Source organism: Acinetobacter sp. Ag2, from assembly GCF_001005515.1.
Lineage (GTDB): Bacteria > Pseudomonadota > Gammaproteobacteria > Pseudomonadales > Moraxellaceae > Acinetobacter > Acinetobacter bereziniae.
Genome location: NZ_LBNA01000052.1, coordinates 1 through 171,972 on the forward strand (window position 1 = coordinate 1; position 171,972 = coordinate 171,972).

The window sequence follows — 171,972 nt, forward strand, 5'->3', positions numbered from 1 at the left end:
TGGATCACCAATCACAGGGGTCCAACTGAATAGTAAGGACCAAAAACCATATTTTTGATATATTTTTTCCGCTTTGAGCATATTTTTCTCAGAAACAGGAAACCATTTTTTATCTTTGAATTGTTCTATTTTCAGTCCTAAATACCAATTCACACATGAGCCTAATACATTTCCAATGGTTGCGACGATTAGAAGCAAATACACGGAATACTGTGTTTGTACTAGGAGCCCAACCAACACGGCTTCTGACTGTAAAGGTAATAGCGTCGCTGCACCAAATGCAGAAAGAAATAACAGCAAATAAGCCATAAGATTAGGGTCTGTGGACAATTCGTCTATGTTTGCGACTAGATGTGTTTTTTAGGCGATTCTAGGCGCGAAATACGAAATTTAGTCATTCTAAATAATGAGAAACACTGTTTCGCAAGGGAACGACGAAGCGACAAAAAACACGCTAGTCCCGAAGGGTTGTAGTTAAAATTATCTCAGGATACGTTATGAAACTCAAAAATAGTCTCGCTATTCTCTTCATTTCCTTGCGGAGTATACTCCTCATGCCTGCTCAATTTTAACCTACAACGCAAGCCATTTATGAAATGTCCACAGCCCCTAAATATTTTTAATTTAATCCATTATGCTAAAACTCGCACGGTCATATTGAAATCCTTCCAAATCATAAACTTGATAAATACAATCGAACAAAGATCGAATATCTTCGCTTTCATCCATACAACGAATCGCCATAAAGATAGGGCTTTTTGCAGAGCTGTCCAACATGGGGATATAGATTAGATTTGGCAATTGAATGGTTTTTGCACTTTCAGGTACAACACATACGCCTTCTCCTGCTGCAACTAGACCCAAAGCCAATTGAATCTCACGGACCTCCTTGAGATTTTTAGGATCTAGACCATGTTCAGAGAAAAGATGACGAACCTGTGTTGAAAAGTTGGGCTTCGGATGGCTTGGGTATAAAAATAAATTCTCATCTTCAATATCTGCAAAATAAGTTCCTTTTGAATCAGCCAAAGGATGGCTAATATGAACAGCCAACATTAATGGTTCTTCTCGTAATAAAACTCGTCGAACTGCGGGATCAGAAATCCTAAGACGCCCAAATCCAACATCAATACGCCCCTCTTTTAGCGCTTGAATTTGATCTTTGGTACTCATTTCAACCAATTCAATTTTTAAATGAGGTTGCTGTTGTCGAAACATATAAACAATTTTAGGGAGCAAACCGTACAAAAGTGAACCAACAAAACCCATGGTGACTGTTTTTTCGATCAAACCAATCCGTTTGGTCATCGACTTAACTTCTTCTGCATTAGACAAAAGTTTAACGGCGTGTTGATAAAAAAATTGCCCCGCTTCAGTGGTTTTTAATGGACGGCTTCCTCGTTCAAAAAGTGAGATACCCAATTCACTTTCAAGATTTTGAATCTGTCTGCTCAACGGAGGTTGAGCAATATAAAGCTTTTCAGCCGCTTTGGTAAAACTCTGTTCTTCTACAACAGCAACAAAATAGCGTAAATGCCTGAGTTCCATCTCAAACTCCATACCTTTAAGATATAAAAAAATGCAAATTTGATCTTAGACAGCGATCATTCATTCTTTTAAGGTATATCAAAAGCAAGATGCAAAGCAAGACTGAAAATTTAAGTGATTCAAAGCCAACCCAAGAATGACATTCTGTTAGCCAAATGAATTTTCAAACCAGTTTAAGCTAGAAGTCTTGTTGCCAACAACATGGAAAGTGGGCAGCAAAGTTGCGAGCAAATTTTATTCAGCATGCGATGCCAAACCACTCATACTTAAGGAGCTTAGTATGAATCGTCAAGAAATCGATGCTTTAGTCAAGCAAATGAATATTGATACAGCAACAGCTAATGTTAATCCTCGTATTCAACAAATTGTGGTTCGCTTAGTCGCTGATCTTTTTCAAGCCATCGATGATCTCGATATTTCCCAGACTGAACTATGGAAAGGACTGGAATATTTTACTGATGCAGGTCAAGCCAATGAACTTGGACTCTTGGCGGCAGGTTTAGGACTTGAGCATTTCTTAGATCTACGTGCTGATGAAGCTGATGCCAAAGCAGGCATTACAGGTGGAACACCACGTACCATCGAAGGTCCACTTTATGTTGCTGGCGCACCAGAATCAGTCGGTTTCGCCCGTATGGATGATGGTTCTGAAATTGATCTGATTGATACCTTATTGATTGAAGGTACAGTTACAGATCATCACGGCAATCTCATTCCCAATGCTAAAGTAGAAATTTGGCATGCCAATCGCTTAGGTTCGTATTCTTTTTTTGACAAATCTCAAGCTGATTTTAACTTACGTCGCACCATTTTGACCGATGCCAATGGCAAATACGTCGCTCAAACGACAATGCCTGTAGGTTATGGATGCCCACCTCAAGGGACAACTCAGGCACTTTTAAATCAATTGGGTCGTCATGGCAATCGTCCATCACATGTGCATTATTTTGTCTCAGCACCAGGTTATCGAAAACTGACCACCCAATTCAATATTGAAGGTGATCAATACCTTTGGGATGACTTTGCTTTCGCTACACGTGAAGGTCTGGTGGCTACTGCTGTAGACATCACCGATGAAGCAGAGATTGCCCGTTATGGTTTAAACAAAGCCTTTAAAAAGGTTGAATTCAATATTCAACTGATTCAGACCCAAGACCAAGCCCCATCGACTGAAGTCATTCGTCGACGCGCAAGCGCTTAATCATACGCATAGAACCGAGTGCTTTTAATCACAACATTTCAGTTCGTAATCTTATTTGGAAAGCCGGAGAAATAACATGCCACGTATTCCAGTGATAAACACCAGCCATCTTGACCGTATTGATGAGCTTTTGGTTGATAACTTTGAAACAGGTGAATTTAAACTTCATCGCTCAGTATTTACAGATCAAAGTCTATTTGATCTTGAAATGAAATATATTTTTGAAGGTAATTGGGTGTATTTGGCACATGAAAGTCAAATCCCCAACAATAATGATTACTACACCACCCATATTGGTCGCCAACCTATCATCATTGCACGAAATCGCAATGGTGAATTAAATGCAATGATCAATGCATGTTCACATCGTGGCGCTCAGTTGTGCCGTCATAAGCGTGGCAATAAGGCAACCTATACTTGCCCTTTTCACGGTTGGACATTTAATAACTCAGGTAAATTACTCAAAGTGAAAGATCCAAGTGAAGCAGGTTATTCAGACTGCTTTAACCAAGAAGGGTCTCATGATCTAAAAAAAGTTGCGCGCTTTGAAAGTTATAAAGGTTTTCTTTTCGGAAGTTTAAACCCTGATGTGCCTAGCCTGGTTTCATTCCTTGGTGAAACAACCAAAATCATTGACATGATTGTAGATCAGTCTGATCAAGGTTTAGAGGTCTTACGTGGCGCATCGACTTATACATATGATGGTAACTGGAAACTTACCGCTGAAAATGGTGCAGATGGTTATCATGTCTCTGCAGTACATTGGAACTATGCCGCAACGACTCAACAACGAAAAGAAAAGCAACAGGAAAACGATAATGTCCGTGCCATGAGTGCAGGTGCATGGGGTAAACAAGGTGGTGGCTCTTATGGTTTTGAGCATGGTCACATGCTGTTATGGACCCAATGGGCAAATCCTGAAGATCGTCCGAACTATCCAAAAGCCGCAGAATATACTGAAAAATTTGGCGCCCCCATGTCGAAATGGATGATCGAACGCTCTCGTAATTTATGTCTTTACCCGAATGTTTATTTTATGGATCAATTCGGATCACAAATACGTGTACTTCGCCCGATTTCAGTCAATAAAACTGAAGTCACGATTTACTGTATTGCCCCTGTAGGTGAAGCGCCAGAGGCACGTGCCCGTCGTATCCGCCAATATGAAGATTTCTTTAATGCATCGGGTATGGCGACTCCTGACGACCTCGAAGAGTTCCGTGCCTGCCAAGCAGGTTATGCGGGTATTGAACTGGAATGGAATGATATGTGTCGAGGCTCAAAGCATTGGATCCAAGGTCCAGACGATGCTGCCAATGAAATCGGTTTAAAACCAAAACTCAGTGGCATTAAAACAGAAGACGAAGGTTTATATCTTGCACAGCATCAATACTGGTTAGAGGTGATGAAACATGCCATCCAATCAGAAAAACAACTTGCTCAAAAAGAAGTGAACACGCAAGGAGAAGTCGCATGAATGCAACAGCACCTATTGAACAAGTGTCTTTAGAAAATATTGCTCAATTTCTCTACCGTGAAGCCCGCTTTTTAGATGATGAACAATGGGATCAATGGTTGGCATGTTATGCACCCACTGCATCTTTTTGGATGCCTGCTTGGGATGATGATGATCGCCTCACTGAAGACCCGCAATCAGAAATTTCATTGATTTACTATCCAGATCGTCAAGGGTTGGAAGACCGTGTTTTCCGTATCAAAACCGAACGTTCTTCAGCAACAATGCCCGATACACGTACCAGTCACAACATCAATAATATTGAAGTGGTTGCTACCGATGGACTTAAAGTCACGGTTCGTTTTAATTGGAACACATTAAGTTTCCGGTACAAAACCAGTTATAGCTACTTTGGAATGTCACGCTACGAAATCGACTTTTCAGGTCCTCAACCCCAGATTTTAAATAAATATGTGGTGTTGAAAAATGACTACATCAATCAAGTGATTGATATATATCACCTCTAATTGTGTTGACACCATAAGCTGATATTCGCTCTAGCTCAAGCATATTTGGGCTAACAGCAATCGAATGTTTAAAGATTTTTATAGGACCACCAGCCATGTCAAACCATAATGTTGCACTTCAATTTGAAGATGGCGTAACTCGTTTTATATCTGTTGCACAAGGTGAAACTTTATCTGACGCAGCGTACCGTCAAAAAATTAATATTCCTTTAGACTGTCGTGATGGTGCATGTGGAACCTGTCGTGCTTTTTGTGAATCAGGTACTTTTGATATGCCTGAAGAAAGCTATATTGAAGATGCGTTAACAACTGAAGAAGCCGAGCAAGGCTATATTTTAGCTTGTCAATGTAGACCCAATTCGGATGCTGTTTTTCAAATTCAAGCCTCTTCTGAAGTATGCAAAACTGAAATTCATGCCTTTCAAGGTACGCTGTCACGACTAGAAAACCTGTCCGATTCAACCATTACATTTGATATTCAATTGGATGAAGGTCAGCCTGATATTCATTTCCTTGCAGGACAATATGTCAACGTTGCCATCCCAGGAACCAATGAAACACGCTCCTACTCTTTTAGTTCTAAACCGGGAGAGCGTTTAACAGGCTTTGTAGTTCGTAATGTTCCTAATGGAAAAATGAGTGATTTTTTAAGTATCAATGCCAAAGCTGGCGATAAAATGACGTTTACAGGTCCATTTGGAAGTTTTTATCTTCGCAATGTGGTTCGTCCAGTACTTATGCTCGCTGGCGGTACAGGGATTGCACCCTTTATGTCCATGTTGCAGGTACTAGAAGAAAAAGGTTCAACTCAGCCTGTACGTTTGGTTTTTGGTGTCACCAATGACTTTGATCTTGTGGCATTAGATAAGCTCAATGAACTCCAAGACAAATTGCCGTGGTTTGAATTTCGAACAGTCGTTGCCCATCCAGAATCGACACATGAACGCAAAGGTTATGTGACGGGTCATATTGAAAATGACTGGTTAAATCAAGGGGATGTCGACGTTTATCTCTGTGGTCCTGTACCTATGGTTGAAGCTGTTCGTAAATGGTTAGATCAAGAAGGTATTCAACCTAAAAATTTCTTATTTGAAAAATTCTCAGCCAATTAAATTTGTCTGATTTTGGAGCTGAGTAAATGTCAAATAGACAAAGATTTGAAAATAAAGTGGTAATTGTTACCGGTGCCGCTCAAGGTATTGGACGTGGTGTAGCATTACAAATGGCTGCCGAAGGTGCACAAGTAGTCATGGTAGATCGTTCGGCTTATGTCGAAGAAGTACTGGCAGAAATCATACAGCTTGGAGGTAAAGGCGTCACCATTCATGCAGATTTAGAAACTTTTGTAGGTGCTGAATCCGTCGTCAGCAAAGCGATTACATGCTACGGACGAGTCGATATTTTGGTCAATAATGTCGGTGGTGCAATCTGGATGAAACCTTTTCAGGAATTTTCTGAAGCGGAAATTATCAAAGAAGTGAATCGTTCATTGTTTCCGACTTTATGGTGTTGTCGTGCAGTTTTACCTGAGATGATCAAAAATCAACATGGCACGATCGTCAATGTTTCTTCGATCGCCACTTGTGGTATCAATCGTGTACCCTATTCTGCATCCAAAGGTGGCGTCAATGGTTTAACAACTGGACTCGCTTTTGAACATGCTAAAGATGGAATACGCGTCAATGCTGTGGCGACTGGAGGAACAGAAGCACCACCTCGTAAAGTACCGCGCAATAGCGCAACATTGACTGAAAATGAACAAAAATGGATGCAGGATGTCGTTGAGCAAACCATAGATCGGACGTTTATGGGACGATATGGTACGATCCAAGAACAGGTTAATGCCATTTTATTTTTGGCATCAGATGAATCTTCATATATGACAGGTACGATTGTTCCTGTCGGTGGTGGTGATCAGGGATAAACTGATCACCCATTTTATGCAACAGGAACATTGAATTCATCGCATGGAGGCTTTGCCCAATGGCAACCCTGTTAAAAACACTTAAGCAAGATTGGTCAATTTCCGCAACAGTCGCGGGGTTCTTAGCTGTACTGATTTCTTATGCGGGACCCATGATTATCTTTTTTCAAGCCGCCCAACAAGCCAACGTTTCTTCTTCCATGATGGCATCATGGATTTGGGGAAGTTCGATTGGCGCGGCGATTGCGGGTATTATTTTATCCATTAAGTTTAAAACCCCAATTATTACAGCATGGTCTGCGCCCGGAACAGCATTGCTTGTGGCATTGTTCCCGCATATTTCATTAAATGAAGTCGTTGCAGCTTATATCACATCGGCAGTGATTATTTTTTTAATCGGCACCACTGGCTCCTTTGATAAACTTTTAAAATGGATTCCTCAAGGACTGGCTGCCGGTATGATGGCAGGCATTCTTTTTCAGTTTGGTCTGGGACTTTTTAAAGCCACGGATCACATGCCTTATCTTGTCTTTGGTATGCTGATTTGTTTTTTATTGGCAAAACGGTATTCTCCCCGTTATGCCATTATCTGGGTACTGATTGCAGGTGTTGTTCTGAGTTTCAGTCTAGGACAAATCCAACCTGTTGCAATGGATTTTTCTCTTGCGATTCCACATATGATTTACCCTGAATGGACATGGTCTTCTACACTAAACCTTGCGATTCCACTCACCATTGTCAGCTTAACTGGGCAGTTTTTACCCGGTATGGCTATTTTAAAACTGAGTGGTTATCAAACTCCTGCAAAACCTATTTTAACTGTCGCAAGCATCACCTCGATTGTAGTTGCATTCACAGGTGGAATCACCATTGTACTTGCTGCAATTACGGCTGCACTATGTACAGGTAAAGATGCTCATGAGCTTAAAGAAAAACGTTATATTGCAGGTATTGCCAATGGTATTTTTTATATTCTGGGCGGTTTATTTGCAGGTAGCTTAGTTATGCTTTTTAGTATTTTACCAAAAGAACTGATTGCAGCACTTGCGGGCTTGGCATTGTTAGGGGCAATTGCAACCAATATGAGTGTTGCTATGAAAGATGATTCTCAGCGAGATGCCGCCTTAATTACATTTCTCGCAACGGTTTCTGGAATGCACTTTTTAGGGTTTAGTTCGGTTTTTTGGGGTATTTGTATTGGAATGATCAGTCATTTACTGTTAACCCCAAAGCAGTCAAAAGTTCAGACTCCAATGCCAGTTCAGGACTCTACACCGAGTCAATAAAGTAAAAATTCATTTGTATTATTCTAAAACCTCATTGATTAAATGGGGTTTTTATATTATTTTTTAAATAAAATATTGTTGTGGACTCTATGTATTGAGTTATTCATTGTTTTTTTAATTTTATCGCAATATTTTAAAAAATTTCAAAAAAAACCTAACATTAAAAAATTAACACACTGCTAAAGTCTTTTTATTAAATTTCTTTCTATATTCAATAAAATCTTCTTTTAAACCTATTTGTACTTCTTTTCCATTTAAATAATTTCCGTATTTTATTTGATCTGATTTAATTTTAGCATCATCATCTAAAAAAATAGAGGCAAATTCTTGTTGTGAACTCCTCAACATTATTCCTTTTTTAAAATAAACTATACTCTCATATCCTCCAAAATTAGATTCATTATCTAACCTTGAAACAATTACACATTGCGTAACATTAATTTTATAAATATGTGCATACATAGTTAATACCATACCATTATCATAATTTGCAGGAATATTTAATGATTGTACTACTTTATACTTTTTACTAATTTCTTCACCAGTAAGTAAATTTTCTTTTGCCTTGACATTTATAGTTATAAAGAACACTAAGGCTATGCAAATTCTTAGAATCATAATAAAGTCATCCTTTTAAAAAGTTATTTTTTATAATTACTTACCCCTAATTGCAAAAGCTGAGGCTTTAAAATACGCCAAGCCTTACCATTCGGATATAATTCAAAATAAGGATCGCCCTTTTTCCCATGTCTCTCCCCATTACAAATCATAATTCGATGCTATTTGAGCTACCATAGTTAAAATTTCTATATTTTTTTAGCATCAGACTTGGAACCCAAATGCAATTGACCATCTTCCGAATGGGAATAGGTCAACAGAAAAATTTTAATTAATTAGAACACTTTCTTAAAGTATTTTTACTAATATTACTTATGTACCTACTAAATTCTTTTTTCAACTCAATCAGTGAGTTTTCACTTTCAGGGTTTTCATAATTTACCTTATTTAATTTAATAGAACCCTCACCATTTAAAAATATATAGTTGTAATTTACATAGTATCCATATAAAACTTTTGAGTTATAAAAATATAAGATGGTTTCTGTACCATATACTCCAGAATCACCATCAATTTTTGAAACAAGAACACATTTATTATTATTAGTTTTATATATACTTACCTTATCATCCAATATAGGACCTCCATTTTCAACCTCATAATCAGCAATAAAACTTTGTAATAATTTATACCTATTACCAATCTCGTAACCAGTATATTTAATATCATTTTTAGCCTGTACAGTGCAAACGCTAAATATAAAAATGATTGTTAATAAAAATCTCACCAATTACTCTCCTCCAAAACATATTACTCTTAAGGAATTAGATTAAAAACAAATATATGCATTCGAATTTTAAAACAACAATTCAACCATTCTTGAATAAAAAATTTTTATAAAATTTCAGATAATCTAATATAACCTTTTGTTAACTTATACTTTCCTTTAAAAATTATACTTAAATAATATAGCCCATTAATTTTAACAACATTATAAATATCAAATTTATCACCCTCAACTAAATATTTTTTTGTTAAAATAAAAGACTGATTAAGTAAAAAGACTTTCTTTTTATTTATCTGTGCATTCTTAATTATTTTTTTTGAATCATCTTGTAAAGAATAAACAGGCACATTATCTGCATAAATTTTACTCAAATTCAAACCATTGCCGAGTGTTTCCAACTCTTCCAATAAAGAATATTTCCCATTTCTCAATGCATATATACGTGTATATGTTATAGCTCCAACTTTAAAATTTTCTATAATTTGCTTCTTTTTATAATCTACAATAGGGTCATTTAAAGGGCTTAAATAAAATTTTTCTGCCTTATTTCTTGATATATCAAATATTTGATATAATCCACTAGGGTTACAATCATTTGTATAATTTACAAATAAATATTTTCTATCATCATTTGTTAATTTTTCAATAGAAAAAGCATCTTTATTAAAACAATAATTATTATCTGTAAATAGAAAAATACTCTCTCCCCCATGTTTAAAATAAATTTTATGATTTCCAATAAACAACTCATCATTAGCAGACACTAACATTGAATAAGATAAAAATATTATAAAAATAATTATTTTACTTAAACCCATTTCTCTTCTCAACCTCTCTTAATATTTTAAAAAACAATTTTTTCCTTTCTGCCAGACCATTAATACCGCCATTAATTCTTCTACTTACTTTATCCACTACAACTAAATGATGTGAATCAGTATATGTAGCATCTAAATCAGTATAGCCATTACGGACTAAAGTATCTGCGTTTTTAAACTCATTAAAAGCCCATACTGCACTTTCTACAGCATGAGAAAGGTCATTGCACAATAAATCTGAATTAGTAACCACATCAAGCCCAGAATAATTTTTGTACTTAATATAAGCACTTTTCCATGTAAGTTGAATTAATCCCCTACCTTTATATTTAGGTCCATCACCTGGTGTCGTATTTCCTTCTGATATGATTTGTTTACGGCGTCTACATGCTCGGCTTTTTTGAACTTCGCATACTGATTGAGGAAAATTCGAAATGTCATAGTCTTTTCCACTTGCGTATTCAATCAATGTATTGAAGTGATCACATTCGTGGTAGATTTGAGCAAGAAAATGACAAAGAATTAGCTTTTCTGTCATATTATATTTTAGTAATACTTTATTTAAAACGGGTAAAAATTGTTCTGGTGTTGTGTCCTTTGTGGGTCTGCCATTCATTTCATTACGCCAAAATAACTTTTTTGCTCCATATACTTCTTTAAAAAAACTCAATGAAATAATTTCTCCAGAAATACTGTCCTCTATACGTCTAGAAATATTTGGTTCATTTAATGCAGTTCTTCCATTTAGAACATCTACATTTAACTGTAAATCAATAAACTCTTCTTTTACTCTTCTAACCATAAAATCTACTGAATCTAAAGGATTTCCATCTGGTTTAAAAATAGTTAATTTAATTTTTTGACCAACCCAATTACTTAATTTCAATTGTCCTTTTTTAATTTTTAGATTCTTTTTTTGATTATTATCAAAAATCATCTCTACATCTACATCATCAACTGCATAGTGTTGACCTGATTTATCCAGTACCTTTATTAATGTTGTCCCTTTAAAACTACTATACTTTTCGTTTAGCCTAATTAGTATTGGTTGCTTTGTTCCATTTCCAGAATTTCCAGAAAATTTAAGTTCAAATTGATCTCTAGAGTTAAGCACTAAAATTTCAATATCTCTATTCGATGATGACAAAACTTCTACAATACCCTGATTATTTGTATATTTGTCAGGAGAGTTATTTTTTCCTTGTGGTCTGGATTGAATTGGAAAATTAACCATAATTCTTCCATTACTATCTACTACTTTAAACAAAGTACTCACTATTCCTTTACTTAAAGAATTATTTACTTTTTTATAATCATCAATAGTCTTAGGTAATAAAACGACAACTGGATTGTTTTCTGAGCTTTCTATGGATGAATTTATAGTTTTAAAAATTATATACCTTTGCTGATTTGGTGGTTTAGCAAGAATTTCAATTGTTCTATTACGGGATGCCTGAAATACAAAAAAACCTTTGTTATCTGTTTTTCTAGTGTTGTCTTTAGATGAACCTAAATATCTTGATTTGACATCTAAATTTATTATATATTTTCCAGAGCTATCGAAAAATTTTGCAACAATAGTTGTTAGTTCAGACATTATTAAAAATCCTCTTCAGTATAGACATCATTATCACTAGATTCAAATAAAGCTTCTTCTAATAATTCATCTTTATTTTTTCCATCTAAACGTTTTTGCATGAAAGAAACATTTGAAGAATCAAAACCTAATGCAATAAATTCAGCTTCATGCAATGTATAAAAACGTAAAGAACTAATGGCTTTTTTTTCATTTAATTTATCGGTTTCAAATTTTATTAAATTTTTATTTTGATCTAAAACAAAAATTTCCTTTTTATTGCCAATATCATCATTCCAACTATAATCAATTCTATTGCTATATAATGTTTTTGGCATAGGCAAACTTATTTTAGTACTAAGTACATGCACCCCTCCCTCAAACTTTTGTTGCCCAGACTTTACCTCAAACATTCGATCTGTTTCACATAAAATACCAGCACCGTTCAAAGTAATCCGCGAAGATTTGCCTGTAATCTGAACTTCTTTCGAGCTATTGATTTCAACACGGTTTTCTGTCGAAGATATTGTGATCCCAAGTTTGGCAAATATATCTAGGGCATTTGCCTGCGCATGAATATTAAATTTCCCCTGTGCTGCGATAATGTTGATGCCATTCATCACTGAAAATAAACTTATTTTATTTTTGGCATGCACAATCCAGTTCTTTTGCGTACTAAAGTTAATGCTGTCACCAGCAATTTGATTGATTTGAGCATCCGCAGATAAATGGATATTTTCAGGTGTGCTTAAAGCAATTCCATCTTGGGAACTGAGTAAAAGCACCGCTTGATTAAATTTGGCAATTTCTTGTTGGAGCTGTTGAGCAAATATTTTAAGTTGCTCAACTGATTCTATTTCATCGGTCTTTTGGTTCTTGGCGATATCATTGAGTGCTTTACTTTTGTTTTGACTGCCTTCAAGTTGTTTCTTGGCAGGCGTTGCATCAAGATGATCGCCTTTGGCTTGGTCTTGAGTATAAGTGCTCAGCAATAAGCCTTTCCCTGCACGTACTGCACCCCATTGGTCTGTTCTTAATTCAAAACCTTCTCCGCGCCCTTCACTGGTCTCGGTTTCTTTTGGATGGCTTAAATTCCCAAGATTCAGTTGGCTTGTCGCATGACTGCTGTGTAACTGAGTACTGATCTGGTTGGTAGTATCGTCAAAGCGCAGTTGATTAAACCCATCAGATTTATATTCCTTAGTTTTGATCCCTGAAAGTTTTTTAGTATCAGGGAGCTTTCCTTGGTCATCAAACTTGGTCGGATAGCGATACCCTTCATGAATTCGTCCCACTACAAAGGGTCTATCAATGTCACCATCACTGAACGAGATCATGACGATCTCTCCGACCCTCGGTAAGAATCGTACCCCATAGCCTTCGCCTGCCCATGGCGTTAATACATCCACCCAAGCCGAGTCAGTATCATTATCGTTCGCGCCTGCGCCACCATCATGTTGGTGGTCTTCGTGACGGGTAAACAAGAAATTTACCTTGATCTGACCTCGTTCATTGACATAGATTTCCTCCTCACTCGGTCCGACTACTCTCGCTCGCATTGGATATGTAGTAGGTCGATGTTTCAGCGGATTATATTCAGGGACAACGGCTATATTGCGTCGTTGTAACAGCAACTGATTGGCTTGGCGTTGTTCGCTGTTGTTTGCGGTGATATGGGTGAGTTGCCATTGGCTTTGTTTCAATAACATTTCAAATTTATGAGACAAATCTTTCGGTAAATTATTTTGGTGATAAAAGGTTTTGGATATAATCAGAAATTGCCGATCGGCAACATCTTTTAGATCTAGGTTTGGATGTTGGTTAAGCTCAAAGTAATAGCCAACCTGCGCATCTCTTACTGTCGATATAGCGATAAATTGTTTAGTTTGTAACGCGTAGTAATCGCTGAGGTTTTGGTTAAAGCGCTCAACCTGATTGTTACCCGATGGCGTTACTCCTTCTTCTCCATTCAAGTCTTGGGTCCATGCAGGGCTAAACTGCCATACTTGTTCTAAACCTAAACTGGCATTGTCATAGTTTTCACTCTGCTGATACTTACTTAAAACATTGCCTGCGCCTTCTTCTATATCTAACATATCAGCTTGCCATCGTTGAATATGTACAGACGTCGGTTGAAGTGAACGTAAACCTGTCAATGCTGTGATGGTGTCTTGCTGTTCGACAGCCGAACTTCGATGAAAACGGATAATGCGACGTTCTAAACTTTTATATTGAGTATTGTCATCAATTAAACGAAGCTTTTGAGGTTGGATTTGTTCATTAAAATAAGACACTTTAAGCTGTGTCTCATCAATTAAACTGGTCACGCCTTCCGATGCTAGAAGCCTTTGAATAATATCTATATCTCGTTCATTATTTTGCATAATGAATGGTCGAATATCATAGTCTTTGGTTAGACCACTTTTATCCAAAGTCAAACTTGAAGCAAACAGTGGAGATCTTTCTCGCCATTCATTAAATATGACTTCTACTGCCTGTAAAGCAGACATATTCATAAATACTCGCGAGTTTCTTCGATACTTCCAAAGCGCAGTTGGGTCTTCTACAGAAAGACGATAAATTGTCAACGCACCATCCGAGGAACCCAGCTCAGCTTTAGTCACAATTCCTGAAATGCGATGCAACTCAGATCGGTCATTGACCATATCAACGGCTACACGACACCCAATAAAGCTTTTTAAGGCGATATTGTTTCGTGTAGATAAACAAATAAGTTGTAAATTCAAGCCATCATTGATGGTATGTGTCCCATCGATACGTTGCAAGAATACATGGGCAGCCAAATTGGGATTGCTAAATTGAATATGTAAAGCCCGTTTTTGAGCAGAAAGTCCCATTTTTTCCAAAACAAAATTAATATTATTAAACATGATCTATTGTGTATTTTTTCTAAATTCACCATCACCATATAATAAAATATCATGATTTGTCTACCACAAAATATTTTTCACATGAAAGCTAATTAATTGATTTATTGATAATTTTCACAGTATTTTATAAATTACAGGACATATTATGAAATTAAATTTATTGCATGATTGCCTATCAATTCTGTGAGTTATTATATAATTTATAGTTATTTTTATATAAACATGACAAATAAAAACTCAATTCACTATTCCCGTTAAAATTCTCATTTTATTCGATCAGTTTAAATATGTTTTTAACCAAGGAAATTTAAAAATTATAAAACTTGTAAGTACACTAAACATGTCTGATTATTAATGTTATATATTTATTTTTATAACATGCTATTAATCTATAAATTCTCATATTACGCAAATAAAAACAATAGCATTCATGCATAATTTTATAGATTGACATGTAGTAAGCTGTGTATTTTTTGTTCCAATGTCGCTTTTCATTCATGATTTAAATCTAAAATCATCAAAAGAATTTGGAATTTAAAAAGTCTAATTTTCTCATTTTTAAACATAAATTATTGCAGCACAAAAATAAGGATGTTTTATGACTGAAACACATACCTACGCGCCTCACGAAAAACGTAATCGTGTCATGGCTATTGTCGGCGCTGCATCTGGTAACTTAGTGGAATGGTTTGACTTTTATATTTATGCCGCTTTTGCCACCTATTTTACCCATGCATTAACTGCACCCGATATGAATGACTCCACTAAAGCAATTTATGTGTGGGGTGTTTTTGCTGCCAGCTTTTTTATGCGCCCAATCGGCAGTTGGTTATTTGGATGGATTGGCGATACTTTTGGGCGTAAAAAGTCGATGATCATTTCCATTAGTTTAATGGCGGTCAGCTCATTTTTATTTGCAGCACTTCCAACCTATGAACAAGTCGGTATGGCTGCCCCATTTTTATTGTTAGCGGTCAGACTGTTGCAAGGGCTTTCAGTAGGTGGTGAATATGGGACAGTAGCCACTTATATGAGTGAGGTGGCTTTAAAAGGTCAACGTGGTTTTTACTCATCATTCCAGTATGTAACACTGTCTGGCGGACAGCTCTTGGCGAGTCTACTTGGCGTGATCATGTTGGCACTGATGTCAAAAGAACAGCTTATGGATGGTGGATGGCGTATTCCATTTATCATTGGCGGTGTAGTTGCGATTCTTTCGTTCTTTGCTCGTCGTCATTTGAAAGAAACACTTTCTGAAGATGATGGACGTAAAGAAGGTTCAGGAAGTCTAAAAGAGTTACTGACCAAGAATTGGAGCACTTTTTTACTGGTGGTTGGTTATACCTCGGCAGGCTCTTTGTGTTTTTATATCATCACGGTATATTCAAAAACCTATATCACCAGTTTAGGGTTCGCTGATAAAACAGTGGGTTATATGATGACCATTGCATTGTTTATCTTTATGTGCGCTCAACCATTGTTTGGAATGCTGGCAGACCGAATTGGTCGTCGATCGTCCATGATGCTGTTTAGTATCAGTTGTGCAATCTTTATTTATCCAGTCATGGTAATCGCTATGCCATATTTTAGTGGTTCAGCATTTATTGTGACCGCATTGTTGGTGTTCTTAATGATGTTACTGAGCTTTTATACCTCTATTAGTGGACTGGTAAAAGCTGAGATGTTCCCACCGCATATTCGTGCATTAGGCGTTGGTTTTGCTTATGCCGTCGGAAATGCAATTTTTGGCGGTTCAGCCCCCGCTGTCGCGCTTAAATTAAAAGATTTAGGACATGAAAACACGTTCTTCGTTTATGTGATTGTCATGCTGATAATTTGTTTATTCTGTAGTATGCAACTACCGAAACAACCCAAATATTTACATCACGATCACTAATCTCTTGCAATGATTTAAGGTCTGTTTATACAGACCTTAAAATTTTTCATGTAAAATATAGCATTAAATCATAAGACTATAGAATATCCTGAGGAAATAATGAAAAAACTCTCACTTATATTGGTATCTTTCGCGATTAGTCTGAGTGCCTATGCCAAAGCACAAAACTATATTTTGGTGGGTGGTGGTGGTGTAGATGACCTTTCATTAATGTTGAAAAATGTACAAGGTAAGACGATTCATGCCTACTGCGATCAGAAATGTGGCAAATGGTTTGATCCAGATGAAGAAATAGATGGACAAACACTTAAAAAGCAATACTTTGAAAAAAAAGTTCAAGCAGACATCAAATTAGAGAAAAATGCAGGACGTGTTGCTGGTCCAAGTGACGATGAATCATTTTATTTCATCAAACATATTAAATTATTAAAATAATCCCCCTCTACACTTTGCAATAACACCAGCGAATCTTGAATCTAGCTTTGTTTAAAAAACAAAGTATCGATATGGATGTCACCATGTTGAGCCGGGGTATATGAGCAAAGACAAAGCGCTGCTTTGATTGCAGCGCAAGAATGCGATTCGACAAAAAATTTGCTTAGCAAAGTAAAGCATTGCCTACACAAAACAATTTAAACTTTGGATGTAAAGTGCAGCATTGCGAGCTTTATATCATCAAACAATAGATTTATCGCATTGATTTTATTGGTCTAGAAATTAGGGTCTATTTTTTCAACAGATTGACTATATAAATTTCTGATCAACACCTTGACCATGAAACGCCATTTAAAACAATACGTCCTGTCGACCTGGCATATCTTCAACGGGGATTTTGTCGACAGTAAACTGATATTTCAAAATCTTTTTCATCGAATCTGTTTCAACCACAGCAATTGCATCAAGCACATCATCGTTTTCAGGTTCTTGTAAACGTGCTGCCTCACACCATTTAACTGCCATCGTATAGTCAAAGTAGTGCGGACGATTGGCTTGATCTGCGTAAAGCCTTGCTAATGCACTCATTGCCTTGATATGCCGATTCCAACCATGCGAAACCAATTGCGGAATAATAACATCACCCAGCTCAGGGTAATAACTGTAGTGATATAAGCGATCCGCATATAGGTCTATGATGTCATCTTCAAGTTCTTGATACTCATAAGTACCATCTGTGCGTGATTTTTCAAGTCCTATTCGTGCTTGTTCAAAATAATCCAAACTTTGTTTTAATAATGGAAATGGGTTGCTTTCATCATCTTTAATGCCCCGATTAAGGTAATTTACCCCCATATTATACATGGCGATATAATGCCCTTGTTCAGCAGCTTTGTTGGAATACTTCTTTGCAATATCTACATCATATAAACTCGAATCTTCTCTTGAATGAATATAACCACTGGTAAAACTTGGGTTGACATAACCAAGTTCTGATGCGGCGTGTAACATATCAATCACATCAGGATAGCTTTCAAGTTCATCAAAACTTTTATAAACACGATAGAAGCAACAGTATTCACCTTCAGGAAAAGCTTTAGGTTTTTCTAAACTTTTAGCGAACTCAAACCAAGACTGAGCCACCAATGGATTTTTTTCTACACCAGACCAACCATGCTGAGTAAGTAATCCATAAAGAACCGCTGCGCTGGCTAGGGTTTTACGATTGGAAATAGCAATATGACCTAAAAAATCATGATCTTTTGCATATTTGAACCAATAATAAATAGCACGTTGCAAATCATATTCATCAAATACGTCATGCCCAATCGTATGCAAATAACAATCTAGAATTTTTGCATCAGACTCATTCAACAAAGTATAAAAATACGCCAGACGCAAATAAATCTTAGCGCGATTTTTTTCACTCAAAGGACGTTTTAATAAGTCTAAAGCGATTTGAATATGTTTTTTAATCTCGCCCGTTTGATCATCGGAATAGCTATCCTCTACCGAGTCGTACCACATCACAAAGTGAAGTTCATTTTTTTCAATTTCAGTAAAATGATCACACCAATCAGATTGTATAAACTCGATGATTGCCTGATAGTTATAGCCCCAACGTGGCAATAAATACCAGCAATAGTCAATTGCAGCAACAAGACCATACTGAGACTGATCAAGAAAAACTTTCAACCAAAATGCCGCTTCATTTTGCGGTAAATCCAATTCAGGTTTTAAATCCAGATACGGTTTAAGCATGTCTGGAATTTGTTGAGGCAATGTCAAAGCTAAATCTGTTGATAATCCACTTAACTTGGCAATTTTCTGTAATTTGGGTTTAATGACATGTTTTAAATTTTGAGGTTGCTTTTGTTTAAATAACCACTTATCAAACCACTTTGGTTCATCCAGCTTTGCTGCTGCATTGAGTAAGTGAATCACAACAGTCCAAGCATTTGGAGAAAAAGCGATTGCTTGCATTGCAGTTATATAAATCTGCTTTTGTGCTTCACGAGCACAATCCCACATATCTTCTGAAACTTGATTTGCCCAAGTTCCCCCACGATATTCAGAAGCCCAAAATGCCCAATAACGTACCTTGATCACATAAGGAAAAAAACTCTCAGGGTATGTTTTTGACCACTCTTCAAGGTGCTGAAGTGCCTGAGGTCCTTGATTTAAAAACATCTCAGAAAACATTTGATAAGGGTAAGCAAACCAATCACTTTCCCATTGAAAAGCACTTTTCTCAGTACGGCTATTCCATAGTTGGGTAAAAAATTGCTCTAAGGCTTCATATTGTCTATTTTCGAGTAGACCCAGTGGATATTGCCCCTCTTTTCTTAAAGTTTCATGGACATACTCAGCTTTAATCATGATGAAGCTCTCATACTGTAATCTGGGGATGTTCGAGCGGAATCAAACATAATGGGCTGGATTTTTAAGTCTGCAAGTTCTGGTAAAAGTGTTAAATTCCAGTCCAAAGATTTCCAATTGCATGAACGTTTTTCAAGGTATTGCTGGATTTCATGGCGTGCAGATTTATCATAATTGTTATAGTCCAAATGGCGCACAATCAAGTCAATTTCACGACCTTGTGCATAATATTGCCCCATTTCCTGCCAGCTTGTACAACACTCTTGGATAATTTGAGCCGAAGCCAAAATGTATTGCCAAGCTTCATCTTCACCGACATATTCAAATTGATGCAATAAGCGCATCATGATAATTTTTTGGATGTGGGCATAGACCAAAACATCACGATAATAAGGTCGAACCTCTTGATTCAAATCATACCAACCATATAAGTCGCCAACATAAAAATACTCTTTTAAAAAGAATTCAATTTTTTGCAAACGTTCAATTTGACTATTCTGTTCTAGTTTCAAAAGTTGGTCTAAATGTGTTCTAAATTTTGCTTCATTATTTTTAAAATCATCAAGCATTAGTGTATCCACATCATCACAAGAAATTTTATTGCGTACATAAATCAAATCACCTGTTGCCAAAGCCCATTTTTTTCTTTGATCTGCATTACTTTTTAAAAATGGCATTGCGGGGATTGCAAAAACAAACATTAAAATTTTAAATATCCAGCCAATCCAAGGAATTTGACTGAGCATACCTAACACTAAAAAAATGAGATAAAAAGGCAATAAGATCAAATGTAAAATAAGTGGAAGTGTTTTTTTCTTTTCAAATTTTAGTGGAATATTTAGTTTTCTTTGATCAAAATCTGTTTGATTAAATTGCATGACTTGTTGTATTAAAATATTTTGCGGGTTTTGAATGTATTCCTCTTTATTTGTTGCCAACATCATCCATTGTAAAACTGAGCTTTGTTGTGTACATAGATCCATTAAATCTGGATTTTGCATCACAATTCCTTCAACAACCAATGGATCGCTTAATTCATAAAAGTAAAAATATGGCAGTTGTTCAATGTGCAGTAAGCTATTTTTCTGTTGTTCAACTGAATCATCAATTTGCTGTGAGTCTAAAAGTTCAGGACGATATATAATTCCAAGATTCGAACAATCTGAATTGTGATTATTTTTTGGTTGAATATGATTTAAAAATAATAAAACATCATCCACATATTTTTTAACTGGAACTTGGTTTTGTTTCCCCTTAATTTGCTCAATGCACCACGCTTCACCATCCCATTCTAAACTAATGGTGACATGTGGCTTATTAGAAGCATCTCTTAGGCTAAAATAACGAAATAGACCAAATTCTTTCTGTGTCACATAATGCTCACCATAGCCATCTTTAAGCTCAGTCAGGTTAGCGAACTGTCCTAGGCAATGTTGCATATAACGTGACTCAAAAGCCATCTCTTTACGCAGCAACATCCCTGTGGCGGTGATTTCAATAAAACGTCCCGTATCTACCGCTAAAACCTCGCTAATCGCGTGTTCAGAACTGTCCCATTGCCCTTTTTCCAAACGCTTTTTCATTGCTTCATGATCTTTATGCCAAGCGTCTAACACTTGGTCATAAGTCATTTTCATGAATTTGCCTTTTAGATTTGTTTTGAGTCTGGAATTAAAAAATTCTAATAGTGGTTTTTCTAGTGCCAAAATCTGTTCATGCAAAGGATCAATGTACAGCATATGGCTATCTGGTTGTTGTTCGAGTTTTTTCAAAAACCATGCAGGAATCGGCTGAGGTAACTGGCAGATTTTCCAAGCAGCAACTGAATTGACATGAAAGACAGGATTAAAATGTTTAATCACATATTCAAAGAATTTTTTTTCAAACCATTGGGTAATTTCTGGGTCATCTTTACGGCGTTGGCTACGTTCTACTATTGTTTTTTTAACTTCAGGTGCATTGACAATATCTCGTGTTTCCATGCTATTCCATTTAAAGTATTTCTACTATATTACAGTCTGATTTTTATAAAAATATTCCAAATATCGAAATATTTAATGTGAATAGTTTATAACAAAATACTCCTTAGGAAATAGAATTCCCTAAAATTTAAATGTATTTATGTTAGTATTTTAAAAATTTTCAAATGCTTATATGATGAAAAAAATTGTGATTTTCTCAGGCGCAGGAATGAGTGCGGAAAGTGGTATTGATACTTTTCGTGATCGTGGTGGATTATGGGAAAACTACAATATCCAAGAAGTCGCTACCCCTGAAGCATGGCAACGTAATCCTGAATTGGTTCAGCGTTTCTATAATGAACGTCGTAAAAACATACTTGAAGCCAAGCCCAATCTCGCCCACAGGATCATTGCTGAGCTTGAACAATACTTTGAGGTACATGTCATTACTCAAAATATAGATGACCTTCATGAACGTGCAGGAAGTCAACAGGTGATCCATCTGCATGGCAACATTCGACTCGCCAAAAGCTCAAAACCACATGCGGAATACAGCAATGAATTTTATCCCATTCAAGGTTGGAAGTTGGATTTAGAAAAAGATCAATGCCCTGAAGGCTATCCACTCCGCCCACACGTCGTTTGGTTTGGTGAAGCTGTGCCTGCTTATGAACAGGCAATCCAGACTGTTCAAGATACAGATATCTTTATTGTAATTGGTTCAGCCTTGGCTGTTTATCCTGTCGCAGATTTGATTTATGAAATTCCACAATATTGTGAAGCATATTATATTGACCCTCAAGCCAGCCATTCGCGTGTACCAGTACAATATGAATGTCTAAAAATGAACGCAACGGATGGAATGCAGCAACTTTTTGAAAAATTCACAAAGCATTAAAAAACCAGTGTAATTACACTGGTTTTAAAGACTCCATCATACACTTTGATGAATCATTTATTTTCATCATTTGGGTGAGCCTGCTCTTTCTTCTCATCCTTAATTGGCTTAGTTGCTAATGAATCATTGAATAACTTATTCAATAAAGGCTTCGTCACTCGATAAATAATACATCCAACCATGATCAGTAAATAAAGTGGCCAAATGGTCACTAAAATAACCAACAAGTCCAAAATAAATTGCCAACCGTATTGAACACCTTCCCAAGCGCGTTTCCAAAAACCATCACCATTTAAACGTGCTACTGCATCTACATCGACATCTAAGCTTTCACGAACCATTGCTGGTTGTTTGATGGTGATACTAATGGTGCTGAAACGAACACGGTCTTGCACTTCAAGTTGTGTTAAACGAGAGATTTCATTCAGTTGAGACTGTTTAGTATCACTTGGTACAGTCTGAGTTTGTGCCATTTTTTCTTCCAATAGCTTTAACTCAAAACGTTTTGCTGAATACTGTTGCTGGTTCAAAAAGTACATTAAAGGCAACAATTGATTTACATACACAGCAGCTTTGTCACTAGGCACTCGTACAATAATTTCTGCATGCGGATCAACTTTTTCAAAAACGCGAATTTTACCATCACCAATTTTTTGCGTTTGTTTATCTAATACATCAAAGCTGATATTTTTCTGCTCAATGAAACCACCTGCCTGAAAAGTAAGCTTGTCGATTTCTAAAGCAGTTTTCACCACATCCTTAGCCGTAAAATTAACTTGTGCTTCACGCACCATACGTCGTGCTTTTTCTGCTTGACTGACATCGGTGCTTAAAATGGTTTCAGGCTTTTGTTCAGTTACAGGTGTGGTATCAACAGTATTTTCAGCAGCTTGTTCATTACTTTTTTCAGAAGCATCCGCGGCTTGTACAGCATCTTGCGCAACCACTTGTGAATCTTGTGCAGATGCACTTTCAGCAGCTTCTTCTGCTTTTTTTGCACATCCAGAAATTAGAACAAGACTAAGCGCGAGTATTAAATGTTTATTATTCATAAATTATTGACTTTAGTTAATGATTTTTAAGTTTTTGAGATTATAAAGACATTTTCCGATTTTTACCATGCATAAAAATACAGCATCGAAATGCTGTATTAAGAACTGATCTATTTTATTTATTTGATGCTTGTTTAACCTGTATGCCCTATTTCATCATAAGACTGTACTGCAATTTCAGAAATCATATTTTCAAATGAGAAAATTTCATCTAACTGTTGCTGTGTTAATAAGCCTTGTTCTAATACGACGTCTTGAATGGTTTTATTTTCAGCTATGCACTGTTTCCCGATTTCATCACATTTTGCATGCCCTAAAATAGGATCAAGTAGAGTAATGATACCCACACTACGCATTACAGCGTCATAGCAGGTTTTTTCATTGGCAATAATGCCCTGAATACATTTCTCATCCAAGGTTTGAATCCCATGAATCAATAACTCAATGGATTCATTCATCGAGAGCGCAATCACAGGCTCCATTACATTCAACTGTAATTGCCCTGCTTCAGCAGCAAAAGTAATCGCCAAATCATTGCCAATTACTTTAAAAGCAATTTGATTGACCACTTCAGGAATAACAGGATTAACTTTTGCAGGCATGATTGATGAACCTGCTTGCAATTCGGGTAAGCGTATTTCCCATAATCCTGTACGTGGTCCAGAACTCAGCAAGCGTAGATCATTACAAATTTTAGAAAGTTTGACAGCCAAACGCTTCAATGCACTGGAAAGAATGATAAAAACACCACAATCACTGGTCGCTTCGACATAATCTTCAGCGCCAATCAACTTTAGACCTGTTAAAGCGGTTAAATTATGATTTACTTGTGCTGCATAACCATGCGGTGTATTTACACCTGTCCCTATCGCAGTCGCACCTAAATTAATTTCCAATAAAAGTTCTCGTGTTTTTTTAATTAAACGTACATCTTCTTTTAATAGGGTGGCAAAGGCATGAAATTCTTGACCCAATGTCATCGGCACGGCATCTTGTAATTGAGTTCGCCCCATTTTCAGTACAAATTGAAATTCTGATGCTTTTAAAATGAGCGAACTGATCAAATTGTTCATTTTTTCAAATAACAGATCGAATGAATAATATGTCGCTAGACGTAACGCTGTCGGATAAACATCGTTGGTGGATTGTGATTTGTTGACATGATCATTGGGATGAATAATATCATATCGACCTTTTGCATAACCAAGTGACTCTAAAGCAATATTTGCAATCACTTCATTGGTATTCATGTTGATCGATGTACCCGCACCGCCTTGGTAAACATCCGATGGAAATGAATCTTTCCAGTCTTGAGGATTTTCAATCAACTTATCACAAGCTTGTTGAATGGCTAAACTCATCTCTTCCGATATTTTATTAAATTGAAAGTTGGTTTGTGCCGAAGCTTTTTTAACTTGAGCTAATGCGCGGATAAAAAAGCTTTGTTCACCGACAGTATGTTTAGAAATATTAAAATTTTCTAAAGCTCTCACGGTATGGATGCCGTAGTAACTATTTATAGGTACTTCTTTGCTTCCCAATAAATCTTTTTCTATTCTTGTAATTTCTGCAGCAAGTTGGACTGTTTCCATGGGATATTCTCGTTATTTATGCACTATAGCCGTGCATTTCCTATCATATTCTCTCTATAAAAATTTTGTATTAGCAAAATATGTCATTTCTATCCGAAATTTTTCGATATGATAGAGGTATTGTTGCTCATGTAACTTTATGTAACCACATTCACTTATACTTCTTCAATGTGAAAATGCACAGCGTTTTATTTAAATTTGCTTTATAAATGCTGATTTTCGCTTTTGTATCCAAACGTACAATTGGATACAAAAAACTTGCATAATCACCTTATAAAAATTACAGCGATATTTTTTATTTATGTGAAAGAATCCGCTCGTGAAACTCATGTGAAAAAAATAAAACTTGGAGATTTGCTCCACAAGGAATGAATTAGATATGGACTCAATCAACCCCACAGTTGTGACCTTTATTTTCTATATTATTGCAATGGTCTGTATCGGCTTATATGCCTATAGAAAGACCACTGATTTCTCAGACTATATCTTGGGTGGTCGAAGTTTAGGTAGTTTTGTCACCGCGCTTTCGGCAGGTGCATCTGATATGAGTGGTTGGTTGCTCATGGGGCTGCCAGGCGCAATCTATCTCACGGGTCTATCAGAGTCATGGATTGCAATCGGCTTAATCATCGGTGCATGGTTAAACTGGTATTTGGTCGCAGGTCGTTTACGTGTTCACACTGAGGTACAGAATAATGCCCTGACATTGCCAGATTATTTCACCAGTCGTTTCGGCGATAAGAAAAAAGTCCTACGCATTATTTCTGCATTAGTCATTTTGATTTTCTTTGGTATTTATTGCGCGTCAGGCATGGTCGCAGGTGCACGTTTATTCGAAAGTATTTTTGCAATGAACTATACTACCGCACTTTGGGTCAGCGCGATTGCAACCATCAGTTATGTCTGCATCGGTGGATTCCTTGCTATCTCTTGGACAGATACTTTTCAAGCAGGTCTAATGATTTTCGCATTGTTGCTAGCGCCAATCATGACTTTCTTGGCTGTAGGTGATTTACAACATGTGACGCAATTAATTGAAACTGCTCGTCCACATGCTGCAAATATGTTCCAAGGGGTAAGTTTTATTGCCATTATTTCATCAATGGCTTGGGGCTTAGGCTATTTTGGTCAACCGCATATTCTGGTCCGCTTCATGGCTGCAGATTCAGTCAAATCAATCCCAAATGCACGCCGTATCGGTATGGCATGGATGATTCTTTGTTTAGCTGGTGCCGTGGCAGTAGGTTATGTCGGTATTGCTTATTTTCAAGCACATCCAGATATACCTTCAGCAGCAATTGTGGCAAAAAATCCTGAAACAGTATTTATGGAACTCACCAAAATATTATTCAACCCGTGGATTGCAGGTGTTGTTTTGGCGGCAATTCTTGCTGCTGTGATGAGTACCCTAAGCTGCCAACTTTTGGTCTGTTCAAGTACATTAACCGAAGATTTATATAAGTCTTTTATTCGTAAAAAAGCGTCACAAACTGAACTGGTTTGGGTCGGTCGTTTGATGGTGCTTGCGATTTCTGTGCTTGCCATTATTTTAGCCTTTAACCCAGAAAGTAAAGTACTTGGTTTAGTTGCTTATGCGTGGGCAGGTTTTGGCGCGGCATTTGGACCATTGATTTTACTTTCAGTGTTCTGGAAACGCATGACTTTAAATGGTGCTTTGGTCGGAATCATTGTCGGTGCTGTGACTGTAATTGTTTGGAAAAACACCATGGCCGCGACTGGGCTTTATGAAATCATTCCTGGTTTTATCTTCTCTCTGATCAGTATCATTGTGGTAAGTTTATTGGGTAAAGTGCCTGAAAAAGAAGTCACTGATCGTTTTGATGATGCTGAACAAATATATGACCGTGAAATGAAAAATTTATAAGCGTAGATCATGAAACGATAAAGGGGCTGATGCCCCTTTATTATTTTTTCGCTTTTACTTTGGATTTAAAATTAAGATGTAATTGTGAACTGTCTTTAATTACTTCCATGACTGGGTAGCTTCGTGTTTCCTTGACACCAGGCAACTGCCACAATACTTGTCCCGAAATATGCCGAAAAGCTTCCATGTTGGCACAGCGAATTTTCACCAAAAAATCAAAGCCTCCACTAATCATATGACAAGCCATAATTTCAGGATATTGAACCACAGCCTCTGAAAAGGCATCCAAGACATTCGGGGTCGTTTTGTCTAATAAAATCTCAACAAATACCACAAAATTTGCTCCCAGCATCTTGGGGTTAAGCTTAGCCTCATAACCAAGAATATACCCTTCCGCTGTGAGTTTCTGTACACGGGCTAAGGCTGCTGTAGGAGACAAATTAACTTCTTCAGCGAGTTTAATATTGGAAATTTTTCCATCTTTTTGCAAAATTTCTAAAATCCGAATATCTATACGATCTAGCGTTAAATATGCACTTTCCATAGAATAATTCTCTAAATATTCTTAAAATTATAGTGAGTTATTCACCAAATATTCTGCAATCATAAATTATATAAACCACACAGCTCAACAAAAATATTTGCGAGTCACAGGACGTTGACAATGAATATGAATTCACCCCAAATTTTAGACCCTAAACTCGCACCAAGTTTAGATTACATCACTGAATTCAAAGAAAAAACAGACTTTGAAGATGCAATCAATTCAGCATGGCGACGTGCTGAACCAGAGTGTGTTGAAAATCTAATTGAACACAGTCAACTGTCTGAAGAAATGAGTCAAAAGATCTATGACACCGCATTTAATTTGGCGCATAGTCTAAGAGATCGTAAAAGCTCATCAGGTAAAGCTGGTATTGTACAAGGCTTACTTCAAGAGTTTTCTTTATCGTCTCAAGAAGGAATCGCCTTGATGTGTCTGGCTGAGGCTTTGCTGCGTATTCCTGATAGTGCCACACGAGATTTATTAATTCGCGATAAAATTAATCAAGGCAACTGGAAAGATCACTTAGGGCAAAGTAATCTGATGTTTGTCAATGCCGCAGCTTGGGGATTAATGCTGACAGGCAAATTAATGGAAACACCAAAACAGTCTAGCCTTTCAGGCGTACTTACCTCTCTTCTGGCACATACAGGTAAAGGTATTATCCGTAAGGCTGTTGATGTTGCCATGCGTATGATGGGTGAACAGTTTGTAACTGGAGAAACCATTGAAGAAGCATTGGATAATGCCAAAGTACTTGAAGATAAAGGCTTTCGTTATTCTTACGATATGTTGGGTGAGGCTGCACTCACTGAACATGACGCGGATCGCTATTTTGATGATTATACTCAAGCAATTCATGCGATTGGTAAAGCGTCGGAAGGCAAGGATGTCTATGCAGGTCCTGGTATTTCCATCAAACTTTCTGCACTACATCCACGTTATCAACGCTCGCAAACTGAACGTGTTCATCACGAACTTTATCCACGTATTTTAAATTTAGCGCTTTTGGCAAAAAATTATGATATTGGTCTAAATATTGATGCAGAAGAAGCAGATCGTTTAGAACTTTCTTTGGAATTGCTCGAACGTTTATGTTTTGAGCCACAACTTGCTGATTGGAAAGGTATCGGCTTTGTAATACAAGCCTATCAGAAACGCTGTTTCTATGTGGTTGATTATATAATAGACCTCGCTCAACGTAGTCATAAACGCTTAATGATCCGTTTGGTTAAAGGTGCTTATTGGGACAGTGAGATCAAAAAAGCACAAATTGATGGTTTTTCTGACTATCCAGTCTTTACCCGTAAAGTTCATACCGATTTATCTTATATTGCTTGTGCAAAAAAATTACTTGCAGCACCAGAGCAAATTTACCCTCAATTTGCGACGCACAATGCGCAAACGCTTGCCACGATTTATCAACTGGCAGATCCACAAAAATATTATCTGGGTCAATATGAATTCCAATGCTTACATGGCATGGGCGAACCTTTATACGAACAAGTAGTGGGAGATATTTCGGCGAAGAAATTAGGTATTCCTTGCCGTATTTATGCACCTGTCGGTAATCATGAAACCTTGTTGGCTTATCTTGTACGTCGTCTTTTAGAAAATGGCGCCAATACTTCTTTTGTCAATCGTATTGCGGACAAAAATATTCCCATTGAAGATTTGATTGAAAATCCAGCTCAGGAAATTATTGAAACTGCGCAAAAAGAGCATCAAATTGGTTTAAAACATCCTGCAATTCCACTACCGCATCAGTTATATCAGGGAATTCGTCAAAACTCACAAGGTTTTGATCTTGCCGATGACAGCCAATTAAAAGCTCTAAATCAAACCGTTCAACATTTTTTAAAGTATCAATGGAACAGTTATAGTTTAATTGATCAGTCTAATGTATCGGATTTTGATGCAGCAAATTCACAAAAAATTCTCAACCCATCAGATCATACCGATATTGTCGGTCATGTCATTGAAGCGGAATCTGCACAGGTAGATTTAGCATTGGACAATGCACATCATGCATTTGAAGCATGGAAAAATACCTCTAAGGATTTTCGTGCCAGCCTACTACTGAAAGCGGCTGACCTAATGGAAACACGTTTGCAAGAGCTGATGGTATTACTCTGCCGCGAAAGTGGCAAAACCTACAGTAATGCCATTGCAGAAGTACGTGAAGCTGTTGATTTCCTACGTTACTATGCCGCACAGATGCAAAGTATAGATCAACATCTTACGCCGCTTGGGACAATTTTATGTATCAGCCCATGGAATTTCCCTCTTGCTATTTTTACTGGACAAATCTCGGCAGCCTTAGTTGCAGGCAATACGGTGATTGCCAAACCTGCAGAACAAACCCCTTTGATCGCAGCACAAGCAATTCAAATCCTTTGGGAAGCAGGTATTCCACGATCTGTCGTGCAGCTACTTCCTGGACGTGGAGAAACAGTCGGTGCAAAACTCAGTCAAGATGAACGTATTCAAGGTATTATGTTCACGGGTTCCACCGAAGTGGCTAAAATTTTGCAAAAAACAGTTGCACAACGTTTAAGTCCAACAGGTCAACCCATTCCACTGATTGCTGAAACAGGTGGTCAAAATGCCATGATCGTGGATTCGTCAGCATTGACTGAACAAGTCGTGATTGATGCAGTTAACTCAGCTTTTGATAGTGCGGGTCAACGTTGTTCGGCACTGCGAGTATTGTGTGTACAGGAAGACAATGCAGCAACTTTAATCAAAATGTTGAAAGGCGCCATGCAGCAATTAAATATCGGTCAACCGATTTTACTCAAGACTGATATTGGACCTGTAATTGACCTTGAAGCACAGCAAAATATTGCCAATCATATTGAAATGATGCGTAACAAAGGTCATAAAATACATCAATTGGCTTATGACACACCAAGTTCAGACTTAAATTTAGGGACTTTTATTGTTCCGACTCTGATTGAGCTACCAAATCTTGATGATTTAAAACGTGAAGTCTTTGGTCCAGTATTGCATGTGATTACCTACAAATATGGAGAGTTAAAACAACTTTTGGCTCAAATTAATGCCAAAGGCTATGGTTTGACTATGGGTCTACATACCCGTATTGATGAAACGATTCAAACCACCATTGAACATGCTGAAGTGGGTAATTTATATATCAATCGAAACATTGTGGGTGCTGTTGTTGGGGTTCAACCGTTTGGTGGTGAAGGACTTTCAGGTACAGGTCCTAAAGCTGGCGGTCCTATTTACTTATATAAACTCATGCAACAAGCAGAGTTAGCTGCTGTTGCCTTTGGGACAGTTAAAAATATTTCTGAGCAGTTAAATTTGACACCTTCCGAAGTGCAACAGCAATTCCAGCTATGGGCAAAGCAACAGTATCCGCAGATTAAACTGCACGCATATATTTCACCTCTGGCTTTATACGCACTGCCTGGACCAACAGGAGAATCAAATCAATATCATATTGTTGCGCGCCATCGCATTGCCGTAATTGCCGAACAAGAAAATGCGTTATTGAATCAATTCAATGCTGTAATGACTTTAAATAGTCAAGTGGGCATTTTAGCGACAAATGCTTTAGCATTAAAAATGATTCAATCCATGCCAAAGAACTTACAGCAACAATTTTTTATGATCAATGACTTATCCAATGATGAATTTGATGCAGTACTCCATCAAGGTTCTACACAAAATTTGAAAGTCTTACAAACCACAATTGCACAACGTCAAGGTGCTATTGTTGGCGTCACACATCATCATGCCAACGATAAGATTCCACTTGCAGCATTACTCATTGAGCGAGCCATCAGTATTAATACTGCTGCGGCTGGTGGGAATGCAAGTTTGATGACCCTAGACCAAGCTTAAACTAAGCGTAAGTTTAAATGAGTTGTATCATTTTCCATACCAAGTCAAAGTCATTTGACTTGGTTTTTTCAGCTGAAACCTTGCGATTAAACGTGAATTTTTTTCAAAATAAAATTGCACCACCTATAGGCAAACCGCCTGATTATCCATCTAAGTGATTTGATTACAATCATTCATAGCCAATGAACTTTATGCTTATACACAAATTATTAACAGCTTAGAGATCCATTTATTTTTACATTTTTGGATCATCGAGAGTCTGTTTATCGTGAGCCGACAAGAATGTCACCATGTTATGCGGGGCATCACCTACGCAGATCTATTTCGACATTTCATAAAAAGCGTGGCAATAAATACTTTATGCCATTCAGCAACAAATTCATCGTATTGATTTTATTGGTCAAAAAAATAATATTTTAACTTCATCAACTTACAAATATTTTATTTCACATGAACTTTCCGCTCATCTTCCAAATAAGTTCTAGCTAACAATTCTTTTTTTACTTCCATATAATCATCTTGTTTTTTTGGCACTAAACTTTCAATAAACCAAAGCCCGTCTGCTGCATAGCGTAAGATTTTCAATTCAATTGAATGGTCTGTATCAGCATGTTGTAATAATCTTTGTGCCAACCAACAATCCCACTTATCGCTAAAGGATTTATCTGTCATTACTGTCATGCTTAAAGCACTCCACAACGTATCTACACCAAATTCTGAACTTAAAGTGACATCAATATAAGCACGCGTAAATCGACCATATTGAATAGCATCCTTTTTCATCACCACACTGATTCGTTCGTCAAGTTGTTGAATTAAAGCTTCAAGCATTGCTTCAATAAGGATCTGTTTGTTGGCAAAATGATGAAACACACCACCTTTTGTAATACCAGACCGAGTTGCAACCGCCTGAATTGAAATCCCATTTACACCTCTTTCTGCCGCCAAATACATCGCATTTTCGATAATACTTTTTTTAACGCGCTCAGGATCTTTTTTACGCTGATAAGGATTTGTTATAGTTTTACCAATATTCACACTATCCTACCCACTGCTCGCTTAGTGCCCTGCAGAAGTTGAAAACAAGTTAATCACCAATACACCTGAAATAATTAACCCAATACCGATAATTGCAGCAATATCCAAACTCTGTTTGAAAATAAAATAACCGACCAAAGCGGTAAGAATGATTCCAACACCTGCCCATATTGCATAAGCAATACCTAAAGGTATGGTTTTAATCACTTGTGAAAGTAAATAAAAGGAAATGACGTAAAACAGGACCACCAATAAGCTTGGGGCAAGTTTGGTAAAACCTTGGGATTTGACCAAAAAAGTAGAACCTGTAACTTCTGCAATAATTGCAATCGCCAACAAAATATAAGCAAACAGGATTGAGTTCATCTTTTGAACCAAAAAAGATACCGAATGGTTGGTATGCTATATAATTTTAATGAAAAGTTCAAATATCAAGCCATGAAAAAATGTTGAAGTTTTGTGCTATGCTATTTCTCTATCTCTTTGTTTAATTATATTTTTTATAAAAAAAGGTGGAATATCCATTTTTTCCACCTTTTCTTTTTTCACTTTTTCAACTTAGATCGGATTGATAAAATAAAAAAATGAAATGATAAAAATCAAAACCGTTATCGCTAAAATTAGATAAGTATTTAAGGTATTGAAACTTTTCATAAAATTAAGAATTTCCATTTTTCTTCGTCACAAAATAAAACACTTTGTTATTCTAATATATTTTGTCACAATTTGTAAGATCATTAAGTATGATTAAAACTCAAAATACATATTTTCTTCATATTTCTGTGAACTTGCACAATTTTTATTTGAGAAATAAAGGTTTAAGTCATCTTTTTCGAATGATAAACTTCATCATATAATTGTTTTTATTCAATAATCATTACTTATTTTCATTTTATTCTATACTGATTAAAATTTTTATACAAAAAGTGGATATTATGCAGATATTTTAACTTTAATTAGTAATACTTAATAGCAAATAGGTCAACCACTTTACCCTTTGGTAAAAAATTAAATAAATTAAATACTTAATCATATTATATATTTCAACAATATATCTTGGAGGGGTTTATTGACTAATACGATAAGCAATTTTTCATAATGATCTGTGATGATAAAACCACAACAATGATTTTAATCGTATAAAAATTAAGATATTGCTGCTTAAATCTATTGTTTTAAACTATAAATGAGTTTTTTTCATGAATATTACACTCTTCCCTGAGTGATCGATCTCTAAAACCCTTTATTTGACTTCGAAGTGATGCTTTTCAGTGACTAATTTAATTTTTATATCTTTGTAGTAACGAATCATTGGATCATTGACATCTTTTTTCAGTGCATCAGCAAATTTATCTTCATTCATCAACTTCGCATAAGTCTTATATCCAATCTTTAAAGTTTCCGCTTGCTTTCCGGACTGTTGAAATTCTTCAATACGCTTATTAATCTGCTTAACACTAATTTCCATCTTTAATTCCCCGCGAACGCTTTAATTTTTTATAACACTGTTTTATGACAGTTCCATTTAAAAAGGGAATTTTTTTAAGTTTATTTCTGTAAATGCGTATTATTCTTTAAAAAATCTAAGGTTTTTACAAAAGTCTGTTGGCTGGCTTGTTTTCCTAAAAAGAATTGATATTCATGAACCAACCATTCTTTTGATTCAGGATAAAACACAGCATTTACAGGAATTTTCTTTTCTTGCAACGCATTCACAAATGGGATGGACTGTGTTTCTGTCAAGAAATCTTTATTGCCACCACTGATAAAAACAGGTGGATAATGGGCTGTCAAATAATGAATTGGTGATAATGCCTTTAAATAGTCAGCATTATTTTTTTGATTTCCGGTATACGCTTCAACAAGCGTATTGACACCCCATTCGATCAATTTAATTTCTTCTGGTGCTGTATCCACAAATGCATTCATGTCATAAATTCCACAATGCAAAATTAAACCCTTTACTTGGGATGGTTGAATGAGTGGGATAAATGAAGATTGCTTTGCATAATCAACATTTGTGAGTAAGGCTGCATAATGGCTGACTAAGTTCGCACCAGCAGAATCCCCTGCTAAAAATAATTGGTTTGCATCAATTGCATATTGTTTGGCATTTAGCTGAATAAATTGTAAGGCTTGATTAATTTGATTGAGTTGAGTGGGATAAATGGCTTCAGGTGCAAACTGATACTCTACTGACACCACATTATAGCCTTGAGCTGCGAGTAATTTAAAATAACCTCTTGCATTGTCTTTAGCACCAGAGATCCAACCACCACCATGTATCCAAACAATGGTTGGTCGTGGTGTTGACTGTTTAATGTTCTCAGGCTGATAGAGATCAAAATTTAATCTTGGCGTTGTTTGATAAGCAATATTATGATGTACAACTACCTGTTCAGGTGCATGTTTATCCATCAACAATTGTTGAAAATGTGTTGATGTATCAAATACTCGCGCGATGACTTTGCTGCTTTTCTGTACATTTTGACAAGCAGAAAGTGTGAATAAAGATATTGCACAGATAAGAATATTAAATCTAAGCATATTAAACTCAAAACGATCACTCACCATAGCGTTGATGAGTTTAAATATATTGATGGCAATATAACCTAGATTTAAACGCTTTTCTTGCTGTTTTAATATATGTCGAAATCAACAAAACTTACTGTTAAATTTTAGCAATTTGTTGATGCAAACTTTGCAAAAACAAGTCTGCCTCTGCTTTGCTTTGACATTTTTTATGATACGTTCCATTCGCCTTTTGACTATGGGGTGTATATTTAATATCAATCGAAAAATCTTGTGTAATCATATTCTTCGAAACATGCACTGCAATAATATGTAGAGAGTTTAGATAAAAACCATCTTCTATTTTAACCAACATTTTACAGCCTCAGATTTTCATACAATCATAAAAAGGTGAAAAAGCTCATAATGTGATGAGCCGACTATTTAAATAAATTAAAGTTAAGTGTATCTCAGTTTAGCTAGATTTTAAAATTTTGATTCTGTTTTTATGTAACATAATTTAGACAAGGATTAATCAGATTTAAAACATAAAAGTAACTTTCAATAAAACTGCTCTAAATTGTCCGACATTTTTTCAGCCATCCTCGGTGATTGGTGCTAGATTGAATAAATCGTGATATTTATCACATTACATAATAAAAGTTATTTGTTTTGATCTCTTTTATGGAGGTTGTGAATATGAATTATTTAATTATTTTGAATTCTTCTCATCAACATCATTTTGAGGAAGTTCATAAACTGATCTGTGACTATGATGCTTCGATTCGAGTTAACCCTTCAACTTGGCTCATACATACCCATTATGATGCAACAATCATTCGTCAACACTTAACCAGCATTATCAGTATCCATGATTCGCTTTTAGTATTCAAAATAGATCAAGAACACTCTTTTACCAATGATTTGGACTTAAATGATTGGTTGGAAGATATTCATAATGAGAGTGCCATTAGTCTTTAATGATGAATGACCAATGTGGTTCTTCATTTAAACTAAGCTATCCCCCTGAGATCAAAGGGATAGCAATATTTTTAATGGTAAATTAAACACTCAACATACTGTTTAGTGTCTCACTGACATTTTTTGATTTCACTTGAGATTTTAACGCCTCTAGTGATGCTTTCACTTCACTGCGTTGTGGTTCAGCCAAAGTATACCAGCGTGTCAATACTTGTAATAAACGAGAACCGACGATTGGGTTTTTCTCATCTAAGTATTTCGCCAATTCAACAAAATGTTGAACACCAAAACTCCATGTATTTACAGGATTAGCATTTAAACCACCGCTCACTGAACGTATACGGTTTGGTGTACCCAAATCATAGTCTACATGTGAAGTTAAATATTTGATTGTTTCAGCAGTTGCTTTTGGATGCGCAGCTTGAATCATAAACCATTGATCCAATGACAAATCCTCATCTTTAAAACGTGTATAAAAGTCTTGTAAAGCTGCTTTGGCTTGAGGAGCATCATTCCAAACTAAAACCTTCAATGCACCCAAACGTTCCGACATATTCATTGAGTTTTCATATTGAGCAAAAGCCAAATCAAAAACCTCACGATCGCCTTGTCGTGCCATTAAACTCAACATAATATTTTTCAAAGCACGGACACCCATCGCTTGTGAAAATTCATGTTGTGAATCGGGATCAAGTGACAAATAAGTGTCTTTGGCAAAACGACCCAATACTTTCGCCAATTGATTTAAAAGTGCTTCACGCGCTTCATTGACAATCAATGGATTATAATCTTGATCAATGCGACTTCCTAAGTAACCTTCTGTAGGTACATCAAACAAACGAGATGCCAGTAACGGATCTTTTTCAATTACATTCGGCAAAGTTTGTTGTATTGCATCTACATAAATTTGGGCATCGTGACCATTGAGCAAAATACGTTCAAGTAAAGTTTGTGTCGCTTGCCATTGATTAAAACCATTGGTTTCGTATTGCAGTAAGAATGCCAGCTCTGCATCTGAATAATTAAATTCGAGATTTACTGGTGCAGAGAAATTACGCAACAAAGAAGCAATTGGCTTTTCAGTTATTCCTGTAAACTCAATGCTCGCTTCTGCTTGATCAAACAAATACACACCATCTTTCACATCATTTTCAAATAGAGCATCTGATTTCAGGGTATATTGCGCTCCTGTCTGCGCATTAAATAATGCCAAAGCAACAGGAATAGGCACCGCTTTTAAATTTGGATATTTAGCGTGGGGTTTTAAACTTTGTTTAAAACTTAAACGGTAAGTTTGAGCAACGGCATCATACTCACCTTTGGCTTCAAGTTTTGGTGTTCCTGGTTGATTATACCAAATGAGGAATGCTGATAAATCTACCCCTGAACCTGCTGTCAATGCAGCAACCCAATCTTCAACTGTCACCGCTTGCCCGTCATGACGGCGGAAGTACTCATCTGTACCTTTGCGGAATTTTTCTTTACCCAATAAAGTGGACATCATACGATTGATTTCAGCACCTTTCTCATACACTGTTGCTGTGTAAAAATTGTTGATCTCTACAAAATGATCTGGTCGTGGTGGATGAGACAATGGACCCGCATCTTCTGGAAATTGATGCGCTTTTAGAACAGCAACATCATCAATTCGTTGTACCGCGGCAGATTGAAGATCTTCAGAGAAAGACTGATCACGGAAAACCGTTAAACCTTCTTTGAGACACAATTGGAACCAATCACGACAAGTAATACGGTTACCTGTCCAGTTATGGAAATATTCATGCGCAATCACAGATTGCACACGCATAATCGCTGCATCTGTCGTATATTCTTCATCCGCAAGCACACATGAAGTATTGAAAATATTCAGACCTTTATTCTCCATTGCCCCCATATTGAATTGACTGGTGGCAACAATCATATAATTGTCTAAATCATAAGCTCGCCCATAATGTTCCTCATCCCAACGCATAGAATGCTTGAGTGCTTCCATTGCAATATGGCATTTTGGAATGTCCTTCTCTTCTGCATAGATTTCTAAAGCAACATCCCGACCTTCTGAAGTCGTATAACGATCTTTTAATACTGCGAGATCACCGATCACACAAGCAAATAAGTAAGCGGGTTTTTTAGTAGGATCTTGCCAAATTGTATAATGACGATCTTCACCAGTTTCACCTGCTTCAATCAAATTACCATTTGCCAAAAGTACTGGATATTTTTTGTCAGCCTCTACACGTGTGGTAAAAACAGACAATACATCTGGACGGTCTGGATAGAAGGTAATTTTTCGGAATCCCTCTGGCTCATTTTGGGTCACAAATAAATCAGTACCAGCGAGATACAGTCCTTCTAGCTGTGTATTGGTTTCAGGATGAATAATGACAACCGTTTCAACAATTGCCTGTTCTGGCGCATTGCTGATAACGAGCTGTTCTGAATCCAACTTATACTCACTTTCTGTAAGTGGCTTACCATTAATTTTAATTGATTTTAATTCTAAATCACGCCCCAGCAAGACTAAATCGCCGACTGCTTGGCGTTTCATTACTAATTTTGAACTTACATCAGTATGGTCATCATAAACTTGAATATCCAGATGAATAGAATCTACAACATAGGATGGTTTCTGATAATCTTTTAAGTATATGGTTTGATCTGCTTCAACGATGGGGTTTGCCGCAATATTCATATGATGTCCTAATCCTATTGTTGAGTTTAGACGTAGTGTTGTGAATTTGATCATGCTTCAAATTTCACAATTTGTCTGTATTGTTTATTCATTTATATATGGGTGTAGTTGAAATTAATTTCAATCGTTTCAAAGCAAATGAATGCAAAAAACGTGCGAGATGCCCTTTATTTATACAAAAATAGCATTCTTGGATAGCATTGTTCGCTAGGCGCATTTAAAAATGATTTCTATATGGGGAAAACTAAATACTTATTTTAGACCAAGCAAAGAAGTCTCTTATCTGAGCACATCGATTGGTGTACCAATACAGTGAATTCGATTGAACCCAATCATGGTTTTTAGTTTTTGAGTTAAAATCACGATTCGATAGTAGATATAAAAATTGGATAATGGACATATACACTTGTTATCAGAAGCTATAACCCAGTTTAGGCAAGAACCCTGTTTAGACAAGAGCAATCGCTGGAAAATTAATGAACAATAAGCAATATCAACATATAGGAAAAATATTAAAATGCTTAGGCTATTTATGATCACTTTATATCTCTTGAATATATCTGCATCTGCACAAGCGACAGCATCATACTTTTGCTTTAAAACAGAGCATCAGAAAAATATTTTGCTGGTTTCTGCTGAGGAGTTTCCTGAGATCAAAACGATTCAATATTATCCATATTTAAAAAAGATTAATTTGAAGTTTTCTCATTATGATGCAATAGATACAGCAACAGGCAGACCAAGCGAATTTCACTATTTTTATAAAGAAGTCATCAATAATCAATTGTCAGGAACTTATGAAGTGATTTATCAAGGTGCGATGTTCTATACAATCAACTATACCGCTAAAAATGATCGTCGCCCAACAAGATTTGAGAGAATTGATCATCTAGATCCAAACTCACAGCAAAGCTTAAATCGACAAGGTATTGATTGCTTTTAAACGATATTTTTACAAAGAAACACGCAGAATAATGCTTTCTTAATCTGATATTATGGATAATGGCTTTAAACGAAACAAAGATATGTCATTATGAAGTTGCGAACATTGTTCAGTGTGTGCTGTTTTACTTGGTTAGGACTTAGTACGTTTACCCATGCAAATCCTGAATTTTTAGCTCCAGATCAAGCTTTTCAATTTTCAGCAGAATCACTTTCAGAAAACAAAGCCCAATTGAATTGGACGATTGCACCTCATTATTATCTCTATCATGATCAATTCAAGGTCACTGTAAATAATAAAGCAGTACCATTTAGCTTACCAAAAGGACATATCAAAGATGATCCAACCTTTGGTAAAACTGAAGTTCACTATGAAAGTGTAAGCACCACTATTCAGGTTAAACCCAATACTCAATATGTAGTAATGTACCAAGGTTGCTCCGCTGATGGTTTATGTTATCCACTACAAAGAAAAAATATTGCTACAGATGCAGATGGCTTATTGCCTCAAAACAATACTGCATCTAAAAACATGCTGAGCAGCCGTACAAATAATTCCTTGTTGAGCCAATCTGAAACCGCTCCATCTCTAGATAAAAATATTAAAAATGATTCAGATCGTGCAAAAATCCCAACATCGAATGCAGATAATGCAGAAAAAAATTCAACTATAGCAACGACAACGAATGTACAAAAAAATATTAATCAAGATCAATCCACTGAGGCTAGTGTAGATCCTAACAAGATACTGAGTTCAAGCGCTGTCATTACAAACAAATCCAATTCCTCCCCCCTAAATGCCAATTCTTCAACAAATGACCATACAACGTCATTACAGTGGAATGATGATCAATCATTTTTTAAACTTTTATCAAAAGATTCATTGTTTCTGAATTTATTGGTATTTTTTGGTTTAGGAATTTTGCTTGCTTTTTTACCTTGCTCACTGCCCCTCATCCCGATTCTTTCAGGCATCATTATTCAACGGGCTAAAGGCTATAAAGCGGTAGTAATTGCCCTCTCCTTTGTGGTGAGTATGGCGGTCATTTACGCCATTATGGGAATTGTAGTTGCTGAGATCGGTTATAGTTTTCAACGCTGGTTCCAAAGCCCTTGGATTGTTTCATTATTTGCTGTGTTATTTGTCATATTGGCATTGAATTTATTTGGTTTATATCAGCTCAATTTACCGCAATTTATAACCAATAAACTCAGCAATCTACAAAACAATCAAAAAGCGGGCACCATTTTAGGTGCTGTTATGATGGGGGCTTTATCCGCACTGATTGTAGGTCCTTGCATGAGTGCTCCGCTGGCTGGTGCATTATTATTTGTTTCACAAACCCAAAATGCTGCTTTAGGTGGTCTCTATCTATTTATTCTAGGTCTAGGTATCGGCGTACCTTTATTTATTGCCAGTGTATTCGGTTCTAAATTATTACCAAAACCAGGAAAATGGATGGATCGAATCAAAGTCAGCTTTGGCTTTGTGATGCTCATGGTTGCGTTGTACTTTATTCGTCCAATGCTACCTTCTACGGTTTATGCTGCAATTTTCGCTCTATTGTGTATCGCGCTAGCAATCTACTTATTTATTGCCTTGCGAGATAGTGAAAAAGTTGTCAATAAAGCCATACTTGCAGTGATTGCCGTACTGAGTCTTTTTGCGGGACTTTGGAACATTCAACAAGGTTATGCTGCTTATCAAATTCAACATAGTCAATCCGAACATTTGGTCTGGAAGAAAGTCACTACCGCTGAACAACTTGAAAGTGCTTTGGTTCAAGCAAAACAGCAAAATAAACCGATTATTATAGATGTTTATGCAGATTGGTGTGTGGCATGCCAACCCATTGAAAAAGAGGTTTTCCCACGTGTCGACGTACAGGATGCATTAAAGAATTTCACACTGATTCAGTTAGATTTAACCGAATATAATGCCTCACAGGACATTATTTTAAAACAACGCGAAATATTAGGTCCACCAACGATGTTGTTCTTGAATCATCATGCAGAAGAAATTCGTGAATTGCGCTTCACTGGAACTTTCTCAGCACAACAATTGCTCAAACAAACAGCACAAGTGCAAGAAATCGTGAAAGCACAATGACCATGATAACCCTACAAGCCATTCATCTCGGTCCATTCATGCTACCTTGGACGCTGACGATCTTGATGGTCGCCATCTTAGTCAGCGTCATCGTAGGAAAGTTGACTTACCGTTACTTTGAGCTAGAAACTTCACAGTGGTCAACTTTTAAAGATTCGATTTGGACTGGGATTTGGCTTGGTGTGTTATGTGCACGTATAGGCTTTGTATTATTGAATTTAGAGGTTTACTTAGACCATCCTATTGAAATCATCAAAATTCAAGACAAAGGATTTAATCTTTATTTAGGCGTTATTGCAGCTTTTCTCTGGATCATATGGAAAAATCGCTTGCTGAAAAAAAGCTTTATCCTATTGCTACTCACAATATTTAGTTTATTGAGTGTTTCAGCTCATTACACCTATCGACAAATACAACTGCAATATCAACAATTTCCTGACGTTCAACTACTGAATTTACAACAGCAACCTATCAAACTCACAAAATATTTAGGAAAACCGACTGTGATTAATCTATGGGCAAGTTGGTGTCCACCATGTAGACGTGAAATGCCCGTATTAAGTAAAGCACAGAAAAAATATCCCAATGTGAAATTAATCTTTATTAATCAAAATGAAGATGCGGTAACTGTGCAAAACTATCTGCAACAACACTCACTGCAACTAGATGAAGTTTTATTGGATACAAATGGTTCAACTGCTCAAAAAATGGGAATGTTTGGTTTACCCAGCACTTTATTTTTCGATGCACAAGGCAAATTAATCGATACACATATGGGAGAAATTACCCATGCTGCCTTACATCAAAAAATTCAAAACTTAGTTTCGGATTAAATGATGTCAACATCACTGATTTTGTCATGATGAGTTTTTAACATAAGGAGTTTCTTAATGATAGATTTAAAAACACTCGGTATTTACTCATTGAGTTTGGTCTTAAGTGGCTCACTTTTTGCCGCAGATGCTGATTTTCTCAAAAATAAACTTGAAAAAGAAGGTTATAACTTCGTTAAAAAGATTGATGCCCCTGAAGGTATGGAAGGTTGGACAGGCTATAAAGACGAATATCCATCTACCTTATTTATAGCCAAAGATCAAAAACACTATATTGTGGGCGATCTTTTTGATGCATCTGGAAAAAATTTAACTGAACAAGCGATTAATACGCATGTTAAAGGTGCAGTCCTCGATGAGATTTGGAAAAGCTTAGAAAAATCTACTTGGATTCAAGATGGTGATACAAACGCTAAAAAAATTGTCTATGTGTTTAATGATCCTAACTGTCCCTACTGTCATACCTTTTGGCAACAAGCACGTCCATTTGTTGCATCTGGAAAAGTACAATTACGTCATATTATGGTTGGTGTGATTCGCCCAAGTAGTAAAGGGCAAGCAGCAACGATTTTAAATAGTGCAAATCCTGCTGAAATTTTTAAACAGTACAATCTAAGTAATGGTAAAAACAAATTGGTTGAAATGAAAAATCTACCAAAAGCACTATCTGAAAAATTGGATGCCAATACTAAACTGATGGATAAGTACGGTTTTTATGCCACACCAGCAATGGTTTGGAAAGATGCCTCAGGTGAAATCCAGAGCCAACAAGGCGCACCTAAAGATATTCAGAAATTATTCAATGAGTCCTTATAGAGGCTGTTAACAATTTGTCTATATTTGCGACCAGATATTTTTAGGCGATAGTAGCCTCGAAATACGACATTTAGTCATTCTAAATGATGAGAAACACTGCTTTGCAAGGAAATGACCAAGCAGCAAAAAACGCGAGTCTTCCACTGCAACTTACGCAGCAAACAAAGCATTACCTTGTTCTTGCTCTGGGTTATGGACACTCCTTATCACTCATTCACTTTGATCTTGCTGGCATGACATGGATGTTCTGCTAATATCATTGTTGGGCATTGCTTAAAATTTTCAGCGCATGATCTAAAGCTTATTAAGAACTTAAACTGTGTAATATATTCAACATGGCATGCTACATTACACTTTTATATTATATCCAAATGAATGCCTTCAACCGAATATACTTTAAGGTCTTTAATCCAAACAACTGATTTTAAAATAATTTCATAGATTTCAATTGGATTTTATTTTTGATAAATCATGCAACAACTCCATTAATTGTTGGATCTTTTCAGCACCATATTGTTCTTTAATATTTTTATAGGACTCTTCCATTTTTAAAGCTTGGCTTTCAAAATAATTTCGACCTGCTTGGGTAAGTTTGATTAAGCTCACTCGTTGGTCATGTAAATCCTTACTTTTGATAATTAAATTCTGCTCAGCCATACGATTGACGATGCCTGTTAAACTTGGTCTTAAAATACAGGTTAATTCTGCCAAGTGGTTGTTCTCAAGCTCATCGTATTGATAGAGCGTACAAATCACCCGCCATTGTTGCTCAGTTAAGCCCATCTCATTTAAAGCAGGGCGAAAATAGGTTTTGGTGGCTTCACGCGCCTGTACCAGTGCTAAAGTTAGCGAAGGTGATAATCGAATTGTTTTCATAGAAATCCTTTCATGAAACTCATGCTAATGGATAGGTAAATCGAGTTTTCATTCAATAGATCCAAATTGGTTTACTGTAATGATTTAAGTTAACTTTCTTTTTGTTACATCTAAATTTATATCAGATGTGAAATAAAATAAAAAATTAATTTTAATTAACAATAAGGTTTACTTTTTTTCATTCATCGCTTGAGTCTGGCATTTTTAATCGGCGGAATTACACAATATTGCTTTATTTTATTGAATACTTTACAGCCATAAATAAACTACTTTTCATCTTTATCAGATCGATTTACTTCGAATATTAGTTTTATTTTTTCCATAAAAAAACTCGCAATAAAGCGAGTTTAGGATACATCAATCGCGAAATTGACGATTAAAACAAGATGAATCAAAGACCAGGGAAAATCAACTATCATCATGTTTTAATGCCCTTATTATTCATGATTTCTAAAAAATTTCCTTGTCATTTTCAGCCAATTAAATGTCATTTCCTGACAAAATAAAATTTAAAGGATATTTTTGTTTATTTTTCAACCAAACAAAATTTTTCCAGTGCCACTCCTGAAATTTGCATGCTCTGCTTTTGTCGGTCCAAGAAATCATTGGCAATCATTAACATCATGTTTGCCGTATCCAATTGCAAATTTTCTTGAGAAATTTGTGCAATCCCTTGATATGCTTCTAAACGAGAACAAAAAGCTTTTCTCTGTTGATCCGCGTCTTGGTTTCCCATTATTTCATCATCTAGAATCTGTTTGGTTGCATTGACTTGAGCAGTATAATTTTGAATACGCTGGTTATATTCATCTTGTGTAAGTTTTTGCGTCTGGTCTTTAGCAAAAACTGATGTCATTAATCCAATACCCGTCATCACCAATAACTGCAAAATAAACTTATGCTTCATAAGCACGCCTTTTCATTTATATGACATCAGCTTTCCAAACATCCTCATAATCATCTGCATCAATCATAAAACGAAAGCCTTGCTCCAAAGCCAAATAAGGGATTGCATCTGGAAAAACGTCTTCTAATTCTTTTACACTAATGACATCAAAGAAGTCCTCACCTTCTTCTAACTCTCCCCCATAAATAAACCACGAAACATTTTCAGCATCGGGTTGTTTACGTAAACCCACAATCGGTTCTTTATTTAAAGTGTGTTTGGCAATTGCAACCAGATCTGTTTCATTGACTTTGATATAACGTGAATCAAACTCTTCACAGACCAATTTTTGTTCTTCTACAAAATCTTGCAACATATCTATTCTCAAACAACCTGATTTTGTGAGATTGTAAGCTGACAGTTTGACAATCACAACTAAATTCACATGCTGTTCAAACGATAGACAGCATTGCAAAAAATAAATAATTTGCTAAACTTGATTTTGTAACATATTCAAATTGGATCATTCGAGGTCAAACATAATGCAGCAATATTTACAGACAAAGTCTGGACTCGTTGACCTCAAAGCATATCCGAGATCTCGAACTACTCAACAGGACATGATCATCAAAGATGAAATATCCGCTCAAAACTTATATTTTTTTCACCCACATCTTAAAATAGAAATCCCCTATCCGCTTGAAACTGTTGCTGCAGGTTTTCCCTCTCCAGCACAGGACTATACTGAAAAGAAAATTGATCTAAATGAACACTTGATTCATAACCCTATTGCAACGTTTATTTTAAAAGTTAATTCTTTATCGATGAAAAATGCGGGAATTGAAATTGGTGATGAAATTCTGATTGATCGTAGTCTAGATGCTGAACATGGTGATGTAGTATTGGCATTAATCAATAATGAATTTACCGTTAAACGATTTATGCATAAAAAATTATCCACGGGCGCATATGACATTTGGCTTAAAGCGGAAAATCCAGATTTCCCCGATATTCATCCGCATAGTGAAGAGCAGATTATGATTTGGGGCGTTGTGACCTGTATTTTGAAAAAACTCAAATAAACTGCAAAATTGATTTTGCTGCCTAATTAAATTAAAGCTACCCCTTCCTTATCTAGGATTGATTTGCATGGAAATTAAATGATATGACTGAATTATTGAGACGTTTAGCACTTTCGCATCAAGGTTTAATTTCTCAACCTGCATTTGGTTTAGGCTTATCTGGAACACTTCAAACAATTCAACATCTAGGTTATGTGCAAATTGACACGATTTCAGTCGTCGAACGTGCTCACCATCATATCTTATGGAGTCGAGTTCCAGACTATCAGCCCAATCATCTAAATCAACTGGTACAACAACAACATATTTTTGAATATTGGTTCCATGCAGCATCTTATTTACCGATTCAAGATTATCGCTATGCGCTTCCTCATATGACATCAGTACGAAATGGCGAACATCGCTACTTTAATCGGGGTGATCAACATTTGATGAAAGAAATTTTAGCAAAGACTCGCGCTGAAGGTAGCATTCGTTTACGTCATATCGAGCAAGGCAATCGACTAAACTCAGGGGGATGGTGGAACTCCAGTTCAGCACGTCGTTCAATCGATCAATTGTTTATGCAAGGCGATTTGATGATATGCGAACGAAATGGGATGGAAAAGGTCTATAACCTGACTGAGCGTTGTCTCCCTAGCCAGCTCAACTTAACCATGCCGACGCTAGAAGAATATGCACGCTATTTATTTAATACTACGCTGAGAGCGCACGGTATATTTACCTGGAAACAATTACTGCATCTTAAAGTCGGCAGTCAAATTCGCGAAGCAATGCGTAAAATAGTCAAGGAACAACTGGATGCAGGCGTGATCATCCCCTTATCTCAGTTAGGTGATACCGATAAAGAAAGTTCAAATATTTATATTAAAACAGATGCTTTAGAACGCAAACATCAGATTGAATTAAAAGTTAAAATTCTGTCCCCTTTTGACAATCTTGTCATACACCGAGAACGTCTAAATACACTGTTCCACTTTGATTATCGTTTAGAATGTTATGTAACCCCAACTAAGCGACAATTTGGATATTTTTGTTTACCTATTTTATATGCTGATCAAATGGTGGGGCGTATCGACTGTAAAGCACATCGAACCAAAAAGGAATTTGAAGTATTGAATCTGCATTTAGAAGATCATTGCTTTAAAAATAAACATATAGATCATGATCACTTTCTCAATGCACTCAATGATGAACTACTTAATTTTGCGCAATTTAATCAATGCCCTAACTTAATAAACCACCCTAGTCAGCTTTTTAATCGTGCTCTACAACAATATTCATAAGGTGAAAGATCAGCTCAAATCTGTATTTAAGTCGAATTAGAAAACCTACTCATCTACTACCAAACACAAGTACAGCGCCTCAATCCTTAATTGAGGCGCTGTACTTTTATTTATTCCGTAAATTAAGTCTGAATGCTACTTTTGCTGAGCTTTATTCTGACTTTGTTGATTATGTTGAGCCTGTTGATTTGATTGCTGATTTTGCTGCTTCTGTTGGTCCTGCTGACTTTGTTGCTTTTGCTGTTGATTAGATTGGTTAGGTTGACGTTGTGGGTCATTCTGCTGATTTTGTTGCTGGTTGTGTTGATTAGCCATTTTCATATCCATCCTTTTTACATGTTGGGATATGCCGTACAAATCGACGACAACTGTTAATTTAACGCGCTTATCATTAGAAACAAGCGTATAGATGTTTCATTTTTCGACATCGTAACGCCCTATATGAGATTCATGTTGTAAAAGAATAACTTCGAGGTTGAAGCTTTTTACGTGGATTACTTAAACCACGATGAAGCACAACAATCCTTACAAAGCGCTTTCTTGATCTACTGAATAGCAAAATTTTTATGCTGTGAAATTCAAGCTATCCACACCTATTTAAATTTGAATTTATTTTAAACATCTTTTAATATTTCACTTGAATTTGTAACTTTTTCAAAATCATCATGAGTGAACAAATTTTTGCTTTAATCGACATCAACAATTGTTATGTCAGTTGTGAGCGGATATTCAATCCAAGCTTAAACAATAAACCTGTCGTTGTATTAAGTAATAATGATGGCTGTGTTGTTTCACGCAGTAATGAAGCCAAAGCATTAAATATAGATATGGCTGTTCCTTGGCATGAAGTTGAAAAAGCAGCGAAAAAAGCAGGTGTTATCGCCTATTCAAGCAACTATGCTTTATATGGCGATTTCTCAGAACGTTTTTTTAAAACACTTAAGACCTTTTTTAAAGAGGATGATCTAGAACCCTACTCAATAGATGAATGCTTTATTAATTTAAGCTCTTATCGAGACTTATTTGACTTAGAAGAATATTGCCGCAGATTGGTGAAAACTATTCAAAAATGGTTAGGTTTACCGTGTTGTATTGGGATTGGTTATAGTAAGACGCAAGCCAAGCTTGCCAATAGTTTTGCAAAAAAACGGCATGGATTTGAGAATATTTGCGATTTGACTGGCTTAGATTTATGTAGCTTTGAAGCTTTGCTTCTCGAAACCAATGTAGCTGAGGTGTGGAGCATTGGACGTAAAACCAGCAAACGGTTACAAGCATATAATATTTATAATTGCTATGACTTAACTTTTGCCAATGAACACTACCTAGCACGAGAGTTCTCAGTGGTCATTGCACGTACTATTCGTGAGCTAAAAGGTCAATCCTGCATTGCTTTAGACGATCCTGAAATGCCCTCTAAACGGATTCTTTCTTCTCGAAGTTTTGCTTCAGCATTAACCAATGTTGAAATCATCAAACAGGCGATTATTTTTCATGTTAATCGAGCACATCAACGCCTTACTCGACAGCAACAACTCTGTGCAGTTGTGCATGTCTCTTTGTATGAAAAAATTCCTCAGGCACCTTATAAAAAAGCCCAAAGCAGTGTTTCAGGCTTGCCATATGCAACAGATGATTTGATGACTTTAACTAAGGCAGCATTGCAGCAAATAGATGTTTTATTTAAAGAAAATATCAAGTATGTAAAAGTCGCAGTGATGCTTTCTGCCCTTCATCACAAAAGCCAACACATCAATGACTTATGGCATCCCGTAGACTTTATTCAGCAACGTGATCAACTCATGGATACGCTGTCCAATATGAAGCAACGCTTTGGTCCTGATTGTATTCAAGTGGGTTACCATTCCAGTAGTGAAACATGGAAAATGCGTCAACAAAACCGCTCTCCAAGTTATACGACACGCTGGAGTGATATCTTATGTATTGATGATAGTCATATGGCTGTTACACAAATCAAATGAATAGTTTTGGTCACTCAGTTTAGAATGGAATCACTTTAAAACAATGCATGAAAATGTCATATTTTAACATTGCCATTTAACGACAAAATTTACATTATATATGCCGTACAAGGCACAGCATTTCCGCGACGATTCAAAGAAAATATAAAGTATTTGTGGAAAAACATGCCATAATATGCAAACTTTGCAGACATCTTGCAAAGATTTTTGCAACTTTTGAATTGGAGCAGTCTCAATGAGTTCGACCATTTTGGTCATTCACGGACCAAACTTAAACTTGCTAGGAAAGCGCGAACCAGAGGTCTATGGTCACCTCACATTGGATGACATTAACCAACAACTCCTAACGCAAGCTCAGCAAGCCAATATTACTTTAGATACTTTTCAAAGCAATTGGGAAGGTGCAGTGGTGGATCGTATTCATCAAGCACAACAAGACGGCGTCAAAATTATTATTATTAATCCTGCCGCACTTACACATACTTCCGTTGCTGTACGTGATGCCCTTTTAGGTGTCGCCATCCCTTTTATTGAAGTACATCTTTCTAATGTTCATGCACGTGAAGCATTTAGACATCATTCTTATTTATCAGATAAAGCCGTTGGCGTAATTTGTGGTCTTGGTGCTAAAGGCTATTCTTTTGCACTTGATTACGCTATCGACAAAATTCAATCTTCAACTCAATCATAATTTAGGAATACGAACCCATGGATATTCGCAAAATTAAAAAGCTCATCGATTTGATGATCGAATCTGATCTTCAAGCAATTGAAGTGAAAGAAGGCGATCAATCGATTGCTTTAACTCGTCGTAATCCTGTGGTTGCTGCTGGTGTAGCACCTGTTGCACTCCCAGCTGCTGAAGCACCAGTAGTTAAAGCTGCCTCTCGTGGTGCTGTAGAAACCTCACCTATGGTCGGCGTGTTCTATTCTGCACCAAGTCCTGGCGAAGCTCCATTTGTCAATGTTGGTCAAACTGTTTCTGCGGGTGAGACTTTAGGTATCATCGAAGCAATGAAAATTATGAACCCAATTGAAGCAACTCAAAGTGGTGTAGTTGAAGAAATTCTTGTAAAAAATGGTGATGTAATCCAGTTCGGTCAACCTTTATTCCGCTACCGCGCGTAATACCTCGGGGGTTGATATGTTGCAAAAAGTTTTAATTGCAAACCGAGGTGAGATTGCGCTACGCATCACTCGCGCTTGCAAAACTTTAGGGATTAAAACAGTCGGAATCTATTCTGATGCTGACAAAGACTTAATGCATTTACGTTTTTGTGATGAAGCCGTATGTATTGGTCCGGGTGCAAGTAGTGAAAGTTACTTAAATATTCCTGCCATTATTACAGCTGCAGAAATTACTGGTGCAGATGCAATCCATCCCGGTTATGGTTTTTTATCTGAAAATGCTGAATTTGCTGAAATTGTAGAAAGTTCAGGTTTTATCTTTATTGGTCCACGTCCTGAACACATTCGCCTAATGGGCAATAAAGTTTCAGCGATTACGGCGATGCGTAAAGCAGGTGTACCAACAGTTCCAGGTTCTGCACATGCAGTGACGCCAAACAATGCTTTGGCTGAAGCAAAAGAAATTGGCTTTCCATTGATCGTCAAAGCTGCTTCAGGTGGTGGTGGTCGTGGTATGCGTATTGTTGAACGTGTAGACACCCTACTCGAATCTGTTCAAGCTGCACAGCGTGATGCAGAAATGTGGTTTGGCGACGATACCGTTTATATGGAACGTTTCCTACAAAAACCTCGTCATGTTGAAGTTCAGGTTTTGGCAGATGGTAATGGTCAAGCAATTCATTTATATGACCGTGATTGTTCGTTACAACGTCGACATCAAAAAGTCCTTGAAGAAGCACCTGCACCTGGTTTACCAGAAGAAGCACGCGCCCATATTTTAGAAGCATGTGTAAATGCTTGTAAATTAATGCAATACCGTGGTGCTGGTACCTTTGAATTCTTATTTGAAGATGGCGAATTCTTCTTCATTGAAATGAATACACGTGTTCAAGTTGAGCATCCTGTGACTGAACAAGTCACAGGTGTAGATATTATTGAACAGCAATTGCGTATTGCAGCTGGTCTAGGTCTTAATCTTCAACAAGAAGATATTAAGATCGAAGGTCATGCCATTGAATGTCGTATCAATGCCGAAGATCCATCTACCTTCTTACCTTCACCGGGTAAAATTGAATCATTCTATGCACCAGGTGGCGCAGGGATTCGTTTAGATTCTCATATCTATCAAGGTTATAGCATCCCACCATATTATGATTCGATGATTGCAAAATTGATTTCTTATGGTAAAGATCGTGATACCGCGATTGCCCGAATGAAACAAGCTTTAGATGAAATGATTTTAACTGGGATTAAAACCAATATTCCATTACATAAAGATTTGATTCTTGAAGATAAGAACTTCTGTTCGCAAGCGATGGATATTCATTACCTTGAAAAACATTTATTAAAGCAACTTCAAGGTCATGAAAATGATGCTTAACTGATCTTTGCTTAACAAAAAACCTCTGTAAATCAGAGGTTTTTTAATATCAATGAAATCGATTTATCATTTAACTCAGTGACCTATCAGCACAACATCTTTAAGCCATGGCACTGTTCAAATTATATATCTCAAGCCTAAGGCAAGACTTTGCGCAAAGTGGCAAAACATTGATCTCCTTTATCTGACGCACAAAAACTCATGGTATTTTTATTAATCCACTTTACATAATACTGCGACACATCCCCAGTTTGATCTTCTTTACGCCCAGAACAATCGGTTTCGTTATTTTCATAGCGAATTTGCATAATTAATGCAGGAGGTTTTTCTAAAGTATTATCAGGCGAGGGTTGATAATCAAAAAGTCCTACTGACCACTCTTTGGCACTGTTGACAACAACTTCATTGGAACCTCGGAAATTATAATATTCGATGCATTTTTTATTTTCAGGAATTTCCATTCCCCATAAACCTAAAATTTCAGGTCGAGTACTAATTCGAATGGTGCTGGTTGTATTTGTCGCCATTACATTGTTGGTCGTTGTTGCTTGAGCGCGTGGAGGTGCCTCATCAGCTTTAGTGTAAGAAGAAAAGCTAAGCAGTAAAGAAATTATAAGTGCTGTTTTTTTCATACCCAATCTTGTATGCCAAATTTTATCTTGTATAAACTATCATACATTTATAATAAAACATGTAAAATTAACCATATAAGAACAATCTTTATCCAAGTTCAACTGCAGAATAAATTTCTAAAATGCTGGATTAAAGGCGATTAAAACTATTGATTTATCGATATACATAGATATGATTATCATTACTACCTTAAAGACAAAGCCACGTGACTTGGAATTGGAATTAAGCATTCTTCTAAAATAGGTTAGTCATTTGCCACGAGCGATACTGTATTTAAGTCAAACGTTTAAGGACAATATTTCTGCATTTTTTCTGATTGCAGTGATCATATTTGCCTGTGCTTTGGCTGGAATATTGGGTAGACCGCTCTCCTTTCTTGCTATTTTCTGGCCAGCAAATGCCGTCTTACTCGGACTCTTTTTAAGATTTACCACGCTCAAAAATATTGGTGGGTGGCTAGGTGCATTTACAGGTTTTATGCTTGCAGACCTGATCACTGGAAATAGTTTTTTAGTGACCTTATTTTTAACCTTAGCCAATCTATCGCATGCTTTGGTAACATTATTACTTATTCATTTCTTTAAACTAAACTATAAACAATATAATAAAGGTTTAACTTTTTTATATCTTTTTGGCATCAGTGCATTTGGTGGTTGTCTCGCCGCAGCTACAGTTGCTTGTTTAACGGTTCCTCACTTACCCAATACCTTTATGTCTATCGATCGAATCTGGATCGACTTTGGGATGTGGTGGACTGGTGAAATCCTCAATGTCATAGCATTTTTACCAATCGTCTTAGCAATTCCAAACCGCACTACATTACAAAGTTATTTCCATGAATTTAAGCAACAACCCGTTCAAGCCCAACTTGTTTTACCTTTTTTAGGTGTTGTTTTCTCAGTAACACTCACCCACTTTTTTATCGGTCCGGGTGCAATCATGTTCCCAATTGCGGCATTGATATGGGCTGCACTCAGTTATAATCTATTCTTTGTCTCAATTATCAATTGTGGGGTATGTATGCTTTTATATAATGCATTGACCTCATACTATATTACCCAATCACCAAATGCCTATCTAGAAACAACGCTTTCCGTTCGAATAGGTTTGTTTATGCTGGCATTAGGACCATTGACACTAACCATTATCAGTCGTAACCGACAAAAGTTATATCATCAGATTTTATATCTCGCCAATCATGATGGTTTAACAACTACGTTAAATCGACGTTATTTTTATGAGGAAAGTGAACGTACAATCGCCAAAAATACTGAAAAAACAGCGCATAGTGTGACGATATTACTGCTGGATCTAGATCATTTTAAAAAAATTAATGATCAATACGGACATTTGATTGGGGATTATGTTTTACAAACATTTTCCCAACAAGTAAAAGCACAGCTACGTGCCCATGACTTGTTTGGTCGTTTAGGGGGAGAGGAATTTGCAATTTTACTGAAAGATTTAAGCTTAGATCAAAGTATCGCAATTGCTCAAAGAATCTGTAATATGACCTTCGATACCCCTATTTATTTAGATGATCAACGTACACTTCAGATCAGTGTAAGTATAGGTTTGAGTTACCAAACATTACCCCACTGTATTCCCTTTCAACAGCTCATCAAACGTGCAGACGCAGCACTGTATTTGGCGAAAGAAAAAGGAAGAAACCAACTTTGTTTAGAAACAGATATTCAACAAGATCAAAAAATATTTGCCCAATAACCTTAAATTGCGAGGGAATGCAATGAAATATTCAGAATATATTCAATATGATGGCATCGGTTTAGCACAACTGGTACAAAGCAGACAAATACAAGCCCATGAATTACTTGAAATCGCCATTCAACGTGCTGAACAGGTCAATCCTAAAATCAATGCCATCGTGATTCCGATGTATGAACAGGCAATGAAAAATGCCAATAACCACCATTCAGGTCATTTTTCTGGCGTTCCTTTTTTATTAAAAGATCTCCACCAAGAGTTCGCAGGTGTGGCAACATCTTTCGGTTCAAAATCTTTTAAAAATGCCCAATATATTGCCAAAGAAAACGCTGAAATCGTTACTCGCTGGATTAAATCAGGTGTCGTAACTTTTGGTTTAACCAACTCTCCTGAATTTGGCATTAAAGGCATCACTGAACCTGAAGCATGGGGAAGCTGTAAAAACCCATGGAATCTCAAATATAACAGTGGTGGTTCATCAGGGGGTGCAGCCTCAAGTGTTGCTGCTGGAATTGTACCTATTGCAGGGGCAAGTGATGGTGGAGGCTCAATCCGTATTCCCGCATCATATTGTGGGTTGTTTGGATTAAAGCCAAGTCGAGGACGTACGCCTTGGGGACCTAAAATTAGTGAAGCCATGCATGGTGCAGCAATGCAGCATATATTGTGTAAATCCGTAAGAGACAGCGCAGCAATGCTGGATGCAACACAAGGTTCAGATCACAGTGCACTTTTTAATATTCAACGTCCAACAGAAAACTATTTAGAGATCATTCAAAAAGCCCCAAAAAAATTACGTATTGGTTTTTCAGTCACGTCACCCATTGGTACTCAAGTATCACAAGATGCCGTCAATGCCATTCAAAACACTGTAAAGTTGCTACAATCCTTAGGGCATATCGTTGAAGAAGCTTCACCGCAGATTGATGGAATGGCTTTGGCTAAAGATTTTATTACCACATGGTTCAGCCAATGTGCTTATACTGTAAAACAAGTTAAACAGCAGTTTGGTGCAAAAGATCAAGATTTTGAATTAGATACTTTAGCCATTGCTGCATTTGGTGCTAAAGCATCTGCATTGGATTACATCAACAACCTGAATAACTGGGGAACTTATGTAACTCAAATGAATCAATTTTTTAGCCAATATGATTTACTCCTTATCCCCTCCACTGCATCTGTTGCACCAAAAAATGGTGAAGTCAAAACACCTGCTTGGCAAATTCCTATTTTAAAAGCGTTACTGAAAGTTGACCAAGCACACTTACTGGCTAAAGGAAAACTGGTTGAACAATTGATTAAAAATAATTTGCAGTGGGTACCCTTTACACAACTGGCAAATATTACGGGCTTGCCTGCCATGTCTGTACCCTTGTATTGGAACAAAGATCATTTACCCTTAGGCTCTCAATTTATTGCCCCATTTGGGCATGAAGATACGCTATTACAATTGGCGGCACTACTAGAACAAGCACAACCCTGGGCAGCACGTTACCAATCCATCAAGATATAAACTAACTTATTGTAAATATTCATATAAATTTTAACCATTTATATGAATATTTACGTATTTTTTAATAACTATAAAAGTTTAATTAAACCTTTAAATCCCCAAATCAAAACTAAACGCCGCGACAAAGAATAAATGATCAAGCAGCTGATTGATTGTTTATAAAATGCCTCCACCACCTAACCAAACATTTAAAAAATTGAGTATTTTTAATAATTGAGGCTTTAGCATTTTTTTGCATAAGTAAATCAACAATCAAGACAACCACTTATACAAAAAAGTCATAAGATATGCCTGTTTTTTGATATCTGGCAAATAAGTCATGTTTGGTCCTGTTGAGTTTATTTTGGCTGGCGTTTTAGTCGGTTTCTGTGTAGGTATTACCGGTGTCGGTGGTGGATCACTGATGACACCTATTTTGATTAGTTTATTTCGAATTGAACCACACATCGCCATCGGAACGGACCTCCTCTATGCTGCGATTTCAAAGTTCTGCGGTTCACTTGTACATGCAAAAAAACTCAATATTGTTTGGCCTATCGTACTTTGGCTCGCTTTAGGGAGTGTTCCAGCATCATTTGTGACCCATTGGGTTTTAGAAAACTATTTGAGCGGTTCAACCCATTACAAAGCCATCTTAACCATGGTTTTAGGGTTTATGCTGACGCTAACAGGTCTATCCATTATGTTCCGTGCCAGAATTGAAAAGTTTTTTGCCAAATTTCGTGAAGATCAACACGACTTTCGAGAGGTAAATAATTTTAACATTCAAGGTAAGCGTGTATACGTCGTGCTCATGGGCATTGTACTGGGTGTATTCGTGACGCTCTCCTCTGTAGGTGCTGGCGCTTTTGGTGTCATGGCACTCATTCTGATGTTTCCGAACTTACCGATGATTCGTATCATTGGTTCAGATGTGGTACATGCCGTTTTACTCACCTCTGTGGCAGGTTTTGCACACATGACTTCAGGCAACGTAGATTTTCAATTACTCGGATGGCTACTGGTTGGGTCTATTCCTGCGATTATTGTTGGCACATTAATCAGCTCGAAAATGCCTGAAAAGATGATCCGTAAAGTACTTGGAATCACCCTATTTGCTCTAGGTATTAACTTTATCTTAAATCCAGTTAAATCCAAACCTGTTGAAAAACCACAGGCAGTCATGGTTACTCAAACGGTTCAACAACAGCAGGTTTAAATTTAATCTGTAATTGATAACTTATCATTATGAATGGGTTGTGAAGTTTTAATGATTTATTTATAACAAAACTTGAACCAATTCATGTTATATTCTGACCACTAAAAATACTTTCTGTATGTTCTAATACCCAGTGACGGCAATGAATACATTAAATTCAAATCCAATTATTCAATCAGATATTGATGACGTGAATGTCCAAAGCATTCAAACGCTTGTAACTCCAGCTGAACTTAAAGCTGAACTCCCATTAAATGAAAATGCTTACCAAACTGTACTTCATGGTCGGGAAACAGTCCGTAATATTTTAGATGGTAAAGATAAACGTCTATTTGTTGTGATTGGTCCTTGCTCAATTCATGACCCTGTTGCAGCACATGATTATGCAGATCGTTTAAAAGTTTTAAGCGAAAAAGTAAAAGATACGCTCTACATCATCATGCGTGTTTATTTTGAAAAACCTCGTACAACTGTAGGTTGGAAAGGTTTGATCAATGATCCTGACATGAATGATTCTTTTAATATCGAAAAAGGTTTACGTTTAGGACGTAAATTACTGCTTGAGTTAAATGACAAAGGTTTAGCTTGTGCGACTGAAGCGTTGGATCCAAACTCACCTCAGTATTATCAAGATTTAATTTCATGGTCTGCCATTGGCGCACGTACCACAGAAAGCCAAACCCATCGTGAAATGTCATCTGGTTTGTCATCACCTGTCGGCTTTAAAAATGGTACCGATGGTGGCTTAACTGTTGCAACCAACGCAATGCAATCCGTGAAGCATGGTCATAGCTTTTTAGGTCTGAATAACGAAGGTCAAGTTTCAGTGATTCGTACCAGTGGTAACCCGTATGCGCATGTTGTATTACGTGGCGGGAATGGTAAGCCGAACTATGATGCAGGCTCAGTTGCAGAAGCAGAAAACGCACTAGCAAAAGCTAAAGTCAGTACGAAAATTATGATTGATACCAGTCATGCAAACTCAAATAAAGACCCATATTTGCAACCATTGGTATTGAAAAATATCACAGAACAAATTCTTGATGGGAATAAATCGATTGTTGGCATCATGGTTGAAAGTCATATCAAAGGTGGTCGTCAAGATATTCCAGAAAATCTAAGCGATTTGGAATATGGTAAATCAGTGACTGATGGCTGTATTGACTGGGAAACTACAGAAAAAGCATTGCTTGAAATGGATGCAGCCTTAAAAGATATTTTACCAAAGCGTTAATTAGTATAAAAACGCCATCTACATAGATGGCGTTTTTGTTTATGATGTTATTAAAATTTTTCTGTAAGAATGCTATGAACGAACTTGAACAAGAACTCTGTCAAATCGCAAACTTTCAGTTTGTCCATGAACATTTACTGACTTCAGGTCAACCGACGGCTGAACAACTGAAGCAAATTAAAGAATACGGCGTAGATACGATCATCAATCTGGCATTTACAGATGCGTCGGTACATTTAGAACATGAAGATAAAATCTGTGCTGAGTTAGGCTTAAACTATATCCAAATTCCCATTCATTGGGATCGACCTGCAGATGACCAATGTTTATTTGCTCTAGATTTGATTGCACATTTAGTGCAGGAAAAAATGGTGTGGGTACATTGTGCCAAGAACATGCGTGTCAGTAGCCTAATGTATTTATATCGTCAGTATTTTATGGATATGGATATGCCAACAGCACAAGAGTTGTTGCATCAAGTGTGGGAACCCAATGAGACATGGACAGGGTTAATGCATGCAGTCAGTCTACAACTTCAAGGACGTAAAGCAACTGAAGATTTACAACACTCATTAATGCATGCAGACCAATTTTCTTAAAAATATAACACCCTTAATATCTTTGATCGATTTCAATATAAAAGCATCCAGTATGATAAAAAATAAGCGCCCTTAGGCGCTTATTTTATAGCGATCTAAACAATCTGATTCTGCTTAATGAATTAATAATTGTTTGATCAATGGTAAGTTTGCTGAACTTGTCGCAGCCAAAATCAAACTATTATTGGAGAGTAAACTTGTCCATTTTTGATTCCCACCTGTCCCGCAGTTATAACTAATCAAACGGGCACGATTGTTATTTAAATAACCATATTCTAAATCAAAACATTTTGAACCTTGTTCAATGCGTTGTAATGTAGAATTAATCATCCAAGCCTGCGCTGAACTCTCATTATTACATGATGCAAGATTGATCACACCAGCCTGACTTGCTAAACATTGATCCATATATTTCTTACTATGGATTTTACCCATCGCATCATAAATCCATTGCTCAGAGTCATCACCTGTACAAGCACTCTTACCACTGATGTAGGCATTTAGCTTGCCATCAGACAGTGTTTCTACCTTCAAACAGTTGGTTCCATTTTTTAGACTAGAAACTTCATTTAAATTAAAATCATTATTCAATTCCAATTTAGCCACAAATCGATTAAATGCCTCAATTGCTTCAGCATTACCACTTTCCAAATCAACTCGATAAGCATTAATCCAACGATTTAAACGATAAAGTTTTATTTGTTGTTGGGTGTAACGTACCATTTCAAGCTGTGCATTTGGAGAAAGTTCAGTTTTAAATAGACGATAAGAGTCAAATAGTAAACGTGAATTCGCATCAAGTTTAACCACCGCTTTACCTTGATTATTGAGTAAAGCTTGTTCAAGCTGTGGCATTTCAATTTTTCTTAAAGCAGAATATTCTGCTTCCTTACCAATGCTCACAAAAGGCGTCATAGCTTCAACTGCAACAGGAATACTGATGCTAGAGAGCTTAACTGCCTGTTGACCCGCTTTCTGGCAATAAAGATCCACATTTTGAGGTGTATCACTTTGTGCAAGATTGACATGGAACTTATTGGCATTGCTTCCAGCATTTACCCGTTGTGGTGCAAGTGCAATATGTTCAACTTTACTGGCATATTGTACATTCAACCAGCAACTTGCAGCAGTGCTAGAGGTATTGACTTGTGGCAAATTGAATACATTGCCCCAGTTACCACGTGCAGCAGGATAAACAATACCCACCTGATTTACAGGGTCATATCCCCCTAAAATTGTATAAACTGGCACACTAAATAGACGCGGCTTTAAGAAATTTCCATCTGCACTGTTGTACCAAACATTGCCTGAGTTTGGCGTTTTGGGTTGAGCATCCACCATTTCTCGTGTGTTTGCATTCCACTTTTTATAACCTGTGATTGAGTTTGCATCCCAAATGTACTTATCAAATGCAGGCTGAATTTTCAACCAAGTACTATAACCTGTGTAGTGGGTATATTTAGAAATCGAGCTGGCACTTGCGCCACCACTCATTGCATCCCAGCCATAAGCATATAAATTTTGGAAGTTAGGCACCCCATTACTCCCATCTCCTAAATTAGTACTGCCCCAATTTAAGTTGCCGCGCATCTTATTACGAAATGCAATATAGCCCCAGCCACTATCCGCATGATGTGCAGACCAGAAATAATTGGTTGGGCTACCACTGGTTTCAACAGAACCTGGATAATGTCCTAATCCATAATGATGTCCAATTTCATGACTGAATTCATTTCCTATAGAATCAATCAATGTCAAAATCCCATTGCCACCACTCAAGCCATGATTTGACTCACCATTGGCATATTTACCTCTGGCATGATGAATCACAACACTTTGTGTCAGCTGTGGTTGTTCCTGACTTTGCATTGAGGAACTGGTCACCCCCCAATTGGCTAAATTTATACCGACACTAAATGTAGATTTCGCAGTATTCTCACGCATGTCACCATCATAAACGCCCCCATTGGTCGCGCTTGCTGAATCATAAATCACGCCACTCGCAACCATCACACGATTGAGCTTCATTTCCTCATATTTACTGACAATCATTTTTGCCGCTGGGATGGTTTGTAAATAATCAGTACCCGCTTTTTCTGGTTCCAAAAGCATATAGTGCCCATTGGATTTTGGTGCATCGGTTAATAAACCTAAACGAATACTTTGAACCACAAGCTCTCCGGGCGCTGCAAAGTCAATATCTCTTCCGCCAAGCGTACCACTACGATTATTGACTGGATCGATGACGCGAATAGAAAGTCCTGGACGAACTTCATTCCACTTCAAAGCAAGTGACCATGCTTGCTTTGAGTACATGACACGTGCTCGATCGTCCTGATTGGATTGATCTGAAGCTGCAAGGCGTGATGGTTCTTTTAAATTAACTGTACGAATCAGTTGATTACCTTGATAAATTTCAGCTTGTAATTGGTTGAGTTCCCCCATCGCAACCAAAGGCGTTACCAATAACAAAGCATCTTTTTCAGTGGTCAAACGTGGCATTTTATCCTGTTCATTATTTTTAGGATTGACCGCATGACTTTGTACAAACTGTACCATTGCAGCGAAATTACCCGTTAAATCATTACGCAGTAATCGATTTTCGCCTTGTCCATTAAAATCATAGAATCCCAATATCTTATTCGAGATTTTATTTTTAACAGGTTCAGGATATTTGTCGACAGTAGGTGGTGTAGTACCCGTATTGCCCTCAGAGCCATTGTTTGAACCGCCCGAACCATTCTCAGGTGGTGTTCCTGTAGAACCATTGTTGGAGCCACCCGAACCATTCTCTGGTGGTGTTTCTGTAGATCCATTGTTAGAGCCATCCGAACCACTATTTGGTGGAGTTTCTGTAGATCCATTATTCGAACCGCCCGAACCATTCTCTGGAGGTGTTTCTATAGATCCATTGTTGGAGCCATCTGAACCACTATTTGGTGGAGTTTCTGTAGAGCCATTATTTGAACCGCTCGAACCATTATCTGGTATTTCTGGTGTACCATCTCCAGGCAGTTCATTTGTACCATCTCCTGGATTTTGTGGCAGATTTGATGGCTGATCATTTACAGAATGGCTTTCCCCTCCACCCCCACATGCAATCAACATTGCTGAAAGCGTACAAATTGTTAAATATTTAAACCTTAAGTGCATCACAGATCTCCCCCAATATTTATAACGACTTATCTCTATCCATGTTTTTTGAGACAAAATTGAAATATTATTTAATTTCAATAACTTAAATATAACACACCAATTTAAATTTCATCATTTTTTTATCATTAACCGACGAAAAACCTATCACAACAGCAAAATACGATTGTGCTTGTCATCTAGAGTAGTGATTAATCTGAATAGAATACAATTAAGTTTATAATTTTAGTCATCGTTATATTGGCTTTACTACAAGCTTAATCAACGATCAAGTAAAGCAATAATAATCAACCATTTTTTATCATATTATTGTTGAAAGTCACGTATCAATAATTCACCTCTTTCGCCACGCCAAATCCATTTTAAATGGCTATCCACAAAGCGCTCTCCCTCAAACCAAACAAACAACCCTTCCATCATTTCAGGCCAATCACTTTGATCAATTTGAGTACGTTTCGAAATCACAGCAATAATTGCAGCAAGAATCGTATCATGGCTTACAGCTAAACTAATACCATTGCTTACTGTTGGATGTGTTTCATAAATCAGTTCAAGCACATCAACTACCCCACGAATTGGATGTTTCATTCCGGGTAAGGCATTATTCACAAAGCTATTGATAAAACCGAGCGCACCCTGCTTGCGAAAGTATGGCGCAGCTTGCTTAATATCCAGCACGAAACTTCCAGGCTCAACCAATAAGCCTTTTTCGACAATTTCAATATGATGGGTATTGGGTTGGGGGGAGACTCCATCTGCCCCTTGAATCATCAAAGCAGCAGTATCTACACAACGTTGAATTGGACTAGAAATACAATGCTGAATGACACGATCGGTATGATCTATTAAATATGAACCCCAAGCATGTGCTAAGTCACGCCCCTGAGTTGTTAGTTGTAAATCATAGCCAGCCAATCCCTGTCCATTAACAACTTCACGAATTGAATGACGCGTAAATAAAGTCACAGGGGTCTGCGCATCTGGCAATAAATCTATTGCTTTCAGCATGCTTTTCGGCAATAAATCTAACGCCATATCAACTCAAAACTCTTTTTATACAGCTTTACTATAACATAAGTCACAAAGTGTTAAATCATCTGTAAAATAGATATCTATATTATCTAAAAAGCTAAATTATATTAAAAGCTAACATTACCAAGTGCATCTAAGGCAATTTGTTTGGTTTCCTCATTCCGAAATGCAATAAAACCTTCATTTAATACAGTATTTCGTTGATTATAAGTAAAGGGTACTGCCGCTAAGCTGACCAATCCACCACCAATACTTTCGAGCAAACCTTGCCCTGCACTCGTATCCCACTCGGAGGTTGGGTGGAAGCGTGGATAAATATCAATTTCACCTTCCAGCATCATACAAAATTTATAGGCACTGCCCGCCTCTCGTTTAATGACAGGTGACTCTTGTTCGATATAATCAATATATTGCTGATATTTGGGATTCTTACTGCTATGGCTTAAACCAATTTGGATTGCATCTTCTTCAACTTCTTTAAACTTGCAATAGCGCTCCCATGTCCCCTGAGTAAATGAATACTTATATGGAAGTTCTGTTAAATAACCCAAATACATAACTTGTTCAGTTGGTACAGCAATAATAGAGAATATGGTTTGATGATTATGAATCAGGCTTAAATTGATGGTGAATTCATCACGTTCATGAATAAATTCTTTGGTTCCATCTAAAGGGTCTAGCATCCAACACACCGCCCAAGCATGACGTTCTGAATAATCACTTTCTTCAGACAACACAGGAATTTCGGGCGTAACTTGTGCCAATTGTTCAATTAAATAAGCATTAACCTTTAAATCAGCTTGGGTTACTGGAGACTGATCATCCTTTTGATCAATATTAAATGCTCGCCCAGCACAATAGTTTTGGTATTCCTCAAGTAAAATTTGACTTGCTTTGGCCAAAACAGGAACCAATTTTGAAATTTGGTCATCTTGTGGTGCTTGAGTAGTGATAAACATTGATCTGACCTGTAGGATGTCTGATTTTTGTGCTTAAGCCTATCATTTTTTTATGTTGAGTGCATGAAAACAATAGCTTTTAAACAATTAATTGTACTTTAAATAGATGATATGCTTTTGAATATCATCATAGACTTTTAGGTATTTATTCAATTGACTAGACTAAGCTGTCTCTAAAAACTTGAAATATTATATTCTTACCAAACCAATGATCTTTCAAAATAGATTGATAAAAACACAATAAGCTTCTTTCATAAGTCGTTTTTAATACTATAAATCAACATTAAAGCCCCTTCACCTTAACCTTCTCCCGAAGGGAGAAGGTACTTTCAATCCCCCCATATGATTCGGACCACATGATCATTTTTTTGACTCATAAAATCGATCTAATATATTGTTTTATATTTAATTTAAAAAAGGAAAACCGTTCTTAATTATATTTGAATTCACCCGCAATAAGTGACTATATACTTCATTCATGAAAGAAAGGTCCTTAAGCGCCTCATTACTCATCCCCAATTAATTCTATTTCAGCCTTAATGAAGTATTCACGCAAATAATCATTCATCAAAGTAGAAGCTTCAGATTCGCTCAATTCATCTACGATCCAAAAAATGTATACATTTTTTTTGATGTGAATTATTTTTCTATTATATTTTACTATTCTCTGTAATTTATTATCTTTAACTTTAAAAGATTTATCATGGGAATCTCCCAATAACTTGCATCCATTCCACGGTCCACCAATACAGATGTTCATTTTAATCCATTTTAGCTAAAAAATTGTCTAAATTAGAAATGGTCTACATAACAAAATAACATGCACCATCACACAAAAAACTCCAGTAAAGGAGATAGAAAACACATTCGCAGTCTCTAAGAAGGATTTTCTATTCAAAATACTTTTATCACATTGGCAGAATATGACTATTTCAATTTTTTTCTTTTAAATCAATATTTAAAATTAGTTTATCTAAATAAACTATTTAACTGATATTTTAATTTCAAAGACAAAAATATCCAATGATGAAGCAAGTTTGTATATGAAATTTAAAAATTGTGTGGATTGACCCTAAACAATAGAGTGGACAGTCGATCAATGTTCATTTTTTAACACATTTCTATGTTTACATTGAAATTCAAGTCTTAATCAGAGCTTATGTCCAAATATCTAAACCTTAGACTTCTCCATTAAAAAGACAGCAATATTGAAAGGCTATTTTCTCTTTGACAACATATGCACAGACACCAATAAGCGATCACGAACAATGACGATTTCAATTCTATCTCTATTGCTGTTTTTCCATTGTTAGATTTTAACCAACGTTTAGTGAATCCCATGATTTAAGAATTCAAATCTCTTATACTTGTTTGTTATGAGATTTGTTTTTAAATATATGCACACATATGTACATAATTTTTCTTCAAGCATACATAACTTTATAAGGCTTTAAAAATTTTTAAATCTTTTTAATCCTGAACTATAGAGTTAAAAAATTTAGTATTTTTACATATTATGATGAGCTTTGATGTACTTTAAAAATCTTAGGAGTTTCTTGAATGCAAAAACCGATCATTTTTTTTGACATGGACGGTACGCTCCTCGATTTGGCTTTTGACGATCTCATCTGGAACACCAAACTCCCTGAGCGTCACGCACAAACACATCAATGTAGTTTAGAGCAGAGCCATAACACCCTGAATACATTTTATCAGCAACATAATCACACACTCTGTTGGTATTCTTCAAAATACTGGTCTGAGAAAGTAGGCGTAGATGTTCTAAAATTACAATATGAATATAAAGACAAAATTGCAACTCGACCAGGTTGCTTTGAACTACTGGAACAATTAAAAGCACAAGGTTATCGTTGCTGGCTACTTACCAATGCAGATTGCGCAGGATTACAGCTTAAACTTGAAAATATCGACCTAAGCCCTTATTTTGAAGTGATGATCAGTAGTGAAGAAATTGGATATTCCAAAGAGTTTGTCGAATTCTGGGAAATTCTTCAACAGAAGTATCCTTTTGATCCTCAAAATGCTTGTTTGGTTGATGATACTACTCCTGTGCTCAAAGGTGCTGAGAAATTTGGTATACAACATTTGATTACGATTACTCAACCATCAAGTGGTCGTGCAGCACGTCATGTCCTTGAGTTGGAATACCCTGCAATTGATCATTTAACTGAGCTTTTACCATTACTCACCAAGTTAAACTTAGAAAATAAGGATGTCGATGTCAAAACAGCCTGAGAAACAACAACTTGAAACAATGCGTGTAGACAAGTGGCTTTGGGCTGCACGTTTCTTTAAAACACGCTCGATTGCCAAAGATGCAATTGAAGGCGGCAAAGTTCATCACAATAATGAGCGTGTCAAAGTTTCTAAAGAAATTCGTGTGGGCATGGAATTAACCATACAGCAAGGATTTGATCGAAAAACAGTGGTGATCAAAGCATTGTCTGCAATTCGTGGCGGTGCGCCTATTGCACAACAACTATATGAAGAAACAGAAGTCAGTGTGGCACGTAGAGAGTTGATTTCAACCCAAAGAAAATTGCATAATCTAGCGCGACCTGATCATCGACCGAGTAAAAAAGATCGACGACAAATAAGCAAATTTAAGCAAGAAAATGATCAGCAATTTGACCAATCTTGGTCCTATGATGATGACTGAATTCGTTTAAGTTAAGTGCGACAAAATATGTCGTACTACTGTTTTTAAAGATAGAACCATTTTTAATTTTCTGTCACTATTACTCCTGTGGACGAAAGATCAAATTTAATGACATCCACTTAAGATATTAGTGATATTACATCGTTTGAGGTTTACGAGATGGATGATAACAAAAGCAAGGCACTGAACGCGGCACTTAGCCAAATTGAAAAACAATTTGGTAAAAATACAGTCATGCGTTTAGGGGATAATACTGTACAAGCTGTTGAAGCTGTTTCTACTGGCTCTTTAACACTTGATATTGCACTAGGAATCGGGGGCTTACCAAAAGGACGTATTGTTGAAATTTATGGTCCTGAATCTTCTGGTAAAACCACAATGACTTTACAGGCAATCGCACAATGCCAAAAAGCGGGTGGAACTTGTGCCTTTATTGATGCCGAACACGCTTTAGATCCACAATATGCCAGTAAACTTGGGGTTGATATTGACAATCTTTTAGTTTCACAGCCAGATAATGGTGAACAGGCACTTGAAATTGCCGATATGCTTGTTCGCTCAGGTGCGATTGATCTGATCGTTGTCGACTCTGTAGCTGCATTGACTCCTAAAGCTGAAATTGAAGGCGAAATGGGTGACTCTCACATGGGCTTACAAGCACGTTTGATGAGCCAAGCATTGCGTAAAATCACTGGTAATGCAAAGCGTTCAAACTGTATGGTAATTTTCATTAACCAAATCCGTATGAAAATTGGTGTTATGTTTGGTAGCCCTGAGACCACAACTGGTGGTAATGCATTGAAGTTCTATGCTTCAGTACGTTTAGATATTCGTCGCATTGGTCAAGTCAAAGAAGGCGATGAGATCGTTGGTTCTGAAACCAAAGTGAAAGTTGTTAAAAATAAAATGGCTCCTCCTTTCCGTGAAGCGATTTTCCAAATCATGTATGGTAAAGGTGTTAATCACTTGGGTGAGTTGGTTGATCTTGCAGTTGCTCAAGAACTGGTTCAAAAAGCAGGTGCATGGTATTCTTACCAAGGCGATAAAATCGGTCAAGGTAAAAACAATGTCATTCGCCATTTAGAAGAAAATCCACAACTGGCGCAAGATCTTGATCGTATGATTCGTGAAAAGCTCTTAACTACAGCAAATGCTGCACCTGTTGAAGAGAAAGAAGAAGAACCTGACTTTTTAGATGTTTAATCTGATCTATCAGTTCTTTATTTTTCCTAAGCGCCTTTCGAGGCGCTTTTTTATATAAATTATTGAATTGAAATTGATTGTGATTTCTAATAAATTTCAGTTATAACTGATTTAAAATGATATTCAACATCAAATACATTTATTCTTATGCAGACAAATATTACAAGATTGGCTGAGTTTTTATTTTTTCAAGGTCCAAGAATTACTCAAGCAAAAATAGATCAACATTTTAAAAATAAGACGATTCTGATTACAGGTGCCAGTTTTGGAATTGGTGAAGCATGTGCGAAACGTTTAGCACATACTGAATGTACCCTGATTTTAGTTGCGCGAAGTACTGACAAACTTTTACAGCTAAAAAATGAATTAGAACGTGGTCACTGCCATGTTGAAATGGTCAGTGCAGATTTATATGAACTGGAAGCAGCTGAAAATATATTTCGAAGCCTGCAAGAGAAAAATTTACACGTTGATATTCTGATTCATAATGCAGGTAAATCCATTCAACGCTCGATCTGGGAGAGTTTAGATCGACCTCAAGATATTGATCGCTGTATTGCAATTAATTACATCAACCCTGCTCAACTCACTCGTTTATTATTGCCAGACTTAAAACTGAAATGTGGGCAAATTTTGGTTGTTTCTACCATTAATGCCAAACTATTCGCTCCCCCACTTTGGTCAAGTTATCAAGCATCTAAAGTTGCTATGCAACAATGGATCCTTGCCATCCAACCCGAACTTGCTATTCAGCAAATTGATACTAGTATCATTTATTTACCATTGGTACGCACACGTATGATTTTGCCAACCAAACACTATGATCACATGCCTGCAATGCAGGCACAAAGTGCAGCAAATGCAATTTTAGATAGCCTGATTGGACATAAACGGCAATGGCAGCCATGGTGGTTAATTTGGGCACAAGTTACATCAAGTCTATTCTCAAGACCAATTTATTATTTTTATCGCTTTATTCTTGGACGGAAAAAGTAAAATGTCATGGCGATTCGTAATCAAATGGTGTCTTAGTCTGTTATTCAGTGTTATGAAACATGGTGTGCATCTATACAGTATTTTAGATGCGCAAACCCGAATTAATAAGAATAAAACGGCATTGATTATCGATGGCGTAGAGGTGAGTTTTCAAGATTTAAAACATCGTACTGATCAACTTATTTGTGAATGGATAAAACCAGAATATCAAAGTCAATTTCCAAATCAACTTGCACTCATGCTTGAACAAGATTTAGATAGCCTGGCTGCTTTATTTGCTTTAAGTCGTTTAGGCAAGGATATTGTGATCATTAACCCCAATTTAATCGAACATAAACTTCAAACGCTGCTGGATCAGAAAAAATTTTATTTGATTGGGCATTTAGCGCGATTAAAAAAAATTAAAGTTCAGCATTATTCAGATATTCCATCACAACACGACTCACAACATTTTCATATCAAACGCTATTTTTTTAACAAAATTAGTGTCTGTTCCTCAGGGTCTACGGGTATTCCTAAAGTAGCAACACGACATTCAAATCCATTGCAATGCCTGCCTTTACTAGATCTCATGCTTAGACAATTAAAGTTCTTTAAAATTAAACAGATTTTTGTCATGACACCGATCTGCCATGCTGCTGGTTTAACTGCAAGTTTAATGGCTTTAAGCTTTCATAAGACCGTCATCTTGCAAAATCGCTTTGATGTACAAAGTGCCTGTTTATGGATTAAACACTACCAAATTGATTGTCTAAACTTAGTACCCACAATCTTACATAGACTGATTAAATCTCGCTCAATGCTCAGCTCGGTCCAGCATATCATTTCAGGAAGTTCGCCTTTAAGTGCTCATTTGGTTCATCAAGTTCAACAACACTACCCTTACATTCAATTATTCAATCTATATGGAAGTTCAGAAACTGGGATTAATATGATCGCAACCCCTAAAGATTTAAAAACACATCCGGACAGTATTGGTAGAGCTATTCAAGGTGTAGAGTTAAAAATTACTGATCTATCAGGAGAAATTCTCGAACACGGTCAAATTGGTACTTTATGGAGTAAGTGTGCGTGGTCAATTACCCCTAATCAATGGATTGAATGTGGTGATTTAGCTGTCCGAGATTCGCAAGGATATTATTATTTAAAAGGTCGACGTGATGATATGCTAATTTGTGGGGGGATCAATATTTATCCAATTGACTTAGAAAATATTTTATACCAACACTCCCTCATAGAATATGCTCAAGCATATGCGGTAGATGATGTAGATCTAGGACAATGTTTAGCAGTTAAAGTCATCCTTAAACAATATTTAGATATCAATCAATTACAAGATTGGATCAGTCAAAAGACACCACGATATTTACGTCCAAAATCGATTTTTATCATCGATCAGATTGAATCAGACAGTATTGGTAAGCCTATTTAGTGAATTGAATAATATGCCTGACATGACAGCTCATCTATCTGTACAGCTTATGCGCTGTTAAAACCCCAAATAGGCGCTACACTATGACAAATACCAACGAAAGTTATTGTTATTAAAGATATGAGCCAAGCTAAATTTCCTAAGATGCTAGACTACGAAAAACTAAAGCAGCAGTTTGGCGAGGATGAAACTGCACCTCTTCCTCCAACTAGTACAATAAGCAATGAGGTCAATAATCAGCATGCCTTTATCGCTGATCAAGATTGCACACCAGCACCACAGGGCTTAACGGGAACACGTTTACGATCATATGCTTTTGCAGTCTTAACCCGTAAAGAATATTCCAAAGCAGATCTTATTGAAAAACTGATGACTTTGGCACAAAGCCGTGAAGAAGTTTTAACATTAGTGGACGAATTATCTGAAAATAACTATCAAAGCGATCAACGTGTCGCTGAAATGACGGTTCGTAGCCAAGTTCGCAAAGGCAAAGGACCTAATCGAATCAAGTTGGCCTTGCGTGCTAAACATCTCGATAAAAGCTTAGTACAAGAAGATATTGCTGAAATTGATTGGTATGAACAAGCTTATCAACTCAAAGTCAAAAAATATGGTTTTGAGGTAAGTAAAGACCCTAAAATCAAAGCTAAACAAATTCGTTTCTTACAATATCGTGGCTTTGAAATGGACGCGATTATGAAAGCGATTTCTAGAAAAGAAAATGAGGATGGATAATAAATATCTAAAATGAGTTAAAGATAAAGTACCTAGCGATTGTGTAATAGACAAAAAATTTATATTTTGAATAATTATTAGATTTAGAAAATCTGGTGGCAACCCTACTAGCAAAATTTCGGCACATCATAGTTCTGATACCGTTGCTACCTTCCGGTCCTGGCGGGGTTTTCAGAGTACAATTGCGAAACCACCAGCAGGGCTACCATTGCAAGAACAGAGTATAGAGATTTTTTATTTTCTTGCAAGCCAAACATTGTGATTTTCTCAAGTTATTCATTCGTTTGCTTATTTCGTCATCAATGTGGTTATTTTTTGCAAAAAAACCATAAAAAAAAACCATAAAAAAAAGCCATAAAAAAAGTTGAGTGGACTAGACTCGGGCTTTATGGCTTGAGGGGGAAACTTAATCATCATTAAAACGTGTTATGACTTACTCATATTTAAGGATTCACCTGCTCTCTTTAAAAACGATATCCAATGCCTAAATAGCTCATCAATGGATCAATCTGAATTTTAGTTTTGGCATAAATCAATTGTTTTCCAGTATTGTCATTCAAAACTGAAATGGTGGCTGTATTGTCAAGTTTTGCATATGATACAGATGCCGTAGCAAACCAATTCTCTTTAAAGTCATAAGTAAACCCTGCAGAAAAGATCGGAGCAAAAGCATCATTTGCATCTGCTTTAACTCGCATTTTACCTGTTGAAGCTTTACCTTCCAAAGCGGCACCTGCTTTCTGATCATCAATATTTTGAATCATATGCCCCGCTGCAATTAAATCATTTTTAACGCCAGCATTGATTTTAATCTCATTGAAATAAGCATACATAAAGCCAAAACCTAGAAATGGTCTTAATTTATTAATACCAGGTCGCCCAAAATAATATTGTGCTTGTAATGCTGGTGTCCAAGCTCGTGCTGAGGCGGCATAGTTATATTGATCTAAATTTGTAATTAACAAATTATTTTTTAAGTATAAATTTCCGGAATCCCCGCCGAATGGTTGTGAGGTCGCTGAAAATGGTGCATATATCTGCCCTTTTCCTTTTAAATCTACAGTAGGTGGAATACCGCCCATCAGCTGAATCGAAACATGTTCATTGATGTTATAATTAAACATTAGCCCAGCCGTATTGACGTTTTTAACTTCCAATCCTGCATTTGCCGTCCATGCACTTAAGCCATTAATTTCAGCGATACCTGTAGCATATTCAAGCGCAGCTTCAGGATTCTCCGCATTTGGTATCATCTCCAAAATATAATCAAGCGGATATTTCCCGGTTGCAGGGTCTTGCATATTGATCGTTCTGATCAATTCTGGGTCCATTTGATTGATTCGAGCTTGATCTAAATTTTTAGCAACCGCAGCCCCTGAAATCATCCCAACTTTAGACATTGTTTTTTCAGCAACAGAAGTATTAATCCTAAAAGGTTGAGCATCTCCTGTTGACCGCACATTCAGCCAACCCGCTGAAATGGAAAATCTTTTAAAATCTTGAGCATATGCCATATGAGTAGCAAATAAGTATGACAAGCCAAGTGCAATTTTTATATATCGTAGCTGATTTTCCATATACCCATCCTTAAATATAAATTAATTTTTACTAAATAATTCACATTAAGAATGTATACAAAAAAACAATTTTGACATTTAAATTCCGATGGAAGGAAAAATAATAATTACAAAAATGTATATTTTAGCAAGGTTAAAAAAATAAAATTAAAACTAATTATCAATAAAAATAAAACAGTAAATTTATCAATAACTGATAATACTCGATAAGAATTATATTTTAAAAAAATATATTAAAGATTTTTTTTATTCATAAATAAAAAAAATTCACAATTTTTTTTTCATACACCTATTAATTATATTTAAATCACTTAAAATATAACCATATTACACTTTATTATTAATATAATGATTTTTACTATATTATATTAATAAAACTAAAATTAATTCAATAATTTTTTTAAAACGGTGCATAGTGCACATAAATTTATATCATCTTTAAAATATGCTAGTAACCGATAACCTCGCATAATAGTCAAATGAGCATATAGGCAAGGCGCTATACTAGATATGATCTAACTTCAATATATTTTTAGCTCATAGCTAACATGTAAAACCTAAAATGTTAAAAATTATCGCTAATCTTTTCTATGCAATAAAAAATATTGGATCGTGTCACTTAAATTTTTCAATAAAAAACATACAATTAAGAATAATTTCATGATCTAATATATTTTTAGAAAGCACGCATGAGAAACTTAAACGTGAATATGAACAACGGATTTATTACAAAAAGCCTTCACATTCCACTAGAATTATCTGAACATTGTAAAAGCACCTTGCAATTCCGCTTCTAGCCGTTTTTAATGATCACATTTATTGGTTTTCAAGCAACTTTATTCCTTACGTGGGAAGATTTTGACTTTAATGGATTTTTAATTATGCTAAAAAAGCATGCTCTCTTTTCGATTGCCTTACTCAGTTCAGCATCTTTATATGCGATTCCAATTGAGTCTCGTGGATTAAGCAACGCGTCCTCAGGAAATGATATAGCGAATTCTTCTGCTCCAATTACTGGAAATATGAATTGGGATCTTATTCAAAAGAATCAGCAACTCGAAAATCAAATTCGTGAATTACGTGGCAAAATTGAAGAACAAGATCATGCTATTGATCAGCTCAATAAAGAATTAAGCAATCGCTATACTGACCTCGATCAACGTCTTGAGTTATTGAACCAAAAGCTAGAGCCAGACAATAATTCTCAAGAACAACAAGCACCTGCTGAAAATGCACCGACGACAAATCCTGCTGTCGAAAATTCAGAACAGACCACACAGACAGCAGCACCGAATCAAACAGCTACACAACAGCAACCTGCAACACAAACAGCTCAAACCTCAGCAACACCTACAAACAGTAATAATACCAGTGATCCTATTGCGCTTGAAAAAGCTGCCTATACTGTTGCCTTAGATGCTTATAAGAAAGGTGGTGCAAAACAAGCCATTGCACCAATGCAAAATTTTATTAAAAATTATCCAAACAGTATTTATACAGGAAATGCTTATTTTTGGTTGGCTGAGTTTCAATTGGCAATTGATCCACCAAACTACAATGAAGCTAAAAAGAATTACGAGATCGTCGCTGCTAAATTCCCTAACTCGTCAAAAGCACCACGTGCTTTATACCAACTTTATAGTATTGCAAAAGATGTCAATAAAAATACGCAAACAGCAAATGTCTATAAAAGTAAATTGTTAAGCACCTACCCTAAGTCTGAAGAAGCAGGTTATTTCAAAAAGGGCTAAAAACAAAGTCATTGTGTTAGTTATAAAAAATGCCTCATCGTGAGGCATTTTTTATATTTAGCTTTTTATCATGAAATGATTAACGCACAATACCACGTTTAGATTCTAATACAGAATCTATCAGCAATTGTGCTTCTTCAACTTCAGGAAGAATCTCTTGGCGAATGCGTTCAATTGCCTGTTCAGTCGTTAAATTTTCTTTATAGATCAATTTAAAAGACTCTCTTAAGCCTTGAATCACGTTCTTAGACCAGCCTTTACGACGCATTCCTTCAACATTCATACCATATGCATGTGCAGGATTACCAGAAACCATCACATAAGCTGGTACATCTTTTAGAATGAGTGATGCTCCGCCAATCATACTGTAAGAATCAATCTTACAGAACTGATGGATACCCGAGTTTCCACCAACGATAACAAAGTCACCAATATGAACATGACCAGCAATACCAACATTATTTGCAAAAATATTGTTATTTCCAATCTGGCAATCGTGTGCAATATGCGTATTGACCATCAGTAAGTTGTTGCTACCCACTTTGGTTAATCCATGATCTTGTACAGTTCCACGATGTAGACTGCAATGTTCACGAATCTTATTGTTGTCACCGATTTCCAACCAAGTTTCTTCACCTTGATATTTTAAATCCTGACAAACTTCACCGACACTCGCAAACTGAAAAATTTCGTTGTTTTTTCCAATTCGGGTAAACCCACCAATCACAACATGTGAATGGAGTTTGGTACCAGCACCAATGGTCACTTGAGGTCCAATAATACAATAGGGACCAATTTGAACATCAGGTGCTATCACTGCAGAAGCGTCAATAATAGCGGTTGGGTGTATTAAATCGTTACTGCTCATGCCTGCTCTAATTTCTGATGAGAAATGATAATTTCAGCTGTCGCTGCTACCACGCCGTCAACACTGGCAGTACATAAATACTTGTAAATGCCACGTTTTTGCATGAGTAATTCAGATTTTAGCACGAGTTGGTCACCTGGTACGACTTGTTTTTTAAATCGTATTTTTTCTGCGCCAGCGAATAAGAACAACGAACCAGGTCGAGGTTTTTCATTATTCATGATAAAACCAAGCACACCCGAAACCTGTGCCATCGCCTCAACGATCAGAACACCTGGCATAATTGGATAGCCAGGGAAATGACCTTGCATAAATTCTTCATTAATTGAAACGTTTTTGTATCCTACAATCCCATTCTCTGTAACTTCAGTTACACGATCTACAAGCAAGAACGGATAACGGTGAGGAAGATACTCACGAATCGTTTGGGTTTGCATTGGTAATTCAGGAACCGTAAAAGGTAGAGATTTAGACTCAGTCATAATTATTTACGCGACTTTAAAGTTGATTCAATGGACTCGATTTGAGCCTGCATATGATCTATTTGTTTCACCAATTTGGTCAATGGCACATCTGCTAATTGTCTTAAGCGAACAACTGTTCTTTTCCAATGATTTGTTTCAAATTGTCCAGTTCCTGAAGAATAAGAACCTGCTTCAGAAATACTTTTTGTGACCATTGACATTCCAGTAATCGTCACATTATCGGCAATTTTTATGTGACCAACCACCCCAACAGCACCAGCAAAGATACAGTTTTTGCCAATAATTGTGCTGCCGGCGATACCACACTTCGCAGCGATAGCCGTATTCTCACCAATCTGAACGTTATGCGCGATTTGCACAAGATTATCAATAATCACACCATCATGGATAATCGTATCATCCAAAGCACCACGATCCACGCTACAGTTTGAACCGATCCGCACATCATTTCCAATACGGACAGAACCCAACTGCGCGATACGATTCCATTTTCCTTCATAAGGTGCAAATCCGAAACCTTCGCCACCAATCACAGTATTGGCATGAATTCGAACACGGTCTGCAATCTTGGTCTGACCAGTCAGTGTGACTTGAGAATCAACAAAGCAGTCTTTACCAATCTCAACACCATCATCTATTCGAGTATTAGATTGAATAATCGTATTGGAACCGATGACACAATCTTCACCGATCACCACATAATGCCCAATATAAGCATCGTCAGCAATAATCGCAGATGGAGAGATCTGAGCTGTACTTTCAATCCCACGTTTGGTCACTTTAATCTCAAATTGATGCGTAAGCATTGCAAAAGCAAGATATGGATTTGCAACCACAATGAAATTCTGGTGATTGGAAAGTTGCTCTTTTAACGCAGCTGTCACAATTAAAGCACCAGCTTTAGAATTCTGTGCTTCAGCTAAATATTTATCGCCATTGACGAAAGCAATATGATGAGATTGAGCCTGTTCTAAACTCGCAAGTCCACTGAGTAGCAACTTTGGTTGACCAATTAGCTCACCTTGAACAAGTTGAGCTAATTCATCGAGATGAAATTGATTTGATCGCATTGATTATTTAATTGCATTAACCTTTTGGATCATTTTAGCAGTTAAATCATTCTTTGCGTCATACGCAAGTGCTGAATTTTTATTCAAAATAAAGTCTAAACCTGCTTCTTGGCGCAATTGTTCAGCAGCTTGCTTTACGCGCGTTTCAAAAGTCGTATTTGTATTTTGAATTGTGCTCTGAACTTTTGCCTGAACACCTTGCTGAATCGTTTGGAATTCATTTACTTTAGCTTGGTATTGCGCATTGATTTGCTGAACATTTGCACCTTGAGCTTGAGCTTTTTGTTTTAACGCTTCAATATCTTTAGTGATTTGTTCTAATTTAGTGGTTTGTGGTTTAACAGATTGCTCTAAACTTGCATTTTGCTGTTTTAAGAAGGTACTACTCTCTACAACTTTTTCCAAGTCAACCACACCAAAGCCCGCTGCTTGAACCAGTCCAGCAAATCCCAAGCCTAAGCCCATCACCATCATTTTCATTGTTTTCATATGTGTTCCTTATCGTCTTTAAATATTAAAGAAAGATCGTACTTAGAAAGTACGACCAATCTCAAATTGGATATTTTTAGTTTGATCGCCTGGTTTATCATTCAATGGGTATGCATAACTCAATGAAAGTGGTCCAATCATGGTGATCCATGTAAAGCCTACGCCAGCACTATAACGCATGTTACTTAAATCAAAGTCATAGTTGTCTTTACAATATTGTTTTGCAGAGATCGGATCTTTTGAGCCATTTAAATACAAGTCACCCGTTGCTGTACTACAGTTGGTATCAAATACTTGTGCACCTTCTACAAAAACCACTGGACGAATCTGGCGTGCCCAGTCTCCTTTGAATGGTACAGGTAACGCCAACTCAGTACCGAACTGCACTAAAGCATTACCACCGACTTCTTCCGGGTCATAATCTTTGGTTTTTCTTTCGTTATACGTCACACCTGGGTAAGTAGGTCCCAAAGTACTGTTGTCATAACCACGTACCGAGCCAAAACCACCCGCATAGAAGTTTTTGTAGAATGGTAAATCATTACCATAACCCAACTTACCATAACCACGTAAAACAAAATCTCGTCCTAATGGGAAATATGCCTGAGTATCATAAGTGATCTTTTGATACTCAACATCACTACCAGGTAATGCTATTTCAGCATTTACACGATGTGCCATACCACTGGTTGGGAAAATTGGGCGGTTTAAGGTGTTGTATGACCAACCTAAATTTAAGTTATAAGTTAAAAACTTACCTTCAAATTCAGATTCAAAAGTTGTTAAGTCTTTTACATTATTATTCGAATCTACACATGAAAGATCATCAGGTTTTGCAGGATCCAATGCTTTCCAGTCACCGTCACAATATGTACTCGTACCAATTGTTTTTCCACCATTCGCCTTTAAATAATCACGAACATAGGTCGAAACATAAGCACCAGTCGTTACCTTGGTTTGGTCGATATTTAAACCTGCACTGATGTTTTGATTTTCATCAATTGGATAACCAAAGGTGAGTCCACCACCAATACTGTCAGTGACATAGTTGTTGACGTTATAGTTGTCATTCAGTTTGGTTTTACGGTAGTACATGTTATAGCCACGGCTTACCCCATCAATGGTAAAGTATGGATCTGTAACACTTAGATTATAATAATCTTGAGTTTCTGAACGAGATAAATCAATTGCAACACGGTTACCTGTACCCATAAAGTTGGTTTGGCTTAACCCTGCTTGGAATGTGATACCACCGTTTTGAGAATAACCCACAGCCAATGTACTGGTCCCTGAATGTTGCTCTTCAACATCAATATTCAAGTCCATTTGATCTGGTGTATTCGGTACACGCACAGGTTTAATATCAACTTTACTAAAGAAACCTGTACGCTCTAAACGCACCTTAGACAAGTCAATTTTTTCATTGCTTGCTAAAGCACCTTCCATTTGACGCATTTCACGACGAAGCACTTCATCAGCAGTTTTGGTATTCCCTGTAAAATTGATGCGTCGAACTGTGACTTGTTGACCTGGATTAATATAGTAGTTTAAATCCACCACATGGGTTTCATTATTGATTTCAGGAACAACGTTCACTTCCGCGTAGTAATAACCCGCATTACCATATTTACGAAGTAAGAGTTGTTTCACCGCATTGACTTTTTCTTGTGAATAGGTTGTGCCATCTTTATAAATTTGCAATGCTTTGAGTTCATCAGGCTTATATAACGCATCACCCAAGAATTTAGACTCACCAAATTTAAATTGCTCACCCTCATTGACCGAAACTTCAATAAAGATATGTTTTTTGTCTTCGCTCAAATTGAGGTTTGAACTGTTAATATCGAAGTTGATATAACCTCTATTCAAATACAATGCACGTAGCGACTCTAAACTCGCAGACATTTTTTCACGAGCATAGCGGTCATTACGAGAGATCACAGAAAGCCAACCACTTTCTTTTACAGCAAATGCTTGCTTGATATCATCATCACTAACGACAGTATTACCAATAATATTGATATCAAAAACTTTAGCAGCTTTTCCTTCATTAAAATTGATATTCAGTTCAACACGGTTGTTTGGACGTGCAACTTGTTCAACTTTAATGTCAGCATCATAACGACCTTGCTGAGCATATTGTTGCTCTAATTCAGTTTCCAAAGTTTGTAATGCTGATTTTTTCAACACTTCGCCTTCAGCCAGCCCCATTTTCTTTAAGCCGTCTGTTAAAGCTTCTTTAGGTATGAGTTTGTTGCCTTTAAAGTTAATCTTTGAAATAACAGGGCGTTCAACAACTTTGAAAACCAATACATTATCTTGATTTGAAGCTTGAATATCATCAAAAAGATTTGATGCATACAAAGCACGAATAGACTCTGCGATAACTGGATCACTAACACGGTCACCACTATTTATTGGTAAAAGTGCAAGAACATTTTGTTGCGTTAAACGAACCAATCCATCTACACGAATATCACGTGCAATGAACTCATCTGCCGCGTGTACTTGCTGTACAGCTGCCATTGCACTAACGAGTGCCAATGGCATAAATAAATGTGAGTGCTGCATGCCTATTATTTTCCAGTAAGTTAATCCAGTATCGCGTTATAAACGCATAAAATCATTAAATATTGCAAGAAGCATCATGCTACCGAGCAGTACCATACCAATTTTTAGCCCAACCAATTGTATTTGTTCAGAAACAGGCTTACCACGAATTGCTTCAATAATGTAGTAAACCAAATGTCCGCCATCTAACATTGGAATAGGTAATAAATTTAAAATCCCCAAACTTACACTCATCAAAGCCATAAAGGAAATAAAGGTTTGCCACCCCATTTCAGCACTTTGACCAGCGACTTTAGCAATGGTAATTGGACCAGATAAATTATCTAATCCAATTAAGCCACGTACCATTTTGACCATAGAATTCAAAATCATTGCTGAAAGTTGCCCTGTTTTTTCAACAGCAACAACAAATGCTTCAGCAGGATTGTATTGAATGGTTTGCTTATATTCAGCAGGAATAGACAATTTATCGGTCTGTGCTTGCACACCCAACATACCTGTCACATTCCCCATGTTGTCACGTTTACCTTGAGGCATCACTTGTAAATGTACAATTTGCCCTTGGCGTAACACATCCACATTGAGTAACTTTTCAGGTGATTTTTGTACCACATCTACCACATCAAACCAATCTTTCATTTTCACTTGATTGATCGAAATGATTTGATCACCCTCTTTCATCCCTTGGCGAATTGCAGCACCATCTGAACTTAACTTATAGACAGTGGCAGGAATATGCGGTCGATAAGGAGTAAAGCCAAGCACATCAAATGGTGACTGACTTTGATCTTTTAAGAAATCTTTAATGGGTAAAGCAAAACTTTGCGCTTGCCCATTACGCTCCACTTGTACATCAATATGACCCGTTTCGCCAACACGATCAACAATTGCGTAATTCAACTTTTCCCAGGTACTTGCTTGTGTACCATCAATCTCAACAATTTTATCACCCACTTGCATCTGAGCAGTCGCTGCAGGCGTATTCGGTAAAACAGCACCGACACGTGTATTCAGTTGTTCCTGTGCTGGTAAAAATAAAATCCAAAATAAAAAAATTGCAAAAATCAGGTTAATAAATGGTCCTGCTGCAACAATGGCGATGCGCTTCCACGGAGATTGACGATTAAATGCAAAAGGCAGATCTTCTGCACTCACATTGCCCTCACGCTCATCCAGCATTTTGACATAACCACCGAGCGGCAAAGCTGACAGTTGATATTGAATACCTGATTTTTTAGAGGTCCATTTTAATAAAGTTGGACCAAATCCAATTGAATAAACAAGGACTTTTACACCAAGCTTTCGTGCTACCCAATAATGTCCAAATTCATGGATTGCAATCAATGGACCCAATAGCAATATCGCAGCGACAATGATAAATAGTACACTCATGATCAGCGTCCCAATTGTATAATGCGTTGTGAAGCAACTTGGCGGGCAAGTTGATCTGTCTGCAAAATCGTTTCAATCGAATCTGCTGAACCATTTTGAACGTGATTTAAAGTATGTTCAACCACTTGTGAAATTTCCAAGAAAGCAATCTTTTCCTGTAAAAAAGCTGCAACAGCGATTTCATTGGCTGCATTCAGAATTGATGGTGAGAGTCCTCCAGACTGCATGGCTTGACGAGCCAACTTAAGTGCTGGAAAACGAACAATATCTGGTGCTTGAAAATCGAGTTGCGAATGGATGAATAGATCTAAAGGTGGGACATGTGTTTCAATCCGCTCAGGCCATGCTAGTGCATGTGCAATCGGGGTACACATATCTGGATTACCCATTTGAGCCAAAGTCGAACCATCCACATACTGAACCATTGAATGAATGATACTTTGTGGATGAACAACAACTGTAACAAATTGTTCTTTAATTGAAAATAAATGACACGCTTCGATTAATTCCAAGCCTTTATTCATCAATGTTGCAGAATCAACAGAGATTTTTTGCCCCATTGACCAATTTGGGTGCTTACAAGCTTGTGCTGGTGTTACGGTTTGGAGTTGTTCAAGCGTATGATTCAAAAAAGGACCGCCTGAAGCGGTCAATAAGATTTGCTTTACCCCTAACAACGGTTCGCCTTGATGCTCAATCTGCAAATAATTTTGTGGAAGGCACTGAAAGATCGCATTATGCTCAGAATCTACAGGCAACAATAAAGCACCATGTTCTTGAGCTGCTTGCAACATCAGATCCCCCGACATCACCAAGGCCTCTTTATTTGCAAGCAATACACGCTTACCTGCTTTTACTGCAGCTAATGTTGGGAGCAATCCTGCAGCCCCAACGATTGCAGCCATCACCACATCCACATCAGGATGTTGTGAAACTTCAATCAAACCTGCTTCATCACTCAAGATTTCAATATCTGTAATCTTGTATGTATTTAAGCGTTGTTTTAATTCATCAACTTTACTGAAAGGTACAACCACATACTTCGGTCGATACTGTTTGCATATTTCACTCAGTTCTTCTATTCGACTATATCCAGTCACAGCAAAAACCGAATACTGATCTGGATGCTGTTCTAAAATTTTTAAAGTACTGCGCCCAATAGAACCTGTAACACCTAATATACAAACAGATTGTGACATCTATAAATCTACACCAATAAGTTTTAAAACATACATTCCTGCTGCAAAAATAGGAGCTGCAGCAAGCAATGAATCAATACGGTCAAGTACCCCACCATGCCCTGGAAGGATACGACCTGAATCTTTAATTCCAGCACGACGTTTAATCATAGATTCAAACAAATCGCCTAACACTGAACTAAATACCGTCACAATAGACAGAACAAGGAAAAGAATATGTTGTGAAAGCGTTAAATGTAGGTAAATCGATTGAACAATGACAATAACGATAGCAACTGTGACAATCCCGCCAATTAAACCTTCAATAGATTTATTCGGACTCACATCTGGTGCCAATTTACGCTTACCAAATTTACGACCAACGAAATATGCACCACTGTCCGCACCCCAAACCAGTAAAAACAGGTACATCAGCCACCACGGTGAACTCTTCCACACTTCAAAAATAGCAGTAACAGCAGCACTGATCAGCACCAATCCAACGATATTTAAAGTAACATTGTACCAACCATCATATTCAGGATAATTTTTAACCCAATACAGGCTACACAACCAAGTGAGGATAGATGCACTCCAAAGGATAAGTGCCAAATCATTAAAATATAATGCTAAACCAGAAAAGATAGCGGTGAGTAAACCAAATCCAGCAGCTTTTAACTTGTTTACAGAGTCAGATTCATGTGGCATGAGTTTAAACCACTCATAACCTGCCGCCCCAGCTGCGATAATCATTAACACTAACATCGGATATTGTGATTTTGTTGCAAACATGCAACTCAGCACGACTGCAACCAATACCAATGCGGTTATAATCCGCTCTAACATTATCAGTTCTCTATATGTTCTTGTTGAATTTGTTCAGATGTTTTTCCGAAACGTCTTTCTCGCCCTGAAAAAATATTAAACGCATGATCCAACTCTTGTACCGTAAACTCAGGCCACAAAGTCTGAGTGAAATACAACTCAGCATACGCAGCTTGCCACAATAAAAAGTTAGATAAGCGGTAATCACCGCCAGTACGAATCAACAAATCTACAGGTGGCAAATCGCCCAAACTTATTTGTTGTGCAAATAATTCAGTATTGATTTGATTCACATCAATTTTTCGATCTTTGACTTGTTGCGCAAGCTTACGTGCAGTATCCGTAATATCCCACATACCACCATAACTCACAGCAATTGTTAAAGTCATGTTACTGAACTTAGCAGTCCTTTGTTCAGCATGCAACATTAATTCACGTAGCTCTGGAGAAAGCCGACTACGATCTCCAATAAATCTCAACGCGATTTCGAATTTTTCCATACGGGGAATTTGCTCATGAATTGTTTCTTCCAACAATTTCATTAACAGATCAACCTCATACTGTGGTCTATTCCAATTTTCACTTGAAAACGCAAACACAGTCAGGGCTTGAACACCCACTTTGCGGCAATGCTCTACAATTGGGTCAAGGACATTTTTACCTTCACGGTGCCCATCACCTTTTTGTAGTTGTTTCTTTTTAGCAAAACGATTGTTGCCATCCATAATGATGGCAACATGTTTTGGAAGATGGTTGTCTTCAGATGCGGTCATTATAAATCTTAGACCTTCATCAATTCAGCTTCTTTAGCAGCAAGACGTTTATCTACTTCAGCAACAAACTTGTCTGTAATTTTTTGGATATCATCACCTGCACGGCGCTCATCATCTTCAGAAATTTCTTTATCTTTCAATAATGCCTTAATATCACCCAAAACATCACGACGAATGTTACGAATTGCAACTTTGGCATTTTCAGCTTCATTACGTGCAACTTTTTGCATGTCTTTACGTGTTTCTTCAGTCAATGCAGCCATCGGTACACGAATTGCATCAGCAGTTACCGGGTTTAAACCCAAGTCTGATTCACGAATCGCTTTATCAATTGCAGATACCATTGAACGCTCAAATGGCTGTACCAATAAAGTACGTGAATCTTCAACACCAACGTTTGCAACTTGGTTTAATGGCACATCAGAACCATAGTAAGGAACCATAACACCATTGAGGATTGATGGATGCGCACGACCTGTACGAACCTTTGCAAAACCATGTTCCAAAGACTCCAATGATTTATTCATACGGTCTTCAGCGTCTTTTTTAAGATCGTTAATCATATGATCTTCCTTACTTATAAATGTGTATAACGTAAAATTGCAGTAGTATAAAGAGCTTTATCCCACACGTACATTAGTTTGTAACGTGTGTCCCTTCTTTTTCACCCATTACTACAGAAAGTAATGCACCTGATTTGTTCATATCAAACACTTGAAGTGGTACATTATGGTCACGACACAAACAAATTGCCGTTAAATCCATCACACCAAGTTTCTCATCCAATACTTGGTCAAAGCTTAAATGATCATATTTAATTGCATCGTCATATTTACTTGGGTCTTTGTTATAGACACCATCTACTTTTGTTGCTTTTAAAATAAGATCAGCTTCAATCTCAATACCACGTAAGCACGCTGCTGTATCAGTAGTAAAGAATGGGTTACCCGTACCTGCAACAAATACACAAACTTCACCTTGAGTAAGATGACGAATAGCATCACGGCTTGAATAAGACTCAACCACTGCACCAATTGGAAGCGCAGACATTAAACGTGTTTTAATGTTACGGCGTACCAAAGCATCACGTAATGCCAGACCATTCATGACAGTCGCAAGCATACCCATTTGATCGCCTGTTACACGACCAACAAGCCCATCTTTTTGCAGTTGACTGCCGCGATATAAATTACCACCACCAACAACAATACCGACTTGCACACCTAAACCGACCAAGTGTGCAATAGATAAAGACATTTGATCCAACACAGGGGCATCAATCCCCATGTCTTTATTACCTGCAAGCGCCTCACCTGAAAGTTTGAGCAAAATTCGCTCATAGCGCGGCTTTTTAGAATCTAACATCACAAAACTCCAATACTTATATCTACAATTTTATTCGTATTCAATCAATTTGAAATCAATTACTTTTATGCCGATTTAATTTTAATCAACTTTGCAAATAAATCGTATTCATCTGCATCTGTGATTTCGACTTCAAGTAAGTCACCTGCTTTAATCAATGATTTATCGATATCTTCAACAAATACATTACCATCAATTTCAGGTGCATCCGCATAAGAACGTGCAACAGCCACAGGGAACTCTTCTTCAAGATCATCCACTAAAACTGTCATGGTTTGACCAATACGTTTTTGTAATTTGGCAGCAGAAATCGCTTGCTGAACTTCCATAAAGCGTTCATAGCGCTCTTGCTTAATTTCTTCTGGAACGTGATCTGGCAAATCATTGGCAGTTGCACCCTCTACAGGTGAGTAAGTAAAGCAACCGACACGATCAAGCTGAGCTTCTTGCAACCAATCCAGTAAAATTTGGAAATCTTCTTCAGTTTCACCTGGGAAACCGACTACAAATGTAGAGCGAATCACCAGTTCAGGACATTTTTCACGCCATAATTTTAGACGCTCTAATGTATTTTCACTATGGGCTGGTCGCTTCATCAATTTTAAGATGCGCGGACTGGCATGTTGAAAAGGAATATCTAGATATGGCAGGATTTTGCCTTGCGCCATCAAGTCAATCACCGCATCAACATGCGGATATGGATAGACATAATGTAAACGCACCCAAATTCCTAACTGACCTAATGCTTCGCACATGTCATAGAACTTGGTTTTAACAGGCTGACCATTCCAAAAATCAAGCTTATATTTAGTATCAACACCATAAGCAGAAGTATCCTGTGAAATCACCAAGACTTCTTTTACCCCTGCTTTTTTCAATGCTTGTGCTTCACTCAACACTGAGCCCACAGGACGTGATACAAGGTCACCACGCATACTTGGAATAATACAGAACGTGCAACGATGGTTACATCCTTCTGATATTTTTAAGTAGGCATAATGTTTTGGGGTCAAACGAATTCCTTGCTCTGGGACAAGGTCAATAAAAGGATTGTGCTTAGGTGGCTCTGGAACATACTGATGTACAGCTTCCATCACTTCCTGATATGCAGCAGCACCTGTAACTTTGAGTACATTAGGGTGCATTTGGCGAATCTTGTCTTCGTCTTTACCTAAACAGCCAGTAACAATTACACGACCATTTGCGCTCATGGCTTCGCCAATAGCGTCTAAAGACTCTTGTACTGCAGATTCAATAAAACCACAGGTATTCACAACAACTAAATCAGCACCATCATAATCTGATGCAACATCATAACCTTCAGTTTTCAACTGAGTTAAAATTCGTTCAGAATCTACCAATGCCTTAGGACAACCTAAAGATACAAAACCGACTTTGGGGGACTTCATGAATCTGCGCTCCACTATAATCCGCGTATTGTATGACTTTTCCAGAGATAAAAACAGGTGGAAACACGACTCTTTGTATAATGCACCAAAATACATCCAATCAAATAATAAAATTCCAACATTGCACCATTTTGGAACACTATCATGATAGCTTAATATCATGATGACTGATGTACAGAGAATAAAGGTCGTTAAATGCGCAATTTTTATTATTCATGTAAGAAAACTGCGCAACAAATAAAAGTTGGCGCGCATCTTGCTTTATATGAGCACGATTTATATCAATTCAATACCCTTGATTGGGATAAATAGAATAGAGGTGCAGATGCCATTGCGCTATTTTAAGACAGGAAAGCTCTGCTAATGGATCAATACCCAACCATTGACTATCGACTGCTTGTGGATAATTTAACCACAGCAATCCTTTTGGTCGATTGTAATCTAAATATTTTTTATCTCAATTCATCTTGCGAAGCCCTGTTTGATATTAGTTTGTTTCGCGCCGCTGGTCAGCCTGTAATCAATATCTTGCATGCACCAAACGATAGCTTTAATACTTTGGATGCACTCAACAACACCATTAAAACAGGTCAAGCCTATACACGCCGTGAAGCGATTATCAATGTCAATTTTAAAGACATGCATGTTGATTACTCGGTATCTCAACTGAATACTGGCAAACCCTATCACCCATTATTGTTAATAGAATTGAATCCAATTGATCGGATGTTGAAAATTTCAAAAGAAGAGAATCTTATTCAGCAACACCAAGTCGCACGACAACTCATACGTGGCGTTGCACATGAGATTAAAAATCCATTGGGCGGTATTCGGGGTGCAACTCAGCTTTTAGCACGAAGTTTAAACGATCCTCAATATGCAGAATTCACAGATATTATTATCAGTGAAGTTGACCGCTTAAGAAACTTAGCAGACACCATGCTCGGCTCACGCCAACTTCCAAGTTATGAAGCGGTCAATGTTCACGAACCATTGGAACGCGTTCGTTCACTGATCGTGAATCAAACCAAGAAAAAAATTAAAATTACGCGTGACTACGATCTTTCTTTACCTGATGTAAAAGCAGATCGAGATCAATTGATTCAAGTCATGTTGAATATTAGTGTCAATGCAGTTCAAGCGATGACAGAAAATCGAGAATTCTTCATTGATCATCAACCCGAATTAATATTGCGTACACGCATCCAACGCCTTGTCACCATTAATGGCGTATTAAATAAATCAGCTATTCGTATTGATATCGAAGATAACGGTCCTGGTGTACCTGAGGAAATTTTAGAATCCGTCTTTTATCCACTTGTGACTGGTCGAGCCAAAGGGACTGGACTCGGTTTAAGCATTGCACAAAACATCATGCATCAACATAACGGAATGATTGAATGCCAATCTGTTCCGGGAAAAACAGTATTTAGCCTATATTTACCTTGGGAGTCTAACCATGTCGCATAATAAAATTTGGGTGATCGATGACGACCGAGCTATGCGTTGGGTCTTGGAAAAAACATTCAAAGAAGAAGGTTTTGATGTGACCAGTTTTGAAGAAGCACAATCTGCTTTAGATCAACTGCCAACCGATGCGCCAGATGTCATTCTGACAGATATTCGAATGCCAGGTATTGATGGTCTCACCTTCTTAGGTAAAGTCAAAGGAAGTTATCCAGATCTTCCTGTGATTATCATGACAGCCCACTCAGACTTAGAATCTGCAGTATCGAGCTATCAAACAGGTGCTTTTGAGTATCTACCAAAACCTTTTGATATTGATGAAGCGCTTGCACTGGTCAATCGTGCCATCCTACACATCAATAAATTACAACAACAAGAATCAGCAAAAGCAACCCCGATTCAGTCTACTGAAATCATTGGTGAGTCTCCTGCCATGCAAGAGGTTTTCCGTGCAATTGGACGACTCTCTCAATCTCATATCACCGTATTAATCAATGGTGAGTCTGGAACAGGGAAAGAATTAGTTGCTCATGCTTTACATCGCCATTCACCAAGAAGCAGCAAACCTTTTATTGCTTTAAACATGGCTGCCATTCCAAAAGATTTGATTGAAACTGAATTATTTGGACATGAGAAAGGTGCATTTACAGGTGCCAACACCCAGCGTCAAGGACGCTTCGAGCAAGCCAATGGCGGTACGCTCTTTTTAGATGAAATTGGCGATATGCCTTTTGAAACACAAACCCGTTTGCTACGTGTTTTAGCTGATGGTGAATTCTATCGTGTTGGAGGACATATTCCTGTACGTGTAGATGTACGTATTGTTGCTGCCACACACCAAGACTTAGAAAAACTTGTACATGATGGTCGTTTCCGCGAAGACTTATACCATCGTTTAAATGTGATTCGCATTCATATTCCTAAACTGGCACATCGTTCTGAAGATATTCCAATGTTGGCTCAGCACTTCTTGGCACGTGCTGGTAAAGAACTTGGCGTAAGTCCTAAAATTTTACGCCCAGAAACACAAGAATACATCCAGAAACTTCCTTGGCCAGGTAACGTGCGCCAATTGGAAAACACCTGCCGATGGTTGACTGTAATGATCACGGGTCGTGAAGTTTACCCAGAAGATTTACCTTCTGAACTAAAACAGATTCCAATCAGCAAAACCGACGATCAAGGACAAATCCAAGCAGGCGTTGATCGTATTGCACTACACCATTGGGATGAACTTTTAGGTCAATGGGCGATTCAAAAACTCAAAAATGGCGAGATGAAAATCTTAGACATTGCCACACCAATGTTCGAACGGACCTTGATTAATGCAGCACTACAACAAACACGTGGACGCAAACGCCATGCTGCTGAGTTATTGGGTTGGGGACGTAATACTTTAACCCGCAAACTCAAAGAATTAGGCATGGACTCCACTGAAGATGATGAAGAGGAAGATAAAACTGTATTAGCTGAATAACTGATGTTACACAGTAACTCTAAAATTAAATTTTGGAGCTAGAAGAATGTGGATACGCGGAAACGTCATCCGCAATTGCTTGAGGCAGGACTCCTTCTAATAAGTAAAGTTTCTGCGAAACTTTGAATATTGTGACGATAGTGAACGAGTTCTGCGGATGACAATGGTTTTGGGTACTTTTGACAAAACAAAAGTACCTTGAGCCGAAGGCTATTCCATAAATTTAAACTTTGGATGTAAGACTCCGTCGTGTAAATTTAGCTTTTTCTTTTTTACCTACTTAATTTAAATCAAGTGCGTAACATCAGTGAATAATAAATCACTCATAAATATAAAGTTTACTCCAACCATATTTGCTAAGAATATGGTTGTTTTTTATGTGCCTATCGTTAAGAATAGCCACGTGAAATTAAACTTTATCGCTAGGATAAAAATGAACAAAACTGTTATTGTTATCGGCTTACTTTCAATCTTGACTGTTGCGTGCTCTAAAAACAAACCGCATGATAATGTAGAGCATCAGGCAGAAAAAGTAGCAGAAGAAAAACCGCTGAAAGCTGCCAATTCAGATGATTGTTTTAAGCTAGAAGCCAATAAACAGTTCACTTTAAACAACAGTGATGAAACTGAGATTCAAATTATTCCAACGATGTTTAACGATCAGAATGCAATTGCAATTGTGAGACAAGGTGCTGGTGTTCGTACAGATTATATCTACGATCTCACGGGTCGTACCATGTTGGCGAATTTAGATTATGGTATTGCCGCACTGGGTTCAAATCCCAATGACGTATTGGTCAAAACCACCTATCAAGCTCCTCTTCCAACCTTTCCATCTAACCTTAAGCCTCATCAAAAATTTCAGATGACTTATAATGCTGTTATTGAATCTCAACTAGACAATACAGACAAGTCTGAAAATAATAAAACTGTTGATATTGAATTTGTTGGTTTTGAAAATCTCAGCTTAATTGACAATGACAACAATACTTTAAAATTCAATAATGCATGTCATTTTGTCTCGCAAATTGGCGATAGCACGCTAGATGAATGGTATGCTGAAGGTTATGGGCAAATTAAATATATTAAAAGAAAAGCCAATGGTGAAGTGAAAAGCAGTGAAGCTATTGGTGACGATCCAGAACCTGAATCCAAATAAACAAAAAGCCAGTTAAAAATGCTTTAACTGGCTTTTTTTGGTAAAAATACAGCTTATTTCATAAAACCTGAGACTAGGTTCAATACATTCTGAATATCGCCATTGGCTTCATTATGATCCGTAGCATCACCTTGTGGTGTAAGTGAATCAATGATTTGCGGTAGCACTGTTGAAATTGCACCATATACTTCATTGGTCGGAACATTAGCCTGTTGAGCAACTTGTTCAACTTGTTGACCACTAAACAAACTTTGAATTTGATCTACATTTATTCCACTATTGCCTTGTGATGGATCAACCCAACTTTGAACTTGTACACCCAAACCTGCACCTTGCAGTTTAGCCAAAGCCCCTTGCAACCCACCATTTTGCTGAATCCACCCTAAAACTAGCGGAACCACTGCAATCAATAAAGAAGAAGCATTAAAACCACTTGCCTGAGGTGCTTGTTGTTGTTGACCACCTGTTAAGCCTCCGAGGACTGAACCCAATACCCCACCCAGTCCACTGCCTTGTGACTGTTGTTGACCACCTAAACCACCAAGCACTGAACCCAATACACCGCCTAATCCGCCACCAAGCCCGCCTTGTGATTGTTGTTGTCCGCCAAGTGCTTGTTTTGCTAAAATTTCAACAATATTTGTTAAATCTGTCATGAAGTTTTCCTTTTTTAAGTTTTATGACACGACTACAGCATACTTGGCTTTAATTTATTCACCAAAATTGGAATTGTTAATTTTTGCAATGTCTTAATATAATTTTTAGCCCCCCACACAGACATTACCAACGAAACTTATTCCAGTTTTCAGGGTTTGCCCAAAACTTAGAATTAAACCAGTCTGGTACATGCTTGTAGGTTAAAATATTAAATTGCCAAAGCGCAAAATCATTTTCATGTGAGGTCTTGTCAATCAATTGAGTAAAGCCCAGTGATCGGAGCAAATGCTCATCATTGAGCCTGCAAGCCACCACGATTCGTCTTGCCAAAAGATCACGCAACTTCACCAACAGTTGCGATTTATGCAAATCTGAAACACCCAGCATCTCTTCTGTATCTAAAACAACAAATCCTAAATCATATCGCTGGGTAAAAGGCAGATTTAAAAACTCAGATACGTTAAAATAGGACCACTGAATTGAATAATTTGTAGAGTATTGCGCCAAATTTTGCCCAATACACAATGCAGTTTGAATTGGCTGTTCTTGCGATAAATCGTCTAGCATTGAAGTGATGACATTTTGCTCAGCCATAACTGCACCTTTTTTGAAGCGAGTAATTAAACATGGAACTACAAGGCATTTGTCATAAAATGCATGCAGGTCTTAAAGACCTTAGTTTAACTGATCAGCAAACACATAAGGCAAATGTTGAATATAAATTTATATTAGATCGCTCAGAAATCGAGCTTCCATTTAGCTTGGGACAAGAAATTGAGATTGAAGCAACTGGAAATATATACTGTGTTTCTTGTGGTGCGAAAACGCCTAAGTCTTATTCACAAGGTCACTGCTTTAAATGTATGAAAACCAAAGCATCTTGCGATATGTGCATTATGAAGCCTGAAACTTGCCATTATCATTTGGGCACCTGTCGAGAAGATGATTTTGCGCATGAAGTGTGCTTCCAACCGCATATTGTATATCTAGCGAATTCAAGTGCATTAAAAGTAGGAATTACCCGCTTAGGTCAAATGCCTACACGTTGGTTAGACCAAGGCGCAACTCAAGCTTTACCGATTATGAAAGTGGGTTCACGCCGTTTATCTGGACAACTTGAAGTGATGTTTGGTTCACAGGTTGCTGATAAAACAGATTGGCGCAAGTTGTTAAAAGGCGAAGCTGAACCGATTAATCTGATTGAAATACGTAATGAGTTGGTACAAGAATTTGCACCTAAAATTCAAACCATTCGAGATGAATTTGCACAACACCTTGAGTTTAACGAGACAGTTGAATTGCTTGAAGAAGAATTACCGCGTGAATTTGTCTACCCTGTTGATATTTATCCTGAAAAGATTAAATCTCACAATCTAGATAAAACACCAATTATTCGTGGCAAATTACAAGGGATTAAAGGTCAATATTTAATTATGGATACGGGTGTGATTAATATCCGTAAATATACAGGTTATGAACTTAAAGTTCGGGCAGAGTAATCATCCGTTTTGCGTCGAATTTAATATTTATAAAACTCCTCTCTGATTTAAATCTAGGAGGAGTTTTTTATTAAATTTCTTGCCAAACCAATAGGCTTCCTGAAAACTTGAAAACAACCAATATCAAAAGTCTATGACTCAATATTGCTAGAATTAAATAAATTAATTCAATCAGTTAATCAAACGATTAACTTTATAGTCATGATTTTAACAGTGCTAAAATTGCTTGTACTGGATCTTCACTATTTCCTGCCAAAAGCTGCTTATGCATCGTAATCAACTGCATCACCTGAATTTGAGCAGTTTCAATATCCATCAACTTTTCTATCTCATGTGCTAATTTTTCAGGCGTAGCATCTTTTTGAATCAACTCTTGAATTGCTTTCTTTCCCGCAATAATATTCGGCAAAGAATAATAAGGAATTTTGACCAGTAACTTGGCAATCACATAAGTCAGCCAATTGAGTTTATAAAAAGTGACCATTGGTCGATGCAACAATAAAGCTTCCAAAGTTGCTGTACCTGAAGCCAATGCGACAATATTTGCAGCATTCATAACCTGACGACCAATTTTTGACTCTTTATCGGTATTTTCCAACAAGTGAATTTTTGCGATCAAATCACTTGGATAATGCTTTAATAATGCTTCAATTTGTTGTTTGCGCTGATCATTAATTGCAGGAATAACAAACTGATATTCAGGGTATTTATGATGAATAATATTTGCAGCATCTAAAACCAAAGGTCCAAGTCGTTCAATTTCACCACGGCGACTTCCGGGCAATAACGCAATGTGCTTTTGACTGAGATCCAAACCAAGCTCTTGTTTGGCATCCAAGATTGGATTTTGTAAAGGCAGCTGACTGGCAAGCGGATGACCCACAAAAGCAGCTGGAACTGCAAATTTTTGATAGAAGCTTTTTTCAAAAGGAAATAAACAAAGCACGAGATCGATGCAGGCTTTAATCCCATGTACCCGTCCTTGTCGCCACGCCCAAACGGATGGGCTGACATATTGAACCGTTTTAATTGGCAGATTTTTTTGTTTTAAACTCTTCGACAAACGTAGATTAAAATCAGGAGCATCAATACCAATAAAAATATCGACTGGATTGACAGACCATTTTTCAACCAAACCATCACGTACCGCAAACAGCTTTTTTAAATCTTTAAGGACTTCCACAATCCCCATTACAGATAAAATATCCATTGGATAAAAACTGTTGAATCCTTCCGCGATCATTTGAGGTCCACCAATCCCCTCAAACTCAGCATCTATACCCTGTTCACGAAAACTACGAATAAGTTTAGCCCCTAAAGTATCTCCTGACACTTCACCGACCACAATTCCAATTTTAAGCTTCCGATTTTGCAAGATATTCTTCCCATTTTGCAGTATACATGCATCATAGCATAGTCAAATTAGTTTCACCGCAATGCCTTTATACAATCAGGATAAAGCCTTACATGAATTTGAACGGCTTATAACAATGATATTGGATGACAATTCACTCAGTTTTCTATCATTAATCTATTTTCTATTTATATTTTCAATTAGCCGACTATTGTCTCACAGATAGACAAACAATAAACTAAGCGATAATTATTATCATTTAAGACCACAATGATCAACTCTCTCCCAACCCGCTTTAAACTCTCGCTCATGAGTTTAGCCGTATTCACTGCGCAACAAAGTTTTGCTGATGATTTACAAAACTTACCCACGATTTCCGTTCAAGCGACAGCTGAACAAACGGAATTAAGCTCCGAGCAAAGCAAATCGTATATCGTTAAAAAATCAACCAGCGCTGCCAAGCTGAATATCCCTGTTAAAGAAACTCCGCAAACAGTCAATGTCGTTACACGGCAGCAAATGAATGATTTTGCAATGAATAGTACCAGAGATGCCTTGAGTAATACGTCTGGAATCACTGTCAGCAATCAAGAAACTGAGCGCTCAACCTATACTGCTCGTGGTTTTGAAATCTCAAATCTATTAACGGATGGGGTTGGATTCCCTTCAAGTAGTTATAATTATAACAACACCAATCCAGACACTTATTTTTATGATCGAATCGATGTGATTAAAGGTGCAGATGCACTGACCAATGCTTTCGGCGATCCAAGTGCAACTATTGATTATATTCGTAAACGACCAACGCAAGAGTTTCAAGCCAATGCGGGTATTAGTTATGGTTCTTGGAATACTCAACGTTATGAGGCAGATGTTTCTGGTGCGTTGAATAAAGATGGTAGCATTCGTGGTCGCTTGATGGGCTACGAGCAAACTGGGGATTCTTATCTCGATCGTTATTCATCAGAGAAGAATGGCTTTTCAGGCATCATTGATGCAGACCTGACAGATTCCACCCTACTTACCGTAGGTTATAGTCAACAACAAAATAAACCAAATGCAAATAACTGGGGTGCTTTGCCACTTCTAGGTGCAGATGGAAAGCAACTTTCTTATAACCGTGATTATAACCCCAATCCAGATTGGGCATATTGGGACAACAAAACACAAAATGCTTTTGCAGAGTTAAAGCAAAAGATTAATGAAAAATGGACAGCCAAGCTTAGCTATAATTATACCCAAACCGATCATAACAGTAACTTACTTTATTATTATGGTTATCCTGATCAAGGTGGTGGAGATGTCGCCCTTACTGCTTGGGGTGGCAAAGAAAGTTTAAAAAGTCATTTTGCTGATTTGAATGTACAAGGCTCATATTCACTATTTGGTCGTGAGCATGAAGCAACTCTAGGTTATAGTTATCTACAAAACAAGCAATATGATCAACAGACATCAGGCACAATTAATGATAGCAATATCAGGAACGATAATTCATTAGGCTACTTACGCCAATTCACTACAGACTGGGCAAGCTGGACACCTCAATCAGTCACTTGGTCAGCTTTTAGTGATGCTGCAAACTATACGCAAAAGCTCAATTCAGTATATGCAGCGACACGCGTACACTTAAATGATGATTTAAAACTATTACTTGGTTTAAATTATGTTCAAGCTAAGAGTGAAGGTAAAAGTTATGGCTCATCAATGGCATATGATGAAAACAAAGTATCCCCATATGCTGGAATTACCTATAACTTCACTCCAGAATATACAGGTTATTTAAGCTATACCTCTATTTTCCGTCCACAATCTGGATTAGGAACGGATAATAAAGCACTCAAGCCTGTTGAGGGTGAAAGTTATGAGGCAGGTATTAAGAGTTCATGGCTAGATGACAAACTTACTGGAACCTTGGCGGTGTTCCGTACAGAACAGACGAATTATCCTCTACGCAATTCTGACGGCAACCCACTCAATCGTAAGGTGGAAACCAGCGACTTACGCTCTCAAGGTCTTGAAGTTGGTTTGGCTGGACAACTAACTGATCACTTAAATATCGCATTTGGTTATAGCCAATTTAGCTTAAAAGATTTAAAAAATGGTGGCGATGCACGGACATATAATCCGAATCAGACCATTAATCTTTTGACCACCTATACTGTACCTGCGTTACCAAAACTTAAAGTGGGTGCATCATTGCAATGGCAAGAAGCCACCAAGCTGTATGATTCCTCAATCAATAGTACAATTACCCAAGATGCATATGCGTTAGTTAATCTGATGACCAGTTATGATTTAAACAATCATATATCGCTACAGGCTAATGCAAACAATGTAACAGACAAAAAATATTTATACAGTTTTCCAGATGGTCAGGCATTTTATGGTGCACCAGCCAACTATAGTGTTGCTGTAAAATTTAAATATTAATCGGAACTCGCCTTAGTCCTAAGTGATTAAGGCGTTTTTAATTGTAAAAAAGTGCCCTTTATGCAAACTGTTCTTTACCCCTTATCAGTGTTATACCGCTTTATACTGGCATTCGGTATTGGCTATGCAGGTAGCTATTTATTATCAGTCGCATTGATTGATGTATTTTATCCTTACTTGGCAAAAGCCGAGTCTATTTATTTGGCCGCATTTATCGCACTGTTTTTTTACATTGTTTTTGTGATTATCAGTTTTTGTGTACATTCTCTAAAAAAGTTGTCGATAATCAGCCTCATACTCATGATTGCCCTCTTTCTCTTTTCAAAATTCATAGGTTAGCTCATGCATAAATCTGTTCGTCAATCTATGGCATGGTTACACTCTTGGATTGGTCTGAGTTTTGGTTGGTTACTGTTTGCAATTTTTTTAACCGGCACTGTGACTTACTATCGGCATGAAGTGAATATGTGGATGCAACCACAATTTGCCAGTATGCAAGTCAATCAACAAACGGCTGTGCAATCTGCTTATGATTATCTACAGAAAAATGCACCCAATGCTAAAAGTTGGTATATCGGTATCGCCAATCCGAATAGCCCAGTCAATAAGATTTATTGGCAAAAAGCAGATGGTGGATACGAAAGTAAAACTTTAGATGCCAATACTGGTCAAGAACTCAGTCTTTCTGCAACACAAGGCGGCGATTTTTTTTATAGTTTCCATTATCAATTATATGGCATTCCCTATGCAATTGGGCGTTTAATTGTTACCTTTGCTGCACTGATTATGTTTATTACCTTAATTTCGGGCATCATTACGCATAAAAAAATATTCACTGAATTCTTTACTTTAAGAGCCTTTAAAGGTCAACGCTCGTATTTAGATTTCCACAATATGAGCTCTGTCATTGCATTGCCTTTTTTCTTAACCATTACCTTTACAGGGCTCGCTATCTTTTTCTATTTGCTCTTTCCTGCAGGTATGAAAAAATCGTATCCAGACAATCCATTTCAATATTTCGATGAGATTCGCAATATTTCAACAACAGCGAAAGACCAAACTGTAATACCTGAAAAGATGAAACCAATTCAGTACTTTCTCCAACAAGCGCAACAACAATGGGGAAAAACCAGTTTTGATCATATCGCTGTAGACCAGCCGAACACACAATTAGCCAAAGTAACAGTCACAGCTTTGGAAGACCATTCCATCACTCGAAATCAAGCACAAATGAGTTTTAATGGCACTACAGGCACAATCTTAGGCAACACGCGTAATAACAGTGCCATCGCAACATTAAATGCGAGCATGTATGGTTTGCATATGGCAAATTTTGCTCAACCACTTTTGCGATTAGCTTTGTTCTTTTCTGGCTTGCTGGGCTGTGCAATGATTGCCTCTGGTTTATTATTATGGAGCCTAAAACGCCAACTTCAAAAGAAAAATGACCAATTTCACTTTGGACACTACTTGGTCAATCGATTAAACACAGCACTGATTCTTGGCTTACCGATTGCCATGTTAGCTTACTTATATGCCAACCGAATTGTGAGTATAAAAGCAGATGGTCCTAATTATGAAATCTATACTTTTTTTTATTTATGGCTTTTTAGCTTGATTATTGCTCTAGTTTCTAAACAGCAATATTTGTGGAAAACACAGCTTAAACTAATTATTGTAATGACATTAGCATTGCCAATTTTCAATCTCTATTATCTTATTTCAAACCATTATATTCATTCAATCTATGATTATTGGTTATTCCTACGTGTAGATGTCATGATTTGGATGATTGCGTTCTTAGGTATATTTTTACATCAAAAAATTACACCAATTCAAAATAAAGCTGTGGCAAAAATTCAGAAAAAATTAGCCCATAAACAAATTCAGGAAATAAGCTCATGATATTTGCTCTTGCATCATTATTGATTTTAATAGCAAGTTATGGACTTTACCTTGTCAGTTCTAAACAGATTAATAAAACACAGAAGAGTCGATTTTCTGTGCTTAGCAAACATGTTAAATCTGTAAAACTCACTGCATTCATTTGCATTGTCATTGCCTTGTTGCTCTATAACCTAGAGTATGGCGATAGCATTTCATTTGTTGCTTTATGTGTGCTCAGCACACCGCTACTGTTTGGATTAATTCTGTCGATAAATGATTTAAAACCTAAAACCAAAAAATAGCAGTACCCTTTCCCCCAAGAAGTTCTTGAGTCTTTATCTTTAAAAACATATGACAAGATAGACAAAAAAACTGATCTACATTTTTACTTTAACAAATAAAACACTGTATGAATAAACAACAATACAGGGTTTATATGAAACATGACTGAGTCAAAACCAGTGAATAAAATTCAACCATTTAGTTTACTTTTCATCTATTTTTTTACTTATTGTTAAAATAATCGTCTTAGAATAATCCTTATCACTCTTCCCCAATAACAATTTGAATTGCAATTGCACAATTCAACAAGGAATCATCATGACCACATTACAAAAAATCACCTGCGTTGCAGATATGCGTGAAATTTATCATCGACGTGTTCCTAAAATGTTTGTTGATTATTGTGATTCAGGTTCATGGACTGAACAGACATGGCAGCAAAATAGTGAGGATTTTAAAAAATACTTGTTCCGACAAAAGGTTTTGGTGGACATGGACAATCGTTCCGTGAAAACCGAAATGTTAGGACAATCTGTTTCCATGCCGGTGGCATTGGCGCCTACTGGTTTAATTGGCATGCAACATGCCGATGGCGAAATTCTTGCTGCCAAAGCTGCTGAAAAATTTGGTATTCCTTATATTATGTCGACCATGAGTATTTGTTCGATTGAAGATGTCGCTGCCGCAACTACACAACCTTTTTGGTTTCAGCTGTACATGATGAAAGATCGACATTTTATGCAACAGCTTATTCAACGTGCAAAAAATGCTAAATGTTCTGCATTGGTGTTAACGGCTGATTTACAAATCATGGGACAACGTCATAAAGACATTAAAAATGGCTTATCAGCACCTCCAAAATTAACCTTGGGCAATCTTATCAATATGTGCACCAAACCCGTTTGGTGCTTAGCTATGCTTAAGACACCAAGAAGAAGCTTTGGTAACATCGTCGGACATGTCGATGGGATCAGTAATACGGGTTCTCTAGCTGCATGGACAACTGAGCAATTTGACATGAAGTTAAGCTGGAAAGATGTCGAATGGGTCAAACAACAATGGGGCGGTAAACTGATTATCAAAGGCATTATGGAAGTGGACGATGCGATCGCTGCTGTAAATGCTGGAGCAGATGCAATTGTTGTTTCCAATCATGGTGGTCGACAACTGGATAGTGCTCCATCAAGCATTTCAGTTCTTGAGGAAATTGTACTCGCTGTCGGAGACAAAACAGAAGTCTATATTGATAGTGGAATCCGTAGTGGACAAGATGTTTTAAAAGCTATCGCTTTAGGTGCTAAAGGCTGTTTAATTGGTCGAGCATTTATTTATGGTTTAGGTGCTTATGGAGAACAAGGTGTATATCGCGTCTTGGAAATCATTCAAAAAGAACTGGATTTAAGTATGGCATTCTGTGGGAAAGTGAATATTCAGAACATTGATAAAAGCATTTTAAGATAAGCCTCGCCGACTCACGTCAAATTGGATATTCAACGATTGAATATCCATTCCAGTGATTCAAACAGATCCATCAAAGATATAATTGACATGATCAATAAATCAAATCGCTTTTTTTCGATATAAAAAACTGGTGTAATCCCCACTAAAACGATACAATCAATTTCACTTTTTTACTCTCCCAATATTGCTGAATTTTGCTTAAACTGATTCCAGCATTTCAGTCAATGACATCACTTCACCGCTATAATTTAATCAATCTATAAAATTTCCATGAGGATTTTATGTTGCTGCAATGGTTTGAAAAGTTAGTAGATCCATATCCATCGAAAGGTTTAAACGAACCATTACCTACGACATTCTTTGCTTTTGTTTGGCAGGCTGCCACTGGTGTTAAACGCTATTTATTGATCTTAATACTCTTCACTGCTGCAACAGCCAGCTTTGAAGCACTATTTTTTTCACAAATTGGTCATCTCGTTGATTGGTTGACACAATCAAAACCTGAAGCATTTTTAACCAATCACCAGCAAAATTTGGTTGTGCTCTCACTTATCTTATTAGCGAATATTTTTTTCGCCAATATGCAATCCATTGTCAGACATCAAATTTTATACAGCAGTTTTCCGATGCGTTTACGTTGGAGATTCCATAATCTATTGCTTCGTCACGGTTTGGACTTTTTCCACAATGATTTTGCAGGACGTTTGTCAGCCAAAGTCATGCAAACTGCGCTTGCTGTGCGTGAGTTCTGGGTAATCTTGGGTGATATGGTCACTTATGTCGTGATTTACTTTATTACCATCAGTATTGTATTAGGCTCAATTTCTCCAATTTTACTGATTCCACTTCTGGTTTGGTTAGCACTATTTATCAGTGCAGCAAAATATTTTATTCCAAGATTAGGACGTATTTCCAAAGAACAAGCAGATGCTCGCGCAGTGATGACAGGTCGAGTGACCGATGCCTATACCAACATCCAAACTGTAAAATTATTTGCACATGCAGGGCGTGAAAGCCAATATGCAAAAGAATCAATGAAAGAATTTATGCGCACTGTCTTTAAACAAATGCGTTTAGGTACTTCATATGAAATTTGCATTAATTTACTGACTGCGGTTTTATTTTTTGGGGTTTTGGGGACCGCAGTTTGGTTATGGCTACAGGGTCAAGCTGCCATCGGTGTGATTGCCGCAACCACTGCTATGATTCTTAAATTAAACAGCATGGCTGAGTTTATGATGTGGCAAACTTCTGCCCTGTTCGAAAATGTAGGGACAATTCAAGATGGTATGCAAACGCTTGGTCGCCCAATTAACATTCAAGATAAAGAGGATGCAAAACCGCTTGTGGTAAGCCAAGGCAATATCCGATTTGATGATGTCACTTTTGCCTACAACAGTAAAAATGTGATTGATCATTTTAATTTGAATATTCAACCAGGTGAAAAGATTGGTATTGTGGGTCGCTCTGGAGCAGGTAAATCAACACTGATTCAGTTATTGCTACATTTCTACACCATCAATAATGGCAAAATCAGCATTGATGGTCAAAATATTGAAGATGTTACTCAAGACAGCTTGAGAAAAAATATCGCACTTGTGACACAAGACACTTCATTATTACATCGTACAGTTGCCGAAAATATTAAATATGGTCGCCCAGATGCGACTGATGAAGAAATGTATGAAGCAGTACGTAAAGCAAAAGCTGATGAGTTTATTCCTCAACTTTCCGATTTAAGAGGACGTACAGGTTACGATGCCTATGTTGGTGAGCGTGGTGTAAAGCTTTCTGGTGGTCAGCGTCAACGTATTGCAATTGCACGTGTATTTTTAAAAGATGCACCGATTTTAATTTTAGATGAAGCTACCAGCGCCTTGGACTCTGAGGTGGAAGCTGCGATTCAATCCAGCCTTGATGAGTTGATGGAAAATAAAACAGTCATTGCAATTGCTCATCGCCTTTCAACTATTGCACAGATGGATCGCTTAATTGTCTTAGATCAAGGTCATATTGCGGAACAAGGCACACATGAAGAGTTGATTGCTCAAAATGGGATTTATGCTCACTTGTGGCAAAGACAGACTGGTGGCTTTTTAGTTGAACCTGAGCAAAAAATCAAACAGGAAGATGAAGAGAAACAAGCAAGCCTGAGCTAGTACAATTAATGAAATGCTAATAAAAAGAAAAGCCACGTCATCTTGTAGACGTGGCTTTTCTTTTGAAGAAAGCGTTTAAACTCTTTTAAACTTCACAGCTTTATTCTTGATCTTTAAGCTCTACACTCTGCATCCCTTTATTTAATTTATTCAAGAAATGCACAAAAGTGACTTTATCATCAAATAAAAAACCATCCATCGCTTGACGATAAAATTCATATACTTTCAGCTGCAACTGATTCCAGAATATGTGCCCCTGTTCTGTTAACATCACTTTCTTAGCACGGCGATCAATTTGATCCGCAAAACGAATGACATGTTGGTCACGCTCTAAACGCTTAAGAACACCATCTAAATTTTGTCGGCTTACTCCAAGATATTCTGTCAAATCAGAAAAAGACATTCCTTCTCTTACCTGCTCTCTTGACAATGCCCCAAGTACAGCCCAATGCACTGGAGAAACACCAAGTTCTTTACTACTCATCCGATCAAGCGTATTGCCGAGTTGAAAGAGTCTAAAGGTTAAACGGTTATTGATGGCATATAAATTAGCATCATGTGCGCTAATCTGTTCATTTGACATTAGACTTGATCCAAACTTGCTTTATCATTTTTAGTCATTAGAGATAGATATCCATATAAATTACCTCTCTAATACAGCTAAGTAAATTTTCATTTCTATCATATTTGTACGATGAAAAATACCGCTCAAATGACTTAAATATTAAAATCTAGCGCCGTTTCTTTTCACACAAAGAGATAATTTAAACATCAATCATCACTAGTACCAATTCATCAAAGAAACACCTAAGCCGACATAAGTTGCACGATGATTATAATCAATCAAACTCTCACCATAACCATCAAACAATTGAAAATGCCCACGAAGTTTACCTTTGATTGGAAACGCCCAATCAAATTGCATCGCACCATGTGAATCATCACCACCTTTTAAAGAGTGGCGCAGCATCAGTGAAAAGTCATTATCATTCCAACGGTAGAATGCGGTTAAATCGCCACGCCCGATATAGTTCTTAATATCTGGATTATTATCGTCTTTGAAATCTTCCTCGATGCGATACCATGGACGGACCATTAAAGCAAAATTATCTTTTTCAAAACCGAGATTTAAAATCACACGGTTCCAACTACGTGAAAGCGGATCAGAACGACCATTAGATTGGTGATTTAAGGTTAGTCCAAGCAAACGACCATTTAAACCCAATAAATTATAATTGGTTCTAAACATCAAGCTTGCTTCAGGCTCATAGTTTGTTTCACGAAATGGACGAGACTCTTCACTGTTATAAACCTGCCAACGCGAAGATTGTGTATAGCCCAGCCAAAGATCACCATTATTTCCAAACAGATTTTCCACCGCCTTAGTTTTTAAGGAAATTTGGAATTTAGCTTCCATTGATTTTAAATTTTGATCTTCATCTACAGTATTCTGTGGATTTGGACTATGTGGGAATTCATTTTTCTTGCTGGTCCAGAAAGCAGGAAGCAAATAAACAGGTTGATGTGCACGAATATTCCATGTGCCCAACTTACTGTCTTGAGACAACTCCCAACGGCGATCCAATAACGATGTGTTTGGGTCAATCTTATCACCATGAATAGCAAATAAATTTTCAGCAGTTTGCCCAATTTTTTCTTTAAGCGTTACTGGCTCTGGCTTTGCTTTTTCGATGTCCATCGCTGCCCGTTGTTCTGAAACCAGTACTTGCGCAGGAATTGCAGGCGTTTTAAATATCTTATCGTAACAGGCTAAACGATCAGCATTTGATTCTAGTGCCACACAAGCTTGAGTGCTTGCAGGATTCACTTGAGCCGCATCGTCTGCATAAACAGTGGTCACCAAACCAAAACTGAGCATCATTAAGATGCTCAGATTCACTGGTGTACGTTCAAAACTTTTGAACGACATAGATTTCTCCAGAAAGAATTTAGGGGCTGTGGACATTTCATAAATGGCTTGCGTTGTAGGTTAAAATTGAGCAGGTAAGGCATGAAATGAAGAGAATAGCGAGACTATTTTTAAGTTTCATAACGTAGCCTGAGATAATTTTAACCACAACCCTGAGCAAAAACAAAGCACTGCTTTGTTTGCAGCGCAAGGCGCAGCGGGGACTAGCATGTTTTTTGTCGCTTCTTCGTTCCGAACTACTCATTTAGAATAACTAAATTTCGTATTTCGCGCCTAGAATCGCCTAAAAAACACACCTAGTCGCAAACATAGACGAATTGTCCACAGACCCTTTTTTGAGTTAATTTACTTTTTTAATTTCAAAACCTAATTGTTCTAACAACTCTTTTTTGGCAACTGGTGCCACGACTGCTTTTACAGGCTTTTGCTCAACCAAATAAGTTTGTGTTACACGCTTAAGATCGTCAATAGTAACGTTTAATAATCGTTCACGTAATTGCTTTCTAAACGCAGGAGTGCGTCCATGAAGCAAGGCATAACATGCCGTGATTGCTTCACCTGCTGGAGAACCAGGTTTATCCATACTTGAAACCAACCCCAGAATTGCTTCTTCAAGTTGATAAGCATGCTGCTCCTTGTTCAACAACCAATCCAAACTTGCTTCAAAGTCTTGGAACGTTTCTGCAAGACGAGGGTCGCGATAACTATAAAAACGGAAAGCACATGCATTGCCATCATAACTCGCTCCCCCCCCATATGCACCGCCTTTTTCACGGATTGCACTGTGTAAGAAACCATTACGTAAATAACCAGCCAGAACCATCAAAGGTGCAGCATCTGGATGTGAAACTTCCACCGCTTGATACGCAGAGGCACAGAACTGGACATTGGCTTGAATCAACCAAGCTTGATCAGCATGACTGTCATCTTGCTCAACCTTAGACAAATATACTGGTGCTTGATCTACACTCAATTTATCCCAAACGATTTGGACTTCTTCAACCAGACGTTCTGAATGATGTTCTTCACACACCAATAAGAACTGTTTTGGTGCAAGCATTAAACCACGATGAATTGATTTTAATTCTTCAATGAATTCATCATAAGCCACTTCATCATTTTCAATTTTAGCAACCAGATCACCCAACCAATTTAAAGCACCCAAGCCTGTATTATCATAATCACGTTTTGCCAGAGCACTCATCTGACGCGATGCAATTTGCATTGCATAACTATGACCAGAGCCAGACAAACGTGAAGCCCAACGTGTCTTACGTTGTTGTAACAGTTCGATAATGCGATCTTTCTCATCAAAACGTAATTGCTCAAAAGCAAGCTTGAGTAAACCAATCGCATCAAATCTATCTGTCAATGATTTAGTGGTCAGGGTTAACCAAGCACTAATTTGACCTTTATCATCGGTTTTAGAACGCAATGATGCGCCCATGCCTAAACCACCACTCACCGCAGTTTGAAGTTGTTGAAGTTGCAAATAATCATATTCACCAGCACCAACTTCCCCCATTAAAACGGATAATAAGTTGAAATAAGGTGATTTTACAATTTGATCAGGAATTTGAATCAGCACTTGTTGGTAGTAAATACCATTAGTCCCTGCATGATACAAATTCAATGGCGTATCAATACCATTACAGATAATCTCACGCAATTGACCTTGTACAATTGGCAACTCAGCTGGAATATCTTCCAAACCCACTTTAGGCAATAGATCTAAATTATCGGGAGTCTCTTGACGAACTTTTAAAGCTTCTGTTTGTGCAATAATTTCAGCTTTATCAGCATCTGTTAAAGCAGCACCAATTTTTGCCAAACGTGCTTTCTCTTCTTGTGCTTCCAGTGCAGATTTATTTGCATCTGGTACAAGGGTCATTTGTACACGATGTGGATTATCCAATAAATGAACTTGAATTAAGTTCGATAACCACATTGGATCTTTGAGCTCTTCTTTGACTTCAGCAATAACGGTATCTACGTCCCATGCATGAATTGGATCATTGTGATGAATTGCACTACCTAGACCATTCAAAATCAGTGTTAAACCATATGGAGTACCATCACCACTGATTTCACGTTGATGCAATTCAATTTGATGTAAAATCGCATCAACCATATCTTTGTCAATTGGTTTTGAAGCAACGTCTTGTAAAATGTTCAACACACCTTGTCTAAATGCTTCGGCATGTTCAGGATTGGAGCCTTGTACACCACAATAAAAAGTCATCTCATAGTTTGAATCATCTACACCCATGATTGGACCGGTAGACTGCGCATAACCACAAGTCTCAAGATAATGACGTAGTGGTGAAGCAGAGTTTTCTAATAAAATCCCTTCAACCAAACGCATACCTAAACGTAATTTAACATCACTGGTTTTTGGCAATAACCACGACAAAATATGGTATGTCTTATCTTTTAAATCTTCTGCATCAACCGCATACGTTTCTTGTACTTCAATTGGTGCCGTTAAACGTTGCTCTTCTTTTGAATAGATCGTTTCGCCTTTTGTAAACTTAGAAAGTGCTAACTTTTCAAACTGCTCTTGTAAATGATAGGCAGATTGATCACCAAAAGTCATGAAGATTGCATTGCTTGGGTGATAATGTGATTTATAGAAAGTCACCAACTCATCATAACTCAAGTCTGGAATATCCTTAGGATCACCACCAGAATTATAATGGTAAGTGGTTTTCGGGAATAAATGATGTGCCAATTGGTGATAAAGTTGATCAGAAGGTGAACTCATTGCACCTTTCATCTCATTAAATACCACACCCTTATAAACTGGCTGACCATCTTCCAGCTCAATACGAATGCCTTCTTGTGCAAAATCCAAAGGATTTAAATTAGCAGCAAAAGCAGCATCCATATAAACTTCCAACAGGTTTTGGAAGTCTTTTTTGTTTTGTGTCGCAAATGGATACGCTGTCCAATCCGCCGCAGTAAATGCATTCATAAATGTATTTAAAGAACGTCGAATCATCAGAAAAAATGGATCACGTACAGGGAATTTCTCTGAACCACATAACGCAGTATGCTCTAAGATATGTGCCTCACCCTTTGAATCCATCGGTTGAGTACGGAAAGCAACCAGAAACACATTTTCGTCGTGATCGGTTGCCAAATGGTAGTGCATTGCACCAGTCACTTTATGTTTATATTCAGACACTAAAATGTCTAAAGCTTCTACATGGTGTTGACGTACCAGCTGAAACGCAGGATGAACAGTTTGAGATAAGGTTTCAGTGACATCTACAGTCATGCGATCTCCAATATTAAATGTTTATCTATACGTTTAAGTATAACTGAAACTTAAATAAATGCGATTCATTCCTAACACTAATTCTTAGTAAATCAATCAGGATTAATCAGGACTCGTCGTTGAAATATCAAGAATGAGCAATGAGTTAAATAAAAAAAGTGATGATCAAAAGATTCGATCATCACTGTAAAACTTAAATTTTTTATTGATAATGACTTGAATCTGATTTTTTATATAAGAGTCAGAAACTTTTGGTGATTAGTTTAATTTTTGCATTTTGAATCATCGATGGTCTTTCTATCGTGAGGCGACATGGATGTCGCCATGTTGAGCGTAGATATGTGAGCAAAAACAACGCACTGCTTTGTTTGCAGTGCAAGAATGTTGTTAAACAAAAAAGTGGTTATGAAAAGCGAAGCATCGCCTACACAAACCAATTTAAACTTTAGATATAAAGCTTTGTATTGCAAGCTTTATATCATCAAACAATATCTTTATCGCAATGATTTTATTGATCTAGAAATTATATTTACTATATGGATTTTTCAACAGATTGACTATAGCTTATTGAAAAATAAAATTATAAAAATCAATATTTAAGTTTTGGAGATTAATTTAGATCAATCCCCAAAAGCATAAAGCCCCTACATGAGTTCAGATGATGCGCATGTCTACTTATTGATTCTTCTAATCTTTAATTAAAGGCTCATTATTGGGCAAAGATTTTCAATTCACTATATCAAGTATTTGAAATAGTTATAATTGGGATGATTTTCAACAAATACATAATTTTGCTTTTGATAAAATGGAGCTGCATCTTTTTCGCTATTTAAGCACAGTGCAGAAAAATGAGATTTTGCTTTTTTTTCGAGGTCTTGCAATAAACGCTTACCTATACCGCTTTTACGATATTCAGGTAACACATAGAAACGACGTACACGACCGATTTTATGCTGTGTTTCAGGCTTTTGATTGGTCTCACTATCTTCGCTCATTTGAATATTGAGACCGCCACAAGCAATCAGTTTATCGCCATTAAATGCAACCAGTAAAAATTCACCTTGACGATTAAATTTATTTTTTCCTTGTTGATACTCATCAATCAACCGTTGAATAAATTGAAAACCTTCTTTTTCAGCAACCGCGGCTAAATCTTGAATTTGTGCAGGCAATTGATCAACCTGTTGAATTAAAATATTCACTCAATCTCCAATGTGTTTTAAAACGATAGACCATTGACTCAACTTGTATCTATTCTCGATATATAACCTGATGATATAGCGAACTCAAGATAGAGCTTGTGTTTGAATCTTAGGAACTATTCAACTACTGTGCAATAGCAGAACTTATAAAAATTCATGAATGTACTACTTGAGTCATAAATGAATTTTTTTCAACAATCTACTGTAAAGTTGAGCATTGGTGTAAACTTTAGTTTTTTAACATTGATGTGATGAAGAACATGGCAACAGTTGATCTTTTTGCAATTGGTAATGCATTAATTGACCAAGAATTTAGAGTTTCAGATCAGTTTTTGACTGAACAAAATTTGCAAAAAGGTACCATGCAATTGGCTGATGGTGATACTCAAGCCCAACTCTACAACAATTTAAATGCCAGCCAAGTTTATAAAGGACAAGCTTCAGGCGGTTCTGCTGCCAATACCACAGTTGCATTTAGTGCGCTGGGGTCTTCTGCATTTTATGCTTGCCGTGTAGGCAATGATGAATTAGGACGCATTTATCTTGACGGCTTGAATGATGCTGGAATCATAACTTCACAAAAATCGATCAGCGAAGGTGTGACGGGAACATGTATGGTACTTGTCAGTGATGATTCAGAACGCACCATGCAGACCTATTTAGGCATCACTGCAGAACTTTCAGCACAACAAATGGATTTTGAACCTTTAAAAACAGCACAATGGCTCTATATTGAAGGTTATTTATCCACCAGTGATACTGCTCGCTTAGCGGTCAAACAAGCACGTCAAATTGCACGCGAACACAATGTTAAAATCGCCCTTACCCTTTCCGACCCAGCAATGGTGCAATATGCTCGTCAAGGTTTAAACGAATTACTCGACGATGGCGTAGATCTGATTTTCTGTAATGAACAAGAAGCGATGCTGTATACAGAAACGGATACTGTCGAAGCTGCTTTGGCAAAGTTAAAAACCTTGAGCCGAGACGTCGTGATTACGTTAAGTGCAAAAGGCGCTTTAGTCTCCAATCAAGATCAACATTTTTATGTCCCTGGTCGTAAAGTCAATGCTGTTGATGCGAATGGTGCTGGCGATGCCTTTTCAGGCGCATTCCTATATGCGTTAAATTGTGGTGAAAATTTACAAACAGCAGCGCAACTTGCTATTCTTGTTTCTAGTGAGGTAGTGGCTAAATTTGGACCTCGTTTAGAAATTGCAGAATATGCGACTCTGCTCGAAACATTCAAAAAGGAATGTGCATAAATGGCTGAAAAAATTGCAATGACCGATGAAATTGAAGAGCGCAAAGCACGTGCCTTCGACACAATGACAGGTGATACAATTTTTATCACTCAACGGGATGGGGCTTTTTATGCCTATCAAAATGTGTGTCCACATCTTCAAACTGAACTTGAGTTTCTTGAAAATCAATTTTTAGATCAAGATGGCGAATATATCCAGTGTTCAACACATGGCGCTTTGTTTGAAGTCGAAACAGGTGAATGTATTTCTGGACCATGCCTTGGTGATAAATTGGAAAAAGTGAATATTTCAGTTCATTCAGATGGTGGAATCTACATTGTAGATTAATAACCAAGGACAACTGCCATGCTGGAATTCTTATTTGAACATGAATTAATGCCCTTTCATTTGAGTGTTTTGGCGTTAATTTTACTTAGCATGGCAGAAACTTTTGGATATTATCTTGGTATCCGACCTAGTACGTTTCTTAAAAAAGTGTCTCCTGATTGGTTGATTGAATCCCCTCTTTTACAAGTAAAATTTTCAAAAGTTCTTATCTTCGTTTTTTTATTGCTTAACTTTAGTTTTGCAGGCTATTTTTTACAATTATCAATATTTGCCAGCAAACAAGAATTTGCTGCTTGGTATTATGTAATTTTACCTGCTTTGGTCATCGCAATTTTTTTTACTGTATTTATGATCCACTGTCTTGATCAAGTGATTAAACCCAAAATCACCACGAATCAAGTGGACTTACTCGGACGCCTTGCAACAGTATCAAGTGGCAATGCACGACCTGGATTTTCCGCACAAGCGCGTGTCCGTGATGAAAATGGTCAACTCCACTATGTCCAAGTCGAACCTGAGTTTGGTGAATTAGAGTTTCAATCACAAATCATCTTAATACGTTTCAGAAAATCACATTATATAGCCAAAAAAATTTCAACATCGAATCAGCTATTTAGTTCAGATCAATATTAGTTCAGCATCTATTTTTGTGATTAGGGTCTGTTGATTGATCATTCGCACCTTGTATGCGTAAAAAGCCTATCATTTTGCCCATTTTGAAATTTTGCTTTGAATACGCTTAAGATATGAATCGACTTGAGCTTGGCTTAACTTTTCAGCTTTGTAGATAGATAACATGTACAACTGTGAGTTTGGTGCACAGGTACCCAATAATGCAATTTTCAATATCCGTTTTACTGGCTGCCACATAATCAGACGGTCAACCCACCATGGAGACCCCAGTGAAGTTATCGCCAGTGTATATCTTAAATGATTCAATTTAGGCTGAATCGCACCCAAATCAGATGAATGATTATAAGCAATACCTGGTGCCCAAACTCGATCAAACCAACCTTTAAGTATTGCAGGAAAACCAAACCACCATGTTGGAAAGACCAGTATTAAAGCTTCTACAGAAAGTAAATCATCTATCTTTTGTTTAACCGCTGTTTGATCAAATGCAGGACCGTAATAACTCAAACGTTCTTCATAGGTCAATGCAGGAGCAAAATCTGCTGCATATAGATCTTCAACCACTACTTCATGACCATTGTCAATTAAGCTAGCAATTGCTGTCTTTGCCATGCGATGGCATAAACTATCATTGATTGGATGCGCAATGACAACTAAGCATTTCATAAAATCCCCTCTTTTATCCCATAAATAATGATTAATTAGTTAAGATGAACAAAATTTAACCAACCTAACATACATCAAAAACAAAAAGCAGAGCTTATATTTCATAATCAAATAAATGCGACCTCACATTTAAATCATCAGTTTTAAATTTTTTAATCAGGGCTAATAAAGCCTTATAACAATTAACAATTATTTTTCTGATTCTCTAAACTCTATTTTAATAAAAATAAAACATCGGAATTAAACCAACCATTTCGATCAGAATTATTTTTAATCAAGAATAATTCAAACCATTTTGGTTGGTTTAATAAAATCTAAACAATACCATTTTGGTTGGTTTTATTTTTATTAATTCTAAGCATTTTGATCAACTTTAAAATCATTATTTCTTAGTATATTTTTTAACAAATTAAAATATTAAGTATTTGTTTTAATTAATTTTAATAATATATTTTTATTTTAAGTGTTTTATCTATTTATTTCTTGTTGCGTTTTGTTTAATAATATAAGCATATTTAAATAATAGGCTTAACGCATGAGCTTAAAACCTAATGATTTAAACCGTCGGTTAGTCAGAGAAATTGCAATCATATTAATAATTAAGATTGCACTTTTAATGACGATCAAACATATCTGGTTTGATGCACCGACTATTCCTAAAGATTTTGATAACCAAGTTGCTGAGCGTATTGCTGGCAGTCCTTCCCAAATCAAGGAGACACGTTGATGATTTCTGAAAGCGTGGTCGATCTTTCGCGGTTCCAATTTGCAATGACCGCGATGTATCACTTTATATTTGTACCTCTTACTCTCGGTCTGGCTTTTATTCTTGCCATTATGGAAACCACTTATGTGATTTCTGGTAAAGAAATTTACAAAGACATGACCAAATTCTGGGGCAAACTTTTCGGTATTAACTTTGCTCTAGGTGTAACCACTGGTCTGACTATGGAATTCCAGTTCGGTACAAACTGGGCGTACTACTCTCACTATGTTGGTGATATTTTTGGTGCGCCACTTGCCATTGAAGGATTGATGGCGTTCTTTTTAGAATCAACTTTTATTGGTTTATTCTTCTTTGGCTGGGATCGCCTTTCAAAAGTTCAACATTTAAGTGTGACATGGCTAGTTGCACTCGGTTCGAATTTATCTGCACTGTGGATTTTAGTTGCCAATGGTTGGATGCAAAATCCTGTCGGTTCAGAATTTAATTTTGAAACCATGCGTATGGAACTTGTAGATTTTGGCGCTTTGATTTTTAACCCTGTTGCTCAAGTAAAATTTGTTCATACTGTTTCAGCAGGTTATGTCACTGGGGCAATCTTTGTTTTAGCCATTTCGAGCTATTACTTATTGAAAAAACGTGATTTACCTTTTGCGCGTCGCTCTTTCGCCATCGCTGCAATTTTTGGTTTAGCATCAACACTTTCTGTAATTTTACTGGGTGACGAATCAGGTTATGAACTGGGTGATGTTCAAAAAACTAAACTGGCGGCAATTGAGTCTGAATGGGAAACTCACCCAGCTCCTGCACCGTTTACTTTGTTTGGTATTCCAAACCAAGAAGAGCAACGCACTGACTATGCGATAAAAATTCCATACGCAATGGGTATTATCGCAACACGCTCATTGGATAAAGAAGTAATGGGTCTTAAAGACTTGATGGTTCAACATGAAGCACGTATCCGTAACGGTATGGTGGCTTATAGTGAACTTGAAAAACTTCGTGCTGGTGACCGTTCGCCAGAACTTATGGCTTCTTTCAAAGAAAATCAAAAAGATTTAGGTTATGGCTTACTTCTTAAAAAATACACTGAAAATGTAACTGATGCATCTGAATCACATATTCAGGCAGCAACGAAAGATACGATTCCTAACGTAACAGCATTGTTCTTTTCTTTCCGCGCAATGGTTGCTTCTGGTTTCTTAATGCTACTTCTATTTATCCTTGCAACTTTTGCAGTAGCAAAACGCAATGCTGAAAATAAACCATGGTTACTTAAATTTGCACTATTTGCTTTACCGCTTCCTTGGATTGCAGCACAAACTGGCTGGTATGTCGCTGAAGGTGGTCGTCAACCTTGGACCATTGGTGAAGTACTACCTACACACCTATCTGCATCAAGTTTAAGCACTGGTGATGTATGGGGTTCAATCATTGCATTAGCTGCGTTCTATACTGTGCTGTTGATTATTGAAATGTATCTAATGATCAAGTTCTCACGTTTAGGACCAAGTTCTTTACATACAGGTAAATATCACTTTGAAAAACTTGAAGCTCAACAAGCTCAAGCTGGGGAGGCTCAATCATGATCGAATATGAACTTCTCAAAATTATCTGGTGGGTTTTGGTTGGTGTCTTACTGATCGGCTTTGCCCTCACTGATGGTTTCGATATGGGCTCAATGGCATTGATGCCATTTGTAGGTAAAACAGATGACGAGCGTCGTGCAGCAATTAACACGATTGCACCACACTGGGAAGGCAACCAAGTTTGGTTTGTCACTGCTGGTGGTGCCCTCTTTGCAGCTTGGCCAATGGTTTATGCTACAGCATTTTCTGGTATGTATTGGGCACTGTTACTGGTCTTATTTGCATTATTCCTCAGACCCGTTGGTTTCGACTATCGTTCTAAACTTGAAAATACCAAATGGCGTAATTCATGGGATTGGGGTTTATGCATAGGGGGTGCTGTACCTGCACTGGTGTTCGGTGTTGCCTTTGGTAATATGTTCTTGGGTGTACCATTTACCTTAGATGAAACTGTACGATCAACCTATACAGGTAGTTTCTTTGCGCTACTCAATCCATTTGCTTTAGTTTGCGGTATTGTCAGTTTATCGATGCTTTGTGCACATGGTGGCGCTTGGTTAATGCTTCGTACAGATGGCGTATTACGTCAACGCTCTGCAAAAGCAACTCAACTCATGGGTACAATCTTTTTGGTCTGTTTCTTAGCTGTTGGTGCTTGGCTCTACTTTGGTGGAATCGAGGGTTATACCTTAGTCAAACCATTTGATACCAATGCTGTGGCAAACCCATTAGCAAAAGAAGTTTTGACTACAGGCAACCATGGTTGGATGAATAACTATTCAACTTACCCGATCACAATACTTGCCCCAGTTTCAGCAATCTTGGGAGGCATCCTTATCATCTTCGGTGCAGGAAAAAATAAAGCAGGTATAAGCTTTACTGGTTCGACTCTGGCTGTCACAGGTTCAATTTTAACTGCTGGTTTTGCACTGTTCCCATTCTTAATGCCTTCCAGTATCAATCCTACTGTAAGCTTGACCATGTGGGATGCTGTATCCAGTAAAAATACCCTAACAGTAATGACCGTTGTAGCTTCAATTTTTGTTCCAGTGATTTTAGCCTATACCACATGGTGCTATTACAAAATGTGGGGCGTCATTACCAACAAACATGTTCAAGAGAACTCACACAGCCTGTACTAAGGCTGTGTCTAAGCAAATAGGAGAATATTATGTGGTATTTCGCTTGGATTTTAGGGATCTTGATGGCATGCTTTGCGGGTGTCTTAAGTGCCCTTTATATCGAACATCATCAAGATTTGGATGAGGAATAAACCATGGCAGAGATCGCAATGACAACAAAAGAAAGGAAGCCGAACAAGTTTGCAATGGCCATTTCGTTTTTGATGGCATTGCCACTTGCAGCAGTATTACTCATCCACCCTGGTGCAATGCTTGATGCCAATGGACACTACAACCATAGTGCCCTAATGATGGTCATGATTGGCATTTCAGGTGGGTTTATACATGGTGTAGGATTTCTGCCACAGTTTTGGTTATGGAAATGGTTGTTTAGCCCTTATGTGGCATGGCCACTTATGTTATGGGGCTATTACACTTGGTTCTTGACCTAATCTAAAAAACAATAAAACCCTGATTTATTCAGGGTTTTATTGTTTCATATCAACTCAAATCCTATCCGCTATGCTCTTTTTCATTTCAACCAAGTGTAAACCCACAATGGGGATACCTACATTTGCACTTAAAGGATAATCATCAATGTGCCCTGTTGATTGATAACCACGGCGCTCATAATATGCAATCAGCTCATGACGAACACTGAGCACCCACATTACAAAATGCGTTAAATTAGGATGAATAGGCAGCATCTGATCACGCACATAATGTTCTACAAAATCAAGTACCTTCTTACCAACCCCATGATTTTGCATTTTCGGTGCTATACAAAATGTGCCAATTTCGACTTGGATTCGATTAAATGTTAAACCTATACAGCCCACGATCTCTTCAGCGTGCTCAACAACAAATAATTTGAAATGATCATCTGCCAACATTTGTGCCAATTGTTCGGCATTAATTCGAGCGCCAGTGACTATTTCTATTTCACTGGTCCAACTATTTTCCTGTTGTTGCCGATAGGCTGAATTGATCAAATTAATCAATTTCTGAATATCTAAAATTTGTGCAGTTCTAAATTTAAGTGAGTGTTTCATTGAATTTTAGGTCTATCATTTTATTGTGAGCAAATGACTTTATAAAACCTAATGACTATTTTGGAAAGCGGTTTTGAAGAATAATCTTCAATCGTAGATTTGAATAGAAATATTAAGATCGGATATCTTCTTTAAACAAGAAAATAATTCCTTTAATCAATCAACTCTTAAAAAAAAGACCATCGAGATGGTCTTTGATATTATCTAAAAAATTTCTGCTGTCATAAGCGTCTGCGAAGTGTCAATTGACGCTATTGATCAGCCAACCAAGTCATAAACTTTTGACGTTCTGCTTTGCTTGCTTTTTGCCAAATTTGAATCAATTGTTGATCAGCAGCATTGCTATTGGTTACAGCTGGTACACTTTTTGGCGAAGCATTTGAAACAACTGCGTGAGATGGCGCGGTATATACTGGCGCAGGTTGATTCACAGGCGCTTTATTACTTGTGGTTAAATCAATCACACGCCCAAATACGCCAGAACCAAACCAAGGTTTTGCTTCAGTATTGGCACCTGTTTGTTGAACCACGAGTCGATTATGATTGTCTAAAATTGCAATCGTTGGCTGTTCTGCATATTTTTTTGCATCATCAAAGTTATTTGGAGCACCCACCAGAGCCAACTTATAATTTTGTCCATCTTTTAAATCAGGTGCTGTAATCGTGACCACACCTGATTTTAAAATATCGTGTTCACCATTTAAATGCTCAAAATATTGCTGATAACGTACACTCACAGCAGTCTGACCGGGATCAACTTGATACTCGTTCTTTTTACGAATCAAACCTGAATTGACTTCTTGATCATTCACAGCCAATACAACAATTTCTTCTGGCGCAGATAGCGTAACTGCTGCAAAAACTGACCCACTCAACATTAAACCCAATGCAGCAATTCCGTATTTAAATGCCATGTTGCTCTACTCTTATGTCAAAAATATGTAAAATTTATTGCACTATGCAATGTGGTGATGACAGTTTTATGACAACAACCGGCGTTTTATCATGAAGCTTAAATCTTTGGTTTTTTATTTTTATTTATAGGATTCATTTTTTAGTCACCATATTGATCAAAAGCATCTGATTTGACAGAGATTTATCCCAAGTCTATGTCAATATAAAATCGATTTTTGCCTAAAATATTGAATCTTTATTTGACTTGTAAAATGGTAATTTTATCCTTATGCAATTTATCGCAACACTTTAAATGATCATACCGACCATATTTTTTAAAGTGACAGTTTTCATTACATGATTTAAAAATCAGAACAATTTATCGTAAAAATACAACAGCTCTATCGGGTATGCCACATAACAATTGATTTTTGGCATCTACAGCATATATCTGATCTTGTATTCATCTGAAATAATACCGTTCATCCCTTTGTCCTAAAAACACATGTCAAAGCTATATTGACATTACTATAAGTAAACAGGAACTTCGTGTACAAATATTCGAACAAAGAAGTTCAGCATTCTAACAAAAACAACAGGGATATATTCACTATGGAACAGAAACCTACTCCTCGATATAAAGCGATATTAACGGCTTGTATCATCGGCATAGCTTCAATTTCAGCAACATCAATCACAACTCAAGTGGTGGCAGCAAACAGTAATGTAACTTCGATTACACCAGCCCAGCTTTCAAGCGTTGCCTATAGCATGAATGCCAATATGGCACAGCGTAATTTGACAACATCTGAAAGAACTCTGTATCAACAATTGTATAATATCGCCAATAGCCAAAATTCATTATACAACCCATCTATTTTTTCAATCGTTCAGCAGTACGAAAATGTTCGCAGCAAAATCCGTCAACAATTTGTAGTCGTACAACAGTTGGCTGAGAATACCTACGGCACCCGTGCCGAACAGAAAGTTTTACTGGCAACCAATGCATTTATCTTGATGTATTACGATGCACTCAGTCGGAACAATCCCAAATTTTATTGGCCAAATCTAGGAGTTTTCGTCGCTAATGATGTACGTTCTACATATGCATTGAGCTATTCTTTATCCAATGCCTTAGATCCTTTGAATGTCAAAAACGGACAAAATGTTGTCATTGCTGGAATGCCAATCCCAACATTGCAATCGACCATCGCCAAAGCCAATAATGAGTTAATTCAAGGACAAGCCAATGTGATGGCAGATATCGGTGGGCTAAGTGTCATGCATCAGCATTATGATTCAACAATTCTGGCACAACAGCTCAGTGGCTACGGTGCGAACCTGTCTCAAGCATTTAAATTACAGAAACTTGCAGATGAGGAAGCATTGCGATCTGGAATTTACTCATCACAGTTTAAAAAGCTCGCAACCAATGCTGCTATCAGTTTTGGTATACATGAACAGGAAAAAATTTTACAACCTATGTGGGACAAGCCTTTGATGCGAGACTTTGCCAACATCAACAATTTTATGCTGTCATTAAGCCTAGAGAATTTGGGCTTAAGGGGGGATATTTTTGTTGGGGTAAATAAATTTAAACTGATTTTTACACCTTATCTCATTATTCGCGCACCCTTTACGGCCACAAATCTCGCCAATTTACAGCATCGAATCGCTATTGCTCGTAATGGCTTCAACGTCTTAAACGAATGGAAACAAAATATCTTTTTTGCACCGTGGATTCCGATTTATCAAGCACAGATTGGTCGAGGTGAAGGATTGTACCAGCCAATAGGCGCGAGATAACAATTAGCTCACTGTGCATAACATTACATTTTTTTCAAAGCGACTACATTTTGAGCACAATTCTTGCTTGTTTAAATGGGCGTATATCGCACAATAAAAAATACTCAACAGAAAAGAGGTGCAACATGATTTTTAAAGACCATATTGTCCGTGTTGAAAATATCAAGACGATGCAAATGCTAAATGATGCAAAAATAGATCATCAAGTGATTGCATTGTTTATGACCTGTGAAGGTATTCCTTTATCCACAGAAGACGTCAGCTGTATTTTAAGACAGTATGATTGCCTAGGACAGCACAAAGTTTCAGTTCAAAAGGCGAAAGCTTTGTTGCAGGCTAAAATGGAGCATTTTGAGGACTCAAAATTACCTTGCCCTGCTGCTTATTAGTTTATATCAGTATGAGCGTCGCACTTTAACCCAACTTTTAGTGGCAAATAGAATTCAGCTTGTATTTGCCACTTTCATAAAAAACCGTTTAATACTGACAACCTCAATACTGTTATTTTTGCAAAGTGATGATGAATATTTGGTTTTCAATATGATAATGCAACCCTGATTGCTGCATTTTTTCTTCTAATAATTCAGAATGGTCAATACATTTCAAAGCGACTCGTTGACCAATATAACGATTTTCGATTGAATTAATTTGAATCTGTCGAACTGTCCTCAGTGGAAAAATACCATAACGACATTCAATGTAATTTGGTGCTGGAAAAATTAAAAAATGATCCCATACTGATACTTCTAATGTATCAATCAGTTGAATGCGATAATTAAGATTTAATCTTTCAATCTCATTGAAAAGTAATACGATTGCATCAATCATCATCAGATATGAATATTTTATAAAACATTCATTTTAAGCAATCAGCTTTCCTCAATATAGATGTGTATAATGAAAAATCCTCAATAATTTTGTATTTAGCCCTATATGCTTCAAATTCTACAGAAACAGCTTGATGAAAGTACATTTTGCCCACTGTGTCAGGCAAGTATGTATTATGTCGAGGCTGAGGAGTTTGAAAAAGACGTTCAGTTCCATCAGTGCAGTCATTGTCATCATCAAGTGTTCCCCAATAATCAAGGCAACTGTCATTGTGAAACGTGTCAAAATAAACGACGTAAAATGATTAAAGAAACGCGCCTGCAAGAAACAAGAAAACTCAAAAGAAAAGATGATTTTGAATTGGGCTTAGATCAACTCAGCTTTTTACATAAGTTATTTTTATTGAGTATTTTAGACAATCAAGTACATGAAAATAGCCAACATCAAGAGTTTATTGATTGGGAAATCATTAAATATCATTCAATTACACCCAACTATTATTTTCAAAGTCAACTTCTCAATCAGTTGATTAAAGAAAACGTTCTTGTGCCAAAAGATTTTAGTGATGATGCACATCAATACTATATCAATGTCCGTTTAGATGGTTATTCCGAACCCAGCCTCTTTAGCATTACCACACAGCTTCGCCATTGGTTTTATGAAAATTTAAGTCAAGGAATACCATTCAGACATTCAGAAGAAGTCAAGAACACTCTCTACGTGTTGTTATATCAAGAAATCGTGCAATTTACTCAACATTATTGTCGTACTTGGGGAATTCAAATTTCGGGCAATAAGAACTTCCAAACATTTTGTTATCGACTACTTGATGTTTTGGCTGTAGGGCAAATTTTCTATTTGATTCAGACCGCTTTGGAATATTTATATCAGAAAAAAGCCTTGCAAGTCCGAAATGAAAATTTTATTAACACCAATATTCTAAAAAAAACCGTTCAGCAATATCGTGAACGTGCTGTCGCAGAAAAATGGGAAACATCGACGCTACCTCGCCCCCCCAACATCCCTTTAAGTCGCATGAGTGAAATTCTGTTTTACCATTTTTTAGGCTACGATGAAGGAATTTTCTTCCAACCAGTCTGGAAGTCTTGGAAAAAGATTGAACCGCGCTTAAACTTTTATTCACAAAAACGCTGTATGTACTGTGGTTCAAATGAACTCACTGTTGAATATGATGCACAAAATTACGTGACACTGCTCTGTCGAAACTGCAAACATCAAGATCACTACTTTACTCAGTAAGGACTTTATATGAATCATCCTGAAAATATTACCCATTCTCAAACGGATCAACTTCATATCCAGACTGATGTTATCTTACAGAAAGTTGTGGATGCTTGGACAGAATTACAAACCCAACAACCGTTGGTACACTGCATTACCAACAGCGTTGCAGCCAATTACGCAGCCAATATTTTATTGGCGGCTGGTGCATCACCTGCAATGATTGATAATCCCTTTGAAGCAGAAAGTTTTGCCTCTATTGCAGCGGCATTGAGTATTAATCTTGGAACACCAACATCTGAACAAATGCAAGCCATGCAAATTTCAGCACAGACTGTTGCAAATAAAAATACGCCTTGGGTACTTGATCCTGTGGGTTATGGTCCATTTCTAAAATGGCGTAGTGAAATGGTCGATCAATTGGTTTTACTTCATCCGACTATTATTCGTGGCAATGCATCTGAAATCAGTGCGCTCGCAGGCAACCAAGTTGAATCCAAGGGTGTTGATAGTGCAGTATCAAGTAATGAGGTTTATTTACAAGCTCAAGCGCTGTTAAATCATTGTGAATGTGTTGCAATTTCTGGTGAATCCGATTTCGTCCTTTCAAAAGAACTTCATCATGTGATTCAAATTAATGGGGGAAGTTTTTTACAGCCTAAAGTTACGGCAACAGGTTGTGCTTTAGGTGCTTTAATTGCGGCATATAGCGCTGTGACCACTCCAGCAATTGCCACTATTTCTGCACATATTCACTTTGCCATTGCTGGAAAATTGGCTTTTGAAAAAGCCTCTGCTGTGGGGAGTTTTAATGTGGCGTTCCTCGATGAAATTTACCAAATGAGTGCCAATAAAATTTGGGAATACAGTGATATTCAAGTATTAGGTCTCTAAATTAATCTGAAATTGATTAGAGGATAATACTGAACAGTATTTAGAAGATTTAATTGCATATTTGTCTAGGTTTGATCAGCAACCATTTATTTTATTTGGAAAAAACTGCAACTTAAAACTTTCATGACTTTATCCTACTGAAATTGCAGAACTTGCCACAATTTTGCAATCAAACTTTACCAAAGAGCATGGACTATATCATTTCAATGGCTACTTATCAGATGATCGTTTTCTTTATTTTAGGTGCTGGTTAATTCTTACAGGAAAAGAATTTTTTGAGGGCACATTGCATGAGATTGAAAACTTCGTCAGTTGTACTGTTTGAATAAATTGCTCAATTAAAGCGTGAATAAAAAATGGGGCTTATCGTTAAGCCCCATGATTGATCATTTTTTTACAAATACTTTCTTATAAATTTCTCTCGGCATTTCAGCAAATTCCACACAGAGCTGAATTTCTAGACCTTGAGCTGAATAGTCTTGAAACGACTGTAAAAATTGTGACAGATTTTCCGTCATTAAATTTTTTTGTTCTTCACTGCGTCCGCTTAAACCTTGTAAACGAACAAAGATGAATGCTTGTTGATTGTCTCCAAAACCGATCAGATAATCTGAAACTGATTGAATACGCGACTTAATATCATGTGGATCGCTGACTAAGCCCGTATCAAACAAAGCATGATTTAAACCCAACATCAATTTCTTTTGATCTAAATTCTGAATATTGTCTGAATAATCAATAAACATTTGTGGCATCGTGTTAACCATATGAAAATATTATAGATTAGTATTCAGTATAACATCCCTACTCTAGAAACTGTAAAATTAACGCAAATTTATAACTTTAGTTGTATATACTTCATTAAAAAATAAGCAAAAATTTAGATATAGTACTATTATCAAAGCATTGGTTATCAAATTTTTGCTTAGAATTCTCCACTCCCAAAATCTTGTTGAATGTAACTTTCTGATCGTTGCATCATATCCATTAATTTTTATATCACTACCACGACGTATACACGACCTCATAACCAAGGCAGGTATACTGGACGAAAAAATAAATTTAGCGCCATAATAACTTCGGAATAAAATGACATTTCTCATCTATCCAACATAGTTTTTCTTGAGTTTCCAATCGATCATGAAGTCCCATTAAATGTAAAATATAACGGTCTAAATCACTGGCATCGACAGGTCTTTGGCTACTTATTCCCTTTTTCGGCATTTGATCATACCAAATCAGGATTGGTACACGATAACCTGCTTCTGTATCCGAACTATGACCTGCATAATTGAGTTCATGACCCACTTGATTTCCATGATCAGATAAAAAAGTAAAAGATCTAAAATCAGCCCTTTTGGACAAAAGCAAATCAAACAGTTTAGAAACAATCCAATCTTGATAAAGGATACTATTATCGTATTCATTACGTTTTAACTGAATAAAATGATTGATTTTATTTTGCTCCAGCGTCCTTTCAACCTCATCATTTGTCGCATCATTAAATTTAGAAAACTGTTCAGGATAACGTAACTTATAATTTGGGTGTGAACCAATCAGATGTAGAATAATGAGCTTACGAGGCGTTGGATCATCTAACGCAGCTTTATAAGCTGGAAGAATATTTTCATCCAATGTACGACTACTACGACCGGGCTGTTTATTGATAAAAACCACTTCGTCGGCATAGTTTGCAAATAATGATGAGATATAAACATCATCTTGATTACTGATCCAATACACCTTGAATCCTGCAGCTTTTGCATAGCCCATAATATTTTCTGGTGCTTGGTCATCCATCGCATTGCGTGTGCCATCATTAAATAAATAACGTAGCGATTGAATGGTAGAAGATGCAGGCGAATAACCTCGACAAAATACTTTGAACTGCCCACTACGTTTGCTTAACTCAGGTGTTGTATTTCGAGGATAACCACATAAGCCAAAATTAAAACTGGTAATACTGTCTGTTAAAACCACTGTATGGGTTTGCTGTTCAGCAAACGGTTTACGTCTATCCAATCTTTTTTTTGCATTGAACGTCCAAGTTTGATGTATATGATGGTGTTGTGAAACACGTGACTGAAAATCTTTAATTTTGCCATAATATCCATGCCAATAAGGTAGCGGATGTAAAGCAAAAGAAGGTTTTAGCACATAACTGACCACACACAGTAATATCAAAAAACCGAGGATTGAGCGCACTACTACACGCATTGGATAAATATGGTAATGTGGCTGATCAAAATATTTAAATAAGACTAAAAGATACAATCCCAATGTGGTTAAAAAACACAACAGCAAAAGCCCAAACAGTCCTGCATGTTGTTGCATGAACTCTAAACTTTCATTGAATGTGGTATTTGCAATCGACTCAACTATTAAATAGCCTTCTGCATCACTGTTAAATAACCACCAGCTCAGTGAAAGTAAGGTTGTATGCAAGAAAAAAATAAACCACCAAAGTATCGCGGATATTTTCCAGACCAGTTTTGACTTGCTACTCGCTTGGAAGCATAACCAAACACCTGGCATTGCTAAAAATGCTAAACGTAAACTATCCGCCCAGCTTCCAGCAAAGCCCAATGTGAAAAAGACAATCAAGACAGGCAAAAGCAAATAAAATGCAAAAAACCATCGTTGTATATCTATCGGCAGTTGATTAAATCGGCGCATTGCACTTAAACGCTTCAAACTTTGAAAAAGTAATGTTGAACGAGAGCAGCAACACCAATCGTTAAGAATACCAGTGCACCAATTTTATGAATCAATGAAATTGGAAGTTTTTCTGCAAGTTTGTTGCCAATAAATACTGCTGGAGCATTCACCAACATAATTCCCAAAGTAGTCCCTACTGTCACCCAGCCGATACTGTCAAAACGAGCAGCTAAAGCAACTGTTGCAATTTGGGTTTTATCCCCAATTTCTGCCAAAAAGAACAACACAAATGTTGCACCAAATACACCATATTTTTGCCATTTATTGATACTTTCGGATTCATCCCCCAACTCATCAGGAACAAGCATCCATATCGCCATCCCAATAAATCCTAATGAAACAATCCATAGCAGTACAGCTGGACTCAATACCGTGGTGATCCACTGACCCAATATGGCTGAAACACCATGATTGACAAGTGTGGCTAAAAAAATCGCCAATAGAATGGGAATGGGTTTTCGAAATCGTGCAGACAGAAGCAGAGCTAAAAGTTGAGTTTTGTCACCCATTTCAGATAAGGCAACAACAGCAAGAGAGATAAGGAAAGCAGACATCATAATACTTTTCTCTGGCTAGCAATAATTCCCAATGATTTATAACTCTAGCTAGCCAAAGCAGAGTAACAAATCAAAGGTCTTGCCAACAAAAAGAAATTATGATCAAAAAGATCTTTTGGTTCTTTGCTATGATGACCATGCCCATTTGAGCAATTATGTTGACCATCACCTTTTTACCCGAGGTAAAAAGCGGCTACTCCCCAATGAAGTTGAGTTATCATAAAGAATACTTGAGCAATTTTCAAACATAATTTTGCGATATCAAAGTTTCATATTTAATCTAGCATTGCGAGCCTGCAATAGTACGTTTTTACTCGATCTGTACAACTTATAGCATCTAAGATGAAACGCTAGAGTTGATGATCAATTCTAAATTTTCATAATCATCAAATTGTTCAAAAGAAACACTTCAATCTATTCATGTTCGTGCATAATAAAATCAGCACAACTGAAAGCTGAAATTATAGTTCTTCATATGCTTATATTCTGGGAATATTGCAATATACCAATAGAGTAATTTTTCTCAACCTTATTCATACTTCCAGCATTAGAAGGATTTTTATTCGACAAATAATAGGGCTAAACGCACCTGGTCATATCCCATTTTAGGGCTGGTCAACTCTACGATTGGGCGTAATTTTATCGCACCATCATCATTAAAATGACTTGGATCTTGCCGTTTCATTAATTTCTTATAAATGGTCCGTATTTTCTCGACCACCTCTTCCCCCGGATTAGCAACAGAAATATCAAGCCCTTGTTCCTTATGCAGTCTCGCCAAATGATTGATGATTGTTGCTGGTGTTAAACCTCGCTCAATGGCAATATCTTGAATTTCGTAGCCACTTTCAAACAACTCACGCGTTTCGTCCAATGTGGCTGAAGCATAGTTGGCTTTACCGATATTACGCGCCAATTTTTTTTCATTGCGTTCTATTTCAGTGGCGTTCAATGTCCCACCACAATGGCGAATAAAAGCATTATGTTGGGGTGTTAAGTCAACCTCCGCATAGTGCTGTTCAGCTTCACTGGAAAGCTCTTGAAAACGACGATCTGCTTTGATTGCCAAACTATCAAGTTCTAATGCTTGATCGTTGAAGCCAAGCAATCTAAGCCCCTCAATTGATTTTAACCGTGACAAAGCAACATAACCTTGCCCTTTTTCAAAAGTATGACTCAAATTAATTTCAGCAGCTTCTAAGGTCATGCCTTGTGATTTATGAATAGTAATTGCCCACGCCAAACGCAATGGAACTTGTTGTAAACTGGCAATGGTTTTACCGCCTTCATTGTCCACTGACCAAGTTTCAGGAGCGACCAATAAAGTTGTTCCATCGGTCATTTTCACCTTGGGCAACATCCCCATTTCATCATCTTCTTCAAAACCAATCACTTCACCTAAACTGCCGTTGATATATCCCATGTCAAAATTATTTTTAACAAACATCACTTTGGCATGTTTTTTTAATGTCAGTTCTTCAGGCGCACGAACTGAGGATTTTAATGTTTCTATCAGCTTTTCGTTCCCATCTGTCACTGCAACAAATTGATGATCATCACCCTCAATTGCATTTAAATGCTGAAAATTGATGCTATCCACATCCATGTTGTGCGTATATAAACGGGTGAACGTTTCACCTATATCTTGATGACGCGTATTTTGTAAGGCTTGAATATGTTGTGGCTGAATATTCTGTGCACGAATTGCATTTAGAATATCATTGAGTGCAGAATCATCTTGACGATGCTGTTCAGTCAAATAACAAACCCGAAATTTTGCCTCAACCCATGCATTAGACATAAAACAAAATTTATCACGATTCAGCTCATTATTTTTTCCTACAGGCGGAAGCTGAAAGAAGTCGCCGGCAGCAATCACTTGAATTCCACCAAAAGCATCATCAGATTCTTTAAAATATTTCAAAACTTGATTGACCAAATTTAACTGTTTGGCATGTAACATTGAAATTTCATCAATAATCAATACTTGAGCATTTTCCAGATGCTCTTTGAGATATTTACGCTCTTTCATCCGCTTCAAATCATCGTCTGAAAGCGTATCTTTAATGCCGATACCAGCCCATGTATGAATGGTCATTCCATTCATATGCGTCGCCGCAATTCCTGTAGAGGCTGTAATTGCGACAGGTACTTTACGGACTTTTAAATAATTGATGTATTGATTCAACGTATAGGTTTTTCCTGCACCAGCAGAGCCAGTCAAAAAGACATTTTCACCCGCTTTCATGAGTTTGAGTGCAGTTTCTTGTTTCATAACAGCCTTGAATTACCTTAACAGGATGGGACGGCTATAGCCTAACGATTTTTAATTAAAAAGTTAAGCCAAAAATAGCTTAGAAAAAAGAATAGACCCTGTTGACGATGTTTATAAGTTACCGAGTTCTTCATTCGGTTGAATACTACTTTTCCATTTTAAATGTTGATTCACATTTTCGATAAATGCCAGTGCCTTGCTTATATAAGATTGATCTGGAATATGATTATTAGGCAAGCGAAGCTGATCAAAGCTCAACTGCCCTAATTTATAGTAACAACCTAAAGTCATGACTTGATTGGGTTCAGCTATATTTGACATATGGAATGCTGCATATTCACGCTCCACTATTCTTGTGCTGTAGGAGACAGCTAAACAATGTTTGAAAACGACTGACTCTTGAGTAATTCGTTGTAGACTGTTGAGTTCCTCATAACACCAATCTTCAAAATAAATCTTTTGCATCGGCGCAATGCGATCCCACGAATCCACAGTAATTTTTTCTTTGAGTTTCGACATTGTCGTAACAAGATCATTGTGCAAATGCCATCGCTTCGCTTGTTGATAAAGACCAGACCAAGTCACATTACGTTCGATTTCATGATGTGTATTAAATAAATGCATCACATAGTCCAGAACAAAGCTGTCATAAATACTATAATGCGGCATTCGATCGGTATTGATATGTTTAAACTTCTTACGAAAATCATCTACCTGAATATTATTTTCGCGCATTTGAATAAAAAAATCAGGATGTTGCTGCAACTGAGGATCGATGAATCTGATTAATGGCGCAGGTAATTGATTGGCAATATGCTGAACAAACAACATAAATGCCTGAATAACACGACTGATTTTGACAAATATTTTCTTATAAGATTGGGCTTGATCACCAAGGATCAATGTAGCGAAATCCAACCATTCTTCGATATATAAATAAGAATTTGAAATCAACTTGTGCTGTGATTTATGTTCACTGACCGATTCCATAAAGCGGTAACGGCTATTTTTGGGATGATTTTGCCATTCATTTGTAATGGCAAATGAATGGCATTCTATTAAGAATAACCGTGCAGCACTATTTTTAAAATATTTTAATACAGCCAATATTACTTCAGGAGAGATTTTTGAAGTATCAATGAGACTTAATACCGTGATCGTCACTCGAACGTTTACATCTGTAATATGCCGACTAATCCAATCATTAACCTGTTCATTTTGTTTATATAGCCAATTCACAGTACGTTTTAAAGCAAATATCGGCAATTTTACAAGTTGATCCAACTCCCAATATTCATCCTCTGCCTGCAAAAAATGTTGTTTACTCAATAAGTCCTGATACTGCCAAAAACCACGTTTCATATGCTTGGCATATGCCAACATTTGTGGAAACTCTTGTGCATGTTTCGACAATAATTGATAACTTGTAAAATATTGCTCAATCTCGCACAAACGTAATGACTCGGGGTGAAAAACTTTAAAAATCCGAAAAAAATGTTTGGGTAGGAACTGGTCCAATGCAAAAATAGCCTGATGGAATTTTGGAATAAATTGCTGGATAGATAAGAACGTTTGCCCCAAGACAGAATTAATCAGCAATAAATGCTTAATATTAATTTCCACACTTAACGGAATAGCTTTACCATATTGAGCAAAATCAGAAATATAAGCATGATCAAAATAGTTATAATGGATTAAAATTTGATCAATCTGCTCAGCATCTGCTTGATTGATATTATACAAATACTGCTCTACTCTGTTTTCACCATCAATCCAATCAAATATCTGCTCAATCAATGTTTGACGAAGAATTTGTGCTTTGGTTTTTAAATCAGTGGGATGAATTGCATCATAAGATTTGGTATAAAAAAATACCTCTTGCGACACATATTGAATCAGTCGCTTAGGATAATGCGGTGACTCAGATAAATGTGCCAGCTTATCCTGATCAAACTCAAAAGACAGCCCTGCTGTCTCATCAAATTTAATCTGCAATAATTGGTTGGCTATACCGAGTTTGTGCTGTGCATGATCAAATTGGAAAAAGTTATCTGCATTCACCGCTTTTAAATAGTAAAGCTGATCAAGATAAATACGCTCTAAGCTTGCTGAAACTTGAATTAATTCTTGTGCAGCAAGTTGGTGTCTGTTTGGCAGCTGATCTTGAACTGTCTGCACCATAATCTGCTTAATCCATCTCTTTAAAATTCTATCGAGTTGAATATTCTATGCGAACCATTTAACAAAACAAATCGTATTAGATTATCTTTTGCAAAAGTTTGTTAAGTCTCTGTGGAGAATTTCACAAACGATTTACATTGTGGGTTTAAACGAAATTGGCTCTGCTATTTTGAACAGCAGAACCCTTTCAAGCAACAGTGGCAATTCTGACAGAATTTCAAATTACATGTTTAGAGTTTCATTAAGAATGTACTGGTTTGATTCCCATACGATCCTCAATCAAATCGTAACACCATTGGAAAATAAAGGTATAGATTAAAATACATGTGGTCATCCCTAAGTCCAATAGGACCGCCTGCCACAATGTCATATCCATTGCATAAGCAACCATTGGAATAGTCGCCAACATCAAGCCACCTTCGAAACCAATGGCATGCAGGATACGCACGCCAATAGTACGTTTAAGCTTTCTTTTATGCTCAAATTTCTCGAAGAAATGGTTAAAAATCATATTCCAAACTACAGATGTCACAGCCATAGCCACACCCAATACACCTGTAACTTCCATTGGAACTTCAAAAATAAAACTTAATGCAATCGCTATGATCACCAATAGGATGATTTCATAGCTCAATGCATGAATAATCCTTCTTTTGGAAATCATCATTTAAAACTACTCTTTTTGTTTCGACTGTTGCATTATATTTTTATAATATTGATCAATCGAGTCAGATTCTTTCAATTTTATTGAAAGATTAACTTTATTCTCTTTGCGATATTTCTTTCATTTTCACATGATCTCATTTACTAATGGCGGTCCAATATGAATATCAATCAAGAACAGTTGATGATTTTTAAAACAGTCATGGAAACAGGTTCTTTTTCTGCTGCCTCAAGACAGCTTGGAAAAGTTCCATCTGCGGTCAGCATGTCGATCGCCAACTTAGAAATTGATTTAAATCTTAAACTTTTTAAGCGGGTCGGACGCGAACCTATACCAACATCACAGGCACAGCTTCTATATGAAAAAACCGAACAACTTCTAATTGAAATGAATCAATGGAAACAACAAGCAATTGCCCTCAGCGAAGGTTTGGAATCCTCACTGAATATTGTGGTGGTTTCAGAGTTGGTACATACCGATTGGACCGAATATATTGCATTGCTTGCCCAACAGTTTCCAAGTTTACAAATCAACATTTTTTCTGCACCACAAGAAGATGCACTTAAAATGCTTATGAATCAGACAGCGCAATTGGCGTTGATGTTTGAACGTGAAATGTTAGAAAGCCGCGAACAATTTGTTGAGTTAAAAAAAGAAGCTTTAGTGCCTGTATCTGCAATCAATCACCCTCTATCTGCCCACTCAAAAGTAAGTTTTGAACAAATATTGCAATCCAGACAAATTGTTGTCGCCAGCCGAGATCGCACGATTAAACCCGAGTTACTCTATTCTAAAAATTACTGGCGTACTGACAATCATCACTCAGCTTGTTCGCTGATCTTAAAGGAATTAGGTTGGGGAGTACTTCCCTTAGAAATGTTTAATGAAAACCCAGAGCTCAAACATAAGTTAAAAATACTTGATTTGCTCGATTTCACACCAAAATTTGAATATTTTGTTGATTTGGTTTGGAGTCGTGAGAGTAATTTAGGTTCAGCTGCTCGTTTTTTGATTAATCACATTCGAAATCAAAGAATTCATACAAAATAATATGTCTTTCAGTACATTTTCCTATTTTGCTGAAATGGCATTGTGTTATAACTAAATCACAAATATTTTAACTAAGAAATAACCGGTAATGACTCAATCTGCATTAGACCAATTAAAACGCTTAACCACTATTGTTGCTGATACAGGTGATTTAAACGCTATTCAACAATTTCGCCCGCTAGATGCAACGACTAACCCTTCACTGATTACAGCTGCCGCACAACAGCCTGAAAGTCGCACCTTGATTGAAGATGCTTATGCACAAGCTAAACAAGAAGGCTATGCACTTGATGAACTGGTCGAACGCACCATTGATATTCTGACAGTAAAACTCGGTGTAGAAATTTTAAATCTTGTTGAAGGACGAGTTTCTACGGAAGTTGATGCGGCACTTTCTTACAATACCGAAGAAACAATTGCGAAAGCCAAAGAACTATTGGCGCTGTATCAAAGCTACGGAATCAATCAAGATCGAATTTTGATTAAAATTGCATCTACTTGGGAAGGTATTCAGGCGGCTAAAGCCCTTGAAGCAGAAGGCATTCATTGTAACCTGACTTTATTATTTGGTTTACATCAAGCCAAAGCATGTGCTGACGCTAAAGTCACGCTGATCTCTCCATTTGTTGGGCGTATTTTAGATTGGTATAAAAAAGCTGAAAATGTTGACAGCTACCCGATTGAGAAAGATCCGGGTGTACGCTCTGTCAAACAGATTTATCACTACTACAAACAGAACCAAATTAAAACAGAAGTTATGGGCGCAAGCTTCCGTAGCGTAGATCAAGTTCTAGGACTTGCTGGTTGTGATTTACTGACTGTTGCTCCTGCACTGCTTGAAAAACTGGAAAATGATCAACGTACAGTAAGCGCTCAGTTGAACCATGAACAATCACATCAAGATCAACCACATCAAGAAATTTCTAAAGCTGAATTTAAACAGCAACTCGAATCAGACTTGATGGCATTCCAATTATTACAAAGTGGAATTGATGGCTTTATTAAAGCCCGTGAACAATTGGCTTTATTATTACGCCAATCCTTTGGGCTTGAAGCTGATTTTATTGATTGAGTTTCAATCATTGACAGTGTTTAAAATGCACTAAAATTGCTCACATTCTAAAGCCGAGTTTGTTATCATAAGCACTCGGCTTTTTTTATTCGCTTTTCTTAAACTGTGAGAATATTGTGTTTGGTATTACGGATGTCGTGACATATATATTAGGGACAATTTTTATCGTCATTCTCCCGGGTCCAAACTCGCTCTATGTGATGTCCATTGCGTCAAGATTTGGGATTAAAATAGGCTATATCGGCGCGTTTGGTGTTTTTACTGGTGATTTAATCCTGATCCTTTGTACCGTATTGGGTGCTGCATCCTTATTACATGCCTTTCCTTGGCTATTTGTAATTCTTAAAGTGGTCGGCGCAACTTATTTGTCTTATCTAGGAATTCGCTTATTAATCGCCAGTGTTAAAACTTGGCGTAGCACACCACAAACGATTCAATCAGATGCTGTCTCATCAACCACGACTGAACAATTTCATCCTTTTCGTACAGCATTGACAATCAGCTTGTTAAATCCGAAAGCGATTTTATTTTATTTGTCTTTTTTTGTGCAATTTGTTGACCCAGATTATCCTTACCCAGCGCTAAGTTTTGCTGCTCTTTCTGTGATTCTACAAATCATTAGCATGAGTTATTTAACCATTTTAATTTTTTCTGGGGTTAAACTCGCAACCTTCTTTAACACCCGCTATAAAGTTGCGGCAGGATGTGTTGCAGCGGTCGGTCTATTGTTTTGCGCCTTTGGTATAAAGCTCGCAGTTTCAACCATGTAAAAGCATATAATGAGTTGGGTAAGCTTAAATTTAAAGCGCCTTCCACATTTGGGTCTATACACATTTTATAAATGGCTTGCTTTGAAGGTTAAAATTGAGCATTACTTTGTTTGTAATGCAATAATGGGGTTAAACAAAAAAAAGTAGTTAAGCAAAGTGAAGCATCGTCTAAGTCAGGATCAAGCAATGTTAATGTGTAGATTTGCTTGATCATAAAAAGCTTGAATTATCCAGCAATGATAATAAATTCAATTTTTCTATTTGCTTTTGATATTAAATTCTAATTAACGCTGTCAGCTTTAAAATGATCCATGTATGATGGATGCATTTTCAACCATTCAATCAAATTTAAAAGCAAGGGATCATGCAAAAGCTTCTCCAAGACTTCTCAGTACCTGCCGTATTTGCAGGCTTTATTACTTTCCTTATCGGTATCAGTGTTTCAGCTGTTTTAGTGATCCAAGCTGCACAATTACTTGGCGCGAATCCAGAACAAATTACCTCTTGGTTTTGGGCATTAGGTCTAGGTATTGGTCTCTCAGGTTTAATTCTGTCTTGGAAATTTAAATATCCTGTTGCAACCTCATGGTCTACTGCTGCACTCGCATTAATCATAGCAACAGCAAGTGGTTATTCACTTTATGAAGCAATTGGCGCTTTTTTAGTATCAGGTTTGCTTACAGCTGTACTTGGATTTTCAGGTATTTTTGAAAAAATCATCAATTATATTCCACAAAGTCTGACCAGTGCGATGTTGGCTGGAGTATTGCTAAAATTTGGAATTGCCTTATTTGCCAGCATGCAAAATGACTGGGCTTTTATCCTTAGTTTATTGGCTGTATATGTGATTACAAAGCGCTTATGGGCTCGTTATTGCATTGTCATCACTGTGATTGCAGGGATTATCATCTGCCCCTTCTTTATGGAGTTTCATGTTCCAACGCTTCACTGGGGATTAGCAAAACCTGTATGGATGATGCCTGAATTTACATGGTCAGCAATTTTAGGGCTAGCGCTACCACTATTTGTGATCAATATGGCATCTCAATACTTACCTGGGATAGCGATGATTAAAAGTTATGGCTATCAACCGCATGTCAATCAGTTAATAGGTTGGACTGGAACCGCTCAAACATTACTTTCACCTTTTGGCTGCTATACCGTGAATATTGCTGCAATCAGTGCCGCAGTAAGCCTAGATGATCAAGTACATCCCGATCCATCTAAACGTTATATTGCTGGTATGAGTTGTGGATTTTTCTATATTTTAATGGGCTTGTTTGCTGCCACCTTAACCAGCTTATTGATGTCGTTCCCGCACTTATTTATCGTTGCTTTAGCAGGTATTGCTCTATTTGGTACGATCAGCCACAACATTGCGATTGCATTCCATGAAGTTAAAGACCGAGAAGCTGCATTACTGACCTTTCTCTTTAGTGCCTCAGGAATACAATTTTTCGGTATAGGTTCTGCTTTTTGGGGACTTTTATTTGGTTTTGCCGTTTCGTTTATCTTAAATTTTAGAGTCAGAAAATAATCAAACCCGATAAGGTGAGTTGCTTGACTTACCTTATCTAAAATTTAACTGAATAAATGTATTCACACCTCTACTGTTCAAAACAATAACTAATCATATTGAGCAGAGGTAGATGAGTAAAAATAAAACACTGCTTTGTTTACTGCGCAAGAATAATGTTCAACAAAAAAATTGTTTATGTAAAGTGAAGCACCACATACGTAAATCGATTTAAACTTTAGATATAAAGTATGGCATTACAAGTTTTATATTATCAAACAATAGACTCATCACATTGATTTATTGATCTAAAAATTATATTTATGCATGTTTTTTTTAGCATATTGACTGTAAAAACACCAATACAAAGAAAGGGAATTTTAGCTAAAAAAAAGCTTACCCTAGGATGGATAAGCTCGAAACTTGAAACAACAATAGAAACTTCAAAAAAGAATCTGGTGCAGATTATAGTGATGAATAATTACTCAAACCAATATTTAAAAAAACTTAGTGAATAGTTTTTCTTACAAAATAAAATTAAACTGTTCACAATTATAAAAAATTAACACTTAACACATCACGCTTTTTAAGCATAAAAATATATAACAATCATCAAACTTTCCAAACTTGAGACTAAAGTATTAGATTTCTGGATAGTTACCTGTACCTTCAGGCCAAGGTGTTAACAGCTCAAACCCTGTTTCTGTCACAGCAACCATATGTTCCCACTGTGCAGATAAAGATTTATCTGCTGTCACAACAGTCCAACCATCTTTTAATTCTTTGACACTGGCTTTACCCGCATTAATCATGGGTTCAATGGTAAATACCATGCCTTGTTTAAGCACTAGCCCCTGTCCTGGTTTTCCATAGTGCAATACATTGGGCTGTTCATGATAAATTTTACCAATGCCGTGACCACAATATTCACGAACGATACTATAGCCTTCACGTTGACCTACACTTTGGATGGCATGCCCAATGTCTCCAAGTGTTGCACCGGGTTTTACAGCATGAATACCTGCAACCATTGCCTCATATGTAGTTTCTACTAATTTTTTAGATTCAGGCTTTACAGTACCCACATAATACATACGACTGGTATCACCAAAATAACCATCTTTAATGATTGCTACATCAATATTAATAATATCACCATCATTCAAAACAGTATTTTTAGATGGAATACCATGACATATCACTTCATTGGGAGAGATACAGGTAGTTTTTGTATAACCATAATACCCGACATTGGCTGGAATAACTTTGAGTGTATTCACAATATAATCATTACAGATGTCATCCAAATATTCAGTCGTTACCCCTGGCTTAACATATGCACCAATCATTGCTAAAACTTCGGCAGCTAAACGCCCTGACACTCTGAGTTTTTCAAGGTCTTGTTCAGTTTTGATGGTGACTGTTGAAGCTTTCATTGGATCTGTCCGCAAAAGTGAACCGATATTATATGCTTTTTCGATTGCTTTAGGGCTTTTTCTTGTTGATGATGAGAGTTAAAAATGTCGATTGGTATGCATAATTATAAAAATAAGCTTTAAACTACGAATTTGCGTTTTTTAATCCTATAAAATTTTCTTTAAAATTGGCTTGTACAAATTTAACCAAATTAAGCGCTGAATCATCCACATAAATATAACTCATATGGTTAATTGGTTAAAATTTATAAAAAACAGGAATATTACCCATAAAATAAAATACAAAAAATCTCGCATTTCCACTAAAATCGCTGTTTTGCGTTTTTAACCACACTTTATGACTAATCTCCGTACCAAGGATATTATTGCTCTAGGGTTCATGACTTTTGCCTTATTTATTGGGGCAGGCAATATTATCTTTCCACCCATTGTCGCTCAACAAGCGGGTGAACATGTATGGCTAGCAGCATTGGGTTTTCTAATCACCGCTGTAGGCTTACCTGTCATCACCATTATGGCGCTTTCAAAAACTGAAGGTTCGATTGCAATTTTAAGTTCACCTTTAGGCAAAGTTGCAAGTTTAATCTTGACTGTAGTGTGTTACTTATCAGTCGGTCCACTTTTTGCTACACCACGTACTGCTACAGTTTCGTATGAAATCGGTTTTTCATCTTACTTTGGTACAGGTGGCACTCCGCTATTTATTTATAGTGTGATCTACTTTGCCTTTGTTACTTTAGTGTCTCTTTATCCAAACAAACTGTTGGATACCGTAGGTCATATTCTTGCACCTCTTAAAATTATTGCACTTGCCATTCTTGGTATTGCAGCCTTTATCATCCCGACTGGTTCAATCTCTCCTGCCATCAATAATTATGCAACTAGCCCTGTTTCTGAAGGCTTTGTAAATGGTTATTTAACCATGGACACTTTAGGTGCATTAGTGTTCGGTATCGTGATTATCCATGCCATACATTCTCGTGGTGTCACCGACAAAAAACTGGTAACTAAATATGCAATCATTGCAAGTTTAATTTCTGGCGTAGGCTTAACACTGGTTTATATCAGCTTATTTAAGCTAGGTTTAGGTAGCCATGATGCAGCACCAAATGCAGCAAATGGCGCCGTGATTTTGCATGCTTATGTTCAGCACGCTTTTGGTGATCTTGGCTCATTATTTCTTACTGCTTTGATTTTTATCGCATGTATGGTCACAGCGATCGGCCTAACATGTGCATGTGCTGAATATTTCTCTGAGTTGACTAAGATTCCTTACAAAGTTTTAGTGATCATTCTGGTTTTATTCTCTTTGGTCATTTCAAATTTAGGTTTGACTAAATTGATTGCATTTTCTGTACCAGTTCTCAGTGCGATTTACCCGCCCGCTATTGTCGTTATTCTATTGAGTTTCTTTTGGAGCAAATTTAATAATCCAGCAACAGTGGTTGCACCAGTAACTGGCATTGCATTCTTATTTGGAATTATTGAAGGTATTAAAGTAACGGAATTTAAAGATAGTTTACCGCTATTGATCCAAAACTTACCGTTAAATGAACAAAACCTTGCTTGGCTTATTCCATCATTGATTGTTTTAATTATTTGTGTCGTTATCGATAAAGTTAAGAAATAAAGCGTCTTAGCCATCGTCCTTAAAATTTGATTTTACCCAAATCTAATTTTAACTGTGATCAATAATTGTCATGTTTACCCAACAGACTGTTATTGTTTGCGACACAACTTAAAAAAATTCAATGTATTGCATGTGATTAATCACACACTGCTAAAAATTACTTTTGCATTCTCAGTTTTGTCGATCATTTTTATTCTTTAGATGACAAGAACATTCCTTGAATATACACAGCAATCAACTGATTAAAGTTTAATCATAAAAAATATTAACTTACAATTTGCTGCAATCAAATATAAATTTTCATCATTGATCATAATTTATTATAAAATTTGCATAAATATTGCATAACTTTCATCGACTTTAGTCAAAATTCTCTTGCACTTGTTGTAAGTTGCTGTATTTTAATTTGATAACCACTTCACACTTCTTCAACAATAAATACACTATTTAAGAAAAAAATCACTCATATTTTCATTTTTTATAAAATAAGTCATGTTTGTAATAAATATGTCATAATTATTTTAAATAATAAGAGTATTTGCTCTTGAAATAATTACTAGATATGGTACAACTGAATAAACCAATCCAGACTAAAACAATTAGGTTTTTGTCGAGCAGACAGGAGGGATGGAGATGTTATCATTACATTTCAACAAGCAAGTCTTCATTAATTCTTTGAAGGCAAACACAAAATTAGTCACATATTTGAGTACAACGATTGCCCTTTTGGCTACCCTGCTCATCCACGGACTTATTCAAGGCAATTTAAAACCTGAATATTTTGCTTATGCGTTAGCGGTATCTGCGGCTTTCTATATTTGGGACGTTGTAGATCATAAATCGCGAAAACTCGCAAAAATCACTGAATGAAAGATGGATGCCAAGCATCCATCTTCATCAATAATAAAAAATTATAATAATCCTTTAATCATCCCTAAAAGCAAGATTCCTGTCGCAAAAATCTCTCCAATAACCAATAAAATCATCGCTAAACGAAGTAAAATTTTCGGTAAATGTACAGCACCTAATTGATGAGGTTGCTTAAATTGGTTGGTCGTATCTTTGAGCCAACCATGTAAAACATAACTTGCAATAGAAAAACTAAAAAAAACTAAATTTACGATCACACAGAGTAAATTAATTATTTCCTGGAAACTCGAACAATACGCCATCACAGCTAAAATCAAGCTAGCAGGCGCGTAAAGCAAGCTACTTCGATGTGCTATATCGACATAGTAGTGTGCTCTAGCAAGTTCTGAACGACTGATCTGGACGTACTTCCAGACACCTGTGAGCATCCCTACCCACAAATAAACCCCACTAAAAATAAGTGCCAGTTTTACCGATAAGTTTAAAGTGATTAAATCCATTTGATAAAGTTCCTATTTTTCCTTATCACATTCAGATCTGACTTAAGAGTCATCTTTCAAACAAGTTTCTTTTTAGAACTTGTGTAAAGTAGTTTTAAATTGAACAGCTTTGGATTGTACTATGACAATATATGAAAATTTAACCATAAGCTGCGCAGATAGCTATAGCTTAAGTGCACGTTTTTATCCGGCAAAACAATCAACTCAGCACTTACCTGTACTGGTTTGCCCTGCTACAGGAATTACTCAGGGCTTTTATCATCATTTTATCGAATGGCTTACTCAACAAGGTCTAGATGTGATGGTCTTTGATTTCCGTGGTATTGGAAACTCATTACATGGACCATTATCTCAATCCAAAGCAAGTATTCAAGATTGGGGACAGCTCGACATTCCGGCTGCCATTGAGTCACTTTTAAACAAGACAGGAAAGAATCAACTGACTCTCATTGGTCATAGTGCAGGGGGTCAGTTACTCGGTATTGTTCCAAATTATAAGAAAGTCGCACAAGTTATTTCGATATCTGGCTCTACTGGTCACGTAAAAGGACTTAAAGGTCGCACTAAACGCTTAGCACCTGTCATGTTTAATTTAGTCTTCCCAATTTCCAATCGCATCAAAGGCTATGGTGCAACTAAAATGCTCGGTATGGGAGAGAATCTACCGCAAAAAGTAGCACAGCAATGGGCTGAATTCTGTAGCCAACCAGGTTATGTAATAAATGCTGTAGGTAAAACCGTATTTGAAGATTATCATCATGAGATCGAGTGCCCTATCACCTCTTATTGGTCTTCAGATGATGAGATTGCAACTTCCGCTAATGTAAAAGACCTGCTTCGTCTTTACCCTAGAGCCACAACTGATATGATCGAGCTGAACCCACAACAACATGGTCATAAAGTGATTGGGCATATGTTAATGTTTAAGAAAAGCCATCAAAATCTCTGGCCAATCATGACCCAAAAAATATTTAATCCAAAACTTTAGTTTTCAGCACTTAAATACATAATCCTGTTTAAGTGCTCTTTTTATTCAAAAAAAATGCCTCAGGACTGAGGCATTTTTATCAAGGATGAATGATTTAAATCACTTTACAAACAATGATTATGAAAACTGCTCTGGACGAGTAATTTTTACCGTTTTGATTCGATTCTCATCCATTTCAATCACTTCAAACCAAATCCCTTCATGCTCTATTTGTGTACCCAAATGCACATCGCCTTGCGTTTTATCGAGAATTAATCCAGCGACGCTAAAGTATCCAGAATCCTCTTGAACAAGGTCAAGCATTCCCAACTCCAATTCAAGTTGATACAAATCGAGCATACCTGATGCCTTCCAAGTACTTTCATCCACTTTAATCAGCTCCAACTGTTCATCTGCATCTGGAAACTCACCTGCAATGGCTTCAAACACATCAAGCGGAGAAATCAAACCTTGAATATTTCCAAACTCATTACTCACCAAAACCAATGAACCTTTGGAAGTTCTTAGTGTATGAATTGCATCAATGACCTTCATTTTCTCAAAAATAAAGATGGGACGATTACGTTTCAATAAAGCTTGAAGCTGTTCTGGCTCGTCCAATACATCAATTAACTCTTTAGCACGAACAACCGTAACCACTTTGTCTAATTGCCCACGACAGACAGGGAATAAACTATGCGGTACAGCTAAAATTTGTTGACGTATGCTCTCTGCATCATCTTCTAGGTTAATCCATGAGATCTGAGTTCTTGGTGTCATAATCGATGCTACAGAACGTTCCGCAAGGGTAAGTACGCCACCGACCATATAACGTTCTTCATCACCAAACGCTTTTTGTGCTGCTAAAGCTTCAGGGCTTTGCAATAAATCAGCATCTAACTTACTGCCCATCAATTTTAGAATTGAATCCGCAGTACGATGACGCAATGGCGTTTTAGCTTGATGTTTTTCAGCATTACGGCTTGAGAATTGATTAAATGCTTCGATTAAAATCGCAACGCCAATACCTGAGTAGATATAGCCTTTCGGAATATGGAAACCAAAACCTTCCGCAATCAAGCTAACCCCAATCAACAATAAGAAGCTTAGACATAGAATCACCACTGTAGGGTGCTTATTTACGAATGTCGTCAATGGCTTAGATGCAATTAACATTACAATTACAGCAATCGTAACTGCCGCCATCATCACATAAATATTATCCACCATACCAATCGCAGTAATCACCGAGTCTAGTGAAAATACAGCATCTAAAACAATGATTTGGGCAACAACAGCCCAGAAGCTGGCATATACAGCAGCACCTGAACTTTTGACTTCAGGCTTCCCTTCCATTTTTTCGTGTAATTCAGTGACAGCTTTATAAACGAGGAACAATCCTCCAAATAATAAAATTAAGTCTCGTCCTGAAAAGGATAGTCCCCCAAATGCAATTAAAGGTTTAGTTAAAGTGACTAACCAAGAAATAATCGTCAATAAACCTAAACGCATGATCAAGGCCAAAGAAAGACCGATGACACGTGCTTTATCTCGTTGTTCTGGAGGAAGTTTATCTGCAAGAATGGCAATGAATACCAGGTTATCGATACCCAGTACAATTTCTAAAACGATAAGGGTTAAAAGTCCAACCCAAATTCCAGGGTCTAATAAAAATTCCATTATTAGATCTCCCGCTTATTTTTATAAGTATATAAATTGGAGAAAAATAAGCTTAACCTACACGGCGACGGATCCATGAATGATACCTTTTCAACTAAATTACTTTAATTATGCACAATATCGACGACTTGTAATTATTTTTCATGAAATTTTTACATTTATTTAATCTTTAAGTATTATCAATTTTTTCAAAGCTACATCTGATTATCAAGCTTTCGCACTGTTGCCAATAAGAGATTCACTAACTTTAGAAAATAGTCGAAGATTTCGATAAATTTTAATTATTTTTCACCTGTTGATTTTATTGAATTTTTTAAATTAAAAATTGATATGTTATGCATTTATACAAAAAAATTGTGAAATTCATTAGCTACAATCGACAATATTTTTCATAAAGTCAACTTGGTTTTTTTTATTTTTCAGATATAATAACAATTGATGTTAATTTGTTTAACAAATAAACCTATTTTGTTGCAAAACATTGTTGAAATTTATGGCTTGAATCATGGAAATCAAACGTTGAACAAAGTTCTTCATGATTGTTTTTCAAACAATGGCTAAACCATCTTTCATTTTGATTAGCAATAATCAAAGGGGTTCACTGTCGATTATAGTATGATTTTTTTAAGAGTAACTAATCAATTCAGTTTTTTTAAAAAAATTATAATGCACTATAAAGACTGTAAAACATGAAACTGGTAATCAAGCAATTGCATGAAGAAGCAACTATTTTCCGCTATATGAAGTTGTCACCTATTCATATAAAAACTGCATTTTAATGTATTTTTGGAATAGTTTAACTTAAGTTAATTTTCTAGATGGATCTATTTTTCGTCGATTTTTCTAGTTTTTTGGCATTAAGTGTGACGCACATATTGATTCAGATATTCGAAATAAAATATTATTAGTGCTTAACATATGGCAATAATTACAAAAAAACAGGGACATTCAGATGACTAAGAAATATTCAAAATTTCTGCCTTCTGCGGAAAATTTTAATATTGAAAATTTTCCTTATTATTGGGTTACACAAGTCCATGCTCAGTACGTCTTAAACTTAGATCAAGTGCTCAAAAAGTATGGGGTTGATAATTCACGGCGTCGTTTATTGGTTTCCTTAGAAGCCAAACCTGATGCCAGTGTATCTGAGCTTTCCGAAATGATTGTCTCTAAAATGTCGACAACCACAAAAATTGTCTACCGTTTAAAAGAAGAAGGGTTGGTAGACACGTATTCTTGCAAAAAAGATAAACGGATTACACGCGTCTGTTTAACTGAAGAAGGGAAACAAATAACCCAAAAAATCAATGATTTAATGGGTGTGATTTTAGAGCAATCCTTTGAAGGACTTACCCCGCTTCAAATTGAAAAAACCATAGAGAATTTAAAAATTATTTTTAAAAATCTTGCACATTGATGTTGAAAATTATTCATCAAATATACTTAACTGTGGAGAGTTGATGTCATTACGTTGTTTAGGACAATAAAAGCATTCAAACTCCTCCACAGGAAATCCCTCTATAAAACTCGAAATATCAGGCTGTTTCAAGTTCAGCCACTCATCCAAGCGATGATGTGGAATCACGACAACAGAACGCTTATCTGTTCTTGGCTCATGAAACTCTCTCATCATGGGATGAAAATGGGCATCCATGCTAATCATAGTTGCTGACCGAATTACTTCACCATTTTTTAACCGTGCAATTTCGTATAATGCTGCAATATAAAATGCCTGACCATCCTTCCGTCTAACACCCCATCGCTGTGGCTTTCCATTGACATATTTAGACTCGTAAAACTCAGTAACGGGAATAACCCCGAATTGGCATTTACTCAATGCTTCTGTAAAACTACGTTTTTCTATCAATGTTTCATTACGCGCATTATAAGTATGCTTCCCCGCCTCTTTATCTTCAGCCCATTTTGGAATTAAACCAAAATTGACCAAACGCCACTCAAGACTTTTTTGAGCGTTAAAAAGTAATGGCATTGCAAAACTAGGAAATACTTCTGGTTGATATGTAAAAGGAATAGCAGGTAAGCCAAGTTGTTTTACTTGTGTGGCTGTGATCGGTTTAAAATTAGCGCACATAAAAATGATAATGGGTTGATCACATTCATTCTCTTGATTCTATGAATGTGATCTAACTCAATACTCCTGATATATTCAGAATTAACCAAAGTCCGTCTAAAATAGCCTATCCAAAGATTTTTTTAACTTTCGCACTTAAACCATGGAAAAACTTATGTTTAGCATTGGCTTTTTCACTGGTCAAAAAGTTAATTTGAATCGATTGGCGTTGCCCTTCATAAGGAATATAGCCATGCCAACCATTATCAGTAACTTTAAATGCAACCAAAGAGCCAGGACCAGCACCAATCTCAGCGACATAGTTATTGATATCTTTGTCGTCATTTAGAATACGTAAACGACCATTCGGTGCATCCCATGATTCATTTAGATAAATCAGAATAGTCAATAGTTTACTTTTAGAATCACTGTGAATACGACCATCTTTTTGTCGAGAGTAACCACGCAAAGTGATCATCATCGGATGTTCCATCACATTAACATCAAATTTATCTGTCAGAATTTGGCGAAACTCTGGTGTATCTAAAGATTTTAAAAAACGATCAAAATTAGGTTTAATTTCCACATCTTCAATATTAAAACTTCCACCCTGTTCAATTTTTGGGAAGTCTTTGATCACTGCTTGAACTTCACTGTCTGCCAACGCATTTTCAACCACAAAAAACGGATAAGGTGTTGTGACGACTTCAGCATTTTTCAGCGCATCTAATTTCAGAATTGATGTCATTTATAATTCAACATAATAATTAACTCCTTTAAATTGTAGCAGAGTTTTCATGTTGTTGGCTTAAACCAGAATCAGCGAAAACAAATTTTCTGGGCTTAAAACTGTCTTTTTGCTCCTTTAGAAAGCCATAAAGCCTCCGAAGAGGCTTTATGTTTGATTTAAAATTTACAGTGTAAAATTAATCACCTGTATAACCTTTTAATTTTAAACGGTATGCATGCAATAATGGTTCTGTATAGCCTGATGGTTGCTCACCGCCCTTAAAGACTAGATCATAAGCAGCTTTGTAAGCATAACCATCGAAGCTTGGTGCCATGTTGGTATATTCTGGATCATTGGCATTTTGCTCATCCACAATTTTTGCCATACGTTGCATAACTTCTTCAACTTGTTGCTGAGTTACAATGCCGTGACGTAACCAGTTCGCAACATGTTGAGATGAAATACGCAATGTTGCACGATCTTCCATTAAACCAACATTATTAATGTCTGGCACTTTAGAACAGCCTACGCCCAAGTCAACCCAACGTACAACATAACCCAAGATCCCTTGAAGATTGTTTTCAAGCTCCTTGGTTTTCTCTTCTTCAGTCCAGTTTGTATCAGTCGCCAAAGGTGGAGTAAGTAAATCATCTAAAGGTAAAGCTTCAGTTTTCAACAATTCTTGCTGACGAGCTGAAACATTGCACTGATGATAATGAATCGCATGAATCACCGCACCTGATGGAGATGGAACCCAAGCACAGCTTGCACCAGCTTCAGGATGTTCGATCTTGGTTTTGTACATGTCTAAAAGCATATCTGGTTTTGGCCACATGCCTTTACCAATTTGAGCTTTGCCACGTAATCCAGCTTGAAGACCTACCATCACGTTACGGTTTTCATATGCTGGGAACCAAATTTGCGCTTTTACTTCACCTTTACGAACAAATGGTCCTGCTTCCATGAATGTATGGATTTCATCACCAGTACGATCCATAAAGCCTGTATTGATGAAAATCGTACGATCTTTTGCTTGAGCAATACAGTTTTTCAAGTTTACAGAAGTACGGCGTTCTTCATCCATAATCCCGATTTTCAAAGTTTTCGCTGGTAGACCCAAGGCTTGTTCAGCACGTTCAAATAATTCAACAGCAAAAGCAACTTCTTCTGGACCATGCATTTTTGGTTTAACGATATACATAGAACCTTTACGAGAGTTCTTGTTTTCGTTTTGACCTTTGATGTCCGCAAAAGAAAGCAATGGCGTGATTAAAGCATCCATAATGCCTTCGTAAATTTCAACACCATCTACAAGGATCGCAGGGTTTGTCATTAAATGACCCACATTACGAAGCAACATCAAAGAACGACCATGAAGTGTCGTTTCACCACCAATGAGGTTCTTGTGGCTACGATCTTTGTTTAATTTACGGGTAACGGTTTTACCGTTTTTCTCGATAGATTCTTCAAGAGTACCCTTCATCAAGCCTAACCAGTTACGGTAGCCTTCAACTTTTTCTTCTGCGTCTACAGCTGCAATCGAATCTTCCAAATCTTGAATCGTCGTTACTGCTGCTTCTAACACAAGATCTTTAACGCCAGCCGCATCTGTTTTACCGATTGGACTATTTGCGTCAATTTCAATAATTACGTGCAAGCCATTATTGAGCAGTACGATTTCAACGGGTGCAGATTCTTCACCATTGAAACCCACAAATTGAGCTTCTTTTGCTAAAGTGGTTGTTGAACCATCTTTTAGCGTTACCACTAATTTTTTATCTTCAACCGCATAGCGAGTTGCATCTGCATGAGAGCCATTTGCAAGCGGGAATGTTTCATTTAAGAAGTTCTTTGCAAATGCAATAACTTTGTCGCCACGAACAGGGTTATAGCCTTTACCCTTTTCTGCGCCACCCTCTTCAGAGATCACGTCAAAGCCGTAAAGTGCATCGTATAAAGAACCCCAACGGGCATTTGCTGCATTTAGGCAGTAACGTGCATTACGCACAGGTACAACCAACTGCGCACCAGCCAATAATGCGATTTCTTCATCTACATTTTCTGTGCTGATTTGGAAATCTTCTACTTCTGGTAATAAGTAGCCAATTTCTTTTAGGAAAGCTTTATAAGCTTCAAGTTCAAATTTATTGTTGCGGTGCCATTCATCAATTTTAGCCTGAATCTCGTCACGCTTTGCTAAAAGCGCCTTATTCTTAGGGCTAAGATCGACAACAACTTGCTCAAAGTTTTTCCAGTATGTTTCACTGTCTAAACCAGAACCTGGTAGTGCTTCATTTTCGATGAAATCGTAAAGTTCTTTAGCAATCGCTAACTTGCCTTTTTGAATACGTGCAGTCATTGTCTTTCCTGATATTGCTACTTTTTATAACAAGAGTTTCTAGTATACCGATTTAAACCATGCTGAATAGTATTATCACATTCCTAAATAGTGATCATTTTAATTAAAATAAATACATACATTAACTTAAAAAATAACGATCAGAAATCCGACAATATCATCAACTTGAATGGCTATTTACAGTGTATAAATTTTTTAAAATGTCTAAATTAGACCAAAGTGCTGAATCTACGCTAATTTACTCATTTTTTAATACACTTTTTTCCTTGAGCAAAGATTAAGCCACGAATAAATCTAAATGTCGATAAAGTAAAGTGATATTTCTATGTAAAGAATTGTTCGATCCTTTATGGCTTGAATTTTTAGCTCAATGATTGTCTGGAAAGTATGATCAACTCGTTTTTAAGGAATAACTAAAGTGAACTGAGACACTCTATGTTTGGTTATTTTGTTTTAAAATTTGATAAAATCAACGCAAATAAAAACCTGCTTAAAATTGGTCTCTTAAGCAGGTTAGATATGATCAAACAAAGATCAGACATCAATCAAAGATAGATTTGAGATTTGATTTCTTCGATCTGATAGAAATTTAGTTAAATGTTTTGAAACGTGCAGCATCATCAATAAATGCTTTTTCACCAGCAGGTGCTTCAATTGAACCAAATACCAATTGCGCACGAAGTTTCCAATCCGCAGGGATTTCAAAAGTTTCTGCAACTTCATCATCCACGATCGGGTTATAATGCTGTAATGAAGCACCAATACCTGCTTCAGATAAAGCTGTCCAAGCTGCAAATTGCGCAATTGCAGTCGAGTGTTCAGCCCAAACCGGGAAATTATCTGCATAAAGTGGGAATTGCTCTTGCAAACCTTTCACTACGCTTAAATCTTCGTAAAACAACACCGAACCTGCGCCAGCAATAAAGCTATTAATTTTACCAGCAGTTCCTTCAAATGCTTCAGCAGGAACAATTTTACGTAAAGTTTCTAAAACAATTGTCCAGAATTTTACGTGTGAATCACCAAATAAAATTACTGCGCGAGAAGATTGTGAGTTAAATGCAGATGGACTATGTTTTACTGCATCTTTGATGATTTCTTCAACTTTTGCTTGGTCTAAGCTGATATCTTTACCCAATGCATAAATTGTACGACGTTGTTTGATTTGATTTAAAAATGACATAATGATAATCCTTCTTTGGCGCGATACGCCGTTTTCTTTAACATAGACAAAGTTTATTGCATGATTTTGACTGTTTCCATGCATAAATACATAACAATGTGTTCTATATTTAGAACAATATTAGAAATAGAAAGACTTTTAAACAATTATACTCCTATCCAAAATCACATTAATATACTGATTTTTATAAAAATTAAATCCATGCAGCTAATTTTAAAAAAATATTGTTGCCATTTTCTTCAAATTGTTATTGCGTAGACCACAAAATAAATTAAGGTAAAAATCATCTTTAATTCAACACAGATCAAGCTATTCTCAGCATCTGGTACGCTAAATACTTTAAAGCATAAATTTAAACAGAAAATAAAAACTCCGCATCAAGCGGAGTTTCCAAATCAGCGAATCAGACTACAATCATTTATCTGTTTCAAATAAAGCAGCTACAAATGATTTAGCAGAGAATGGGCGTAAGTCATCTATTTTTTCACCAACACCAATAAAACGGATTGGTACATGTGTACGACTGGCAATATTAAATAGCACTCCACCTTTTGCAGTACCATCCAATTTAGTAATCGTTAGACCTGTAAGACCTACAGCTTCATCAAACATTTCCACTTGGTTAATCGCGTTCTGCCCTGTACCCGCATCCACAACCAACATCACTTCGTGCGGCGCTGTCGCATCAATTTTCTGCATTACACGTTTTACTTTGGTCAGTTCAGACATTAAATTGCTTTTATTGTGTAGACGTCCAGCGGTATCTGCGATAAGAACGTCAATTCCCTTAGCACGCGCACTTTCAAAAGCATCAAAAATTACAGACGCACTATCAGCACCATGACCTTGAGCAACAACAGCAATATTATTACGCTCCCCCCAGATTTGAAGCTGTTCAGTTGCTGCTGCACGGAATGTATCACCTGCGGCAAGCATGACTTTTTTGCCTTCACCCTGTAAACGTTTTGCCAACTTACCAATTGTAGTGGTTTTACCCACACCGTTTACCCCAACCACTAAAATCACAAATGGATTTTTATTTGGGTCGATATGCAATGGTTTTACGCGTGGTGCAAGTAATGTCACCAACTCTTCTTGCAAAGCTTTATACAATGAATGTGAATAGATCAAATCTCCACGTTCAGTACGCTCAGTTAAATTCGCAATAATGGTTTTTGTCGCTTCGACACCAATATCAGCAACTAAAAGCTGTTCTTCAACTTCTTCTAGCAATTCATCGTCAATCTCTTTTCCGCCGATCAATATGTTGACCATACCATCTGCGAAGCTTTTGCGTGATTTAGACAAACCTTCTTTCATACGACTGAAAAAACCACCTTTGGCTTTTTCTTCAGTCGCTTCAATCTGTTGTTCTTGACTATCAGCTTGAGTAGATTCCGTTTTCGGTATTTCTACTTTATTATTTTCAATAATAGGCACATTGACGGCTGGTAAACTAGGTAATGTGACATCGTCATCCCCGATATCCGCATCAATCAAGAATTTATTTTGCTGTTCTTGCATGCCGATTCCTTGAAAAGCATAGCGTTAAAAACAATGAGTTTAGCATAGATTGAAACATTTTTAGCGTTAAAGCAGCGATAAAACAAGCGAACCAAAATGCAACACGATCGCCTTGCTTTAACTGGTTCATTTTTTAAGAATAGTTATAAATTTAGAATAATTTTTTTAGGTCATCTGTGTATATTTTGAAATCTAAATTCTTACAACTTATGCAACACTCCAAAGTTATTATTGCGCCTTTATTATTCTTATGCACTTATACTTTCAATACTCAGCTTCATTCAGCCCCAGAAAGTCAACTTGCACGTACAACTTTTGAAACTACGCTAAAGAATGGTCTAAAAGTCATTATCCGCGAAGATCACCGCTCCCCTATTGTCATGACTCAAATTTGGTATGGTGTCGGCAGTAGTGATGAATCTGGGAATGTACTCGGTATTTCTCATGTACTTGAGCATATGATGTTTAAGGGAACAAAGAAAGTTCCAGATGATGAGTTTGCTCGGTTAAGCCGAATTTATGGTGGACGTACTAATGCAGCAACCTATACCAATTACACCAATTATTATCAGCTTTACCCTAAAAAATATTTTCCCTTAGCTTTAGAACTTGAAGCAGATCGAATGACCAATTTGGTGTTGAGACAGCAGGACTTTGACCCAGAAATCAAAGTCGTTATGGAGGAAAGACGGCAAAGAACAGATGATAATCCACGTAATCTTGCTTTTGAACGTTTTAAATGGATTGCCTATCCAACCAGCCATCATCGACAACCCGTGATTGGATTTATGAAAAATCTACAAAATATTCGTTTAGATGATCTCAAACATTGGTATCAAACTTGGTATACACCCAATAATGCAACACTCGTTATTGTAGGAGATGTCAACTCAGAGCAAGCATTAAAACAAGTCGAAAAATATTTTGCAGCAATCCCGAAAAAAGAACTTCCTGATCGCAATGATGTGCTGGAATTTGATCGAATGGGTTATCGACATATGGAAGTTCACCTTCCAGTACAAGTTCCAAACTTGTTTATGGCATGGAATGTTAAATCTATCGCTACAGCAAAAAACCCTCAGGATGCTTATGCATTGACCATCATTCAGTCCTTACTCGATGGTGGAATTTCAGCACGTTTGCAAGATCGCCTCATTCGCGATAAAAAAGTCCTTACTGCCATTAGTGTCAGTTATGATCCATATAATCGAGGTGACAGCTTATTTATGATTTCGGCAATACCGAGCGATGGTGTATCCCTGCCAGATGCGCAGAAAGCAATAGAAAAAGAAATGAACTTATTTAAAACAGAATTGGTTAATCAAGCCGAACTAGATCGCGTAAAAAATAACTTCGTTTCCAATTTAATTTACAGCCAAGATGATATTGGTGGTCAGGCCAACATGATTGGCAACTTAGAAGTGAATGGTTTAAGTTTTCGTTTGATGGATGAATTGCCAAAGCATTATGACAAAGTGACACCACAGGATTTAAAACGGATTGCCAATATTTATTTTGTCAAAGACAATCTCAGTAGTTTGTATTTATTACCCGAAGATTCAAAAGAATAAATAAGGAAGCATCATGAATTTCAAACCATTCTCTATTTATTCATTTAAAACACCATTACTCGTATTGATCACCTTACTCTACTCAAGTGTCAACTATGCTGAAGTCGAAATCGATAATCATGATGAAAGTGACACTGTATTAGATGATGCTGTATTAAAATCTAATTTAACCTTACAAAGCTTAAAAAATTTGGATAATCGGCAAGAATATCATACTCCATTTGTACAAGATCTAGACAACACTCAAAAAGTTAGAACCTTATTTGTATCTACAACTGACCTCCCCATCGTCGATATTCAACTGACATTCAATGCAGGTTCTTCTCAGGATCAAGCATTGGGACAGGGACTATTTGGTATGTCGAATATGGCTGCCAAACTGATTACTGAAGGTACAGATCAATTTTCAGCGAAAGAGATCGCATCTACTTTTGAAGGCTTAGGTGCTCAATTCAATGTAACCGCATATCGAGACATGTTTGTCGTAAGATTACGCGTATTGTCAGATCCGGAAAAATTAAATCCAGCTGTCAATATGATGTTACATGTACTCAATCATGCCCAGTTTAATCCATCTGGTTTAAATCTTATCCTCAACAATACCAAAGTTGGGCAAAAACAAATTCAAGAAAATCCAAGCAGAATGATGAACATCCGTTTTTATCGTGCACTCTATGGACAACATCCTTATGCTGAACCCACTGTTGGCACCAACGGCAGTTTAAAAAAAATTACGCCAGAGTTACTACGTTCATTTAGACAAAAATTACTCGTTGCTCAAAATATGAATATTGCCATTACAGGGAATCTAACTGCTGCTGATGCGACTCAACTTGCCAATACCATTAGCCAAAATATGACTCAAGGTGAAGCAGCTGAAGTATTACCAGAACCGCAAGAACAACATGATTTTAGTATTCATTACATTCCATTTAATTCTACACAAGCCAATGTCATGATGGGGCATCTGGGTGTAAAACGAAGTGATCCTGATCGAATAGCTTTAGAAGTCGCTAACCAAATGTTTGGCGGTAGTGGTTTTAATTCAGTACTTATGAAAGAACTTCGCGTCAAACGTGGCTATACCTACGGCGCATATAGCACCTTAGCGACCACTTTGGCACAAGGCTTTTTTAGCTTGAACTATGCAACTGAACAAAATCAATTGATGGACAGTATTCAAGTTGCACATCAAGCATTGCGTGATTTTGTCAAAAAACCTGTACAAAAGAAGCAACTTGAGGAAACCAAAGAAGGGATGCTACGTTCCTTTCCAATGACCTTTAGTTCAAATGCTAATATTAATGCACAGATTGCATCGATTGGATTTTATCAACTGCCTGCCGATTATTTAGCCCAATATCAAAAACAATTGAGTCAGATTACCGTCAAGCAGGTTCAAACAGCAATCCAAAAGCATCTCCGCGCGGATCGTCTCACTTTGGTTGTTGTTGCACCTACACTGGATCAACAAGCACTCAAACAAATGCTGAAAGATGATATAGGTGCCAATCCTCAAATCCAATCAGGTCAAACTCACGAAATAAAGAAAAATCCAATGCCAGATATCCCAGCATTGATCATCAAAAAAACCATTCGCCCTCAAGAAGAGTCTTTAAAATAGCTTTTGAGGATTATTCAGGATCAGTGATATCCACAGCAGGATATTCTCTAACACGCTGATGTTCAAAGTGATAAGCTCGCAACAAACGCAGATAATCAGCAACACTGATTTGATCCTGATGTTGTAATTGTTTAGCTATATTTTGGGTTTGAGGATAAGCGGCTTGTTGGGAATATTGAATCACATATTGATATTGTTCTGGGCTTATTGGACGCAATAGAGCCAATGTTGCAAGAACAATCATCAGTGCGATGATCACAACAACAAAAGAATTCAAGATTTTTTCCACAGGAAATGAACAGCATAATTTTTGAAAATAATCTTTGATTTTTTGCATGAACTACCTCTAATTACAGATAGTTTATCATTCTGAATATAAAAATATAGCGCTTTTTGAGCGACACCTGAACAACACTGCAAAGATCGATGTTTAGTCTTTGCTCTATGACAAGATGAGTTGACTCCCAGAACATGCAATATGACCTTTTACCCTCTCAACTGCTCCATGACTAATATACATGTAAAGCCCTCTTCTATTCTAGAAAAGGGCTTGAGATCAATTCAGATAAAGCTGTTAATAAGTTCAAGACACAACAATCAAAGAATGGTTGCGCGTAAGAATGCAAAATATAGAATGATTGCAATAATTGCTAAAGCTATACATACAGCAAAAATACTTACACCGCCTTCAGCATGTGCAGGATGTAGATCGTCATCATCAGCGAGACGTCTTAATTCCCCATCATAAACATGGTAAAAGTTCTTTTTTTGCACTGGGTCTAAATTTCTGGTATAATCATAAACACGTTTTCGTTGGGCTAAACAATAATCACCAAGATGAATTTCTTGATGGTAAATTGCTTCATCCAACTGCCGACGATGATACTGAGCTAATTCAACAATCTGAGACTCAGCAGCGGGTACATCAAAAGTAAAGCCATCTATCGTGTTTGTCATTTTTGCTCTCCCTTTGTCTTAATTCTCATATTGATTTTAATAAATATTATTTCTGTTTAATGTTTAATCATGTAATCTTATTTTCGTCAAGTGTAGATTTCAAATTACTTGACAAGTAACGCAAACTGTAATATTAGTTTAATAAAGTTAAGTTAGATTAGTTAAGTATAAGCTCCGATGGGGAGCTATGTTAAAAGATCATAATTACAATAAGGAGTTACCTATGATTCACCAAATCTCTCATCAAGACTTAGAACATGTATATGCGGATGCTGTAAACACAATCCAATGTGAAATGAACTTTGTAGAAGCAGTAAAAGCATTAGAAGATGCAGCAAAAGCTGGACATGGTAAAGCAGCAATGTTTCTTGCAGAACTTTACTACCAAGGTTTCCGCGTAGAACGTGATTCTCTAAAAGCGCAGTACTGGCAAAAGATGGCCACGATGCAAGCATAAGCAAACGTCACCTAGGTGGCGTTTTTTAATGCCTGAAGATTTTTTGATTAATAAATACTTACGCATTTGATACAATTTTTATTGTTTTAATAAATGCTTACGATTCACTATAAAGTACTCACAGTTCTTAAATGTATTTCTATTACAATAACACTGGTACATAAACAGACTATCGACTATGAAGAAGTATATCCACCTCCAACCAATATCGAACGAATTGTTTATTAAAATTTCTATTCTAAAATCACTGATGTATTGTGGTGTACTTTGGGGGCTTTATCATGAAGGATGGGCAATGAAATCAGCTTCAGAAGAAGTCTACTTCCCATTTTGGCTCAATGCGGTTCAAGCACATCAATATGCCAAGATTCACTGGCCTCACTATACACCACGTAAAATAACACCAAAAGACTTTAGAGAATCTTTATTGCCAACGCTTACCCGCTTGAACATCATGCCTGCATTATTTAATTCTTCATCTCGGAAATTCAAACTATCAACCACTCAAATGGATCATTTCTTTTTTCACAATACCGCTCAATTTCAAACGGCGTAAAGAACAAGCAGTATATTTTGATTTTTTCAAAATGTTGTAAAAAATAAACTTTATATTTTGTGACTGTAGAGTATTTGCAAAGTTAGAAAATACAGTTAATTTAAAGAGGTGCAGATTGATCAGCACCAAAGAAAAGGAAGAATAATTATGACGACAGTAGCACAAGTCATCCAAGATAAAATTGGTCACGAAATTTACACGATTTCCCCCTCTGCCACTGTATTAGAAGCCATTACACTTATGGCAAATAAAGGTATTGGTGCTGTCGTAGTCACAGAAGACACCAAAGTTGTCGGCATTCTTTCTGAGCGTGACTATACGCGTAAAATTGCCCTTATGCAGCGTACTTCAGATCATACAACTGTTGCTGAGATTATGACCTCCAAAGTTATATCTGTAACACGCAGCCATACAGTCGAGCAGTGTTTAGGTCTAATGACCGATGGTCATTTACGTCACTTACCGGTAATTGAAGCAGAAAAATTAGTTGGTTTTGTATCTATTGGTGATCTTGTTAAAGCCACGATGGAAGATCAAAGAAAATTAATTGAACAATTACAACAATATATTTCAGGTTAAGAAAAAGATAGATATAGCCCTTCAAATGAAGGGCTATATGATCAATAACTATAAATCATAATGAATATTTCAATCATTTTTCAAATTTCTAGATAATAAAAATAATCACCTGCTTTTAACTGATGATCTTCATTTAATACTGGAATAAAACAATTACATTCTTTAAAGAAATTCAGCATATCAGGACGTTCATTTTCAACATTGATTATTTTAATTTCTGGAATCTCTTTGGTCACAATTCTATAGCTTTCATCATAAGCCGTACGTGATACATAAGCCCATAAAATTTTGTATTTATACTCTCGGTCAATATCAAAACTATAATCATGGGATAATACTCCTACTTTCCATTCAGGTAAAAATGGTTTTCGGTACATCCGTTGCAATATTGTTGGCTTTACCAGTAAATGCATATTTACAATGATGTCAAGAATATAACCTGAGATATAGCCCATCAACGCTTTATCTTCATACTTCATCGTCCTTTGGACAATTAAACGTCCTTGTTCATTGTAGAATTTTACCTCTTCTCGGCATACTGGGTTTCTTAAATCACCTGAAAATAATCTGAAATGATTGCCAGACGATTGAATTTTTTGATTATATTCACCTTGAGAATATAGTCTTCTTAACTCATTCAGAGATCTAAACAAACCCAATTGATTGAAAAAACGATGATCTGCTAAACCGCACGCAACAATATAATCGTAGTTTTGGGTCACCTGCTGAATATTGTTTAAATAAGTTTCAAAACTAGTCGCAATGCTGTCATCCGTAGTTTTTGTATCTAGCGGGACATTCTTGAATGGTTTTATTTTAATTACTTCAAAATCAAAACCCCAACTTTGCATGCAATCTTGAATATATTCCATTTCAAAATTTTTATTCAAATTTTCGAGGTCATAATCTACACACAGCACAGCAAATCTTAATTTTTTATAAACCTTTATTTCACTTATACCAGCCTGTCTTAATAAGGCTTTTTTGGAATTTGTAATAATATCATCTTTTTTTAAAACTAAATCTTTCTCTTGGTAATCAGCCCCAATATTGACAATGCCCGTTCCTTTTTTTATATCAGCCAACACATCTCCTTTTTCAGGACTAAGATAAGCTGCTCTAAACCAAGGTAAATGTTGCTCTAAGGGTATCACCGTATTTGCTATATCTCCTATTTTCATATATGGAGCTATATCAGATAGGAATGTGTTTGTCTGTTTAATTGCAAATGGATTTTCCCCATTCATTAAATTTCGAAAGAAATGTATCGTTTCGATTTCTTTATACTGTTCTACAGAAGTAATATCATCTTGAATATTCAAAAATTTCCCACAAATTGCTGATAATGCTAGAGTCGGATACGCTGAATTAGCATAAATATCTTCTGCAAGCTTTCTACCTAAACAATTTTTTAAGGAAATTTTTTCTGTTAAATTTGAAATAGGCATGACTTGAGCAATATGCTCTTGCTGCCATAAATTATAATTTATATATTTACGGTTTCTGATTTCCAATGTAATAACTCAACAATGTTATAAAATTAAGCGATGATGCTTCAATGATTTTTATTAAAAATATGCTATTTGATATAATTTACATATCAAATAAATTATGCTAATGGCGTCGTTTAAACTCTTTTTCTCCAATAAAGTTCAATAATTTCATTATGATAACAGATAAATAAAAAACCCAGCCGAAGCCAGGTTTTAGATTGTTGAATTTTAAATCAGTTGAGATTTAACTTGCCAGCAACATAGTCTGCATCTTTATCACCACGCCCAGAAAGATTGACCACAATTTTGATTTCTTTCGATAATTTCGGTGCTTCACGAATTGCCCAAGCCACAGCATGTGAACTTTCCAATGCCGGTACAATACCTTCTACACGGGACAGCATCATAAATGCATCTAAACATTCTTGGTCAGTCGCAGTTGAATATTCCACACGTCCCAAATCTTTCAAAAAGCTATGTTGTGGTCCAACACCAGGATAATCCAAACCTGATGCAATCGAATGCACAGGCAACGGCTCACCCTGCTCATTTTCAAGTACATAGCAAGCCATACCATGAATTTGACTTGGCTTTCCTAAAGTCAATGTTGCTGAATGCTGTTGAGTATCCAAACCATGACCAGCAGGTTCCACACCAACCAGTTTAACCTCTGCATCATTTAAAAATGCTGTAAATGCGCCAATTGCATTTGAACCGCCACCTACACAGGCAACCACATAATCGGGTTGAGCACCAAAACGATCTTGTGCTTGAACTTTAATTTCATTGCCAATAATAGATTGGAAATCACGTACCATTTTTGGAAATGGATGTGGACCAACCACAGAACCGATCGCATAAATAAAGTTTTGTGGATCTTTTAAATATTCATCAAATGCGCTATCTACCGCATCTTTCAATGTTGCCGTACCTTGCGTAACTGAAACCAATTTAGCGCCTAAAATTTTCATTTTGACAACATTCGGGTGCTCTTTTTCAATATCGACTTGTCCCATATGAATTTCACATGGAATCCCTACAAGTGCACAAGCAGTCGCCAAGGCTACACCATGCTGACCCGCACCCGTTTCTGCAATCACTTTGGTTTTACCCATATACTTGGCAAGTAAAGCCTCACCTAAGCAATGGTTAATTTTATGTGCGCCAGTGTGATTTAAATCTTCACGCTTTAAATAAATTTGTGCACCGCCCAATTGCTCAGAAAGGCGTTTGGCATAAAATAAAGGGCTTGGGCGACCAACATAATTGGCAAATAAATCCGCTAACTCATTCTGAAATTCAGCAGTTTGACGAATTTCTTCATAAGCAATGTTGATTTCGTCCATTGCCGCTTTTAAATGTGGTGGAATAAATTGACCACCATATTCACCAAAAAATCCTTGTTCATTTGGCAGTGCAATACCATTAATTTGATGATCCATATCTATCCCTCATTAAAATATAAGCCGTTGAATGAGTGGGTCTATTGACAGTTCTGCAATATTTTCGACTCAATGTTTTAACTCATACACGGCACAACTTACGAAATTGAATTATTCTAAATGATAAAAATATTATTTCACAAGGCAACAAGCCCATAGTAGAACCATTTTAGTCTTCACTATACTTGATGCTACAAGCTCGACCTTGCGTTATTCTGGCTCAGCCTATGGCTAAAATTATCTTAGACGATCATAAGCATCGACATGAAATTTAAAAATAGCTTCACTATTGTTGTATTTCATGTCTCACGCCATATACATCTCATGCGCAATTTTAGCCTACTTCAGAAGCTATTTTTTACCAACCCAAAAAACAAACTAGGCCTTGATACGATCCCTAATTTAGCGTGACAAATATTTGGTCATATCTTCAATGCCCTTTAAAGTCATTGGAAACATATGGTCCTCAAATATCTGCTTAATCAAGGCAATGGTTTGCGTGTAGTGCCAGTAATTTTGTTCTTCTGGATTCAGCCACGCTGTTTTTTCAAAATGATTGCGTAAGCGACGTAACCATACGTCACCAGCTTCATCATTCATATATTCAACGGAACCGCCCACCGATTTTAATTCATAGGGTGCCATACTGGCATCACCAACAACAATTACACGATAGTCTTTACCATAGGTATTAAACAAATCCCATGTGTTCATTCGTGTAGAAGAACGGCGATGATTATCTTTCCAAACGTAATCATATAAACAATTATGAAAATAAAAATATTCTAAAGTTTTAAATTCTGTTTTTGCTGCACTGAATAATTTTTCACATTGTGCAATATGAGCGTCCATCGAACCACCCACATCAAATAGCATCAAAACTTTAATACGATTACGCCGTTCGGGGACCATTTGTACATCTAAAATGCCCTGCTTGGCAGTTTCATAAATAGTACTGTTGATATCTAACTCTTCAGCAGCACCCTGACGAGCAAACTTACGCAACCGACGTAAAGCCATTTGCATTTGCCGTGTACCTAAAATTTGCTCATCATCCAAATTTTGGTATTTACGCTGCTCCCATACTTTGACTGCTGAGTTTTTGCGGCTTGGTCCACCAATTCGAACACCTTCTGGGTGGTCACCATAGGCACCAAATGGAGAAGTACCTCCAGTACCCACCATTCGATTACCACCTTGATGCTTTTTATGTTGTTCACGTAAACGTTCTTCCAACATTTTCATCAATTCTTCAAGCGAACCTGCTTTCATTAATTCAGCACGTTGCTCAGGTGTCAGATGCTTTTCAAGTAGCTCTAAATCAAACCAATCCTTTGGCAGTTTTTGAACTTTGCTGAGCAAATCATCAATATCAAAGGTGTGAATTCCTTCAAAATAATCTTTCATGGCACGATCATATTTATCAAAGAAGCGCTCATCTTTGACCATGACCGTTTTCACCAATTGATAGAAATCATCTTGATCAGCAAACACCAAGCCCTCACTCACCGCTTGGTTGAGATCAATCAATTCACGGGTAGATACAGGTACACCATATTTTCTGAGGGTATAAAATAATCGCACAAACATATGGCGATCTCCTCATTAACGACGTGACATAAAGGCTAAACGTTCAAGCAATTGAACATCCTGCTCATTCTTAATCAATGCGCCATACAAGGGTGGAATTGCTTTCGCTTTATCATGATTACGCAAAACATCTTCTGGCATATCATCTGCCATGAGTAAACTCAACCAATCAATCAATTCAGACGTTGAGGGTGGTTTTTTTAAGCCTGGAACTTGGCGCAATTTAAAGAAGACTTGCAAAGCTTCAGAAACCAGAGTTCCAGAAATATTGGGAAAATGTACTGCAATAATTTCACGCATGGTCGCTTCATCAGGGAATTCAATATAATGGAAGAAACAACGACGTAAAAAGGCATCAGGAAGTTCTTTTTCATTATTTGAAGTGATGATCACGATAGGACGCTGAGTAGCAGTGATCGTTTCACCTGTTTCATAAACAAAAAAAGACATCTTGTCTAATTCATGCAACAAGTCATTCGGAAACTCGATGTCTGCTTTATCAATTTCATCAATTAATAATACACAACGTGATTCACTGGTAAACGCTTGCCACAACTTTCCGGGCTTAATATAGTTTTTGATGTCATAGACACGATCATCACCCAACTGACTGTCACGTAAACGTGATACAGCATCGTACTCATATAAGCCTTGCTGTGCTTTTGTTGTCGATTTAATGTGCCATGTAATCAGTTTAAGTCCTAAGCTTTCAGCAACCTGTTCTGCTAGTAAAGTTTTACCTGTCCCAGGTTCACCTTTAACCAGTAGTGGTTTTTGAAGTGCGCGAGCAGCCTTTACGGCTAATTTTAAACTATCAGTTGCGATATACTGTTCAGTACCAGTGAATTGTTGAGCATCAACAGACATAGATTACCTTTATTTTTTATTTAAAGTGGTGAAATATTTTTAGCGACAGCGTTGGCTTGCGTATTTTTATTGGTTTTGTATTTAGACCAAAAAAATCCGATGATTAATCCCAGCCCCATCACAAATGCAATCAAGGCAATGTTTGACCAAATCAATGCAGAATCTTTGGTTAAAATACCAAATAACAATCCAAATATTGCAGGTGCAATTGCTGAGTTCGGTCCTTCAGAAATGGTGGGTGTTGCAAGAACTGCAAATACAATAATCCATGTGATCCCACCAAGTGGTGATGGCAATCGTTTTGAAATCGAATACCAACACCATAAAATTAAGAGCGTCCCAAGAATATAGACAGAAATTGCAATATTATCTTCTGGGATCGAATCCAATAGATCTAAAAAACTTGTCCATATTCCTGATAACTGATCAAGCACCGCGTAATCCCTCTGGTTCTGCCGCATTAGGGTTAATTAAACCTTCTGGCGGCATTTGAATAAAGAAGCCTTTCGTCTTCAGTGAATCAATTACATGTAAAACATTTACTCGTGCTAATTTTCTTGATTCATTAAGTTCAAGGTGCATGACATGCGTTGCACGACCAAAAGCAATACGTACAGGTTCAGATAGTACCTCTAAAGGATCTGCACTTTCGTCATGGTCTGGATGATTAGGACGAGCCACATAAAGATACATTTCATCTTTCTTGCTCGATTTATAAATATCACAATGCATTTTAAACAACAGCTTCTATAAAACTTATGTGACAGCATACATGAAAAAAACGACAGATACATTATCGAAATTTAACGTATCAGTCGTTATTTATGATCATTTGTGAAATCTTTGAGTAAAAATAAAGCATCACATATCATGACACAGCATTCACAGATCTTGTTGAAAAGCTAAGCAAACAGACCATCAAAATATGACATCAAGTTATTCATTCACTTTCATTTGCATACTTAAATAGTGAACATCGGCATGTAATAACTGAATCAGGGGTTGTGTCAATTGTTCATAACGCCAACCCAGTAAATAGCGTGGCAAATCTTGTTCCTTACCTTGAAACACCACATGATGATACAAAGCATTCAACCACTTTTTACGCATGAGTACTTCTTTAGGGACTTGCGTATCCAGTGAAATTTGTGAAATTAACTCATCAACTTCAACTGTGATACCTTGCGAGGAGTGTTTAATTGGTCGTGCGATTCGTAATGGCCACTCATCCATCTCTGGTAAAAATTTTAATAAGTCTAAAATGGTTTTACCGTGTTCACGAACAATATTAGGTCGAATGCCCTTTACATTAGACAATTGAAAGTTATTCTTCGGATTAACTTCAACCAAATCAATCATCGTGGCATTTTTAAGAATAAAACTGCAGGGTTGATTCAATGCCTTGACCATTTCTTCGCGCCACACACACAATTGTTGTAATTGCATCAATTGTTTGCGCGAATGACGATAGTTACCAATATCACTATACAACTTTTCTTTTGGTGTTTCTGAAGCAATTTCAAAGGTGAGATTTTGACAATCTTCCAATACTTGTTGATATAAGTTCTTCTGTTCCAACTGCGCTTTAACTTTTTCAGCCAATCTCATAATGTATAAAACATCATTTGCAGCATAATTCATCTGCTCGGTGGTCAAAGGACGAGCTAACCAATCTGAACGGGTCTGATCTTTGTCAATATCAATGTCTAATATCAGTTTTAAGGCATTTTGATAACTGACCTGTAAGCCATGCCCGAGGAAAGATAACGCCACTTGCGTATCAAACACATTCTCAAGATTCTTTTTATCAGCATAATGGTAGATTAAATCAATATCCTCACCACAAGCATGAAAAATATTTTGCTGCGCTTGAAAAAGTCGATGCCAGAACTGATCTAAATTGAGCGTGGTACCATCGAGTAAAAACACTTGACCATTGACATTGATTTGAAATACACCGAGTTTAGGCCAAAATGTATCAACCTTGATAAATTCAGTGTCTAGACCGTATGTTGATGTGTGTTGCATTAAATTCAACACATATTCAAGTTCAGTCTGTTGATTAATAAATTGGAACATGTCAGTTTAAGTCAAAATGTTACATTCAAATGAAATATGATTTTACCTTAATATATAAAATTTAAATATAATATTTTTGAACTAATTTGAGATAAATGTCTTATTTTTCAATAAAATTATTTTTAAAATATCCATTTTATATATAGGTTTTAGAACTTAATGAATTGATCCTTTAGAAAAAATAACGAATCATAGACTGACCGTTCTATCTAAGGGATTTTACCTAATTTTTCTAAAAGTTATGTAAATAATTTTAAATAAAATCGAGTTTGTTTATCTTTTAAACACCTTAAATTCAAAATAAAGTGACTGAAAATAAACAAACCCGACATCTGTTGAAGACAAAAAGTATTATTTCATCCGCATACGATTGTGTACTGCTTGACTCAATGTATGGCTATCCACATATTCCAGCTCACCGCCTTGTGGAACACCTTGAGCAATTCTTGTCATCTGTAGTGAAAGATGTTTGGTTGCTTCAACAAGATAATGTGCTGTCGCTTGCCCTTCTACAGTTGCATTGGTTGCTAAAATCACTTCAGTAATATTGCCATCACTCAAACGTTGTACCAAGTAAGGTATACCAATTTCTTCTGGACCAATTCCATCTAAAGGCGATAAATGACCACCCAATACATGATATTTTCCACGAAAACTTCCGCTTTGTTCAATTGCCATAACATCAGCTGGAGATTCGACTACACAAAGCAGTTGATCATCACGATCATTCGAACAACAAATATCACAAACTTCATTTTCTGTCAGAGAGTGGCAAATACTACATTCATGAATAAAAGAAGTCGCTTCATTTAACGCATGCGCCAAACCAATCGCGCCTTCTTTGTTTTTCATAATCAGATGTAATGCCATGCGTTGAGCCGACTTTGGTCCAACACTTGGTAAGATCCGTAACGCTTGTACAAGCTGATCAAAACGGTCGCTAAACACCTAAGATTCCTTAGAACAAACCTGAAAGACCAGGCGGTAGACCCATTCCTGAATTAGCTTCTTTCATGGTTGCTTCTGAAATAGCCTCTGCTTGACGTGCAGCATCATTCATTGCAGCTGCAATCAAATCCTCGATCATTTCTGGATCATCTTGTAATAAATCTGGGCTGATTTCGATACGCTTAACAACATTACGGCAAGTCATCGTTACTTTGACTAAACCACCACCCGCTTCTGCTTGAACTTCAGTTTGAGCAAGTTTTTCTTTAGCTTTCTTAACATTACTTTCCATGTCTTTTTGCATGCGCTGTGCTTGTTGCATCAACATATTAATGTTCATAAGGTACTCCGAACAAAAGTCTTTAAATAAATTTTTGTCTTGCACACATTGGCTATTTTTTTCAAAAATCACAAATGGGTGCAAGACTGTATTTGAGCAATGACGCCTATCTTAAATTAAATCTAATCCATGAGAAAGGTCGCGAATAATATCATTGACGTCTTCCAAACCAACAGACAGACGAATTAAACCTTCACGAATGCCCGCTGCAGCTTTTGCTTCAGGCGAAAGCTTACCATGTGTTGTTGTTGCAGGATGAGTAATGGTCGATTTGGCATCGCCCAAGTTGCCAGTAATTGAAATAAATTGTGTGTGATCAATGACTTTCCAAGCCCCTTCTCGCTCACCTTTCACCTCAAATGAAACAATCCCACCAAAGCCTGTTTGCTGTTTTGCCGCCAATTCATGACCAACATGCTCGGGCAATCCAGCAAAGTAAACTTTTTCCACTTTCGGGTGTTTAACCAACCATTCAGCAATGATCTGTGCACTTTCAGAGTGCGCCTTCATACGCAGTCTTAGCGTCTCTAAACCTTTTAAAAACACCCAAGCGTTGAAAGGACTCATCGACGGTCCTGTCGTTCTTACATAACCAAATACTTCTTCTAGAAGTTTGTGACTACCAACAACAGCACCACCTAATGCGCGACCTTGACCATCTAAATATTTAGTTGCTGAATAAATCACTAAGTCCGCACCAAATTGTAGAGGACGTTGCAAGATTGGCGTACAGAAACTGTTGTCAATCGCCAACAAAGCATCATTTGCATGTGCCAAATCAGATAAGGCTTGAATATCAGCTACTTCTGCCAATGGATTGGATGGCGATTCAACAAAAAGTAATTTTGTTTCAGGGCGAACAGCTGCTTGCCATGCGCTTAGATCAGTCAAATCAACAAAAGTCACGGCAACATTAAATTTAGCAACATACTTTTCAAACAACGCGACTGTTGAACCAAAAACAGCACGTGAACAGATCACATGATCGCCAGCTTTCAAGAAAGACATCGCTACAGCCATAATCGCTGCCATACCTGAACTTGTTGCCACAGCACGTTCACCACCTTCAAGAGCAGCTAAACGCTTTTCAAACATCGTAACCGTTGGATTGGTAAAACGTGAATAAATATTACCTGGCTCAGCACCTGAGAATTTTGCTGCTGCTTCAGCGGCATTTTCATAAACGAATGATGAAGTCAGAAAAATTGGTTCTCCATGTTCCCCTTCAAAACTGCGAGTATGACCTGTACGAATCGCTAAGGTGTCAAGTTGGTATTCAATGTCGTGGTGCTGGCTCATTTCAACTGCTCAGTCCTAAAACTGCCTTTGTAAAATATTGCCAACATTTTGAGCGTCCTATGTATTTAAGGTCAAGGTAAAATCGCAAATTATCACATACACTTCGCATAAATCTGTATAAAAATGAGACAAACATCGCTTATGACCCAAGTATCAGCCAAGTTCCAAGCAAGGAAAGCCAAGTTAAAAAATTTGACGACACGGATTTTCAATGGCAAGTCACTGGTTTTATCTCAAAGTACACCTTATGAAGTGATTGCAGAGCATCATCAAACCAAAGTACGTTACTATGCTGCGCCAGAAAAAAAATTTAAAGAACCTTTGGTTTTTACCGCACCCTTGTCGATCAATATGGCGATCTATGATCTATATCCGTATCGCTCATTAATCAAATATTTTACAGAACAAGGCTTTGATGTTTATTTATTGGATTGGGGAAAATTAAGCTATCAAGATCGTGACTTAAACTTCCTTTACTTTATCGACGAATCCATGCCTTTATGTATCGACAAGATTCGAGAGCATTCACAAAGTGATCAAATTTCACTGCATGGGTGGAGTATGGCCGGAATTTTTGTATTACTATACAGTGCCTTACGTCAGCCCAATCATGTAAAAAATCTCATTGTACTCGCCAGTCCTATCGACAGTTATGCTTCTGGTGGAATTGGAAAACTGTATCAACGTATCAATAGTCTGATTATCAAAAACCAAAAACTTAAAGATACACTTTATAAAGGAGGCTTACCGAGAAAACTGATCCATACTCCTGGTTTACTAAATGCGATTGGATTTAAAATTCTTGATCCCAAAGGCTGGTATGAAGGTCACAAACAATTATTACTCAATTTAGATGATCGAGCACTTTTACATGAGCATGCTACACTGGGAAATTTTCTCAATCATATGGTGGATTATCCTGGGGGTGTCAATCAAGATATGTTGTTTAATGTATGGCTTCAAAATCCACTAAAAAATGGTGTTATACAACTTAGCCGACATAAAATAGAACTTAAAAATATCAATTGTTCTTTGTTGGTGGGTGCTGGAAAAAGTGATCAAATGGTCACCGCCGATGCAGTTAAGCCTTTAATCGAATTGACAAATAGTATCGATGTCACGTTTACTCTAATCCCTGGAGGACATTTAGGACTGATGTCTAGCCAAAAAAGTGCAGAAGAATTTTGGCCTACATTATCCAAATGGTTAGAACAACGATCGACTAAAAGTTAAGAGACAGTTATGAATACTACAGTTGCATTTATCGGTTTAGGTGCTATGGGCTATCGTATGGCAGCACATTTGCCTCAACATTTTGATACTGTTTATGTATGGAATCGAAATTTTGAAAAAGCCAAACAACATGCAACTGCGTTCGGCACTCAGGCGGTAGCTTTAGAACAGGCTGTTCAGGCTGATATAATTTTTTCATGCTTACCCACCAGTCAAGATGTTGATGATTTAATTCAGGGACTAAAAATTAAATCAGGTGCAATCTGGGTAGATTGCACCAGCGGTGTGCCTGATGCAGCACGTCAACAAGCATTACAGCTTAAACAACTTGATATTGAATTCTTGGATGCACCTGTAAGCGGACAAACCATTGGTGCTGAAAATGCCACACTCACCTTCATGGTGGGCGGATCGAATGATGCATTCCAACGCGCTTTGCCTGCAATGCAAGCAATGGGAAAACTAATCAAACATGTTGGCGATTCCGGTGCTGGATTTGCGGTTAAAGCTGTTAATAATATGATGATGGCGGTTCATTTATGTGCCGCCGCAGAAGGTTTCACCACACTCAAAGCGCATAGCGTAAATTTACATGAGGCATTAGATTGTATTAATGCTTCAAGCGGAAAAAGTGGTGTTACTGAATCAATCCTTCCGCAGCGTATTCTCAACAGAAGTTTTCCACTGACCTTTGGGCTACCTTTATTGGCAAAAGATACAGGAATTGCCATTGATTTAGTTCGCGAGGCGAAACTCTCTACACCAATTCTTGGTTTAACACAAAGCCTAATCCAAGCAGCAAACAGCCTTGCAACACCCGACAGTGACTTTTCAACTGCGGTAAAAATGTATGAATCATGGAGCAAAATTACACTAGATTAATTTTTCGTCATTGAATAATCACAACAAGCCCCTATAATCTAATCAAGTGACACACGATTATGTCAATTTTGAGGCGAACTCATGAACAAATATTTTATTGCTACACTGTCTGCTTTATCCATTTTTGTGGGCACACAAGCTTTCGCAGATAATGCACAAGAATGCAAAAAATTGCAGGATGATTACAATGTGATTTATGCATCAAAAGGTTTCTGTTTCAAAGATCCTGAGGCAAAGGCAAAATATAATAATGACAATTGTTATACAAGCAAGCCTAAATTTACTGAAAAAGAGCAACAAAAACTTGACTCTATCAAGGAACGTCAGAAAGAATTGAATTGTAAATAATTACATTCATACATTTAAGGAAGTAAATATGGCTTATGATGATCAGAATATTTTTGCTCGAATTTTACGTGGCGAACTTCCAGCATTAAAAGTTTATGAAGATGATCATGTACTTGCATTTATGGATATCATGCCACAGGCAGATGGTCACACTTTAGTTATTCCAAAAACCAAAGCCATTACATTATTGGACTTAGAACCAGAAGCTGCTGCCTATACCATTAAAATTGTACAAAAAGTTGCTCAGGCAATTGAAAAAGCTTTAGATGCAAAAGGGATTGTTTTAATGCAACTCTCTGGCGCATCAGCTGGACAAACTGTGCCACATGTACACTTTCATCTTATTCCAAGCTCTGTACACGAATTAGGTCGTCATGCTGTACAAATGGGCGATCAAGAAAAAATTAAAGTATTGGCTGAAAAAATTAAGTCCGCACTGATATAAAATTTTTCTTTGTAAATGAGGCATTTATTGCCTCATTTTTTTTATCAAAATTACATCAATATAAAGTTTACGTCATCAAATTGTCATTTATTCTTCACTTATATGTAACAAAGTTTACAGATACTGCATGCAAGTTAGTAAGTCATGTTCAAAACAAGACTTACTGAGTAAAAAAAAGTAACAGCAAACTCGCATTGAACATGTTTTGGAGAAATCTCAATGAAAAAAGTGCTACTCGCTGCAGCAATCGCCACCCTTAGCATAAGCGCAGCTCAAGCAGCGCCAACATTGTATGGTAAGTTCAACGTAACTTTAGATCAAATCGATAATAATGGCTTTAAAGACGAAAGCGTAACCAAAGTAAACTCGAATGCTTCTCGTATTGGTGTAAAAGGTGAAGAAAAATTAACTGATAAATTATCTGCTGTATATTTAGCAGAATGGCAAATCAGTGCTGATGGTGACGGTGATGCATTCAGTAACCGTAACCGCTTTGTGGGGATTAAATCAGACGGCATTGCAACATTGAAAGTGGGTCAGTTTGATTCATACTTTAAAAATGCTGCAGGAAACAACCAAGATATTTTTAACGATCACAATGAACTTGATATGACTGCAATTTTGGTCGGTGAAGATCGTTTAAAGAATGTGATTGGTTTTGAAACTGATAAAAAATTATTGGCTGGTTTAGCTTTTAATATCATGTTCCAACAAGGTGAAGAATCTTCTGCATTAAACAACTCAGCAAAAGGTCAAAAAGGCAGCCGCGATGGGTTTGGTGATGGTATTTCAACATCACTTACTTATGACAACAAAGATTACGGTTTAGCAGCAGCAGTTGCAGGTAACTTCGGTGTAGCATCTAAATATAATGCTTACAACTCAGAATTAGGTAGCAACACAATTTATTCTGATGCGATTCGTGTTACAGGTTCTATCGACTTGAAACCAGCAGGTATCGATGGTTTAGTACTTGGTGCTTTATGGCAAACTGCTAAACCAACAGATGACACAGTTTCAACAACATCTGGTACAACAGTTACATCTTTTAAAGGCTTAAAAGAAAATGCATATGGCATCACTGCTGCTTATGTAATTCCATCTACGCCAATTAAATTGAAAGCTGAATATATTTCTGCAACAACTGAATTAGATGGTCGTGATGACCGTAAACAAGACTTATATGGTATTGGTGCAGACTACAACATCAACAAACAAGCTCGTTTCTACGGTGTAGTAGGTCAACAAAAGCGTGATTGGACTGCAACTTCAACACCAGAGAAGAAAAAAACAGTTATTGGTCTAGGTATGGAATACAACTTCTAATATCGAATCGAAGGTTTACATAAAAACGGCAAGTTTACTTGCCGTTTTTTTTACTAACACATTTTCTAAAAATCTCGAACCTTATCGAACCATACATTTACTATTTCTTGGTCTATATCAAATTTTGAGGCTTCAACAAGTTGCTGTACAGCAACTCCTGTATCTTCCCTTTCAACAGTTTCAATATTGGGTAATGTATTAATCATCTCTATAAGTTCAATAATTGATTCTTTCACATCTTGCTCATTCTGTGCTTTGGAGATTTTTTTTAAAGCAGATTTATATGCTTTGATCGCAATTTTTGCATTTTTGTTTTCCCAGTTTTCAAATGGAATTCCATATTCAGTGCTAAACCATATTGGACTTCTCAGTTTAGACACCGAAGAATAATCCAATTGTTTTTCTTTAGCTAAATGCTTTAATTGGGTATTTAATGTTTTCCCAGTTTTTTCATCAATATTCCATGCAATGAAAGAGCTTAAGTTTTCCCAAGTATTTAAAGCAGGAAAGCCTTCCAAATTTACTGCATAGCGTATTCCAATACGTTCAAGTTGGTGAAGTTGTTTTAAACATGCTGTATTGGTTATATTCCCGGTTAAGTTCAAATTTTTCAAATTAGGAAACTGTAATAAGCTTTCACAATCAAAAGCCTGACCAATTGGTTTAACAATTACATCGAGTGAACTAATTTTTGCCAAGTCAGGAATAATTGGAAGATGGTACGCGGATACAGATTGATCTTTCTCAGTATTGGGTTCTATTCGAATATGATGAATTTCTTGCTTGGTCTTAATTTCAAAAAGCTCAATTTTTCCAGAGAGATGAAGTGAATATAAACTAATATTATTGCTCTTCTCCAAAGTCAATTTGATTAGATCATTATTACTTTTTATTGCAAGATTACGAATTTGGGCATCATTCAAATCAAGACACAACGAGCGAGAGGGTTGCCAAAAGAAATTTTCAATTACTCTCTTCTTCGACCACTCCACAAAACCAATATCATTTCCCCAATAGTAAAAAAATCTTGGCCAATCTCCATAAGGATGCAAATGCGCATTTTGTTGACCATGTGGCGTATAAAAGGTATTAAAGACATCCCAATCGATTACAGCATTTTCACCAACAAGAACATCAAACTTTTTCTTGTCCATACCCATTCGCCCAATCGAGAAACTCCCTTGACCAGCAGGAATTTTGATTTGATGGCTATCCGTACCTGTTAAAGAAATATAAATGGGAGTATCTCTATCCATGTTCATCCATTATTTTTAAACTGCACTATTCATTTTTCAGCTAAAAATTGAGTACTGATGATTGTGTAAATAAGTATATAAACTCAATACTAAATATATCAAGCTTAAAGCTTTAGCTTTGTTTCATATTAGCAAAGTTATGAACATGTTAGGTTTAACGCTGTATATCAGCTCTCCCAACTCAAATGATCTAAATGACCTTGATGATCTGTTTTGACCACCATCAGTTGATCAGATAATTCACGATTAACTGTGTAATCAAATACTGCAAAATACGATGTGTCATATTTCCCATCTGGATAAAGCCCGATCCTTGTTAAATATAACTTGTTTAAAAACTGTTGCGCCTTGTCTATTGAGTTGGAAATCCCGATATGTGCTAAGAAATCATCACCCAATTCATCAAGATGAAAATCCACATATTCTTTGACAGTACCGTCATGCTCACCTTCAAAATTTTGTTGAATATAAGCGTGGTTGTTTTGGTCAAATTTTTCTATATTTTCTATAAATGATTTAATTCGTTCAAAATTTTCTAAACTCAAAGTATTCGCTTCAAAATTCAAATCGATTTGAATCACTTTTCCATTCAGCTCAACATCGACTTCATAATATTCTTCTAAGTTTTCTGAGTTTATAGTTCCAAAATACGGCAAAGTATATGCTGGCATTTTTATAGTCCTCATGCTTTTGTGTTTAAACAATGTATTCGGCTTAACCAAATTAAATTATTTTAGACACTATTTACTATTGGTTAAAATATATGAATGGTATATTTTTTGCTGTTCTATTTCATATTTTCCTATATTTGTTCTTTATGGGACTTTTTCACTTTTCATTTTTCTATTTTTTCTTTGATTTACGCATAAAAAAACACCCTCAACATTTTAGTTGAGGGTGTTTTAAGAATTAAAAGCTGGCGATGACTTACTCTCACATGGGTAACCCCACACTACCATCAGCGCTAAGAGGTTTCACTTCTGAGTTCGGGAAGGGATCAGGTGGTTCACTCTTGCTATTGTCGCCAGCAAACTGTTATGGACTTTTTCGGGTCTTATGGGTATGCCTTACTTTGTTCCAAATGAGTTTAACAGAAGAACATTTGAGTTGGTTATTGTAACTAGCTTTACAACTAAATCAAGTATCTTTGATCTTTTATGAATCA

Annotated in this window: 154 protein-coding genes, 1 rRNA gene, 1 other RNA gene and 1 riboswitch; of the genes, 75 read left to right on the forward strand and 81 right to left on the reverse strand. The window is 36.9% G+C overall.

Going from position 1 to position 171,972, the window contains the following annotated elements; translation table 11 throughout:
* Together AAV97_RS12625 and AAV97_RS12630 are read right to left on the reverse strand one after the other, a co-directional pair.
* The coding region (locus tag AAV97_RS12625; protein WP_046760762.1) for a YqaA family protein at nt 1–309 on the reverse strand (309 nt) is incomplete at its 3' end.
* A gap of 315 nt (nt 310–624) precedes the next feature.
* A complete protein-coding gene (locus AAV97_RS12630; protein ID WP_004830550.1) occupies nt 625–1,548 on the reverse strand; it encodes a LysR family transcriptional regulator in 924 nt (307 codons plus the stop codon).
* A gap of 280 nt (nt 1,549–1,828) precedes the next feature.
* Here AAV97_RS12630 and catA point away from each other — a divergent pair, with 280 nt between their 5' ends.
* The 6 genes from catA (at nt 1,829) to benE (ending at nt 7,942) form a co-directional block, all read left to right on the forward strand.
* Nucleotides 1,829–2,749 (forward strand): catechol 1,2-dioxygenase, encoded by a 921-nt coding sequence (gene catA, locus AAV97_RS12635; RefSeq protein WP_046760763.1) that lies wholly within the window; start codon nt 1,829–1,831, stop codon nt 2,747–2,749.
* Between the two features lie 76 nt (nt 2,750–2,825).
* Nucleotides 2,826–4,226 (forward strand): benzoate 1,2-dioxygenase large subunit, encoded by a 1,401-nt coding sequence (benA, locus tag AAV97_RS12640; RefSeq protein WP_004830548.1) that lies wholly within the window; start codon nt 2,826–2,828, stop codon nt 4,224–4,226.
* Complete coding sequence (gene benB / locus AAV97_RS12645) at nt 4,223–4,732, forward strand: benzoate 1,2-dioxygenase small subunit (RefSeq protein ID WP_004830546.1); 510 nt, start codon at nt 4,223–4,225, stop codon at nt 4,730–4,732. The genes benA and benB overlap by 4 nt, the downstream gene beginning before the upstream one ends.
* 95 nt (nt 4,733–4,827) lie before the next feature.
* Nucleotides 4,828–5,844: a benzoate 1,2-dioxygenase electron transfer component BenC gene (gene benC / locus AAV97_RS12650; protein ID WP_046760764.1), complete on the forward strand. Its 1,017-nt coding sequence runs from the start codon at nt 4,828–4,830 to the stop codon at nt 5,842–5,844.
* A 26-nt stretch (nt 5,845–5,870) separates the two neighbouring features.
* Nucleotides 5,871–6,656 (forward strand): benzoate diol dehydrogenase BenD, encoded by a 786-nt coding sequence (benD, locus tag AAV97_RS12655; protein ID WP_046760765.1) that lies wholly within the window; start codon nt 5,871–5,873, stop codon nt 6,654–6,656.
* Between the two features lie 59 nt (nt 6,657–6,715).
* A complete protein-coding gene (benE, locus tag AAV97_RS12660; protein ID WP_042088665.1) occupies nt 6,716–7,942 on the forward strand; it encodes a benzoate/H(+) symporter BenE in 1,227 nt (408 codons plus the stop codon).
* Nucleotides 7,943–8,110: 168 nt separating this feature from the next.
* On the opposite strand, the gene AAV97_RS12665 is transcribed toward benE, so the two are convergent.
* The 5 genes from AAV97_RS12665 to AAV97_RS12685 all read right to left on the reverse strand — a co-directional run bounded on the left by AAV97_RS12665 (nt 8,111) and on the right by AAV97_RS12685 (nt 14,572).
* Nucleotides 8,111–8,560 carry a hypothetical protein gene (locus AAV97_RS12665; protein WP_035300006.1) on the reverse strand — a complete coding sequence of 150 codons (450 nt, stop codon included), beginning with the start codon at nt 8,558–8,560 and terminating at the stop codon, nt 8,111–8,113.
* A 271-nt stretch (nt 8,561–8,831) separates the two neighbouring features.
* Nucleotides 8,832–9,287 (reverse strand): hypothetical protein, encoded by a 456-nt coding sequence (locus tag AAV97_RS12670; protein WP_046760766.1) that lies wholly within the window; start codon nt 9,285–9,287, stop codon nt 8,832–8,834.
* Between the two features lie 107 nt (nt 9,288–9,394).
* Nucleotides 9,395–10,105 (reverse strand): hypothetical protein, encoded by a 711-nt coding sequence (locus AAV97_RS12675; RefSeq protein ID WP_042088662.1) that lies wholly within the window; start codon nt 10,103–10,105, stop codon nt 9,395–9,397.
* The gene (locus tag AAV97_RS12680) at nt 10,092–11,702 is read right to left on the reverse strand and encodes a glycoside hydrolase family 19 protein (protein WP_046760767.1); all 1,611 of its coding nucleotides are present in this window, start codon (nt 11,700–11,702) and stop codon (nt 10,092–10,094) included. The genes AAV97_RS12675 and AAV97_RS12680 overlap by 14 nt, the downstream gene beginning before the upstream one ends.
* A 2-nt stretch (nt 11,703–11,704) precedes the next feature.
* Entirely contained in the window at nt 11,705–14,572 is a 2,868-nt protein-coding gene (locus tag AAV97_RS12685) for a type VI secretion system Vgr family protein (RefSeq protein ID WP_046760768.1), read from the reverse strand.
* Nucleotides 14,573–15,170: 598 nt separating this feature from the next.
* Here AAV97_RS12685 and AAV97_RS12690 point away from each other — a divergent pair.
* Nucleotides 15,171–16,469, forward strand: coding sequence for an MFS transporter (locus tag AAV97_RS12690; RefSeq protein ID WP_004830535.1), 1,299 nt, complete (start codon nt 15,171–15,173; stop codon nt 16,467–16,469).
* A gap of 99 nt (nt 16,470–16,568) precedes the next feature.
* The gene (locus AAV97_RS12695) at nt 16,569–16,904 is read left to right on the forward strand and encodes a hypothetical protein (protein WP_046760769.1); all 336 of its coding nucleotides are present in this window, start codon (nt 16,569–16,571) and stop codon (nt 16,902–16,904) included.
* Between the two features lie 351 nt (nt 16,905–17,255).
* On the opposite strand, the gene AAV97_RS12700 is transcribed toward AAV97_RS12695, so the two are convergent.
* Nucleotides 17,256–19,283, reverse strand: a complete 2,028-nt coding sequence (locus AAV97_RS12700; RefSeq protein ID WP_046760770.1) for a DUF4034 domain-containing protein — start codon at nt 19,281–19,283, stop codon at nt 17,256–17,258.
* On the reverse strand, nt 19,280–21,265 hold the full coding sequence (locus tag AAV97_RS12705; protein ID WP_046760771.1) for a DUF1266 domain-containing protein: 1,986 nt from the start codon (nt 21,263–21,265) through the stop codon (nt 19,280–19,282). The genes AAV97_RS12700 and AAV97_RS12705 overlap by 4 nt, the downstream gene beginning before the upstream one ends.
* Nucleotides 21,266–21,440: 175 nt before the next feature.
* On the opposite strand from AAV97_RS12705, the gene AAV97_RS12710 reads away from it, so the two are divergent.
* Entirely contained in the window at nt 21,441–22,142 is a 702-nt protein-coding gene (locus AAV97_RS12710) for an SIR2 family NAD-dependent protein deacylase (protein WP_046760772.1), read from the forward strand.
* Nucleotides 22,143–22,195: 53 nt separating this feature from the next.
* Here the strand turns inward: AAV97_RS12710 and AAV97_RS12715 are convergent, their stop codons facing one another.
* Both AAV97_RS12715 and aspA read right to left on the reverse strand, forming a co-directional pair.
* Complete coding sequence (locus tag AAV97_RS12715; protein WP_046760773.1) at nt 22,196–23,194, reverse strand: DUF4349 domain-containing protein; 999 nt, start codon at nt 23,192–23,194, stop codon at nt 22,196–22,198.
* A 134-nt stretch (nt 23,195–23,328) separates the two neighbouring features.
* Entirely contained in the window at nt 23,329–24,786 is a 1,458-nt protein-coding gene (gene aspA, locus AAV97_RS12720; RefSeq protein ID WP_046760774.1) for an aspartate ammonia-lyase, read from the reverse strand.
* Nucleotides 24,787–25,165: 379 nt separating this feature from the next.
* Here aspA and putP point away from each other — a divergent pair, with 379 nt between their 5' ends.
* Entirely contained in the window at nt 25,166–26,671 is a 1,506-nt protein-coding gene (gene putP / locus AAV97_RS12725) for a sodium/proline symporter PutP (RefSeq protein ID WP_046760775.1), read from the forward strand.
* A 40-nt stretch (nt 26,672–26,711) separates the two neighbouring features.
* Here the strand turns inward: putP and AAV97_RS12730 are convergent, their stop codons facing one another.
* Nucleotides 26,712–27,215: an Lrp/AsnC ligand binding domain-containing protein gene (locus AAV97_RS12730; RefSeq protein WP_004830526.1), complete on the reverse strand. Its 504-nt coding sequence runs from the start codon at nt 27,213–27,215 to the stop codon at nt 26,712–26,714.
* A gap of 120 nt (nt 27,216–27,335) precedes the next feature.
* Between AAV97_RS12730 and putA the strand changes: the two genes are divergently transcribed.
* Nucleotides 27,336–31,088: a trifunctional transcriptional regulator/proline dehydrogenase/L-glutamate gamma-semialdehyde dehydrogenase gene (gene putA / locus AAV97_RS12735; protein WP_046760776.1), complete on the forward strand. Its 3,753-nt coding sequence runs from the start codon at nt 27,336–27,338 to the stop codon at nt 31,086–31,088.
* A 441-nt stretch (nt 31,089–31,529) separates the two neighbouring features.
* Here the strand turns inward: putA and AAV97_RS12740 are convergent, their stop codons facing one another.
* The 5 genes from AAV97_RS12740 to AAV97_RS12760 all read right to left on the reverse strand — a co-directional run bounded on the left by AAV97_RS12740 (nt 31,530) and on the right by AAV97_RS12760 (nt 35,013).
* On the reverse strand, nt 31,530–32,126 hold the full coding sequence (locus AAV97_RS12740; protein ID WP_009587023.1) for a TetR/AcrR family transcriptional regulator: 597 nt from the start codon (nt 32,124–32,126) through the stop codon (nt 31,530–31,532).
* A gap of 21 nt (nt 32,127–32,147) precedes the next feature.
* Complete coding sequence (locus AAV97_RS12745; RefSeq protein WP_370469257.1) at nt 32,148–32,480, reverse strand: DMT family transporter; 333 nt, start codon at nt 32,478–32,480, stop codon at nt 32,148–32,150.
* An 889-nt stretch (nt 32,481–33,369) separates the two neighbouring features.
* Entirely contained in the window at nt 33,370–33,594 is a 225-nt protein-coding gene (locus AAV97_RS12750; protein WP_004830522.1) for a hypothetical protein, read from the reverse strand.
* An 80-nt stretch (nt 33,595–33,674) separates the two neighbouring features.
* Nucleotides 33,675–34,673, reverse strand: a complete 999-nt coding sequence (locus AAV97_RS12755; protein WP_046760777.1) for an alpha/beta hydrolase — start codon at nt 34,671–34,673, stop codon at nt 33,675–33,677.
* Between the two features lie 124 nt (nt 34,674–34,797).
* On the reverse strand, nt 34,798–35,013 hold the full coding sequence (locus tag AAV97_RS12760; RefSeq protein ID WP_004830520.1) for a hypothetical protein: 216 nt from the start codon (nt 35,011–35,013) through the stop codon (nt 34,798–34,800).
* A gap of 323 nt (nt 35,014–35,336) precedes the next feature.
* Here AAV97_RS12760 and AAV97_RS12765 point away from each other — a divergent pair, with 323 nt between their 5' ends.
* Nucleotides 35,337–35,618 carry a hypothetical protein gene (locus AAV97_RS12765; RefSeq protein WP_004830519.1) on the forward strand — a complete coding sequence of 94 codons (282 nt, stop codon included), beginning with the start codon at nt 35,337–35,339 and terminating at the stop codon, nt 35,616–35,618.
* Between the two features lie 82 nt (nt 35,619–35,700).
* Here AAV97_RS12765 and pepN read toward each other — a convergent pair whose 3' ends face one another.
* Nucleotides 35,701–38,310 carry an aminopeptidase N gene (gene pepN, locus AAV97_RS12770; RefSeq protein ID WP_046760778.1) on the reverse strand — a complete coding sequence of 870 codons (2,610 nt, stop codon included), beginning with the start codon at nt 38,308–38,310 and terminating at the stop codon, nt 35,701–35,703.
* 532 nt (nt 38,311–38,842) lie between these two features.
* Here pepN and AAV97_RS12775 point away from each other — a divergent pair.
* From AAV97_RS12775 to AAV97_RS21110, 5 genes are all read left to right on the forward strand, one after another.
* A complete protein-coding gene (locus tag AAV97_RS12775) occupies nt 38,843–39,253 on the forward strand; it encodes a hypothetical protein (RefSeq protein WP_042088651.1) in 411 nt (136 codons plus the stop codon).
* A 90-nt stretch (nt 39,254–39,343) separates the two neighbouring features.
* Nucleotides 39,344–41,362 (forward strand): protein-disulfide reductase DsbD, encoded by a 2,019-nt coding sequence (gene dsbD, locus AAV97_RS12780; protein ID WP_046760779.1) that lies wholly within the window; start codon nt 39,344–39,346, stop codon nt 41,360–41,362.
* On the forward strand, nt 41,359–42,195 hold the full coding sequence (locus AAV97_RS12785) for a TlpA disulfide reductase family protein (protein WP_046760780.1): 837 nt from the start codon (nt 41,359–41,361) through the stop codon (nt 42,193–42,195). Before dsbD ends, AAV97_RS12785 begins: the two co-directional genes overlap by 4 nt.
* A 57-nt stretch (nt 42,196–42,252) precedes the next feature.
* A complete protein-coding gene (dsbG, locus tag AAV97_RS12790; protein ID WP_005031905.1) occupies nt 42,253–43,011 on the forward strand; it encodes a thiol:disulfide interchange protein DsbG in 759 nt (252 codons plus the stop codon).
* An 83-nt stretch (nt 43,012–43,094) separates the two neighbouring features.
* Nucleotides 43,095–43,265 (forward strand): hypothetical protein, encoded by a 171-nt coding sequence (locus AAV97_RS21110; protein WP_155769255.1) that lies wholly within the window; start codon nt 43,095–43,097, stop codon nt 43,263–43,265.
* A 190-nt stretch (nt 43,266–43,455) separates the two neighbouring features.
* Here the strand turns inward: AAV97_RS21110 and hpaR are convergent, their stop codons facing one another.
* The 3 genes from hpaR to AAV97_RS12805 all read right to left on the reverse strand — a co-directional run bounded on the left by hpaR (nt 43,456) and on the right by AAV97_RS12805 (nt 45,149).
* The gene (gene hpaR / locus AAV97_RS12795; RefSeq protein ID WP_004830512.1) at nt 43,456–43,887 is read right to left on the reverse strand and encodes a homoprotocatechuate degradation operon regulator HpaR; all 432 of its coding nucleotides are present in this window, start codon (nt 43,885–43,887) and stop codon (nt 43,456–43,458) included.
* A gap of 526 nt (nt 43,888–44,413) precedes the next feature.
* The gene (locus AAV97_RS12800; protein ID WP_004830511.1) at nt 44,414–44,794 is read right to left on the reverse strand and encodes a hypothetical protein; all 381 of its coding nucleotides are present in this window, start codon (nt 44,792–44,794) and stop codon (nt 44,414–44,416) included.
* 16 nt (nt 44,795–44,810) lie between these two features.
* Entirely contained in the window at nt 44,811–45,149 is a 339-nt protein-coding gene (locus AAV97_RS12805) for a hypothetical protein (RefSeq protein ID WP_004830510.1), read from the reverse strand.
* A 166-nt stretch (nt 45,150–45,315) separates the two neighbouring features.
* On the opposite strand from AAV97_RS12805, the gene AAV97_RS12810 reads away from it, so the two are divergent.
* Nucleotides 45,316–45,855, forward strand: coding sequence for a LexA family protein (locus AAV97_RS12810; protein WP_046760781.1), 540 nt, complete (start codon nt 45,316–45,318; stop codon nt 45,853–45,855).
* 83 nt (nt 45,856–45,938) lie between these two features.
* A complete protein-coding gene (locus AAV97_RS12815; protein ID WP_046760782.1) occupies nt 45,939–47,141 on the forward strand; it encodes a winged helix-turn-helix domain-containing protein in 1,203 nt (400 codons plus the stop codon).
* Nucleotides 47,142–47,276: 135 nt separating this feature from the next.
* Here the strand turns inward: AAV97_RS12815 and AAV97_RS12820 are convergent, their stop codons facing one another.
* Nucleotides 47,277–47,456, reverse strand: a complete 180-nt coding sequence (locus AAV97_RS12820) for a hypothetical protein (protein ID WP_174761299.1) — start codon at nt 47,454–47,456, stop codon at nt 47,277–47,279.
* Between the two features lie 350 nt (nt 47,457–47,806).
* Here AAV97_RS12820 and AAV97_RS12825 point away from each other — a divergent pair, with 350 nt between their 5' ends.
* From AAV97_RS12825 to accC, 4 genes are all read left to right on the forward strand, one after another.
* Complete coding sequence (locus AAV97_RS12825) at nt 47,807–49,123, forward strand: Y-family DNA polymerase (RefSeq protein ID WP_005031913.1); 1,317 nt, start codon at nt 47,807–47,809, stop codon at nt 49,121–49,123.
* 235 nt (nt 49,124–49,358) lie between these two features.
* The gene (gene aroQ / locus AAV97_RS12830) at nt 49,359–49,814 is read left to right on the forward strand and encodes a type II 3-dehydroquinate dehydratase (protein WP_004830504.1); all 456 of its coding nucleotides are present in this window, start codon (nt 49,359–49,361) and stop codon (nt 49,812–49,814) included.
* 17 nt (nt 49,815–49,831) lie between these two features.
* On the forward strand, nt 49,832–50,251 hold the full coding sequence (gene accB, locus AAV97_RS12835) for an acetyl-CoA carboxylase biotin carboxyl carrier protein (protein ID WP_004830503.1): 420 nt from the start codon (nt 49,832–49,834) through the stop codon (nt 50,249–50,251).
* 16 nt (nt 50,252–50,267) lie between these two features.
* The gene (accC, locus tag AAV97_RS12840) at nt 50,268–51,632 is read left to right on the forward strand and encodes an acetyl-CoA carboxylase biotin carboxylase subunit (RefSeq protein WP_005031915.1); all 1,365 of its coding nucleotides are present in this window, start codon (nt 50,268–50,270) and stop codon (nt 51,630–51,632) included.
* A gap of 137 nt (nt 51,633–51,769) precedes the next feature.
* On the opposite strand, the gene AAV97_RS12845 is transcribed toward accC, so the two are convergent.
* Entirely contained in the window at nt 51,770–52,264 is a 495-nt protein-coding gene (locus AAV97_RS12845) for a hypothetical protein (protein WP_004830501.1), read from the reverse strand.
* Between the two features lie 253 nt (nt 52,265–52,517).
* On the opposite strand from AAV97_RS12845, the gene AAV97_RS12850 reads away from it, so the two are divergent.
* The 5 genes from AAV97_RS12850 (at nt 52,518) to AAV97_RS12870 (ending at nt 58,534) form a co-directional block, all read left to right on the forward strand.
* On the forward strand, nt 52,518–53,990 hold the full coding sequence (locus AAV97_RS12850; RefSeq protein ID WP_046760783.1) for a GGDEF domain-containing protein: 1,473 nt from the start codon (nt 52,518–52,520) through the stop codon (nt 53,988–53,990).
* Between the two features lie 22 nt (nt 53,991–54,012).
* Nucleotides 54,013–55,503 (forward strand): amidase, encoded by a 1,491-nt coding sequence (locus AAV97_RS12855; RefSeq protein ID WP_042088643.1) that lies wholly within the window; start codon nt 54,013–54,015, stop codon nt 55,501–55,503.
* 319 nt (nt 55,504–55,822) lie between these two features.
* On the forward strand, nt 55,823–56,701 hold the full coding sequence (locus tag AAV97_RS12860; protein WP_004830497.1) for a sulfite exporter TauE/SafE family protein: 879 nt from the start codon (nt 55,823–55,825) through the stop codon (nt 56,699–56,701).
* Nucleotides 56,702–56,843: 142 nt separating this feature from the next.
* On the forward strand, nt 56,844–57,935 hold the full coding sequence (locus AAV97_RS12865; protein WP_004830496.1) for a 3-deoxy-7-phosphoheptulonate synthase: 1,092 nt from the start codon (nt 56,844–56,846) through the stop codon (nt 57,933–57,935).
* A gap of 74 nt (nt 57,936–58,009) precedes the next feature.
* Nucleotides 58,010–58,534 carry a protein tyrosine phosphatase family protein gene (locus AAV97_RS12870; RefSeq protein WP_010591581.1) on the forward strand — a complete coding sequence of 175 codons (525 nt, stop codon included), beginning with the start codon at nt 58,010–58,012 and terminating at the stop codon, nt 58,532–58,534.
* A 114-nt stretch (nt 58,535–58,648) separates the two neighbouring features.
* On the opposite strand, the gene AAV97_RS12875 is transcribed toward AAV97_RS12870, so the two are convergent.
* From AAV97_RS12875 to AAV97_RS12890, 4 genes are all read right to left on the reverse strand, one after another.
* On the reverse strand, nt 58,649–61,687 hold the full coding sequence (locus AAV97_RS12875) for a M66 family metalloprotease (protein WP_046760784.1): 3,039 nt from the start codon (nt 61,685–61,687) through the stop codon (nt 58,649–58,651).
* A gap of 306 nt (nt 61,688–61,993) precedes the next feature.
* Complete coding sequence (locus AAV97_RS12880; RefSeq protein WP_009587013.1) at nt 61,994–62,722, reverse strand: histidine phosphatase family protein; 729 nt, start codon at nt 62,720–62,722, stop codon at nt 61,994–61,996.
* A gap of 104 nt (nt 62,723–62,826) precedes the next feature.
* The gene (locus AAV97_RS12885; RefSeq protein ID WP_009587018.1) at nt 62,827–63,678 is read right to left on the reverse strand and encodes a 3'(2'),5'-bisphosphate nucleotidase CysQ family protein; all 852 of its coding nucleotides are present in this window, start codon (nt 63,676–63,678) and stop codon (nt 62,827–62,829) included.
* 505 nt (nt 63,679–64,183) lie between these two features.
* Complete coding sequence (locus AAV97_RS12890) at nt 64,184–64,438, reverse strand: hypothetical protein (protein ID WP_004830489.1); 255 nt, start codon at nt 64,436–64,438, stop codon at nt 64,184–64,186.
* 800 nt (nt 64,439–65,238) lie between these two features.
* On the opposite strand from AAV97_RS12890, the gene AAV97_RS12895 reads away from it, so the two are divergent.
* From AAV97_RS12895 to AAV97_RS12920, 6 genes are all read left to right on the forward strand, one after another.
* Nucleotides 65,239–65,934 (forward strand): HAD-IA family hydrolase, encoded by a 696-nt coding sequence (locus tag AAV97_RS12895; protein WP_042088637.1) that lies wholly within the window; start codon nt 65,239–65,241, stop codon nt 65,932–65,934.
* Nucleotides 65,918–66,358 (forward strand): RNA-binding S4 domain-containing protein, encoded by a 441-nt coding sequence (locus AAV97_RS12900; RefSeq protein ID WP_004830486.1) that lies wholly within the window; start codon nt 65,918–65,920, stop codon nt 66,356–66,358. Before AAV97_RS12895 ends, AAV97_RS12900 begins: the two co-directional genes overlap by 17 nt.
* Nucleotides 66,359–66,517: 159 nt before the next feature.
* Nucleotides 66,518–67,561: a recombinase RecA gene (gene recA / locus AAV97_RS12905; protein ID WP_046760785.1), complete on the forward strand. Its 1,044-nt coding sequence runs from the start codon at nt 66,518–66,520 to the stop codon at nt 67,559–67,561.
* A gap of 147 nt (nt 67,562–67,708) precedes the next feature.
* Nucleotides 67,709–68,557, forward strand: a complete 849-nt coding sequence (locus AAV97_RS12910; RefSeq protein ID WP_046760786.1) for an SDR family NAD(P)-dependent oxidoreductase — start codon at nt 67,709–67,711, stop codon at nt 68,555–68,557.
* Between the two features lies 1 nt (nt 68,558).
* Complete coding sequence (locus tag AAV97_RS12915) at nt 68,559–69,989, forward strand: class I adenylate-forming enzyme family protein (RefSeq protein WP_046760787.1); 1,431 nt, start codon at nt 68,559–68,561, stop codon at nt 69,987–69,989.
* 120 nt (nt 69,990–70,109) lie between these two features.
* On the forward strand, nt 70,110–70,724 hold the full coding sequence (locus AAV97_RS12920; RefSeq protein WP_046760788.1) for a regulatory protein RecX: 615 nt from the start codon (nt 70,110–70,112) through the stop codon (nt 70,722–70,724).
* Nucleotides 70,725–70,826: 102 nt separating this feature from the next.
* Here AAV97_RS12920 and ffs read toward each other — a convergent pair.
* Nucleotides 70,827–70,923, reverse strand: an RNA gene (gene ffs, locus AAV97_RS20925) — signal recognition particle sRNA small type.
* Between the two features lie 265 nt (nt 70,924–71,188).
* Nucleotides 71,189–72,301: an OmpW/AlkL family protein gene (locus tag AAV97_RS12925; protein ID WP_046760789.1), complete on the reverse strand. Its 1,113-nt coding sequence runs from the start codon at nt 72,299–72,301 to the stop codon at nt 71,189–71,191.
* A gap of 878 nt (nt 72,302–73,179) precedes the next feature.
* Here AAV97_RS12925 and AAV97_RS12930 point away from each other — a divergent pair.
* Nucleotides 73,180–74,052, forward strand: coding sequence for a YbgF trimerization domain-containing protein (locus AAV97_RS12930; RefSeq protein ID WP_227543984.1), 873 nt, complete (start codon nt 73,180–73,182; stop codon nt 74,050–74,052).
* A 79-nt stretch (nt 74,053–74,131) separates the two neighbouring features.
* On the opposite strand, the gene lpxA is transcribed toward AAV97_RS12930, so the two are convergent.
* From lpxA to rimO, 12 genes are all read right to left on the reverse strand, one after another.
* On the reverse strand, nt 74,132–74,920 hold the full coding sequence (gene lpxA / locus AAV97_RS12935; RefSeq protein WP_004830478.1) for an acyl-ACP--UDP-N-acetylglucosamine O-acyltransferase: 789 nt from the start codon (nt 74,918–74,920) through the stop codon (nt 74,132–74,134).
* Nucleotides 74,917–75,402 (reverse strand): 3-hydroxyacyl-ACP dehydratase FabZ, encoded by a 486-nt coding sequence (gene fabZ / locus AAV97_RS12940; RefSeq protein WP_004719745.1) that lies wholly within the window; start codon nt 75,400–75,402, stop codon nt 74,917–74,919. Before fabZ ends, lpxA begins: the two co-directional genes overlap by 4 nt.
* A 2-nt stretch (nt 75,403–75,404) precedes the next feature.
* On the reverse strand, nt 75,405–76,475 hold the full coding sequence (lpxD, locus tag AAV97_RS12945) for a UDP-3-O-(3-hydroxymyristoyl)glucosamine N-acyltransferase (RefSeq protein WP_046760790.1): 1,071 nt from the start codon (nt 76,473–76,475) through the stop codon (nt 75,405–75,407).
* Nucleotides 76,476–76,478: 3 nt separating this feature from the next.
* On the reverse strand, nt 76,479–76,964 hold the full coding sequence (locus tag AAV97_RS12950) for an OmpH family outer membrane protein (RefSeq protein WP_005031942.1): 486 nt from the start codon (nt 76,962–76,964) through the stop codon (nt 76,479–76,481).
* Nucleotides 76,965–77,006: 42 nt separating this feature from the next.
* Nucleotides 77,007–79,535 carry an outer membrane protein assembly factor BamA gene (gene bamA, locus AAV97_RS12955; RefSeq protein ID WP_042085502.1) on the reverse strand — a complete coding sequence of 843 codons (2,529 nt, stop codon included), beginning with the start codon at nt 79,533–79,535 and terminating at the stop codon, nt 77,007–77,009.
* Nucleotides 79,536–79,571: 36 nt separating this feature from the next.
* A complete protein-coding gene (rseP, locus tag AAV97_RS12960) occupies nt 79,572–80,927 on the reverse strand; it encodes an RIP metalloprotease RseP (protein WP_046760791.1) in 1,356 nt (451 codons plus the stop codon).
* Nucleotides 80,928–80,929: 2 nt separating this feature from the next.
* Nucleotides 80,930–82,126, reverse strand: coding sequence for a 1-deoxy-D-xylulose-5-phosphate reductoisomerase (gene ispC, locus AAV97_RS12965; RefSeq protein WP_046760792.1), 1,197 nt, complete (start codon nt 82,124–82,126; stop codon nt 80,930–80,932).
* A complete protein-coding gene (locus AAV97_RS12970; protein WP_042085510.1) occupies nt 82,127–82,951 on the reverse strand; it encodes a phosphatidate cytidylyltransferase in 825 nt (274 codons plus the stop codon).
* A gap of 2 nt (nt 82,952–82,953) precedes the next feature.
* On the reverse strand, nt 82,954–83,703 hold the full coding sequence (gene uppS, locus AAV97_RS12975; RefSeq protein ID WP_004830470.1) for a polyprenyl diphosphate synthase: 750 nt from the start codon (nt 83,701–83,703) through the stop codon (nt 82,954–82,956).
* An 8-nt stretch (nt 83,704–83,711) separates the two neighbouring features.
* A complete protein-coding gene (gene frr / locus AAV97_RS12980; RefSeq protein WP_004830469.1) occupies nt 83,712–84,266 on the reverse strand; it encodes a ribosome recycling factor in 555 nt (184 codons plus the stop codon).
* A gap of 73 nt (nt 84,267–84,339) precedes the next feature.
* On the reverse strand, nt 84,340–85,068 hold the full coding sequence (gene pyrH / locus AAV97_RS12985) for a UMP kinase (RefSeq protein ID WP_004830468.1): 729 nt from the start codon (nt 85,066–85,068) through the stop codon (nt 84,340–84,342).
* A gap of 65 nt (nt 85,069–85,133) precedes the next feature.
* The gene (rimO, locus tag AAV97_RS12990) at nt 85,134–86,477 is read right to left on the reverse strand and encodes a 30S ribosomal protein S12 methylthiotransferase RimO (RefSeq protein ID WP_005031951.1); all 1,344 of its coding nucleotides are present in this window, start codon (nt 86,475–86,477) and stop codon (nt 85,134–85,136) included.
* Nucleotides 86,478–86,840: 363 nt separating this feature from the next.
* Here rimO and glnL point away from each other — a divergent pair, with 363 nt between their 5' ends.
* The 3 genes from glnL (at nt 86,841) to AAV97_RS13005 (ending at nt 90,580) form a co-directional block, all read left to right on the forward strand.
* Complete coding sequence (gene glnL / locus AAV97_RS12995) at nt 86,841–87,947, forward strand: nitrogen regulation protein NR(II) (RefSeq protein ID WP_004830465.1); 1,107 nt, start codon at nt 86,841–86,843, stop codon at nt 87,945–87,947.
* Nucleotides 87,937–89,421, forward strand: a complete 1,485-nt coding sequence (glnG, locus tag AAV97_RS13000) for a nitrogen regulation protein NR(I) (RefSeq protein ID WP_004830464.1) — start codon at nt 87,937–87,939, stop codon at nt 89,419–89,421. Before glnL ends, glnG begins: the two co-directional genes overlap by 11 nt.
* 433 nt (nt 89,422–89,854) lie before the next feature.
* Nucleotides 89,855–90,580: a hypothetical protein gene (locus AAV97_RS13005; protein ID WP_046760793.1), complete on the forward strand. Its 726-nt coding sequence runs from the start codon at nt 89,855–89,857 to the stop codon at nt 90,578–90,580.
* Between the two features lie 53 nt (nt 90,581–90,633).
* Here AAV97_RS13005 and AAV97_RS13010 read toward each other — a convergent pair whose 3' ends face one another.
* Together AAV97_RS13010 and AAV97_RS13015 are read right to left on the reverse strand one after the other, a co-directional pair.
* Nucleotides 90,634–91,236, reverse strand: coding sequence for a YidB family protein (locus tag AAV97_RS13010; protein WP_046760794.1), 603 nt, complete (start codon nt 91,234–91,236; stop codon nt 90,634–90,636).
* Between the two features lie 124 nt (nt 91,237–91,360).
* Entirely contained in the window at nt 91,361–91,831 is a 471-nt protein-coding gene (locus AAV97_RS13015; protein ID WP_046760795.1) for a DUF6231 family protein, read from the reverse strand.
* Between the two features lie 32 nt (nt 91,832–91,863).
* On the opposite strand from AAV97_RS13015, the gene AAV97_RS13020 reads away from it, so the two are divergent.
* Complete coding sequence (locus tag AAV97_RS13020; RefSeq protein ID WP_005031961.1) at nt 91,864–92,736, forward strand: DUF2797 domain-containing protein; 873 nt, start codon at nt 91,864–91,866, stop codon at nt 92,734–92,736.
* A gap of 199 nt (nt 92,737–92,935) precedes the next feature.
* Here AAV97_RS13020 and lpxB read toward each other — a convergent pair whose 3' ends face one another.
* Nucleotides 92,936–94,111, reverse strand: a complete 1,176-nt coding sequence (lpxB, locus tag AAV97_RS13025) for a lipid-A-disaccharide synthase (protein ID WP_005031963.1) — start codon at nt 94,109–94,111, stop codon at nt 92,936–92,938.
* 249 nt (nt 94,112–94,360) lie between these two features.
* Between lpxB and AAV97_RS13030 the strand changes: the two genes are divergently transcribed.
* From AAV97_RS13030 to AAV97_RS13055, 5 genes are all read left to right on the forward strand, one after another.
* Nucleotides 94,361–96,520, forward strand: a complete 2,160-nt coding sequence (locus tag AAV97_RS13030; protein ID WP_046760796.1) for a TonB-dependent siderophore receptor — start codon at nt 94,361–94,363, stop codon at nt 96,518–96,520.
* A 60-nt stretch (nt 96,521–96,580) separates the two neighbouring features.
* Complete coding sequence (locus AAV97_RS21450) at nt 96,581–96,859, forward strand: hypothetical protein (protein ID WP_004830455.1); 279 nt, start codon at nt 96,581–96,583, stop codon at nt 96,857–96,859.
* Between the two features lie 3 nt (nt 96,860–96,862).
* Nucleotides 96,863–98,425: a PepSY-associated TM helix domain-containing protein gene (locus AAV97_RS13040; RefSeq protein WP_046760797.1), complete on the forward strand. Its 1,563-nt coding sequence runs from the start codon at nt 96,863–96,865 to the stop codon at nt 98,423–98,425.
* Between the two features lie 582 nt (nt 98,426–99,007).
* Nucleotides 99,008–100,150, forward strand: a complete 1,143-nt coding sequence (locus tag AAV97_RS13050) for an alpha-hydroxy acid oxidase (RefSeq protein WP_046760798.1) — start codon at nt 99,008–99,010, stop codon at nt 100,148–100,150.
* 284 nt (nt 100,151–100,434) lie between these two features.
* A complete protein-coding gene (locus AAV97_RS13055) occupies nt 100,435–102,309 on the forward strand; it encodes an ABC transporter ATP-binding protein (RefSeq protein WP_171249379.1) in 1,875 nt (624 codons plus the stop codon).
* Between the two features lie 100 nt (nt 102,310–102,409).
* Here the strand turns inward: AAV97_RS13055 and AAV97_RS13060 are convergent, their stop codons facing one another.
* The 4 genes from AAV97_RS13060 to AAV97_RS13080 form a co-directional block, all read right to left on the reverse strand.
* Nucleotides 102,410–102,892: a MarR family winged helix-turn-helix transcriptional regulator gene (locus AAV97_RS13060; RefSeq protein WP_046760800.1), complete on the reverse strand. Its 483-nt coding sequence runs from the start codon at nt 102,890–102,892 to the stop codon at nt 102,410–102,412.
* 198 nt (nt 102,893–103,090) lie between these two features.
* On the reverse strand, nt 103,091–104,239 hold the full coding sequence (locus tag AAV97_RS13065; RefSeq protein WP_046760801.1) for a phospholipase A: 1,149 nt from the start codon (nt 104,237–104,239) through the stop codon (nt 103,091–103,093).
* Nucleotides 104,240–104,579: 340 nt separating this feature from the next.
* Nucleotides 104,580–107,519, reverse strand: a complete 2,940-nt coding sequence (locus AAV97_RS13070; RefSeq protein ID WP_004830447.1) for an insulinase family protein — start codon at nt 107,517–107,519, stop codon at nt 104,580–104,582.
* A gap of 734 nt (nt 107,520–108,253) precedes the next feature.
* Nucleotides 108,254–108,721, reverse strand: coding sequence for a GNAT family N-acetyltransferase (locus tag AAV97_RS13080; protein ID WP_005031989.1), 468 nt, complete (start codon nt 108,719–108,721; stop codon nt 108,254–108,256).
* Nucleotides 108,722–108,981: 260 nt separating this feature from the next.
* Between AAV97_RS13080 and AAV97_RS13085 the strand changes: the two genes are divergently transcribed.
* Genes AAV97_RS13085 through AAV97_RS13095 form a run of 3 tightly spaced genes read left to right on the forward strand, consistent with a single transcriptional unit; the run spans nt 108,982 to nt 110,946 of the window.
* A complete protein-coding gene (locus AAV97_RS13085; RefSeq protein ID WP_005031990.1) occupies nt 108,982–109,986 on the forward strand; it encodes an adenosine kinase in 1,005 nt (334 codons plus the stop codon).
* An 18-nt stretch (nt 109,987–110,004) separates the two neighbouring features.
* The gene (locus tag AAV97_RS13090) at nt 110,005–110,313 is read left to right on the forward strand and encodes a Rieske (2Fe-2S) protein (RefSeq protein ID WP_010591332.1); all 309 of its coding nucleotides are present in this window, start codon (nt 110,005–110,007) and stop codon (nt 110,311–110,313) included.
* 18 nt (nt 110,314–110,331) lie between these two features.
* The gene (locus AAV97_RS13095) at nt 110,332–110,946 is read left to right on the forward strand and encodes an OB-fold-containig protein (RefSeq protein WP_004830441.1); all 615 of its coding nucleotides are present in this window, start codon (nt 110,332–110,334) and stop codon (nt 110,944–110,946) included.
* Between the two features lie 69 nt (nt 110,947–111,015).
* On the opposite strand, the gene AAV97_RS13100 is transcribed toward AAV97_RS13095, so the two are convergent.
* Nucleotides 111,016–111,612, reverse strand: a complete 597-nt coding sequence (locus AAV97_RS13100; protein ID WP_042085553.1) for an NAD(P)H-dependent oxidoreductase — start codon at nt 111,610–111,612, stop codon at nt 111,016–111,018.
* 535 nt (nt 111,613–112,147) lie between these two features.
* Between AAV97_RS13100 and cydP the strand changes: the two genes are divergently transcribed.
* The 5 genes from cydP to AAV97_RS13125 are packed head-to-tail and all read left to right on the forward strand — an operon-like array spanning nt 112,148 to nt 115,498.
* Complete coding sequence (cydP, locus tag AAV97_RS13105; protein ID WP_004830439.1) at nt 112,148–112,339, forward strand: cytochrome oxidase putative small subunit CydP; 192 nt, start codon at nt 112,148–112,150, stop codon at nt 112,337–112,339.
* On the forward strand, nt 112,339–113,925 hold the full coding sequence (locus AAV97_RS13110; protein ID WP_046760803.1) for a cytochrome ubiquinol oxidase subunit I: 1,587 nt from the start codon (nt 112,339–112,341) through the stop codon (nt 113,923–113,925). The genes cydP and AAV97_RS13110 overlap by 1 nt, the downstream gene beginning before the upstream one ends.
* A complete protein-coding gene (gene cydB, locus AAV97_RS13115; protein ID WP_046760804.1) occupies nt 113,922–115,067 on the forward strand; it encodes a cytochrome d ubiquinol oxidase subunit II in 1,146 nt (381 codons plus the stop codon). The genes AAV97_RS13110 and cydB overlap by 4 nt, the downstream gene beginning before the upstream one ends.
* Nucleotides 115,068–115,096: 29 nt before the next feature.
* Nucleotides 115,097–115,198 carry a cytochrome bd-I oxidase subunit CydX gene (gene cydX, locus AAV97_RS20930; protein WP_002120988.1) on the forward strand — a complete coding sequence of 34 codons (102 nt, stop codon included), beginning with the start codon at nt 115,097–115,099 and terminating at the stop codon, nt 115,196–115,198.
* Nucleotides 115,199–115,201: 3 nt separating this feature from the next.
* Nucleotides 115,202–115,498, forward strand: coding sequence for a cyd operon YbgE family protein (locus AAV97_RS13125; protein WP_004830434.1), 297 nt, complete (start codon nt 115,202–115,204; stop codon nt 115,496–115,498).
* A 54-nt stretch (nt 115,499–115,552) separates the two neighbouring features.
* Here the strand turns inward: AAV97_RS13125 and AAV97_RS13130 are convergent, their stop codons facing one another.
* Together AAV97_RS13130 and AAV97_RS13135 are read right to left on the reverse strand one after the other, a co-directional pair.
* Entirely contained in the window at nt 115,553–116,098 is a 546-nt protein-coding gene (locus AAV97_RS13130) for a GNAT family N-acetyltransferase (protein ID WP_046760805.1), read from the reverse strand.
* A gap of 251 nt (nt 116,099–116,349) precedes the next feature.
* Nucleotides 116,350–117,012 (reverse strand): DUF2057 domain-containing protein, encoded by a 663-nt coding sequence (locus AAV97_RS13135; RefSeq protein ID WP_005031997.1) that lies wholly within the window; start codon nt 117,010–117,012, stop codon nt 116,350–116,352.
* 592 nt (nt 117,013–117,604) lie between these two features.
* Here AAV97_RS13135 and AAV97_RS13140 point away from each other — a divergent pair.
* A complete protein-coding gene (locus AAV97_RS13140) occupies nt 117,605–118,798 on the forward strand; it encodes a hypothetical protein (RefSeq protein WP_046760806.1) in 1,194 nt (397 codons plus the stop codon).
* 125 nt (nt 118,799–118,923) lie between these two features.
* A complete protein-coding gene (locus tag AAV97_RS13145; protein WP_046760807.1) occupies nt 118,924–119,187 on the forward strand; it encodes a hypothetical protein in 264 nt (87 codons plus the stop codon).
* A gap of 112 nt (nt 119,188–119,299) precedes the next feature.
* Here AAV97_RS13145 and AAV97_RS13150 read toward each other — a convergent pair whose 3' ends face one another.
* Nucleotides 119,300–119,629, reverse strand: a complete 330-nt coding sequence (locus AAV97_RS13150) for a DUF6678 family protein (protein ID WP_227560876.1) — start codon at nt 119,627–119,629, stop codon at nt 119,300–119,302.
* A 102-nt stretch (nt 119,630–119,731) separates the two neighbouring features.
* Here AAV97_RS13150 and AAV97_RS13155 point away from each other — a divergent pair, with 102 nt between their 5' ends.
* The 3 genes from AAV97_RS13155 to AAV97_RS21610 all read left to right on the forward strand — a co-directional run bounded on the left by AAV97_RS13155 (nt 119,732) and on the right by AAV97_RS21610 (nt 122,087).
* Nucleotides 119,732–120,886 (forward strand): hypothetical protein, encoded by a 1,155-nt coding sequence (locus AAV97_RS13155; protein ID WP_046760808.1) that lies wholly within the window; start codon nt 119,732–119,734, stop codon nt 120,884–120,886.
* Nucleotides 120,887–120,895: 9 nt separating this feature from the next.
* A complete protein-coding gene (gene thiM, locus AAV97_RS13160) occupies nt 120,896–121,762 on the forward strand; it encodes a hydroxyethylthiazole kinase (RefSeq protein ID WP_009584791.1) in 867 nt (288 codons plus the stop codon).
* 163 nt (nt 121,763–121,925) lie between these two features.
* Entirely contained in the window at nt 121,926–122,087 is a 162-nt protein-coding gene (locus AAV97_RS21610; RefSeq protein ID WP_157811011.1) for a DUF4240 domain-containing protein, read from the forward strand.
* A gap of 61 nt (nt 122,088–122,148) precedes the next feature.
* On the opposite strand, the gene AAV97_RS13165 is transcribed toward AAV97_RS21610, so the two are convergent.
* From AAV97_RS13165 to aceI, 6 genes are all read right to left on the reverse strand, one after another.
* A complete protein-coding gene (locus AAV97_RS13165; protein WP_046760809.1) occupies nt 122,149–122,517 on the reverse strand; it encodes a 5-carboxymethyl-2-hydroxymuconate Delta-isomerase in 369 nt (122 codons plus the stop codon).
* Nucleotides 122,518–122,824: 307 nt separating this feature from the next.
* The gene (locus tag AAV97_RS13170) at nt 122,825–124,438 is read right to left on the reverse strand and encodes a phosphoethanolamine transferase (protein ID WP_046760831.1); all 1,614 of its coding nucleotides are present in this window, start codon (nt 124,436–124,438) and stop codon (nt 122,825–122,827) included.
* A 14-nt stretch (nt 124,439–124,452) separates the two neighbouring features.
* Nucleotides 124,453–125,034: a TMEM165/GDT1 family protein gene (locus AAV97_RS13175; RefSeq protein ID WP_162987716.1), complete on the reverse strand. Its 582-nt coding sequence runs from the start codon at nt 125,032–125,034 to the stop codon at nt 124,453–124,455.
* 72 nt (nt 125,035–125,106) lie between these two features.
* Nucleotides 125,107–125,251: riboswitch (yybP-ykoY riboswitch) on the reverse strand.
* Nucleotides 125,252–125,596: 345 nt separating this feature from the next.
* Complete coding sequence (locus AAV97_RS13180; RefSeq protein ID WP_046760811.1) at nt 125,597–127,312, reverse strand: AAA family ATPase; 1,716 nt, start codon at nt 127,310–127,312, stop codon at nt 125,597–125,599.
* 111 nt (nt 127,313–127,423) lie between these two features.
* Entirely contained in the window at nt 127,424–129,493 is a 2,070-nt protein-coding gene (locus AAV97_RS13185; protein WP_046760812.1) for a hypothetical protein, read from the reverse strand.
* A 241-nt stretch (nt 129,494–129,734) separates the two neighbouring features.
* Nucleotides 129,735–130,160, reverse strand: coding sequence for a chlorhexidine efflux PACE transporter AceI (gene aceI / locus AAV97_RS13190; protein WP_004830418.1), 426 nt, complete (start codon nt 130,158–130,160; stop codon nt 129,735–129,737).
* 156 nt (nt 130,161–130,316) lie between these two features.
* Between aceI and AAV97_RS13195 the strand changes: the two genes are divergently transcribed.
* The 4 genes from AAV97_RS13195 to AAV97_RS13210 all read left to right on the forward strand — a co-directional run bounded on the left by AAV97_RS13195 (nt 130,317) and on the right by AAV97_RS13210 (nt 134,586).
* Entirely contained in the window at nt 130,317–131,207 is an 891-nt protein-coding gene (locus AAV97_RS13195) for a LysR family transcriptional regulator (protein WP_004830417.1), read from the forward strand.
* Between the two features lie 88 nt (nt 131,208–131,295).
* The gene (gene tal, locus AAV97_RS13200) at nt 131,296–132,279 is read left to right on the forward strand and encodes a transaldolase (protein WP_009584807.1); all 984 of its coding nucleotides are present in this window, start codon (nt 131,296–131,298) and stop codon (nt 132,277–132,279) included.
* Between the two features lie 116 nt (nt 132,280–132,395).
* On the forward strand, nt 132,396–133,049 hold the full coding sequence (gene leuE / locus AAV97_RS13205; RefSeq protein ID WP_046760813.1) for a leucine efflux protein LeuE: 654 nt from the start codon (nt 132,396–132,398) through the stop codon (nt 133,047–133,049).
* Between the two features lie 364 nt (nt 133,050–133,413).
* Nucleotides 133,414–134,586, forward strand: coding sequence for a benzoate/H(+) symporter BenE family transporter (locus tag AAV97_RS13210; RefSeq protein ID WP_004830414.1), 1,173 nt, complete (start codon nt 133,414–133,416; stop codon nt 134,584–134,586).
* A 620-nt stretch (nt 134,587–135,206) separates the two neighbouring features.
* On the opposite strand, the gene map is transcribed toward AAV97_RS13210, so the two are convergent.
* A complete protein-coding gene (gene map / locus AAV97_RS13220) occupies nt 135,207–136,001 on the reverse strand; it encodes a type I methionyl aminopeptidase (RefSeq protein WP_046760814.1) in 795 nt (264 codons plus the stop codon).
* A gap of 337 nt (nt 136,002–136,338) precedes the next feature.
* Between map and brnQ the strand changes: the two genes are divergently transcribed.
* Together brnQ and AAV97_RS13230 are read left to right on the forward strand one after the other, a co-directional pair.
* Nucleotides 136,339–137,631 carry a branched-chain amino acid transport system II carrier protein gene (gene brnQ / locus AAV97_RS13225; RefSeq protein ID WP_035300475.1) on the forward strand — a complete coding sequence of 431 codons (1,293 nt, stop codon included), beginning with the start codon at nt 136,339–136,341 and terminating at the stop codon, nt 137,629–137,631.
* A 633-nt stretch (nt 137,632–138,264) separates the two neighbouring features.
* Nucleotides 138,265–138,501, forward strand: coding sequence for a hypothetical protein (locus AAV97_RS13230; RefSeq protein ID WP_004830410.1), 237 nt, complete (start codon nt 138,265–138,267; stop codon nt 138,499–138,501).
* 41 nt (nt 138,502–138,542) lie between these two features.
* On the opposite strand, the gene AAV97_RS13235 is transcribed toward AAV97_RS13230, so the two are convergent.
* Nucleotides 138,543–139,001 carry a hypothetical protein gene (locus tag AAV97_RS13235; protein ID WP_005032019.1) on the reverse strand — a complete coding sequence of 153 codons (459 nt, stop codon included), beginning with the start codon at nt 138,999–139,001 and terminating at the stop codon, nt 138,543–138,545.
* 121 nt (nt 139,002–139,122) lie between these two features.
* Here AAV97_RS13235 and AAV97_RS13240 point away from each other — a divergent pair, with 121 nt between their 5' ends.
* On the forward strand, nt 139,123–139,989 hold the full coding sequence (locus AAV97_RS13240; protein WP_046760815.1) for an alpha/beta fold hydrolase: 867 nt from the start codon (nt 139,123–139,125) through the stop codon (nt 139,987–139,989).
* Between the two features lie 117 nt (nt 139,990–140,106).
* Here AAV97_RS13240 and AAV97_RS13245 read toward each other — a convergent pair whose 3' ends face one another.
* Complete coding sequence (locus tag AAV97_RS13245; RefSeq protein ID WP_046760816.1) at nt 140,107–141,648, reverse strand: TerC family protein; 1,542 nt, start codon at nt 141,646–141,648, stop codon at nt 140,107–140,109.
* A gap of 952 nt (nt 141,649–142,600) precedes the next feature.
* Here AAV97_RS13245 and AAV97_RS13250 point away from each other — a divergent pair.
* Complete coding sequence (locus AAV97_RS13250; protein ID WP_004830405.1) at nt 142,601–143,065, forward strand: MarR family winged helix-turn-helix transcriptional regulator; 465 nt, start codon at nt 142,601–142,603, stop codon at nt 143,063–143,065.
* A 9-nt stretch (nt 143,066–143,074) separates the two neighbouring features.
* Here the strand turns inward: AAV97_RS13250 and AAV97_RS13255 are convergent, their stop codons facing one another.
* From AAV97_RS13255 to ftsY, 5 genes are all read right to left on the reverse strand, one after another.
* Nucleotides 143,075–143,740 carry an SOS response-associated peptidase gene (locus AAV97_RS13255; protein ID WP_046760817.1) on the reverse strand — a complete coding sequence of 222 codons (666 nt, stop codon included), beginning with the start codon at nt 143,738–143,740 and terminating at the stop codon, nt 143,075–143,077.
* Nucleotides 143,741–143,846: 106 nt separating this feature from the next.
* Complete coding sequence (locus AAV97_RS13260) at nt 143,847–144,467, reverse strand: 2OG-Fe(II) oxygenase (protein WP_004830403.1); 621 nt, start codon at nt 144,465–144,467, stop codon at nt 143,847–143,849.
* Nucleotides 144,468–144,645: 178 nt separating this feature from the next.
* On the reverse strand, nt 144,646–146,808 hold the full coding sequence (locus AAV97_RS13265) for a malate synthase G (protein WP_042085596.1): 2,163 nt from the start codon (nt 146,806–146,808) through the stop codon (nt 144,646–144,648).
* A gap of 589 nt (nt 146,809–147,397) precedes the next feature.
* Nucleotides 147,398–147,991, reverse strand: coding sequence for a nitroreductase family protein (locus AAV97_RS13270; RefSeq protein WP_004830401.1), 594 nt, complete (start codon nt 147,989–147,991; stop codon nt 147,398–147,400).
* A 414-nt stretch (nt 147,992–148,405) separates the two neighbouring features.
* The gene (ftsY, locus tag AAV97_RS13275) at nt 148,406–149,515 is read right to left on the reverse strand and encodes a signal recognition particle-docking protein FtsY (protein WP_004830400.1); all 1,110 of its coding nucleotides are present in this window, start codon (nt 149,513–149,515) and stop codon (nt 148,406–148,408) included.
* Between the two features lie 209 nt (nt 149,516–149,724).
* Here ftsY and AAV97_RS13280 point away from each other — a divergent pair, with 209 nt between their 5' ends.
* Both AAV97_RS13280 and AAV97_RS13285 read left to right on the forward strand, forming a co-directional pair.
* Complete coding sequence (locus tag AAV97_RS13280) at nt 149,725–151,086, forward strand: M16 family metallopeptidase (RefSeq protein WP_034708571.1); 1,362 nt, start codon at nt 149,725–149,727, stop codon at nt 151,084–151,086.
* 13 nt (nt 151,087–151,099) lie between these two features.
* Complete coding sequence (locus AAV97_RS13285) at nt 151,100–152,710, forward strand: M16 family metallopeptidase (RefSeq protein ID WP_046760818.1); 1,611 nt, start codon at nt 151,100–151,102, stop codon at nt 152,708–152,710.
* Nucleotides 152,711–152,720: 10 nt separating this feature from the next.
* Here AAV97_RS13285 and AAV97_RS13290 read toward each other — a convergent pair whose 3' ends face one another.
* The gene (locus tag AAV97_RS13290; protein WP_005032035.1) at nt 152,721–153,047 is read right to left on the reverse strand and encodes a hypothetical protein; all 327 of its coding nucleotides are present in this window, start codon (nt 153,045–153,047) and stop codon (nt 152,721–152,723) included.
* Nucleotides 153,048–153,307: 260 nt separating this feature from the next.
* Nucleotides 153,308–153,667: a hypothetical protein gene (locus tag AAV97_RS13295; RefSeq protein WP_004830396.1), complete on the reverse strand. Its 360-nt coding sequence runs from the start codon at nt 153,665–153,667 to the stop codon at nt 153,308–153,310.
* A gap of 223 nt (nt 153,668–153,890) precedes the next feature.
* Between AAV97_RS13295 and AAV97_RS13300 the strand changes: the two genes are divergently transcribed.
* The 3 genes from AAV97_RS13300 (at nt 153,891) to AAV97_RS13310 (ending at nt 155,259) form a co-directional block, all read left to right on the forward strand.
* Nucleotides 153,891–154,124: a hypothetical protein gene (locus AAV97_RS13300; RefSeq protein WP_004719607.1), complete on the forward strand. Its 234-nt coding sequence runs from the start codon at nt 153,891–153,893 to the stop codon at nt 154,122–154,124.
* A 178-nt stretch (nt 154,125–154,302) separates the two neighbouring features.
* Nucleotides 154,303–154,680, forward strand: coding sequence for a DUF2750 domain-containing protein (locus AAV97_RS13305; protein WP_004830394.1), 378 nt, complete (start codon nt 154,303–154,305; stop codon nt 154,678–154,680).
* A 147-nt stretch (nt 154,681–154,827) separates the two neighbouring features.
* Nucleotides 154,828–155,259, forward strand: a complete 432-nt coding sequence (locus AAV97_RS13310) for a CBS domain-containing protein (protein WP_004830393.1) — start codon at nt 154,828–154,830, stop codon at nt 155,257–155,259.
* Nucleotides 155,260–155,339: 80 nt separating this feature from the next.
* Here AAV97_RS13310 and AAV97_RS13315 read toward each other — a convergent pair whose 3' ends face one another.
* The 10 genes from AAV97_RS13315 to AAV97_RS13360 form a co-directional block, all read right to left on the reverse strand.
* Nucleotides 155,340–156,773 (reverse strand): MoeA protein, encoded by a 1,434-nt coding sequence (locus tag AAV97_RS13315; protein WP_046760819.1) that lies wholly within the window; start codon nt 156,771–156,773, stop codon nt 155,340–155,342.
* Between the two features lie 212 nt (nt 156,774–156,985).
* Nucleotides 156,986–158,194, reverse strand: a complete 1,209-nt coding sequence (gene trpB / locus AAV97_RS13320; protein ID WP_046760820.1) for a tryptophan synthase subunit beta — start codon at nt 158,192–158,194, stop codon at nt 156,986–156,988.
* A gap of 402 nt (nt 158,195–158,596) precedes the next feature.
* The gene (locus tag AAV97_RS13325) at nt 158,597–159,784 is read right to left on the reverse strand and encodes a vWA domain-containing protein (protein WP_046760821.1); all 1,188 of its coding nucleotides are present in this window, start codon (nt 159,782–159,784) and stop codon (nt 158,597–158,599) included.
* A 15-nt stretch (nt 159,785–159,799) separates the two neighbouring features.
* Nucleotides 159,800–160,651, reverse strand: a complete 852-nt coding sequence (locus AAV97_RS13330) for an AAA family ATPase (protein WP_046760822.1) — start codon at nt 160,649–160,651, stop codon at nt 159,800–159,802.
* 20 nt (nt 160,652–160,671) lie between these two features.
* The gene (locus AAV97_RS13335) at nt 160,672–161,112 is read right to left on the reverse strand and encodes a hypothetical protein (RefSeq protein ID WP_042066816.1); all 441 of its coding nucleotides are present in this window, start codon (nt 161,110–161,112) and stop codon (nt 160,672–160,674) included.
* The gene (locus tag AAV97_RS13340; RefSeq protein ID WP_005032050.1) at nt 161,078–161,383 is read right to left on the reverse strand and encodes a YcgL domain-containing protein; all 306 of its coding nucleotides are present in this window, start codon (nt 161,381–161,383) and stop codon (nt 161,078–161,080) included. Before AAV97_RS13340 ends, AAV97_RS13335 begins: the two co-directional genes overlap by 35 nt.
* A 204-nt stretch (nt 161,384–161,587) precedes the next feature.
* The gene (locus tag AAV97_RS13345) at nt 161,588–162,730 is read right to left on the reverse strand and encodes a ribonuclease D (protein ID WP_046760823.1); all 1,143 of its coding nucleotides are present in this window, start codon (nt 162,728–162,730) and stop codon (nt 161,588–161,590) included.
* Nucleotides 162,731–163,081: 351 nt separating this feature from the next.
* Entirely contained in the window at nt 163,082–163,678 is a 597-nt protein-coding gene (gene recR / locus AAV97_RS13350; protein ID WP_004830384.1) for a recombination mediator RecR, read from the reverse strand.
* Nucleotides 163,679–163,688: 10 nt separating this feature from the next.
* Nucleotides 163,689–164,018, reverse strand: coding sequence for a YbaB/EbfC family nucleoid-associated protein (locus tag AAV97_RS13355; protein WP_004830383.1), 330 nt, complete (start codon nt 164,016–164,018; stop codon nt 163,689–163,691).
* A 111-nt stretch (nt 164,019–164,129) separates the two neighbouring features.
* Nucleotides 164,130–165,317 carry an O-succinylhomoserine sulfhydrylase gene (locus AAV97_RS13360; RefSeq protein ID WP_046760824.1) on the reverse strand — a complete coding sequence of 396 codons (1,188 nt, stop codon included), beginning with the start codon at nt 165,315–165,317 and terminating at the stop codon, nt 164,130–164,132.
* 141 nt (nt 165,318–165,458) lie between these two features.
* Here AAV97_RS13360 and AAV97_RS13365 point away from each other — a divergent pair, with 141 nt between their 5' ends.
* The 5 genes from AAV97_RS13365 (at nt 165,459) to AAV97_RS13385 (ending at nt 169,551) form a co-directional block, all read left to right on the forward strand.
* Nucleotides 165,459–166,550, forward strand: a complete 1,092-nt coding sequence (locus AAV97_RS13365; RefSeq protein WP_046760825.1) for an alpha/beta fold hydrolase — start codon at nt 165,459–165,461, stop codon at nt 166,548–166,550.
* 9 nt (nt 166,551–166,559) lie between these two features.
* Nucleotides 166,560–167,432: an NAD(P)-dependent oxidoreductase gene (locus tag AAV97_RS13370; protein ID WP_046760826.1), complete on the forward strand. Its 873-nt coding sequence runs from the start codon at nt 166,560–166,562 to the stop codon at nt 167,430–167,432.
* Nucleotides 167,433–167,513: 81 nt separating this feature from the next.
* The gene (locus AAV97_RS13375; protein WP_004830378.1) at nt 167,514–167,780 is read left to right on the forward strand and encodes a YARHG domain-containing protein; all 267 of its coding nucleotides are present in this window, start codon (nt 167,514–167,516) and stop codon (nt 167,778–167,780) included.
* A 28-nt stretch (nt 167,781–167,808) separates the two neighbouring features.
* The gene (locus AAV97_RS13380) at nt 167,809–168,225 is read left to right on the forward strand and encodes an HIT family protein (RefSeq protein ID WP_004830377.1); all 417 of its coding nucleotides are present in this window, start codon (nt 167,809–167,811) and stop codon (nt 168,223–168,225) included.
* 219 nt (nt 168,226–168,444) lie between these two features.
* Nucleotides 168,445–169,551 (forward strand): porin, encoded by a 1,107-nt coding sequence (locus AAV97_RS13385; RefSeq protein WP_004830376.1) that lies wholly within the window; start codon nt 168,445–168,447, stop codon nt 169,549–169,551.
* A 65-nt stretch (nt 169,552–169,616) separates the two neighbouring features.
* Here the strand turns inward: AAV97_RS13385 and AAV97_RS13390 are convergent, their stop codons facing one another.
* The 3 genes from AAV97_RS13390 to rrf all read right to left on the reverse strand — a co-directional run bounded on the left by AAV97_RS13390 (nt 169,617) and on the right by rrf (nt 171,836).
* Entirely contained in the window at nt 169,617–170,807 is a 1,191-nt protein-coding gene (locus AAV97_RS13390) for a hypothetical protein (protein ID WP_046760827.1), read from the reverse strand.
* A gap of 167 nt (nt 170,808–170,974) precedes the next feature.
* Entirely contained in the window at nt 170,975–171,478 is a 504-nt protein-coding gene (locus AAV97_RS13395) for a DUF2004 domain-containing protein (RefSeq protein ID WP_046760828.1), read from the reverse strand.
* Between the two features lie 243 nt (nt 171,479–171,721).
* Nucleotides 171,722–171,836: ribosomal RNA gene (gene rrf, locus AAV97_RS13400) — 5S ribosomal RNA — on the reverse strand.
* Nucleotides 171,837–171,972 lie beyond the last annotated feature (136 nt).

Excerpts from the sequence above, each read along its gene's own strand:
- AAV97_RS12630 (WP_004830550.1), bottom strand. The coding sequence starts at position 1,548 with ATGGAACTCAGGCATTTACGCTATTTTGTTGCTGTTGTAGAAGAACAG.
- catA (WP_046760763.1), top strand. The coding sequence starts at position 1,829 with ATGAATCGTCAAGAAATCGATGCTTTAGTCAAGCAAATGAATATTGAT.
- benA (WP_004830548.1), top strand. The coding sequence starts at position 2,826 with ATGCCACGTATTCCAGTGATAAACACCAGCCATCTTGACCGTATTGAT.
- benB (WP_004830546.1), top strand. The coding sequence starts at position 4,223 with ATGAATGCAACAGCACCTATTGAACAAGTGTCTTTAGAAAATATTGCT.
- benC (WP_046760764.1), top strand. The coding sequence starts at position 4,828 with ATGTCAAACCATAATGTTGCACTTCAATTTGAAGATGGCGTAACTCGT.
- benD (WP_046760765.1), top strand. The coding sequence starts at position 5,871 with ATGTCAAATAGACAAAGATTTGAAAATAAAGTGGTAATTGTTACCGGT.
- benE (WP_042088665.1), top strand. The coding sequence starts at position 6,716 with ATGGCAACCCTGTTAAAAACACTTAAGCAAGATTGGTCAATTTCCGCA.
- AAV97_RS12665 (WP_035300006.1), bottom strand. The coding sequence starts at position 8,560 with ATGATTCTAAGAATTTGCATAGCCTTAGTGTTCTTTATAACTATAAAT.
- AAV97_RS12675 (WP_042088662.1), bottom strand. The coding sequence starts at position 10,105 with ATGGGTTTAAGTAAAATAATTATTTTTATAATATTTTTATCTTATTCA.
- AAV97_RS12680 (WP_046760767.1), bottom strand. The coding sequence starts at position 11,702 with ATGTCTGAACTAACAACTATTGTTGCAAAATTTTTCGATAGCTCTGGA.
- AAV97_RS12685 (WP_046760768.1), bottom strand. The coding sequence starts at position 14,572 with ATGTTTAATAATATTAATTTTGTTTTGGAAAAAATGGGACTTTCTGCT.
- AAV97_RS12690 (WP_004830535.1), top strand. The coding sequence starts at position 15,171 with ATGACTGAAACACATACCTACGCGCCTCACGAAAAACGTAATCGTGTC.
- AAV97_RS12695 (WP_046760769.1), top strand. The coding sequence starts at position 16,569 with ATGAAAAAACTCTCACTTATATTGGTATCTTTCGCGATTAGTCTGAGT.
- AAV97_RS12700 (WP_046760770.1), bottom strand. The coding sequence starts at position 19,283 with ATGATTAAAGCTGAGTATGTCCATGAAACTTTAAGAAAAGAGGGGCAA.
- AAV97_RS12705 (WP_046760771.1), bottom strand. The coding sequence starts at position 21,265 with ATGGAAACACGAGATATTGTCAATGCACCTGAAGTTAAAAAAACAATA.
- AAV97_RS12710 (WP_046760772.1), top strand. The coding sequence starts at position 21,441 with ATGAAAAAAATTGTGATTTTCTCAGGCGCAGGAATGAGTGCGGAAAGT.
- AAV97_RS12715 (WP_046760773.1), bottom strand. The coding sequence starts at position 23,194 with ATGAATAATAAACATTTAATACTCGCGCTTAGTCTTGTTCTAATTTCT.
- aspA (WP_046760774.1), bottom strand. The coding sequence starts at position 24,786 with ATGGAAACAGTCCAACTTGCTGCAGAAATTACAAGAATAGAAAAAGAT.
- putP (WP_046760775.1), top strand. The coding sequence starts at position 25,166 with ATGGACTCAATCAACCCCACAGTTGTGACCTTTATTTTCTATATTATT.
- AAV97_RS12730 (WP_004830526.1), bottom strand. The coding sequence starts at position 27,215 with ATGGAAAGTGCATATTTAACGCTAGATCGTATAGATATTCGGATTTTA.
- putA (WP_046760776.1), top strand. The coding sequence starts at position 27,336 with ATGAATATGAATTCACCCCAAATTTTAGACCCTAAACTCGCACCAAGT.
- AAV97_RS12750 (WP_004830522.1), bottom strand. The coding sequence starts at position 33,594 with ATGGAAATTAGTGTTAAGCAGATTAATAAGCGTATTGAAGAATTTCAA.
- AAV97_RS12755 (WP_046760777.1), bottom strand. The coding sequence starts at position 34,673 with ATGCTTAGATTTAATATTCTTATCTGTGCAATATCTTTATTCACACTT.
- AAV97_RS12760 (WP_004830520.1), bottom strand. The coding sequence starts at position 35,013 with ATGTTGGTTAAAATAGAAGATGGTTTTTATCTAAACTCTCTACATATT.
- AAV97_RS12765 (WP_004830519.1), top strand. The coding sequence starts at position 35,337 with ATGAATTATTTAATTATTTTGAATTCTTCTCATCAACATCATTTTGAG.
- pepN (WP_046760778.1), bottom strand. The coding sequence starts at position 38,310 with ATGAATATTGCGGCAAACCCCATCGTTGAAGCAGATCAAACCATATAC.
- AAV97_RS12775 (WP_042088651.1), top strand. The coding sequence starts at position 38,843 with ATGATCACTTTATATCTCTTGAATATATCTGCATCTGCACAAGCGACA.
- dsbD (WP_046760779.1), top strand. The coding sequence starts at position 39,344 with ATGAAGTTGCGAACATTGTTCAGTGTGTGCTGTTTTACTTGGTTAGGA.
- AAV97_RS12785 (WP_046760780.1), top strand. The coding sequence starts at position 41,359 with ATGACCATGATAACCCTACAAGCCATTCATCTCGGTCCATTCATGCTA.
- dsbG (WP_005031905.1), top strand. The coding sequence starts at position 42,253 with ATGATAGATTTAAAAACACTCGGTATTTACTCATTGAGTTTGGTCTTA.
- AAV97_RS21110 (WP_155769255.1), top strand. The coding sequence starts at position 43,095 with ATGATGAGAAACACTGCTTTGCAAGGAAATGACCAAGCAGCAAAAAAC.
- hpaR (WP_004830512.1), bottom strand. The coding sequence starts at position 43,887 with ATGAAAACAATTCGATTATCACCTTCGCTAACTTTAGCACTGGTACAG.
- AAV97_RS12800 (WP_004830511.1), bottom strand. The coding sequence starts at position 44,794 with ATGAAGCATAAGTTTATTTTGCAGTTATTGGTGATGACGGGTATTGGA.
- AAV97_RS12805 (WP_004830510.1), bottom strand. The coding sequence starts at position 45,149 with ATGTTGCAAGATTTTGTAGAAGAACAAAAATTGGTCTGTGAAGAGTTT.
- AAV97_RS12810 (WP_046760781.1), top strand. The coding sequence starts at position 45,316 with ATGCAGCAATATTTACAGACAAAGTCTGGACTCGTTGACCTCAAAGCA.
- AAV97_RS12815 (WP_046760782.1), top strand. The coding sequence starts at position 45,939 with ATGACTGAATTATTGAGACGTTTAGCACTTTCGCATCAAGGTTTAATT.
- AAV97_RS12820 (WP_174761299.1), bottom strand. The coding sequence starts at position 47,456 with ATGGCTAATCAACACAACCAGCAACAAAATCAGCAGAATGACCCACAA.
- AAV97_RS12825 (WP_005031913.1), top strand. The coding sequence starts at position 47,807 with ATGAGTGAACAAATTTTTGCTTTAATCGACATCAACAATTGTTATGTC.
- aroQ (WP_004830504.1), top strand. The coding sequence starts at position 49,359 with ATGAGTTCGACCATTTTGGTCATTCACGGACCAAACTTAAACTTGCTA.
- accB (WP_004830503.1), top strand. The coding sequence starts at position 49,832 with ATGGATATTCGCAAAATTAAAAAGCTCATCGATTTGATGATCGAATCT.
- accC (WP_005031915.1), top strand. The coding sequence starts at position 50,268 with ATGTTGCAAAAAGTTTTAATTGCAAACCGAGGTGAGATTGCGCTACGC.
- AAV97_RS12845 (WP_004830501.1), bottom strand. The coding sequence starts at position 52,264 with ATGAAAAAAACAGCACTTATAATTTCTTTACTGCTTAGCTTTTCTTCT.
- AAV97_RS12855 (WP_042088643.1), top strand. The coding sequence starts at position 54,013 with ATGAAATATTCAGAATATATTCAATATGATGGCATCGGTTTAGCACAA.
- AAV97_RS12860 (WP_004830497.1), top strand. The coding sequence starts at position 55,823 with ATGTTTGGTCCTGTTGAGTTTATTTTGGCTGGCGTTTTAGTCGGTTTC.
- AAV97_RS12865 (WP_004830496.1), top strand. The coding sequence starts at position 56,844 with ATGAATACATTAAATTCAAATCCAATTATTCAATCAGATATTGATGAC.
- AAV97_RS12870 (WP_010591581.1), top strand. The coding sequence starts at position 58,010 with ATGAACGAACTTGAACAAGAACTCTGTCAAATCGCAAACTTTCAGTTT.
- AAV97_RS12875 (WP_046760784.1), bottom strand. The coding sequence starts at position 61,687 with ATGCACTTAAGGTTTAAATATTTAACAATTTGTACGCTTTCAGCAATG.
- AAV97_RS12880 (WP_009587013.1), bottom strand. The coding sequence starts at position 62,722 with ATGGCGTTAGATTTATTGCCGAAAAGCATGCTGAAAGCAATAGATTTA.
- AAV97_RS12885 (WP_009587018.1), bottom strand. The coding sequence starts at position 63,678 with ATGTTTATCACTACTCAAGCACCACAAGATGACCAAATTTCAAAATTG.
- AAV97_RS12890 (WP_004830489.1), bottom strand. The coding sequence starts at position 64,438 with ATGAACATCTGTATTGGTGGACCGTGGAATGGATGCAAGTTATTGGGA.
- AAV97_RS12895 (WP_042088637.1), top strand. The coding sequence starts at position 65,239 with ATGCAAAAACCGATCATTTTTTTTGACATGGACGGTACGCTCCTCGAT.
- AAV97_RS12900 (WP_004830486.1), top strand. The coding sequence starts at position 65,918 with ATGTCAAAACAGCCTGAGAAACAACAACTTGAAACAATGCGTGTAGAC.
- recA (WP_046760785.1), top strand. The coding sequence starts at position 66,518 with ATGGATGATAACAAAAGCAAGGCACTGAACGCGGCACTTAGCCAAATT.
- AAV97_RS12910 (WP_046760786.1), top strand. The coding sequence starts at position 67,709 with ATGCAGACAAATATTACAAGATTGGCTGAGTTTTTATTTTTTCAAGGT.
- AAV97_RS12915 (WP_046760787.1), top strand. The coding sequence starts at position 68,559 with ATGTCATGGCGATTCGTAATCAAATGGTGTCTTAGTCTGTTATTCAGT.
- AAV97_RS12920 (WP_046760788.1), top strand. The coding sequence starts at position 70,110 with ATGAGCCAAGCTAAATTTCCTAAGATGCTAGACTACGAAAAACTAAAG.
- AAV97_RS12925 (WP_046760789.1), bottom strand. The coding sequence starts at position 72,301 with ATGGAAAATCAGCTACGATATATAAAAATTGCACTTGGCTTGTCATAC.
- lpxA (WP_004830478.1), bottom strand. The coding sequence starts at position 74,920 with ATGAGCAGTAACGATTTAATACACCCAACCGCTATTATTGACGCTTCT.
- fabZ (WP_004719745.1), bottom strand. The coding sequence starts at position 75,402 with ATGACTGAGTCTAAATCTCTACCTTTTACGGTTCCTGAATTACCAATG.
- lpxD (WP_046760790.1), bottom strand. The coding sequence starts at position 76,475 with ATGCGATCAAATCAATTTCATCTCGATGAATTAGCTCAACTTGTTCAA.
- AAV97_RS12950 (WP_005031942.1), bottom strand. The coding sequence starts at position 76,964 with ATGAAAACAATGAAAATGATGGTGATGGGCTTAGGCTTGGGATTTGCT.
- bamA (WP_042085502.1), bottom strand. The coding sequence starts at position 79,535 with ATGCAGCACTCACATTTATTTATGCCATTGGCACTCGTTAGTGCAATG.
- rseP (WP_046760791.1), bottom strand. The coding sequence starts at position 80,927 with ATGAGTGTACTATTTATCATTGTCGCTGCGATATTGCTATTGGGTCCA.
- ispC (WP_046760792.1), bottom strand. The coding sequence starts at position 82,126 with ATGTCACAATCTGTTTGTATATTAGGTGTTACAGGTTCTATTGGGCGC.
- AAV97_RS12970 (WP_042085510.1), bottom strand. The coding sequence starts at position 82,951 with ATGTTAGAGCGGATTATAACCGCATTGGTATTGGTTGCAGTCGTGCTG.
- uppS (WP_004830470.1), bottom strand. The coding sequence starts at position 83,703 with ATGACCGCATCTGAAGACAACCATCTTCCAAAACATGTTGCCATCATT.
- frr (WP_004830469.1), bottom strand. The coding sequence starts at position 84,266 with ATGATTAACGATCTTAAAAAAGACGCTGAAGACCGTATGAATAAATCA.
- pyrH (WP_004830468.1), bottom strand. The coding sequence starts at position 85,068 with ATGTTAGATTCTAAAAAGCCGCGCTATGAGCGAATTTTGCTCAAACTT.
- rimO (WP_005031951.1), bottom strand. The coding sequence starts at position 86,477 with ATGAAGTCCCCCAAAGTCGGTTTTGTATCTTTAGGTTGTCCTAAGGCA.
- glnL (WP_004830465.1), top strand. The coding sequence starts at position 86,841 with ATGGATCAATACCCAACCATTGACTATCGACTGCTTGTGGATAATTTA.
- glnG (WP_004830464.1), top strand. The coding sequence starts at position 87,937 with ATGTCGCATAATAAAATTTGGGTGATCGATGACGACCGAGCTATGCGT.
- AAV97_RS13005 (WP_046760793.1), top strand. The coding sequence starts at position 89,855 with ATGAACAAAACTGTTATTGTTATCGGCTTACTTTCAATCTTGACTGTT.
- AAV97_RS13010 (WP_046760794.1), bottom strand. The coding sequence starts at position 91,236 with ATGACAGATTTAACAAATATTGTTGAAATTTTAGCAAAACAAGCACTT.
- AAV97_RS13015 (WP_046760795.1), bottom strand. The coding sequence starts at position 91,831 with ATGGCTGAGCAAAATGTCATCACTTCAATGCTAGACGATTTATCGCAA.
- AAV97_RS13020 (WP_005031961.1), top strand. The coding sequence starts at position 91,864 with ATGGAACTACAAGGCATTTGTCATAAAATGCATGCAGGTCTTAAAGAC.
- AAV97_RS13030 (WP_046760796.1), top strand. The coding sequence starts at position 94,361 with ATGATCAACTCTCTCCCAACCCGCTTTAAACTCTCGCTCATGAGTTTA.
- AAV97_RS21450 (WP_004830455.1), top strand. The coding sequence starts at position 96,581 with ATGCAAACTGTTCTTTACCCCTTATCAGTGTTATACCGCTTTATACTG.
- AAV97_RS13040 (WP_046760797.1), top strand. The coding sequence starts at position 96,863 with ATGCATAAATCTGTTCGTCAATCTATGGCATGGTTACACTCTTGGATT.
- AAV97_RS13050 (WP_046760798.1), top strand. The coding sequence starts at position 99,008 with ATGACCACATTACAAAAAATCACCTGCGTTGCAGATATGCGTGAAATT.
- AAV97_RS13060 (WP_046760800.1), bottom strand. The coding sequence starts at position 102,892 with ATGTCAAATGAACAGATTAGCGCACATGATGCTAATTTATATGCCATC.
- AAV97_RS13065 (WP_046760801.1), bottom strand. The coding sequence starts at position 104,239 with ATGTCGTTCAAAAGTTTTGAACGTACACCAGTGAATCTGAGCATCTTA.
- AAV97_RS13070 (WP_004830447.1), bottom strand. The coding sequence starts at position 107,519 with ATGACTGTAGATGTCACTGAAACCTTATCTCAAACTGTTCATCCTGCG.
- AAV97_RS13085 (WP_005031990.1), top strand. The coding sequence starts at position 108,982 with ATGGCAACAGTTGATCTTTTTGCAATTGGTAATGCATTAATTGACCAA.
- AAV97_RS13090 (WP_010591332.1), top strand. The coding sequence starts at position 110,005 with ATGACCGATGAAATTGAAGAGCGCAAAGCACGTGCCTTCGACACAATG.
- AAV97_RS13095 (WP_004830441.1), top strand. The coding sequence starts at position 110,332 with ATGCTGGAATTCTTATTTGAACATGAATTAATGCCCTTTCATTTGAGT.
- AAV97_RS13100 (WP_042085553.1), bottom strand. The coding sequence starts at position 111,612 with ATGAAATGCTTAGTTGTCATTGCGCATCCAATCAATGATAGTTTATGC.
- cydP (WP_004830439.1), top strand. The coding sequence starts at position 112,148 with ATGAGCTTAAAACCTAATGATTTAAACCGTCGGTTAGTCAGAGAAATT.
- AAV97_RS13110 (WP_046760803.1), top strand. The coding sequence starts at position 112,339 with ATGATTTCTGAAAGCGTGGTCGATCTTTCGCGGTTCCAATTTGCAATG.
- cydB (WP_046760804.1), top strand. The coding sequence starts at position 113,922 with ATGATCGAATATGAACTTCTCAAAATTATCTGGTGGGTTTTGGTTGGT.
- cydX (WP_002120988.1), top strand. The coding sequence starts at position 115,097 with ATGTGGTATTTCGCTTGGATTTTAGGGATCTTGATGGCATGCTTTGCG.
- AAV97_RS13125 (WP_004830434.1), top strand. The coding sequence starts at position 115,202 with ATGGCAGAGATCGCAATGACAACAAAAGAAAGGAAGCCGAACAAGTTT.
- AAV97_RS13130 (WP_046760805.1), bottom strand. The coding sequence starts at position 116,098 with ATGAAACACTCACTTAAATTTAGAACTGCACAAATTTTAGATATTCAG.
- AAV97_RS13135 (WP_005031997.1), bottom strand. The coding sequence starts at position 117,012 with ATGGCATTTAAATACGGAATTGCTGCATTGGGTTTAATGTTGAGTGGG.
- AAV97_RS13140 (WP_046760806.1), top strand. The coding sequence starts at position 117,605 with ATGGAACAGAAACCTACTCCTCGATATAAAGCGATATTAACGGCTTGT.
- AAV97_RS13145 (WP_046760807.1), top strand. The coding sequence starts at position 118,924 with ATGATTTTTAAAGACCATATTGTCCGTGTTGAAAATATCAAGACGATG.
- AAV97_RS13150 (WP_227560876.1), bottom strand. The coding sequence starts at position 119,629 with ATGATGATTGATGCAATCGTATTACTTTTCAATGAGATTGAAAGATTA.
- AAV97_RS13155 (WP_046760808.1), top strand. The coding sequence starts at position 119,732 with ATGCTTCAAATTCTACAGAAACAGCTTGATGAAAGTACATTTTGCCCA.
- thiM (WP_009584791.1), top strand. The coding sequence starts at position 120,896 with ATGAATCATCCTGAAAATATTACCCATTCTCAAACGGATCAACTTCAT.
- AAV97_RS13165 (WP_046760809.1), bottom strand. The coding sequence starts at position 122,517 with ATGCCACAAATGTTTATTGATTATTCAGACAATATTCAGAATTTAGAT.
- AAV97_RS13170 (WP_046760831.1), bottom strand. The coding sequence starts at position 124,438 with ATGCGCCGATTTAATCAACTGCCGATAGATATACAACGATGGTTTTTT.
- AAV97_RS13175 (WP_162987716.1), bottom strand. The coding sequence starts at position 125,034 with ATGTCTGCTTTCCTTATCTCTCTTGCTGTTGTTGCCTTATCTGAAATG.
- AAV97_RS13180 (WP_046760811.1), bottom strand. The coding sequence starts at position 127,312 with ATGAAACAAGAAACTGCACTCAAACTCATGAAAGCGGGTGAAAATGTC.
- AAV97_RS13185 (WP_046760812.1), bottom strand. The coding sequence starts at position 129,493 with ATGGTGCAGACAGTTCAAGATCAGCTGCCAAACAGACACCAACTTGCT.
- aceI (WP_004830418.1), bottom strand. The coding sequence starts at position 130,160 with ATGATGATTTCCAAAAGAAGGATTATTCATGCATTGAGCTATGAAATC.
- AAV97_RS13195 (WP_004830417.1), top strand. The coding sequence starts at position 130,317 with ATGAATATCAATCAAGAACAGTTGATGATTTTTAAAACAGTCATGGAA.
- tal (WP_009584807.1), top strand. The coding sequence starts at position 131,296 with ATGACTCAATCTGCATTAGACCAATTAAAACGCTTAACCACTATTGTT.
- AAV97_RS13210 (WP_004830414.1), top strand. The coding sequence starts at position 133,414 with ATGCAAAAGCTTCTCCAAGACTTCTCAGTACCTGCCGTATTTGCAGGC.
- map (WP_046760814.1), bottom strand. The coding sequence starts at position 136,001 with ATGAAAGCTTCAACAGTCACCATCAAAACTGAACAAGACCTTGAAAAA.
- brnQ (WP_035300475.1), top strand. The coding sequence starts at position 136,339 with ATGACTAATCTCCGTACCAAGGATATTATTGCTCTAGGGTTCATGACT.
- AAV97_RS13230 (WP_004830410.1), top strand. The coding sequence starts at position 138,265 with ATGTTATCATTACATTTCAACAAGCAAGTCTTCATTAATTCTTTGAAG.
- AAV97_RS13235 (WP_005032019.1), bottom strand. The coding sequence starts at position 139,001 with ATGGATTTAATCACTTTAAACTTATCGGTAAAACTGGCACTTATTTTT.
- AAV97_RS13240 (WP_046760815.1), top strand. The coding sequence starts at position 139,123 with ATGACAATATATGAAAATTTAACCATAAGCTGCGCAGATAGCTATAGC.
- AAV97_RS13245 (WP_046760816.1), bottom strand. The coding sequence starts at position 141,648 with ATGGAATTTTTATTAGACCCTGGAATTTGGGTTGGACTTTTAACCCTT.
- AAV97_RS13250 (WP_004830405.1), top strand. The coding sequence starts at position 142,601 with ATGACTAAGAAATATTCAAAATTTCTGCCTTCTGCGGAAAATTTTAAT.
- AAV97_RS13255 (WP_046760817.1), bottom strand. The coding sequence starts at position 143,740 with ATGTGCGCTAATTTTAAACCGATCACAGCCACACAAGTAAAACAACTT.
- AAV97_RS13260 (WP_004830403.1), bottom strand. The coding sequence starts at position 144,467 with ATGACATCAATTCTGAAATTAGATGCGCTGAAAAATGCTGAAGTCGTC.
- AAV97_RS13265 (WP_042085596.1), bottom strand. The coding sequence starts at position 146,808 with ATGACTGCACGTATTCAAAAAGGCAAGTTAGCGATTGCTAAAGAACTT.
- AAV97_RS13270 (WP_004830401.1), bottom strand. The coding sequence starts at position 147,991 with ATGTCATTTTTAAATCAAATCAAACAACGTCGTACAATTTATGCATTG.
- ftsY (WP_004830400.1), bottom strand. The coding sequence starts at position 149,515 with ATGCAAGAACAGCAAAATAAATTCTTGATTGATGCGGATATCGGGGAT.
- AAV97_RS13280 (WP_034708571.1), top strand. The coding sequence starts at position 149,725 with ATGCAACACTCCAAAGTTATTATTGCGCCTTTATTATTCTTATGCACT.
- AAV97_RS13285 (WP_046760818.1), top strand. The coding sequence starts at position 151,100 with ATGAATTTCAAACCATTCTCTATTTATTCATTTAAAACACCATTACTC.
- AAV97_RS13290 (WP_005032035.1), bottom strand. The coding sequence starts at position 153,047 with ATGCAAAAAATCAAAGATTATTTTCAAAAATTATGCTGTTCATTTCCT.
- AAV97_RS13295 (WP_004830396.1), bottom strand. The coding sequence starts at position 153,667 with ATGACAAACACGATAGATGGCTTTACTTTTGATGTACCCGCTGCTGAG.
- AAV97_RS13300 (WP_004719607.1), top strand. The coding sequence starts at position 153,891 with ATGATTCACCAAATCTCTCATCAAGACTTAGAACATGTATATGCGGAT.
- AAV97_RS13305 (WP_004830394.1), top strand. The coding sequence starts at position 154,303 with ATGAAGAAGTATATCCACCTCCAACCAATATCGAACGAATTGTTTATT.
- AAV97_RS13310 (WP_004830393.1), top strand. The coding sequence starts at position 154,828 with ATGACGACAGTAGCACAAGTCATCCAAGATAAAATTGGTCACGAAATT.
- trpB (WP_046760820.1), bottom strand. The coding sequence starts at position 158,194 with ATGGATCATCAAATTAATGGTATTGCACTGCCAAATGAACAAGGATTT.
- AAV97_RS13325 (WP_046760821.1), bottom strand. The coding sequence starts at position 159,784 with ATGTTTGTGCGATTATTTTATACCCTCAGAAAATATGGTGTACCTGTA.
- AAV97_RS13330 (WP_046760822.1), bottom strand. The coding sequence starts at position 160,651 with ATGTCTGTTGATGCTCAACAATTCACTGGTACTGAACAGTATATCGCA.
- AAV97_RS13335 (WP_042066816.1), bottom strand. The coding sequence starts at position 161,112 with ATGCGGCAGAACCAGAGGGATTACGCGGTGCTTGATCAGTTATCAGGA.
- AAV97_RS13340 (WP_005032050.1), bottom strand. The coding sequence starts at position 161,383 with ATGCATTGTGATATTTATAAATCGAGCAAGAAAGATGAAATGTATCTT.
- AAV97_RS13345 (WP_046760823.1), bottom strand. The coding sequence starts at position 162,730 with ATGTTCCAATTTATTAATCAACAGACTGAACTTGAATATGTGTTGAAT.
- AAV97_RS13355 (WP_004830383.1), bottom strand. The coding sequence starts at position 164,018 with ATGAACATTAATATGTTGATGCAACAAGCACAGCGCATGCAAAAAGAC.
- AAV97_RS13360 (WP_046760824.1), bottom strand. The coding sequence starts at position 165,317 with ATGAGCCAGCACCACGACATTGAATACCAACTTGACACCTTAGCGATT.
- AAV97_RS13365 (WP_046760825.1), top strand. The coding sequence starts at position 165,459 with ATGACCCAAGTATCAGCCAAGTTCCAAGCAAGGAAAGCCAAGTTAAAA.
- AAV97_RS13370 (WP_046760826.1), top strand. The coding sequence starts at position 166,560 with ATGAATACTACAGTTGCATTTATCGGTTTAGGTGCTATGGGCTATCGT.
- AAV97_RS13375 (WP_004830378.1), top strand. The coding sequence starts at position 167,514 with ATGAACAAATATTTTATTGCTACACTGTCTGCTTTATCCATTTTTGTG.
- AAV97_RS13380 (WP_004830377.1), top strand. The coding sequence starts at position 167,809 with ATGGCTTATGATGATCAGAATATTTTTGCTCGAATTTTACGTGGCGAA.
- AAV97_RS13385 (WP_004830376.1), top strand. The coding sequence starts at position 168,445 with ATGAAAAAAGTGCTACTCGCTGCAGCAATCGCCACCCTTAGCATAAGC.
- AAV97_RS13390 (WP_046760827.1), bottom strand. The coding sequence starts at position 170,807 with ATGGATAGAGATACTCCCATTTATATTTCTTTAACAGGTACGGATAGC.
- AAV97_RS13395 (WP_046760828.1), bottom strand. The coding sequence starts at position 171,478 with ATGCCAGCATATACTTTGCCGTATTTTGGAACTATAAACTCAGAAAAC.